Source organism: Pseudomonas sp. KD5 (assembly GCF_012932895.1).
GTDB lineage: Bacteria > Pseudomonadota > Gammaproteobacteria > Pseudomonadales > Pseudomonadaceae > Aquipseudomonas.
Map to the genome: position 1 here is coordinate 377352 of NZ_JDWJ01000003.1, position 225050 is coordinate 602401.

A 225050-nucleotide genomic window follows, 5' to 3' on the forward strand; every position below is an offset into this window, starting at 1 on the left:
CCTATATCTCGGTTCTGGCGTTGCTGGGCGCGCTGTCCTACGTGTTGCTGGTGGGCAAGGTCGAGCGTATCAAGTTGTAGTCGCAGCCGTCGGGCGACCATAATGCCGCCCGTTCCCTCGCTCAACGGTAAAGGCTGGATATGCAGGAAGACGCCCCAAAAATCGCCAAGGACGCCGCGCCGACCGGCACCCAGACACTGCTTCGTGGCCTGGGTGTGGTGCAGGCGGTGGCCAGTGGCGCCCGCGATCTCAAGGAAATTGCCCGGCTGATCGGCACCACGCGCAGCACCACCCATCGTCTGGCCAGTTGCCTGGTGGACGAGCGTTATCTGCGGGTAGTGCCGCAGGTGGGCTATCTGCTGGGGCCGAAACTGATCGAGCTGGGTTTTCAGGCGCGCGAAGAGCTGCCGTTGGTGACGCTGGCCGGGCCGTATCTGGATGAGTTGTCGGCGTTGACCGGCGACACCATTCACCTGGCGATTCGTGAAGGCGACGAGGTGCTGTACCTGCTCAAGAATCCGGGGCGCAATGGCCCGGAAATGCGTTCGCGGGTCGGCCATCGCATGCCGTTGGCGCGTACCGGGATTGGTAAGGCGCTGATGCTTGATGACTCGCAGGAAGAATGGCAACGGCTGTATGAAATCAGCTTGCCGGTGGGTGGGAAAAATCAGTTCTGGCCGCAGCACCCGGAGCAATCCTGGGAGCAGTTTCAGCAGCGCATGATCGAGTACGTGGCCGGCGGCTATGCCTTCGACCTGGAGGATAACGAACCGTCGATTCGCTGCGTGGCGGCACCGATCCGCGATGCCAGCAAGCGCATTGTCGCCGGCATCAGCATCGCCAGCACCGTGCCGTACATGCCACTGGAAAAAATGGCCGAGCTGATTCCCCAGATCAAAGGGGTCACAGCCCGGCTGTCGGCGGAATTGGGCCTGAAGGTTTAGAGTTTCAGCGTCGCCATGTCGATCACGAAGCGGTATTTCACGTCACCGGCGATCATGCGGGTGTAAGCCTCGTTGATCTGGCGGATGTCGAGCATTTCGATGTCGCAGGAGATGCCGTGCTCGGCACAGAAATCCAGCACTTCCTGGGTTTCGGCGATGCCACCGATCAGTGAGCCGGCCAGCATGCGACGACCCAATACCAGTTTGGCAGCATGCACCGGCGGATCGATCGGCTCGATCAAGCCCACCAGAATGTGCACGCCGTCGAAACGCAGGGTATCGAGGTAGGGGTTGAGGTCGTGCTGCACCGGAATGGTGTCCAGCAGGAAGTCGAATTGTCCGGCGGCGGCCTTCATCTGTTCGGCATCGGTGGACACGATCACGTGGTCCGCGCCTTGGCGACGACCTTCTTCAGCCTTGCTCGCCGAGCGGGTGAACAAGGTCACCTCAGCGCCCATCGCCTTGGCGAACTTGATCCCCATGTGACCGAGACCGCCCATGCCAAGAATCCCGACCTTGTCACCGGCCTTCACGCCGTAGTGCTTGAGCGGCGAGTAGGTGGTGATGCCGGCACATAGAATCGGCGCGGCGCTGGCCAGGTCGAGCTTCTCCGGGATGCGCACGACAAAGTGCTCGCTGACCACGATGCTGTCGGAGTAACCGCCCATCGTGTTGCTGCCATCGACCCGGTCCGGGGTGGCGTACGTCATGGTCGGGCCTTCGAGGCAGTATTGCTCCAGATCGGCCTGGCAGGCTTCGCAATGGCGGCACGAGTCGACCATGCAACCGACGCCGACCAGATCGCCGACTTTGTGTTTAGTAACGTTCGCGCCGACGGCGGTCACTTTGCCGACGATCTCATGGCCGGGCATCAGCGGGTAAACCGCAATGCCCCACTCGTTGCGCGCCTGGTGGATGTCGGAATGGCAGACGCCGCAGTAGAGAATCTCGATTGCGACGTCGTCGGCCCGTGGACTGCGGCGTTCGAATTTCATCGGGGCGAGGGGAGTGGTGGGCGACTGAGCGGCGTATCCGATGGCGGTGTACATGGTGAACCTCGCAAAGCAGTGACAGGTGAGGCGAGCCATTCTGGGCACCGCACGGGTGGCCGGCCATGGCGATTCCTCCGGGTGTCATGCCTAATCCTCCGGTATGCGCCGTTGATTGGCCGCATTGGCGTTCAGACCTGCGATGATGTTTTCATCCCTTTTTTCGCGACTTTTTTGTGAAGAGCTCTCCATGTTGTTGACCCGTCATCTCGATGCCAATGCCACGCTGGTTTCGCTGATCCAGCCGCTGACCACCCGCGATGGTTTCACGCCTACCGCGTTGCCGGGCGTGCAGATTTTGCGGGCCAGTTGTGATTTGGCCCGTGGTCCGCAAATCTACGAGCCAAGCCTGGTCATCATCGCCCAGGGCAGCAAGTTGGCGTATCTGGGGTCGCGTACTCTGGAATACGGTGCCGGGCATTATTTGATTCAGGCGCTGCCGGTGCCGTTCGAGTGCGAGACGTTTTCCGCGCCCGATGGCCCGATGCTGGGCATTTCCATCGCCATTGACCGGGTGTTGCTCGGTGAGTTGGTGCTGGCAATGGGGCTGGCGTCGGGGCGCTATATCGCGGCGCAGACGCCAGAGTCCATGACTTCGGCGGTGCTCGATGATGCGATGCGTGGTTGTGTTGAACGGCTGTTGCGCTGTCTGCACGACCCGCTGGAGAGCCAGGTTATGGGACAGGCGCGATTGCGTGAGTTGTTGTTCGTCGCCTTGCGTGGGCCGCAAGCCGATGTATTGCGGGCGCTGGTGGAGCAACAGGGGCAGTTCGCCCGGATCGCGGCCTCTCTGAGCCATCTGCATGCGCATTACACCGAGCCGCTGAACGTCGACGCCCTGGCCAGTTGCGCGAACATGAGCGCGTCGACGTTTCATGAGCATTTCAAACGCTGCACCTTGTTGTCGCCAGTGCAGTATCTGAAGCGTTTGCGTTTGCTCAAGGCCCAGCGCTTGCTGCAGGGCGAAGGATTGGGCGTGGCCCAGGTGGCGCATCGGGTGGGGTATCAGAGCACGTCGCAGTTCAGCCGTGAGTACAAGCGCTACTTCGAGCGTAATCCGGGGGATGAGCGCGCTGCCTGATCCACAGGTTCTTGTGGTGACGCTTGAATTGCGGGCAACAAAAAGGCCCCCGTTCAGGGAGCCTTGTTGTTCAAGCGATCGACTTACATGTTCGGGTAAGTCGGGCCGCCGGCGCCTTCCGGTGCCACCCAGGTGATGTTCTGTGCAGGATCCTTGATGTCGCAGGTCTTGCAGTGAACGCAGTTCTGGGCGTTGATCTGGAAGCGCTTCTCGCCGTCTTCCTGGGTGACCACTTCGTACACGCCGGCCGGGCAGTAACGCTGGGCAGGTTCATCGTACAGCGGCAGGTTCTTGCTGATCGGGATGCTCGCGTCGGCCAGCTTCAGATGGCACGGCTGCTCTTCTTCGTGGTTGGTACCGGAGATGAACACCGAGCTGAGTTTGTCGAAGCTGATCTTGCCGTCCGGTTTCGGGTAGTCGATCTTCTTGCAGTCGGCCGCCAGTTTCAGGCACGCGTAATCCGGCTTGGTGTCGTGCAGGGTGAACGGCAGTTTGCCGCCGAAGATGTTCTGGTCGATCCAGTTGAAGCCAGCGCCGAGGATCGGGCCGAACTTGTGCATCGCCGGGCCGAAGTTGCGGCTGGCGAACAGTTCGTCGTAGAGCCAGCTCTTCTTGAACGCTTCGACATAAGTGGTCAGCTCTTGCGTGCCGTCCAGATCGGCGAACAGCGCGTCGGCCACGGCGTCAGCGGCGAGCATGCCGGACTTCATCGCCGTGTGGCTGCCCTTGATCTTGGCGAAGTTCAGGGTGCCGAGGTCGCAACCGATCAGCGCGCCGCCCTTGAAGACCATTTTCGGCAGCGAGTTCAGGCCGCCTTTGCAGATGGCGCGAGCGCCGTAGCTGACGCGCTTGCCGCCTTCCAGGTATTGCTTGAGCACCGGGTGATGCTTGAGACGCTGGAATTCATCGAATGGCGACAGGAAGGTGTTGCTGTAGGAAAGATCGACGATCAGACCGACCACCACCTGGTTGTTTTCCAGGTGATAGAGGAACGAGCCCCCGGTGTTCTCGGTGCCCATGATGTCCAGCGGCCAGCCGGCGGTGTGGACCACCAGGCCTGGCTGGTGCTTGGCCGGGTCGATTTCCCAGATTTCTTTCAGGCCGATGCCGTAATGCTGGGCGTCGGCTTCGCTGTCGAGGTTGAAACGCTTGATCAGCTGCTTGCCGATGTGGCCGCGGCAACCTTCGGCGAACAGCGTGTACTTGGCACGCAGTTCCATGCCTGGGGTGTACAGGCCTTCCTTCGGATTGCCTTCGCGGTCAACGCCCAGATCGCCGGTGATGATCCCGCGCACCACGCCGTTCTCGTCGAACAGCGCTTCCTGGGCGGCGAAGCCCGGGTAGATTTCCACGCCCAGGTTTTCGGCCTGCTGGGCCAGCCAGCGGCACAGGTTGCCCAGGGAGATGATGTAGTTGCCTTCGTTGTGCATGGTCTTGGGCACAAAGAAGTCTGGAATCTTCTGCGCGCTGTCAGCGTTTTTCAGAACGAAGATGTCATCGCGGGTGACTGGCGTGTTCAGCGGCGCGCCGAGTTCTTTCCAGTCTGGGAACAGTTCGTTCAGGGCCCGTGGTTCGAACACGGCACCGGACAGGATATGAGCGCCGACTTCGGAGCCTTTTTCGACCACGCAGACGCTGATTTCCTTACCGGCTTCGGCGGCCTTCTGCTTCAAACGGCAGGCGGCGGACAGGCCAGCGGGGCCGGCACCGACGATGACCACGTCGAATTCCATGTATTCGCGTTCCACAGGCTATCTCCTACTCAAGGCTCAACAGTTTTTTTTCTAATTGGAGGTTAGGTGTCGCATTCATGAATTCCCCACAGTGCGGCACAGAGGACAATCGATGAACCACCTTTCTCTCTGGGTGGCGCATTATATCTACACCACTCTTAGCGTCCAATACAAACGTTTGTTTGAATCGGCTCAAAGCCAGATAAATCAAAGTCACGCGGCTTATGACTGGCCATTTTGCCGTATTGACCGGAATAGGTGTTCCGGTCAAGATACGGGCGGTTTTGCGCTCGCCGTAGGCTGAATACAGGTTCCAAGAGCACCTCTAAAGACAGGGCGATGGCAGTACAAGGTGAAGCGCCGCGCAGGTATCGCGCGCAGTTTACACGTCGCGGTAATGAATGACTTATCGGTCACCACTGACGAACGGTCATCAGCCTCGTGAGCAAGGTTCACCCGATACACCTGCCAGCGTTTTTAGAGGTGCCCTTGCGCCGATGAGCATCAACCGCCAGGTTCGCCTAGGCGACTTTCTTTTCACCGGAGAGTAACGAGGAATCCATGAAGGTTCTTGTAGCTGTCAAACGCGTTGTGGATTACAACGTCAAGGTTCGCGTCAAGGCGGACAATTCCGGCGTCGACCTCGCCAACGTCAAGATGTCGATGAACCCGTTCTGCGAAATCGCAGTGGAAGAAGCCGTACGTCTGAAAGAGAAAGGCGTGGCGACTGAAATCGTCGTCGTCTCCATCGGCCCATCCACCGCCCAAGAGCAACTGCGCACCGCGCTGGCTCTGGGTGCCGACCGCGCCATCCTCGTCGAATCCGCTGAAGATCTGACTTCCCTGGCCGTGGCCAAGCTGCTCAAGGCAGTGGTCGACAAGGAGCAGCCACAGCTGGTGATCCTCGGCAAACAAGCCATCGACAGCGACAACAACCAGACTGGCCAGATGCTCGCGGCATTGAGCGGCTACGGTCAGGGCACATTCGCGTCGAAAGTCGAAGTGACCGGCGATACAGTTGCCGTGACCCGCGAAATCGACGGCGGCGCGCAGACGGTTTCCCTGAAACTGCCGGCCATCGTCACCACCGACCTGCGTTTGAACGAGCCGCGCTACGCGTCCCTGCCAAACATCATGAAAGCCAAGAAGAAGCCTCTCGAAGTGCTGACTCCGGACGCTTTGGGCGTTTCCACCGCCTCCACCAACAAGACCCTGAAAGTCGAAGCGCCAGCTGCACGCAGCGCGGGTATCAAGGTCAAGTCGGTGGCTGAACTGGTCGAGAAACTGAAAAACGAAGCGAAGGTAATCTAATCATGACTATCTTGGTAATCGCCGAACACGACAACAAAGTGCTGGCCCCGGCCACGCTGAACACCGTTGCTGCTGCCGCCAAGATCGGTGGCGACATCCACGTTCTGGTTGCAGGCCAGGGCGCCGGCGCCGTGGTTGAAGCCGCTGCGAAAATCGCTGGCGTGAGCAAAGTCCTGAACGCTGACAATGCTGCTTACGCGCATCAGCTGCCGGAAAACGTTGCTCCACTGGTAGCCGAGTTGGGCAAGGGCTACAGCCACATCCTGGCTGCCGCCACTTCCAACGGCAAAAACATCCTGCCGCGCGTCGCCGCTCAGCTGGACGTTGACCAGATCTCCGAGATCATCTCGGTAGAAAGCGCCGATACCTTCAAGCGCCCGATCTACGCCGGTAACGCCATCGCTACTGTGCAATCGAATGCTGCAGTGAAAGTGATCACCGTGCGTGCTACCGGTTTCGACCCGGTGGCTGCCGAAGGTGGTTCCGCCGCCGTTGAAGCGGTTGCCGCTGTTCACAACGCCGGCACTTCCAGCTTCGTCAACGAAGAACTGGCCAAGTCCGATCGTCCGGAACTGACCGCTGCCAAGATCGTCGTTTCCGGTGGTCGTGGCATGCAGAACGGCGACAACTTCAAACACCTGTACGCCCTGGCCGACAAACTGGGCGCTGCCGTCGGTGCTTCGCGCGCTGCGGTTGACGCAGGTTTCGTACCCAACGACATGCAGGTCGGTCAGACCGGCAAGATCGTTGCGCCACAGCTGTACATCGCCGTTGGTATCTCCGGCGCGATCCAGCACCTGGCTGGCATGAAAGACTCCAAAGTGATCGTGGCGATCAACAAGGACGAAGAAGCGCCGATCTTCCAAGTGGCCGATTATGGCCTGGTGGCAGACCTGTTCGAAGCCATCCCTGAGTTCGAGAAGCTGGTCTAATCCGGCGGCTTGACTTATAAAGAGCCCGGCCTTTTGGTCGGGCTTTTTTTTGTTCCGGATTTGAGTGGGGAGAGTGTTGCCATGGATCTGCGCCACTGGTTTGGCTGCTCTTTTTTGCCAGGGTTGTGTTTAAGTCTGGCGCTGATGCCGGGGCTGTCCAGCGCTGCAGGCAAATGCGAACGCTTGATAGTGACCGGCAGTCCCGACGCGCCGCCGTACCTGTGGCAAGACCCGCAAAACCCCAAGCATCTGATCGGCGCCAGTGCTGATTTGTTGCAGCAAGTGGCGGGGGAGTTGGGCATCAAGGTTGAGCTGCTGTACGCCGGCAAACGCTCCCAGGCCCTGGATGAAGTGCGTAGCGGGCGCATGGACATGCTGGCCGATGCGCCGTTGATGGTCACAGAACTGGAAAATCTGGATTACATCCATCCTGCGCTGCTGGAAAACGATTATCTGGTCTGGACTCGCAACGACTCGTTATTGGTTTACAACGAAGCGCAGGACCTCCACGGTCATCCCGGCGCGTTGTCGGAAAAGGCTCGAGTGACCCCTTCATTCGGCACTTTCGCCGAGCAGCAATTGACCCTCGTGCGCACACCCAATCTGACTCAGGCCTTTCAGAAATTGCTGCTGGGCGAGGTGGAATTTGTCCTCGCCGGTCGCTACTCGGGCATGGCCATGGTGCAAACGCTGGGAATGGCCAATGACTTGATGGCCCACCCACAACCCATCGACAAACCCGGCCTGTACCTCGCGGTTTCCCATAACTCCGCCTGTAACGATCCTTGGTTGCGCGGACAGCTGGCTAAAAAGATGACAGAATTGCCCGCGTCCGGACTGACGGAAGCTGCGTTGCTGCGCAATATCGAGCGTTGGAAAGCGCAAGGCTCACAACCGCAGCCAAACCCTGTCAGTACCCCAAAACAGTAGGGATTTTTAGTGAGTATTCGACCTCTTTTCGCTGCCCTGGCCGTTCTGGCTCTGGCGGGTTGTGCAGCCGATCCGGCGCCGAATGAACAAATACGCCTGACCGAACAGGCCCTCGAACAAGCCAAGGCCGTGGGCGCTACCGCCGAGGAAGTGCCGGAGCTGAAACTGGCCCAGGACAAGTTCAACCGGGCCAAGGGCAACATGGCCGACCAGTCCTTCAAGAATGCGCGCATGCGGGCCGAGCAGGCCGAGCTGGACGCGCGCCTGGCCGAAGCCCGGGTCCTGACCCACAAGAGCGAGGAGCAGTTGAACGTGCTCAATACCCGCATCACCCGCCTGCGCAAGCAACTGGGAGATGCCCAATGAACCTGAAGACCAAAGCACTCGGCGGCTTGATCCTGGCTGGCTGCGCAAGCCTTTATGGCTGCGCCGGTCAACACAGCGAGGCTGCGTTGCAGCAGGCCGGTGCCGACTTCCAGAAGGTCAAGGAAGACTCCAACGTGTTGCGTATCGCGCCCAAGGACGTGATCCGTGCCGGCGAGTCCCTGGCCCGCGCCGATCGACTGTCCAGCTACTGGGGCAGCGGTTCGGACGTGGCGCATTACGCCTACCTGAGCCAGCGCTACAGCGAAATCGCCCGGGAACACACCAATCAAGTGCTCAACGAAGAGCGCGCAGCGAAGCTCGAACTCGAGCGTCAGCGCCTGCAATTGGCGCTGCGTGAGTCCAAGTTGCTCAGCGTGCAGCAACAGGGCAAGTGGCTCGAAGAGCAGATCGTGGCGCTGGCGACCACCCAGACTGACCGTGGTCTGGTGATGACCCTGGGTGACGTGCTGTTCGATACCGGTGAGGCGGAGCTGAAGAGCTCGGCGAACCGCGTGGTGCTGAAGATCGTCCAGTTCCTGCAGCTCAACCCCAAGCGTGTGGTGCGGATCGAGGGTTACACCGACAGCACTGGCGGTAAACAGGAAAACCTCAAGCTGTCCCGCGACCGGGCGCAATCGGTAGCTGACGTATTGACGGACCTGGGCATCGACGACAAACGCATCCAGGTTGAAGGGTACGGCGATGAATACCCGGTGGACGCCAACGCTTCCGAGCGCGGCCGTGCACAGAACCGTCGGGTGGAAATTGTGTTCTCCGACGAAAAAGGCCAGCTCGGCGCGGCTCGTTAAGGGCTGCGTCACTGGAAAAACCCGGCCTGCTCAGCAGCGCCGGGTTTTTTTGCGCCCGTCAAATGCATCGTAAAACAGTACAGTTTTTGCTGACACCGCACTGTATGGTCGACTATTGTATTAACTGTCCCAGTACACTTCTAAACTGTTCCGGTATTGTTTCACACAAGAATAAAATGCCCGTGAAATCGAGTGCTGCGTCATGACCAATCTCTTGCTCTATCAACGTATTGCTCAGCAACTGGCCGAAGATATCCGCCGCGGTGTCTATCAACCGGGCGAGCGCGTGCCTTCAGTGCGCAAGATGAGCTCGCAGCTCAATGTCAGCCATGCGACGGTGTTGCAGGCCTACGCCAACCTTGAAGATCAAGGGCTGATCCGTGCCCGGCCGCAATCCGGTTACTACGTGCACCAGACGCCCGCCCTGACGGCACCGACCCCGGACATCGCCCGGGTCGAGCGCCCAGGCCTGGTCACCCGCAGCAGCATCATTCAGCAAGTCCTGGTCGAATCCCGCCGCGAAGGCGTGTTCCCGTTGGGCGCGGCTGTACCGAGTGTCGATTATCTGCCGGTGCGGGCACTGCATCAGCAACTGGCCAAAGTCACCCGTTTCCATAGCCCGCGCGCGTTCAGCTATATGTTCAGCCCTGGTTTCGAGCCGTTGCGTCGGCAAGTGGCGATCCGCATGCGCGACGCTGGCGTGGTGGTCGATCCGTCGGAAGTGGTAATCACCCACGGCTGCGTCGATGCGTTGCAGATGTCTCTGCGCGTATTGACCCGGCCGGGCGATCTGATCGCCGCCGAGTCGCCGACCTATTACGGTTTGCTGCAACTGGCCGACCTGCTGGGGCTGAAAGTCATCGAGATCCCCAGCGATCCGGCCACCGGCATGAGCCTCGAAGCCTTGCAACTGGCGGCTAACCAGTGGTCGATCAAGGCTCTGGTGCTGACCACGCGCCTGAGCAATCCCTTGGGCGGCACCATGCCTGAAGAGCGGCAGAAACAACTGCTGCGCCTGGCCTCGGATTTCGATATCCAGATTGTCGAAGACGATATTTACGGCGAGCTGATGTTCGAGCAGGGCCGCACCAAATCGCTCAAGGCCTATGACCGGCTGGATCGGGTGATTTATTGCTCCAGCTTCTCCAAAACCCTGTCGCCCGGCGTGCGGATCGGCTGGATGATTGCCGGCAAGTACCAGCAGGAAATCCAGCGCTTGCAGACCTTCAGCACGCATTCGGCCTGCAGTGTCACGCAAATGGGCATTGCGGCCTATCTGGAGAACGGCGGGTACGACCGGCATTTGCGTTATATCCGTCAGGAGTACCGCAAGAACCTCAGCGCTTTCCAACTGGCAGTGCAGCAGTACTTCCCGGAAGGCACACAGATGACCCGACCTACCGGCGGTTTCATTCTGTGGGTCAGTCTGCCGGGGCGGGTCAATACGCAAGAGTTGCATGTGCGTGCGCTGCAGCAGGGCATCAGCATTGCGCCGGGGCTTATTTTCAGTAACACCGAGCAATTCAATCACTGCATTCGGCTGAACTGCGGCATCCCTTGGAACCGCGAGGCCGAGCGTGCATTGATGACACTGGGGCTGCTGGCGACGCAACTGTGTCAGGAGACAACGAGCGGTTTTTGACTTGCGGGGCAGTTATGAACTGCCCGCTTGTCTTGTCGCCTCCAACAGGCGAGCATATAACCTTCTGCCGTTCGCGCCGTTGGGTCCATGAAGCCGATTTTTCCTTCTGTCTGGTTATTGATCTGCCTGTTGATGACTTGTCATGCGGAAGGTGTCATGGCGGCTTCCGTTCAGGAAAAACCGACAGCCGCCGCAACCGCGAAAAAACCGGTGACGGCTATAAAAAACGCTCCGGTCAAAAAAAAGGCTGCACCGGTCAAAAAGCGTTCTCCCATTGCTTCCAAGTCAAAACCAGCCAGTGAAGCGCTGAAGACCAAACTCCCTCCCGCCAATCTCGACTTGAGCTTGCCCAAGGATAAGGTCGATGAATTGAAACCGGTCGGCACGGTACCGTTGCCTCCACACGATGCGGTGTTGCCGCAAATGTTCGGTGGCAAAAGCAGTCCGTTTCAGCTGAACGGTCGCCTGATCAGCAACGAAATGCAGCTGCAGCGGCGCAATGAAGAGCGCCGGGACGTTGAAGGCGCGGCGCTGGAATTCGAGTTCAAGCAGTAAATTTCCCCCTGTTCGTGACCCGCGCAACAGACGCTTTGTCGGAGACTGGTCAGTCACGTTCGTTTGAGCGTAAAAACCCGGGCCCGGGTAATTTAAAACAACTGTTTTAGCCGTTACTCTGTGCCACGTCCCTTTAACACATTGCTCGTCGCGAGGAGCTTGTCGTCATGAGATGCCGTGAAGGCTGTGGCGCCTGTTGCATTGCCCCTTCCATCAGTTCACCGATTCCCGGCATGCCCAATGGCAAAGCCGCCGGAGAACGATGCGTACAACTGTCTGCCGATAACCTGTGCAGCATTTTCGGCAAGCCGGAACGCCCCGCGGTGTGTTCGGCATTTGAGGCCGATGTCGAGGTTTGCGGAAGCAGCAGCGACGAAGCGATCAAATTGCTGGGCTGGTGGGAGCAAATGACGGCCGCGTGATGTGTTCAACGAACGGAACTTCAACAATAAGGAATAAGACTATGGGTTCGCTGCATCGTATCGCTGTGCTGTGTGGTTTGACGGTTTTGCTGGCCTCCACGGCCCAGGCCGAAGACTGGAAAACCGCCAAGGACGAAGACGGCATCAAGGTGTCCTTGAGTGAGGTGGCCGGTTCCCAATACAAGGCTTACCGTGGTGTAACGATCATGAAGACCACCATGGCCAAACTGCGTGCACTGCAGGAAGATGTTCCGGGAGCCTGCGCCTGGATTCACGAGTGCAAGGTCCAGAAGCTGCTCAAGCATGAAGGCAACCAGAGCTGGACCTACACTCAGTTCAATACACCGTGGCCGGTGACTTCTCGCGATTCGGTATTGCATGTCACCACCGTTGACGGCGCCGATGGCAGCCTGACCCGAGAGCTGGAAGGGCAGCCGAAGTACCTTCCGGAAGAAAAAGGTTTTGTACGGGTTGCCCAGGTCAAGGGTTTCTGGAAGTTCGTGCCCAAAGGCGATCAAGTCGAAGTGACGTATCAGGTCCACACCGATCCAGGCGGCAGCGTGCCGTCGTGGTTGGCCAACAAGTTCGTGGTCGATGCACCGTTCAATACTCTCAAAGCCCTGAAAGAACGCGCCGAGAAGTAACCGCGTATCCAGTTGATACGACCTGTTGAACAACGCCCCGATTTGATCGGGGCGTTTGCGTTTTTTACCAAGGGCTGTCTTTATTTTGTTTCCGGATATGCGTTGAACAAAATTTTCACAAAGTCTCCAAGACAATTCGCTCTCGCCTCAACGAGTCAACCCCGCAACTTTGTGCCATGCCCTCTTGTCCCAGAGCGCTACAAGCGGCAGTTGGGCTGTCGGGCAGTAATCAATGGCAATGCCGCTGTTGATCGTGCAACATTTGCGCACCGCGCACGCCCCGGGGCCGAGGATGGCCAACAGAGGGCAAGGCGCCACTGTATTTTTGTAACTTCAACTTCCAATGGGTCCTAAAACGACATGGCAAACCCGGACGCCCTGAATCAGCAGCGAGCTACTAGTCGCCTGCTGCAACCGACCGTCAAATCGCATATGGCCTACACGCTGTTGTGCGCCCTGATCATGATGGTCATGTTCAGCCTGCTGCGCGTCGCGCTGCTGGTCTATAACCGCTCGATGATCCTCGACACACCGGCTTCGACCTTCCTGGAAGCGTTCGCCAATGGCCTGCGCTTCGACTTGCGCCTGGTGGTTTACCTCAGCGTTCCGCTGCTGCTGGCCCTGTTCAGCGCCCGGGCCATGGCGGCCCGCGGGTTCTTCCGGCTCTGGTTGACCGTTGCCTCGAGTATCGCGCTGTTCCTCGGCCTGATGGAGATGGACTTTTACCGCGAGTTCCACCAGCGCCTCAACGGCCTGGTCTTCCAGTATGTGAAAGAAGACCCGAAAACCGTGATGAGCATGCTCTGGTACGGTTTTCCGGTAGTTCGCTACCTGTTGGCCTGGGGTGTGGGCACGTTGATTCTGACCCTCGCGTTCAAGGGGGCCGACCGCGCCACACGTCCTCGCGGGCCGTTCAGCGGTGGCAGCATCGGCACGCGCCAGGTTGCTCCGTGGTATGCGCGCGGCGTGGTGTTCGTGGTCTGCCTGTTGGTCTGCGTGGTCGCGGCGCGTGGCACCCTGCGTCAGGGCCCACCGCTGCGTTGGGGTGACGTCTATACCACCGACTCGAACTTCGCCAACCAGTTGGGCCTCAACGGCACGCTGTCGCTGATCGCGGCGGCCAAGAGCCGGATGTCCGAAGATCGCGACAATATCTGGAAGGCAACGCTGCCACAGCCGCAAGCTCAGCAAATCGTACGTGACATGCTGGTGATGCCGGACGAAAAACTGGTGGATGCCGATATCGCAGCGGTGCGTCGCGATTACATGCCGCCGGCCGACAAGACCCTGCCGATCAAGAACGTCGTCGTGATCCTGATGGAAAGCATGGCCGGTCACTCGGTGGGTGCGTTGGGTGCACCGGGCAACATCACGCCTTACATCGACAAACTGTCGAAAGAAGGCCTGCTGTTCGATCGCTTCTTCTCCAACGGGACGCATACCCACCAGGGCATGTTCGCCACCATGGCCTGCTTCCCGAACCTGCCGGGTTTCGAATACCTGATGCAGACCCCGGAAGGCAGCCACAAGTTGTCCGGCCTGCCGCAGCTGCTCAGCGCACGTAATTACGGCGACGTGTATGTCTACAACGGCGATTTTGCCTGGGACAACCAGTCGGGTTTCTTCAGCAACCAGGGCATGACCAACTTCATTGGTCGTAACGACTTCGTGAACCCGGTGTTCTCCGACCCGACCTGGGGCGTGTCCGACCAGGACATGTTCGACCGTGGTCTGGTAGAGCTCAAGGCGCGGGAAAACGGCAAGCCGTTCTATGCGTTGCTGCAAACCCTGTCCAACCACACGCCATATGCCTTGCCGACACCATTGCCGGTTGAACGTGTAACCGATCGCGGCAGCTTGAACGAGCATTTGACCGCGATGCGTTACGCGGACTGGGCAGTGGGTCAATTCTTTGAAAAGGCCCGCAAGGAGCCGTACTTCAAGGAAACCCTGTTTGTCATCGTTGGCGACCATGGTTTTGGCAACGAACGTCAGATCACCGAAATGGACCTGGGCCGCTTCAACGTACCGATGTTGATGATTGCACCGGGCATCCAGGAAAAGTTCGGCCAGCGTAACCACACCGTGGGCACCCAGATCGACATCGTGCCAACCATCATGGGCCGTATTGGTGGCGAAGTACGTCATCAGTGCTGGGGGCGTGACCTGCTCAACCTGCCTGAAGGCGACACCGGTTTTGGTGTGATCAAGCCGTCGGGTAGCGAGCAGACTACCGCCATCGTTACGGCTGACCAGATCCTGGTGCTGCCGAAAGAAAAGGAAATGGCGCCGAAGATGTACCAGTACGAACTGGGTGCGACGCCTCACGCCGAGATCGTTCCGGATGCACCGCGTACAGCTGAGCTGAAGCTCAAGCTCGAAGCGTTCCTGCAAACGGCGACCAAAAGCCTGCTCGACAACACCGCGGGTGTGGTTAACGGCAAACCGGATTAACTATTGACGCAATAAAAAAGAGGCCCTTCGCAGGGCCTCTTTTTTTTGTCGGTAAAATCTTTATATCTTGCCAAGCAACAGCAGGATCAACAGCACCACCAACACCACGCCGATGATGCCGGACGGGCCGTAACCCCAACTTCTGGAGTGCGGGAAGACCGGCAGGCCGCCTATCAGCAACAGGATAAGAATAACGATAAGAATTGTGCCCATGTCTATTTCCTTGTTGGAAGCGTTGTGGGTTTGACCTGGCGTTTTAGCCATCAGCTGGACTTGTATTAATCCTAGCTGCTTAAAAAATCCGACTCATGGCTATGAAGAAAAATTCCAAGTTTTTTTAATGTTTTTGGAAAGTATGTTTATTTCTTTTGCTGTGTCTCGAAGTTGAAACAACCGCACCGCGCCGTGGTTCATCGCTGGCCATTCAGCACTCTGATGGAGCGTGGGTCGCGCATTATCCTTCGCTACACTCGGTGCATCTTCCCCGGAACAACAAGGCTGTTTGCTATGCAAAATCGCATGATGATCACTGGCGCGGGCTCAGGCCTGGGTCGCGAAATCGCGCTGCGCTGGGCGCGTGAAGGCTGGCAGCTGGCCTTGTCGGATGTCAGTGAGCCCGGCCTGCAGGAAACCCTCAAGTTGGTGCGCGAAGCCGGCGGTGACGGCTTCATTCAGCGCTGCGATGTGCGCGACTACAGTCAGTTGACCGCCTTCGCCCAAGCCTGCGAAGAGAAACTCGGCGGTATCGATGTCATCGTCAACAATGCCGGTGTGGCCTCGGGCGGGTTCTTCAGTGAACTGTCGCTGGAGGACTGGGATTGGCAAATCGCGATCAACCTGATGGGCGTGGTCAAGGGCTGCAAGGCCTTCCTGCCGCTGCTGGAGAAAAGCAAAGGCAAGATCATCAACATCGCCTCGATGGCGGCGCTGATGCAAGGCCCGGCCATGAGCAACTACAACGTGGCCAAGGCAGGTGTGGTGGCGTTGTCCGAAAGTTTGCTGATTGAACTGGCCCATGAGGAAGTCAGCGTGCATGTAGTTTGCCCGTCGTTCTTCCAGACCAATCTACTGGACTCCTTCCGTGGCCCGACCCCGGCCATGAAAGCCCAGGTCGGCAAATTGCTGGAGAGCTCACCGATCACCGCTGCTGACATTGCCGACTACATCTATCAGCAGGTCGCCGTCGGCGAATTCTTGATCCTGCCTCACGAACAGGGCCGTATGGCCTGGGCGATCAAACAGAAAGACCCGCAATTGCTCTACAACGAAATGACTGTGATGGCCGACAAAATGCGCGCCAAGGCCAAACAAAACGCAGGCTGAACTTGCCTGTGCGCAACACCGTCGTTAGGGTGGCCGCCAACCGGCCATCCCAACGAGACGTCTGCATGCTCAATTACCTGTGGTTTTTCCTCGCCGCGCTGTTCGAAATCGCCGGCTGCTTCGCTTTCTGGATGTGGCTGCGCCAGGGTAAAAGCGTGTGGTGGGTCATCCCGGCCTTGCTCAGCCTGACGTTATTCGCGCTACTGCTGACCCGGGTCGAAGCGAGCTACGCCGGTCGCGCCTATGCCGCCTACGGTGGCATCTACATCATTGCGTCGGTTGGTTGGCTGGCGGTGGTCGAGCGGATTCGACCATTGGGCTCTGACTGGATCGGCGTGGCGCTGTGTGTACTCGGGGCGAGCGTCATTTTGTTTGGCCCGCGCCTTACCGCTTCCTGACGGATCGGTCCTTCATTCAAGCGGGTTGTCAGATACGTCCGTCAGGGTGATGCAGCCTGCATTGTAGGGCGGGACTGTTTTGCGGTCGTTGCATTGAAGACCCGCTCTGCGCCGGGCATCTTCAGGGGCCGGTAACCCTGAAGGATGAATGCCATGCTTGTACTCAGTCGCGTTGTGGGCGAGTTGATATCCATTGGTGACAACATTTCCGTGCGGGTGCTCGCCGTCAACGGAGGCAGTGTGCGCTTCGGTGTTGAAGCGCCACAGGAGGTCAACGTACACCGCGCCGAAGTCTACGAGCGCATCCAGATCAAACAGGCAAAAGCCAAAGGTCGTTGACTCAGTCGAACAGGTGCTTGGGCACGTCGTGCTTGAGCATCAACTGGCATTGCTCGCTTTCCGGATCGAAGACGATCAGCGCCTGGCCCTTGGTCAATGCCTGACGGACACGCAATACACGGGTTTCCAGCGGCGTGTCATCGCCGTTGTCCGTGCCGTCACGGGTCACGAAATCCTCGATCAGGCGGGTCAGGGTGTCGACTTCAAGTTGGTCGTGGGGGATCAGCATAAGGCACCTCGGTTAAACATTGGCGCGATGCTACGGCGGATATGAACACATCACCAGTGTTCGCCTCAGCTTTCTGTGCGCTGTCCCAGCAGACTATCCACCGATGGCACCCGGGTATCGCTTTCCATCTGCGTCTCGTGCTCGATCTGGTGACTGAACCGCTCCAGCGATCCCGTGGCTGGTTGTGCATCGCTGGCGAATACCGGCGGGCTGAGGATGTAGGCGCCGAGCAGGCGGCTGAGGGCGGCGAGGCTGTCGATGTGGGTGCGTTCGTAGCCGTGGGTGGCGTCGCAACCAAAGGCCAGCAGCGCGGTGCGTATGTCGTGGCCGGCGGTGACGGCCGAGTGAGCATCGCTGAAGTAATAGCGGAACAGGTCCCGACGCGCCGGCAGTTCGTTGTCAGCGGCCAGGCGTAGCAGGTGCCGCGACAGATGATAGTCATAAGGCCCGCCGGAATCCTGCATCGCCACGCTCACCGCGTGTTCGCTGGAGTGCTGGCCGGGCGCGACCGGCGCGATGTCGATGCCGACGAATTCGCTGACATCCCAGGGCAGGGCAGCCGCCGCACCACTGCCGGTTTCCTCGGTGATGGTGAACAGCGGATGGCAGTCGATCATCAACTCTTCGCCGCTGTCGATAATCGCTTTCAGTGCCGCCAGCAGTGCGGCAACGCCAGCCTTGTCGTCGAGGTGACGGGCGCTGATGTGGCCGCTTTCGGTGAACTCCGGCAACGGGTCGAAGGCGACGAAATCGCCGACGCTGATCCCCAGCGAATCGCAATCGGCGCGGGTGGCGCAATAGGCGTCCAGGCGCAATTCGATGTGATCCCAGCTGATCGGCATTTCATCCACGGCGGTGTTGAACGCGTGCCCGGAAGCCATCAGCGGCAACACGCTGCCACGGATCACGCCGTTGTCGGTGAACAGGCTGACGCGGCTGCCCTCGGCAAAACGGCTGGACCAGCAGCCGACGGGCGCCAGGGTCAGGCGTCCGTTGTCCTTGATCGCGCGAACCGCCGCGCCAATGGTATCCAGGTGAGCGGAGACTGCTCGGTCCGGGCTGTTCTTCTTGCCCTTGAGAGTCGCGCGGATGGTGCCGCGACGGGTCATTTCAAAGGGAATGCCCAGCTCTTCGAGGCGCTCGGCGACGTACCGCACGATGGTGTCGGTGAACCCGGTGGGGCTGGGAATGGCGAGCATTTCCAGCAGGACTTTTTGCAGGTAATCGAGATCCGGTTCGGGAATTTTGCTGGTCATGGAAACTCCTGATGGTGTTGGTACAGACAACACATCACTAAGGGACTGCCGGCTGACTATGCGCAAACAACAAGTCCACAAACCGCTCGGCCGTCGGCTGCGGTTCATGGTTGGCCAAGCCGGCGCGTTCATTGGCTTCGATAAACACGTACTGCGGCTGGTCGGCGGCCTGAACCATCAGGTCGAGCCCGACCATCGGAATATCCAGCGCTCGCGCCGCGCGCACCGCCGCGTCCACCAAGGCTGGATGCAGAATCGCCGTGACGTCTTCAAGGATGCCGCCGGTATGAAGATTCGCCGTGCGCCGTACGAACAAGTGCTCGCCGGCCGGCAGAATGCTGGCGTAGTCATAACCCGCCGCCTGTAAGGTGCGTTGGGTCTCCTGATCCAGCGGGATTTTGCTTTCGCCGCTGGTTGCCGCCTGACGGCGACGACTCTGGGCTTCGATCAGCGCACCGATGGAATGCTGACCATCGCCCACCACTTCCGCCGGCCGGCGAATGGCAGCTGCGACCACCTCGAAGCCGATCACCAGAATCCGCAAATCGAGGCCTTCGTGAAAACTTTCCAGCAGCACTCGACTGTCGAATGCGCGAGCGTTTTCGATGGCTTGCTGGACCTCCTCAATGCTGCGCAAATCCACCGCCACCCCTTGACCCTGTTCACCGTCCAGCGGTTTGACCACCACCCGTTCGTGCTCGTCGAGAAACGCCAGATTGTCGTCCGCGCTTCCCGCCAGTTGTTGGGCGGGCAGTTTGAGGCCGGCGTTTTTCAGCACCTTGTGAGTCAGGCTTTTGTCCTGGCACAAGGTCATGCTGATGGCGCTGGTCAGATCGCTCAGGGATTCGCGGCAACGCACCCGACGACTGCCGTGGATCAAGGTAAACAGACCGGCTTGCGCGTCATCCACCTGCACCTCAATACCGCGCCGATGAGCCTCTTCGACGATGATCCGCGCATACGGATTGAACTCGGCTTCGGGGCCGGGGCCGAGAAACAACGGCTGGTTGATGCCGTTCTTGCGCTTGATCGCAAAGGTCGACAAGTTGCGAAAACCGAGCTTGGCGTAAAGACTCTTCGCCTGACGGTTGTTGTGCAGCACCGACAGGTCCAGGTAACTCAGCCCACGGCTCATGAAGTGTTCGATCAAGTGCCGCACCAGCACTTCACCGACGCCTGGGCGGGAACATTGCGGATCCACCGCCAGGCACCACAGGCTGCTGCCGTTTTCCGGATCGTTGAATGCCTTGTGGTGATTGAGGCCCATGACGCTGCCGATAATCGCGCCGCTGTCCTCGTCTTCCGCCAGCCAGTACACCGGGCCGCCCTGATGATGGGGCGTCAGCAAACCTGCATCGATCGGCAGCATGCCGCGAGCCTGATACAGCTGATTGATCGCCTGCCAGTCCGCCTCGCTTTGCGCCCGACGAATGCGAAAACCGCGAAACACCCGGGTGGCCTGACGGTAATCGCTGAACCACAGGCGCAAAGTATCGGACGGGTCGAGAAACAGTTGCGCCGGTTCCAGCCCCAGCACTTGCTGGGGGGCGGCGACGTACAAGGCGATGTCCCGCTCACCGGGCTGCTCATTGAGCAACTCTTGGGCGAGGCTCGCCGCATCGGGAAAGGTATGGCCGATCAGCAACCGGCCCCAACCGCAATGCACGGCGATGGGCGCGGCGCTCAATGCACTGCCGTCTTCGGCCAGGCGTGCCTGCAAGCGTTCGTAGGAGGGTGCCTGACCGCGCAACAGGCGTTGGCTGTAAACCGTGGCGTGGGGTTTCATCGATCAGATTCCTTGTTCACTGAGCCACAGGTTCAGGGCCGCCAATTGCCACAGCTTGGAGCCACGCAACGGGGTCAGTTGACCTTGCGGATCGGTCAGCAGGCGGTCGAGCATGGCGGGATTGAACAAGCCGCGATCCTGGCTCGGGTCGAGCAGCAGTTCACGTACCCAGTTCAACGTGTCGCCCTGCAAATGCTTGAGGCCGGGGACCGGGAAGTAACCCTTTTTACGGTCGATCACTTCACTGGGAATCACCAGCCGCGCCGCTTCTTTCAACACTTGCTTGCCGCCATCCGGCAGTTTGAATTTGCCCGGCACCCGCGCCGACAATTCCACCAGGCGATAGTCGAGAAACGGCGTGCGCGCTTCCAGGCCCCAGGCCATGGTCATGTTGTCGACGCGTTTGACCGGGTCGTCCACCAGCATCACGGTGCTGTCCAGGCGTAGGGCTTTGTCCACCGCCGCGTCGGCACCGGGCTGTGCGAAATGTTCCTTCACGAAGTCGCCGGCGGCATCGTTGGCTGTCAGCCATTTCGGCTGCACTGTGGCGGCATAGTCGGCATAGCTGCGGTCGAAAAACGCATCGCGATATGCCGCATACGGATCGCTCGCGCCGTCCACCTGCGGATACCAGTGATACCCGGCGAACAATTCGTCCGCACCCTGGCCGCTCTGCACCACTTTGCAATGCTTGGCCACTTCCCGGGACAGCAGGTAGAAGGCAATGCAGTCATGGCTGACCATCGGCTCGCTCATGGCGCGGAACGCTGCCGGCAGTTGCTCGATGATCTCTTGTTCGTCGATACGCAGTTGGTGATGCCGGGTGCCGTAGTGTTTGGCGATCAGGTCCGAATACTGAAATTCATCACCACGCTCGCCACCGGCATCCTGGAAACCGATGGAAAAGGTCGACAAGTCTTCGACCCCGACTTCGCGTAACAGCCCCACCAACAGACTCGAATCGACACCACCGGACAGCAGCACACCGACATCCACCGCCGCCCGTTGACGGATTGCCACCGCTTCACGGGTGCTGTCGAGCACGCGATCGCGCCAGTCTTCGAGGGTCAGATTCAGTTCGTCGGCATGTGGGCCGTAGGGCAGGGTCCACCAGGTTTTCTGCTCGGTGGTGCCGTCGGCTTCGATACGCATCCAGCTCGCCGGGGGCAGTTTTTCGATGCCCGCCAGCAAGGTGCGCGGGGCCGGGACCACCGCGTGGAAGTTCAGGTAATGATTGAGCGCCACCGGATCGAGGATCGGGTTGATGTCGCCGCCCTTGAGCAATGCCGGCAATGCCGAGGCAAAGCGCAGGCGCTGGCCGGTGCGCGACAGGTACAGCGGCTTCACACCGAGACGGTCGCGGGCGATGAACAGACGCTGGGCGTCACGTTCCCAAATGGCGAAGGCGAACATGCCGTTGAGCTTGGGCAACAGCGCTTCACCCCAGGCGTGATAGCCCTTGAGCAGCACTTCGGTGTCGCCACCGGAGTAGAAGGCATAACCGAGGCTTTCCAGCTCGGTGCGCAGTTCCGGGAAGTTGTAGATGGCGCCGTTGAAGGCCAGGGACAGGCCCAGTTGGTTATCGATCATCGGCTGCGCCGAGCCGTCCGACAGGTCCATGATTTTCAGGCGCCGATGGCCCAGGGCAATCGGGCCTTGGCTGTGGAAGCCCCACGCATCAGGGCCGCGAGGGGCCAGGTGATGGGTGATTCGTTCAATGGCTGCGAGGTCTGCAGGCTGATGGTCGAAACGTAATTCTCCAGCTAATCCGCACATAAGTCCTTACCGGTTTTTCCGTTGGGGAGGGTCAATCGATACCTCGCCAAAACGGCGGGTACCCGAAAACTGACCCATGTGAATCCCTGGAGTTTTAGACCGATAAGTTATAAGTCTATGGATCAGACTTTTCCGCGGATCAACTGGCGCAAGGCAAAACGGTTGGGATGGCAGGCCTCGGCCACGGTTTTGGGCAAGGGCAAAGGCTCGTTCTCAAGCCAGGCCGCCAACAGTTCGCCGGACAATGGCGCGGTGATCAAACCGCGAGAACCATGGCCGCTGTTGACGTAAAACCCATCAAGCCACGGGCAGGGCACATCGGGCACTTGCCGGGCATCTTTGCTCAGCGCGGCATAGGCATTGGCGAAGCTGGCCTGATCGGCCAACGGTCCGACGATCGGCAGGTAATCGGGACTGGTGCAGCGGAACGCCGCGCGCCCTTCAAGCTGCTGCGGGTCCAGGTCTTGAACATGCAGGCGGGTGACCAGGTCGGTGGAGATTTCTTCGAGCAACGCCAGGTTGCCGAGGTGCTCGGCGACGGTCGGGGTCAGATCATCACTCTTGAAGTCGAAGCTGGCGCCAAGCGTGTGTTCGCCCAGACGAGCAGGCGCCACATAGCCTTCGGCGCAGACAACGGTCGCCAGGCTCTGGCTTTCAGGGGTTTGCGCCAGTCGGGTGATCTGGCCGCGAATGCGTTTGAGCGGCAGCTCGGCGCTTTGGGGAAAACGCTTGATCTCGGCGGCGCCGGCCAGAATCACCACGGGCGCGCTGGCCAGCAGTGTCTCGCCGTCCCAGGCCTGCCATTGATCCTCCACCTTGCGCAGTTCCAGCACCTCGCGATGGGGCAGCCACTGAATGTTCGTTGAAGACGCCTGCCACTGGCACAACGCAGGAGGATGAACCCAGCCGCCTTCGGGGAAGAACAGGCCGCCGTGCTCCAGTTCGATGCCGGCCCGGGCCTGTGCTTGCGGTTGATCGAGCAGGTGTACCAGGCCTGGCGGAAAGGCCGTGGCCAATTGCGCCTGACGCTCGGCTTCCTTGGTATTGAAGGCCAGTTGCAAGACCCCGCAATCGTCCCAGTCGACGCCGCGCTGCAATTGTTCCAGCAGGCGCCGGGTGTAACCAAAACCGCTGACGATCAATTGCGACAGCGCGGTGCCGTGGGCCGAAAGCTTGAGGTACAGCACACCCTGAGGGTTGCCCGAGGCTTCCTGCGCCAGTGCTTCGTGGCGCTCCAACAGGCTCACTTGCCAACCCCGCGCGGCGAGACTGGCGGCGCTGGCGCAACCGGCCAGCCCGGCACCGATTACCAGGGCGTGGCGCTCGCCGGTCGGCGGAGTTGGGCGAGCGAACCAGGGTTTAGTCGCGACAGGTGGTGCGGTCTCTTCAGGCCAGCCAAGAAAGGTGCCCCGCAGGATCTCCCACTTGTGACCGATGCCTGGCGTGCGTTTCATCTTGAAGCCTGCGGCGTTCAACAGGCGGCGTACCCAGCCGGTGCTGGTGAAGGTGCTGATGGTCGAGCCGGGTGCCGCCAGACGCGCCAGTTCGGCAAACAGTTCGGCGGTCCACATGTCGGGGTTTTTCGCCGGGGCGAAACCGTCGAGAAACCAGGCGTCGATCTGCGCGTCCAGTTGCGGCAACTGCTCCAGTGCATCGCCAATCAGCAGCGTCAGGGTGACGCGGCCATTGCCCAGCACCAGCCGCTGGAAACCTTGATGAATCGCCACGTATTGCGCCAGTAATTGATCGGCGAACGGCTTGAGATCCGGCCATAACGCCAGGGCCCGTTGCAGATCGGCGGTGCTCAGCGGGTATTTTTCGACACTGACAAAATGCAGCCGCGCACCGGCCACTGCGTGCTGTTCGAACAACTGCCAGGCACAGAGAAAATTCAGTCCGGTGCCGAAACCTGTTTCGCCAATCACCAGTCGCCCACCCGCCGGCAATGCGGCGAAGCGGTCGCGCAAATCGTTTTGCTCCAGAAACACGTAGCGGGTTTCTTCAAGGCCCGACTGGTCGGAAAAGTACACATCATCGAACACCCGCGAACGCGGGCGACCTTGGTCGTCCCAGTCGAGCTGGGCGTGGGGCAATACAGGTTTCATGGCAGGCTCGGCAACGGCAAGACCGCCATTCTAGCCGATCGCCACGGTGGTGCTTGATCCGTGGCAAGTGCCACATTCGGGGGGCAGGGAGAATCGTCGTTTTGTGGCGAGGGAGCTTGCTCCCGCTCGGGTGCGAAGCAGCCGCAAGTTGGTTGTCTATGTAGCACCGGAGTACATGTTTTCTGATATCGGGACGGCTTCGCCGTCCAGCGGGAGCAAGCTCCCTCGCCACAGGGTTCGTATCAGTCTCAAGGATGGATTTGTCCTACGCATGAGACGCCAATCCGCTAGTCTTGCTCAATCCTGGAAGGAGTGTCTCCATGTTCGAATCCGCCGAAATCGGTCATGCCATTGACAAAGAAACCTATGAAGCCGAAGTGCCGGCCCTGCGTGAAGCCTTGCTCGAAGCGCAGTTCGAACTTCGGCAGCAACACCGTTTTCCAGTGATCATTTTGATCAACGGCATCGAAGGGGCCGGCAAGGGCGAGACGGTCAAGTTGCTCAACGAATGGATGGACCCGCGCCTGATCGAGGTCCGCACCTTCGACCAGCAGACCGACGAAGAGCTGGCTCGACCACCCGCCTGGCGCTACTGGCGGATGCTCCCAGCCAAGGGGCGCATGGGGATTTTCTTCGGTAACTGGTACAGCCAGATGCTGCAAGGGCGGGTTCATGGTTTGTTCAAGGATCCGCGACTCGATCAAGCCATCAACGGCGCCGAACGGCTGGAGAAGATGTTGTGCGACGAAGGCGCGCTGATCTTCAAGTTCTGGTTTCACCTCTCCAAGAAACAAATGAAAGCGCGGCTCAAGGCGCTGAACGACGATCCGCTGCACAGCTGGCGCATCAGCCCGCTGGACTGGCAACAATCCGCGACCTACGACAAGTTCGTGAAGTACGGCGAACGGGTACTGCGCCGCACCAGCCGCGACTACGCGCCGTGGCACGTGATTGCTGGCCTGGATGCGCGTTATCGCAGCCTGGCGGTCGGCAAGATTCTGCTCGAGGGCCTGCAGAGCGCGCTCAAGAGACCCAGGATTCACCCGCACAAAGTCAGTGCCGCGCCCTTGTCTCCCAGCGTCGATCACGTGAATCTGCTCGACAGCCTGGACCTGACCCTGAACCTGGACAAGGACGATTACGAAGAGCAACTGATTACCGAGCAGGCACGGTTTTCCGGGCTGATGCGCGACAAACGCATGCGTCGTCACGCGTTGATCGCGGTGTTCGAGGGCAACGACGCGGCAGGCAAGGGCGGGGCGATCCGTCGGGTGGCCGCGGCACTCGACCCACGTCAGTACAACATCGTGCCGATCGCCGCGCCTACCGAAGAAGAACGGGCGCAGCCGTATCTCTGGCGGTTCTGGCGGCATATTCCGGCGCGGGGAAAATTCACTGTGTTCGATCGTTCCTGGTATGGCCGGGTGCTGGTGGAGCGCATCGAGGGTTTTTGCAGCGAGGCGGACTGGTTGCGTGCCTACAGCGAGATCAACGACTTCGAAGAGCAGCTCGACGATGCCGGGGTGATCGTGGTCAAGTTCTGGCTGACCATCGACAAACAGACTCAGATGGAGCGCTTCCAGGAGCGCGAAGAGATCCCCTTCAAGCGTTTCAAGATCACTGAAGACGACTGGCGTAACCGCGACAAGTGGGACGATTACCGCGCTGCGGTTGGCGATATGGTCGACCGCACCAGCACCGAGGTATCGCCCTGGACCCTGGTGGAAGCCAACGACAAGCGCTGGGCGCGGGTCAAGGTATTGCGCACCCTCAATGAGGCGCTGGAAGCAGCATTCGAAAAGTCCGACAAACGGGAGAAGAAACTGCAAAAGCGCAAGCGCTGAGCCGATGGTTACGCATACGCGGGGTGAATGATTGTCGCGGTCAGTCATGAGTCGGACTTATGCTCGGTCCAACTCCCGACTGACAACAACAATGAGGTGTATGCCATGCGTGAAGTGGTGATCGTCGACAGCGTGCGGACCGGCCTGGCCAAATCCTTTCGCGGCAAGTTCAACATGACCCGTCCCGACGACATGGCGGCCCACTGTGTCAACGCGCTGCTCACGCGCAATGACGTCGACCCGGCCAGCGTCGAGGATTGCATCGTCGGCGCCGGTTCCAACGAAGGTGCCCAGGGTTACAACATCGGTCGCAACGTCGCGGTGCTGTCGCACCTGGGCATCGGCACGGGTGGCATGACCCTTAACCGCTTCTGTTCGTCGGGCTTGCAGGCCATCGCGATTGCCGCCAATCAGATCGCTTCCGGTTGCAGCGACATCATCGTCGCCGGCGGTGTCGAGTCGATCAGCCTGACCATGAAAAGCGTCAACACCGACCACCTGATCAACCCGCTGCTGAAAGAGCAGGTGCCAGGTATCTATTTCCCCATGGGCCAGACGGCCGAGATCGTCGCGCGTCGTTACAGCGTCAGCCGTGAAGAGCAGGATCTGTACGCCCTGCAAAGCCAGCAACGTACCGCTCTGGCGCAGGCCGCCGGGTTGTTCAACGATGAAATCGTGCCGATGGCGGTGAAGTATCGCGTTGAAGACAAGACCACCGGCCAAGTGCAGATCCTCGACGGCATTGTCGATCACGACGACTGCAACCGCCCCGACACCACCCTGCAAAGCCTGGCCGGGTTGAAACCGGTATTTGCCGAAGACGGCTCGGTGACCGCCGGCAACTCGTCGCAGCTGTCTGACGGTGCTTCGATGACGCTGGTGATGAGCCTGGAAAAAGCCCTGGCGCTGGGGCTCAAGCCCAAAGCCTTCTTTCGCGGTTTCACCGTGGCCGGGTGCCAGCCGGACGAGATGGGCATCGGCCCGGTGTTCTCGGTGCCGAAGTTGCTCAAGGCCAAGGGGTTGCAGATTGCCGACATTGATTTGTGGGAGCTCAACGAAGCGTTCGCCTCGCAATGCCTGTACAGCCGCGACCGGCTGGAGATCGACAACGACAAATACAACGTCAATGGCGGCTCGATTTCCATCGGCCACCCGTTCGGCATGACCGGTTCGCGTCAGGTCGGGCACATCGTGCGCGAGTTGCAGCGACGCAACCTTCGTTACGGCATCGTCACCATGTGCGTGGGCGGTGGGATGGGGGCTACGGGGTTGTTTGAGGCGGTGCGCTAATTCCGTGAGGTCGCCTTCGCGGGCAAGCCCATGCTATCCCGTGGGAGCGAGGCTTGCCCGCGAAGCAGTCACCTCGATGACATGTTCATGCTCAAAACCTGCATCCGCTCGATATAAGCCTGGATCTCCTTCTCGGCCGTCGCCGCATTATCGAACGGCCCCTCCAGGGTCTGTTCCCGGGTGGTGAAATACAACTCCCCATTGACACGACACAACCGGTCACAGCGAAAGTGCGTGGTGGGGGCGGTGTCCTGGGCGCGCATGCCGTACATGGGCGATCTCCTGCAGAGGGCGGTTTCAATGAGCTTATGCATGAACCCTTTGCAACGCCTGGCGAGCTGATCGACGGCATCCCGTCAATGTCATGGTACGACCTGCACAGTTTCATTTGCGGCCCGTGGGCAACTGTCCCTGTGTCGCGCCCCGGTCTGAGCCTAGAATGACCGTTCTCGTCAACGGGCTTCGGGGTCAGCATGCATATTTCATCGGGTCGCTGGGTGTACGGTTTATTCCTGGCCTTGCTGACCGCGTTGTTGTGGGGAATTCTGCCGATCAAACTCAAGCAAGTGCTGCTGGTGATGGACCCGATAACGGTGACCTGGTTTCGCCTGATGGTGTCCGGCGGGTGCCTGTTCATATATCTGGCGGCGACCAGACGCTTGCCGAGTCGCAAAGTCCTCGGCCCGCGCGGTGGCTGGTTGGTGTTGATGGCGGTACTCGGACTGGTCGGCAACTACGTGCTGTACCTGATGGGCCTGAACCTGCTCAGCCCCGGCACCGCGCAGCTGGTGGTGCAAATGGGTCCGATCATGTTGCTGATCGCCAGTCTGTTCGTGTTCAAGGAGCGTTTCAGCGTGGGGCAGGGGATTGGCCTGCTGGTGCTGCTGATCGGCTTTGCACTGTTCTTCAATCAGCGCTTGGGCGAGTTGCTCACCTCCCTGACCGATTACACCGCGGGTGTGCTGATGGTGCTGTTGGCGTCGACGGTCTGGACCTTCTATGCCTTGGGCCAGAAGCAGCTGCTCACGGTGTGGAATTCGTTGCAGGTGATGATGGTGATTTACCTGTTCTGCGCGCTGTTGCTGACACCATGGGTGCATCCGCTGGAAGCGCTGCAACTGAGCCCGCTGCAAGGCTGGCTGCTGCTGGCGTGCTGCTTGAATACCCTGATCGCGTATGGTGCCTTCGCCGAAGCCTTGGCCCATTGGGAAGCTTCGCGGGTCAGCGCGACGCTGGCGATCACACCGCTGGTGACTTTTGCCGCGGTGGCCGTGGCGGCCTGGTTGTGGCCTGACTTTGTGCATGCCGAAACGATCAACAGTCTGGGTTATGGCGGGGCGGTGCTGGTGGTGCTCGGGTCGGCGTTGGTGGCGTTGGGGCCATCGTTGATCGCCGGGCTCAGGGCACGGCGGGTGCGGATGGCAGCCAGTTAGACCGCGTTATCGTTCATCGCGGGCAAGCCACGCTCCCACAGGTTTTGGGTCGCTCACGGGTGTTGTGATTGACACAAATCCTGTGGGAGCGTGGCTTGCCCGCGATGACTGACTGTCGGGCGCTAGAGAACTCAGCCCTTGGCACCTGCCTCCAGCATATTCTCCGGCCTCACCCACGTATCGAACTCTTCATTGGTCAGATACCCCAACTTCAACGCCGCCTCACGCAGTGTCAGCCCCTCGCTGTAGGCCTTCTTGGCAATCTCGGCTGATTTGTCGTAGCCGATGTGCGGGTTCAGCGCCGTCACCAGCATCAAGCCTCGTTCCAGATGCTCGGCCATTTTCTCGGCATCCGGTTCCAGGCCGGCGATGCAATGCTGCTGGAAGTTGCTGCAGCCGTCGCCCAGCAAGCGGATCGATTGCAGCAGGTTGTGGATGATCACCGGTTTGAACACGTTCAATTGCAGGTGCCCCTGACTGGCGGCAAAACCGATGGCGACGTCGTTGCCCAACACCTGACAGGCCAGCATCGACAACGCTTCGCACTGGGTCGGGTTGACCTTGCCAGGCATGATCGAGCTGCCCGGCTCGTTGGCCGGCAGTTTCACCTCGGCAAACCCGGCTCGTGGTCCGGAGCCCAGCACGCGCAGGTCGTTGGCGATTTTCATCAGGGTCACGGCGAGGGTTTTCAGGGCGCCGGACAGCGTGGTCAGTGGCTCATGACCGGCCAGTGCGGCGAATTTGTTCGGCGCGGTGACGAACGGCAGGCCGGAGAGGGCGGCCAGTTCGGCGGCGATCGCTTCGCCAAAACCGTGGGGTGAGTTCAATCCGGTGCCGACCGCGGTGCCGCCCTGGGCCAGTTCACAGACCGCCGGCAACGCGCTGCGGATCGCCCGCTCGGCGTAATCCAGTTGTGCGATGAACGCCGAGAGTTCCTGACCGAATGTAATCGGCGTGGCGTCCATCATGTGGGTACGACCGGTCTTGACCAGTTTCATGTGCCGCGCGGACAGCTCCGCCAAACCGCCGGACAACTCAGCGATCGCCGGCAGCAAATGCTGTTGCACCGCCTGAACCGTCGCGATGTGCATGGCCGTGGGGAAGCAGTCGTTGGAACTCTGGGAACGGTTGACGTGATCGTTGGGGTGCACCGGGCTCTTGCCACCGCGCGGGTTGCCGGCCAGTTCGTTGGCGCGACCGGCGATCACTTCGTTGACGTTCATGTTGCTCTGGGTGCCGCTACCGGTCTGCCAGACCACCAGCGGGAACTGGTCGTCATGTTGGCCGTCGAGCACTTCGTCGGCCGCTTGTTCGATCAGGCGGGCGATGTCGGCGGGCAGGTCGCCATTACGATCGTTGACGCGTGCCGCGGCTTTCTTGATCAAGGCCAGGGCATGCAACACAGCCAGCGGCATGCGTTCGTTGCCAATGGCGAAATTAATTAGCGAGCGTTGCGTCTGAGCGCCCCAGTAAGCGTCATCCGGGACTTCCACCTGGCCCAGGCTGTCGGTTTCGATACGGCTCATCATGCACACTCCTGTAGGTCTGATAGCGCAGTTTAGGCTGTGATCGCCGGTCGTGGTTCCATCAGTCTGGAATTTGACCGTTCAACCCCTCTAAATCAGTCGCGACAAGGCTTGGGGTTGAGCGACACACTTTTTTAGGCGCAGAATGGTCGCCCTTGGGGTTATACCTCGCCTGCTAGAAAAGGAAACTCGATGACTCGTCTTCGTGCCATCTGTACCGCGGTTGCACTGGTTTGCGCCAGCGGCCAGGTTTTTGCCGATACCGCCAGCCACAACGCCAGTGCCGAAGCTTTCCTGACCCTGGCGCACGCTGACAAACTGGGCACTCCGGTGTACATGCAAGTGCAGCAAATGTTCGCTCAGCGCTTTGAACAGACCAAAGCCCCTGAGTCGAAGAAAGCCGTTCTGGAAACTTATCAGGCCAAGGCCAACGCAGCGCTGGACGCAGCCATTGGCTGGAACAAGCTGAAGCCGGACATGGTCAAGCTCTACACCACCAACTTCAGCGAATCCGAGCTCAAGGATCTGGTGGCGTTCTACCAGTCGCCACTGGGTAAGAAAGTCCTGGAAAAAATGCCGCAGCTGACTCAGCAGTCGGCCCAGATGACTCAAGCCAAGCTGGAAAGCGCGGTGCCTGTGGTCAACAAACTGCTGGCTGACATGACTAACGAGCTGGATCCTAAAGCCGGCGCCGCTGCTCCTGCAGCCAAGAAAAAGCCTTAAGCGGAGCCGGGTATGACCATGCAACAACGCATCGAATCGACGCTGGGGCTGCTGCAGCCCGAGCACCTGCAAGTACTGGATGAAAGCCACATGCACAGCCGTGGGTTGCAGACCCACTTCAAGGCGGTGGTGGTCAGCCGGCAGTTCGAAGGGCTCAATCGCGTCAAGCGTCACCAGAAGGTGTACGGCACTTTGGGCGAACTGATGGGCGAGTTCCATGCGTTGGCGCTGCATACCTACACGCCTGAGGAATGGGCGCAGATCGACGCGGCTCCGGCCTCGCCGACCTGTGCTGGCGGCAGCAAGCATTAACCCTTGGTTTTTTGCTAGAATCCGCAACGCGCCGCTCACCCGGCGCGTTTTTTTTTCGCATCCGGTTCACCCCTTACGAGGGTAGCCACCTGGAGAATTACCCATGACACAACAGATTGTCGTGGCGGCACTGTATAAGTTCGTCACCCTGGAAAATTACGTTGATCTGCGCGAGCCACTGCTGCAAGCGATGATCGACAACGGCATCAAAGGCACGCTGCTGATCGCCGAAGAAGGCATCAACGGCACCGTGTCCGGCAGCCGCGAAGGCATCGACGGGCTGATGGCCTGGCTCAAGAACGACCCGCGCATGGACGACATCGACCACAAAGAGTCGTACTGCGACGAACAGCCGTTCTACCGCACCAAAGTCAAACTCAAGAAAGAAATCGTCACCCTGGGCGTTGAGGGCGTGGACCCGAACAAAAAGGTCGGCACCTATGTGGATCCGCAGAACTGGAACGCGCTCATCAGCGATCCGGAAGTGCTGTTGATCGACACCCGCAATGACTACGAAGTCTCGATCGGCACCTTCGAAGGCGCCATCGATCCGAAGACCACCAGTTTTCGCGAATTCCCCGACTACATCAAAGCCAACTTCGACCCGGCCGTGCACAAGAAAGTCGCGATGTTCTGCACCGGCGGCATTCGCTGTGAGAAGGCGTCGAGCTACATGCTCAGCCAGGGTTTCGACGAGGTTTATCACCTCAAGGGCGGCATCCTGAAGTACCTCGAAGAGGTGCCGCAGGAAGAAACCAAATGGCAGGGCGACTGTTTCGTGTTCGATAACCGCGTGACCGTTCGTCACGATCTCAGCGAAGGCGACTACGATCAATGTCATGCCTGTCGTACGCCCGTCAGCGTTGAAGACCGCGCATCCGAGCACTATGTGGCCGGCATCAGTTGCCCGCATTGCTGGGATAAGCTGAGCGAGAAAACCCGTCGCAGTGCCATCGACCGGCAGAAGCAGATCGAACTGGCCAAGGCGCGCAACATGCCGCACCCGATCGGTTACAACTACAAGCAATCCGCTTCCGAGGCTTGAACCATGTCTGCACGCCTGCTCTATGTGATGGATCCGATGTGTTCCTGGTGCTGGGGCTTCGCTCCGGTGGCCAAAGCGCTGGTTGAGCAGGCGCAGGCGGCGGGTGTGGAGTTGCATCTGGTGGTGGGTGGTTTGCGCACCGGCAGTGGCGCGGCGCTGGAACCGACCACCCGGCGCTACATTCTTGAGCACTGGCAGGCGGTTCACGAGGCCACCGGCCAGCCGTTCAAATTTGAAGGCGCGTTGCCCGACGGGTTTGTCTACGACACCGAGCCTGCCTGTCGGGCGCTGGTGACCGCGCGCAGCCTGGCGCCGGATTGCGCCTGGACACTGCTCGGGCTGATCCAGCATGCGTTCTACACCGAAGGTCGCGATGTCACTCGTGCCAGCGTGTTGGTGGAGCTGGCGGAGCAGGCCGGTTTGCCGCGCATCGAGTTTGCCGCAGCGTTCGATCGTGCCGATCAGCACGCTGCGACCGCCGCCGATTTCACTTGGGTCCAGGACTTGGGCATTGCCGGTTTCCCGACCTTGCTGGCAGAGCGCAATGGTCAATTGGCGCTGCTGACCAATGGCTATCAGCCCCTGAGCGAGTTGTCACCGTTGCTCGGCCGCTGGCTGGAGCGCGCTGCCTGTGCATGATCTGCCCGATGATGCAGCAGCTCCCAAACGTGTCGATCGGCTGAGCTGGGCGGAAATCCGCCGCCTGGCCCTTCATCATAAAAAATCCCTGTGGATCGCCAACGGCGTTGCGGTATTGGCAACGCTGTGCAGCGTGCCGATCCCGTTGCTGTTGCCGTTGCTGGTGGACGAAGTGCTGCTGGGCCACGGTGACGTTGCGCTGAAAGTCATGAACCACGCGCTGCCCGACGTCTGGCAGAAAGCCGCGGGTTATATCGGCCTGATGCTGCTGGTGACCCTGGCGCTGCGTTGCGCCGCGTTGTTGTTCAACGTGGTGCAGGCGAAATTGTTTGCGGCGCTGGCCAAGGACATCGTGTATCGGATTCGGGTGCGGTTGATCGACCGGCTCAAGCGCATCTCGCTGGGCGAATACGAAAGCCTGGGCAGCGGCACGGTGACCACGCACCTGGTCACCGACCTGGATACCCTGGACAAATTCGTCGGCGAAACCCTCAGTCGTTTCCTCGTGGCGATGCTGACGCTGGTGGGCACCGCATCGATCCTGATGTGGATGCACTGGAAACTTGCGCTGCTGATTCTGCTGTTCAACCCGCTGGTGATCTACGCCACGGTGCAGTTGGGCAAGCGGGTCAAACATCTGAAGAAGCTCGAGAACGACAGCACCTCACGCTTCACCCAAGCCTTGACCGAAACCCTGGACGCTATCCAGGAAGTGCGTGCCGGTAATCGTCAGGGTTTTTTCCTCGGACGGTTGGGGCAGCGAGCGCGGGAAGTGCGCGATTACGCGGTGAGCTCGCAGTGGAAAACCGATGCATCGAACCGGGCCAGCGGTTTGCTGTTCCAGTTCGGCATCGATATTTTCCGCGCCGCGGCCATGCTCACCGTGCTGTTTTCCGACCTGTCCATCGGCCAGATGCTGGCGGTGTTCAGCTACCTGTGGTTCATGATCGGTCCGGTGGAACAACTGCTCAATCTGCAGTACGCCTTTTATGCCGCTGGTGGTGCGCTGTCGCGGATCAACGAGTTGCTGGCCCGTGCCGACGAGCCGCAATACACCGGCAGTGTCGATCCGTTCCAAGGGCGCGACACGGTGGGCATCGAAGTGCAGGGGCTGAGTTTCGGCTACGGCGACGAGTTGGTGCTGAACCAAATGAACCTGTCGATTGCCCCCGGTGAAAAAGTCGCGATTGTCGGCGCCAGCGGGGGGGGCAAAAGTACTCTGGTGCAGTTGCTGTTGGGCCTGTACACGCCGCTGGCCGGGACCATCCGTTTCGGTGGTTCGACTCAGCAAGAAATCGGCCTGGAAACTGTGCGCGAAAATGTCGCCGTGGTCCTGCAACATCCCGCCCTGTTCAACGACACCGTGCGCGCCAACCTGACCATGGGCCGCGAACGCAGTGACGAAGCCTGCTGGCAGGCACTGGAAATTGCTCAGCTGCACCACACGGTGCGTGCATTGCCCAACGGTCTGGACAGTATCGTCGGGCGATCCGGTGTGCGTTTATCCGGCGGGCAGCGTCAACGCCTGGCGATTGCCCGAATGGTGTTGGCCGAGCCCAAAGTGGTGATCCTCGACGAAGCCACGTCCGCACTGGACGCGGCCACTGAGTACAACCTGCACCAGGCGCTGGCGCGGTTCTTGAGCCACCGCACCACGTTGATCATTGCGCACCGATTGTCGGCCGTGAAGCAGGCCGATCGAGTGTTGGTGTTCGATGGCGGGCAGGTTGCCGAGGATGGCGACCATCAGCAGTTGATTGCCGATGGTGGTTTGTACGCCAAGCTTTATGGGCATTTGCAGCAAATTCAACGACCTTGAACTTTGTACGGTTTTCTGCGCTTAGTGTTTGAGCGGTCCCGAGGAATTCAATTTTGGCGTTTTTTGCGCTCTGTCTGGCCAGACAATCGGATTGCAGTGGTGTGCTCGATGATTCGAAGTGTCGGAAATTAGCCTAGTCTGTGCTGTCAGGTGCGGGATTTATTTGGGTGTTCATCCGGCAATGCTTATGCAAGGGACCTCATGAAGCAAAAACGGACTCTCGGAACGCCACGGCTGTTGGGCATCGTCTGGCCATTTATCGCCGTTGTGTTGTTTCAGGCATTGTTGGGCGGCGTCAGTCTTTACGTTCTTTCAGCGGTTCGTGGCTACGTCGGCGGTGAGAGCCTGTGGTCCAAGGGCCAGAAAGACGCCATCTATTACCTCAATCTCTACGCCGACAGTCGCGACGAGACGATTTTTCTCAAATACCAGAACGCGATTGCCGTGCCTCAGGGCGGCCATGAGTTGCGTATGGCGCTGGATCATCAGCCACCGAATATCGAGGCCGCGCGGCTCGCGATTCTCAAGGGCGGCAATCACCCGGACGACGTCCCCAGCCTGATTTGGCTGTACCTCAATTTCCGGCATTTCAGTTACCTGGAAAAAGCCATCGAACTCTGGACGATCGGTGACGAGTACCTGGTGCGGCTCGATGACGTCGCGCGGGAAATGCATCAGGGTATCGTCGATAACCAGGCCACCGATGCCGATATCAAGCACTGGAAGGCGCAGATTTTGGCCATCAACGATGGCGTGACGCCCCCTGCCAAAGCGTTCAGCGATGCCTTGGGCGAGGGCTCGCGCATGATTCTCCGGCTGCTGCTGGCGACGAACCTCGCCACAGCGCTGGGCCTGATCGTGCTGGCCTTGCTGCGTACCCACAAACTGCTCGAACAACGCCATGCCTTCGCCGATGCCTTGCAGTTGGAGAAAGACCGGGCGCAGATCACCCTGCAATCGATTGGCGACGGGGTGATCACCACCGACGTCGAGGGCGCGATTGCCTACATGAACCCGGCCGCCGAGGCCTTGACTCACTGGAAGGCCGAACAGGCGACGGGGTTGCCATTGGCGGCGCTGTTCAATCTACTGGACGAGAACGCTCAGGCCGACGGTTTTACCTTGATCGAACACATTTTGAGCGGCCAGCTCAGTGGCGGTAGCGAACATTCCAAACTGATCCAGCGACTGGATGGCAGCACGGTTTCGGTCACCTTGGTCGGTGCGCCGATCCGCAATGCGGGCAAGGTCAGTGGCACCGTGCTGGTGCTGCATGACATGACCCAAGAGCGGCAGTACATCGCCAATCTGTCCTGGCAGGCGACCCATGACGCCTTGACCGGGCTGGCCAACCGCCGCGAATTCGAATATCGCCTGGAACAGGCCCTGCATGGCCTGATGCGACAAGCGGGACGTCACGCCTTGATGTTCCTCGATCTGGATCAATTCAAACTGGTCAACGACACCTGCGGTCATGCTGCCGGCGATGAGTTGTTGCGGCATATTTGTGCGTTGCTGCAATCAGGATTGCGCGAAGGCGACACCCTGGCCCGATTGGGGGGTGACGAGTTCGGCATTCTGTTGGAAAACTGTGCGCCGGAAGCGGCTGAGAAAATTGCCGAAGTCCTGCGCCAGACTGTGCAGAACCTGCATTTTGTCTGGAAAGGCCGGCCGTTCGTGACCACGGTGAGCATTGGTCTGGTGCACGTCACTCAGAGTCCGGCCACCCTCGAAGCCTCGCTGCGAGCCGCTGATATGGCCTGTTACATGGCCAAGGAAAAGGGCCGCAACCGGGTTCAGGTCTATCACGCCGACGATTCGGAACTGTCCCTGCGCTATGGTGAGATGGCCTGGGTGCAACGCCTGCACATGGCGTTGGAGGAGGACCGCTTTTGCCTCTACTCCCAGGAAATCGCGCCTCTGGGTCTTGGCGAGCGGGACGGCGGACATATCGAAATCCTGCTGCGCCTGCATGACGAAGCCGGGCGCATGATTCTACCGGACAGTTTCATTCCGGCCGCCGAGCGTTATGGTTTGATGACGTCGCTTGACCGCTGGGTGGTGGAGAACGTTTTCAAGGTCATTGCCCAGGCCATCGCCCAAGAGGGCGAAGAGCCGCTGGCCATGTGTGCGATAAATCTGTCAGGTATTACTATCGGAGATGAGGCGTTTCTGGACTTCCTTCGTGAACAGTTTGTTGCATATTCAATTCCACCTGAAATGATTTGTTTTGAAATTACAGAAACCAGTGCGATTTCCAATTTGCCTAGCGCAATTAGATTTATTAATGAACTCAAAGGCTTAGGTTGCCACTTCTCATTAGATGACTTCTGCGCCGGTATGTCCTCATTCGCTTACTTGAAACATTTACCTGTAGACTTCCTGAAGATCGACGGGAGTTTCGTAAAGGATATGCTGGACGACCCGATTAACCGCGCCATGGTCGAAGTGATCAATCACATCGGGCATGTCATGGGTAAGCGTACGATTGCCGAGTTCGTTGAAACACCTCAGATCGAGCAGGCATTGCTGGAGATCGGGGTGGATTACGCTCAAGGGTATCTGATTGAACGCCCGCATCTGTTTACCTGCGACAGTTTACAAAGTCGTCCTGCCAGGCCACGGCCTTTGTTATTCAAGGCGCCCGGCACGTTCCGTTGAAATCTCTTGTTGATCTGAAAATCACAATCAAAAGGAGCGCGACAGTGATCGACACATTCAACAGAACCGGACCCCTCATGGAAGCTGCAAGTTACCCCGCCTGGGCTCAGCAATTGATTCAGGATTGCAGCGAGAGCAAGCGCCGCGTCGTCGAACATGAACTGTACCAGCGGATGCGCGATAACAAGCTCAGCGCAAAAACCATGCGTCAGTACCTCATTGGTGGCTGGCCGGTGGTCGAACAGTTCGCCTTATACATGGCACAGAACCTGGCCAAGACCCGTTTTGCACGCCACCCTGGCGAAGACATGGCGCGTCGCTGGCTGATGCGCAATATTCGCGTCGAACTGAACCATGCCGATTACTGGGTGCACTGGAGCCGTGCTCACGGCATCAGCCTGGAAGATCTGCAGGCGCAACAGGTTGCCCCTGAACTTCACGCCTTGAGTCACTGGTGCTGGCACACCAGTTCGTCGGACTCGCTGATCGTGGCTATCGCCGCCACCAACTATGCCATCGAGGGTGCTACCGGGGAGTGGTCGGCGCTGGTCTGTTCCAGTGGCGTCTATGCGGCATCGTTCCCCGAGGAAGATCGCAAGCGGGCCATGAAGTGGTTGAAGATGCACGCCCAGTACGACGATGCCCATCCTTGGGAAGCGCTGGAAATCATCTGCACCCTGGCGGGGCTGAACCCGAGCAAATCCCTGCAAATGGAATTGCGCCAGGCGGTCTGCAAAAGTTACGACTACATGTACCTGTTCCTGGAGCGATGCATGCAGTTGGAACTGGCAGCAAAAGCCCCGGTAGTCCGTGAGCGGATGGCGTTGGCCGAGAGCTGATCCGAAGGCTACACAAAACAACTGTAGGAGCTAGCCTGTGTGGCGAAGGGACAAGCCCCCTCGCCACGCATTTGATGGGCTGACTCAGCCCGCCATCGCCAACCGGTTACGCCCCTCGCGCTTGGCCACATACAGCGCACTGTCGGCTCGTCGCAACAGGCTCTCGGCAGACTCGCCGGGCAGCAGGGTCGAGCAACCCAGGCTGACCGTCAGTTCGATGGCCTTGCCTTCGGCTACATAGTCCTGAGCCTGCGCAGCGAACCGCAGTCGTTCGCCGACCATGGCCGCGGCTTCCCGGCTGGTGTTGGACAGCAGGATCATGAATTCTTCGCCTCCAAACCGGAACACCATGTCCACGTTACGCAACTGGCTTTTGATCGAGGCTGCGACGGCCTTGAGCACTTCATCGCCGGCGCTGTGCCCGTAGGTGTCGTTGATCTGTTTGAAGTGATCGATGTCCAGCATCAGCAGCGACAGGGGCTGTGAGTGTCGGCGCGACATCTCGATTTCCCGTTGCAGCGTCTGATCCATCGCGATGCGATTGCCGGTGTCGGTCAGCGGGTCGCGCAAGGCGCTTTGGGTGGCGGCACGGTAGAGCAGGGCATTGCGCATCGGGTAGAGAAGCGCTGATAACAGCGATTCCAGATGGCCTTGCTCCTCATCGCTGAAACGCTGATTGCGACGGAACACCAGTTCACCCAATTGCTCGCCTTCATGACTGAGGCTGTAGCTGATCGAATGATGACCTCGCTGGCCGAACTGCAGGCGCAAGTCGCTGGGCTGATGCTCATAATTCAAGGCATCCAGCGGTACAAGGCGCTGAATTTCACGGAAGAAAAGTCCGAGAATGCGTTGCGGCTCAAGACTGGTTTGCAGTTGCAGGCCCAGCTCCTGACGCAATTGCGCAAGACTGACGGGCCGCTCCAGAAGGGGAGGCTGCTGACCAAAGCCCAGGCGTTGCAATTTGGCGCTGTCGAAGTCAATTGCGTTGGTCTGGGAAGGCGATTTCATATGGCGTGAGCCCCTAAACAGTAAGACTGTCTTACAGGCTGGGTGAGAGCGGCTTTGGGCTGCGCGTCATACTGGTCCATCAGTCCCGTAGGACATTTGGCACGAGTTTAGTCCGCTTTGCCGAAGATTAGTAACCTCTCGGCTCAAGCTCTGCCCCGTCTGCTTTCACACGGCGTGTCTGAGCAAAATTAGAGCGAAAGTCGTGCCATTCAGTTCAGTCGGCTAAAAAGCGTTCTAAATCAACAAGGTTGGGGAGGTTACGAAGGATGGTGTCGAGGATGTTGACATTTATTTGACTTGAATCAGCTGCAGTTATCACCGGCTTTGTATGCCGCGACGGGAAGTCGTCGCGGCACAAAAGCGACGCACGGGCATTACTGAGCGTCGAACGCCTGACCGTTGATGCCGGTACTGTCCGGCCCCATCAAGTAAAGGTAGACCGGCATGATCTCCTCGGGTGTCGGGTTGTTCAGCGGATTTTCCCCAGGGTAGGCCTGAGCACGCATGCTGGTGCGGGTGGCGCCGGGGTTGATGCTGTTGGAGCGCACGGGGGCGACGGTGTCTACTTCGTCGGCCAGGGTTTGCATCAGGCCTTCGGTGGCGAACTTGGACACGCCGTAAGCGCCCCAATACGCACGACCCTTGCGACCGACGCTGCTGGAGGTGAACACCACCGAGGCGTCCTGCGACAGTTTGAGCAGCGGCAGCAGGGTGCTGGTGAGCATGAACATGGCGTTGACGTTGACTTGCATGACGCGCATGAAGTTCTCGCCGGACAACTGCTCGATCGGCGTGCGTGGGCCGATGATCGACGCGTTGTGCAGCAAGCCGTCGAGGTGGCCGAATTCGGTTTCGATCATGGCCGCCAGTTCATCGTATTGGTGGGGCAGGGCGGTTTCCAGGTTGAACGGGATCACTACCGGTTGTGGATGCCCGGCCGCTTCGATTTCGTCGTAGACCTGAGTCAGATTGGCTTCTGTCTTGCCCAGCAGCAACACGGTGGCGCCATGCGCGGCGTAGGTTTTCGCGGCGGCAGCACCGATGCCTCGGCCAGCGCCGGTGACCAGGATGACCCGGTCCTTGAGCAATTCAGGACGGGCGGAATAATCAAACATAAAAAACCTCACAACAATTCAACGTAGGCATGCATCGCATCTGTGGCAAGAGCGCTTATTGTGGCGAGGGGGCTTGCCCCCGTTGGGTCGCGAAGCGGCCCTCCATTCGCTACCTTCAGCCAGACCGTGTTCTCTGGATTTACGACTGCTTCGCAGCCGAACGGGGGCAAGCCCCCTCGCCACAAATGCTTCCTGTTGTCAGTCAGATCAGCAACTGCACAAAGCGCTATCCAGCACCAGGCGCAACTCCATTGGATGATCGACCACCACATCCGCGCCCCAATGCCGCGGGTTATCCTCCGGATGAATGTAGCCGTAGGTCACGGCGGCTGTTCTGGTGCCGGCATCGCGGCCGGATTCGATATCGCGCAGGTCGTCGCCGACGAACAGCACGCTGGCCGGATCGAGGTCGAGCATCTTGCACGCCAGGATCAACGGCTCCGGGTCCGGTTTGCTGTTCTTCACGTGATCCGGGCAGATCAGCAGCGCCGAACGCTCGGCCAGCCCCAATTGCTGCATGATCGGCTCGGCGAAGCGCAGCGGTTTGTTGGTGACCACGCCCCAGATCAGGTTGGCCTTCTCGATGTCGGCCAGCAATTCGCCCATGCCGTCGAAGAGCTTGCTGTGCACCGCGCAACCTTTGACATAGCGCTCCAGAAATTCCAGGCGCAGCTCCTCGAAGCCCGGCGATTCCGGGTCCATCGAGAAAGTCACCGCGACCATCGCCCTGGCGCCGCCGGAGATCTCGTCACGGATGTGCTTGTCGTTCATCGGCGGCAAACCACGCTCAGCACGCATCGCCTGGCAGATGGCGATGAAATCCGGCGCGGTGTCGAGCAGGGTGCCGTCCATGTCGAAAAGAACTGCTCTGATACGCATCGGCTTACTCCTCGCGCAGGGTCTGGATCATGTAGTTGACGTCGACATCGGATGCCAGTTTGTAGTGCTTGGTCAGCGGATTGTAGGTCAGGCCGATGATGTCTTTGACGGTCAGGCCGGCCATGCGACTCCAGGCACCGAGCTCGGAAGGGCGGATGAATTTCTTGAAGTCGTGAGTGCCGCGTGGCAGCAGCTTCATGATGTATTCGGCGCCGACGATGGCGAACAGATAAGCCTTCGGGTTGCGGTTGATGGTGGAGAAGAACACCTGGCCGCCAGGCTTGACCATGCGGAAGCAGGCGCGGATCACCGAGGATGGATCCGGAACGTGTTCAAGCATTTCCAGACAGGTGACCACGTCGAATTGCTCAGGCATTTCTTCGGCCAGGGCTTCGGCGGTGATTTGCCGGTATTCGACATTCACACCGGATTCCAACTGATGCAATTGCGCGACCGCCAGCGGCGCTTCGCCCATGTCGATGCCCATCACGGTGGCGCCGCGCTGGGCCATGGCTTCGCTGAGGATGCCGCCGCCGCAACCGACGTCGAGGACTTTCTTGCCGGCCAGATTGACGCGCTCGTCGATCCAGTTGACCCGCAGCGGGTTGATGTCGTGCAGCGGTTTGAACTCGCTTTCGCGATCCCACCAGCGATGGGCCAGGGCTTCGAATTTGGCGATTTCGGCGTGGTCGACGTTGCTCATGGTGTCAGTCCTCTAAAACTTGAAAAATTCTGTTGCCCCGGTTTTGGTCCAGGGTGCTTACAATTCGGTGCTTACGATTCGGTATGGCCGCTGATGCGCTGGCCCCAGGCCTTGGCGGTGGCGCACAGTTGCGCTTCATCCAGGCGGGTCAGGCGGCGGTCGTCGAGCAGTTGTTTGCCGGCGACCCAAAGGTGTTTCACGCAGTCGCGGCCAGTGGCATATATAAGTTGCGAAACCGGGTCGTAGACCGGTTGCTGCGCCAGGCCCGACAGGTCGAACGCGACGATGTCTGCCGCTTTGCCGACTTCCAGCGAACCGGTTTGCGCTTCGATTCCCAGCGCACGGGCGCCATTGAGCGTGGCCATGCGCAGGGCGCGATGGGCGTCCAGCGCGGTGGCCGAGCCGGCGACAGCCTTGGCCAGCAATGCGGCGGTGCGGGTCTCGCCGAGCAGGTCCAGGTCATTATTGCTGGCCGCGCCATCGGTGCCGACCGCCACATTCACCCCGGCCTGCCACAAACGCTCGACCGGGCAGAAGCCACTGGCCAGCTTCAGGTTCGACTCCGGGCAATGAATCACATTGGTGTTACTTTCTACCAGCAGCGCCAGGTCTTCATCGCTGATCTGGGTCATGTGAACGGCCTGAAAGCGCGGCCCGAGCAGGCCCAGGCGGCCGAGGCGGGCCAGCGGGCGTTCGCCGCGCTGCTCTACCGACTGCTGCACTTCGAAGGCGGTTTCGTGGACATGCATGTGAATCGAGGCATCCAGTTCTTCGGCGATCACCCGGATTTTTTCCAGGTTTTCGTCGCCCACGGTGTACGGGGCATGGGGGCCGAAGGTGACTTTGATCCGTTCGTGATGCTTGAGATCGCCGAATAATTCGACGCCCTGACGAATGGCTTCATCCGCCGTGCTGGCGCCTGGAATCGGGAAATCGAGGATCGGAATGGCGATCTGGGCGCGAATGCCACTGTTATGTACGCGTTCGCTGGCGACCTTCGGGAAGAAATACATGTCAGAGAAACAGGTGATGCCACCTTTGATCTGCTCGGCGATGGCCAGGTCCGTGCCGTCGCGTACGAAAGCCTCGTCGACCCATTTGGCTTCGGCCGGCCAGATGTGGTTTTCCAGCCAGGTCATCAGCGGCAGATCGTCGGCCAGGCCGCGGAACAGCGTCATGGCTGCATGCCCGTGGGCATTGATCAGGCCCGGGCTGAGCAGCATGCCCGGCAATTCGCGCACGTCGGTTGCGTTAAGCTTCAAGGCTGCTGCGCGAGGGCCGATAAACACAATACGACCATCGCGGATACCCAAGGCATGCTCTTTAAGGACCACGCCAGCCGGTTCGACGGGTACCAGCCAGGTCGGCAGCAATAATAGGTCGAGCGCAGCGGTGGGGGTCGGCATCGAGAGTCGGTTCCAGTGCTTTTGTAAAGGATGGCGAAGTATACCCGAGCGTCTTCGCGGGGGGATCGCTATAATCGGCGGCTTTTGTTCATGAGTGCGGGGTGTGGGATGCGCGATCGACTGTTGGCTGCGGAGAAGGTGAAGGCCATCGATTGGCGTGATGGCGCACTGTACCTGCTGGATCAGCGTATTTTGCCGTTCGAGGAAACCTGGATTGCCTACACCAGCGCCGCCGGTGTGGCCGAAGCCATTCGCTCGATGGTGGTGCGCGGTGCGCCGGCCATTGGCATCAGCGCTGCCTATGGCGTGGTGCTGGCGGCTCGCGCCCGATTTGCCGAGGGTGGCGACTGGCAAGCGGCGCTGGAAGAGGATTTCGCGCTGCTGGCCGACTCCCGTCCGACCGCGGTCAACCTGTTCTGGGCCTTGGGTCGCATGCGTGAGCGGCTTGAGCGCCTGAGGGAGCACGCCGATCCGCTGTCGGTGCTGGAGGCCGAAGCCATCTCTATCCATGAAAGTGATCGCGAAGCCAACCTGACCATGGCTCAGTTGGGCGTCGACCTGATCCGCAAACATCAAGGCAACGCCCAGGCGATCCTCACGCACTGCAACACCGGCGCACTGGCCACCGGTGGTTTCGGCACGGCGCTGGGGGTGATTCGCGGGGCGTTCATCGAAGGCATGGTCGAGCGCGTCTACGCCGACGAAACCCGGCCATGGCTGCAAGGTTCGCGATTGACTGCGTGGGAATTGGCCAATGAGGGTATTCCGGTGACCCTCAATGTCGACTCCGCTGCTGCGCACATCATGAAAACCAAGGGTGTGACCTGGGTGATCGTCGGCGCCGACCGGATCACTGCCAATGGCGATGTGGCGAACAAAATCGGTACCTACCAGTTGGCGGTCAACGCCATGCACCACGGCGTGCGCTTCATGGTGGTGGCGCCGAGTTCGACCATCGACATGAACCTGGCCAGTGGCGAAGAGATTCCTATTGAAGAGCGTGATGGCCGCGAGTTGCTGGAAGTTGGCGGCAAGCGGGTGGGGGCGGATGTGGAAGCGTTCAACCCGGTGTTCGACGTGACCCCGGCCGACCTGATCGATGCGATCGTCACCGAAAAAGGCATCGTCGAGCGCCCGGACACTGCGAAAATGGCCCAATTGATGTGCCGCAAGCGTCTGCATTGATGATCTGTATTGCCTGAAAGGACGCCATCGCGGGCAAGCCCGCCCCCACAGGTATAAGTGAGCACCGCTGAACCCTGTGGGAGCGTGCTTGCCCGCGAAGAGGCCCGGAAACACAATGAATCAGGCCCGAATCAGGCCTGAATTCTTCATTCGATGCTGCTCTAAGCCCCTCTCGTCTCCTTCAAGCCTGTCACCGGTCAACTAACTATGCTCCATGCGCATCTGGGGGATAGGTGCGTGGCGGCTCTTGTGATAACATCCGACGGTTTCCAGGGTAGCCTGATGTGGCTGCCTTTACTGCGCAGATCCATGGCATAACTCGTTGATTTGTCGTAAGTCGGTGCATGGCACTCAGTCTGCATCGGCGAGCTTCGTTCGTCCCATATGGATGTGACGAAGTTTCACCAGAAAAAGGAATCAGGCTTCTCATGGGCGAACTGGCCAAAGAAATCCTCCCGGTCAATATCGAAGACGAGCTGAAGCAGTCCTACCTCGACTACGCGATGAGCGTAATTGTCGGGCGGGCACTGCCGGATGCGCGCGATGGCTTGAAGCCCGTGCACCGGCGTGTGCTGTTCGCGATGAGCGAGCTGGGCAACGACTTCAACAAGCCGTACAAGAAATCTGCCCGTGTTGTCGGTGACGTGATCGGTAAGTATCACCCGCACGGTGATACCGCGGTGTACGACACCATCGTTCGGATGGCGCAGCCATTCTCGCTGCGTTACCTGCTGGTGGACGGTCAGGGCAACTTCGGTTCGGTAGACGGCGACAACGCCGCGGCCATGCGATACACCGAAGTGCGCATGACCAAACTGGCGCACGAGCTGCTGGCCGACCTGCATAAAGAAACCGTGGACTGGGTGCCGAACTACGACGGCACCGAAATGATCCCCGCGGTCATGCCGACCAAGATCCCCAACCTGCTGGTCAACGGCTCCAGCGGTATCGCCGTGGGCATGGCGACCAACATTCCGCCGCACAACCTCGGTGAAGTCATCGACGGTTGCCTGGCACTCATCGACAATCCGGAGCTGACTGTCGATGAGCTGATGCAATACATCCCCGGTCCGGACTTCCCGACCGCCGCGATCATCAACGGTCGCGCTGGCATCATCGAAGCCTACCGCACCGGTCGCGGGCGCATTTACATGCGTGCCCGCTCGATCATCGAAGACATCGACAAGGTCGGTGGCCGTCAGCAGATCGTCATCACCGAACTCCCTTACCAGCTGAACAAGGCCCGTCTGATCGAGAAGATCGCCGAGCTGGTCAAAGAGAAGAAGCTTGAAGGCATCACCGAGCTGCGCGACGAGTCCGACAAGGACGGTATGCGCGTCGTGATCGAGCTGCGTCGCGGCGAAGTGCCTGAGGTGATCCTCAACAACCTCTACGCCCAGACTCAGCTGCAAAGCGTGTTCGGCATCAACATCGTTGCGCTGATCGACGGCCGTCCGCGGATCCTCAACCTCAAGGATCTGCTGGAAGCCTTCGTTCGTCACCGTCGCGAAGTCGTGACCCGCCGTACCGTGTTCGAACTGCGTAAGGCGCGCGAACGTGGCCACATCCTGGAAGGTCAAGCGGTTGCCCTGTCGAACATCGACCCGGTCATCGCCCTGATCAAGGCTTCGCCGACCCCGTCGGAAGCTAAGGAAGCGCTGATCAGCACGCCGTGGGAATCCTCCGCGGTGGTTGCAATGGTTGAACGTGCCGGTGCCGATTCGTGCCGTCCGGAAAACCTCGATCCGCAATACGGTCTGCGCGACGGCAAGTACTTCCTGTCGCCAGAGCAGGCACAAGCCATTCTGGAACTGCGTCTGCACCGCCTGACCGGTCTGGAACACGAGAAGCTGCTGGCCGAGTATCAAGAGATCCTCAACCAGATCGGCGAGCTGATCCGCATCCTCAACAGCGCCACGCGCCTGATGGAAGTGATCCGCGAAGAGCTGGAAGTGATCCGTGCCGAGTACGGCGATGTACGTCGCACCGAGATTCTCGATGCCCGTCTCGACCTGACCCTGGGCGACATGATCCCGGAAGAAGAGCGCGTCGTGACCATTTCCCACGGTGGCTACGCCAAGACCCAGCCTTTGGCTGCGTACCAGGCTCAGCGTCGTGGCGGTAAAGGTAAATCGGCTACCGGCGTGAAGGATGAGGACTACATCGCTCACCTGCTGGTCGCCAACAGCCACACCACGCTGCTGCTGTTCTCCAGCAAAGGTAAAGTGTACTGGCTGAAAACCTACGAAATCCCGGAAGCCTCCCGCGCTGCCCGTGGTCGTCCGCTGGTCAACCTGCTGCCGCTGGACAGTGATGAATACATCACCACCATGCTGCCGGTCGAGGAATACACCGAAGGTCACTTCATCTTCATGGCCACTGCCAAAGGCACCGTGAAGAAGACCCCGCTGGAATCCTTCAGCCGTCAACGCAGCGTCGGTCTGATCGCGCTGGAGCTGGATGAAGGCGACGTGCTGATCTCTGCGGCCATTACCGATGGCGATCGCGAAGTCATGCTGTTCTCCGACGGCGGCAAGGTGACTCGCTTCAAGGAAACCGACGTTCGCGCCATGGGCCGTACCGCTCGCGGTGTCCGCGGCATGCGTCTGCCGGAAGGCCAGAAGCTGATTTCCATGCTGATCCCGGAAGAAGGCAGCCAGATCCTCACCGCTTCGGCGCGTGGTTTCGGCAAGCGCACGGCGATCACCGAGTTCCCTGAGTACAAGCGTGGCGGTCAGGGCGTTATCGCCATGGTCAGCAACGAGCGTAACGGCCGCTTGGTCGGCGCCGTTCAGGTGCTCGACGGCGAGGAAATCATGCTGATTTCCGACCAGGGTACGTTGGTTCGTACCCGCGTCGACGAAGTGTCCAGCCTGGGCCGTAATACCCAGGGCGTGACCCTGATCAAGCTGGCCAACGATGAAACGCTGGTGGGCCTGGAGCGGGTTCAGGAACCGTCGGAAGTCGAAGGCGAAGAGCTGGAAGGCGAAGGGCTTGCAGGTGAAGAGGGTGCAGTGTTCGAGGGTGAGGTCGTGATCGACGATGTTGCCGACGACCAGCAACTCGACGCCGCCGCCGACGAAGAGCCGCAGGAGTAAGCGGGCAAGCAGGGGGCGGATGAAGATTCGCCCCCTTGTTGTTTGTCCTCAGGGAACTGTGGAATTGTTTTTTATGTAGGAGTTGTCGAGCGAAGCGATGCTGCGATCTCTTGATCTGGCTCTTGCTTTCGCTCAGCACTAAAAGATCGCAGCCTCGCTCTGCTCGACAGCTCCTACAGATTTATTGCGTGATACCACCAAATCAGAGCGAGATTGGATGTGAGCAAGAGAGCCTATAACTTCTGTGCCGGTCCTGCGGCGCTTCCCGAAGCTGTCCTGAAGCGCGCCCAGGCTGAACTCCTTGATTGGCACGGCAAGGGCCTGTCGGTCATGGAAATGAGCCATCGCAGCGATGAGTTCGTGTCCATTGCCACCAAGGCCGAGCAGGATCTGCGTGATCTGCTGAATATCCCCTCGAACTATAAAGTGCTGTTTCTGCAAGGTGGCGCGAGCCAGCAATTTGCTCAGATTCCTCTGAACCTGTTGCCGGAAGGCCGCTCCGCCGACTATATCGATACCGGTATCTGGTCGCAGAAGGCTATCGAAGAAGCTTCGCGCTACGGCCACGTCAACGTCGCCGCGACCGCCAAGCCTTACGACTATTTCGCTGTGCCTGGTCAGAACGAATGGAACCTGTCGAAAGATGCGGCCTACGTTCACTACGCGCCAAACGAAACCATCGGCGGCCTGGAATTCCAGTGGATCCCGGAAACCGGTGATGTACCGCTGGTCGCCGACATGTCCTCGGACATTCTTTCGCGCCCGGTGGATGTCTCGCGTTTCGGCATGATCTACGCCGGCGCCCAGAAAAACATCGGCCCGAGCGGCATCGTCGTCAACATCGTTCGCGAAGACCTGTTGGGTAACGCCCGTTCCATCTGCCCGACCATGCTCAACTACAAGGTCGCGGCCGACAACGGCTCGATGTACAACACGCCGCCAACCCTGGCCTGGTACTTGTCTGGCCTGGTGTTCGAGTGGCTGAAAGAGCAGGGCGGCGTCGAAGCCATCGGCAAGCTCAATGAAGTGAAGCAGCGCACGCTGTACGACTTCATCGACGCCAGCGGCTTGTACAGCAACCCGATCAACAAGTCGGACCGCTCGTGGATGAACGTGCCGTTCCGTCTGGCCGACGATCGTCTCGACAAGCCGTTCCTGGCCGGTGCCGACGAACGTGGCCTGTTGAACCTCAAAGGTCACCGTTCCGTGGGCGGCATGCGTGCCTCCATCTATAACGCCGTCGATATCGTTGCGGTCAACGCACTGGTTTCGTACATGGCAGAGTTCGAGAAGGAACACGGCTAATGTCTGAGCAAGAACTCAAGGCACTGCGCCTGCGCATTGATGCTCTGGACGAAAAGGTCCTGGAGCTGATCAGTGAGCGCGCACGCTGCGCCCAGGAAGTTGCGCGAGTAAAGATGGCCTCGCTGGCCGAAGGCGAAGTGCCGGTGTTCTATCGTCCTGAGCGCGAAGCTCAGGTGCTCAAGCGCGTGATGGAGCGTAACCAGGGGCCGCTGGGCAACGAAGAGATGGCGCGGCTGTTCCGCGAAATCATGTCCTCGTGCCTGGCCCTCGAGCAGCCGCTGAAAGTGGCTTACCTCGGCCCTGAAGGTACCTTCACTCAGGCGGCGGCCATGAAGCACTTCGGTCACGCGGTGATCAGCAAGCCAATGGCGGCAATCGACGAAGTGTTCCGTGAAGTGGCGGCCGGTGCGGTGAACTTTGGCGTGGTCCCGGTGGAAAACTCCACCGAGGGCGCGGTCAACCACACTCTCGACAGCTTCCTCGAACACGACATGGTGATCTGTGGCGAAGTCGAGCTGCGTATTCACCATCACCTGTTGGTTGGCGAAAACACCAAGACCGACAGCATCAGTCGCATCTATTCCCACGCCCAGTCCCTGGCCCAGTGCCGCAAGTGGCTGGATGCCCATTACCCGAATGTCGAGCGCGTGGCGGTGTCCAGCAACGCCGAAGCGGCCAAGCGGGTCAAGGGTGAGTGGAACTCGGCGGCGATTGCCGGCGACATGGCTGCCGGCCTCTACGGGTTGACCCGTCTGGCCGAGAAAATCGAGGATCGCCCGGACAACTCCACGCGATTCCTGATGATCGGTAACCAGGAAGTGCCGCCGACCGGTGACGACAAGACCTCGATCATCGTTTCCATGAGCAACAAGCCCGGCGCTCTCCACGAGTTGCTGGTGCCGTTCCACGACAATGGCATCGATCTGACACGGATTGAGACCCGTCCGTCGCGCAGCGGTAAATGGACCTACGTGTTCTTCATCGACTTCGTCGGCCATCACCGCGACCCACTGGTCAAAGGTGTGCTGGAAAAGATCAGTCAGGAAGCGGTGGCACTCAAAGTGCTGGGTTCCTACCCGAAAGCAGTTCTCTAAGGGCGGTAGCAAATGAGTGGCAACTTCCTCGCTCTGGCACAGCCGGGCGTGCAACAACTTTCGCCTTACGTTCCGGGCAAGCCTGTGGACGAACTGGCCCGTGAGCTGAACCTCGATCCGGCCAGCATCGTCAAGCTGGCGAGCAACGAAAACCCGTTGGGTGCCAGCCCCAAGGCGCTGGCGGCGATTCGTGAAGCGCTGGCCGAGCTGACCCGCTATCCGGACGGCAACGGTTTTGCGCTCAAGACCCTGCTGGCCGATCAGTGTCGCGTCGAGCTGAACCAGGTGACGCTGGGCAACGGCTCCAACGATATTCTGGAGCTGGTGGCGCGTGCCTATCTGGCACCGGGCCTGAACGCGGTGTTCAGCGAACATGCGTTTGCGGTCTATCCGATCGCGACCCAGGCCGTTGGCGCCCAGGCAAAAGTGATCCCGGCCAAAGACTGGGGTCATGATCTGCCGGCGATGCTGGCCGCGATCGATGCCGATACCCGCGTGGTATTCATCGCCAACCCGAACAACCCGACCGGGACCTGGTTCGACGCCGAGGCGCTGGATGAATTCCTGCAGGACGTTCCGGCCCATGTGCTGGTGGTGCTGGACGAGGCCTACATCGAGTACGCCGAAGGCAGCGACTTGCCGGATGGCCTGGACTATCTGGCGGCCTATCCGAACCTGCTGGTCTCGCGCACCTTCTCCAAGGCCTATGGTCTGGCGTCGCTGCGGGTCGGCTACGGTTTGTCCTCGGCCATCGTCGCCGATGTGCTCAATCGCGTGCGTCAGCCGTTCAACGTCAACAGCCTCGCGCTGGCCGCCGCTTGTGCCGCGCTGCAAGACGTCGAGTACCTGGCTGAAAGCCGTCGCCTGAACCAATCCGGCATGCAGCAGCTTGAGGCGGGTTTCCGTGAGTTGGGGCTGAGCTGGATTCCATCCAAAGGCAACTTTATCTGTGTCGATCTGGGTCGCGTTGCTGCCCCGGTGTTCCAGGGGTTGCTGCGCGAAGGCGTGATCGTGCGTCCGGTGGCCAACTACGGCATGCCAAACCACCTGCGCATCACCATCGGTTTGCCAGCGGAAAACAGCCGCTTCCTCGAGGCGCTGACCAAGGTTATGGCTCGTGGTTGATGTCACTGCACTGCAATCTGCTGAACCTATGATCGGTCGCCTGGTGGTGGTCGGTCTGGGGTTGATCGGCGGTTCGTTTGCCAAAGGCCTGCGTGAAAGCGGTCTGTGCCGCGAAGTGGTCGGGGTCGATCTCGACCCGCAGTCGCGCAAGCTGGCGGTCGAGTTGGGTGTGGTGGATCGCTGCGAAGAAGACCTGGTGGCGGCTTGCCAGGGCGCGGACGTGATTCAGTTGGCGGTGCCGATCCTGGCCATGGAGAAACTGCTCGCGCTGTTGGCGGGCATGGACCTGGGGCAGGCGATTCTGACTGACGTCGGCAGTGCCAAGGGCAATGTGGTGCGCGCGGCGACCGAAGCATTTGGCGGCATGCCGGCGCGTTTCGTGCCGGGGCATCCGATTGCCGGTTCCGAGCAGAGTGGGGTGGAAGCCTCCAATGCCGACCTGTTTCGTCGCCATAAAGTGATTCTGACGCCGCTGGATCAGACCGATCCGGTCGCGCTGGCAGTGGTCGACCGGTTGTGGCGCGAATTAGGCGCCGACGTCGAGCACATGCAAGTCGAGCGTCATGACGAAGTGTTGGCGGCAACCAGCCATTTGCCGCACTTGCTGGCGTTCGGTTTGGTCGATTCATTGGCCAAACGCAATGAAAATCTTGAGATCTTCCGTTACGCTGCGGGCGGTTTCCGCGATTTCACAAGAATCGCCGGTAGCGACCCGGTCATGTGGCACGACATCTTCCTCGCCAACCGCGAAGCTGTCCTGCGCACACTCGATACATTTCGCAGCGACCTCGACGCCTTGCGCGACGCGGTCGATGCAGGGGATGGGCACCAATTGTTGGGCGTGTTCACTCGCGCCCGGGTTGCCCGCGAGCATTTCAGTAAAATCCTGGCCCGCCGGGCCTATGTGGACGCTATGAATTCCAACGATCTGATTTTCCTGGCACAACCTGGTGGCCGCCTGACTGGGCGGATTCGTGTACCGGGCGACAAATCGATTTCCCACCGCTCGATCATGCTCGGTTCCTTAGCCTGCGGCGTCACCGAAGTGGAAGGTTTCCTCGAGGGCGAAGACGCCCTGGCGACCCTGCAAGCTTTCCGCGACATGGGTGTCGTCATCGAAGGTCCGCACCATGGTCGTGTGACCATTCACGGCGTCGGCCTGCATGGCCTGAAGCCTGCGCCGGGCCCGATCTATCTGGGTAACTCCGGCACTTCGATGCGTCTGCTGTCTGGCCTGCTGGCTGCGCAGAACTTCGACAGCACCCTGACCGGCGACGCTTCGTTGTCCAAGCGCCCGATGAATCGCGTGGCCAATCCGCTGCGTGAAATGGGCGCTGTGATCGAGACCGCCGCTGACGGTCGTCCACCGATGACCATTCGTGGCGGCAACAAGCTCAAGGGCCTGACTTACACCATGCCGATGGCCAGTGCCCAGGTTAAATCCTGCCTGCTGCTGGCGGGTCTGTATGCCGAAGGCAAGACCACGGTCACCGAGCCGGCACCGACTCGCGACCACACCGAGCGCATGTTGCGCGGCTTCGGCTACCCGGTGACCGTTAACGGGGCGACCGCCTCGGTCGAGTCCGGCCACAAGTTGACCGCGACCCACATTGAAGTGCCGGGCGATATCTCGTCGTCGGCGTTCTTCCTGGTGGCGGCGTCGATTGCCGAAGGTTCGGAGCTGGTGCTCGAACACGTCGGCATCAACCCGACCCGCACCGGCGTAATCGACATCCTGCGCCTGATGGGCGCTGACATCACTCTGGAAAACCAGCGTGAAGTTGGTGGCGAGCCGGTAGCTGACCTGCGTGTGCGGGCAGCTAAACTCAAAGGTATCGAGATTCCCGAAGCGCTGGTTCCACTGGCTATCGACGAGTTTCCGGTGCTGTTCGTGGCGGCTGCATGTGCCGAAGGTCGCACTGTGCTGCGTGGTGCCGAAGAGCTGCGCGTGAAGGAGTCGGACCGGATCCAGGTCATGGCGGACGGTCTGCTGGCGTTGGGCGTCAAGTGCGAGCCCACTCCGGACGGCCTCATCATCGACGGCGGCCAGATCGGCGGCGGCGAAGTGCACGGTCACGGCGATCACCGGATTGCCATGGCCTTCAGCGTGGCTTCACTGCGCGCCACTGCGCCGATCCGCATCCATGATTGCGCCAACGTCGCGACCTCGTTCCCGAACTTCCTCGCGCTGTGCGCGCAGGTCGGTATCCGTGTTGCACAAGAGGCTCAGTCGTGATCAGCATTGCACCGGTCATCACTATTGATGGGCCAAGCGGCTCTGGCAAAGGTACTGTCGCCGGGATTCTGGCCAAGCGCCTGGGCTGGAACCTGCTGGATTCCGGTGCACTTTATCGACTGCTGGCTTTTGCCGCGCATAACCATGGCGTCGACCTGACCAATGAGGAATTGCTCAAGAAGCTCGCCGCTCATCTGGATGTGCAGTTCATCGCGGCGACCGATGGTCAGTTGCAGCGCATTATTCTGGAAGGTGATGAAGTCAGCGATGTGATCCGTACCGAGAGTGTCGGCTCGGGTGCCTCGCAGGTCGCCGCGTTGCCCGCGGTTCGCGAGGCGTTGCTGCAGCGTCAGCGGGCTTTTCAGGAGGCGCCGGGTCTGGTGGCCGATGGTCGCGACATGGGTACGGTGGTATTTCCCGACGCACCCTTGAAGATTTTCCTCACTGCCAGTGCCGAAGAGCGTGCGCGCCGACGTTACTTGCAGTTGAAGGGCAAAGTCGATGGTGTTAGTCTGTCGAGTCTGCTAGATGAGATACGTGCGCGCGATGAGCGTGACACCCAGCGAGCGGTAGCCCCGCTCAAACCGGCGGCTGACGCCATACAGCTGGATTCCACGGAATTATCCATCGAGCAGGTGCTGGAACGCATCATGAGCGAGATCGCCATTCGCGATATCGCCGGGTGACCAAGAGGGCCGCAGGGGACCAGTCATAGTCCTGCGGAGCTTCTTTTAAATGAAACTAACCCACATCGTCTGGGATGTGGAGATGGGCGTATTCTTCGCCCTTATCAACAGGAATTAAAATGAGCGAAAGCTTTGCGGAACTCTTTGAAGAAAGCCTAAAAACCCTGAACCTTCAGGCAGGCTCCATCATCACCGGTGTTATCGTTGATATCGATTACCAAGCTCGCTGGGTAACCGTTCACGCTGGCCTGAAGTCTGAAGCACTCATCCCGCTTGAGCAGTTCTACAACGACGCTGGCGAACTGAACATCAACGTCGGTGACGAAGTTCACGTTGCTCTGGACTCGGTTGAAGACGGCTTTGGTGAAACCAAGCTGTCCCGTGAAAAAGCCAAGCGCGCTGAATGCTGGATTGTTCTGGAAGCAGCCTTCGCAGCCGAAGAAGTGGTCAAGGGCGTTATCAACGGTAAGGTTAAAGGCGGCTTCACTGTCGACGTTAACGGCATCCGTGCGTTCCTGCCAGGTTCTCTGGTTGACGTCCGTCCAGTGCGCGACACCACGCACCTGGAAGGCAAAGAGCTGGAATTCAAGGTCATCAAACTCGACCAGAAACGCAACAACGTTGTCGTTTCCCGTCGCAGCGTCCTCGAAGCCGAGAACTCCGCCGAGCGTGAAGCTCTGCTGGAATCCCTGCAGGAAGGCCAACAAGTCAAAGGTATCGTCAAGAACCTCACCGATTACGGCGCATTCGTCGATCTGGGTGGCGTCGATGGCCTGCTGCACATTACCGACATGGCTTGGAAGCGTATCAAGCATCCTTCCGAAATCGTCAATGTTGGCGACGAGATCGATGTCAAGGTTCTGAAGTACGATCGCGAGCGCAATCGTGTTTCCCTGGGCCTCAAGCAACTGGGCGAAGATCCATGGGTTGCTATCAAAGCCCGTTACCCAGAAAGCACTCGCGTTACCGCTCGTGTAACCAACCTGACCGACTACGGCTGCTTCGCTGAGCTGGAAGAAGGCGTTGAAGGTCTGGTACACGTTTCCGAAATGGACTGGACCAACAAGAACATCCACCCTTCGAAAGTCGTACAAGTCGGCGACGAAGTGGAAGTTATGGTTCTGGACATCGACGAAGAGCGTCGTCGTATCTCCCTCGGCATCAAGCAGTGCAAATCTAACCCATGGGAAGATTTCTCTGGCCAGTTCAACAAGGGCGATAAAATCTCCGGCACCATCAAGTCGATCACCGATTTCGGTATCTTCATTGGTCTGGACGGCGGCATCGACGGTCTGGTTCACCTGTCCGACATCTCCTGGAACGAAGTGGGCGAAGAAGCCGTACGCCGCTTCAAGAAAGGCGACGAGCTGGACACCGTTATCCTGTCGGTTGACCCAGAGCGCGAGCGCATCTCCCTGGGTATCAAGCAACTGGAAAGCGATCCGTTCTCCGAGTACGTTCAAGAGAACGACAAAGGCGCCATCGTTAAAGGCATCGTGAAAGAAGTTGACGCTAAAGGCGCCATCATCACTCTGGCCGACGATATCGAAGCGACTCTGAAAGCCTCCGAAATCAGCCGTGACCGCGTTGAAGACGCGCGCAACGTTCTGAAAGAAGGCCAGGAAGTAGAAGCCAAGATCATCAGCGTTGATCGCAAGAGCCGCGTAATCCAGCTCTCCATCAAGTCGAAAGATGATGCTGAAGAGAAAGAAGCAATCCAGAGCTTGAAAGACAAGCCTGCTGCTGACATCGCTGCTGGTCCTACCACTCTGGGCGACCTGTTGCGTGCACAAATGGAAAAACAGAACTGAGTTCTGTCAGACCATAGAAAAAGGGCGACTTCGGTCGCCCTTTTTTGTGTCTGCGATTTGGTGAATCCCTAATGTGCTGACGCTGCAATATTTCTTTCGTGAAACCAATGATCTACATAAGTTGTCTGTAACTTCATACAGGTCAATTGTCGATTCAGGGGCTAGGCTTAGTCTGAGGTGAGCGATCGCCGATCAGTACGCTCGATCTAAGGAATTGAATGAACAAGTTCATTGTCGTGATAGCAGTAATGACATTGGCAGGTTGTACCACTAGTGCCAAAACTCATGCGATACGCGGCGTCAGTGGCATAGAGGTCGATTGTTCGGGGTTGGGCTCGGGATGGGAGAGGTGTTACAAGCGAGCGGCCAAGGAGTGTAAGGGGGCAGGCTATAAAGTCATCGTAAGGTCCGATGAGGCCAAAGAGGAAGATGTATTCCCTTTCGGCTTCAATCCTGCAGGTTATCTGACGCGCACCATGCTCGTCATATGCAGGTGAGCGGATGAGTTCGTCAGCGTTCCGGTGCTCTGAAATCAGGCATCTCGCGGCCGGGGAGAATATGTCAAAGCTCAGGCTGTTCAAATTCATCAGAGCATGCTAAAACCTTTGAAGCGCTGATCTAGCTGCTTGAAAAAGAAGGGAAAAATATGACGAAGTCGGAGTTGATCGAACGAATTGTCACCCATCAAGGGCTACTCTCATCCAAGGATGTGGAGCTGGCCATCAAGACCATGCTTGAGCAAATGTCCCAATGTCTGGCCACTGGTGATCGAATCGAGATCCGTGGTTTTGGCAGCTTCTCACTGCACTATCGCGCACCGCGCGTAGGGCGCAATCCAAAAACAGGTCAGTCCGTCAGCCTTGACGGCAAGTTTGTTCCGCATTTCAAGCCAGGCAAAGAACTGCGCGATCGTGTGAACGAAGATGAGGAGGAAGGGCTTTGACGGCTTCCGCACTTCAAGGAGTCGCTGATGCGTAACCTCAAGCGCGTACTCCTCGCTGTATTTGTCCTGTTGCTCGTTCTGGTGATCCTGGCGTTCGTTCTTGAGAACCAGCAAGGCGTGTCCCTGCTGTTCCTCGGTTGGGCGGGCCCGCAGTTGCCAGTATCGCTGATCATGGTAATTGCGCTGCTGATCGGCATGGTGATCGGGCCCATTCTGGGCTGGTTTCTGGGGCGTCCGTCCAGAGCCTCACGCAAGCGCCTTGTCTGAGTGCGACAAGCCCGCTGTAGGCGTGGAATTTGCTTCGCAGCTTGTCCATATCCGTTAGTAAAACCTTCATTAAGCTGTAAAATGCCGCGCTTGATCGATAGGGCATTTCCTGATTTGTTCAAACTGACTCAGTCAGAAGCTTCAGCTGACTTGATGGCTTTTGCATTCATGGATTAGGCAACGCTCGGTTGGCGGCCCCGTCAGTAACTCAAGGATATGGTTTCGCGTGAAAATTCTAGTAACCGGCGGCGCCGGGTTCATCGGCTCGGCAGTCATTCGTCATATCATCTCCAACACTGCCGACTCTGTCGTTAACGTTGATAAACTGACTTATGCCGGTAATCTTGAGTCGCTGGCCGGAGTCAGCCAGAACTCGCGTTATGTGTTCGAGCGCGTCGACATCTGCGACCGCGATCAAGTGGACCGTGTCCTGCGTGAACACCAACCGGATGCAATCATGCACCTGGCCGCAGAGTCTCACGTTGACCGCTCGATCTCCGGTCCATCCGAGTTCATCCAGACCAACATCATCGGCACCTACACCTTGCTGGAAGCTGCGCGCCACTATTGGACCGCACTGGATGATGCGCGCAAAGCCAGCTTCCGCTTCCACCATATTTCCACCGACGAAGTCTACGGAGACCTTGACGGTCCGGAAGACCTCTTCACCGAAACCACGCCGTATCAGCCAAGCTCGCCATACTCGGCCAGCAAGGCCAGTTCTGATCATCTGGTTCGCGCCTGGAGCCGTACCTACGGCCTGCCGACCCTGGTTACCAACTGTTCGAACAACTATGGTCCGTTCCACTTCCCTGAGAAATTGATCCCGCTGATCATTCTCAACGCACTGGAAGGCAAGCCGCTGCCGGTCTACGGCAAAGGCAATCAGGTTCGTGACTGGCTCTACGTCGAAGACCACGCCCGCGCACTGTACAAAGTCGTGACCGAAGGCGTGATCGGCGAGACCTACAACATCGGCGGCCATAACGAGAAGCAAAACATCGAAGTGGTACACACCCTTTGCGCACTGCTCGACGAATTGCGTCCGGACTCCGCTCATCGTCCACACGCCAGCCTGATCACCTATGTTCAGGATCGCCCGGGCCACGACCAGCGTTACGCGATCGACGCCAGCAAAATCCAGCGCGAGCTGGGCTGGACGCCGGAAGAGACCTTTGAAACCGGTATTCGCAAGACTGTCGAGTGGTACCTGAACAACACTGAGTGGGTAGCTCACGTGAAGAGCGGCAGCTACCAGCAATGGATCGACCAGAATTACGCGGGCCGTTCGGACAAAGCATGAAAATTCTCCTGTTGGGAAAAAACGGCCAGGTCGGCTGGGAGCTGCAACGCTCTCTTGCGCCTCTTGGCGAACTGATCGCCCTGGACCGTCACCCAGTCGATGGTTTGAGTGGCGACCTGTCTGACCTCCATGCACTGCGCGCGACGATTCGTCAGGTCAGGCCGGACGTCATCGTCAACGCAGCGGCCTACACTGCGGTCGATAAAGCTGAGTCCGAGACTGAACTGGCCAGCCGCGTGAATGGTCAGGCGAGTCAGGTCATGGCTGAAGAAGCCGTATCTCTAGGGGCTTGGCTGATTCACTACTCGACCGATTACGTGTTCAACGGTGAAGGCCTGGCGCCATGGCAAGAGACCGATGCCGTCGCCCCAGTGAATCACTACGGTGCCAGCAAACTGGCCGGCGAGCAGGCGATTATTGCCTCGGGCTGCAAGCACCTGATCTTCCGTACCAGCTGGGTCTATGGCGCTCGCGGCAACAACTTTGCCAAGACCATGCTGCGTCTGGCCAAGGACCGCGACACCCTGAGCGTCATCGCCGACCAGATAGGCGCCCCGACCGGCGCGGACCTGATCGCCGACGTGACTGCGTTGGCCATTCAACAAGTGCTGCAGCGTCCTGAGCTGGCGGGCCTGTATCACTTGGCGGCCGCCGGCGAAGTATCCTGGCATGGCTACGCCAGCCACGTGATCGGTTTTGCAAAGGCCAACGGTGAAGAGCTCGCTATTACAGCGATCAACCCGATAGACACAGCCGCCTACCCAACACCGGCGCGCCGCCCTCTGAATTCCCGGTTGAACACTCAGAAGCTGCGCGACAATTTTTCTCTGCACTTGCCTGATTGGCAAAGTGGCGTCACCCGAATGCTGATGGAAATCCTGAATAAATGACAACGACAAATCGTAAAGGCATCATCCTCGCTGGTGGCTCGGGCACTCGTCTGCACCCGTTGACCCTTGGTGTGTCCAAGCAGATGCTGCCGATTTACGACAAGCCGATGATCTTCTATCCGCTGTCAGTGTTGATGCTTGCCGGTATACGCGAAATCCTGATTATTTCCACTCCGGAAGATCTGCCGTGCTTCCGCAAATTGCTAGGCGATGGCGGCCTGTACGGCATCAAGTTGACCTACGCCGAGCAACCTAGCCCGGACGGGCTGGCACAAGCCTTCATCATTGGCGAAGAATTCATCGGCAAGGACCCTTGCTGCCTGATCCTGGGTGACAACATCTTCTACGGTCAGCACTTCTCGGACAACCTGCGTTCCGCCAGCGCTCAAGAAATCGGCGCGACTGTATTTGGCTATCATGTGGCTGATCCTGAACGTTTCGGTGTTGTGGAGTTCGACGCATCTGGTCGGGCGCTGAGCATAGAAGAGAAGCCGCAGAAACCCAAATCCAGCTACGTTGTGACTGGTCTTTACTTCTACGACAACAAGGTCGTCGAGATTGCTAAAGGCATTAAGCCGTCCGCACGCTGCGAGCTGGAAATTACCGACATCAACCGCGCCTATCTTGAACAGAATGCTCTGAAAGTCGAAATTCTTGGTCGCGGTTTTGCCTGGTTGGACACCGGAACTCACGACTCGTTGCTAGAGGCTAGCCACTTCGTGCACACCATAGAGAAGCGCCAGGGACTGAAAGTTGCTTGCCTGGAAGAGATTGCCTACCACAACGGTTGGATCACGGCTGAGCAACTTGGAGCTCAGGCTGAAAGTCTCAAGAAAACGGGGTATGGTCAGTACCTGCAAAAATTGTTGGATGCGAGTTCTGGCTGATCGCGAACCTTATTTTTCGACGTTTCAATGTTCAATGTTCAAGCAGGATGGCATGCCAGTAAAATTACCGAAGGTTGCAGTTTTGTTGGCTGCCTACAACGGCATGCGCTGGATCGAAGAACAAGTTTTCTCGATCCTAGGTCAGTCAGCCGTAGATGTTACTGTCTATATAAGTGTTGATCCTTCTACCGACGGCACCGAGGCCTGGTGCGCAAGCTTTTTCGCTGAACGCAGCGATGTGGTTTTGCTACCAGCTGCCGGCAATTTCGGTGGCGCAGCACGCAATTTCTTCCGTCTCATTCGTGATGTCGATTTTGAGGGTTATGACTTCATCGCGTTTTCTGATCAAGATGACATATGGCACTCGGACAAGCTCGAGCGGGCCACCCAGACTTTACTGACACGTGAATTTGATGCGTATTCAAGTAATGTAACGGCTTTCTGGCCGGATGGTAAAACACATTTGTTAGACAAGGCGCAGCCGCAAGTTGCCTGGGATTTTTTGTTTGAGGCTGCTGGGCCGGGTTGTACTTACGTGTTGAGCAAGAGATTGGCAGACTCGCTGAAGAACTCCATGTTTGCCAATTGGCAGCAATTACAGGAAGTTAGTTTGCATGACTGGTACTGTTACGCCTTCGCCCGAAGTCATCAATTCAAATGGTTCATTGACCCGATTCCATCCATGCTGTATCGCCAGCATGATAGTAATCAAGTAGGGGCTAATACAGGATTGGCTCCTTTGATTGCCCGATATAAAACGATTCATGACGGCTGGTGGTTTACTCAGGTACGATTGATTGCTTCATTGGTGGGCCAGGACAGAGAGCCTTTTGTTGAAACCTGGTTAGAATTGGGGCGCAGGCAGTTATTGAAACTTTCCTTTAGCGCCTGGATATGCCGGCGAAGGTTCCGCGATAAAGTGCTCTTCTTTTTTATATGTTGTACCACTGCAGTGGTTGGAAAGAGGACTAAATGAAAGGCCCACAAGTTTTGGTGACGGGAGCGAACGGGTTCGTTGGTGAGGCTTTGGTCTTAAAGCTTTTACTCGATAAAAAATTCACCCCAGTTGCCGCCGTGCGAAGTGTTACACGATTGCTTGGTTTGTGTCGGGTTGTCCCATTCGACCTGACTGATACCGCGGCATCGCCCGCCTTGAATGATGTTCAAGTAGTGATCCATGCCGCGGCTCGAGTGCATGTGATGAACGAAACCTCAACGAACTCTCTTTCGGAGTTTCGCAAAGTCAATGTGGACGGAACCGTTAGGCTCGCCCAGAAAGCTGCCGAGTTGGGGGTGAAGCGGTTCATTTTTATCAGCTCAATCAAGGTTAATGGCGAAAGCACCGCACCACGGAGTTCTTTTAAGGCTGACGATCCTCCAGCACCTGTAGATCCGTACGGAGTCTCGAAACAAGAAGCTGAAGATGCTTTGAAGCAGATTGGCCTGAGCACAGGAATGGAAGTTGTTATCATCAGACCGCCGCTTGTGTATGGACCAGGGGTGAAAGCCAATTTTTTAAGCATGATGAATTGGCTGCACAGAAGTATACCTTTGCCGTTGGGGGCTATAAATAATCAGCGCAGTCTGGTGGCGCTTGAGAATCTTGTGGATCTCATTGTGACCTGTATAGATCATCCTGCGGCGGCGAATAATATCTTTCTGGTTAGTGATGGTGAGGATCTATCTACAACTTTATTGCTTCGGCGCATGGCTCGCGCATTAGGCGCGAAAGCATGGTTGCTCCCGATACCTGGTTTTATATTGAGTTTAAGTGCTTCACTCCTGGGTAAAAAAGCAGTTGTTCAGCGTTTGTGCAGTTCGTTGCAGGTTGATATTAGAAAGACATGTGATGTTTTGAATTGGCGTCCATCGGTAAGTGTGGATAAAGCTTTGCGCAAAACCGCCGACCATTATCTGGATAAACTAACGAAATGAATGTTTGGCTGTTGCTATCTGCTGTGTTCGCAAGTTCATGTTTGCTGACCAATGTCTTGCGTCGTTATGCCTTGGCCAAGAGTTTAATGGACATACCAAACGAGCGCAGTTCCCATACCGTGCCTAAGCCTCGTGGAGGCGGAGTGGCTATTGTGGTGGCATTTGCAGGGGCGCTGCCGGTGTTGGCTGCTCTGGGTCTGCTTGGTATGCCTTTGCTTACAGGATTACTGGGCTCGGGAATTTTGGTCGCGCTTATAGGCTTCGCCGATGATCATGGTCATATTGCAGCTAGATGGCGGCTGTTGGGGCATTTCATTGCGGCTGGCTGGGCGCTGTACTGGCTTAATGGCCTCGCATCCATTTCATTTTTTGGTACGTCGATTGACTTGGGTTGGTTCGGTAATGTATTCGCGCTGATTTACCTTGTCTGGATGCTGAACCTCTATAATTTTATGGACGGGATTGATGGCTTGGCCAGCGCTGAGGCCATATGCGTAAGTCTGGGGGCGTGTGCATTGTATTGGCTTGGTGGTTACACCAACCTGATATGGGTTCCGTTCGTTTTGGCTGGAGCGGTGGCCGGGTTTCTATGCTGGAATTTTCCTCCCGCGCGCATCTTTATGGGAGATGCGGGCAGTGGATTTTTAGGCTTCATTCTCGGTGGTTTAGCGCTCCATGCGGCTTGGACAGCGCCGGAGCTGCTTTGGAGTTGGTTGATTCTGCTCGGAGTTTTCATTGTTGACGCTACCTGGACGCTGCTGCGACGTTTGATGCGTGGAGACAAAGTTTCTCAGGCGCATCGCAGCCACGCCTATCAGTATGCATCCCGTCGTTTCAAAAGCCATCGAGTCGTAACGCTTGGGGTTGTTGTCATTAATCTTGTCTGGCTGGTGCCAATTTCGATTTTTGTTGGGCTGGGATTATTGAATGAAATACTCGGAATGTTACTTGCATACACTCCGCTCGTCTTTATAGCCTGTTTATTTAATGCGGGGGCGTTGGAGGAAAAGGCTGATTCTTGAGCAGTAGTGACGCTCTCCATTTGCCATACCACTCAATCACCTGGTCCAGTGCTCGCACCGTATGCTCTGCCGGTAACGGCAGAGCAATTTTCATGCTCGGGGCTTCGCGGTTGGGATTATCAGTCAAATTGACAATCCAAAAGCTGCCTTGCTCGGCAAATTGGTCATGCGTGGAGTCCATCAACCAACACTAGTAGATCACCTCGGGAGCGGCCAGCGGCTAGGGAGCTTCCCGCACGAGGCGATTGCGCGGTTTCATCCGCAGGTTTAGCTCCGTTTCGCGGTAAATCCGGTACACCCTAGGTACCGGGTTTCCAGTCTCGGTTGCGCGAGGGGGGATCATTTAGCTGTCCGATAAGCGTGATGTCTTCACACAAAACTCCCTTGAACTGATCAGGAGAAAATTCTACTCCTGACGTGTACTTTCTCAGGGAGGACTTACCGTTAGGCCACAGGGCAGGCGTAGTGCCATGAGATCACCGTTTTTGTGGGTGCTGTCATTGTTTTCGATTCTTTCAGCAGTGTTGTTTTGACAGCATCAATCTGTCCTGATAGTTTTCCTGTTTTCTGCTGCCTATCTTGCTCTTTATTGGAAAATTGTTCAGATACATCGAACTGGTTGGTCAGGTAGCCGCGAGGAAGGCATCGCGGCGCTCCGCACAAAGAATAAGAGCTCTGAAAGCTGATTTGATTGGTCTGACTCAATGAGCCCGCAAAAGGAATGAACAAATTGTTCGTGCTGTCTGCAGTAAAAGCTGGAATTATTTCAGCACTTTTTTCGCTTCTTTTCGTCATTATGTTACCGATCTCCTTTTCTGAGGAGGAGGCGGCAACGGATCTGACGATCGTGGCCACTGGTGAGCAAAATCCGGACGCAAAATCGACAGAGGTCTGGATACGCGCGACGGACTCTAAAAGACTAGAGGCACAGATTGTTCACAAGGATCCCGGTTGGGAGACTAAGTATAATTCGTTGGTTTCGTTTCGAAATCAACCCGCTGTCATGCAATCAGCATTAACGCTTAAGTCGGATAAATTCCTGAGATTTGCAACGAGTGAATACTCAGGAATAGTCGAAGTCAAGTATGGGCAGGTAGGGCGTCGTATCGATCTGTATTCCCCAACTCAAGGCATGATCGAGGTCGATCTCAGCAAAATCGCGCCAATGCAGATAAATCTGTGGGCAAATACTATTTCTGCCGCTAAGCTATTTGGGATTGCATTCGTCGCATTTTTTATACTTCTGCTTGTTCTCGGGCGTCGAACAGTATCACGAACCAGAATCGCTACATCGGGCAGTGCCTGGATGCATGCGTGGATTATATTATCCAGCCTGACCGTGTATAGCTTGGTTTTAGCTGCATATTGGCCAGGTCAAATGTCGCCGGACTCGATAAATCAGTGGGGGCAGATGGTTTCGGGTCAGTATAATGATTCACATCCCATACTTTCAACTCAACTCTACAAGTTGGCGTTCTATGTTTATCCGCATCCACAATCCGCGGTAATCCTGCAAATATTGATATTTACTAGTGCTACATGGTTTTTCTTGAAGGAGTGCTTGGCCTGGGGCGCATCTCCACGAGTCATTTCTCTCGCGGCATTGCTATTTCCTCTTTTTCCGGCAAACTTTCTCATTGTCACAACCTTATGGAAAGATGTTCCGTTTACCGCAGGTGTGATCCTTCTTAGTACCTTGGCGGTGCGTGAAGTACGCCGCGGTCTGACGCTGAGGCTTAGCTCACTATTTCTGATGAGTATGGCGGGCGTGTTTATTATTGCCATGCGCCATAACGGCATATTAATAAGTTTTATATTTTTTGTGGCTTTATTTTTCTTCGCGAAGAAAGGTCAGGCACGCCTTCGGGTAGGTGTTGCGTTGATTTCGCAAGTCGCGATTTTTTTGATGATAAAGACCCTGCTACTGACAGTTTTAAATGTATCACCTATTTTGCCACAATATCGCGCGATCGTTGCGATGCATATATTGGGTTCAATGGAAACTGCAGGGGTGGAGTGGAGTTCAGGCGACAGGCAGCTTCTCGAGAGATTGCTTCCCGCGCGAGAGTGGCGTGAAAATTATAAATGCGAGTCGGTTGTGTCACTATTCTGGCACCCACAGCTTCGCAAGGAATGGAATTTCTTAGGTGAACATACTTCCGAGCTGAATTCGTTAGCTTTAAAAGCAATATGGAATTATCCGTTGGTCTTTTTAAAGCATCAGGCTTGCGTGACAGGGCTAATCTGGCGAATTGGTGGGCGCAACGACGAATGGCTCAGTATTTCGCCGGCTGAGATAACCAGCATGCCTGAGCAGCGGGAACTAGGATTGCAGTCGCATTCGCTTCTGCCAGCCTTGAAAGGCCGGATAGATGAGCTGAATCATAGTTTTGTTCAGCGAAGTACAATGTATACCCGGCCTGCTTTGTACACGCTTATCGGTTTGATTTCGATGTGTATCATTGCCATTAGAACGCAACCTGCGGTGTGGTTGCTGTTTGCTCCTTTATTATGTAATTTGATGAGTTTGACTCTATTAATGGGAGCGCAGGACTATAGGTATCTTTGGCCTTCGGTGGTGATGTCGCTTCTAGTTTTTTTTATGGCCTTGGGGCTTTCCTTCGGTCGAAATGGTACTGCTGAAAAGAATGAGTTATTAAATGCGCACGTATCATAATGTTGCGGTCGTAATTCCAAGCTATAAGGTACGGGGGCACGTGCTTGATGTGATCGGCGGTATTGGCGATGAGGTGTGCCGTATATATGTTGTTGATGACTGTTGCCCTGAACAAACCGGCTCTTTTGTTGAAAAGCTTTGTTCTGACTCTCGTGTCAGGGTTTTGAGGCATGAAATCAATCAAGGTGTAGGCGGTGCTGTCATGACCGGCTACGAGGCAGCGGTCGCCGATGGTATGGACATTATTGTCAAACTCGACGGTGATGGGCAAATGGACCCCGGCTTGATCACGGATTTTGTCGAGCCGATATTAAATGGCGAGGCTGACTACACTAAAGGAAACCGCTTTTTTGATCTAGAGAAAGTTCAGGCGATGCCGAAAATGCGGTTATTCGGGAATGCCGTATTGTCGTTCATGGCAAAGCTGTCGTCTGGATATTGGAACCTCTTTGATCCGACGAATGGCTATACCGCCATCCATCGCGACGTAGTCCGCTACCTTCCAATGAAAAAAATCAGTCGAAGATACTTCTTCGAGACGGACATGTTGTTCAGGTTAAACACCCTGCGTGCAGTGGTTGTCGATGTGCCGATGGAAGCAAAATATGGTGATGAGGTCAGTAATTTAAAAATTTCCGCGGTTGTGGGGGAGTTTCTGATTAAACATGTCAGAAACTTCCTCAAGCGGATTTTTTATAATTACTACCTGCGGGATATGTCCTTGGCATCTATAGAGCTGCCTGTTGGCTGCGCGATGCTGCTATTTGGGGTTATATTCGGAACTCATAGTTGGGTGCGGTCCATTGATACCGGTTTGCAGTCTTCGCCTGGAACTGTAATGTTGTCAGCATTACCGTTTATTGTGGGTTTGCAATTGGTTCTTGCATTTCTAGGGCAGGATATCCGATCGGTTCCAGATAGGCCGTTTCATCGTAACAAGAAGGTTGCGGTGACTAAAAGTTTGGAGAAAAAAATTGCAGAATGAAGATAAAGAATGGCTAGATTACCGAGCACGGTTTGCTGATGTCTATGACGATAGCAACTATGGCAGTCCATTGCAGTCATTTGTAATGCGAGCGAGTCATAGGTTAACTGAAAGTCCATTTGGCGAGAGTGTGAAATTCAATCGTGTATTGGAAATTGGTGCCGGGACGGGAGAGCATCTTGCTTTCGTGCGGCATGATTTCGATGAGTATGTACTAACGGATATGGATGCCAAAACTCTGGAAGTCGCGTCTGGGAAGACCTCAGCCCGCCATAAGGGACGTCTGACTTTCTCTGTGCAGCAGGGAAGTAGAATAGATGCTGAAGATAATAGCTACGACCGGCTTATTGCGACCCATGTTCTCGAGCATATCTATTATCCCCATCTTGCGCTGAAGGAATGGCGTAGAGTCTTGAAACCAGGTGGGACGTTGTCGATATTGATTCCGACAGATCCGGGTATAGCATGGCGACTTGGCAGGACACTGGGGCCGCGCAAGAGTGCAATTGAACAGAATATTGCCTACGATTATGTGATGGCTAGAGAGCATGTTAATCCGTGCAATAACTTGGTTGCGTTAATGCGGCACTATTTCCCCAACGCGAGCGAGTCATGGTGGCCGTGCAAATTGGCCTCAATGGATTTGAATCTTTTCGTCGCATTTCATGCCATTGTAGAGAAACCGGAAGTGCCACAGGGCTGACATGCTATATATTTGGGCGATACTTTGCGTTTTGGGTCTGGCAATTGGCCAGATTCTATTCAAGGTCAGTGCGGCTGCGTTGGCGGCTAGCGGGACTTTGTTCACATTTCGTGCGTTGGCGGCGTTGTTCAGCGCAATGTTGCTTTACGCGATCACATCCGTAGCGTGGGTCTGGATCTTACAAAAGATTGAATTAGGCCGCGTCTATCCAGTGATGGCGTTGGCGTTTGTTTTGGTGCCTATTGGCAGTCATATTGTGTTCGGCGAGCGATTTAGTACGCAGTATTTTGTCGGCATTTCTCTAATCATGCTAGGAATTGCGGTCGCGAGTCGTTCGTAGGTAAGCGCTCCATGAACCCCATATTTACGGGTGAGTACCTATGGCTATCTTGAGATATTCGGTGTGCAGCCGCCACGTATAGGGTTTTTTGGCAGTTGGCTTTAGCCGTATCGACCAAGCTGTAAAGTTGAGCTCTGGTCATCAAGCTTTTGGGCGTATCGCTGAACAGCCAGTTTTTGCGCTCGACCACAAAGGGCTTGAACGTACGTCCTATCACATGGTTTTCGATCAGCAAATAACCGGCTTCGGTTAGCGCACCAACTTGGTCCAGGTGCCAAGTAGCTGATGGCGTTCGATACCAGGCAGCTCGCTCAAAGCATTATAGCCAGCTAATCATCGGTCATCAGGTAATCGCGATAACCTTCGAGCAAGTGCGACGGACCCTCCGTCGCCTGGTTGGTAGAGTAGTCAAAAAAGGATCACGGGCTTATCCGGCGGGCTACCGGTTGCACCCACATCTAAGATTAGCTGGTTGGCTCTCGATCTGGCTCTTTCATCACCCGTACACGTGTTTCGTCGCAATGGATTACACCACTTTCCAGTTGACTCCCTCTCGACGGAGGTTATCTAAATTTTGCTACGTTACGCTTTCAGGATGGCGAACCTTTTCCATCTTGAGTGCTGTCGCGTACTTAGTCTTGAGCGAGAGAAATGGCTTCTCAATAACCCCATAGGTCAGCATAGAAAAGATGATAATAGCTGGGACAGTTAAAAATGCTGTTTGCATTAAAATATCGGCAACCCCGCCACGAGCCCCTCCGAGACCTGCGAAGTGAGAATTTGTGAATGGGATAACAACGTAATGCATACAGTACATGGAAAAGCTGAGTTGGCCTAGGCGTGCAAGGCTAACATCGAGTGCCTCGGGTATACGGATGCGCGCGTGTGAGTAACTGACAATTAATATTGCCCACATCACAGCCTCTGTAGACGGCCAAAATGCCATGAGCCAAGATTGATCCATGCCAATCAATCCTTTCAGGCCACAAAAAATACTGATAATACTTGCCGATACGGCTATCGCCGCTATAAGCCAGCTTGTAGAAATCTGTTTTTTTGAGATGTATTTCTTAGCAAGATAAGCGGCAGCCATTCCGATAAGAAACTGATCTATTCGCCCCAAAAGTGTCATGTATGAGACGTTTGTCACAGAGCCTATTTTGAACCACATTAGATACTTGAAAAATATGGTTAAGGCGAGCATTCCAATAATGAAGCGGAAGCCTGATCTATCTAGAAATAATGCCAAGAATGGGAAAAGTAAATAGAATTGAAACTCGACGGCTATGGTCCATAGGTGTGCAAACATCGGAAGCTGCACGCCTTGCAATGCATTTACAAATGGGAAAAACATACTCAATGCTTGAGTGAAAGAGTATTCGGAACTCCACCCGCAAAGCATTATCAATACGCAGAAAATATATAGAGGGTAAATTCTTATGACCCTATTTTTTATAAAGTCAAAATAATTCAACTCCTTTCCTGATGCGATTTTTGTCAGTAGATAGCCACTAAGTACCATGAATAGCCCGACCCCCATATGACCCTGCTCAACCAGCCCGAGTAAAGGGTTGTATGTGCTATGGCCGAGGGCAAAGTTGTCAGTAAAGCAATGGTAGAAAATCACCATGGAGGCGGCCATGAATCTGAGATGGTCAAGTCTAGGTTCATACCTTGTATTTTTTGATTCTGCAGGCCTATCGATAATAATGGCTAGCACTGAATCCCTTCGTAACACCGTAAGTATAGAAGTGAATGCGGCTATTAATATGGCAATAAAAATTGATGGTGTCAGGACTTTGTAAGCAAGGCTTGATCCCGTGAGGAACTCGTAGCCTGTCAGTTTCGTTGGTACTTCTGTAGGGCTATAAAGATCAATCGTTGTTTTTGATGGCCCGTAAGTTATTTTTACTGATCCCGATCTATTCTGCTTTATAAAAGTTATTCCTTGACTATTTGATGGAATGGAAAGCTTAAGTGGCCCGTACGGTGGGATATATGATACAAGTCTATCGCCTCTGGACTCCCATCCGCTTGGTATTTTCCCAATGGAGACTGGTTTTTCCATCCATACTTCTGCGCCAAGTGATGAGTCGTTTTTTTTGCCCGTTGCATTTATTTCTATATCAACCAGGATTCCGCTAAAGAATAGCGTTACGAAGTAGGGCACAAGAATTGAAGTAAACAAATATGCAATTGGCAGCGAAAGGAGGAGGGCCCATAAGCTTCTTTCTCCAAATGGAACATGTTTAGTCACGGTATTTGACCATTCCCTTGCGGTTTTTATAAGCATACATGGTATCACCTGATCGTAAAGCCGTACCTCTTTATAGGGAATATCTTCGGGGGCAACCATGCCCATCACCGCGCAGCAGTTGCTGCGGATCCTCTCAGACGCCGGCCCAGTGGCCGCACTTTTTTACCTGAAGAAAAAACAATGCGCACATCGCAAAAGGGCGTGAGTTTGACCAAGTCCTTCGAGGTTTCCGGCTGAAGCCTTACCAGGACTCAGTCGAGGTCTGGACGGTTGGATGTAGTACCACGCGCGAGCTACCCGAACAATCGGACTGGCGCCACGGCCCCTATCTCCCGTTCCAAATGTATAGGCATCGGTCACGCCAAGACTTCCTCCCTAAGGAAGAACTGTCTGAGTACGATAACTATTGCATACGTTGCCGCGATTGCCGCTATCACCCTTAGCCAAAGCGGCAGATCCAATCTGTTCAGCGGTGCCAACAAAAATGGATGAATGCAGTACAGACCGAGCGAGTTTCTGGACATGAACTGAACGATCGGGCCTGCTGGCCGAGATACCTTCAAACAGAGAACCAGCGCAAAGATGACAAAGAGCATCGATGAGAGCCGCGTATAAGCCGGCAGATTATATCCTTGGCCAGGAAAGAACGACGGATTAACCAGGAATCTCCATTCCAGAGCGGTGGATATTATAAAAAGTATAACTGAGGCCCATCCAAGGAGTTTTAGTGTAGAGGGCGATTTAGTAAGCCTATAGACCAACGCCGCGGCGGCCGGATACGCTACGTAATTTAGAGGATTCCAAAAGGATCCCGTCCAGATAGTTCCATGCATGATGGTCTGCCATTGAAAGTAGCAGACAGCTGTTGATCCGAGCACAACCCAGAGTATTAGTATCGCTAAGTTGCAGTAAGCCGCGAGAGCGGAAAGCGCGACGGAGATTATAAGGCCAATAAAGAATGAGTATGTCTCAAGCGCGGTTACGGTTTGGTAGATTGGACTCTCATTCAACTTGCCAATAGCCTGAATCAATCCATCTACTCCTCCATAGAAAAGATGATAGGCTACTGCCCAGAACACGATCAGTGTGCCGATTCTCACGACGCGACGGCCAAGATAGCGAATAGATGTGGCGGTTCCCGCGTACAGATAGCACGAGGCAAGAATAAAGAAAGGCACAGCCTGTAGAAAGACGTTGAAATTGATAATGTCTGAAGCGCTTGGACTATATGGAGCGTTTGTCGCCGAATTGAAAATGGTCGAAGTTCCGGCAGCATGGAAGTGCCATAGCACGACGAAGATCGAGAAAATGGCACGTGCATAGTCCAGGCCATGAATTTTTTGTTTATCTGACATTAACTGTTCTCTTTTCAACCGAGTCGCTCCAAGGTACTCCGGGGGAGGGTAGTGCTCACAGCAGAACGGGGCACTAGTTTATCAGCCCCTAGCATTCATCCAATACTCAGCCCGCCATCGAGCATATCCGATCTGCGACCCACTCACCTTAAGGTGAGTCAGCTCTTTACTGTGGCATTTCTGGCGAGCAGTTCGAGGATAGTAGCGCTTCGTGGTCGGTCACTGTCTGCGCATGCGGCAAGCGTTCCTGTACGTGGCGCAGTCACGTAGGCGTCCGGTAGTCACACCTTGTTGGACGCAACCCAACAATCTCATCCTTAGGGGCGAGATTGCCGGTTACTCAATGTTGGCAAGGTTAAACATCTATCTATTACGAGACTTCATCCGATAACGTTTAACCGCGTTGGCCGCCGTGAAGAGAGCAATAAGCACGGTCTTGTGTACGGGACCAATTCCATTGAGGTGTTTGATTCCGGAGGTCCATTGAACTCGACGGATGTAGTCCATCACCTGCCGACGCGCAGTGCCGCTGAATGGGGAAAGAAAGATCGTAGATAGTGTCGGAGCCTGATTTTTCTGGAAAATATCACCGAATCCAAAAACGTCATGTTGAGGTGTATGAATGAAGATCTTTGCCAAGTCAGCATCCGGATTGACACTGAGTTTTTTCCAGACATGCACCGCCGACGCAAGCAGTTCCGCGGAGCCCACCACATAACGCTCTAGGTATGGTCCCCATACTTGGGCAGCCAGTGCGACACCCTCCTGGAAGTGAGCGGAAAACTCACTGTGGGAGCTATTTTCTTCGGCTGAGACGTTGCGAAACGCAGTAACCTTGCCATGCGACCTTACGTACTTCTCCGTGCTGCCCATGTTTGATGTACACAGCATTTCAAGTACAGCAAACGCTTCAAACAGCTTGCCTGTATCAGCATCAACCTGTTCATCAGCACCGTAGGCACGCTTTGAAACATTCGACGCTTGGGGATTTAGCATCTTTCGCAGACCAAGATACATCCCGTGGAAGTGTGTAGCAGGCTTTATCCGCGCAAGATTGTCCTGGATTGTCCCGCGCCAGCCAATATCAACCAAGCCGACTTTGTCGTTCTGTGAAATACCTTTTTCTGTAAGGTATTCATTCAATAGCTCACGTTGTTCCAGTATTTTTTCGTTGACGGCAGCCGTGAATGCCGGCGCCCGAATCAGCTTGCTTAATGACTCGTTTTCATCAGGGCGCTCAATAACATCCGAGGCCTCTAACCCAACCTCAGATAAAAGATCAGCGAAGTCCGCGTATTCCAGACCCAGCGTGGAAAACAGCCCGGAAACTTTTTGCGAGCGGTTCAGGCGCCAAATACGATTGAACTCATCATTCGAGACTTCTTCCATTGACGCGACGAACGTGGAAAGTCGACTGACCTCAAGCTCCGCATATGCTGGCAATTGATGCCCAAAAAGCGTCTGATCTGGGAAGACAATTTCATATATACGGCGAAAAAACTCGCCTTCTCGGGTAAGAAAGAAGACTCGATCCAGACGCTTAGAGACTACCTGCTCGGCAATCCACAAGGCAAAGCCTAAGAACAGTGGAGCGGCCTCTACTCCAAAACGAAACGCTGCCGCTTCGGTCTTTTGCCGCGCAAGTATTGATGGCGCTACTGCTTGAATACTGAGTTGTCGAAGATGCTGGAACAATGCCTCACGTGAAGCAAACAGGCTCTCGCGCTCTTTCCTGGCTGTATGAGATTTGTCCGGCATGAATGAAATACCGGTAACGCCCAGTTGCGCCGGGGACTCTACATCCGACCAAGGGTGATCGCCTACATGCACGTGTTCACGAGGAGTGATCCCGTAGACCTCGTGCACATATTTGAACAGCGTTCCTGAACGCTTATTCAAGCCCACGTCGCACGAGCTCACACCATCCTCAAAGAGATGACTGAGCCCCTTCTGCTCAAGCAAGTGTTTGAGCATGTCAGAGGTCATGTAGAAATCAGAGAGGAATATCGTTCTTTCGGCAGAGTGCTGCTTGAGAAAGGCCTCGATATCTGGGTCCTGAAAAGTACGGCGCACTTCTACCGAAAGTTCATAGTCGGCAAAGCGCTGGGGCAGACTCTTATCGGAGGGAGAGAGCAGAATTGTCTCCAGCCATTCCTTGAGCACATGTACGATTTCATACTCTTCGTCCTTGTTTGCTTCTCGAGCCGTCCGTGCTAGACGGGCTTCTGTATCCACCCGTGCCTGATAGATATCCCAGTAGCCCGTGTAGAGCGGTTTGAAGTGTCCAAACAGCTCAAAAAAAACATGAGCAGCGGTCGCCAGCTTGATGCATTCAGGATGGCAATCTCTTCTAAGCAAGGTGTCCCAGACATCAACCGTCTTGATTTTGTAGATCATCGTACTTCTCGCCCACCAAAAATTACTTCACCCACGGCTTCCAGCTGCTTGATCCGAAGCTTGAGCGACGCGGGGAGTCTGGCGGCAAGAGCACTAAGTTTATGACGGCGAACGACCCAACGATTTGTATTGAGACGCTGCTTTTCTTGATCTGAATACTCGTTGAACGCCTTTACAGTCAACTCTGTAAAAACAGATTTTTCCATGGGAGGCCCTCCCAGGCTTTTTTCTACCCATTTGCAGAATAGAGCCGAAGAGTCTTGCCAGGAAGGCCAGTTGTCGGCTGTCTTGCGTGCCCCTTCCTGAAGCCGTAAAAGCTCGGTACGGTCGTTTATGAGCTTTTTTAGGACACTGACAACACCGTCAGTGTCTCCAGTGGAGATCACGACCGCATTTTCTCCATTGACGATATATTCGTCATGTCCGGAAACATCAAAGACTACGGCGGTGCCGCCACAGTGAAATAGCTCAAGTGGCGGACCGAACATCCCTTCAACTGTACTGAGTTTGATCAAAATATCGCAAGAGCGATAAATTTCGGCAGTCTTGACCATCGGCACTCGAGAAAACACTCGCGAGACACCGGGAAGCCACTTGATGGGAGAGCCCGTCAGTACCCAGATGTCTTTTGCGCCAGCTTCTCTGGCTAATCGAACACCCAAGGCCGTATTTTTGAATGAAACACCAAAATGTCCTTCTACCAATATTCTTGGTTGCGCATCAGTAGGGCGAAGTGCGCTGGCTAAGCCCAATGTTGAGTACACATCCTTGCGAATACCGTTGCGTACAAGAGTGGTATCCCGATTGAAGTCGTCTTTCAGGTAATGCTGGATCCACGTAGCTTCAGTCACGTATTCGATTGGGAAGTGGTAGGTAGCGTCAACCAAAGCACGCAATGGCCCTTCCGATTCAGGATAAAATCTGGACTCGATCGACTGTACGAAATACCCATACCTTCTGGCGTCGAAATTACCAAGCTCAAAAGCGGTTTTCCACCATGTAGCGATGACCAGGTCGAAAGACTCTTGCTTGGCCTCTTCTATGGGCAGGCAACGAAGCTTCGGCGCTTCGTCATGCCAGGAAAGCGTCGCTGCCGAAAAAGGTTCCTGAACCGCCAGCGTTACGTCATATCCATGATTACGCAGGTAGCTGGCATGTTGAATGATGACGTAAGTACCACCGCTGATAGCCATCGAGCCTACGAGAAAGCAAATTCTTCTATCGTTCAATTTATGATTACTTCTGAAAATAGCGGATTAATCCATATAAGTTGGCTATTGGGCGGCCAACCCGCTCATCGAGCTTCTTCCATGGCCAGAACCCAAGCAATCCTCGTCCGTTGCGCCTCAGGACAGTGAACATGAACTTCAGCCTATCAAAAAAGCTCGGGAGCTTGTGTACACCAGTAAAGAAAGAGCGTTCAAACACACCGTAGTTTTCAACGTGAAATACTGAAGAAAACCAGTCGATCTCGGACTGCGAAGGTTGGAAAACCAAGCGCGCGTGGCTGCGAGCGATCTGCTCAAGACGTAGCGACTGCGTACTGGCTTGCAGTGTCACGGCGTCTAGCAACTGGTTGTAACGAGCGAAGATGTGACGCTGAACAGGAAACACCAGCGCCTCCAGCATCTCTTGCTCATGGAACGTGTCATGGACGGCACTAGCCCTACCATTAGTGTCTATTTGGTAGCTGGCCGCTGAACCGTGATCTGCTGCCAGGAGAATTTCGAACAGGGCGCGATTTTCATTAAAGACATGAAACCGCGACGAGCGGCCTGCAATAGAGGAAAATAGAAGGCCATGCTTGGGATTCGCAGAACCTGCCGCTCCTGACGCTATAAGCCCGATGTAGTAGCCTGTAACTGATTTGACTGGCGTTGCCGGTCCCTTGCAAAGCAGCGTGTAAAGGTTGTCCTGAATCGTGCCCTTCCAGCCGACGTCCACGACCACAAGGTTTTCGGGAACATCACCTTCCGAGAGGGCAGAAAGATACTGCCAAAATGCCTTTCGACGACTCAGTCGTTGCTCGTCATATATCGCAATGAATCGCGGCAACGCCTTGAGTCGGGAGAAGAGGACGCTTTCGGGAAAGTCCTCCTGCCGTTGATTCGACTGTTCAGTCGTCAGGCCCAGCAAGGCTGACAACTCTGTGCAGAACTCATCCAGTCCAAGGCTCGAGAGAAACTCTAGAAGCGACATTCGTCGATATTGTCTGAAAAGCGTTTCGAACTGCTCTTCGCTCAACGCATTCAGAGAAGGCAGCAGCGTTGACCTGCGAGAAACCTCCAGGTAACGGCTTTGAATCGGTACGCCCACGCGAACACAATAGCAGTCGAACATTTGCTTGAGTGGTTGTCCCTCTCTGGAGAGAAAGAATACCTGTTTGACGCCGTTCTCGATGAGTTTGCGATGCAGTTCGCTCACCCAGTACAGGAGCGTGTCTGCCATTTCTCCGAAAAGTTCGAACGAATCAGATCTTCCTTCAAAGCTAGCTCCTCTGATGTCACTCGTCGCCGATGGAAGTTTCTTCACTGCATATATTCCGTGTCGTGGGATCGATGTCGATTAGCATTTTGAGGCGTGTGATAGCGGATGAGGCAGGTATATCGGTAGACTGCGATACCGTAATGACTGCGCCAACCATACGCTCAAACCGTTTTGCATGCCGCAGGCTGATCCGAACCTGCGACATCCCCTGTTTTCAAGTACGGCTGTCGATCGCTATAAGGCTTTCAAAGTACTGACCAAATTTTGCAGCTTTTATAGACCAGTCCCACTCTTTGATTCTTTCAACGTTTTCTGTTGAAAGTCGAGTTAGCAGCGCAGGCTCTTCGACAAGCTTGCGGATACTGTCCTTGAGTGCTTCGATCGTTCTCTCAGGCAAGATAAAGGCTTTCTGTAGCCCGCCGAAAGCCTGCGGCACAATGCCGACATCAGTACTGATAACCGGTATCCCGCAAGCCATCGCTTCCAGAACGGGGTTAGGTGTACCTTCTATCTTCGACGTACACACATAGACGTCGATCTTTGAGTAGTAGTTAGGCATCTGGTCATGGGGAATGAATTGGTCCTGTCGGTCAGCGAATAGGCTTCTTACAGCAAAACCTTCTTGCTGAAGTTGCTCAATTGCCGGCTTGAGGATCGTATTCACGCCTTTGAAGTCTTCGAGCTCTGCCGCCCATTTACTGTTTCCAACCCAACCGATGACCAGTTCACGCTGACCGACTTCTTGAAGACGTTCAATATTCATAGGCATGAATTTTGTCAGGTCGACGCCATCCTCGATTACGCGGGTAGGTTCGGGATAACCGCTTACTTCGGAATAAATTCGGTTCAACTTTTGAGAACCCACAGTGTAGCCAGCGACTATCTCGGTAAAAAGATGGGCGCGGCCACTGAGTTCGTCTTCTTCCAGAAGCAGGTGATCGTAAACACTTGTGCTGAGCTTTTTAGTGGCAATAAAGCGTTCATGGAACAGCTTATATGGCATGCCAAGGCTTTCAACATAGCTTCTGTAGTACGGCGTGCCGATGAGTGTTAAATGTTCTCTCCAGAAGAAGTGCACAATGTCACAGTCTTCGGTCATCATGAATATTTTGTCGATGTTGTCGATGATATCCATCGGTATCACAACGAAATCAAACTGCTCACTCAAATAGCGTTCCAGTTGCCGGGCGATATTTCCAAACGCCCAGTTATCCGTATCGATGATCAGTGCGATTTTCGTCTTTTCATGCTCTACCGGTACAGCCTTCACGGGAGCGGAAATGTGATCGGCCTCATTGTTGAGCCCCAGTTCATCGTGCCGTGACTGGACCCAATGGTCGACCGCATCACCCCAGATCTTGAAACCGTGTTTGGCCTCAAGGTGCATAGCAGACTTGTGAAGAACACCGCGAGAAAAACGCTCTTTCTCATAGTCGCGATCAGCGTCCGAATCAGGCATTGGGTGGTCATGCACCAAAGCGCATACCGATGCGCAACCGACTTTGTAGCCCTGTTGGAACAGGCGTACCGAAAAATCGATATCCTCGAAGCCAACAAACATCCCCTCGTCATAACTACCGATACGATCGAACGTGTCCTTGTTAACGACGCAAGCACCACCAAACAGGAAGGTCCCGAGGAACGGCTGACTGATAACGTCCTGTATTTTTGTCTGCAGGGAAGCGCTTCCAGCACCGATATGAAGTTCGCCCTCTTCATAGGACACATAAACGTGACCGCCCCTGGCGAAGATCGTTTGACCATCTGGGTCAAGCAAGGGGAGGCTCATGAAATGACAGCCAAGAACCGCTAGATCATGCTGAATCTGCTTTAACGGATTCATCGTGAAGTAGATATCATTGTCCAGACACATAAGCCATTCCGTCGTGACGTGTGGAATGGTTCTATTACGGCCGCCTGATACACCGAAATTTTGCCCAAGCTCGACAATACGGGTTCGGAAAGACAGCGTTTTGCACGCCTCGCGCAACCGCTCGATTTCTTCTGCCGAAGAGCCGTTATCGATAATAAGCACTTCACCGGCGAAGTGCGGCAAGAACTCTTCAATGGACTTGAGCAGCTTGATCGATAGCGATGAGCGGTTCATCGAAAGGAAAGAGATCGTCAGGTTCTCGCCATTACTGCCGATATTCGGCCCCGTCTCGCGCCAGGCATCAGCCGCCAGAAGAGCGTGCGCATTGTCATAAACGTAGAGCCCGCGCGAAAGCCCCGGGATGATATCCAGCCCTAGAACTTTCATCAGTTAGGGTTCCTGCGAACAGTTCTGAAAACCTTTTTTATCAACGCTCGAGCATGGCGAGGAACCAATCCTCCCAAACGGAGATAACGGTAATAACCAACTCGCATTTGATCGCGTTCTGCGGTCACTCTTGCCACTTCGGCCTGAAGCGCATGCACTACTGCATTCAATTCATGCTGAGTGGAGTTGAAAACATGCAATCTTTCTTTTACCAGTTCGTTTTCCGTCAGCGTTGCCTGATAGTTAAGTCGTGTTTTTCTCAAGTCGGTCTTAAGTGTATCAGCTTCCGTTTGAAGGGCAGTCAAACGTTCATGGAGAGTGTCCATCTTTATCCGTTCGTCCATAAGCAATGTACCGTCCATTGCATGAACCATGCGCGCATAAGCGTCCATACTGATTGGGAAAACAGCAGCGCCATTGGTGATCTCAGGTGCATTCCAGATGCCGAAATAATAGCTGCAATTCTCAGCATTAAATTCCGGTTTTTCACCGCCGTTAACAAGGTATGCACCTTGGACTGAGTTGTATTTCATCCAGCTATCGGGAACAGTTTCATAGTCTCGCTCGATATCTAGCGGCGTTGAGCCGAATCCAAAGACCGCGGTTCCTATGCTCCAATTGACGTTGTCTCCCAGTACGCTGCTGGCGAGCTGCTGGAACTCCTCGAATCGGTATTTGCGCAAGTGGTACGGGTTACGCTGATGTTCTTCCGGGAAATACCAATAGTCATTTGGGCAACTAATGATAATGAGCGCGTCTTTCTTTGCAACGCGCTTCAGCGAATGCAAATAGGCAGCAGGATCTTCAATGTGCTCAATAGTTTCACACGAAACAATGACGTCAAAGTACTCGGCCGGAAATCTGTCTTCGATGGTTGTAGCGTCCGCCGCAATAAAGTCGATTCCAGGACCGCCAAATGAGTGGGTAGCACGATTCACTGCATCGGCGAACACATCTACGCCGACGACTTCTTCGGCCCCAGCTTGTTTTAAAAGATAGCTTCCGTAACCTTCGCCACAGGCAATATCCAGGACTCGCTTGTTTTTTACAAAGGGCGTGGCAACCGAGTATCTCGCGAAATGGATTGACGCTTCTATGTTCGCTCTTTCGGGAGCAAAGTTGATATCTAACCGTTCCATTTGTGGCCTATTCAAATACTGTTGAGATCGTTTGGTTGAAAATTCCACTGTCGCGGAAGGCTTAACATGCCAACCGCTTTGAAGTTGTCTTCAACACGGAACGAACACGCATTTTTCGCTTCTGCGTAAGTTATAAATCCAACATTGTCGTTAATTGCTACCCGCCACTTGTACTGACCGCTCAATAGGGGGAGATCTGCAAAGTCAATCGATACGGTTCCTGCGCTTGAGGAGCGGAAGGCCGGGATTTTGTCCATCAGTGTGGTAGCGCCACATAGATAAAGCTCATCATGTCTATATAGATTGAAGACGAAACTGATCTCTTCCGGCGGTGTATCAACCAGCGCGACAAAATCGAAACACACACTCACGGATTGCCCGGTTGTTACGGTATCCAGAGCCTTGCCTTTGGTGTCAGTCAGACGGACATCCGTAATTTTAAATAGCTGATCTGCAGACTCGCTGTCATTCAAAGAAGCTTTGGGGGCGATATTTTTTGGATTGCTGGCATCTGGTTCGACAGATTCTGAAGTGTCGTGACTTTCAGCGGCCGCTGTTGCTAACGTGGAGGCGAATGCCGCAGTGGTACTCTGTGCAACCTGAGCCTCCATTTCGATCATGTATTGATCTATGACTCTAGGTGCAGGACCGAACATGACTTGTCGGCCCTCTTTGAGGTACAACGCTCGCTCACACACCGACTTAACTTGGTACTGATCATGAGATACAAAAAGGATGGTGCAGCCACGATCACGTATTTCGTAAAACTTCGAAAGGCAACGTCGCTGGAACGCCGCATCACCGACAGCAAGTATTTCATCGACAATCAATATTTCCGGTTCAACGTGAACAGATACCGAGAATGCAAGCCTGGCAAACATACCGCTTGAGTAGTGTTTTACAGGGCTGTCGATAAACTGTCCAATGTCAGCAAAGCCGGCGATTTTATCAAATCGGTTATCAATTTCTTCTTTTGATAGTCCAAGTATTGATGCGCTCAGATAGACGTTTTCACGCCCTGTAAACTCTGGATTGAAACCAGACCCAAGTTCAAGCAAAGCTGATAGGCGACCTTGACGTTCTACGTGGCCATGCGAAGGAGTAAGGGTTCCGCAGATAATCTGCAGTAGAGTGGATTTACCTGAGCCGTTACGGCCCACAATGCCCACGGTTTCGCCCTTTTTAACATCAAAGTTGATATCCCGTAGCGCCCAGAACTCGTCACTGGGGTTGGCAGCGCTTTTCCAGAGAATTTGCTTCAGTCTGTCTTGAGGTTTTTCATAAAGATGGTAAACCTTCGAGACGCCCGCAACCGAAATTGCCAAGTCATTAGAGGACATCAGCAAACCCCTTTCTTGTTTTTTGGAACCAGATATACCCTAGCCATGCGATGAAAACCGCGCAAAGTGTGTAAATCGCCAATCCCTGAAAATCCGGGAGCTTTCCCCATATCATCACTTCCCGTGCTTGCTCAATGATGAAGGTGAGCGGATTGATCATTAGCCATGGGCGTACCGCCTCAGGCAATGATGTGGCAGGGTAGAAAACTGGGGAAAGAAACATTAATACGGTGGTGAAAAGACCAATAGTTTGAGCCACGTCGCGTAAGTACACACCCAACGAAGCGAGAAACCAAGCAGCCCCCAGCGAAAGTATGATCAATGGCAATATTACCAGCGGTATGAATACAGCGGTCCATTGAACAAAACCGTTAAAAATCAAGAAGGCGATTAACAGAACAGCAAGACTTACTGTTGCATGAAAAAGTGCGACGCCAATACTGACTGCTGGCAGTATTTCAATGGGGAATACAACTTTTTTGACGTAATTGGCATTGTCCAAAATCAATCTTGGAGAGCGATTCAGGATTTCTGAAAACAAGCCGTGAACGATCATGCCCACGAACAATATAACTGCAAAATCCGTCTTGCTATCGGTCCCGCCAATACCCCAGCGCGATTTAAACACTACTGCGAAAAAGAAGGTGTATACCAACAACATCAGCACCGGGTTAAAAAAAGACCAGGCTAAACCCAACATTGACCCGCGATACCGTCCGATTACTTCTCTCTTTGTCATTTGCAGAGTGAGTCGACGGTTACGCCACAAACATGAAATCAAGGTGGCCGGAGATACTGGATGCTTGCCATGTGGATTGATTGGTGTTGCCTTCTGCATCGATACACTCACTTTTTGAATCCTTTGAGGGTTCTTGCTCTGTCTGCGTCAATAACCTGCGTGTATGGTTTCGGTGCAGATTTCAGCACCCCCTGACTGTTTGCTTGCAAGTGCTGGACTCGCATAGCGAGCCGTCTGATCATTCTGGTGTGGCCTGGCATAATAGCGAATCACAGAGCAAATCTTTTCAAGGGTTGGTAGCCGAGAGGGGGCGATGCTCTGCTGCGGAAGATGTTGCAGGTCACCATAAGCACTCGCTGAGGAGCTGAATCTCTCCCTGTTTTTACGCAATAAGAGCTAAAATCTCCTGGCTGGAGGCGTGTGTAGTGAATGGATTCGAGTGGATCCGCCCAAAACCTCTTGCCGGTGTCGGCGCAGAGAGTGATTGGAGCCTTGGATAGGTTTACTGTTTCTGAATAAATACTGCCGTAGGTCGTTTCAGGGGCGATAACGCACGATCGATACTTTCTGGCGAGCTGATTTTGCTTTATCCGACAAAGCGCACCGGAATTAATCCATGTCGTGTTGAATTGGCTCACCAGCTGATTTCCAGAACCACTCCCCAAAGCACCTTCGGTGGCTATTTTTCTTGGTTGAACCATGATGGGCAACCGCCCCTTGGGGGCGACAGAGTCCAAACGTATGGAGGTAAGTGTACCACCCTTGAATTAGGTCGTAGAACCCCTAAATTATTTGTGACCGTTCGTGCTCCTCGTCATCCAAGCCGAGACTTGATCTCCGGTGGTGGCTCCCGATTTCTCTTGGGATCCAGGATCTCATCGCGCGCCCGACGTCATGGTGAAAAGTCCATCTCTACCCATCCGGTAGGCTTTCGAAAATCCATCGACAGTCCTAGTTGCCCTGGACCAGCTGGATGCCTACGGTGACCGCGCTTGACGTGGTGTTTTTCATTGTTCTCAATAGCCCTGAGTCGAAGGTCGTTCATCTTGAAGAATAGATATGCTGTTATGTCAGCACTTGTTCGGCTGCAAATTGGAGTGCGCCGCTGACTCAGCAAGACCACAGTTCGCGCTCATCAACGAAGTCGAAAAGCATCGCTGATGCCTGTCGCTGAGCAGGCTGATAAGTCGTCATGCCGGCCAAGCGCGAGCCATGCCGTAGAGGCCTGCCACGCGCCGAAATCATCCGCGAGTTACTCGAGTGTGAGCTGGCCTGCGGTTTGCGGCTGTTGCGGACATGCCGTCGGCGAAGCTCCTAGACGTGCAAGCTGTTTTGTGATCATCTGCCTAAGTCAGCTTGACGCAGGATCAATTTTTGTGAGCAACCTGTCGTTGGTGTCCTGCAGGCGTACATATAATGTGCGATCGTTGACCGCTGGGCGGTCTCCATCGTCAGGTTGAAGGTGATCTGGTGCGATGTTTATGTACAATGATTTATCAGATTTAGTAATGAGGGAAAGGCCTGGCGGGTCGATCATTTATGGATAAATTTAGAATTTTTTTGCTGAGTCTGCCTCGTAGGCAAAAAAGATTGTTACAGGTGGCCACTGATACGGTGCTGGTTTGGTTTGCTCTATGGCTTGCCTTCATCGTACGTCTAGGCATAGACGGCATGTACAATCCACTAAAGCTCCATTTCTGGCTCTTCGTGTGTGCGCCGATGGTGGCCGTCCCTCTCTTCGTCCGCTTCGGTATGTACCGTGCGGTCATGCGTTACTTTGGCAACGACGCGTTGATTGCCATCATCAAGGCCGTCAGCCTGTCATCGCTGCTCCTTGCGGTCGTTGTCTACTGGTACAGCAACCACGAAGCGGTGGTGCCACGTTCCATTATCTTTAACTACTGGTGGTTGAGCCTCGTCATCATTGGCGGACTGCGCCTTTGTATGCGCCAATATTTTATGGGTGACTGGTTCACCGCCGCCCAACACGTGCCGTTCACCAGTCGTGACAATGGCCTGATCAAGGTGGCCATTTATGGGGCCGGTGTTGCGGGTAATCAACTCGTTGCTGCTCTTCGTATGGGGCGCGTTATGCGGCCTGTAGCTTTTATCGACGATGATACAAGCATTACGGATCGTTCTATTGCTGGCTTACAAGTTTACAACCCCAGGCATATTCAGCGGATGATCGATGTGACGGGGGTGGAAGAGATTCTTCTGGCCCTGCCATCTTCTACTCGAGCGCGACGTCGGGAGATTCTCGATCTTCTGGAAGGCTTTCCGCTTCACGTTCGCAGTGTGCCGAGTTTCACTGATCTGGCCAGTGGTCGGGTGACGGTCGATGACATTCAGGAGGTTGATATTGCCGATTTGCTGGGGCGCGATTCGGTTCCGGCGCAACCCGATCTGCTGGCACGCTGTATCAAGGGTAAGACGGTAATGGTGACAGGGGCCGGTGGTTCGATTGGCTCGGAGTTATGTCGGCAGATTTTTTCCATTGGTCCGACCACGCTTTTGTTGTTCGAGCATAGTGAGTTCAATCTTTACAGCATCTTGTTCGAGCTTGAGCAGCGTATTGCCCGTGAGTCGCTTTCTGTCCGGCTATTGCCTATCCTGGGCTCCATTCGTCATCCGCATAAGCTCCTTGATGTAATGAAGACTTGGAGCGTAGACACGGTCTATCATGCAGCTGCGTACAAACACGTCCCCATGGTTGAACACAATATCGCCGAAGGCGTGCTCAACAATGTGATGGGAACACTCAATACCGCTCAGGCCGCATTGCAGGCAGGTGTTGCGAACTTTGTACTGATTTCCACTGACAAAGCGGTGCGGCCGACCAATGTGATGGGTAGCACCAAGCGGCTCGCCGAATTGATCCTTCAGGCGCTGAGTCGGGAGATTGCGCCGGTGTTTTTCGGCGATAAAGCCAACGTATCGTGGGTAAATAAAACCCGATTCACGATGGTCCGGTTTGGCAATGTGCTGGGTTCTTCCGGTTCAGTGATTCCTCTGTTCCATAAGCAGATCAAGTCGGGGGGGCCCTTGACTGTCACCCATCCGAAAATCACCCGTTATTTCATGACCATCCCCGAGGCGGCGCAGCTAGTAATTCAGGCTGGATCCATGGGGCAGGGGGGGGACGTGTTTGTGCTGGACATGGGCGAGCCGGTGAAGATTGTCGAGCTGGCGGAGAAGATGATTCACCTTTCGGGTCTGAGTGTTCGCTCAGAGAAAAATCTTCACGGCGATATCTCAATTGAATTCACCGGTCTGCGCCCGGGCGAAAAGCTTTACGAGGAGTTGTTGATTGGGGATAACGTGGCAGCAACACGGCATCCAATGATCATGAGTGCCAAAGAAGATCACCTGTCTTGGGATGTACTCAAGGCCAGGCTGACTGAACTGCTAGCTGCCGTTGAGCTGGATGACTATTCCCGAGTTCGTCAGTTGCTGCGTGATACAGTAAGTGGCTACACACCGGATGGCGATATCGTCGACTGGATTTACCAGCAACGTCGCCTTGAACCCTGATCCCCACATAGACGACTTACCGTTGAGAGCGGGGGGGAGTTGCTAGAGGTCAAGATTGGGGAGGTCGAGTAATAAGGGTTGTTGTTTGAACTCGGTGAGTTCGGATTGTATGGCTGCCCTGCTGCAGTCATGATTAAAGAAAGTACCCAGTATTGAACCATCTAGGGTATTTTTGTCATTGCCTGAGTGCAAGGCGAAGCGTTTGATCAAATCAGTCTTGTTTTTATCTTCCACTTCTGAATATCCGCTTATTTGTATACGCGATGCAAAGTATTCCCGCTCCTTATCGTCATCGTGAAAATATGAAAAGGAGGAGCGGGTTGATTTGAAAGGCGTCAGAAGTTTATTCTTTAGATAATTTGGTATTTTTCAAGAGCTTAACAAATCTCTGTACCTAACAGCCGGGCTAACCCCACCTTCATTGGAGTTTGCTCAGGGAGCTGAAATCTTTCAAGTAGTCGTTGGTTATTTGCCCGCGAGTGGCGAATGTCTCCAGGGCGCGCCGCGCCATAACTCACAGATGGCAGTTTTCCTACTACCTCGGATAATGTTTCCAGCATCTGGTTGAGAGTGGTGGCTTGATTCATTCCGACGTTGATTGCGCCAACTTCAACCTTCGGCGCTTCGACGGCTTGCACCAACACCTTTACCAGATCTTCGACATAAACAAAGTCACGGGTTTGTTCACCGTCGCCAAAAACTGTGATGGGTAGACCTTTATGCGCCCGTTCGCTGAAAATGCTAATCACCCCCGAGTACGGTGAAGAGGGATCTTGACGTGGGCCGAAGATGTTGAAAAAGCGGAACACGACCGGCTCAAGAGAGTGCTGACGTCGGTAGAAGTCGAAGTAATACTCGCTCGCTAGTTTGTCCGAGGCATATGGTGTCAGCGGCGCCTTAGGTATCTCCTCGTCGATAGCTTGCCCTTCTCCATTGTTGCCATACACCGCAGCACTTGAGGCAAATACCACGCGCTTGACTTCGGCTTGGCGCATAGCTTCGCAGACGTTCAAGCTACCGATGAAGTTGCTCTGGTGGGTACGTACAGGATCGTCCACCGAGGCTTGGACCGAAGCCACTGCGGCTAAATGTACAACTGCCTGACAACCGATCATGACTCGCGCAACCAAAGCGGCATTGGCAACATCGCCCTCGACAAATTCGACGTGTGGGTTTTCTTGCGGCAGGTTGCTGCGCTTTCCGGTGGACAAGTCGTCGAGAATTCGCACCGCGTAGCCCTTGGCGAGCAAGGCATCGGTTAGATGGGAGCCAATAAAACCGGCGCCGCCGGTGATTAAAATAGGGGCGTTAGCCATGATGGTAAACCTATCAAATGATGTCGGGTTTTGTGCCCTGAAATACGCAGGTCTTGCGAGCGGAGCCAGATACAGTGGCTCTTGGGTGGTTAGGGCTTGGTTTTCTAATGCTCAACGAGAGTAAGTGTCCCATAACAACGCTACTCAATCGAGTTGTGTTTAAGCTCAGGACGGTCTATCCGCGTTCGTTTTCCCTGGTTTGGCAGGATTGACGCCAGTGCTATATCGACGCGCTGAGAGCTAAACCTTGCTCGCTCTGCGCCTTTAAAAACGCTCACAGTAGTGAGGTACGTTTTGTATCTCGACGTGCACGACAGTGCTAGGTTTTCTGTCAGCGTCGAGATCAGGATGAGAGTATTATGGTCGGCTGTATCTGCGTTGTCTGAGGCCGCTTTCACATTTGAGTGTCTGCTCAGACAAAAACTGCAGGAAGACATTGCCATTGAGTTCGCGGGTTTTCGCCCAAGAGAAGAAGTCTACAAAGAATTACTGATCGGCGATAACGTTGCCGCGACGCCACATCCGATGATCATGACCGCCAATGAAGACCATTTGCCCTGGGACGTGCTCAAGGGGCGTCTCACTGAGTTACTGATCGCTGTCGAGGAGGATGATTACGCCCGCGTCCGTCAGCTTCTGCGCGAAACGGTCAGCGGCTACACGCCCGACGGCGAGATCGTCGACTGGATTCACCAGCAACGCCGCCTCGAACCCTGATTGTTTCACATCCTGTAACGGACACACTTTTGACAGCTCCATCACATCGCCTAAGTTTGGGAGGCAGCTTCGGAAAAGCTGCTTCTTCCAATCGATGTCATGGAGCTTCATTTATGCGTACTGGCTATTTCTACTCTCTGGTTTTTGCCCTGCTCACCAGCGCCTCTATTGCGGCAATCGCTGCGCCGACGGCTACGCCAGAGGCTGCCAAGGCACCCTTGGTGCTGGACGCTGCCGCCAAGCCTCAAACCGCTAAGGTCGATCTGAATGGGGCCGATGCGCCAACCCTGCAACGGGAGTTGACCGGGATCGGTGAGGCGAAGGCCAAGGCGATTGTTGCTTATCGTGAGAGTAATGGGCCATTTTCGTCGGTAGACGAACTGCTGGAAGTGAAGGGTATCGGCAAAGCCATTCTGGACAAGAATCGCGACAAGCTGGAAGTGAACTAAGCTTATAAATCCACACCAGGAGGCCGGTCATTGACCGGCCTTTTTTGCTTATTACTGCAGAGGGTTATCTGGCACCTTTTATCGGGATGCAAAAAATTACGGCTATCATATGGCGATAAAATTATGCCTATAATAAATCCGTCGTTCGCTGAAGCATTCGTCTTCCCTTAAGCATCCTCCCAGGAGCACTGTCATGAATTCTGTCCAGACCCAAGGTACGGCCCTTGTCACCGGCGCTTCTTCCGGCATCGGTGCGGTTTACGCGCAACGGTTGGCGGCGCGTGGTTTTGATTTATTGCTGGTCGCCCGTGATCAGGAACGGCTGGAGGCTGCCGCGAGCAAATTGCGCGCAGAGCATGGTGTTCAGGTGGAGGTGCTCAAGGCGGATCTGACGCAAAAGGATGATGTATTGAAGATTGAGCAGCGTCTGCGCAGCGATTCAAGCATCAGCCTATTGGTGAACAACGCCGGTATCGCGGCGGATGGTTTGTTGGCCAACGCCGACATGGATCAGATGGAGCGCTTGATTCAACTGAACGTCACCACGGTGACGCGGTTGGCTTCGGCGGCGGCAGCCGGTTTTACCAAGGCCGGTCGTGGGACGATTATCAATATTGCGTCGGTGGTGGCGTTGTTTCCTGAGCGGTTCAACGCGACGTACAGCGCGAGCAAGGCTTATGTATTGAGCCTGACTCAGTCGTTGAATACTGAGCTGCAAGGCACCGGGGTTCAGGTGCAAGCGGTATTGCCGGGAGTGACACGCACCGAGATTTTGGAGCGTTCCGGTATTGATGCGTCCCAGATTCCGGAGGACATGATCATGGAAGCGGGAGAGATGGTCGACGCGGCGTTGTCGGGTCTGGATCAGGGGGAGCTCATCACCATTCCTTCCTTGCCGAATCTCTCGGAGTGGGAATCCTTTGTGGCGGCGCGTCATGCGATGGCGCCGAATCTGTCCAGAAGCACGGCCGCCGCGCGTTACAAGTGAGGCGCCATGAATCGACTGAGGTATTTGCGCTATGAGTAATCGTCGGGTGGTAGTCACGGGCATGGGCCTGGTGTGTCCGTTGGGGAGCGGCGTCGAAGCGGTTTGGGCGCGTTTGTTAGCCGGACGTTCCGGGATACGGGTATTGCCGGATGAGGTGGTTGCCGATTTGCCGGCCAAGGTCGGTGGCGTGGTGCCGACTCTGGCGGAAGATGCCGAGGCGGGTTTTGACCCGGATCGGGCGACGCCGCCCAAAGAGCAGAAGAAGATGGACCGCTTCATTGTGTTCGCCATGGAGGCGGCGCGTCAGGCAGTGGAGCAGGCCGGTTGGCAAGCGCTCGACGCCAATGCCCAGGAGCGCACGGCCACCATTATCGGCTCGGGCGTGGGTGGTTTCGGCGCGATTGCCGATGCGGTGCGCACCACCGACAGCCGTGGTCCGCGACGGTTGTCGCCGTTCACCATTCCTTCGTTTTTGGTCAACCTCGCCGCAGGCCATGTGTCGATCCAGCACGGCTTCAAGGGCCCTTTGGGGGCTCCGGTAACAGCGTGCGCGGCCGGGGTTCAGGCGATTGGTGACGCGGCTCGGCTGATTCGCTGCGGTGAGGCGGATATTGCGGTGTGTGGCGGCGCGGAGGCGGCGATCGATCGGGTCAGTCTCGCCGGGTTCGCTGCGGCACGGGCCTTGTCCAGCGGTTACAACGATACCCCGGAGCGCGCCTCGCGGCCGTTCGACAGTGGGCGCGATGGCTTCGTGATGGGCGAGGGTTCGGGCCTGCTGGTGATCGAATCCCTGGAACATGCCCTGGCACGCGGCGCACAACCATTAGCTGAGCTGGTCGGTTACGGCACCAGCGCCGATGCTTATCACCTGACTGCGGGGCCGGAGGATGGCAGCGGTGCGCGTCGGGCGATGTCGCTGGCGTTGGCTCAGGCGGGCATTTCGCCGGCACAGGTGCAGCATCTCAACGCGCACGCCACCTCGACACCGGTTGGCGATCTCGGGGAGCTGGCGGCCATCAAGTCGCTGTTCGGCTCGGACAACAAGATCGCGGTGACGTCGACCAAGTCCGCCACCGGGCATCTGCTCGGCGCCGCAGGCGGGGTCGAGGCGATCTTTACCCTGTTGGCGCTGCGCGATCAGGTGGTGCCGGCCACGCTCAACTTCGATAACCCGGATCCGGCTACCGAAGGCGTGGACATCGTTCACGGTCAGGCGCGACCAATGAACATCGACTACGCGATGTCCAACGGTTTCGGATTCGGCGGTGTGAACGCCAGCGTATTGTTCAAATACTGGGAGGACTAGTTCACGACAGGCAGGTGATGGCACGAATAGTGATTACTCATTCGCAGACGATTGTTGAACAATCACGAGGCGTTGAGTATGAGCAGCGGACTGTCCCTGGCCGACCACATCACATTGGAATTGCGCGCTGACATCATCGGCGGTCGTTTGCTGCCCGGCATGGCGCTGGTGGAAAACGATCTGGTGTCGGCTTACAACGCCTCGCGCAACACCATTCGCGAGGCGTTGCACCGTCTGGGGCAGGAAGGGCTGACCCGCTATGTCCGCAACAAGGGCGTGATGGTGCGCAGGCTGGGGGCCGATGATGTGCGCGATCTGTTCAAGGTTCGGCGCACCCTGGAACTGCAAGCCATCAGCGCCAGCCAGCCATTGCGTGAGTATCAGTCCGACCGGATGCTCGAAGCCCTGGAGGCCACCGAACTGGCCCGGGAGCGTGAGGACTGGCGCGCCGTCGGCACCCACAGCCTGGCCTTTCATCAACACATCGTCGGATTGCTGCGCAGTCCGTTGTTCGATGAGTTCTTCACCAACGTCGTCGCGCAACTGCGCCTGGTGTTTTGCACCGCTCCCGATGAATCACGTTTTCAGGCGCCCTGGCTGGCGCGTGACCGGCAGATACATGAGTTGCTGGCCGACGGCGACAAGCGCGCGGCTGCGGACGCCATGAGCCTTTATCTCGACGATTCCGAACACCTCCTGTTGCAGATGCTTGCCCCTTCTTCCCATCACTGATCGAGGATTTTGTGCCATGTACAAAGACTATCCGGCGGCCTATCAAGTCAGCAAAGGCTCGGCCTTGCAGGTGGACACAGCCTTCTACGAACGGATCCGCGACCAGAAAGAGCGGCGCACGCTGATCGAGCAGTTCGAAGTGCCGATCCGCACCGGTCGGGCGTGGAATGTGCCGGCCGGGCACGTGTTCAGGGTCACGACCCCGGTCGGCCCGCAAGTCGGGGATTTCAACGTCTGGAATGCCCACGATCCACGCGAGCGCTTGTGGGCGGCGCGAACCAGGCAGTTGCAAGGCGCCCATGTCAGCACCCATGACCGGCTCTGGTCGAACCTGCCATTTTTACGGCCGCTGGTGACCATTACCGACGACAGCCTGGCCGGTTATGGCATCGACGAACACGGCGGGCGTTTGCACGATTTGCTGGGAACGCGCTGCGATCCTTACGTGAACAAAATGCTCACCGGCGAAGACTTCCATCATCACTGCCACTCCAACCTGACTCGCGCGGTGATACCCCATGGCCTGACCGAGTTCGATGTGCATGACGTGTTGAACATTTTCCAGTGCACCGGCCTGAACCACGACGACCTGTATTTCATGAAAGCCTGCCCGGCGCAGAAGGGCGATTATCTGGAGTTTTTTGCCGAGATTGATCTTTTGTGTGCGCTATCGACCTGCCCGGGCGGCGATCTGTCGCTCGCCATGTGGGGGCCGGATGCGCAGGATCCGTTGAGTGTGTGCCGCCCGCTGGGAGTGGAGATTTACCGGTTGGAGGATTCGTTGCTTGAGGGCTGGAGCCAGCCGGAGCGTGCGGCTTACAAAGGGTTGCATGGCTTGCACATTGCCAAGGCCGATTGGGAAAAGTGAGGCGCTTTTGTGGCGAGGGGGCTTGCCCCCGTCCGGCTGCGAAGCAGTCGTAAATGTTTTAGGGCCGCTTCGCGCCCCAACGGGGCGGTGCGGCGAGGGGGCAAGCCCCCTCACCACAATTTCGGTCAGCGGTCCTGCGCATCCTTGGCATCCGCTTCCGCATTGCGTTCGGCGACGCGCTTGCGTTGCTCTTCAGTCAATTCGACCTTGTTGGCGGTGTCGCGCAGCATCATCAAACCGCCAACGATCGAGCCGATGGCAACGATCAGAATCAACCAGGCATACCAGGGCATAGGATTCTCCTTGAGGGCAGGTCGGTGGGCGGGTTTCGCCAACCGATCCTGCATACCACTTTTGAGCGATGGAATTTCGCAGTGGTTCCATTCTATGCCTGATCCGACAGCAGCACTGCGGCTGTTTAGAGCCCGGTCAACATCGCATCCGCCGGTGCATCGGCACGCAGTTGCGCGGTTAGCATGAAGTACACGAAACCCACTGCCATGAAGCCGAGGAAGATCAACCCGATCAAGGTGTTGAACCAGGCCATCGCCACCAGGCAAACCACCGCCAACACCAGCGCAATGAATGGCAGCAACGGGTAGCAAGGCGCGCGGAAAGTGCGTTCCAGGTTCGGTTCGGTTTTGCGCAGTTTGAACAGGCTGAGCATGCTCATGATGTACATCACGATCGCACCGAATACCGCCATGGTGATCATTGCCGCCGTCAGCGTCATGCCGCCGAGGTTGATCAAGCCGTCACTGTAGATCGCCGCGATGCCGATCACGCCACCGGCGATGATTGCCCGGTGCGGGGTCTGGAAGCGCGACAGTTTGGCCAGCGATGCCGGCAGGTAACCGGCCCGGGCGAGGGCGAAGAACTGCCGCGAGTAGCCGAGGATGATCCCATGGAAACTCGCCACCAGGCCGAACAGGCCGATCCCCACCAGCATGTGCAACCAGCCGGAGCTTTCGCCAACCACGGCTTTCATCGCTTGCGGCAGCGGATCGTTGATGTTCGACAGGGTGCGCCAGTCGCCGACACCCCCGGCAAAGAACATCACGCCCATCGCCAGCAGCACCAGGGTCAGGATGCCGCTGATGTAGGCCTTGGGAATCGTGCGTTTCGGGTCCTTGGCTTCTTCGGCGGCCATGGCCGCGCCTTCGATGGCCAGGAAGAACCAGATGGCGAACGGGATCGCCGCGAACATCCCGGCAATCGCCGGCGCACCGAACACATCAGAGCCGGCCCAGCCGTTGAGGGCGAAGTTGCTGAAACTGAACGCCGGGGCGACCACGCCCATGAACACCAGCAGTTCGGCGACAGCCAATACGCAGACCACCAGTTCGAAGGTGGCGGCCAGTTTCACGCCGAGAATGTTCAGGCCCATGAACACGATGTACGCCCCGACTGCTGCGTGTTTCGGGTCGAGCGCGGGAAACTGCACATTCAGATAGGCGCCGATCGCCAGGGCAATCGCCGGTGGCGCGAAGACGAATTCTATCAGCGTTGCCAGCCCGGCAATCAATCCGCCTTTCTCTCCAAAGGCACGGCGGCTGTAGGCAAAGGGACCGCCGGCATGGGGAATCGCGGTGGTTAGCTCGGTAAAACTGAAGATGAAGCAGGTGTACATCGTGGCGACCATGAATGAGGTCACCAGAAAGCCCAGCGTACCGGCCACGCCCCAGCCGTAACTCCAGCCGAAGTACTCACCGGAAATCACCAGCCCGACCGCGATACCCCACAGGTGCAGCGTGCCCAGCGTGGGTTTGAGTTGTGTGTTCATGTGTTGCCCCCTGAACGGTTTGGAAAGCTCGGGGGAGGGCGTGTGCAGCGGGCGTGCCAGTGTTGTGGTGGCAGTCGTAAAGCGCGAAAAGGTGTCGTATCGGGGATGTTCGCGGCGGATTAGCCGCTTTTTGTGCGCCAGTTGTGGGCAGTGTCGTCAGTGCTGCCGCCTTCGCGAGCAAGCCCGGGCACCACAGCAACCCCGGCATAAACCCACTCTTTACACATTCTTTATGCCCCGCCACACCCCTCGATCTCGCTCCTTTACAGCCTCCCTGCCGACAATCACTCCACACGCGGCAATACGCCGTAACACGGAGAACTTCCATGAGCGTTCTGGACGGAGTGTCACTGCTATTGGCAGTGGGACTGTTCATTTATCTGTTGGTTGCGCTGTTGCGCGCGGACCGGAGCTAGGAGCGGCTATGCACAGTTATGACTATTGGCTGATCCTCGCCTTCTTCGCCGTGGTGCTGATTCCGGCACCGTTTCTGGGGCGCTTCTACTACAAGGTGATGGAAGGGCAGCGTACCTGGCTTTCGCCGATTCTCGGCCCGGTGGAGCGTGGCTGCTATCGGGTGGCCGGCGTCGATCCGCAGGCCGAACAGAGTTGGCAGAAATACACCCTGGCCTTGCTCGCCTTCAACCTCGCGGGCTTTTTGCTGTTGTTCGCGATCCTGATGTTCCAGGATCACTTGCCACTGAACCCGCAAAACCTGCCGGGCCAGGAGTGGACGCTGGCGTTCAACACTGCCGTCAGCTTCATGACCAACACCAACTGGCAGGCCTATAGCGGTGAAGCGTCCCTGAGCTACTTGAGCCAGATGGTTGGCCTCACCGTGCAGAACTTCGTCAGCGCCGCCACCGGTCTGGCGGTTCTGGTTGCACTGTGTCGCGGCATTGGTCGCAAGTCGACCAAAACCCTCGGTAACTTCTGGGTCGACATGACTCGCGCCACCCTCTACGGCCTGCTGCCTCTGTGCTTGCTGCTGGCGCTGTATCTGGTGTGGCAGGGTGTGCCGCAAACCTTCGCGCAATATGTGAATGCCGTGACGATGCAGGGCGTCGATCAGGTGATCCCGCTCGGCCCGGCCGCCAGCCAGATTGCGATCAAGCAACTGGGCACCAACGGCGGCGGCTTCTTCGGCGTCAACTCGGCGCATCCGTTCGAGAACCCGACGGCCTGGAGCAACCTGTTCGAAGTCGCCTCGATCATTTTGATCCCGGTGGCGCTGGTGTTCACCTTCGGCCATTACGTGAAAGACCTGCGTCAGAGCCGCGCGATTATCGCCTGCATGCTGGCGCTGTTTTTGATCGGCGGCGCGACTTCGCTGTGGGCTGAATACCAACCCAATCCGACCCTGGCCAATGTCGCCGTCGAACAGACCGCGCCGCTGGAAGGCAAGGAAGCGCGTTTCGGCACCACCGCCACCGTGCTGTGGTCGGTGACCACTACCGCAGCATCCAACGGCTCGGTCAACGGCATGCACGACAGCCTCAACCCGCTGAGCGGCATGGTGGCGATGGTCAACATGATGGTCGGCGAAGTGATCTTCGGCGGCGTCGGTGCCGGGCTCTACGGCATGTTGCTCAACGTGTTGATCGCGGTGTTCCTCGCCGGGCTGATGATCGGCCGCACGCCGGAATACCTCGGCAAGAAACTGCAAGCCCGGGAAGTTCAGCTGCTGGTGGTGACCTTGCTGGTGATGCCGGTGGGCGTGCTGGTGCTCGGCGCGATTGCCGCCAGCCTGCCAGGCCCGGTGGCAGCGGTGAGCAACCCCGGTGCTCATGGTTTCAGTCAGTTGCTTTATGCCTACACCTCGGCCAGTGCCAACAACGGTTCTGCCTTCGGCGGCTTCGGTGCCAACACCGCGTTCCACAACCTGATGCTGGGGCTGGGCATGTTGATCGGGCGCTTCGGTTACATCCTTCCGGTGCTGGCCCTGGCCGGCAGCCTGGCGATGAAGAAAACCGCGCCGATCGGCCAGAACAGCTTCCCGACCCATGGCCCGCTGTTCGTGACCTTGCTGACCGTGACCATTTTGCTGGTGGGTGGTTTGACCTTCCTGCCGACGCTGGCGCTGGGTCCTATCGCTGAACACCTGAGCCTGGGCTTCTAAGGGGAATCGATGATGAATATGCCCGCAACTAAAGCCGCCGTCGTCAAGGCGCCGGAACAACCGAAAACCGCGATCTCGGCCCTTTGGCGCCCGGCGCTGGTGCAAGCCTTCGTCAAGCTCGACCCTCGGCAATTGCAGCGTGCGCCAGTGATGCTGGTGGTGGAACTGACCGCCATTCTCACCACCGTGCTGTGCTTCATTCCCGACAGCGCCGTGCCGACCTTCGTTGCCGCGCAAATCGCGTTGTGGCTGTGGTTCACCGTACTGTTCGCCAACTTCGCCGAAGCGTTGGCCGAAGGTCGCGGCAAGGCCCGCGCCGACAGTCTCAAGGCCGGCAGTGTTGGCTTGAGCGCCCGGCGCAAAAATGCCAATGGCAGCTTTCAGGTAGTGCCCGCCAGTAGCCTGCGCAAGGGCGACGTGGTGCGCGTCGAAGCGGGGGAGATGATTCCCGGCGACGGCGAGGTGATTGAAGGCATCGCGGCGGTCAACGAAGCGGCGATTACCGGTGAGTCGGCACCGGTGATTCGCGAATCCGGTGGCGACCGTTCGGCCGTCACCGGCAACACTCGACTGGTGTCGGACTGGCTGCTGGTGCGCATCACCGCCAACCCCGGTGAGTCGACCCTCGATCGAATGATCGCGCTGGTCGAAGGCGCCAAGCGCCAGAAAACCCCGAACGAAGTGGCGCTGGATATCCTGCTGATCGGCTTGACCCTGATCTTCTTGCTGGTGGTGGTGACCCTGCAACCGTTCGCCCACTTCGCCAACGGTAACCTGCCGCTGGTGTTCCTGGTCGCGTTGTTGGTCACGCTGATTCCGACCACCATTGGTGGCCTGCTGTCGGCAATCGGTATCGCCGGGATGGACCGTCTGGTGCGCCTGAACGTGATCGCCAAATCCGGTCGCGCCGTGGAAGCGGCGGGGGACGTGCACGTCCTGCTGCTGGACAAGACCGGCACCATCACCTTCGGCAACCGTCGCTGCAGCGCGGTTTATGCCGCACCAGGCGTCAGCGCCAAGGAACTGGCCGAAGGCGCGTTGTTCGCCTCTCTGGCCGATGACACCGCTGAAGGCAAATCCATCGTCGAGTACCTGCGCGGTCTTCACTCGCACCCCGAACCGTCCCCCGAAGTACTGACCGCCGTGCCGTTCAGCGCTGAAACCCGCCTGTCCGGTGTCGACTATCAGGGCCGGGTCTATCGCAAGGGCGCGGTGGATTCGCTGCTGAACTTCGTCGGCCTGAAACGCGCTGATCTGGCTCCCGCCCTGTCCCGGGAAATCGACAAGATCGCCCAGAGCGGTGGCACGCCGTTGCTGGTGTGCGCCGACGGCAAATTGCTCGGTGTGATCCATCTGAAGGACGTGGTCAAACCCGGCATCCGCGAACGTTTCGCCGAACTGCGCAAGCTGGGGATTCGCACGGTCATGGTTACCGGCGACAACCCGCTCACCGCCGCCGCGATTGCTGCCGAAGCGGGCGTGGATGACGTACTGGCCGAAGCCACGCCGGAGAAAAAACTGGCGCGCATTCGTCACGAGCAGAACGACGGTCGGCTGGTTGCCATGTGCGGCGACGGCGCCAACGACGCCCCGGCCCTGGCTCAGGCGGACGTGGGCATGGCGATGAACGATGGCACGCAGGCGGCGCGGGAGGCGGCGAACATGGTCGACCTCGACAGCGACCCGACCAAGCTGTTGGACGTGGTGCAGATCGGCAAGGAATTGTTGGTGACCCGTGGTGCGCTGACTACCTTTTCCATCGCCAACGACGTGGCCAAGTACTTCGCGATCCTGCCGGCGCTGTTTGCCTCGATCTACCCGCAATTGGGTGTGCTCAACGTCATGCATCTGAGCAGTCCGCAGAGCGCGATTCTGTCGGCGATCGTGTTCAACGCCCTGATCATTGTGGTGCTGATTCCACTGGCGCTGCGCGGTGTGCGGGTGCAGGCGGCGAGTGCGGCGGCGTTGTTGCGACGCAATCTGCTGATCTATGGACTGGGCGGGATTCTGGTGCCGTTCGTGGGCATCAAGGCGATCGACATGCTGTTGACGGCGTTGCATCTGGTTTAGCGGTTGTTGTTTGAGGCAGGGGCTTTTTGTGGCGAGGGAGCTTTTGTGGTGAGGGGGCTTGCCCCCGTTGGACTGCGTAGCAGTCCTGAAACCAGCCAACTCGTTGGGCCAGACAGCTCGCGGTTGCCGTATTGGGGCTGCTGCGCAACCCAACGGGGGCAAGCCCCCTCACCACAAGAAGCACTATTGCCTGAGCAGTAGCATCCAGACCTGAGTTTTTTATCGAATCGAGGATTTTGAAATGTCCACACTGATACGTCCGGCCCTGAGCCTGCTGGTGCTGATGACCCTGATCACCGGCGTCGCTTATCCCTTGGTGGTGACTGGCGTCGCCCAGGTCGCCTTCCCGGACCAGGCCAATGGCAGCCTGGTGCGCGACGCCGACGGCAAGGTCCGCGGCTCGTCGCTGATTGCCCAGGATTTTGTCGGCGACGCCTGGTTCCACCCACGGCCATCGGCCGGTGCCTTTGCCACCGTGTCGAGCAGCGCCAGCAACCTTTCACCGAGTAATCCGGCGCTGGCTACTCGGGTGATCGAGGAGGCCAATAAACTGCAGGTGGCCGGGCAGGGGCCGGTGCCGTTGGCGCTGCTGACCACCTCCGGCAGCGGCCTCGATCCGCACTTGCCACCGGCCGCGATTGCCTATCAACTGGCGCGTGTCGCAGCGGCGCGCAATCTGCCGGTGTCTACGCTTGAGCAATTGCTGGATGCGCACATCGAACAGCCGTTGGTGGGGCCGCCGGTGGTGAATGTGCTTGAGTTGAACCTGGCGCTGGAAAAGCTGTAAATCGGTGGCGCCGCGAAGAGGCCCTGACAGTCACTGCATCAACATCAGCATAAGAGAGAACTTCAAGCATGAGTGACTCCGGCCGCGCCGATGCGCTGTTAGCAGACCTGCCCCGCGATGGCCGCGGCCGGCTCAAGGTGTTCCTTGGCGCCGCTCCGGGGGTCGGCAAGACCTACGCCATGCTCCAGGCCGCCCACACTCAACTGCGCCAGGGCGTGAAGGTCCTGGCCGGGGTGGTCGAAACCCATGGCCGCGCCGAAACCGAAGCACTCCTCGCCGGTTTACCGCAGCAGCCGTTGGTGCGCTCTGAATACCGTGGCGTAATGCTCGAAGAAATGGACCTCGATGGCTTGCTCGCCGCCAAACCGAAACTGGTGCTGGTCGACGAACTGGCCCACACCAATGCCCCCGGCAGCCGTCACACCAAACGCTGGCAAGACATCCAGGAATTACTGGCTGCCGGCATCGACGTGTTCACCACGGTCAACGTCCAGCATCTGGAAAGCCTCAACGATCAGGTGCGCGGCATCACCGGCGTACAGGTGCGTGAAACCCTGCCGGACTGGGTGTTGCAAGAAGCCTACGAACTGCTGCTGATCGACCTGCCGCCGCGTGAGTTGCTGGAGCGTCTGCGCGACGGCAAAGTCTACGTGCCGGAGCAGGCGCGGGCGGCCATCGATGCGTTCTTCACCCAGACCAACCTCACCGCCCTGCGCGAACTGGCGATGCAAACCGCCGCCGCTCAGGTCGATAACGATCTGGCGCAGGGGTATCGCCAGTTAGGGCAAGCGGCGCCAGCGGTGCGCGGTCGCTTGCTGGTGGGCGTCGATGGCGATGCGCAGGCCGAGCGTCTGGTGCGTCACGCCAGTCGCGTCGCCCAGCGGCGGCATCTGCCGTGGAGCCTGGTGCATGTGGACAACGGCCGGGTGCGTGACGAACAGTCGCGCCTGCGCCTGCAAAGCGCCCAGCAACTGGCCGAACGCCTCGGTGGCGAAGTGGTGTTGCTGCGCGCCGGTGAGGTGGCGAAAACCCTGATCCAGCACGCCGCTGAACGTCGCGCCAGCCTGGTACTGGTGGGCCAGTCACGCCAGCGTTTGCGTCGACGCTTGTTCGGCGGCGGCCTGGCGTCGCGTTTGTTGCGCGATGCTCGCGGGCTGGAAATCAACGTGCTCGACAGCGATCACGAACAGCATCAGCCACGTCAGCGTTCGGCGCAGTCGCTGGTGTGGTTCGACTACGCGTTGGCGCTGGTGGCGACGGTGCTCGCCAGTGCCTTGGCCTGGGCGGTGTCGAGCGTCTTGCCACTGCCCAACATTTCGTTGGTGTTCCTTGCGGCGGTGTTGCTGGTGGCGGTGCGCAGCAGTCTTGGCCCGGCGCTGGCTTGTGCGGCGCTGTCGTTTCTGACCTATGACTTTCTGTTCATTCCGCCGACGTTCTCTTTCAGTATTCAGCGCGAAGAAGACGTGCTGACCTTGCTGTTCTTCCTGCTGATGGCGGCCCTGACCGGTAACCTTGCAGCGCGGCAACGGCGGCAACTGGAAGCCTTGCGCGACACTCAGGAAGAGACCAGTGAACTGCTCGACCTGTCGCGCAAACTCACCGCCGCCACCGACCGTCAGGCCGTGGTCAGCGCCGCGGCCCAGCATCTCAACGGCTGGAGCGACCTGAAGCTGTGCCTGCTCAATCGCGATGGCCAGAGCGGCTGGAAAGTTGAAACCGGTGGGCCGCTGGAGTTTTCCGAGGCCGAGCGCGCCGCCGCCGATTGGGCCTGGCAACACGATCAACCGGCAGGCGCGGGCACCGGCACCTTGCCGTTCGGGCGCTGGTGGTGGTGGCCGTTGTCGGTGGACGACGGGCCGCTGGCATTGCTCGGCGTGTGTGCCAAAGAAGGCCAGACCCTGAGCGGCCAGCGTCGGCGCTTGCTGACCGCGCTGAGCCAACCGTTGGCCCAGGCGTTGGCCCGGGCGCAACTGGCCGATGACCTTGAGGCCGCGCGTTTGCATGGCGAAACCGAACAGTTGCGCAGTGCGCTGCTGGCGTCGGTGTCCCACGATTTGCGCACGCCGTTGACCTCCATGCGCGGCAGCATCGACAGCCTGTTGGCGCTGGGCGAGGCGATTCCGCTTGCGGACCGTCGCGAACTGCTCGAAGGCACCCGCGATGAAGCCGAACGGCTGGATCGCTACATCCAAAACCTGCTGGACATGACCCGCCTCGGTCACGGCGCCCTGAAGCTGGCGCGGGACTGGGTATCGCCGGCAGACATCGTCGGCAGTGCACTTAATCGTCTGCGCGCGGTGCTGGCGTCGTTGCACGTCGTGACCGAAGTGCCGGCCGAACTGCCGCTGCTCTATGTGCATGCTGCGTTGATCGAGCAAGCACTGGTCAATGTGCTGGAAAACGCCGCGCGTTTTTCTCCGCCCCACGGACGTCTTGAATTGCGCGCCGGCGCCACTGACAGCGAGCTGTTTTTTTCGGTGAGTGATGAGGGACCGGGGATTCCGGAGGAGGACCGGGCGAAAATTTTCGACATGTTCTACACCGCCGCTCGTGGTGATCGCGGTGGGCAGGGTACGGGGTTGGGGCTGGCGATCTGTCAGGGTATGGTCGGTGCCCATGGCGGGCGGATCAGCGTCGCCGACGGCATCGAAGGGCGCGGCACCTGCATCACGCTGCACTTGCCGTTGCAGACTCAGCCGGGATTGGACAGTGAAGCCTGATCCCGCCTGCGCTACTCTCTTGCCACCTCTTTGTGTTGATGTGAATTCATGAGCCAGACCGCGACCATTTTGGTCATTGACGACGAACCGCAGATCCGTAAGTTCCTGCGCATCAGCCTCGCCTCCCAAGGCTACAAAGTGCTGGAGGCCGGCACCGGCACGGAAGGCCTGGCCCAGGCCGCATTGAACAAACCTGACTTGTTGGTGCTCGACCTCGGCCTGCCGGACATGGACGGCCAGCAGGTATTGCGCGAGTTTCGCGAGTGGTCGACGGTGCCGGTACTGGTGCTCTCGGTGCGCGCCAGCGAAGGGCAGAAAGTCCAGGCGCTGGATGGCGGCGCCAACGACTACGTGACCAAGCCGTTCGGCATCCAGGAGTTTCTCGCCAGGGTGCGCGCCTTGCTGCGTCAGGCGCCAACGGGTGAGGCCCAGGAAGCGGCGCTCAGTTTCGGCCCGCTCACCGTCGACCTGGCTTATCGCCGGGTGTTATTGGACGGTGCCGAAGTGGCGCTGACGCGCAAGGAGTATGCGGTGCTGGCGCAACTGGCGCGGCATCCGGGGCGGGTGATCACCCAGCAGCAATTGCTCAAGGACATCTGGGGCCCGACCCACACCGAGGACAGCCACTATCTGCGGATCGTAGTCGGGCATTTGCGGCAGAAACTGGCGGATGATCCGACTCAGCCGCGGTTCATCGTCACCGAGGCGGGGGTGGGGTATCGGTTGTTGAGTGAAGTCAGCCTTTAGTTCTGTTTATCGCTCCCACGCTCTGCGTGGGAACGATCGTCAGTACGCTTTACCGCCAATCTTCATTGCGCTCACTCTCATACCGATCCAGCGTATCCCGGGCAATCTCCCGCCCCAGCGCGATCAGTTCCGGCGCCTTGTAGAACTCGAAAAAACGGCACACCCGCTTGGGCACGTTGATCAGGATATCCGGTGGATACCCGGCAATCTTGTACTGCGCCAATGAGGTCTGCATCACCTCGAAACTCTGGTTGATCAGGTCCAGCAAAGACGCCGGCCCGACGTTGTCGATGATGAACGACCCGGTGGCGGATTTCGGTGCGCCGTCGCTTTCCGGGGCTGCGGCCGGTTGCTGGGCTTCGGGCTGGGCGGATTCGATCCACGGGTTGATCTCGGCCGCTTCTGCCATCAGCGCTTCCTTTTCGAGAAGCAGCAATTGCTCCGCCTGTTTGCGGCGGAAAGGCAATTTCGAGCCCAGCGAGCTGATCAGGCTGTCGAAGCGGGTCTTGAATGCCGCCGGGCGCTGGATCACCGGCAGTTGATAGTGACGCTGGTTGGTGGAGTTGAGGTTGACCGCGATGATCAGGTCGCAATGGCTCGACACCACCGGCACGATCGGCAACGGGTTGAGGATGCCGCCGTCCACCAGCATTCGATTGCCCTGCATCACGGGGGTGAACAGGCTGGGGATCGCCGCCGACGCACGCATGGCCTGGTGCAGGCAACCTTCCTGGAACCAGATTTCCTGCTGGTTTGTGAGGTCCGTGGCCACGGCTGTATAGGGGATGCGCAGGTCTTCGATATTGATCTCGCCGACGATCTTGCGGATCTGCCCGAAGACCTTCTCCCCGCGAATCGCGCCCAAGCGGAAGCTGACATCTACCAGGCGCAACACGTCGAGGTAATCCAGGCTCTCGATCCAGTCGCGGTAATCATCGAGTTTGCCGGCGGCATAGATCCCGCCCACTACCGCGCCCATGGAGCAACCGGCGATGCAGGCGATGTCGTAGCCACGCCGTTCGATCTCTTCAATAACGCCGATATGGGCGTAGCCCCGGGCACCGCCCGAGCCCAACACCAGTGCGACACGCTTTTTCATGAATCGACCTCTTTGACAAGGTTCAACAATGCACCCAACGAGGGGCTCGCTTCAATCGCTATGGTCGTTCGACGGGAGCGGGCGTCGTTTTTTGACACTCAACGAAGGCGAGTAGGTATCCTCGCGAGCGCTATAGTTTCCACTGCGGGTCCAAGGCACTTTTCGCGCGCCAGAGCGGTCTTACCTGCACGACTGTCTATTATCTTTGAGGTGTGAGTAATGAAAGCCTGGATTTGTGTACCTTTGATTGCGTTGGCGCTTGCCGGTTGTGCCGGTAAAACCGCTTACCGTGACAGCTGCGGTAGCCAGCTCGACGCCGCCTGGCACGAACTGGATCTGGCCAAGGCCGAGGGTTTAGCCGGGACTGTCAGCTACTCCAAGGCGCTGTCGTTGCTGACCGGTGCCAAGACCCAGCAACAATTCGAAGCGTACGAGGGGTGTACCAGAAAGGCCGAGAAGGCACGTTTCTACATTCGTGAGTCCCGCGCCGGCCGTTGAGGCATGATGGAGCGTACTCAGGGTAATTCGATTCAGGGAGTACGCGATGTCTGCCGTGGTTGATCGGTTGGTGGCTCAAGTACTGGGCCTGGAAGTCCGTTTGCTGGCCTGTCAGGCTCGCTTGAGTGCCCGCACCGATCCGGAAGCGCTGCACGATCTGCGCACCACCGTGCGCAGATTGCGCAGCCTGCTTCGTCCCTTGCGCGGTTTGCCCGGGGTCGAACAACTGGAAGCAGCGTCGTCCCGGGTCGGCCAACTGACCACACCGTTGCGTGATCGTGAAGTGCTGGCAGCGTACTTGCTCCAGCACAATCAACCCGAGGCCGCGCACCGGCGCATGGCGCGGATGGCTGAGGCTTATCCAGCCGTGGCGATGAGCCCGGAGCTGACGCAGTTGTTGATGATCCTCGACGCCTTTCCGCGTTTCCTGCGGGCCTCCCAGCGCCAGGGTTTGCTCAAGGGCTTGCGTCAGCGCATCGAAAAACGCCTGGCCAAACAATGGAAGAAACTCGACCAGGCCCTGCACGATCCTGCCCATGACCGCCATCGTCTGCGCCTGCTGATCAAGCGTGCGCGTTATGGCATCGAAGCTTATCCCGAACTGGATCGTTTGCCGGAAGCAGCCATGCCCAGGCTGAAGTCGGCTCAGGCTGCCTTGGGGGATTGGCACGACAGCTGGCAATGGCTGGCCCGCGCCGAGGAAGAGCCTGATTTGCAGCCATGTGTCGAAGTCTGGAAAACCACTATGGCCCAGGCCGAAGAGCGCGCCGACCGTGTTCTCGACAAACTCAGCAGAGCTTGCTTCAAATCCTGAAACCATCACGAATCCAATGTGGGTTCCAGTCGAGCACGGCTCATCTGTCAGTAATTTTGGCCGGAATAAGCGCTGTGCCGGCCTTGCGGGCTGGTTAAGATCGCTCCATCCATTTTCCAGTCTCTGAGGTTCCCATGCGCTTTTCCGATCTGCTCGACGCTGTTCGCAGCCAGCCGCAGGAAGTGTCTATTCCACCTGAGTGGGGCCAGGGGCGGGCGAGTTTTGGTGGTCTGATCGCCGCCTTGCAATACGAAGCCATGCGCGCAAAAGTCCCGACGGATCGTCCGGTGCGCTCGCTGGCAATCACCTTTGTCGGCCCGGTCGAGCCCGATGTACCGGTCAGTTTTGAAGTCGACGTATTGCGCGAAGGCAAAGCCGTCAGCCAGGTCCTAGGCCGGGCAATGCAGAAGGGGCAAGTGGTGACGTTGGTCCAGGGCAGCTTCGGCGCTTCGCGAACTTCCGAAGTGGTGGTCGCGGCCAACCCGGCTCCTGAGATGAAGCATTGGGACGACTGTCAGGAACTGCCGTACATCAAAGGCGTGACCCCGGAATTCATGCGCTACCTGGCCATGCGCTGGAGTGTCGGTGGCATGCCGTTTACCGGTAACAAATCGCGGGACATGGGTGGTTGGGTACGCTTGCGCGGGGATGGGGAGGGCGAGTCGGTCAGCGAAGCCCATATCCTGGCGCTGGTCGACGCCTGGCCGCCGTCCTTGTTGTCGCATCTGAAGAAACCGGCGGCAGGCAGCACACTTACCTGGACCATCGAATTCGTCCAGCCGTTGCTGGCGTTGAGTACGCTGGACTGGTGCAAGTACCTGGTGGACATCGAACATGCCGCTGACGGCTACGGGCACGCCGCCGCCAATCTCTGGAGCGAAGACGGTCAGTTGATCGCCATGAGTCGGCAGACCGTCACGATTTTCGCCTGATCAGCGATGGCGACGGTGGCGTTCGCGCCAGGCGCGCCACCAGCCGCCACTGAAGAAAAACCGTGGGAAGGTCAGAAACTGCTCGACCAGCAAGCGTGATACCGCGTCTTTGCGATCACTGAACGGCTCGGAGGCTTGCGCCTCCAGGCTATGACCGTGACGCTGCAGGCCCAGGGCGGCAATCAAGCCGATGACGCCAATTGCGAAGCTCGCCAGATCCAGGCTGAACACCCCCGAGACCATCAGCAAAAACGCCACGATGAACAGCGGCACGGCAATCAGGTGCAACACCAGATTGGTCGGGTGCTGGTGATTGTGCGGGTACAGGCGCCATTGCCAGGCGGGAAGGTTGGGATGACGTTTACCCATGATGCTTATCCTTGGTTCGTTGAGGCTCATGAACAAAGAATAGGTCGGGCGAAAGCCGTCGGCGAATCAAGGCTGGCTATCGGCGCGATAGGGGTCATGGTCGATATTCATGTTGACTGCCTTCGCGGGCCCTTAAAGCTTGAGCTGCCCGATGGCCTTGCTCAATTCCCCGGCCAACATCGCCAATTCATTGCTGGTAATCGCCGAGTTCACGGTCTGCTTCACGGTGTTCTCGGTCACGTCGCGAATGCTCACCACGGCCCGATTCATCTCCTCCGCCACATGACTCTGCTGCTCGGCCGCCACTGCGATCTGCGTATTGCTTTCACGCATTTGCGCCACCGCACCGGTGATTTCAGCCAGGGCCACACTGGCTTCCTGGGCCTGTTGCATGCAGTCGTCCGCCTTGTACGAACTTTCCTGCATGAAATCCACCGCATCCCGAGTCCCGGCCTGCAGCGCTGAAACCATGGTGGTGATCTCGTCGGTGGACGTCTGGACCCGTTTGGCCAGGTTGCGCACTTCATCGGCGACCACCGCAAACCCTCGGCCCATCTCACCGGCCCGGGCCGCTTCGATGGCCGCGTTCAGGGCCAGCAGGTTGGTTTGTTCAGCGATGCTGTGAATCACGTTGACCACGCCGTTGATCTTCTGGCTGTCCTCGGCCAGGCGCTGAATCATCTCGGCGGTTTGCTGCACGCCAGTGGACAATCCGCCAATCGATTTCTGTACCCGAGTCACCACTTCCTGACCGCTGCCAGCCAGGGTGTCGGCGGTTTGCGAGAGGTCGCGGGTGGCGCCGGCGTGTTGGGCAATGTGATGGACCGTGGCGGTCATTTCGTTGATCGCCGTAGCGGCCTGATCGGTTTCGCTTTGCTGGCCGAGCATGCCGTGACGCACCTCGTTCATGCTCGCGGCCAGTCGCGCGGCGCCGACGTCCAGTTGCCGGGCGGTGCTGGCGACAGTGTTGACCACCCGCTGGTAGCCGGCCTGCATGGCATTGAAGGCATTGGCCATCTGCCCGACTTCGTCCTTGCAGGCCAGTGGCACACGGGCCGACAGGTCTCCGCTTTTCTCGACGTGGAGCATCACGTCTTTCAAGGTGTTGAGCTGGCTGAGCAGGAAGCGGATCAACAGTTGCGACGCGCCGAGCATCGCCAGCATCAGGATGAACACCGCTACCGCGTAGTGAGTAAAGCGCTCGCCGAACACCTGGCTCAGGCTCGGGCCGTAGGCAACTACCGCGACCTGTTGACCATCGGGGCGAGCGAACACCTCGGCGCCCATCAACGGATTTTCCCCGAACAGCGGCAAGGCATTGATCTGGACCCAACCGAGGGTATCGGTCAGTTCCAGAAGCGGTTGCCCATTCAGTAAAGGCGCTTGCCCACGATTGAAGGTCAGCAGGTTGTCGGCCTTGGGCAGCGGCTGCCCGACAGGCCAGGCATTGAGCAATCGTGCCTGGGCCTGGGCCGATACTTGCGCGGCGTGACTGCGGGCCTGTTGTTCGAGCTGCACGGCGTACAGCACCAGCAACAGGGTGGTGACAAAGGCGACTGCGTTGACCGCCCAGAATTTGTATTTCAGCGAGATATTGCTAAGCCAGGCACCCATGGAGGTCTTCTCTGATAGCGGAAACAGTTTTGGCAAGGTGCCATTATTGTGCCGCTACTCAGTGCGTCGGATCTTGATACAGGTCAACAAGCACGTCATATCTAAATGTGTGGACGATCCTGTGTGGCGAGGGGGCTTGCCCCCGTTGGGTCGCGAAGCGGCCCCGAAACCTGCAATCGCGGTGTATCAGGTACACCGCACATAATTATTTACGACTGCTACGCAGCCGAACGGGGGCAAGCCCCCTCGCCACACTGGCTCGTTCCCACAGGGGAATGTGTGTTTATTGAGGGGTCGAGGGCAACCCGAAAAACGCCCGGGCGCTGGCGGTGCTGTGGGCGGCGAGATCTTCCAAGCTTTCCCCGCGATGCAACGCCACTTCACGCAACACTTCAGTCAGATACGCCGGCTCGTTGCGACCGTTTTTCGGCTTGGGACGCAAGCTGCGGGGCAGCAGATACGGCGCGTCGCTCTCCAGCATCAAGCGCCCGCGTTTAATCTCCTTGACCAACGGATGCAGGTGCGTGCCCCGGCGTTCGTCGCAGATCCAGCCAGTGATGCCGATGTGCAAGTCCAGATCGAGATAGCTGAACAGCGCCTTCTTTTCACCGGTGAAGCAGTGCACCACGGCGGCCGGCAATTGATCGCGGTAATCGTGCAGGATCTCCAGCAGTCGTTGACTGGCGTCGCGCTCATGCAGGAACACCGGCAGTTGCAGTTCGACCGCCATTGCCAGATGTTCTTCTAGGACTTTTTCCTGTTGCGGGCGGGGCGAGAAATCACGATTGAAATCGAGGCCGCATTCACCCACGGCCACTACGTTCGGCTCCTTGAGCAAACTGCGCAGACGCTGGGCGCTGTCGGCGTTCCAGTCGCTGGCTGAGTGCGGGTGAATGCCGGCGGTAGCGAACAGTCGTTGAGTGCTTTCGTCCAGTTGCCGGCACAGTTCCAGCGCCTGTTCGCTGCCCTCGACGCTGGTCCCGGTAAGCACCAGTTGGCAGACCCCGGCAGCGTAGGCTCGGTCGAGTACAGCCTGGTGTTTGTCGGCAAAACTGGGGTTGGTCAGGTTGACGCCGATATCGATGAGTTGCATGGTGCTACCTCGGACCAAAGGCCGGAAAGCATATCAGAGCTGTAGATTTATAAGAAAAACCAAGAACTACAACGAGTTAAAGCTGTCTGTTGAGGCCGCGAGGCAGGTCGGGGTTGGTAGATTTGCCATCACTGTGCCACTCTCTCGCACTTTATCAGCGCTTCAAGCGCTCTGTTTCTGTTGCCCGATGTCATGAAATCACTCATGAGGTTGGCCAGTATTCTTTCCGGAGAGTGGATGACACGTCCCTCGGTTTTGTTACTGCTGTGTTGTTCGTTGCTGCTGCCGATGCCGGCGGTTGCGCGTCTGGCCGGGCCGTTGCAAGCCGTACCGGCAGCCAAGGTCCGCGACCTGGCGGAGATTCGCAGCAGCCGTGTGCTGCGGGTGCTGGTCAACCAGAGCCGCAACAGCTCCGGCGAAATCCAGGGCCAGGCCATCGGCGTCGAATACCACCGCCTGCGGGCTTTCGAGCAATACCTTAATGGCCACGCCCGTGATGGCCAGGAAATCACCCTCAAGATCATTCCCAAAGCCAAGGATCAACTGCTCGGCGCGTTGCAGCGCGGGGAGGGTGATCTAGTCGCACCGGGGGAATTGCTTGATCCGCAATCGGGGCACGCGGTCAGCACCAGTGAGCCGATTGCCAGTAACGTGCCGTTGCTGCTGGTGGGGATCAAAGGCGAAAGGCGTTACACCCACCTCGAACAACTCTCGGGTAAAACCCTCGCGCTGCCCACCGGCAGTGCTGCCGGGGATGCGGTCAGCCAGATCAATCAGAAGCTCGCGCTGCACAAACTGCCCCCGGTGAAGATCGAGTGGGTCGACCCAAGCCTGGCCGTCGAGGACGTACTGGAAATGGTCCAGGGCGGGATCTTCCATCTAACCATCGTCGAGCAACCGATCGCCGAGCGCTGGGGCAAGATCCTGCCCAAGTTGCGCTTCGATCGACAGGTGCTCATCAATGAGCCGGGCGAGGAATACTGGTTCGTGCGTCGCGACGCCTCGATGCTGCGGGCGAGCATCGACCGTTTCCTGACCACCTACAAGCAACCGTCGGACCAGGATGCGGCGTTCCTGCGGATCTACCGGCGCCTGTATCAAGTGCACTATCCCTTGGCCAAGGCCGATCGTCAGCGCCTGGAAAAACTTCGACCGGTGCTGCAAAAACACGCGCAAGCCCAGGACATGGACTGGCTGAACCTGGCAGCGCTGGCCTTCAAGGAATCGGCGCTGCAACCCACCGCCAGAAGTGGAGGCGGCCCCACCGGCCTGATGCAAATAACACCATCGGCCGCCCAACGGGTTGGCGTCAGTGACATTCAGAATCTCGATGCCAATGTGCAGGCCGGCGCCAAGTACCTGGCGATGATCCGCCGCAAATTCTTTGCCAGCCCCAAACTCAACGAGCGCGAGCGCATGGCGTTCGTGCTGGCGGCCTACAACATGGGGCCGGAGCGGGTCCAGGGCATGCGGGCCGAGGCTCGGCGCCGCGGCCTGAATCCTAATCAGTGGTTTTTCCAGGTTGAGCGCATCGCCATGGAGCAGGTGGGAATGGGGGCTGTCAGCTATGTTAATAGCGTGAACAAGTATTACCTGGCGTTCGATCGGGAGCGGGAATCGTTGGAGCCTCAGGGGCAGAAAGTTGCCTTACGTAAATGATCGACTAATCTGATTGTTATGGTGCGTTTTTTGCGCTTTTAACATGAGATAAACCGATTAATATGGCGACCAACCAACACACTCTCACAATGGATGACACAGCATGAGCACATTGATCAACAAGGTACTGTCTACCCGCGCTGGCTACGGCCTGACGATTCTGCGGATTTTCGTCGGCATCATCTTCGCGGCCCACGGCTCACAGAAACTCTTCGGGGCATTCGGCGGCTACGGCATTGCCGGCACCGCGCAGTACATGGAAAGCATTGGATTGGCGCCCGGTCACCTGATGGCGATCCTGGCCGGCGGTACTGAATTCTTCGGCGGTCTGGCGCTGATCATCGGCCTGCTGGTACGCCCGGCGGCGTTGGGGCTGACCTTCCTCTCGCTGGTTGCGATTTTCTCGGTGCACATCAGCAACGGTCTGTTCATGGCCAACAACGGTTATGAATTCGCCCTGGCCTTGCTCGGTGGCAGCCTCGCAGTGCTGATCGAAGGCGCAGGCAAGCTCTCGGTCGACCGCGCCATCGCCGACTGACCGCTCTGACTCAACGAAAGGCCCGCGCAGTGTGATGCACTGTGCGGGCCTTTTTTGTTGCTGGCGATTCTTGACACTGTCCGGTCAGCTTCTCTAGGATGCTGCTCATGCGCCGATTTAAACAGCTACTTGCGGGGCGCCAGGTGACTCATTCAGTTGCCGATAGAAGCTTGAAACAGGCTTCGAAATACCGCTAAAGCGCTGGTTCGGTGTTGCCTCTCACCTGCCATGCAGACTTTTGAGGCAGAGACACGACACAATGAATGCATTGAACCCCGTTGTACGCCCCGCGCCGATCACGGCACATCTCACCCAACGCAATCCAAAAATCCTGCTTGGCGGTAAACATCAGCCGACGCTGTTGCGTTACCTCGATGGCTGGCCACGTCGCACCGGCGGTCCGGCAGCATTCCTGATCCAGTTTGTCGAAGATGGCGAGTCGCTGGAGCGCTTCGCGACTGACAGTTTCGATCTGGCGGTGATTCAGGCACCCAGCGCCGAGGACGCGCCTGAAGTGATCAGGCAACTGACCCGCGTCGCGCGCCAAGGGCTGATTGCCCGCTGCTGAGGCTCAGGGCTCTACGGCTTAGAGCGCCGTGGCTCAAAAATAGTCGATTGCCACGATATACACGCACTGCTCACCGGTTGGTGTCTGCACTCGCACTTCGGCGTCCAGTGCCTTGCCGATCAAGGCGCGGGCCAGCGGTGAGTCGATGCTGATCAGGCCTAGCTTCAGGTCCAGTTCATCCGGGCCGACGATGCGATAGCGCGACTCTTTGCCGTCCTCGTCTTCGATCGTGACCCAGGCGCCAAAGTAGACCTTGTTCGGATCGCTGGGCTTTTCACTGACCACCTTGAGCGCTTCCAACCGTTTGGTGAGGAAGCGCACACGGCTATCGATCTCGCGCAGCATCTTTTTGCCGTAGGTGTATTCGGCGTTTTCCGAACGATCGCCCTGGGCCGCCGCCTCGCTGACCGATTGCGTCACTTGCGGTCGGCGCACATGCCAGAGCTCATGAAACTCGGCGCGCATCCGCGCTTCACCTTCGGGGGTGATCAGCGCTGTGCCGGCGGTGCGGGGAGGGCGATAACGGCTCATGGCGACTTCTTGTGGTTGAGTTCTTGAATCGGGTTTTTAAACAAGCGTACTTGAGTTTATCAACCTTCGCGCAAGACTGTCAGCGGGCTGGCGTTCAAGGCGCGGCGTGTGCCGAATACACCGGCACCACCGATCAGCACCGTGCCGATCAGCGGCATTACCAGCAGCCATGGATGCGGATGCCAAGGCAGGTCGAAGGCGTAGCGGTAGAGCACCAGGCTCACCAGTTCCGAGCCCAATGCCGCCAACAGCCCGCTGACCGCGCCGAGCAAACCGAACTCGATTCGCCGCGCCCTGACCAGCAACTGCCGTTCGGCGCCCAGCGCTCGCAGCAACGCGCCTTGGCGAATACGTTCATCGAGGGTGGCCTGCAAGCCGGAGAACAACACCGCCATCCCCGCCGCCAACACGAACAACAGCACGTACTCCACTGCCAGGGTGACCTGCGCGAGAATGCTGCGCAACTGCTCCAGCAACGCTTCGACTTGCAGAATGGTCACCGCTGGAAAACTGCGGGACAGGTCGACGATCTGCTGGTCGTGACCGGGTGCCAGATAGAAACTGGTCAGGTAGGTCGCCGGCAAATCCTTCAAGGTGCCGGGTTGGAAGATCATGAAAAAGTTCGGCTGGAAGTTGTCCCAGTTGATCTCCCGCAGGCTGGTGACTTTCGCCTCCCGGTTGACCCCGCCAACGCTAAACACCATGTGATCGCCGAGCTTGAGCTTGAGGCTTTCGGCGACTTTACCTTCCACCGAAACACCGGGTAGTTCATCCGCCGGTTGCTGATCCCACCAGTTGCCGGCGGTGAGCTTGTTGCCCGCCGGCAGGTCCGCCGCCCAGGTCAGGCTCAGGTCGCGTTGAATGGCCCGGTCACCGGCCGAGTCCTTGCTGACGATTTCCTGCACCGGTTTGCCATTGATGCTGATCAGCCGTCCCGGCACCACCGGGTACAGCGGTGCCGATTGTGCCGACAGCTCCATCAATCGATCGCTAAAGGCTTGTTTGTCCGCCGGCAGAATGTTCAAGGCGAAATAGTTCGGGGCATTTTTTGGCAACTGGTTTTGCCAGGTGTCGAGCAGCTCGCCACGCAGCAAAGCGATCAACGCCATCGACAGCAGAATCAAGCCGAAGGCCAGGGACTGACCCGCCGCCGCCAATGGATGGCGCAACAGTTGGCCCAGCCCCAGACGCCATGGCAATGAGGCGCGGGCCAGCATCCGGCGCAGGCTCTTGAGCAGCAGCAAGAGCAAACCGCCAAGCACTAGCGCCGCGATCACGCCGCCGCCGAGCAGGGCGAAGGTCAGCACCAGGTCCAGGCTCAAACGCCACATGATCAGGCCGAGGGCGCCCAACGCCGCGCCATAGACCATCCAGGTGCTGGAGGGAATCGGTAGCAAGTCCCGGCGTAATACCCGCAGCGGTGGGACTCGCCCCAAAGCGGCCAACGGCGGCAGGGCGAAACCGGCCAGCGCGACCAGCCCGGTGCCGATCCCCGCAATGGCCGGCAACAGACCTCCCGGTGGGACGTCAGTTGGCAGTAAATCATGCAGCAGCGCAAACAGCCCGAGCTGCGCCAGCCACCCAAGCAGGGCGCCGCTGATGCTGGCGAGCAGTCCGAGAACCGTCAGTTGCAGACTGAACAGCACCATGGTTTCCCGGCGTGACAGACCCAGACAGCGCAGCAATGCACTGGCATCGAATCGGCGGGTGGCGAAGCGTGTCGCCGACAACGCCACCGCCACGCCGGACAGCAGCACCGCCACCAGGCTGGCCATGTTCAAGTAACGTTCGGCCTTGCCCAAGGCACCGCCGATCTGCCGATTGCCATCGCGGGCATCCTGGATGCGCTGGTTGGCGGCCAGGCCTGGCTTGATCAATTGACGATAGGTTTCCAGCGCCTGGGCGTTGCCGCGCCAGAGTTCGCGGTAACTGACCCGGCTGCCGGGTTGCACCACGCCGGTTGCCTCGAGGTCGCTGAGATTGATCAGCACCCGTGGCGTCAGGCTGTAGAAGTTGCCGGCGCGATCCGGTTCGTAGGTCAGTACCCGCGCCAGTTTCAGGGTTTTCATGCCGACGTCGATGCTGTCGCCGATCTTCAAGTCCAGCGCAGTCAGCAGTCGCGCTTCAACCCAGGCTTCGCCGGGTTTCGGACCGCCACCGGGTGCTTCTTGCGCGAACGGCGCGGGGGCGCTTTTCAGTTCGCCGCGCAAGGGGTAGACATCATCGGCGGCTTTGATGCTGGACAGTTGAATGCCGTTGTCGGTGGCAATGACACTGGAAAATTCCACCACCTGAGCATGTTCAAGGCCCAACTCGATGCCACTGTTGATCTGTTCCGGCCGCGCCGGCGAACTGCCTTCCAGTAACAGGTCGGCGCCGAGAAACTCGGTGGCGCGCAGCATCATGGCGCCGTTCAGGCGGGCGCCGAAGTAACCGATGGCGGTACTCGCTGCCACGGCCACCAGCAAGGCGAAGAACAACACGCGCAACTCACCGGCGCGGGCATCGCGCAGCAGTTGGCGAATGGCGAGACTGAACAGGCGCAACAGCGGCAGGCGTGCCATCAAGGCTCCAGAGGGGCGACCAGCAGGCCGGCTTCAAGGCGGATCAGGCGCCGGCAGCGATGTGCCAGGCGTTCGTCATGAGTTACCAGCACCAGGGTGGTGCCGCGTTCCTTGTTGAGTTCGAATAGCAGATCGCTGATGCGCTCGCCAGTGTGGCTGTCGAGGTTGCCGGTGGGCTCATCGGCGAACAACACATCGGGCTCGGCGGCGAAGGCACGGGCAATCGCCACGCGCTGCTGTTCGCCACCGGAGAGCTGGCGCGGCGAATGGGTCAGGCGTTGACCCAGGCCAACCCGTTGCAACAGCTCGGTGGCGCGCTCACGGGCATCTTTGCGGCCATCGAGTTCCAGTGGCAGCATGACGTTTTCCAGGGCGTTGAGGCTGTCGAGCAGTTGAAAGGACTGGAAGACAAACCCCACGTGCTCGGCGCGAATGCGCGCGCGCTGATCTTCGTCGAGATTGCTCAGGCCTTGGCCGGCGAGAGTGACTTCGCCGCTGCTCGGCAGGTCGAGGCCGGCAAGCAGGCCGAGGAGGGTGGATTTGCCGGAACCGGAGGCGCCGACAATGGCCAGGCTATCGCCCTTGTTCAGTTCCAGGCTGAGTTCGTGCAGGATAGTCAGTTCACCTTCCGCGCTGGGAACCACTTTGCTGAGGTTCTTCGCGGTGAGAATGCTTGCGCCCATGGAGAATCCGATGCGTGTGTGGTTTTTGAGTGCTGGCCTGGCCTTGATGTGCATGGCCCAGAACGCAGCGGCGGGTACAGTCCTGATCGTTGGCGATAGTATCAGCGCCGGTTTCGGCCTGGATACCCGGTTGGGGTGGGTGTCGTTGCTCGAGCAACGGCTCAAGCGCGAAGGTTTCGACGATAAGGTGGTCAATGCATCCATCAGCGGCGACACCAGTGCCGGAGGCCGGGCACGCCTGCCGGCGCTGCTTGCAGAGCATAAGCCTGAGCTCGTCATCCTCGAGTTGGGAGGCAATGACGGCTTGCGCGGAATGCCGCCAACACAATTGCAACAAAATCTTGCGTCGATGATCGACAGCTCCCGCGTCAGTGGCGCCAAGGTGCTGTTGCTGGGCATGCAATTGCCACCCAACTATGGCGTGCGTTACACCCAGGCATTCGCCGAGGTCTTCACCAAGGTGGCCGATGAGAAAAAAATCCCGCTGGTGCCGTTTTTTCTCGACGGCGTGGGCGGTCATCCAGACCTGATGCAATCCGACGGCCTGCACCCGGCGGCGGGGGCTCAGGGCAAGTTGCTGGAAAATGTCTGGCCGACACTGAAACCGCTGCTTTGACGCTTTTCTAGCGGCGGCGTTTCGGCTAAGGTGGCGCCCCCGATTTGGAGGCCCCGATGCCGCGTCCCGCCTGGTCCCTTTTTGCCTATCAACTGATCGAGCCTGACGAACAGCTGGATCTGTTCGCCTGCCAGGAAGTGCGGGTGCATCTGGTGACCCGTCAGCTGGAGCTGGGCGGCTCGGCCGACCGAACCCTGTGCGGCAGCCTGTTGCCGGCGCAACCACGCTGGTCGAGCGTCGATCGCACGGTGTTCCAGGACCAGCGCCTGTGCTCGCTGTGCCGGGCCATTCTGGAATCGCAAAAACGCGGCACCTCGCCGATCTGGCCTGAGTTGCGGTTCGAGCTATAGCCCCGTGGCGAGGGGGGGGCTCGCCACAGGAAAGCTTCCACCACAGGCAATCCCCCTCGCCACAGGTCTTGCATCTCCCCGAAATAACGGGCGGCGGTGTACAATCGGGTTTTTATACCCTTGTCGATCATGCGAAGGATTTTCCGGATGTTGCCGCGCTTTCCCGCCGTCACCCGCTGCCTGTCTCTTGCTGCGCTCTGCGTGGCGGGTCCCGTTGCAGCATTGGAGTTGCCCCTGCCACCACCCGGTGAAGACATTGTCGGCCAGGTGCAAGTGATCAAGGCCAAATACGAAGACACCTTCGCCGACCTTGGCACCACCTACGACCTGGGCTATCTGGAAATGGTCGCGGCCAACCCTGGCGTCGATCCATGGCTGCCGGGCGCCGGTACCGAAGTCGTCCTGCCGACGCGCTTCATCCTGCCGCCTGGCCCGCGTGAAGGCATCGTCATCAACCTGGCTGAATACCGCCTCTACTACTACCCGAAAGGCCGGAACGTGGTGTACACCTTCCCGCTGGGTATTGGCCGTGAAGGCTGGGGTTCGCCGATTGCCCACACCAGCATCGTCGCCAAGACGCCGAACCCGACCTGGACCCCTCCAGCGTCGATCAAGGCCGAGCACGCCGCCGATGGCGACCCACTGCCGAACGTAGTGCCGGCCGGCCCGGATAACCCGCTGGGGCCTTTCAAATTCACCCTGGGCACTCCGGGCTACCTTATCCACGGTTCGAACAAGAAGTTCGGCATTGGCATGCGCACCAGCCACGGTTGCTTCCGCATGTTCAACAATAACGTGCTGGAAATGGCCGGCATGGTGCCGGTAGGGACGTCGGTACGCATCCTCAACGATCCGTACAAGTTCGGCCTCAGTGGCGGCAAGGTTTATCTGGAAGCGCACACGCCGCTGGATGACAAGGGCAACCCTTCGGTGGTCGACAAGCACACCGCCGTGATCAATGCGATGCTCAAGCGTGAGGACATCACCAACAACTTGCGCATGAACTGGGATGTAGTGCGCGACGTGGTCGCCGCTGAGGATGGCCTGCCGGTGGAAATCGCCGTGCCGAATACGTCGGCACCGATGGTCTCGAGTGCGCCGATCGACCTGCAGCAGTAACGCGTTAAAGCAACCCGCCGATGCAGGCCGCATCGGCGGGTTTTTTATGGCCTGCAGAAACCCCAGGCAATAAAAAAGCCGACCCAAAAAATGGATCGGCTTGATAACAATCCCGAAGGATTATTACTTGCGGCTAGCTTTTTCCAGCATGCGCAGAGCACGCTCGTTAGCTTCGTCAGCAGTCTGTTGTGCTTTTTGAGCAGCAGCCAGAGCTTCATCAGCTTTACGGTAAGCTTCGTCTGCACGAGCTTGGGAGCGAGCTGCTGCGTCTTCAGTAGCAGTCAGACGTGCTTCAGTTTCTTTCGATACGCTGCTGCAACCGGTAGCCAGAACTGCGGCCAGAGCCAGAGCAGAGAATTTCAGAACGTTGTTCATCGTGTTCCCCTTCAAGGACTTTCTATTAAGTAGCTGTCTCCTCAGAGTGAGGAAATAGCCGGCGTACATACTACCCATTACTTGTAGTAAGTAAACTGACGTAGCGCAAGAAGCAAAAAAAATTGTAGGCGTTGATTCTTTTTCGAGCAACTTTTAACTGCGTTGTATAAAAAATATCCAGCTACGAGGCCCGAACTGAGCGAGCCGTTGGGAAAAAGTTCCCTGGCCTGGCAGCTGTTTTTTGGTCTTGCCCAAAGTCCGTCTAGATGGGTTTGTCTACACTTGTGTTCGAATTTTGCGCAGCCGCTCGCATATCTTTATCCATGTTGAGGTGACTTAAACAAAGGGCGCTCGTCTTAAGTCTCAATATCCGGCAATGTTCAGGCTTTGACCCGTTCGGTCGAGCCGTTCCTGCGTAATCCGCGGCAACACCCGCCACCCGATGCACAATGACGAGCGTCCCTTGAGCATTTTTGCCAATGGTGCCTACTATTTGATACGTGCTCGGTTGCGCGAGATTGGTGCGGCTCTCTCGGTGTCCATTCAGGCACGGGGTGGCGTAGTTGTTCCTTCGCCGGAAAAACATCGGTAAGGTAGGGGTCAGAATTAAAGACCCGCGAGGAGTAGTGATGAGCGAGGCGTTGTCCATCCACCATGACCAGGCTGGTCATCAGTTCGAGACCACTGTGGACGGTTATCGTGCCTACCTGACCTATATGGATCTGGGAAAACAGACCCTGGATATTTATCGCACTTTTGTGCCCAACGCGTTGCGTGGTCGCGGCATTGCGGCGGCTTTGACCGAGCAGGCGCTGCAATATGCTGATGAAATGGGCTACACGGTGATTCCATCGTGCTCCTACGTGGAGCGCTACATGGAGCGTCATCAGCGGCATGCCGCCAAGCTGTGAGCAAAACCAACGCATAAAAAAACGCCAGGTTCAAACCTGGCGTTTTTTTATGCGCGAAACGGCGATCAGCTGCGATTGCGTTTAGGCAATACGTCCTTGAGCTTGGCATGCATGCTGCGCAAGGTGTTTTCAGTGGCAGTCCAATCGATGCAGGCATCGGTGATCGACACGCCGTATTGCAGGTCGGCGAGGTCTTTCGGGATTGCCTGGCAGCCCCAGTTCAGGTGGCTCTCGACCATCAGGCCGATGATTGACTGGTTGCCTTCGAGGATCTGGTTGGCGACGTTCTCCATCACCAGCGGTTGCAGGGCTGGATCCTTGTTGGAGTTGGCGTGGCTGCAATCGACCATGATGTTCGGCTTGATGTTGGCCTTTTTCAGCGCTTGCTCGCAGAGCGCGACGCTGACCGAATCGTAGTTCGGCTTGCCGTTGCCGCCGCGCAGTACCACGTGACCGTAGGCGTTGCCCTTGGTGGTGACGATCGACACGCCACCTTCCTGGTTGATGCCCAGGAAACGGTGCGGGCTGGAAACCGATTGCAGGGCGTTGATGGCCACCGTCAGGCCGCCATCGGTGCCGTTCTTGAAGCCGACGGCCGAAGACAGGCCGGAAGCCATTTCACGGTGCGTCTGGGATTCGGTGGTGCGTGCGCCGATCGCCGACCAGCTGATCAGGTCCTGCAAGTATTGCGGGGAGATCGGGTCGAGGGCTTCGGTTGCGGTCGGCAGGCCCATTTCGGCCAGGTCCAGCAGCAACTGACGACCGATGTGCAGGCCATCCTGAATCTTGAACGAGTCGTCCAGGTACGGATCGTTGATCAAGCCTTTCCAGCCAACGGTGGTGCGTGGCTTCTCGAAATACACGCGCATGACCAGATACAGGGTATCGGACACTTCGGCCGCGAGCGCTTTCAGGCGCTCGGCGTATTCGTGGGCGGCCTTGATGTCATGGATCGAGCACGGCCCGATCACGACGAACAGGCGGTGGTCGGTGCCATCAAGAATGTTGCGAATGACTTCGCGGCCCTTGGTGACGGTGCGCAGGGCAGCGTCGCTCAGAGGGATATCACGCTTGAGCTGATCGGGAGTGATCAGGGTCTCGTTGGAGGCGACGTTTAGGTCGTTGATCGGTAAATCAGCCATCGTTTACTCGTCAGGTCACGGGTGCCGGCCGCCAGCGAACCCGCGCGGCGGAGCACAGCAAATTAAGCGCGTCGGGGAGCAGAACCTTAGCGCGTTACACCGTGGCTCGACAATGGGCAGACACCGGTTTAATGGGCATTCCCCATCAGTTTCCCCCACCGTGGCGGGGAAACTGATGGGGAATGCACCCTAACCGGCCATTGGCTGCGCAAATGCCTTGCTGACTGTATCGTGGGAGAACTCGTCGGCATGCTGCTGGACCCACTCGAGGGCCAGGGTCTCATTGTTCTGCTGTTGACTTTGGGGTTCATGCTGACGGCAGTAACGTTCGATCTGGCAGATCTGCTCACCCATCCGCGCGCAAAACAGCGTCTGTTCGTCGACGAAGGCGATCCCCACCAGATAGCCGCGTTTTCGTCGCAAACACCACGCCACATAACCCAGGAAACGCAAGTCCGGGTTCAGGGTCGGCATGCGTATTTCCAGCGCCGTACCGTGGCGCCACGCGCGGTGGTAATTGCAAGCCATGCCGCCGAGGCTGATAGTGTGCAGCTCTTGCCGCGAAATACACTCATGTTTGAGCAACGTTAATTCGACGGGCACATCGTCAGGATGAGGAAGATAACGTCTCATGAACACGGACTCCCTGTGTCGGCCACTTGACACTGTTTCTCCCAGTATAGTGGTCGAATCGGAACTGACCGATTTCGACGCCGACCAACGGTTGCTGGCAATGAGCGGCATTTCACTGGTGATATTTACCAGCGTCGGCTGTGCCAGTTGCCGTTTTGCCCGCGAGCAGTTGCCCAGGCTCGAACTGGCGGTCGATCGGCTGTGCTGGATCGATGCCGGAAGCAATGGCGGGGTGGTCGAGCGTTATCGGGTCTTTCATTTGCCGGCACTGTTCGTGGTGCGCGACGGTGAGTATTTCGGGGCGCTACAGTCGCGCCTGACCCGCACAGCGCTCAACGAGGCTGTGGACCAGGCGTTGAGTCGACCAGCAGAGGAGCTGCCATGACAGGCACAGTGGCCAAGCCGACAATCGGCATTATCGGGACCGGCGCGATCGGTGGTTTCTACGGGCTGATGCTGGCGCGTGCCGGCTTCGATGTGCATTTTCTGTTGCGCAGCGAGTTTACAGCGGTGGCCGAACGCGGCTTGCATCTTGACCATGCGTCGTTGGGCCCGCTGACCCTGAACCCGGTCCAGGCCTATTCGTCGGCTGCCGACATGCCGCCCTGTGACTGGCTGCTGGTGGGCGCCAAGACCACCAGCAACGCGGACCTGGCACCGGCCATTATTCAAGCCGCCGCACCTGATGCCAAAGTGCTGTTGCTGCAAAATGGCCTGGACGTCGAAGACCATCTGCGCGAGTTGCTCCCCGATTCGCTGCACCTGCTGGGCGGGCTTTGTCTGATCTGCGTCCATCGCGCCGGCCCCGGGGTCATCACCCATCAAGCGCTGGGCGCGGTGAATGTCGGCTACCACAGTGGCCCCGCCGCCGATGCACAGGCACGCATGAACATCGTCGAGGAGGGCGCCGGATTGTTCCGCACTGCCGGTATCGACGCCCAGGCCATGCCGAATTTGCAGCAGGCGCGCTGGCAGAAACTGGTCTGGAATATTCCCTACAACGGTCTGTCGGTGCTGCTCGGGGCCAGCACCACGCCGTTGATGGCGGATGCCGACAGCCGCGCGCTGATTCAGGCCTTGATGGCCGAAGTGGTTCAGGGGGCCAAGGCCTGCGGTCATGACATGCCGCCGGGTTACGCCGATTATCTGTTCATGATGACCGAGAAAATGCCCGACTACTGGCCGAGCATGCATCACGATTTTCTACACAAGCGGCCGCTGGAACTGGACGCCATCTACACTCGGCCACTGGCAGCGGCGAAGGCGGCGGGATGTGAGTTGCCGCGAATCGAGGCCTTGTATCGCAGCTTGAGTTTTATCGACCGACGTAACCACTGAGTCGGTCAAGAAGGGGGAAGGGCATGGCAAATGTCATAGACGACAAACTGGTGCTGGCGATTTCTTCGCGAGCGCTGTTCGATTTGAGCGAGAGCCACAAGGTCTATCTGTCGAGCGGCGTCGAGGCTTATCGGCAGTACCAGATCGAACACGAAGACGAAATTCTCGAGCCCGGCGATGCATTCCCGTTGGTGGAAAAACTCCTGAACCTGAATACCCGTCTCGGCCGTGCCCGGGTCGAGGTGATTCTGGTGTCGCGTAACAGCGCCGACACCGGCCTGCGGGTTTTCAACTCGATTCATCACTATGGCCTGTCGATCTCGCGTGCGGCGTTCGTCGGCGGGCGCAGCCCTTATCCGTACCTCAAGGCTTTTGGTTGCGACCTGTTTCTCTCGACCCATGCCGAAGATGTGCGCAATGCGCTGGAGGCCGGATTCGCCGCAGCGACTATTCTATCGGGCGGTGCCAGTCGCGCCGCCAGCGATGAATTGCGCATTGCTTTCGACGGTGACGCGGTGCTGTTTTCCGACGAGTCGGAGCGGGTCTATCAGTCGGGAGGCCTGGCGGCGTTTCAGGCCAGCGAGCGTGAGGCGGCCCGTGAGCCTTTGCGCGGCGGGCCGTTCAAAGGCTTCCTCGCGGCGCTCAATCTGTTGCAGCGTGAGTTCCCCGATGATGCCTGTCCGATCCGCACCGCGCTGGTGACCGCGCGATCGGCGCCGGCCCATGAACGGGTGATCCGCACCTTGCGCGAATGGGACATTCGTCTGGATGAATCGCTGTTTCTTGGCGGCCTGACCAAATCGGCTTTTCTTGAAGCCTTTGCCGCCGACGTATTTTTTGACGATCAGGCAGGCCATTGCGAGCTGGCCCGTGAAGTGGTTGCCACCGGGCACGTGCCCCATGGCATCAGTAACGAGCCGTCGGTTTAAAGCCCGGCGGTTCAATGCGTTGCGCCGGGCGCCGCACTCGCCACGGCACTGCTAAGCTGAATCAATCTCCGCCATGTTGGCATTTGAGGAGGTCATATGATTCGTTCGATGCTGTATGCCACTGACTTGGGTCTGTACGCACCATTGGTGATGCAGCATGCCTTGGAACTGGCTCGAACATTCAATGCCGACTTGTATGTGGTGCATGCGGTAGAGCCCATGGGGCTGTTTGCCGAATCCGTGTTGCAGAGCTATCTCGACGAGAAGGCCTTGAACGAATTTCACAGTCAGGGTCTGAACAATGTGATCGCCAATATTCAGCAACGGGTGCTCGACAACTTTCGCGAAGAGCTGGGGGATGAAGGAGTGCAGGATTTGCAGCGGATTCAGGCAGTGAGGGTGCTGCAGGGCGATCCGTCGCAGGTGATTCTCGACCAGGCGCAGAAACTCTCTGTCGATTTGCTGATCGTAGGGAGTCACAGCCATGGTGCTGGCGCGGAAACGCCGTTGGGTCGAACCGCTGCGCGCGTGTTGCAACTGGCCAGGGTGCCGGTCTATTTGGTGCCGCTGGTAGAGCGTCGCCGCAAAGAGGATCGCTAGAACACGAATAATGGCATTTTGACAAAAAAGTTCTAGATTTATTGGTCTAACCATTAATATAGTTATATACCGTCGCTGATGCCCGTGGCGTCTACCTGCTTTGAGGGATTCATATGAAGCTTCAACAATTGCGCTACATCTGGGAAGTGGCGCACCACGACCTCAACGTTTCTGCTACAGCCCAAAGCCTCTACACCTCGCAACCGGGCATCAGCAAACAGATTCGTCTGCTGGAAGACGAATTGGGGGTCGAGGTTTTCGCCCGCAGCGGCAAGCATCTGACCCGCGTTACCCCGGCCGGCGAGCGCATCATCACCACCGCCGGTGAGATCCTGCGCAAAGTTGAAAGCATCAAACAGATCGCCCAGGAATTCTCCAACGAGAAAAAAGGCACCCTGTCGATCGCCACCACCCACACCCAGGCGCGTTATGCATTGCCGCCGGTGATCAGCAATTTCATCAAGCAATACCCGGACGTTGCCCTGCACATGCACCAGGGTTCGCCGATGCAGATCGCCGAGATGGCTGCGGACGGCACCGTCGATTTCGCCATCGCCACCGAAGCCCTGGAGCTGTTCGGTGATCTGGTGATGATGCCGTGCTATCGCTGGAACCGCTGCGTGGTCGTGCCTCAGGGCCACCCGCTGACCAAGCTCTCGAAGCTGACCCTCGAAGCCCTGGCCGAATACCCGATCGTGACGTACGTATTCGGTTTCACCGGCCGTTCGAAACTCGACGAAGCCTTCAGCCACCGTGGCCTGACACCGAAAGTGGTGTTCACCGCCGCTGACGCCGACGTGATCAAGACGTACGTTCGCCTGGGGCTGGGCGTGGGCATCGTGGCGAAAATGGCGGTCGATACCAAGCTCGATAGCGACCTGGTGGTGCTCGATGCCAGCGAGTTGTTCGAATCCAGTATTACCAAAATCGGTTTCCGTCGCGGCACTTTCCTGCGTGGCTTCATGTGCGACTTCATCGAGAAGTTCGCTCCGCACCTGACCCGCGAAGTGATGGCCAAGGCCATTCAATGCCACAACAAACAGGAACTGGAAGAGCTGTTCGACGGCGTCGAACTGCCGGTCCATTAAGCGTCAACAGACGCTAGACCACCTCGGTGACAGCAAACTGTTGCCGAGTGCCCGCCACCAGAATCTCCACTTCATCCCCTTCGAACTTGCCCAGCAGGCTTTTACCCAGCGGCGAACGAGGGGTGATGACGGTAATCAGTTGCCCCACCAGATCAATCTTCAATCCGGCTGCGTCGGGGGCCAGGAACAGCCATTGTTCGCGACCTTTTTCGTCTTCCAGGCCGAGCAGGGCGCCGACCTCGATGCCGCGCCGCTCGTCATAAGGCCGCAGTGTCAGGTTCTGGCAAAGGGTCAATGACAGTCTGATTTCCTCCACTCGCCTGGCCTGCCCGGCCGCCAGATAAGACGCCTCCAGCCCCAGGGTGTCGTACTTGTTTTCGGCTATGTTTTCTTCGTGGGTCGCGGTTTCGTAAGCGGTTTGCGCGGCACGCTCGGCGATGTCGAGATCGATCCGCAGCTTGTCGATAATCAGTTGGTGGACGGTCGGCTTGTGCATAGAGAGCTTCATGATCAATCGCAGAATTGCAGGACGTTGGCGCGGCTTTTTTCGCTCGGCGCGGTCTGGTCCTGTTGCAGCCAGAACTGACATTTTGGATTGGCCAGATTGTGTTTGCTGCTTCTGGCCTGTTCCACCATTTGCTGCTGATCGTTCCTGCGCAGGTGTTCCTCGTACTGTTCGAACATCGGGTTTTGCGCAGCGGGTTGTTCAATCACCGGCGGCTTGGCCAGTTGCTCCACCGCCTGGGCCAAGGGTGCCAATTGCTCGTTGAACAACAGGCGCCAGGCGAGCCAGCAAGTCAGTGCGATCGCGATAAATCCCAGCCACAAACCGAGGGCGATGCTGCCGGTCAGTTGCAGCGCATTGAGCTGGATCGGCATGGAGCGGCGCGGGTGGGGACGGTAGGGCATGACTGCCTCCTGGCGGGTGGTCGCGGGCAAGTGGCGATTGTCGCACGAAGATTAATCGTCGTCGGCTCTTCTGCACGGGGTAATTTATGCGGACAATCGGCGCTTTTGCCAACGGGAACCTGGAATGCCTGAAATGAAAACCCGCTGGGATATTTTTTGCACCGTGGTCGACAATTTCGGCGACATCGGTGTGACCTGGCGTCTGGCCCGCCAACTGGTGGCCGAACATTCAGTGACGGTGCGCTTGTGGGTCGATGACCTGCGGGCCTTCGAGCGGTTGTGTCCAGAAATCGACATCCACGCTACGCAGCAGTGGCAGCAGGGTGTCGAGGTGCGGCAATGGTCAGCGCACTGGCAACCCACCGAAGCCGCGGATGTCGTTATCGCCGCGTTCGCCTGCCAGTTGCCGAGTGCTTATATGGAGGCCATGGCCGAGCGGGAAAAGCCGCCGCTGTGGATGAACCTCGATTATCTGAGCGCCGAAGACTGGGTCGTCGGTTGTCACGGCTTGCCGTCGGTGAAGTACAAGAACGTGCAGAAGTTCTTTTTCTTCCCGGGTTTTCGCAAGGGCACCGGTGGCTTGCTGCGTGAGAGGGGATTGCTCGAGCGGCGTCGGCAGTTTCAGCAAAGTCCCGAGGCTCAGCGAGAGTTCCTGCAAGGCCTGGGGGTTGAACGCGCCCCGAACGTACAGCTGATCTCGCTGTTCGCCTACGAGAATAACGGGCTGGCCAGTTGGCTCGATGCCATGGCTGCCGACTCGACGCCCACTCATCTGTTGGTGCCCGAGGGCCGGATTCTCGGCGACGTCGAACGCTGGCTCGCAGTGGACGGGCTGACGGCCGGCGCGGTGCATGTGCGCGATGCCCTGACTGTGCAAGTGCTGCCGTTCGTCCGGCAGGATCAATATGACCTGCTGCTGTGGAGCTGCGATTTCAACGCCGTGCGCGGCGAAGATTCCTTTGTTCGCGCGCAATGGGCAGGCCGGCCACTGCTCTGGCACATCTATCGGCAGGACGAAGATATCCACCTGGACAAGCTCGACGCCTTCCTGACCCTGTACACCCAAGGCCTGTCCAAACCTGCTGGCGAGGCGATCAGCGGTCTATGGCGGGCATGGAATGCAGGTGAGACAATGGTCGAGCACTGGAAATCAACCCGCAAACATTGGCCGGAACTGGAAAAGCATGCCGAGGCGTGGTGTCTGGAACAAGCCTTGCAGGCAGATCTTGCCGCAGCGCTGGTACAGTTTTACCTAAATTGGATATGATACGCGGCCTAGATTTTTGTAAATCCCATCCAAATTCGGATATTCGCAATGAAAACTGGTAAAGAACTGAAACCCGGTATGGTGATCCGTATCGACAACGATCCTTGGCTGGTTCAGAAAGCTGAATTCACCAAGTCGGGTCGTAACAGCGCGATCATGAAGACCAAGCTGAAAAACCTGTTGACCGGTTACAAGACCGAGACCGTTTACAGCGCCGACGACAAACTGGACGACGTGATCCTCGACCGCAAAGAAGCGACCCTGTCCTTCATCAGCGGCGACTCCTACACGTTCATGGACACCACTGACTACACCATGTACGAGCTGAACGCTGAAGACATCGAAGCCGTTCTGCCTTTCGTTGAAGAAGGCATGACCGATGTTTGCGAAGCGATCTTCTTCGAAGAGCGTCTGGTTTCCGTAGAACTGCCGACCACTATCGTGCGTCAGGTTGACTACACCGAAGGCTCCGCTCGCGGTGATACTTCCGGCAAGGTGATGAAGCCTGCCAAACTGAAGAACGGTACCGAGCTGTCGGTTGCTGACTTCATCGAAATCGGCGACATGATCGAGATCGATACCCGCGAAGGCGGTTCCTACAAAGGCCGTGCTAAATAAGCACCGCTTGAGGAATGAAAAAGCCCGACCATTGAGTCGGGCTTTTTTGTGGGCGAATGATCAAGATCAGTGATTAAACGGCAACGTGCAGGCGCACATCGACGTTGCCACGCGTGGCGTTGGAGTACGGGCAGACCTGGTGGGCGGCGTCGACCAGGCTTTGTGCATCGGCTTGTTCAAGGCCCGGCAGGCTGATGTGCAGGTCGATGTCCAGGCCGAAACCACCAGGGATCTGGCCGATGCCGACATGGGCGGTGATCGAGGCGTCGTCGGGGATTTTGCGTTTGGTCTGGCTGGCGACGAATTTCAGCGCGCCGATGAAGCAGGCGGAATAGCCGGCGGCGAACAGTTGTTCAGGGTTGGTTGCCGCACCGCCGGCGCCACCGAGTTCTTTCGGGGTCGCGAGTTTGACGTCGAGGACGTTGTCGCTGGAGATCGAACGACCGTCACGGCCGCCGGTGGAGGTTGCGATTGCGGTGTAGAGAGTTTGCATGGTGTGAGCCTCGTTTTGAATTGGGTGTTTCGCGCTAAATGTTTGCGCGCTAAGTAAGTGCGAAGTGAATGTAGCTCGCTAATATTTAGTGCGCAAGATAAATTTTTGAAAAAAACTGACCCTGCCCATCACCTGGAGATTCGATCAGGCGGGAGATGCTTGAGATAGAGGCTTTCGTACGGGATTTATGCGAAGTGAATTTTTTTGCGACGGGGAGGACGCCTTCGCGGGCGATCCGACTTGCCCGCGAAGAACGATAACGCGGTCTAAAGGCTGTCTTGCAGGTGGCTGCGCAGCTCCTGGAGATCCGCTTGCAGCTTCTTCAACTGTTCCAGCGTCTGCCCGCTGGCGCCGAGGATGCACTGCGGAATATCGCGTGCTTTGTCTCGCAGCGCATGGCCTTGCTCGGTGAGTTCGACAATCACTACCCGTTCGTCTTCGCGGCTGCGGGTGCGGCTCAGCAGGCCTTCGGCTTCCAGGCGTTTGAGCAGCGGGGTGAGGGAGCCGGGATCGGTCAGCAGTCGGCTGCTGATTTCGCCGACCGTCAACCCGTCCTTTTCCCACAACACCATCATTGCCAGGTACTGCGGATACGTCAGGCCCAGCGCTTGCAGCAGCGGCTTGTAGACCTTGGTCATCAGCAACGAAGTGGAATGCAGGGCGAAGCAGACCTGATTATCCAGCAGCAGGTTATCGCAGTTGTCCGGGGTGTCGCGCTCGGTGTTCATTTCAAAGCCTTGATCAGTGATCGTCATGAATCTAGCGGGCGAATCTTTAATGCGCCAGATAATTATGGACTAGTGGCGGTCCAGGTTGGTTTGCAGCGCCAGATCCCACGGTGGGATGGGGCTGAAACGGGTCTTCAGGTATTCCAGCAGCAAGCGGCTACGCGAACTGGGCTGCTGCTCCAGGCGTAACGCATAAATTCCGGTGCTTTCCGGTTGTGGCAGACCTTTTTCGCAGAACAGCGGCAGCAGTTCGCCACGCAATAAATATTCACTGGCCAGCCAGGTCGGCAGATGCGCGACACCCAACCCGGCCAGTGCGCCGCAGACCAGCGCCTCGGCGTTGTTGGCGCTCATGCGGATTCGCGCAGGCCGGTGCAAATGCATCTGCCCATCCCGCTCGAAGCGCCAGGCGAACGGCGGAGCCAGGCCGTCCCAATCCAGGCCGTCGTGGTCGACCAATTGCACCGGCTCGGTCGGCACGCCACGGCGTTGCAGGTAATCGGGGCTGGCGCAGGCGATGCGCACCATGCTCGCCAGCGGCGTGGCCACCAGCCGGGTATCGGCCATTTGCCCGGCACGCAGCACCAGGTCGACCTTGCCCAGGTTCGAACCCTGCATGTCGACAAAGCTGTCGATCAGGTGCAATTGCACGTCGAGGCCGGGGTAAAGGGTCAGGAAGTCGGCAATCACCGGTGCCAGATGGCGTCGTCCGAACGCTGCCGGCGCATCGACCCGAATCAAGCCTTCCGGCGCATTGCTCAGGGACACCGCTTCCGCCCGCGCCAGTTGCAGCTCCGCGACGATCCGCCGCGCGCGCTCGGCAAAGGCCAAACCTGCCGGGGTAGCCCGCACCGCGTGGGTGCTGCGAATGAACAGCTGACTGCCGACGGCGCTTTCCAGGCTATCGATACGTCGCGCCACCGCCGATGGCGTCAGGGGATGACGGCGGGATGCAGCGGAAAAACTGCCGGTTTCCAGCACATCCAGAAACAGCCCGAGTTGTTCGGTCAATTGATTGGGGTTCATGGCTTCATCAACGCTTGTGCGAATTTGGCACAGCCATTGTGCGTTGCTATGCGTTTCCCTGCCAGAGCCGACTGCGTAGGATGAACAGCCTGACAAGAGGAAACCGCCTGTGATTGAGTTCGTGATGTACCTGGTTTTTGGCGCTGCCCTGGGCACCCTCGGCGGGCTCTTCGGCATTGGTGGCGGGTTGGTGGCGATTCCGCTGCTGGGCGTGTGGTGCGGTCTCGATCAGCAGGTCGCCCAAGGCACGGCGCTGGTGATGGTGGTGCCGAACGTGATGCTGGCGCTATGGCGCTATCACCAGCGTAATCGCATCGAATTGCGTCATGCGCTGCCATTGGCTTCGATGGGATTCTGCTTCGCCTGGATCGGTTCAATCTGGGCGGTGGGCGTTGATGCGCAAACCATGCGCGTGGGTTTTGTCGCGTTCCTGGTCGCGCTGTCGGCCTACAACCTGATGCGAATGTTCACCGCCACCGCACCGGCGTCTTCGCAGATGCATTATTCATGGCCGTGGCTGGGTGTGCTCGGCGCGGCTTCCGGGACCATGGGCGGGTTGTTTGGCGTGGGCGGGGCGGTGGTGGCCACGCCGGTGTTGACCAGTCTGTTCGGTACCAGCCAAGTGGTTGCCCAGGGCTTGTCGCTGGCGCTGGCATTGCCGAGCACGGGCGTCACGTTGGCGACTTATGCGGTGCACCATCAGGTGCACTGGGCGATCGGAATACCGTTGGCGGTCGGTGGATTGATGAGCATCAGTTGGGGCGTGAGAATCGCCCACGCACTGCCGGAGCGGCTGTTGCGCGGGCTGTTCTGTGGTTTTCTGGTGTTCTGTGCGGTGATGCTCGCCTTTAAAGTTTGAAGCCTTCGATGATGTGTTCGGCCAGGCATTCGGTGATCGGCGAAGGGTTGTTCAGGTTGCGGATCAGCATGATGCTGGCTTCCGGCAGCAGGGGCAGGTCCTGGTCGGCACCGAGGATGCGCATGTCCGGCGTGATCAGGCTTTCCAGTTGCGCGGTGATCGCTAGCCCTGCGCTGACCACCGCCATCAATGCCGACAGGCTGGAGCTGTTGTAGGCAATGCGGTAATCGCGGCCCATGGCGTCCAGCGCATTACACGCCCAGACGCGGCAGAAACAATCACTGTTGAACATCGCCAGCGGCAGCGGCGTCTGCTCGTGGGCGTTGAAGCATTGGGCTTCGGCCCAGACAAAGCGCTCCTTGCGCAACAACTGGCCGATCTCGTTACCCGGCTCGCGGGTGACGATGGACAGATCCAGATCCTGGCGCTGCAACAGTTGCCGGGTTGATTCGCAATGAACCTCGATCTGGATCAGCGGGTAGAACTGCGCGAAGCGCGACAGGATGCCCGGCAGAAAGCGCATCACGTAATCGTCGGGCGTGCCGATGCGCACCGTGCCGACCATGTGCGGCTCGCGCAGGGTATTGAAGACTTCGCTGTGGAGTTTGAGGATGCGCCGCGCATAGCCGAGCAACACCTGGCCTTCGGCGGTCAGCTTGACCTGGCGCCCGTCGCGTTCGAACAGCTGGCGCTGCAACACGTCTTCTTCCAGACGTTTCATCTGCATGCTCACCGCCGACTGGGTGCGGTTGACCATTTCCCCGGCGCGGGTAAAGCCACCCTGATCAGCGATCGCGACGAAGGTGCGCAGTACATCGGTGTCGATACTGGGGTAGGCGGACATTCATCAATCTCCGAGATGTATGCCATCAGAAACATTCGTTGGATTGATCTTAGCGCTGCGGCGAGACTGGATCCATCCCTAAAGGAGGGCTACACGATGAAAGGTCACAACGAGCATGTAACGGAACAAAAATTCTCAATCCACGCGGTATCCGATCTGCTGCACAAGTTTAGTCGCTGGTACGAACTTCACCGTGAACGTGAATTACTGGCGAGCTTGAGCGACGAAGCACTGAAGGATATCGGCGTGAGCCGCGCGGATGTGGAGCATGAGGCAGTAAGACCGTTCTGGGATGATCCGATGCACAAATGATGATGCCATCGCTACACAAACCACTTTCGGGTGAGGTAGGTTGCGAGCAGACAAGGAGATGCTCATGCCCGCCACACTGTCCTTTTCCCTCAAACAGGCTCGGCGTCTGGCGCTGGCTGCCCAAGGGTTCAACGGGCGCCAGCCGCCGGCGGCGACCAAGCCGGTTCAGCTCAACCGGCTGATCGAACGGCTCGGCATTCTGCAGATCGATTCGGTCAATGCATTGGTGCGTTCGCACTACCTTCCCGTGTTTTCCCGTCTTGGCAATTATTCAACCGACTTGCTTGATCAGGCTGCCTGGAGTCAGGGCCGTCGGCGCACGTTATTCGAGTATTGGGGGCACGAAGCTTCGTTATTGCCGTTGTCGATGTACCCCTTGATGCGCTGGCGCATGCAGCGCGCTGCCCGTGGCGAAGATATCTACCAGCAACTGGCGCGTTTCGGTCGTGAGCAGCAGGACACGATTCGCCGTGTTTTAGCGTCGGTCCAGAAGCTCGGTGCGCTGGGGGCGGGCAGCCTGTCGACCCGTCAGGAACGGGCAGGGCCGTGGTGGGACTGGAGCGCTGAAAAGCATGCGCTTGAATGGTTGTTCGCCGCCGGTGAAGTGACCGTGGCCAGCCGGCGCGGGTTCGAACGGCTTTATGATTTGCCGGAACGGGTGATTCCTTCGGCACTTCTGCAGCAGCCCTTGCTCAGTGAAGCCGAAGCCCAGCGCGGGTTGTTGCTGCATGCGGCCACGGCGTTGGGCGTCGGCACGGAAAAGGACCTGCGGGACTATTTTCGCTTGAACCCCGCAGACAGCCGGCCGCGTCTGGCGGAACTGGTCGAGGGCGGTGAGCTGCTGGTCTGTGAGGTTGAAGGCTGGCGGCAACCGGCCTATTGCCTGGCTGAGCCGAAAGTGCCGCGCAAGGTCGAGGCCAGTGCGCTGCTTTCACCGTTCGATTCGCTGATTTGGGAGCGCAGCCGTACCGAGCGATTGTTCGATTTCCGTTATCGGCTGGAGATTTATACGCCGCAGCACAAACGCGTCTACGGCTATTACGTCTTGCCGTTTTTGCATAATGAGCGGATTGCTGCGCGGGTCGACTTGCGGGCCGAACGAGCGTCGGGCCGGTTGGCGGTGCATGCCGTGCATGAGGAAGAGCCGGGGCTGGATGATGAAGGGATGCTGGCGTTGGCAGTCAATCTGCGGCGGATGGCCGATTGGTTGGGGCTTGAGCGGGTTCAGCTGAATTGCCCGCGGGCGAGTGCGGCGCGGTTGCGGGGGGCGTTGGCTCAATTCAGTGTTGTTTGAATTGACGCCTTCGCGGGCAAGCCTCGCTCCTACAGGTTTTATGTCGTCCACCGGAAATGTGAACGACCCAAAACCTGTAGGAACGAGGCTTGCCCGCGAAGGGCTTAACGCGATTTAACGGCGGACTTGCTTCAGGGTCTCGGCAATCAAAAACGCCAGTTCCAGCGACTGATCGGCATTCATCCGCGGGTCGCAATGGGTGTGATAACGATCCGAAAGCCCATCTTCGGTAATCGGCCGCGCGCCGCCGATGCATTCGGTGACGTTCTGCCCGGTCATTTCGATGTGGATGCCGCCGGCATAACTGCCTTCCGCTTCGTGAACCTGGAAGAACTGCTTCACCTCGCCAAGGATCTGCGCGAAGTCGCGGGTCTTGTAGCCGCTGCTGGCCTTGATGGTGTTGCCGTGCATCGGGTCGGAGCTCCAAAGCACTTGCTTGCCTTCGCGCTGCACCGCGCGAATCAGCTGCGGCAGGTGATCGCCGACTTTGTTCGCGCCCATCCGCGCAATCAGGTTCAGGCGACCCGGGTCGTTGTCCGGGTTGAGCACATCGATCAGGCGAATCAGGTCTTCAGGGTTCATGCTCGGGCCGACCTTGACCCCGATCGGGTTATGCACCCCGCGCAGGAATTCGACGTGAGCACCGTCCAGTTGACGGGTACGGTCACCGATCCACAGCATGTGGGCCGAGCAGTCGTAGTAGTCGTTGGTCAGGCTGTCGCGACGCACGAAGGCTTCTTCGTAGTTCAGCAGCAGCGCTTCGTGGGCGGTGAAGAAACTGGTTTCGCGCAGTTGCGGCGAGCTGTCCATACCGCAGGCACGCATGAAGGCCAGGGTTTCATCGATGCGATCGGCCAGGTGGCTGTATTTCTCGGCCAGTGCCGAGTTGGCGATGAAGTCCAGGTTCCATTTGTGTACCTGATGCAGATCGGCAAAGCCGCCCTGGGCAAAGGCGCGCAGCAGGTTCAGGGTCGCGGTGGACTGGTGGTAGGACTGCAGCAGGCGATCCGGGTCCGGTACGCGGCTTTTTTCGTCGAAACCGATGCCGTTGACGATGTCGCCACGGTAGGCCGGTAGCGTCACGCCGTTGATGGTTTCATCGTTGGCCGAACGGGGTTTGGCGAACTGACCGGCCATGCGTCCGACTTTGACCACCGGGCAACCGGCGGCGAAAGTCATGACGATCGCCATTTGCAGCAACACTTTAAAGGTGTCGCGAATTTTCGCGGCGGAGAATTCGGCGAAGCTTTCGGCGCAGTCGCCGCCCTGCAACAGAAACGCCCGGCCCTGGGTGACTTCGGCAAACTGACGGCGCAACTCCCGCGCTTCACCGGCAAACACCAGTGGCGGATAGCTCGCCAGGGTTTGCTCGACGTGCAGCAAATGCGCCGCGTCGGGGTATTGAGGTTGTTGCTGGATCGGCAGGGCGCGCCAGCTGTCAGGGCTCCAGGGTTGGCTCATCGCAGTCTCTAGTGTTTTACGCTCGGACGGTTATGTTATCAGCAATTAGTGCGTGACCTGCTCCCGTCGCTTCGCGGACAATCGCGCCTTTGCCGCTTTATGTTGCGGTTTATCGCGTTGCCGGGGCCGGTAACGATCAGGAGACGAAATGACTGAGGAGCGCGTCGAGCATCTGCTCGCCGAGGTACAGGATGAGTTCGGCGTGATTCGCGTGCTGGAAGTGGCCGACTACCGTTTTCTGGAGTTCGGTGACGCCATCGAACAGAGCTGCGTGTTCACCGCCGACCCTAGCTGGCTCGAGTACGATTACACCCGCGCGATGCTGATTGGCGCGCTGTGCCACGAGCAGCCGGAAAGCGCGCTGTTCCTCGGCCTTGGCGCCGGGACACTGACCCAGGCTTGCTTGAAGTTCCTGCCACTGGAAGATGTCGAAGCCATCGAGCTGCGCCCTGACGTACCGCGCCTGGCCATCGAATACCTGGGCCTGGATGACGATCCTCGGCTGTACATCCGCGTCGGCGATGCGCTGGAGTTGCTCGATACGGCTGAACCGGCCGATCTGATTTTCGTCGACCTGTATACCGATGTCGGGCCGGGTGTCGGGCACCTGGCCTGGAGCTTTCTGGAAAACTGTCAGAAACGCTTGAATCCGGGTGGCTGGCTGGTGATCAACCAGTGGGCCACCGACGACGGCAAACCGTTGGGCGCAGCGTTGTTGCGCGGTCTCTATCACCGGCATTACTGGGAACTGCCGGTGAAGGAGGGCAACGTGATTCTGATCGTGCCATCGGAGCTGGATCAGGAGCTGGACATGGAAGGGCTGATCGCCCGTGCGGAAGGCCTGGCGCCGCGGTTGGGGTATTCGTTGCAATCGTTGATCAAGGATATTCGACCGGCGACTTAATGCGATGAGGTCATCTGTGGCGAGGGAGCTTGCCCCTTCGCCACAAAAGCCGATCTGTCAGCAGCCTTTGAAGACCCCCGGCCGCTTCTCGATCATTGACCGCACACCCTCCTTGGCGTCCTCGCTGTTGAGCAGTTTCTTCGCCAGCGCCGGCAATGCCTGGGCCGCAGCAATTTCACCCTCGTAGCGCGCCTGTCGCGCAGACATCAACGTCGCCTGAACCCCCAGCGGTGCCTGCCTCGCAATCCTCTCAGCCAACTCGATCGCCCGTGGCAGCAAGTCCTCGCTGGCCATGACTTCCTGCACCAGGCCCAGACGCAGGGCATCATGTGCATCGAATTCATCGCCGGTGAGCAGCCAGCGCATGGCGTTGCCCCAACCGGCGACCTGATGCAGGCGCAAGGTGGCGCCGCCGAACGGGAGGAGTCCGCGCTGCACTTCCTTTTGGGCAAAACGGGTATTGCTGGCGCACAGGTTGATGTCGGCGGCCAGCATCAATTCGATGCCCGCGGTCAGGCAGTAGCCTTGCGCCGCGACAATCACCGGTTTGTTGACCCGGGGGCCGCCGAACACGCCCCAGGGATCGCAGCCGCCGGGCGGTGCCTGCCAGCCTTCGGCCAGGGCTGCGCCGGCGCTGACCAGGTCGAGCCCGGCAGTGAAATGCTCGCCATGGCCGAACACCACCGCGACCCGCGCCTCACTGTCGGCTTCGAATTCGCCATAGGCCAGGCTGAGCGCATTGAGCAGGTCGAGGTCGAAGGCATTGCGCTTGGCCACCCGATCCAGGCCGATCATCAGGACATGACCGTGTCGTTCACGGGTTACACGACTGGGGCTGGGCTGATTCATGGAGCATTTCCTCGGGCGGGAAGGGTGCGTCAGACCAAAGGTCTGCGTCGCAAGGGTGAACCGTTTTAGCGCCATCGTCAGCAGGGCCGGGCCTTTGCAAAATAGACGGTTGTACGATTATCCGCAAAGCCCGTGACACAACGGCGTATGCCGGTTTTTTCCGATAAAAAAAGCTCCCTTTTTTGCCGAATTCCGGTATAGTGCGCGCCGGCCTTTAACCGGGCCGCGTTTAGGTAGCGCAATTCCCCGAAGCCAGCTTCGGCTGCACGTCCGCCCCGCGGACTCTTCCTTGACGATTCTTTTCATTCATTCGTTTTCGCAAATCCCCGCCGACAAAGCTGCCAGGGCGACTCTTGAGTCTCAACACGGCATGCGCAGCTTTGGAGCATGGGTCTTTGCGGATGCACTTAGAGGCAGACCCATGACCCAGGAAATCGGCGGCTTCGCCGCTCTTGAACTTCACCCTAATATTGTCGCTGCAGTAGTCGCTACCGGCTATGAAGAGCCTTCGGCCATTCAGCAGCAGTCGATCCCGATCATTCTCGCCGGTCACGATATGATTGGCCAGGCGCAAACCGGTACCGGTAAAACCGCTGCCTTTGCCCTGCCGATCCTGCACCGCATTGATCCGTCCAAGCGCGAGCCGCAAGCTCTGATCCTGGCCCCAACTCGTGAGTTGGCGCTACAAGTTGCAACCGCTTTCGAAACCTACGCCAAGCAAATGCCGGGCGTAACTGTTGTGGCTGTCTACGGCGGCGCGCCGATGGGCCCACAATTGAAAGCAATCCGTAATGGCGCACAGATTGTTGTCGCCACTCCGGGTCGTCTGTGCGACCACCTGCGTCGCGACGAAAAAGTCCTGACTACCGTGAACCACCTGGTTCTCGACGAAGCGGACGAAATGCTCAAACTGGGCTTCATGGACGACCTGGAAGTTATCTTCAAGGCCATGCCGGAAACCCGTCAGACCGTATTGTTCTCGGCCACCCTGCCGCAATCGATCCGTGCCATCGCCGAACGCCACCTGCGCGATCCGAAGCACGTGAAGATCCAGAGCAAGACTCAGACCGTTACCGCGATCGAACAGGCTCACCTGTTGGTTCACGCTGACCAGAAGACTTCTGCCGTTCTCAGCTTGCTGGAAGTGGAAGATTTCGACGCCCTGATCATGTTCGTGCGCACCAAGCAAGCGACCCTGGACCTGGCCAGTGCCCTGGAAGCCAAAGGCTACAAAGCCGCTGCGCTGAACGGTGACATTGCTCAGAACCAGCGTGAGCGCGTCATCGAATCCCTCAAGGATGGCCGTCTGGACATCGTTGTGGCGACCGACGTTGCCGCTCGTGGCCTGGACGTTCCGCGTATCACTCACGTGTTCAACGTTGATATGCCGTACGACCCGGAATCCTACGTTCACCGTATCGGCCGTACCGGCCGTGCCGGTCGCGAAGGTCGCGCGCTGCTGCTGGTCACTCCTCGTGAGCGCCGCATGCTGCAAGTGATCGAGCGTGTTACCGGTCAGAAAGTTGCCGAAGTTCGCCTGCCGGACGCTCAAGCTGTTCTCGATGCCCGCATCAAGAAATTGACCAACAGCCTGTCGCCGCTGGTAGGTGATGCCGAGTCGACTCACGGTGATCTGCTGGATCGTCTGACTGCCGACATCGGTTGCAGCCCGCGTGCCCTGGCCGCAGCCCTGCTGCGCAAGGCTACCAACGGTCAAGCGCTGACCCTGGCCGCCATCGAGAAAGAACGTCCACTGGTGCCGAACAATGCACCGCGTGGCGATCGTCCAGAGCGTTCCGGTGATCGTCCGGACCGTGGTGACCGCGAGCGTCGTGCTCCGATCCCGCTGGCTGAAGGCCGTGCTCGTTGCCGTACCGCGCTGGGTGCGCGTGACGGTATCGCTGCCAAGAACCTGCTGGGCGCCATCCTCAACGAAGGTGGTCTGGCGCGTGAAGCCATCGGTCGCATTCAGGTGCGTGACAGCTTCAGCCTCGTCGAGCTGCCGGAAGATGGTCTGGAGCGTCTGCTGACCAAGCTGAAGGACACTCGCGTTGCCGGTAAGCAGTTGAAGCTGCGCCGCTACCGCGAAGATTGATCCGCCCCCGGGCTGATTGATCGCACATAAAAAATCCCCGACTGGTTCGGGGATTTTTTATGCCTGCTGTTTTGTGGCGCGCGATGGGCGACTTGGTTTACCTGTCAGCTGAAACGATAGATATCCATTCCTAGCGCCCCCATGGTGAACCCCTGGTGCACAACGCTGAACTCGCCCCCGGCCGCGCGGGCGAAGTACAGAGGCAACAGATGTTCGTCACTCGGATGGTTGCGCACCGCGTTCGGCGCCTGCTGACGATAGTCGTGCAGCGCAGCTTCATCGTTCGCTTCGAGCTTCTCAATCATCCAGTCACGGAACGCCTTGGCCCAGGGTTCGACGCTTTCCGGGCCGGCGTGCCAGTCCAGTTCGCGCAGGTTGTGGGTGATGCTGCCAGAGCCGATCAACAGCACGCCGTGCTCGCGCAGGCTGGCCAGGGCATGGCCGACGCGGGTTTGCAGCGCCGGGCCGCCACGGGTGGGCAGCGAGACCTGCACCACCGGGACATCGGCCTGCGGGTACATCAACGACAAGGGTACCCAAACGCCGTGGTCGAAGGGGCGCTTGGTATCGATGCGCGCAGGCAGGCCATCGGTTTTCAGCAGCTCGACAACCTCTGTCGCCAGTTGCGGGCTGCCGGGTGCCGGGTACTGCACCTCGAACAAGGCCCGCGGAAAACCGCCGAAGTCGTGCCAGGTTTCGGGTTGGGGGTTGCCGCTGACCAGCAATTCGCTGCTTTCCCAGTGCGCGGAAACGATCACGATGGCCTTGGGCTTGGGCATTGTCGCCGCCAGATCCGCGAGGGCCGGCCCACTGGCGCCAGGTTCCAGGGCCAGCATGGGGGAGCCATGAGAGATATACAGGCTGGGGAACATAATTGAGCTCCTGGGAGTAAGATGGCAGCATCTTCAGTCAGATCATTGATCTAAATCTAATATAAGTTTTAGAGTCTTTTGATCGAATTTTTCGGGGTTAACTATGCAGCCGGAGTTTTGGCACAAACGATGGGCGTCGAATCAGATCGGCTTCCATCTGCCGGAAGTAAATCCCTATCTGCAACGGTTCTGGCCGCAACTGGGCCTTGATGAAGGTTCTCGCGTACTGGTGCCGTTGTGTGGCAAGAGCCTGGACCTGTTGTGGCTGGCGCACTGCGGTCATGAGGTGCTGGGTATCGAGTTGTCGGAAAAGGCCATCGAGGACTTTTTCAATGAGCATCAACTGGACCCGGCAATCAGCGAGCAGGGGCCTTTCAACGTCTATCGGGCCGGGTCGATCGAGCTGTGGTGCGGCGATTTCTTCGAGTTGACGGCAGGCGATGTTGCCGATTGCAGCGCACTGTACGACCGCGCGGCGCTGATCGCGCTGCCGCCAGCGATGCGTGAGCAATACGCGGCTCATCTGATTCGGATTCTGCCGAAGGATTCTTTAGGGATTTTGATTACGCTGGATTATGACCAGACGCAAATGTCCGGGCCGCCATTTGCTGTGCTTGATGACGAAGTGCAACGGCTGCTGGGGGCCTCGTGGGAGCTGAAGATCCTGGAAGACCAGGATGTCCTGGGTGAGAGCTGGAAGTTTCTCGAGGCTGGTGTCACGCGGCTTGAGGAGCGTGTTTATCGGGTTTCCAGCTGATAAAAGCTGCTGATTATGCTGGCCTCATCGCCGGCTTGCCCGCGATGAGGCCCTGAAGAGCGCCACACCACTTCGCAGACAAAAAAAGGCCCGCATTCACTGCGGGTCTTTTCTTTTAGTGCTGCGGAAGCTGTCAGCCCCGGCGACGCAGTGCGTCGATGCGTTCTTCCAGCGGCGGGTGGCTCATGAACATGCGGGCGAACCCTTGCTTGAGACCACCGTTGATGCCGAAGGCATTCAGGGTATCCGGCATGTGCACCGGCAGCCCTTGTTCGGCACGCAGGCGCTGCAGGGCACCGATCATTGCGCTGGTACCCGCCAGGCGTGCGCCGGCGTCGTCGGCACGGAACTCGCGCTTGCGCGAGAACCACATGACGATGGCACTGGCCAGAATGCCCAGGACCAGTTCGGCGAAGATGGTCGCTATGTAGTAGGCGATGCCTTGGCCTTCTTCGTTCTTGAAGATCACCTTGTCGACAAAGTTGCCAATGATCCGGGCGAAGAACATCACGAAGGTGTTCACCACACCCTGGATCAGCGCCAGCGTGACCATGTCGCCATTGGCCACGTGACCGATTTCGTGGGCCAGAACGGCTTTCACTTCATCCGGCGAGAAACGCTCGAGCAAGCCCTGGCTGACCGCGACCAGTGCGTCGTTCTTGTTCCAGCCGGTGGCGAAGGCGTTGGCTTCATAGGCCGGGAAAATCCCGACTTCGGGCATCTTGATCCCGGCTTCGCGGGACAGTTGCTCGACGGTTTGCAGCAGCCATTGCTCATGCCGGGTGCGCGGCTGGCTGATGATCTGGGTGCTGGTGCTCATTTTCGCCATCCACTTGGAGATGAACAGCGAGAACAGGGAACCGGCGAAACCAAAGACCGCACAGAAAATCAGCAGCTGATTGAGGTTGAGATCAACCCCGTTGGCCGCCATGAACCCGTTGAAGCCGAAAAGGCTCAGGGTGATGCTGGCAATCAGCACGACCGCCAGGTTAGTGGCCAAAAACAGCAAAATGCGCATCATGGTTGTAGAAATCTCCTCGTGCTAAAGATGTAGCGTACTGCGGGGTATATAAGGTGCTGCACCGGGCTATTCAACCGGGTGACTATTTCAAACTGTGTCCTACGGCAACAGTCTAGCTGCTTGAAGGGCATTTCCGACGTCGGCATGGGAAACGGTTGTCAGCCAATTAGCGTCACAGGCCCCCGCCGTTGTTGGGCGTGGGCATGAAGCGTGTCGTCAGTCAGCGCTTGAAACAACGAGGCAGGGCAGGGCGCACAGAAGTGTTGCTGAATTAATCACCGTGCGACTTTTATCCGCGTCGCACGGTGACAGGCCATTTACTGGCGATAGGACTTGAGGAAGTTGCCGATCCGGCCAATGGCCTGATCCAGGTCGTCGACCCGTGGCAGGGTGACCACGCGGAAATGGTCTGGCCATGGCCAGTTGAAGGCCGTGCCTTGTACCACCAGCAGCTTTTCCGAGAGCAGCAGGTCGAGCACGAATTTCTCGTCGTTGTGGATCGGGCAGACTTTCGGATCGATCCGCGGGAACGCATACAGCGCACCCATCGGCTTGACGCAGCTTACGCCCGGAATGTCATTGAGCAGTTCCCAGGTACGATTACGCTGTTCCAGCAGACGCCCTTGGGGCAATACCAGGTCGTTGATGCTCTGATAACCACCGAGTGCGGTCTGGATCGCGTGCTGGCTCGGCACGTTGGCACACAGGCGCATATTAGCCAGCATGTCGATGCCTTCGATGTAGCTCTGGGCGTGGTGTTTCGGGCCGGAAATGGCGATCCAGCCGGAGCGGAAGCCGGCCACGCGATAGGACTTGGACAGGCCGTTGAAGGTCAGGCACAGCAGGTCCGGTGCCAGCGAGGCGGTGCAGATGTGCACGGCGTCGTCGTACAGGATCTTGTCGTAGATCTCGTCGGAGAACACCACCAGATTGTGCTGACGGGCCAGTTCCAGCATGCCCAGCAGGACTTCTTTCGAATACACCGCGCCGGTCGGGTTGTTCGGGTTGATGATCACCAGGGCCTTGGTGTTCGGGGTGATCTTGGCCTTGATGTCGGCCAGGTCCGGCCACCAGTTGGCCTGCTCGTCGCACAGGTAATGCACCGGGTTGCCGCCCGCCAGGCTCACTGCGGCGGTCCACAGCGGATAGTCGGGGGCCGGCACCAGCACTTCGTCGCCGTTGTTGAGCAGGGCCTGCATCGACATCACGATCAGCTCGGAAACGCCGTTGCCCAGGTAAATGTCCTCAATGCCGACGCCTTCCACCTGCTTTTGCTGGTAGTACTGCATCACGGCTTTACGGGCGCTGAACAGGCCTTTGGAGTCGCTGTAGCCCTGGGCGGTCGGCAGGTTGCGGATCACGTCCTGAAGAATTTCGTCCGGCGCTTCGAAACCAAAGGGCGCCGGGTTGCCGATGTTCAGCTTGAGGATGCGATGACCTTCCTCTTCCAGGCGTTTGGCGTGCTTGAGCACTGGGCCGCGAATGTCGTAGCAGACGTTGGCGAGCTTGTTCGATTTGCTGACCTGCATGGCGATGTGTTCCCGAAAATGAACGATCCAGGCGGCGTGTGAACGACCGTGCTGGGAATCCTGCGTATTCACACAGGCCTGACGCCTTGAGTGGCGGCACTCATAAATCCGTTTGAATGCGCGTGGTCTGGCTGCCAGACTGGCGTTTGACGAGGCGCAATCATACGTGCCGCCCGATCCGTGGAAAAGGTACAGATCGGGCTTTTTCAGCTGCTGAGGTGTATCAATGGAAAAGTTGGAAAAAACCCTGGAAGAATGGCGGGCCATGCTTGATCCGGAGCAGTACAACGTTTGCCGCCTCAAGGGCACCGAGCGACCGTTCTCCGGTAAATACAACGGCACCAAAACCGACGGCGTTTACCACTGCATCTGCTGCAACGCACCGCTGTTCGACTCCAGAACCAAGTTCGATTCCGGCTGCGGCTGGCCGAGCTTCTATGCGCCGATCGGCGACAGCGCGATGGTCGAGATCCGTGATATCAGCCACGGCATGATCCGTACCGAAGTGGTCTGCGCCAAATGCGATGCGCACCTTGGGCATGTGTTCCCGGACGGTCCGCCGCCAACCGGTTTGCGTTATTGCATCAACTCGGTGTGCCTGGACCTCGTTCCCCGCGAATAATCTGCTGATGTCGCGCGTTTGACTTGTGTACGCGGGAGCAGCCTCCGGCAGCTCCTGCAATGATGTTCGCGTGTCGGGTATCTATTGATTTATTAAATTGCACACAATTCAATTGCTCGCTATGTTTGATATTCCTTCATTCGGAGTTCGTGCCATGAGCGACAACCTGCTGAGCATCCCTTGCACCACCATCAAGGGGGAGCAAAAGACCCTGGCCGATTTCGCCGGTAAAGCGGTGCTGGTGGTCAACACTGCCAGCAAATGTGGTTTCACCCCACAGTACAAGGGCCTCGAAGAGCTCTGGCAGAGCTACAAGGATCAAGGTTTGGTGGTGCTCGGGTTTCCCTGCAATCAGTTCGGCCAGCAGGAGCCGGGCAACGAAGGGGCGATTTCCGAGTTCTGCGAGCTGAATTACGGGGTGAGTTTCCCGCTGTTCAAGAAAATCGAAGTCAACGGTGTCGGCGCTCATCCGCTGTTCGTTCAGCTGAAAAAACGCGCGCCAGGTGTGTTGGGTTCCCAGGGCATCAAATGGAACTTCACCAAGTTCCTGATCGGCAAGGACGGTCAGCTGGTCAAGCGCTTTGCTCCGGCCACCAAGCCGCAAGCGCTGCGCCGCGAGATCGAAGCCCTGCTCAAATGAACACGTTGTCAGTCGATTCGCTGAAACTCGACAGTCAGCTCTGCTTCAAGCTGTATGCCGCTTCTCGGGCGGTGATCCGTGCCTACAAGCCGATGCTCGATCAACTGGGCCTGACCTACCCACAATACCTGGCGATGCTGGTGCTGTGGGAATGGCAGGAAGCGGCGCCGGAGCAGCCGACGGTCAAGGCGCTGGGTGAGCGCCTGGCGCTGGATTCAGGGACCCTGACGCCGCTGCTCAAGCGTCTTGAGCAACTGCAGCTGGTGCAGCGCCAGCGTTCGGCGCGCGATGAGCGTGAGGTGCACTTGAGCCTGTCGTCCACCGGCAAGGCCTTGCGCGATCAGGTCGGGCCGCTCAAGGCCCGCCTGTTGTGCGATAGCGGTGTCGATCTGGATCGCCTGAATGAGCTGCGCGATGGTCTCGATCACCTGTTGGGGCAAATCAAATCGCTGTCGTAGTGGGTATCCACAAGTCGAGCAGGGCCGCCAGCTCTTCCCGGCGGAAGGGTTTGGCCAGGTAGTCGCTCATGCCCGCCGCACGGCAGCGTTCGCGTTCTTCGGACATGGCGTTGGCGGTCAGGGCGACGATGGGCAGTTGTGGCCAGCGTCCGCTGCGACGGATCTGCCGGCTGGCTTCATAACCGTCCATCACCGGCATGTTGCAGTCCATCAGCACCAGGTCGAATTCGCTGTGTTCGAGCTGATCCAGGGCTTCGGCGCCATGGGCCGCGACGCTCACCTCGCAGCCGAGTTTGCCGAGCATGCCCTTGGCCACCAGCTGATTGACCGGGTTGTCCTCCACCAGCAGGATGCGCCCGCGTCGCTGGGGCGAGAGGACTTCGACCCGGGCACCGTTGATCGTGTTGAGTTCCGGCTGCAGGATCCGTCGCAATGTCTGGTAAAGCGCATTGCGCGCCAACGGTCGCGCCTGTTGCTGCAAAGGTGCCAGGGCGCTGGCTTGCTCGCTGGGCAGGAAACTGCCGTACGCGGTCACCAGCAGAATCGGTGCGGTTAAAGTCGGGCGCAGGCCAAACAGGCATTCGGGGCAGTCGGTGATCAACACATCCGGTTTCAGGCCGATCAATCGGTCATCGATGGAACGCTGCTGATAGCCGAGCCCCCATTCGGGCAATAGATTCTGTAGCAGTTCTGCCAGACCGCTGCTGGCGGCCGTGATCGCGACGATGTTGCCTTGCAGAGCTGCTGGCGGGATGGCGCGAGTGTGGCAGGGCAGCGGCAGGTCGGCGCAGAACTGACTGCCGAAGCCTGCTTCCGAGCTGATCGTCAGACGCCCCTGCATGGCTTCGCAGAGGTTATAAGTCAGCGCCAGGCCCAGCCCGGTACCGCCGAATTGCCGGGTAATGCCGGCACCGGCCTGGGTAAACGGCTGGAAGATTTTGACCTGTGCGTCCTGGGCAATGCCGATGCCAGTGTCGCAGACCTCGATTCGCACGCCGTCTTCGAACGTTGAAAGACGCACATCGACCCGCCCGAAGCGGGTGAACTTGAGGGCGTTGGACAGCAGGTTGCTGACGATCTGCCGGACCCGGGTCGGATCACCGAGCACCAGCGCGGGAAATTGCGGGTCGATCAGGCACGTTAGCTCGACGCTCGGCGCGGCGTTCTGGGACAGCAGGTTGGCGGTGTCTTCGATCAGCGAGCCAAGGTCGAATGGAATGTGTTCGAGTTCCAGCTGGCCGGCATCGAATTTTGACAGGTCGAGGATATCGTTGAGCAGCTCCACCAGCACTTTGCCCGAGTCATGGGCGATGGACAGCTGTTGCTGCTGCTCGGCATTGAGCGGGCCGTCCAGCGAGAGCGCGATCATCCCCAGCAGACCGTTGAGAGGCGTGCGGATTTCATGGCTCATGTTGGCCAGGAACACCGAGCGTGCCTCGGCCATGTCCAGGGCGGTGCGGCGGGCGACTTCCAGTTCCTCGTTGGACTGGCTGAGCCGGGAGTTGATGGCCTTGAGTTCCGCCGTACGGGCCGAGACGATATTTTCCAGTTGCGAGAGGTAGTCGGTCAGGCGGTTTTCGGCATTGCGCCGCTGCTGGATCTCGGTGGCGATGTTATCGAACTGTTGATTGGCGACCTTGACCAAGACGCCGATTTCATCGCTTTCATGCCCCGCCGGGTACTCCAGCCAGGTCGGCTCCGCGCTGCGTGGATCACGACCACTGAGTTCGCGGATGACCCGCACCAGCGGTTTGGTCAGCATCACGTAAAACAGCGCCAGCAGAATGCCCGTAAGGATCAGGCTGCGCGCGAAGCCATTGAGCAGGGTCACTTCGGCCCGGCGCAGGAAACGACTGCCGAAAGTGTAGGTATCGACTTCCAGGCGCAAGGTCCCGAGGGACTCGTCCGGCAAGTGGTCGAGGTAAAGACGGTCTTCAAACTGTCGGTTGGCGCCGAACAGGAAGTCGCTGAGCATCCGGTAATTGTTTTCCAGGCCCGGGCGTTTGACGCTGGCCAGTACGGTATTGTTGTTGTCGGTCAATTTCGCGCCGATGATCGCCGGGGAGCGCAGCAGACCCAGGATCAGTTCCTGGGCGAGTTCGGCATCGATGTTGTAGGCGATGCGAGACGCGGGGTTATGGCTGATTTCCAGCAAAGACAGGATTTCGCGGTTGATGGAGGCGTCTTCGCTGGCATAATCGATGCCTATTTGCACAAGGCTGAGCAGCGTGCCCAGAATGAAGCCGACCAGCACCGTAAGCTTGGCTTGCTTGTACGACAGCCGCTGGCTGAACTTGATATCCATGGGATGTTGAACCACTTCCGTTTCCCTTCGCTGCTCAAGCATAGTCGATCATCAATGGATACCGATGTTCTCGCAAAACACCTGTACGGGGTGTTGGCCGGGCATCGGATGCTGTGTTTCGTCGCTGTACCGCCATCATCACTGTGAACGTGCCCGAGGAGAAGACGTGGATTCCCGATTGAATGCTTTTCTTGAACGCGCCGATGCCGTTCTGGCCCGTATCGAACCGCTGCTGCCGGCGCCTCGGCAAACTGTCGACTGGACACACTGCCTGGCCGCACGCTGGCAACGCGAGGGTCGCAACGGTTTTCTGTTGCCGCTGCAAGTCAGCCTCGACATGCGCCTGTCCGACCTGATCGGCGTTGACCGGCAACTTGAGCAATTGGGCCGCAATACTCAACAGTTCCTCGACGGCATGCCTGCCAATCACGCCTTGCTCTGGGGCTCGCGGGGCACCGGTAAATCGTCGCTGGTGCGCGCCTTGCTGGCCGAACACGCCAAGAGCGGCCTGCGGCTGATCGAGATCGAGCGCGATCACCTGGCGGACTTGCCGCGAGTGGTCGAGCAGATTGCCAAGCTGCCTCAACGGTTTGTGCTGTTCTGCGATGACCTGTCGTTCGAGTCGGGCGAGGGCGATTATCGCGTGCTCAAGAGCGTACTCGATGGCTCTCTCGAGCAGGCGCCAGATAACGTTCTGCTGTACGCCACCTCCAACCGTCGCCATCTGGTGCCGGAAAAGGAAAGCGATAACGAAAACTGGAAAAGGGTCGATGGCGAGCTCCATCCCAATGAGGCGGTGGAAGACAAGATCGCACTGTCGGACCGTTTTGGTCTGTGGCTGTCGTTCTATCCGTTTACTCAGGAACATTTCCTCAACGTCGTCGAGCACTGGATCGGCCAATTGGCCGACAAGGCCGGCCTCAAGTGGCAGCGTGACGAAGAGTTGGACATCCTCGCGGTGCGCTGGGCCACGGGCCGGGGTAATCGCAACGGACGTTGCGCGTATCAATTTGCCCGCTATTGGGTCGGGCTGAAGCTGTTGGAGCAAAAGGCATGATCGATTTACAAAAGAGCGGCCAGGGCCTTGAGGGCTACGGCATGCTATGGGCACAGCTGGAATCGTTGCTGGCGGACGAGCGTGATTTTATCGCCAACGCCGCGCAATTTTCCGCGTTTCTGTTCAACCAGCTCGATGACCTGAACTGGGCCGGTTTCTACCTTAATCGCAACGATGAACTGGTGCTTGGCCCGTTTCAGGGGCAGATCGCCTGTGTACGGATTCCATTCGGTCGCGGCGTCTGCGGGGCTGCCGCTGCCACCTTGCAGACCCAGCGGGTCGAAGACGTACATGAATTCCCCGGCCACATCGCTTGTGACAGCGCATCGAACAGTGAACTCGTCGTGCCATTGGTCAAGAACGGTCGACTGATCGGTGTGCTGGACCTCGACAGCCCGAAGCTGGCGCGTTTTACCGCTGACGATCAGGCCGGAATCGAGCAACTGGCGGCGATTTTCCTGCGTCTGACCGACTGCTGATCAGGCCTTCAAGCCGGCCTTGATCAGCAGGCTTGTCGGGTCGACGGCATCGATCTGTTGTGGCTCCAGGAATTGGCTGGCGTACTGCAAGTAGATTTCGTCGTTGATGAACAGCCCGAACAATTCAGCGTCAATGTGGGCGTCACGGCACATGGTGGCCATGATGCCCAGCGCTTCGCTCAAGGACTTGGCTTTCTTGTAGGGGCGATCGGCGGCGGTCAGCGCTTCGAAAATATCGGCAATCGCCATCATCCGCGCCGGCAGGCTCATGTCTTCGCGCTTCAAGCGTTTGGGATAACCGGTGCCGTCCATTTTTTCGTGGTGGCCGCCGGCGATTTCCGCGACGTTATTGAGGTGGCCGGGGAAGGGCAGGTGACTGAGCATCAGGATCGTCTGCACCATGTGGTGATTGATGATGTAACGCTCCTCGCGGGTCAGGGTGCCTCGGACGATGCTCAGGTTGTAAAGTTCGCCCCGGTTGTACTTGTAGTGCGGCACGTCGAGCTTGAATCCCCAGGGATTGTCGTCCGGGATCAGTTCGCTGTCGGCGCGCTCGAGCAGATGCTCGGGTTTATCCGCCAACAGTGTCTCGCTGACCGGCAGGGTCGGCGTCGGGGTCCGGGCCTGGCGCCGGTTCTCTTCCCACGAGACGCCAAGCCGATCATCCAGGGTTCGGGTCCAGGTACGTTGGGCGATGGTGTTCAGCCGCTGCAGATCGGCCTCGACCATGGCCTCGCTGCCCAGGTTGCAGCGCGCCACGAACGCGAAATCATCATCCAGCGCCGCCAGGCTCGCATTGCGCAATTGCGCCAGAGGCGACTCGTCACCCCCCAGAGCGATGGCCTGCCAATAATTGATCCAGGCATCACGCTTGAGGACTTCGAAACGGGTGCGGATTTCGTGGATGCGGTCGTACAGGGTCTCAAGTTTCGTGGCTTTGTCGACCACGTATTCAGGGGTGGTGACCTTGCCGCAATCATGCAGCCAGGCGGCGATGTGCAACGCCTCCCATTCATCTTCGCTGGGCTGATAGCTACGGAAGGCCGGGTCCTGACTGGCCGCGGCCGCCTGTGCCAGCATCAGCGTCAGTACCGGTACTCGCTGGCAGTGCCCGCCGGTGTAGGGACTCTTGGCATCGATTGCGCCGGCCAGCAGCTGAATGAATGAGTCCAGCAGCTGTTTTTGCCTGGCTTGCAGGCGCTGACTTTCGATACTCACGGCGGCCGCGCCAGACACCGCCTGGAGAAACGCGATGCGATCCGGGCGCAGCTTTTCCAGGTCGTCTTGTGTGCCGCTGTCGGCCAGCAGCAGGACCAGCAGGCCCACGGTTTCGTTATGACGATTGTGTAGCCGAATACCGACCAGATGAACCCGCGGGCATTCCATCGCGAGCAAGACTTTCTGCAGATCCCCCGCCTGTTCGAAGCCCAGAGAGGTGACGACATTGTCGGCGGTCGACAGTGTTTGCATCCACTGAGGGCTCTGAGAATCCTGGGGTACGTGTCCTTGAATGTCGAATGGCGGCAAGGCCTGTGAACTGCCGTTGATGACCAGCGCATGAGGTTCCACGCGATTTTCATCACCTTCGCGCAGGTAGATCAGACCGGCCTGGGCCTGGCCGATCTGCACGGTTTCAAACAACACCCGTTGCAGCAAGGGGGCGAAACGGGTTTCGGCGCTCAGGCTGTCGGTGATCCGGAAAAAACTCGCCAGGGTGTCTTTCATGCGCGCCATCGACACGCTCAGTTGGTCGACTTCCAGCACCGGCGAGCGACGGCTGGCCGGAAAATTGAAATCGAAACTACGAATCGCATCGGCTTCCCGCACCAGGGCGCGCAGGGGGGTGACCAGCACCCTCGAGGTCAGCCAACCCATGGGCAGGCACAACAGCAGCGTTGCCAGGGTAATCAGCGCGCCTTGCCAGCGCATGCGGTAGGCATCGACGAGCAATTCGTCTTCCGGCACCAGCAGCGCCAGTTGCAGCCCCTGTGGGCCACCCTCCTGCATGCTGCTGCGCGCCGCGATCCATTGACGACCCGCGGCGTTCAGGCGATTGATCTCAGGGGGACTGGTGAGCAGGGCCGCGAGGCTGGGGCTCAGGTCGGCGGCTTTGATCAGCCGGGCTGTCTGGTCGTCGACGATCAGTTTGCTGCTGTCGGGGTAGGCAACGGCATTACCCTCGGCATCGAGCAGCACAATTTCGGTGCCGGGCGTCACCACATGTTTGGCCAGGGTTGCCGACAGTTCCGCCAGTGTAAGGTCGGCGCCCATCACCGCCTGCTCACCACTGCGCCGCGCCAGGGTTGTACCGACATTGCGGGTGGAGAAAAACAGGTAGGGCTCGGTGGTGATCTGATCACGGTCGCTGCGGGCGCTGGAGAACCAGGCGCGGGTGCGCGGATCGTAGATTTCGTCGGGGTTGTCCAGACGGCTGACGAGGGCCAGGTTCTGATCGAAAAACAAGGATTGGGAGCGGACCTGACTGCCGCCTGGATGCTCGATGCTCCATACCTGATACGCCGCGGTGTCCGGTGCCTTGAGCTGCGTTTTCAGGGCGACGCTACGCAGGGGGCGAACCATGAAGAAGTCGCCATTGCTGTAGCCCAGGTACAGCGAGGCCAGATCGGGGTTGTCCGTGAGTGATTGACTGAAGGGCTTGAGCAACGCCAGGCGTTGCTCAAGGTCGGGCGCCTGGGTTGCCGGATTGTCCGCCAGCAGGCTCAACAGATGACGAATCGGCTCATAGGTGCGATGCAGGTCCAGACGGACATCCTGCTCGATGCGATTGAAGAGCTTTTCACTGCTGGAAAGAATGATCCGGGTGGTTTGCCGATAGTTGAAAATGCCCAGCACCACCCCGGTCAGCAACAGCAGGAACGTGAACATCACGCTGATATGGATGTGCAGGGGAAATCGGCGCTGGTCCGGGCGCAGTGGGCTGGGCATTGCAGATTTCTCCATGACGATGAACACACTGCTCAGCCTTCCAGCATAGTTAACGCTCCGTCATTCTGCTGTTTGTCGTGGCGTGCGAGCTGTTGTCGCAACGCGTGATCCAGTTCGAGCATGGCGCGCTCCATGGACTTGCTGCAATCGGCCACTTGATCGTGGTGGGGCCTGTTATGGCAGGCCTTTTCGAGCGCCTCGCAACTGTCGATCAGTCGGGAGGCCTGGACGATTCGCGCCGCTCCCTTGATTTTGTGGGCAATGTCGAGGAGTGACTGCCGGTCGTTTGACCGGGACAACGTCAGCAGCGTTTGCCGATCCAGGTGATTGCTATTCAGCAGCTCGGTCAACAATCGCCGGTTCAGTGCCGGGTTGCCACCGGTTAACAGGTGCAGCCCCTCCAGGCTGAACGCCGGGTCGCGGACCGTCGGTGCAATGCCTTCGATCCATTGGCTCAAGGCTGTCAGGCTGAGAGGTTTGAAGAGGCAATCGTCCATCCCGGCTTGTTTGCAGCGTTGTCTTTCCTCCGGTTGCGCATTAGCGGTGAAACCCAGAACGGTACAGGCAGGGCGCTGCATTAGCTGTTCATGTTGGCGAATGGCACGAGCCATCTCATATCCATTCATGATCGGCATATTGCAATCGGCAATCACCAGGTCGAATGGCTGATCTTTCCACGCCTCCAATCCCGCCTCGCCATCTGCTGCGACCTTGAACCGATGCCCCAGAAACTCCAGCTGCTGGCACATGAGCAAGCGATTGGCCGGATGATCGTCGACCACCAGAACGTTCAAGGGGGCAGCGCTCTGGTGAATCTGTGGCTCGGCAATTTCCGGCATCTGTACAGGCGGCAGGGTTGCCAGATTCAGCGAAACCCGAACCTGAGTGCCGACCCCTGGCTGGCTGCTCAATTGCAGGTTGCCGCCCATCATTTCGCACAGATTGCGGCTGATCACCAGGCCCAGCCCCGCACCGCCCCTGGCTAACTGGTCGGAGTTATTGGCCTGGACGAAAGGCTCGAACAGTCGCTGCTGATCCTGCTCGCTGATCCCGGCGCCACTGTCCTCAACCAGCAACTGCAGCTGCATGCGGTCGGGCTCGTCGGTCGGTTGCAACTCGAGGCTGATCCTGACCTGACCCTGTTGCGTAAACTTGATTGCATTGCTGACCAGGTTGGACAGCACCTGTTTGAAACGCATCGGGTCCAACAGGACATCGGTCGCAGGTTTTGCAGGGTTGAATGCCAGGTGCAGTCCAAGATTCTTTTGCCGGGCCAGCCCGTCGAAGATCCTCACCACCGAGGCCACGGCTTCAGCCAGATTGACGCGTTCCGGGCTCAGGCTCAGACGTCCGGATTCGATGCGCGCAATGTCGAGAATGTCCCCGATCAGTTCCAACAGGTCTTTTGCCGAGTGATACGCGACGTCGATGGCCGGTCGATCCGGATGGCCAGGGTCAATACGTTTGAGTGTTAGCTCCAGCATGCCGATGATCGCGTTCATCGGCGTGCGGATCTCATGGCTCATGGTTGCCAGAAAGGTGCTTTTAGCCCGGTTGGCTTCATCGGCACGTTCTTTCGCCGCCTGCCGCTGTTTTATCTGGCGTCTCATATAGGCGTTCCAGGCAACGGAGATCAGCAGCAGTACGCCAGCACCGGTAACGATCTGATAGAACACTCTGTGATAGTTGCGCCAGGTACTTTGCGAGGCCGCCGAATAGCCACGCCAGCGGTTATTGATGATACCCAGCTCTTCCGGTGCGATGCTCAACAGCGCTTTGTCGAGGATGGCATTCAGTTCTTTGGCGTCGCGCCCGGTCGCCAGGGAAAATGCCGCCTGTTGGGTGCCGATGGTGGTGGTGATCTGAAGTGTCCGCTCGAAGATCCGCGATGAGATGAAGTAATTGGCGATCACCAATGAGTTCACCGCACCTTCTGCCTTGCCCTCGGCGAGCAACTCCACGGCGCTGAAGGTGTCTGGTGTTTCAACCAGGTTGATCCGCGGAAACTCGCTGCGCAGGTAATCCACTAGTGGATTGCCCTGGGCAATGGCCAGGCGTTTGTCCTGCAGCTGGTTGAGGTTAGTCGGGCTGTCGGCCGCTTTGCGTGTCAGCAGGACAAAGGAGTTTTCCAGATAAGGGCGGCTGAAGTTCAATATCGTTTCACGCTGTGCGCTGGGGAGAAGGGCGGCGATCAGGTCGGCCTGCTGGTTGGCGATCTGCTCGACCATCTCGTCATCGCTTCGGCTGCGCTGGATCTCGAAGCGCAAACCGGTACGCAATCTGATCAGTTCGAGCAGGTCAGCCGTGACACCCCGAAAGTTGCCGTCGCTGTCAAAAAACGTCAGCGGCGCAAATGCTTCATTAACCACCACCCGCACAACCGGATGTTGCGCCAGCCAGCGCTCTTCGTGGTGGGTGAGTTGCAGTTTTTGATCGGTGAGAAGAATGTCGCTGCCGGCACTCCAGCGTTTGGCGATGTTTTCCCGTTCGCTGGTGGGGATGGCCTTGAGTACCGAGTTGATGATCCCGAGCAGGTCCGGGTTGTCCTTCTGTACGGCAAAGCTGAAACCATGGGCTTCGTGTTTACCGAAGTTGGCCATGCGGATGTTGTTCAGATACCCCTTGTTGATCATGTAATGAGTTGAAATGGTGTCACCGAGAAAAACGTCGGCCTGGTCGAAGGCAACCGCATTGATTGCATTCTGGTAGGACGGGTAGGAGGTGATGATTGCCTTGGGGTATAGCACCCTGACTTCATCCAGAGGCAGATAGTGATAGACCATGCTAAGTCGCAGGCCGGCGAGTCCATCTGACAGTGATCGGGTTTCTCCTTCCCGTGTGACCAGCACGGGTTGATCCACTGCGTAAGGGATGGACAGCGCAATGTCGGCATTGTCGGCCTCGAACCCGTTGGCGGTGCCAAGCATGTCGACCTGACCCTTTTCCAGTGCCTCGATCGCAGCCCCTCGGGACGCGAAGCGCTGAACCTTGACGGGCAACCCCGTAACCTTGCCGAGGATGCCGGCGTAGTCGGCGGTGAAACCTTCGTAGTCGTGGCCGCTGAGGGTCAGGTCGAAAGGTGGATAATCCGGGCCTGACGTACCCAGGATCAATTCACGTTTGTCTTTGACCCATTGTCTTTGTGAGGTACCCAGTTGGACTTCCATGTGCCCGGTCGTTGAGCGACTGAGCAGGGTGTAGTTTTCGCTGGCCGTCTGCGCCGCGAGCACCGGGGTACTCAGGCATAAAGCCGCGACCATGAGTCTTAGATAATCCTTCAAACGACTGGGCATCCTGTTCCTCACACTAGCGCGTTACGTTTTGCCATATCGATGAGTTCAACCAGAGATTTGGCTTTGAGTTTCTGCATAAGTCGTTTTTTATAGGTGCTGACAGTTTTGTTGCTGAGGAACATGCCCTTGGCAATTTCCTTGTTGGTGCGACCTTGGGCGAAAAGTTGTAATACCATCAACTCTCGATCATTTACGGATTTGAATAAGTCCAGGTCTGCCCACTGTGCGTCGTCACAACGAACTGGGTTCAAGGCCTCGCTGGGGAAGTAGTTGTAACCTGATAATACTGCTTTGATCGCGCTCACCAGTTCACTGAGCTCTTCCTGTTTGCATACATACCCTGATGCACCTGACTGCATGCAGCGAATACCAAAAAGTTTTGGGCATTGTGCAGTTAGCACCAGTGTTTTTAATGGCGTGCTCATTGCGTTGAAACGTGAGAGCACTTCCAGCCCATCCAGTTTGGGAATACTGATGTCGAGGATGATCAGGTCGGGCATGCATTCGCGCACCATTTGCATGGCATCGACGCCATTGTCAGTTTCACCGACGACTTTGTAACCTTCATGTTCCAGCAGCATTCGAACGGCAAGGCGGATGACAGGGTGATCGTCGACAATAAAAACGGAGTTCATAATCAAATCCCATACGTGCACAAATAAAGCGCGCACCTTAGCTCAGTAGTTGAGGGGACGCATGAACTGACAAGCCGATAGCATCAATATAGGAAAAGTCCTACAATTGAAAAAGAAATGGACTACGTACCAACTAGGTTGTGAATGAGGAAGGGGTAAAGTTTTGATGGTGTAGTCAAGAGGGTGAAAACGTTCGGTTATAAGTTTTAATCTGTGTTTTTGGTGTGGTTTTAGTGTGTGGTGTTTTATTGTGAGGCTAAGGTCAACAAGTTTCTAAAGTCTGATTGTTTCAATGGTTTGATCAAATAACCCAGCAAGGGAAGTCCGTGTTCGTAGGCTACTGTTTTAAGTTTTTCCAGTTCGGCGGATGTCAGGCTGCTCAGCAGTATTGCCTGTCTGATCATTCCCCGGTGACTGGCGAACTCGATCAAATCAAGACCGGGAAGGTCGGGCAGGCATTGGTCGCACAGAAGAATATCGAACGGTTGCGCAGCTTTGAGCATTTGTTGCAAGGCGCCTTCGGCACTGTCAGTGGTGGTCAGCTGGGTGAAGCCGTAACTCTCGAGCAGGTATTGAGTCGCTCTCAGCTGAAACGGATGATCTTCCACCAGCAATATGTGCCAATCGTGTTTGAACGTAGGAGTTTTCATGCGTCATCTGTCGAGCAGTGGGTGTGCAATTGTTTCGCGAGATGGCCGAACAATCGATCAGTCAGCTCTGCACAAGGTGTAGGGCGATTCTGTCGATGTTGAAATACAGATGAATGTCGAGGCATTCGATCAGCCGTTCAGGCATCGCTGACACGGCTGATCGATGCGCTGTTATCCGTGGCTTGAACGACCGGTCATTTCCAGCGCCATTTCACCGGCATAGCTGTCGGTCATGCCGGCGATGAAATCAATCATGCGCAAAAAAGAGGTGTGCAACGGGCCATGGGGATCGGGTGCATTGTTGCCCAACAGGTCGAGTATGCGCCGGTTCTTGAAGGAGGGCGTACGACCGTTGTGCTGCTCCAGTGCTGCGCCGCAAAAAGCATTGAGCAGGATTTCCAGGGTGGTGTAGGCGCCGATTTCGTGGAGCGTCTTGCGCTTGTCCTGGAAGATTTTTTTGCGTGCCATGTCCTTGGCATTCAAGACACAGCGTTTGGCCGGGCCATGCATGTGTTCGACAAGGTCCCCCGGTAGCGTGCCGGACAGCAACGCGTCCTGTTGCTCGACAAAGGCTCGGGCAGCTGCGTTGGTCAGGTGTTCGATGGCTTTGCCCCGCAGAATCGCCAGTTTGCGCCGCCGCGAATCCTGTGGACCGAGCTGGCGATAGGTTTCCGGGAGATCGTCGCCCACCAGGTCCAGCAGCAGGGACTCGACTTCGGCGTACTCCAGCAGCTCCATTTCCAGGCCATCTTCCAGATCGATCAGCGCGTAGCAGATGTCGTCGGCGGCCTCCATCAGATACACCAGCGGATGGCGCGCCCAGCGCTGCTCTTCCAGTTGGGGCAGGCCGAGTTTATGAGCGATCTGTTCCAGCAGCGGCAGTTCGCTCTGGTAGCAGCCGAACTTGTGTTTCTTGTAGCCCAGTGAGTCGGCGTGCCGGGCCGTCCACGGGTATTTCAGGTAGGTGCCCAGGGTGGCATAGGTCAGCCGGGTGCCTCCTTCGAACTGATGGTATTCAAGCTGGGTGAGCACCCGGAAACCTTGGGCATTGCCTTCGAAGTTGAGGAAGTCGTTGCGTTCGGCTTCGCTCATGGCATCCAGCCAGCCACGGCCGGCGGCCTGCTGGAACCAGTGGCGGATCGCGTCTTCGCCAGAGTGGCCGAAGGGTGGGTTGCCGATGTCATGGGCCAGGCAGGCCGATTGCACCACCATCCCCAGGTCGCTCGGTTCGCACCAGTCGGGCAGCGCGCTGCGGATGGTTTCACCGACGCGCATCCCCAGCGAACGGCCGACGCAGCTGACTTCCAGCGAGTGGGTCAGGCGTGTATGAATGTGATCGTTGCTGGAGACCGGATGGACCTGGGTCTTGCGCCCGAGACGGCGAAACGCGCCTGAGAAAATGATCCGGTCGTGGTCTTTATGGAAAGGACTGCGGCCGAGTTCTTCCGGGCTGTGCACAGGTTTTCCGAGGCGTTCGCGGGTAAGCAGGGTGTGCCAATCCAAGGCTGGTTTCTCCGTCAGGTGACTGAACCCCTAGCTTCCCGTTTCGCGCTGGTACCTGCAAGGAGAACTACAACCCCGCAGCGTCGATATCGATGAGCAGTAGCCGTTCGCCGTTATCGAAAAACTGCCCGGCAGTGAGGCAGTACTGATTGCTGGTGGCGTCGCGGTAAGTGTTGGAAAGCGTCAGACGGCGCTCATCCCAACCCTCGGCCAGCAGGTGATAGAAATAGGGGCGCCATGACCAGTTATGGCCCAGGTAGCGGTTATCGGCTTCCCAGCCGTTGTTGCGCCATTCCAGGTTGGGGGTCAGTTGCGTGCCGTGGCGGTCGCACTGATAAAAACGCAGCAGCCATGGAAACGCCTGCAGTTGCGGCAAGGCGCTGAGGGGGGCGCTGGCTTGAGCCCAGGCTTGCAGGATGGTCATCAGTTCGCTGAGTTGCTGGCGCATGATCATCAGGCGAGCGCGTTCAGTCAGCTTTTGCTGAACGTAACGCTGGCGCAGTTGCGCGAAGCGCTCGACAAAGGCGTCGGTGGCGAAGAAATCCGCTTGCGCTCGGGCGAACAGAAAACCCTGTACGTAGCGTGAGCCACACTCCAGGGCAAAATTCAGTTGAGCTTCGGTTTCCACACCTTCGGCGATGATCCAGCAACCGGTTTTTTCCGCCATTTGCGCCAGTGCCTTGACCACATCGCTGCTGGGACCGCCCAACGCGGCGGCCTGGAACAGTCGCATGTCGAGTTTGAGAATGTCCGGTTGCAGGGCCAGCACGCGATCGAGTTGAGAGTAACCGGCACCGAAATCATCAATGGCGATCCGCGCCCCAGCTTGCCGGTAGCGGGCCACGACTTCAGCCAGACGCTGGCTGTCGCCGCCCAATTCGGTGATCTCGAAGACGATTCGCTGTGCATCGACACCATGCCTGCTCAGTTGCTTGAGGCTCGGCAGTGCCTGGTCCCGGCGCAAGCGGCTGATCCAGCGGGGTGAGATGTTCAGGCTGAGAAACCAGTCCGCGGGTGCTTCATGCAGACGGCTCAGGGCGTTGTCGCGAATCTGGCGATCGAGACGTCGCAGGGCGATGGCCGGGGTTCGCGGATCGGCGAACAGCGCACCTACCGAGATCAGTTGACCATCGGCCTGGCGCAGTCGGCCCAGCGCTTCGACACCCGCGATACGGCCTGTGGCGGTATCGATGAATGGCTGAAAACAGGCGAGCGGTTGCCCGTCGATCACGAGGCCTCCTTATTAAGGTGTTGTTCTGGATAAATACCTGATCGCCAGGTAGGCACGCAGGATCAACCTCTCGATAAAGAGGTTGATCCTGGTGGTACTGCAAGAATGCAGCCAGACAAGACTGATTAGTGTTTGCGCGAAGCGCTCTGCATGACCAGCTTGATCAGCGGCCCTAATGCGGCGCCCAGGCTAACCAGCTTGGTCAGGCTACCGAGACCACCGCCCTTGGCACCCTTGCCGGTCAGAAAGCCCAACCCGAGTACGGCGGCGATGCCCCAGAGCGGGGCGTGTTTGATGCCGAAGCCGTCTTGTAGGCTTTGTGTCATGCCGCGCACCCGTTGCAGGGGTTGCAGCAGTTGTTGGGATTCGTGGCGAATTTCCTGGCGATGCATTTCCATGCGCAGGCGGATCAGTGCCTTGCGCATTTCAGTTCGCGAACTATTGCGGGGAAGTTCAGGCATGCTCATGGCAACAGACGCTCCCGATCATTGGCCAGCTCTTCGAGGGTGCCATGGAAGGGTGAGGATTCATCGAAAATCGCTGCCCTCAAGCGCATCGCGCAGAACAACGTAGCGAGGGTGTAGAACACACAGAGCCCGATGATCGCCGCCAGGCGATAGGTGTCCCAGAACAGGATCAACACCAGCGTCGACAACCCCACCAGCAACAACAAGGCAAAGACCAGCGTCAGGCCTGCAAACAGCAACAGGCTTACGGTACGTGCTTTTTGCTCCTGCAGTTCGATGCCGAACAGTTCGACATGGCTATGCAGCAATCCAAGAAACGCGGCACCCAGGCGCCGCGATGAAGAGCGGGTGCCCGTCGCGGACGAGCCGGATTCATCGATCGCCATATCAGCGCCGAGTGGCCAGCAGACCAATCAGGAAACCCACGCCGGCTGCAATCCCGACCGATTGCCATGGGTTGGCCTGAACGTAATCTTCCGTGGCGGCGACGGCCGCTTTGCCGCGCTCTTGCAGGGCGTCTTCGGTCAGCTTCAGGGTTTCCCGGGCACGCAGCAGGCTGTCGCGGATCTGTTCGCGCAGCTCGTCGGCCTGATCACCGGCCAGGGAGGCGGTGTGTTCCAGCAACCGTTCGGTGTCGCTGACCAGTGTCTGAAAATCTTCCATCAGAATTTCTTGAGCAGTCTTTGCCTTGATGCGTGCCATTGGTGATCTCCGTAAGTGGCTTCTGAAGCGTTCGAGTATGAGCCTTGCGCGAAGGTTCAGTACAAATGACTGGTACAACTTTTGCTACGTCGTGGTGCGTCAGCCGGCGCTATTGCGCTGTTGCCGGGCATGATTTCAGGAAACCCCTGACTCAAACAATTAAAACTCGCGCAGAGGCGGCGGTCTTGTGCGCCAAAGCGGTTCATCCGGATCAGCGCAACGGGCTGGATGAGCTGCAACTTGGTGCGTCAGCCATCTTCGCGAACTGCTTTGGTGCTTTTTTTCAGCCTTCAGGTCTGCCAATCCATGGAAAATCTGCAAAGTGCTGTGGACAGTCTGGTCCATAGCTCCAACACGTTGTTCATCCTTATCGGTGCGGTCATGGTTCTTGCCATGCACGCCGGTTTCGCCTTTCTTGAGGTCGGTACGGTTCGCCAAAAGAATCAGGTCAACGCCTTGTCGAAGATCCTCAGCGACTTCGCCATTTCGACCCTGGCCTACTTCTTTATAGGCTATTGGATTTCCTATGGGGTCAGTTTTATGCAACCGGCGGCGGTGATCACCGCCGATCATGGCTATGGGCTGGTGAAGTTTTTCTTTCTGCTGACCTTTGCCGCGGCGATACCTGCGATCATTTCCGGAGGCATCGCCGAGCGCGCCCGGTTCGTCCCGCAGTTGTGCGCGACGGCGCTGATCGTGGCGTTTATCTACCCCTTCTTCGAAGGCGTGGTCTGGAACGGCAACTTCGGTCTGCAAGCCTGGTTGCTGGAACATTTTGGCGCCAGTTTCCATGACTTTGCCGGCTCTGTGGTGGTTCACGCCATGGGCGGCTGGCTGGCACTCGCGGCGGTGTTGCTGCTGGGGCCGAGGCAAGGTCGTTATCGCGACGGGCGACTGGTGGCATTCGCACCGTCGAGCATTCCCTTTCTGGCGTTGGGGTCGTGGATCCTGATCGTCGGCTGGTTCGGTTTCAACGTGATGAGCGCCCAGACCCTGCAAGGGGTCAGCGGGCTGGTGGCGGTGAATTCGTTGATGGCGATGGTCGGCGGCACGGTGGCGGCGTTGATCGTCGGGCGCAATGACCCGGGCTTCCTGCATAACGGCCCGTTGGCCGGATTGGTGGCTATCTGCGCCGGTTCGGATCTGATGCACCCGGTGGGCGCATTGGTGACCGGCGCCATCGCCGGGGGCCTGTTTGTCTGGTGCTTTACCGCAGCTCAAGGCAAGTGGCGTATTGACGATGTGCTGGGTGTCTGGCCTTTGCATGGGCTGTGTGGTGTCTGGGGCGGGATCGCTTGCGGCATCTTCGGGCAAACCGCTTTGGGTGGTTTGGGGGGTGTGAGCCTGATCAGCCAGTTGATCGGCACCTCTTTGGGGGTGGTCGTGGCGCTGGCCGGTGGTTTTGCCGTGTATGGCGCGATCAAGGCGGTCCATGGCTTGCGCCTGAGCCAGGAAGAAGAGTATTACGGCGCGGATTTGTCGGTGCACAAGATCGGCGCCGTGAGCCAGGATTGAATCAGCGTTCTTCATCGTTGGCGCCGGGATAAAAATCGTGCAGCAGGCGATAGCGGTCATGTCGTACCTGGTCGACCCGATCCTGCACCTGCTGACCGGGTATGCCCAGCATGATCAGCGCGTGGGAGGCGAGCATCAGGCTGGACTCCAGCAACTCGGGTACGACTTCGCTGGCACCGGCCGCCTTCAACTCGGCCAACTGGCTGTCATCCCGGGTGCGCACCAGGATCGGCACGGTCGGGTTGAACCGCCGTGCTTCCTTGAGAATCAGCAGGGCGATGTCCGTCTTGTCCACGGCAACCACCAACAATCTTGCACGCTCCAGCCCTATCGCGATCAGCAGCTCGCCGCGGCGTGAGTCGCCGTAGTGCACACTGCTTTCATTGACCACGGCTTCCTGGACCCGAACCGGATCGGTGTCCAGCGCGATGTACGGTTGCTGAACATGACGCAGGAAACGCCCGATGGATTGACCGACGCGGCCGTAGCCACAGATCACCACGTGATTGTGCAGGCCGGCGTTGAGCGCGCTGATTTCTTCGAGTTCGGCTGCTTTGTTGGGTTTGCGGTGCAGACGCATGGCGATGCGGGGAGCGGCGCGCAGGAGTACAGGCGTTACCAGCATCGAGCAGAACGTGGCGGCCAGCAGCAGGCCGCCGAGGTCGGCGGGCATCAGTTTGTTCTGTTGCATCTGCGCCATCAGGGCAAAGCAGAATTCGCCGCCCTGGGCCAATGCCAGGCCGCTACGCCAGGCGGTTTCACCATCGCTGCCGCGCCATTTGACCAGCAGGGCGACCACGGTGCCTTTGATCAGCAGCAACCCAAGCGTCAGACCGAGAATCAGCAGGCCGTGGCTGGCAAACAGGCGCAAGTCGATCAGCATGCCGATACTGACGAAGAACACTCCGAGCAGAATATCGCGGAACGGACGGATGTCGGCCTCGATCTGATGTCGGTAATGGCTTTCCCCCAGCAGCATGCCGGCGAGAAAGGCGCCCAGGGCAGGAGAGAGGCCGAGCAGGTGAGTCAGCCAGGCCGTCAGCAGAACAATCACCAGTGCCAACAGCACGAACAGCTCCGCGGACCGGGCCGCGGCGACTTCATGGAACAGCCGTGGCAGAAACCAGCGACTGACCAGCAGCAAACCGACGAACAGCACCAGGGTCTTGGCCAGCGTCAACGGCAGCGCCCAATACCAGGCCTGGTCGCTGCTGCCGGCGAACACCGGCACAAGCGTCAGCAGCAACACCGCAATCACGTCCTGGAACAACAGCACGGCGATGGCATTCTGGCCGTGACGGCTGAATATTTCGCCGAGGCTGCTCAACTCCTTGCTGACAATGGCGGTAGACGACAGCGCCAGACCGGCGCCGAGTAACAGGGCCGGTGTGATCGGCATGCCGAACAGCATCAGCAAAGCTCCCAGCAAGATCCCGGACCCCAGCACTTGCAGGCTGCCCAGGCCAAACACCACCTGGCGCAGTGCGAGCATCTTCGACAGGGAAAACTCAAGCCCCAGGGAGAACAGCAGGAACACCACGCCCAATTCAGCCAGATCGGGCAAATCTTCGTTTTCGTTCACCCAGTTGAACGCTGTCGGCCCGATCATCAGCCCTACGCACAAGTAGCCCAGCACCGGTGGCAAACGCAGGCGCTGGAACAGTGCAATCACCACCAGGGAGGAGGCGAGGATGATCAACAAGTTGGCAAACACAAAAAACTCCGATGAGGGTTCTGGCTACTCAAGCGTAGAGGCAAAAAAGACGCGAGCATCGCGCAAATGACCGCTGACGCAAATGATTTGCGTCAGAATTTTGCCGAAATCTCTTGAAATCACCGTTGCTTGGACGTCGGCTCGACTGCGTTTGATGGCGGGCCTAGAATGAGCGCTTACTTCGTTTGGTCTTGTCGTCATGCCTCCTGAATGTCAGCTGTTCGGCACCGTTGGTTGCCATCTTTGTGAAGTCGCCGAAGCCATGCTGATGGAGTTTGTCGAGCGTGGTCTGTTGGTGGAGCTGGTGGATATCGCTGACGATGAAACCTGGTTCGAAGCCTACAGCCTGCGTATTCCGGTGTTGCGTCGGGTCGATACCGGCGCTGAACTGGGCTGGCCGTTTAGTGCCGAGCAGGTGGTGGCGTTCCTGCGCGAATCCTGACACTGCTGGCGATGCCCCACCTGTCGCGATCCTCGTTTCATTCGTTGGCGAAAGGTTGGTTATTCGGTTACTGTATGTGTATACAGTTATTCGGATTGCCTGCCATGCTTCTCCCTGTTCGGGTTTGGGCAGATGATCCCGGACGTCAGAGGGATGAAATGTGGTCAATGTCGAACAATTGAAGAACAGCGTGAACCGGATGTCGGCGGACGTGGTGCGCGAGGCGGTTCTCGAATTGCGTCTGGATGGTCTGGTCACGGAAGGAAAAACGCCTTTCAACAAACTGCATTTCAATACCTGTTTCGCCGAAATCGAAGCCTTGTTCCAGCGTGCGGGTTATCACCGGCAGCTCGATGTCGTGGGCTATCAGGGGTTGTTGTATGCGCTTTATGATCCGGGTCGCTGGGAAGCGGTCGATGTGCTGCGCTGGCTCAAGGAGTTCACCGAAGCGGCCGCTCGAACGCAGTCAATACCGGCCTGAGGATTCTCTTCTAGGTTCGTTCCGGCCACTGTTGGATAATGCTGCCCTGCATTGAGGGTTAGAGTTTTTCGTATGTCCACTTCATCGTTTTCTGCTGCGCACAACCAGGCCAGCACGCTCTATCTGCCGCCTGGTCCGTGGCAGACCGTATTCGATTGCCTGTGCGAACACTTCAGCGCCATCGGTCGTGAGCAATGGCTGGACAGAATTGCTCGCGGTCGTGTCCTCGATGGGCAAGGCATGCCGATCGCCCTGGACCTGCCTTACAAGGAAGGTTTGCGGATTCATTATTTTCGTGAAGTACCGGACGAAAAACCGATCCCGGTGGTGGAGTCGATCCTCTATGCCGACGAGCATCTGGTGGTGGCGGACAAACCGCACTTCCTGCCGGTGACGCCGGCTGGGGAGTATGTGGAGCAGACATTGCTGCGACGACTGATCCGGCGACTGGATAACCCGCATCTGGTGCCTTTGCATCGTATTGACCGGCATACAGCAGGGCTGGTGCTGTTCTCAGCCAATCCTCAGAGTCGGTCGGCGTATCAGTCGTTGTTTCCTACACGTCAGATCGAAAAACGCTACGAAGCAATCGCCCGGGCATTGCCTGAACTGACCTTCCCGATGGTTCATAAAAGTCGACTCATCGATGGCGAGCCGTTTTTTCGCATGCAGGAAGGTCCGGGCGTTAGCAATACGGAGACGGCTGTCGAGGTCAGGGAAAAAAACGGTGAATTCTGGCGCTATGCGCTTTACCCGGTAACGGGCAAGAAACATCAGTTGCGAGTGCACATGGCGGCCCTGGGGGCTGGCATCTGCAATGACCCGTTCTATCCGCAGGTGCTCAAGGACGTAGAAGACGACTATGCCAACCCCTTGAAGCTGCTGGCCCAGGGATTGCGATTTGTCGATCCGGTCACGGGGCAGGAAAGAGAGTTCGAAAGCACAATCGCCCTGGAGTGGTGATTACAGGCAAACCTGCTTTTCTTCAGCCACGAAAAAGCCCGCTTTAAAAGCGGGCTTTTCTGTATCCGATGGTCGCCGCAAAGATTACAACTCTTTAACGGTACGAACCTGATCCTTGTTGATACGGATGTGTTTGCCATCCAGCTGTTCGAACTCGTAAAAGCCCGATTCTTGATCGTACTTAGGCGCGTCGACGGCCTGGATTTCTCGACCGTCATTCAAGGTGATCACTGAAGGCGATGCACAACCGGCGAGGGTCGCAAGGCCCAGTGCGAGCATGAAAGTGGCGAGGGTCCGTTGGGTCATGGGTGTGTCTCCGAATGGAAAATCTTTTGAATACTGAGCTTGAGACGTATGCAGCGCGCGCAAGTTCCTTCGAGTGTCAGTCTGACACAGTGTGATGCGTGCTTAACAGTTCCGGCGTATTGAGGTTGGCCAGGCGAGGGTCGTTGTCGGGGCACTGCAGGGCCATGGCGCCCAATGTGCGCATCAGTCGGCCCGGGCTGCGCTCGCCTTCGTTCCAGGCCGTCTCGAAAGCCCCTGAAAGAACGACGGGAATCATGCACAGCAAAGGTTCCCAGTGTTCTCCATGGCGCAGCATCAACGGTTTGTCCGGATGCTGCGCGGCAGTTTCACGCATGTTCTGGAGCAGCGCCGCATCGATGCGTGGCACATCGCAGGGTAATACCAGCAGGTGCGTGTGGCGGGCGGCCTTCAGGCCTGCGCGAATACCCGCCAATGGCCCCGGAAAGTCGCCTTCATCGTCATGGACCAGTTGATCCGCATAAGGCGCATATTTCTCCAGGTTTCTGTTGCAGGAGATGATCAGATCATCACTCAGCAGACGGGTCTTGCGGTGCAGGTGCGCGATCAGTGGCTCGCCGTGCCATTCCAGCAAACCTTTGTCCTGACCGCCCATGCGTTGGCCACGCCCGCCCGCCAGGAGCAAAATGGAGCATGGCGCCAAAGGTGTATCCGAGGTCATTGCACTTCTCCATGGGGGCGGCGAAAAAATGAGGCGCTGTGATATAACACCGGACTGTTTCTCCTACAACTGGACGAGCCTATGAAAGCCAAGGCTGATGTACCTTTCGCACCGCTCAACATCGCGGTGCTGACTGTCAGCGATACCCGCACCCTGGAAACCGATACCTCAGGCCAGGTCTTCGTTGACCGCTTGAGCGCTGCCGGTCATAACCTGGCGGCCCGTGTATTGCTCAAAGATGATCTCTACAAAATTCGTGCGCAAGTGGCCAACTGGATTGCCGATGAAGTCGTGCAAGTGGTGCTGATCACTGGCGGTACCGGGTTTACCGGTCGTGACAGCACGCCCGAAGCGGTGAGTTGCTTGTTGGATAAGCAGGTCGATGGTTTTGGTGAACTATTCCGGCAGATATCGGTGGCGGATATCGGTACTTCCACGGTTCAGTCCCGGGCCTTGGCCGGTCTGGCCAATGGCACGCTGGTTTGCTGCTTGCCGGGTTCGACCAATGCGGTGCGCACCGGTTGGGACGGCATTCTCGCCGAACAACTGGATTCCCGGCACCGTCCGTGCAATTTCGTGACCCATCTGAAACAGGCGGCACCCTGTGAATCCCGCGGGTAAGCCAGGCAAGACTGGCAGCCTGATGGCTGTCGAGGTGGCGCTCGCGCGGCTACTGGAAATGGCCGACGCCTCGAGAATTCATGAGCACCAACGCTTGCCGTTGGCGCAGGTTCAGGGGCGTGTACTGGCTGCTGATCTGGTCTCGACACTTGATCTGCCGCCTTGGCCCAACAGTGCCATGGATGGGTATGCCTTGCGCGTCGCCGACTGGACGGGAGAACCGTTGCCGGTCAGCCAGAAGATTTTTGCGGGTCAGGCTCCGGAGCCCTTGAAGCCTGGGACCTGTGCGCGGATCTTCACCGGCGCGCCTGTGCCCGCGGGTGCCGACTGTGTCGAGATGCAGGAGAACGCCGAGGTTCAGGCGGATGAGCGGGTACGTTTCACCGAGACCATGACCCCGGGGCAGAACATCCGTCCACAAGGCCAGGAAACCACCGCCGGTGAGTTGATCTTGCCCGCCGGTACACGCCTGGGTCCCATCGAACAGGGGCTGGCGGCATCGTTGGGGTGCGCTGAACTGGATGTGGTTCGCAAGGTTCGTGTTGCGGTTTTGTCTACCGGGGATGAGCTGATTGAGCCGGGCCAGGCCCTTGGACCGGGACAGATCTACAACAGCAATCGAGTGTTGCTTTGCAGCTGGTTGCAGCGCTTGGGCTGTGAGGTGATCGATGCTGGCATTCTTCCCGATGATTTAGCGACCACTCGTGCCCGTCTCGGCGAGTTGAAGGATGTCGACCTGATTCTCTCCACCGGTGGCGTATCGGTGGGAGAAGCCGACTTTCTGGGCATTGCCTTGCGGGAAGAGGGCGAGTTGACCCTGTGGAAGCTTGCCATCAAGCCAGGCAAGCCGCTGACGTTCGGGCATTTTCGCGGTGTGCCTGTCATTGGTTTGCCCGGCAATCCGGCGTCAACCCTGGTGACTTTTGCTCTGTTGGCGAGGCCCTACCTCTTGCGCCGCCAAGGCGTAAAAGAGATCGAACCCCTGAAGTTTCAGGTACCGGCAGGGTTTGTCTGGCCAAAGGCTGGTAACCGACGTGAGTACTTGCGCGGACGCCTGGAGAATGGCCGGGCAATCATCTACAAGAATCAGAGCTCTGGCGTACTGCGCAGTGCCGCCTGGGCGGATGGTCTGGTTGAAGTGCTGGAGGACCGTACGCTGATCGAGGGTGATAGTGTGAGCTTCATCCCGTTGAGTGAAGTCCTGGGCTGATGCAGGTCCTGGTTCTGCCACGCAAGCCCGGTCGAAAGCGTTGGGGCTTGCGTGCATGACCGTTCCTTAATTTGCCAGAAGGGTCACGACCTGGTCGAAGCGACTGTTGGAGATCCAGCTCAAAAGCCCCAGGACCACAGCTGTTCCGCCAGCTGAATAGGCAAGCCTGTGCTTGATGGATTTTACGTCGCCGCGGACTTCATCCAGGTCCCTGCGGATGTACTTGAGATGTGTCTCCAGTTCCGTGACGCGAGGTTCCATATCAACTTCTCCGGTGGGTTTTGCGCTGCTTTTGAATTCAGCCTGCTGATTGGCGTGATTGTCTGAGAACGGCGTAATCGGAGTTACCGATTGCCTGAGGTCATGGCTTTGCATGGAATAATTGGCTCCTTGCGTTAAAACCATTCAGGTGGCCGATACTGTTATTACTTACGATTTTTGAGGACCTTAAAGGGGTTCCATTCATTGTTTGCACGTCCCTGTGTAATTTACTGGTGATGACTGATAACCGCTGACACAACGGTGTACCAATTGCCCTGATGGGTCAATTGAGCCGATTCCTCAGGTTTTGTAAGAAAAAATACCGCTCTGTAGGACTCAACTGTCCTTCCCCTGGAAATAATTGAAATCCTTGCGACTTTTATGAGGGGCTGCGAGGTCAACATCTCCCATACGGATTCGGAAAGGGGGGTGATCACAATGAGCGAGCGCAAGGCGCTGTTGATTCTGCACGGCAAGCAGGCACTCAATGAGCAGGTCCGTTCAGCTGTCGAAGGCAAGCGCCAACAAGGCTGGGAACTGGCTGTTCGATTGACCTGGGAGGCCGGTGATGCGCAGCGGCTGGTGGGGGAAGCATTGGCGGCGGGCTATACGCAGCTGATTGCCGGCGGCGGCGATGGCACCTTGCGTGATATCGCCGAAGCCATGGCGGCGCATTCGACGCAGGCCAGCCTGGTGCTTTTGCCCTTGGGCACCGCCAACGATTTTGCACGCGCCGCGGGTGCGCCCCTGGAGCCCGCTCAAGCGCTGGAGCTTTTGGAGGCCGCCCCGCATGCCATTGATCTGGGGGAGGTCGGCGGGCAGGTTTTTCTGAACATGGCCACGGGCGGCTTTGGCAGTCAGGTCACGGCCAATACTTCCGAGGATCTGAAAAAAATTCTTGGCGGCGCGGCTTATCTCTTCACCGGTTTATCGCGCTTCAGTGAGTTGCATGCGGCCTATGGCGAGTTGCAGGGGCCGGATTTTCACTGGGCCGGTGAGTTGTTGGCATTAGGCATCGGCAATGGCCGACAGGCTGGTGGTGGTCATATGTTGTGCCCGCAGGCGCTGGCTGACGATGGTCTGCTGGATATCAGCATTTTGCCCGCGCCCCAGGAAGTGGTCGGTACCTTGAAAGACCTGCTGACCGATGGTTTCGGAATCGACAGCATGTTTGTGCGAGCCCGCTTGCCGTGGGTCGAGATCAAAGTATCGGAGGGCCTTTATATCAACCTTGATGGTGAGCCTCTGGAGGGCGATAGCCTGCGTTTTTCGGCACGGCCGGCGGCATTGCGGGTGCATTTGCCCGAGGGCTCGCCGCTGCTGAGCGGCTCGAATCCGGCTAATCGTCCAGACTGATGATTTGCTCGCGTACGGCGAACAACACCAGGCCGGCCACATCGTAGATCTGCAAGCGTTTCATGATCTGCGAGCGGTGGGTTTCGACAGTCTTGATGCTCAGGCCCAAGCCATTGGCAATTTCCCGGGTGGATTTTCCGCGAACAATCAATCGCAGGATTTCCAGCTGGCGTGCCGTCAGGTTGTGCGAGTCCTGGGTTGGCGCCTGATTTTTCTGGGTTCGGGTCAGCGCCTGGTTGATGACGGTGTGGGCAATGGCCGGGCTCAGGTAGCGTTCGTTATTGCGCAAGGCATCCAGGGCATGTTCGAGCTCAGTGGCCGTGGTGTCTTTGAGCAGGTAGCCATGAGCCCCGGATTCGAGTGCTTGCATGATGAGCGCCGGGTCGGTGTGCATCGACAGGATGAGCACTTTGCACTGCGGACGTACTCGTTTGAGTCGCTGCAAGGCTTCAAGGCCACCGGTTTTCCTCATGGAAATATCCAGCAGGATGATGTCCGGCGACAGTTGTTCGACCATCTCGAGTAACTGCGAGCCGTCACTGGCCTCCCCAATGACCGCATAGCCAGGAATATCCAGCACCAGAGCGCGCACGCCAGCCCTGATAAGCGAGTGGTCGTCCACCAGAAGTAAGTTACAAGTCAATGCATAACCTTATTCGTGCTGGCCCGTTCCAGCGCACGGGGCGCCCAGGGGAAGAGTGCTTCGATTTGAGTGCCTTTGCCCGGCTCGCTGGTCACGGTCAACGTGCCGCCCAACTGATCGATCCGTTCCGACATTCCAGCCATTCCGCGTTGCCCCTCGCGAGCAGGGTCTGCCGCTGGTTCGAAACCCAGGCCGTCGTCACTGATTAACAACGTCAGGCCTTGGGGCAGACGTTGCAGGCGGACCAACAGATTCCTGGCTTCGGCATGGCGCAGCATATTGGTAACCGCTTCTTGAGTGATGCGAAAGGCCGCCACCGCCATTTCTTCCGGTATGCCAGTCAAACGTTGATGGCATTCCAGGCTCCAGTTCACAGACGTATTGGCCAGGGTTCTGAGTAAATGCGCACGCAGACTGGCTTCCAGCCCGAGACTGGTCAACTGTCGTGGGTTCAGGATGGCTGATACATCACGAACTTTGGTCAGGGTTTCGTCCAGCGTATCGCAGAGGACCGAACATTGACCCTGCAGTTCTTCAGGCAATCGACGTTTGAGCCATTCACTCTGAAGTTTTGCGGCGGTCAGCAATTGGCCAATATCATCATGCAGTTCCCGACTGAGCCGGTGACGTTCATTTTCCTGAACTTCCAGCAGACGGTCGGCCAATTCTTGAGGCTGAAACTTTATCGATTTGAGCGAGAGGCGATGCCCCACCCAGACGCAGGCCAGCGCCGCAGTATTGAGCACCAGCAGACTCACCGGCAGAGGCATCGACAAGCTGTAGACCAACAGGCTGCCAAGCGCCGAGCAGGTGCACACGAAAAGCGTGAACCGGCGCGCGCTTTTTCGGGAGGGTGGCCACAGGGCGATTGACTTGAGGCTGGCGTACATAGCGGATGGAGCCAATGGATGTTCGCTGCGGGCAGACCGGTCATAAGGGCTGACGGGTCTCTGTTTGAAAATAGGTTGTATGAGTCGCCTTTAATGACGGCAGTGCAATGCTCGAAATAAAGCCTTCAATGTTATGAGCTTGTTCGCGCCAAGGGTCACTCTGTCATTAATTGACGTCAACGAATGGGCGGCATAATACCACTTAAGATACCGTTGGTCGCGTTCGGCATATAGGTAGGCATCTTCAGGAAATAACGTTTTTGGACGATGGTTCCATAATGGAAAAGCTTTTTGATTTTTATCTTCGAAAGATATCGAGTGTGCCAGGCGTTTAGATTTTATTGGCAGGCACTATCTGAAGTCGGGGCCGGGGTATCTATTTGTTTCGAGCTGCCATCGACGGGTATGAAATATTCAAATGCGGTATGCGCACACTCAAGTTACAGGGCGACATCATTACAATAAAAAATGTGCAACACAGGGTTGATGAATTTAAGCCTGTCGTTCAGAGAACGAAACGAGCCTGAACTGCTTGGAGTGGCTGGGCGGCTGAAACTGACTTTGTCCCACTTGAAATGCAAACGCTTCGATCAGGGACGTCTGTTCACTGTCATCGAGGCCGAGTTGGCCGGTGGTCTGGTCGATGAGTTCGAGTTGCCAGGCCATTAACGTGAAGCAATCCTTGAGTGCATCCAGGGCCTGATCGTGCAGGTCCATGTGATTCTGGGCGTGGCTCAGCAATCCATGAATGTGCAGCGAGAATTCCGAAACCGTTGCCAGTGCCAGGGCATCGGCCTTGCTCGCCAGCTTGAGAAGGGTGCTGAGCATGCAATCGATGGCGTCCTTGTCATTGCTGATCAACTGCAAATGACTCAGGCACTCCTCGGACTTGGCCAGGAGTGTTTCAGCCTCGACGAGAAACTCCGGAATTCGCTGGGCCCACTCTTTAGGGTTGTTCGCCATGCTTATCTCCACAACGTCATGTCAGATGAGGGAATGTCGTGTGTGTCGACGAGAACCTTACGTGTCCCGGCGCTGCCATGCCTTGGTGAGATCGCGCTCTGGCAGGCTTGGGCACCGACTGGGGAACTCGAAAGAGTGGATGGCCACTGACCTGCGATCGCACACAAAAGCCTGACTCCGTTCATGCAATGAGAATGGCGTCACATTAATGGCTATTGGATATTGCGAATATCAGGTTGGGCCTGATTGTGCCTAGGGGAATCCCTTACACAGGGGAACCTAACGTGCAAACCGAGGTCGCGCCGCAAGGGGTGAAGCAGATGAATTCACGGGGTCAGTAAAGCATGATGTTAATGTGACATCAATGCTTGGGCATGGCATTTTGTCCGGGGGTCAAGATTCGGCAAAAACTGCCGATAACTCTCTTTAGTGAATTCATCAGAACAAGCCCAGGAGTCATTAATGGCCGGCATTCTCGACACGGTAGACCAACGCACGCAACTGGTGGGTGAGAATCGCCTGGAAATTCTCATGTTCCGGCTGGCCGGACGGCAATTGTTCGCGATCAACGTCTTCAAGGTCCAGGAAGTGCTGCAGCTGCCGAAACTGACCCTGATGCCGCAGCGCCACCCCTTTGTTTGTGGCGTGGTCAACCTGCGTGGCCAGACGCTGCCGGTGATCGACCTGTCCCAGGCCATCGGCATGCGTCCGCTGGTGCCAAGCCCCACCAGTACGATCATCGTCACCGAGTACAACCGTTCGGTGCAGGCGTTCCTGGTCGGTGGCGTGGACCGCATCGTCAATATGAACTGGGAAGCCATTCTGCCGCCGCCGACCAGCGCCGGTCGCCAGCATTACCTGACCGCCATCAGCAAGGTCGACGATCAACTGGTGGAAATCATCGACGTCGAAAAAGTCCTGGCCGAAATCGTGCCGTACAACGCCAAGGTCTCTCGCGACAAACTCGACGATCCGGTTCTGGAGCGCGCCCGTGGCCGTGAAGTGCTGCTGGTGGATGACTCGAACGTGGCTCTGTCGCAATTGCGCGACACCTTGGGTCAGTTGGGCGTGAAAATGCACATCGCCAGTGATGGCTTGAAGGCGCTGAACATGCTCAAGGCCTGGGCTGATACCGGTGTGAACATGACCGACAAACTGTTGATGATCTTTACCGATGCGGAAATGCCGGAGATGGACGGCTATCGCCTGACCACCGAGATCCGCAACGACCCACGTTTGCGCGGCCTTTATGTGGTCCTGCACACCTCGTTGTCGGGTAGCTTCAATGACTCGATGGTCAAGAAGGTCGGCTGCGACAACTTCCTCTCCAAATTCCAGCCCGACAAACTCGTCGACGTGGTGCGTCAGCGCCTGATGCTCGACGAAGTGCCGGCCTGATAACGATCTGGAAAAGCGCGGCGGCAGGGTTTGGGGCTGCTGCGCAGCCCAACGGGGGCAAGCCCCCTCGCCACAGGGGCTTTGATTCGGCGATCAAGCTCGTATAGGGTGGCGTTTTTGCCCACCAGGGAGCTGTGGCCATGCATCTGAGCGCGCTTTATCGTTTTCCGTTGAAATCCGGCAAGGGCGAGACCTTGAATCAGGTCAGCCTGGACAAACTGGGGCTGGACGGCGATCGACGCTGGATGCTGGTGGACGAGGCCAGCGGGCGTTTTCTGACCCAGCGCGCGGAGGCGAAAATGAGTCAGCTGTCGGCGTTGTGGAACGCAAGCGGTGGCTTGACCCTCAGTGCCCAAGGCCATTCACCGATCGATATCGCCTTGCCCGCCAGCGATGCAGAGCTGCGTGGCGTGACCATCTGGCGCGACACCTTGCGCGTGCCCGATGCCGGTATTGCTGCGGCTGCCTGGGTCAGTGAGTTCATCGGCAAGCCGACGCGTCTGGTGCATGTGCCGCTCGATCGTGCGCGAACCACCCAGGCCGGCTACGGCAAGGACGACGATCAGGTGGCTTTTGCCGACGGTTTTCCGTTGTTGCTGATTGGCCAGGCGTCGCTGGAAGACTTGTCGCAACGGGTCGGGCGACCGCTGGAGATGCTGCGCTTTCGGCCCAATCTGGTGATCGAGGGCAGCGAGGCGTTCGCCGAAGATGGCTGGAAGCGCATCCGCATTGGCGATGTCGAGTTCCGCGTGGTCAAGTCCTGCTCACGTTGCATTCTGACCACCATCGACCCGCAGACCGGCGAACGTAGTGACGACCGCGAACCTCTGGCGACCTTGCAGCAATATCGGGCTCAAGAGGACGGCGCGATGTTCGGGCAGAACCTGGTCAATGACGGTAACGGTCGGCTCGAAGTCGGCATGCCGGTGACGATCCTCGAATAGCAGCCCTGATAAAAAATGCCCGTGTTCTTGGACACGGGCATTTTTTTTTTCGCTGTGAAACCCTAGGGGTTTAGCCGCGGTATTCGCACAGGTAAGCGGTGTCGACGGCCACTTTCAGCTGGAACTTGCTGTTGGCGGGCACGTTGAACTGGCTGCCGGCGGCGAAGGTTTGCCAGTCGCTGCTGTCAGGCAGTTTGACGGTCAGGGCGCCGGACACCACGTGCATGATTTCACGCTGGCTGGTGCCGAATTCGTATTCGCCCGGTGCCATGACGCCGATGGTCGCCGGACCTTCAGCGGTGCCAAAGGCGATCGACTTGACGGTGCCGTCGAAGTACTCGTTGACTTTAAACATGGGCGATTCCTCGAAAAGGGCTAAAAAGGGCCGGCCAGTATGCACAAGGTGTCGATAGGCGTCACCTCCTGCACTCAAGGATTGGTGGGGAAAATCAGTGGTAACAGGCGCGCGGTATTGCGCGCATCCTCCAGCGCCCGATGCTGCTGACCGTTGAACTGCAGGCCCGCCAGTTGCAGGGCGCCGTTAAGCCCCAGCGGGCGCTCCAGTCGACAGGCCTTGGCGAAACGTTGCTTGAGATTCATGTGCGGCACCCGGTTCAGGGCGCTGTCGAGTTGCAGCCGCTGCCATTCCTGAAGCAGCTGTTTGCGGTCGTAGTCACCCCAACTGGCCCAGCCTTCCAGATTCGAGAGATGTTGGTCGAGCCAGTGTTCGAACGAAACCCAGACGTCGCTCAGGGGCTGGGCAGCATCGACATTGGCCTGGGTGATGTGGGTCAATTCGCGGCAAAACGGGGTCAACAGGGGCCGACGCAACGGGCGCACGAAGCACTGGAAGTGATCCAGTTCCCGGCCTTTGCGGTCCACGAGGGTGGCGCCGATTTCGATGATTTCCATTTCTGTTACTGGCCAGCCGCCCTCATCGGTGGTGGCTTCCAGATCAATGACCAGCCAGTGAGGCATTGCAGGTTTCCTGGTATCCGCATCCTGATAGGGCTTGAGCGTAGCCAAACCCGGCGGATCCGCCTAGCGGCTTATTCGACCTCCAACAAAATCTGACGATTTTTTACCTGGTCACCGACCCTGACCTGCAAGCGCTTGAGCACGCCGTCGATACCCGATTTGAGTGGATGCTCCATTTTCATCGCTTCAAGCACCACCAGCAGCTGCCCTTTGCTGACCGGGCTGCCCTCACTGACCAATACGTCGACGATCGCCCCGTCCATCGGTGCCTTGAGCGTGCCGGAGCTGACACTGGCCTGGCCGCTGACCAGCGCCCGGGTCCGATCGACCAGCCGCAGGCTGCCGGGGCGCGTGAACAACCAGAGTTGCCCGGCTTCGAGGCGGTAGGCATGGCGTTGGCGGATGCCGTCGATTTGCAGGGTGGCCCAGCGTCCGTCGCACTGGATGACCTTCAGTTCGAGGGTCCGGGCACCGATCTGAACACGGTAGGGTTCGCCAGGTTCAGCGTGCAGTTCGACCGGCCATTCCTGATCCTCCAGGCCGATCCGATAGTGCAGAGGCACGCTGGCATTGTTGCGCCAACCGGCCAGCGGGGCGGGGTGAGCCTGCGCAGATGCTTGATAATAAAGCACCGCGGCGATGGCCAACTCGTCGGCGCTCGGCGCATGAGGGTGCAGGCAGGGATGGTCGGCGAAGTTCGTGGGGATGAACCCGGTGCTGAATTCGCCACTGATGAACTGTGGGTGTTCCAGCAGATTGGCGAGTAAGCGCTGATTGCTCTGCACGCCCAGCAGCACACTGTCCTGTACCGCCCGCAGCAACTTGCGCCGGGCTTCTTCACGGGTGGCACCGTGGGCGATGAGCTTGCCCAGCAGCGGGTCATAGAAGGGGCTGACAGACTGGCCTTCGATCAGGCTATGGTCGATCCGTACGCTGCCCTGGATCGCTGGCTCCCAAGCCTCGACTCGCCCGGTTTGCGGCAGAAATCCCTGGGCCGGATCTTCGGCATAGAGGCGCACTTCCATGGCATGCCCGTTGAGCCGCACCTGTTCCTGTCGTAGCGGCAGCGGTTGCCCTTCGGCAATGTGCAACTGCCAGGCCACCAGATCGAGGCCGGTGATCAGTTCAGTCACCGGGTGTTCCACTTGCAACCGGGTGTTCATCTCCAGAAAGTAAAACCGGCCGTGAGCATCCAGCAGGAATTCCACGGTACCCGCCCCCACGTAATTCACCGTGCGACCCGCCTTGAGTGCCGCCTCGCCCATGGCCTGGCGCAACTCGGTGGTCATCGCCGGGCAGGGCGCTTCTTCGATGATTTTCTGGTGGCGACGCTGGATCGAACAGTCGCGTTCGCCGAGATAAATCAGGTTGCCGTGCTGGTCGCCGAACACCTGAACTTCAACGTGACGCGGATCGATCAAGGCTTGTTCGAGGATCAATTCGTCGCTACCAAACCCGTGCAGCGCTTCGGAGCGTGCGCTGCGGAGCTGTTCCAGCAATTCGGCGGCGCTATGCACCAGGCGCATGCCGCGACCGCCACCACCGGCACTGGCCTTGATCATCAGCGGGTAGCCGATGCGTTCGGCTTCGCGGCGCAGGGTAGCGTCGTCCTGTTCGCTGCCCTGATAGCCTTTGATGCAAGGCACGCCGGCTTTGATCATGGCGAGTTTCGACAGCCGTTTACTGCCCATCAGCTCGATGGCTTCGGGGCTGGGGCCGATGAAGATGATGCCGGCCTGTTGGCAGGCGAGGGCGAAACCCGGGTTTTCCGAGAGGAAGCCGTAACCGGGATGGATTGCATCGGCACCGGTGCGCCGGGCAGCATCGATGATGGCCGGGATGTTCAGATAAGACTGCTGCACCGGTGCCGGGCCGATGTTCACGGCTTCGTCGGCCATCTGCACATGCAGCGCATTGGCGTCGGCGTCGCTGAATACGGCGACGGTGCGGTAGCCCAGGTTTTGCGCGGTGCGTTGGACGCGGCAGGCGATTTCACCGCGGTTGGCGATCAGGATTTTTTTGAGGGCGGGCATCGGTTATTCCCTTGGTTTTTTGCGGTGAATGTAAGGGCTTGCTCGCGAAGCTCTTTAAACGGCCCACCCCGGTTTACGCTTCTGCACAAAAGCCAGCGTCCCCTCGATCCCTTCAGCCCCGGTCACTGCTTCGCTGAACCACTCAGCTGCCTGATCCAGCAGGTCATCCGAGGGTTGTCCGGCACTCGCCAGCAACAGCTTTTTGGTTGCTGCATTCGCCCCCGGTGCGCAACACAACACATGGGCCAGCACCTCATCGAGGCGTTCGGCCAAGGCTTGTGGGTCATGTTCGACAAAATGCACCAGCCCCATGCGCCGCGCTTGGGTGCCATCGAAGCGTGCGGCGGTCAGGGCCAGTCGGCGGGCCTGGGTCAGGCCGATGCGTTGCACCACGTAAGGCGCGATCTGCGCCGGCAACAGGCCGAGGCTGGTTTCCGGCAGGCCGAATTGCGCCTGATGATCGGCCATCGCGATGTCGCTGACACAAACCAGGCCGAAGCCACCGCCAAGCACCGCACCTTGCAGCACCGTAATCACCACTTGCGGCGCGTGTTGCACCTCTTGCAGTAGCGCACCGAACGCACGGTTCAGATCGCGGTAGGCGGGCTGGCCTTGAGCGCGGGCGTTGGCCATGTCCTTGATGTCGGCACCGGCACAAAAATGCCCGCCGGCACCGCCGATCACCAGCGCACGAATCTGCCGATCATCGCGAACCGCCGCCAGCACCGCACGCAGTTCGGCGACCATCTGCAAGCTCATGGCATTACGGCTTTCGGGACGATTGAGGGTGATGTGCAGCACGCAGTCATGCAGGTCGAGCAGCAGGGTTTGACAGGTGGGGAGGGTGCTCATTTGTTTTTCCCCGGCAGGATGCCCATGAGTTTGCAGATGATCCCCAGCATGATTTCGTCGGCACCGCCGCCAATCGATACCAGCCGCACATCGCGGTAAGCCCGGGCCACTGGGTTGTCCCACATGAAGCCCATGCCGCCCCAGTATTGCAGGCAACTGTCGCTGACTTCCCGGCCCAGTCGCCCGGCCTTGAGTTTGGCCATCGATGCCAGACGGGTGACATCCTGGCCTTTGATGTATTGCTCGGTGGCCTGATAGACCAGCGCCCGCAGGCATTCGATTTCGGTTTGCAGTTCGGCCAGGCGAAAGTGGATGACCTGGTTGTCGATCAGCGCGTTGCCGAAGGTTTTACGCTCCTTGCAGTACTCGATGGTGCTGTCGACGCAGTACTCCAGGCCTTTGATCATGTTCGCCGCGCCGAACAGCCGTTCTTCCTGGAACTGCAGCATCTGCATCATGAACCCTGCGCCTTCGTGGCCGATGCGGTTGCGCTGCGGCACGCGCACGTTGTCGAAAAACACCTGGGCGGTTTCCGAGCTGCGCATGCCGAGCTTGTCCAGGTGCGAGCTGAGGCTGATGCCGGGGCTGTTCATCGGCACCATGATCAGCGACTTGTTGATGTGCGGTTTGTCGTCCGAGGTGTTGGCCAGCAGGCAAATGAAGTCGGCGCTCGGTGAGTTGGTGATCCACATCTTGCTGCCATTGATCACGTAGTCGTCGCCGTCCTTGCGGGCGGTGGTTTTCAGCCCGGCGACGTCGGAGCCCGCGCCGACTTCGGAAACACCGATGCAGCCGACCTGCTCGCCGGTGATCGCCGGTCGCAGGAACTCTTCGCGCAGTTCATCGGAGCCGAAACGCGCCAGGGCCGGGGTGCACATGTCGGTCTGCACGCCGATGGACATCGGAATGCCGCCGCAATGAATGGTGCCGAACTCTTCGGCCGCCACAATCGAATAGCTGTAGTCGAGGCCCATGCCGCCGAATTTTTCCGGTTTGGAAATTCCCAGCAGACCGAGCTCACCGGCCTTGCGGAAGATCTCATGGATCGGAAAGCGCCCGGCCTTTTCCCATTCCTCGACATGAGGATTGATCTCGTGATCGACGAATTGGCGGACGGTGCGGCGCAGTGCTTCGTGTTCCTGGGTGAAGATCATTTTTATTGTTCTCCTGTCGAACCCGATCGTTCCCATGCGCAGCAAAGGAACGCCTCTATGGACGCTCCGCGTCCGCTTTTGGGACGCGGAGCGTCCCGGGCTGCATTCCCACGCAGAGCGTGGGAACGATCAATCAAAAACGTGCGACACCAAAGCTGTTGGGTTGCAGCGTCCGAACCTCGGCCTCATGGCAGATGTCCAGCAAGTATCCAAGCAACGTGCGGGTATCCCGTGGATCGATCAGCCCGTCATCCCACAGGTTGGCGCTGCCATACAGCGCGGTGGACTGGCTGTCGAGTTTCTGCGCGGTGACGTGTTCCAGCATGTCGAGCATTTTCGGGTCGGGCACCAATCCGTCCTTGAGTTGTTTGGCTTCGGTGACGATCCGCAGCACTTTGCCGGCCTGGGCACCGCCCATCACCGCGGTACGGCTGTTGGGCCAGGCGAAGATGAAGCGCGGGTCGAGACCGCGGCCGCACATCGCGTAATTGCCGGCACCGTAGGAACCGCCGACGACGATTGTCAGTTTAGGCACCCGGGCATTGGCCACCGCTTGAATCATTTTCGCGCCGTGCTTGATCACGCCTTGCTGTTCCGACTCGGTGCCGACCATGAAGCCGGTGGTGTTATGGAAAAACAGCAGCGGCGTCTGGCTCTGGTCGCAGAGTTGAATGAACTGCGCGGCCTTGCTCGCGCCTTTGGGGGTGATCGGGCCGTTGTTGCCGATGAAACCGCAGGCTCGACCCTGGATCTGCAAATGCCCGCACACCGTCTGCTGATCGAACTCGCTTTTGAATTCGAGGAAGTTCGAAGCGTCGGCAACCCGCGCGATGATTTCACGCACGTCGTAAGGTTTTTTCGGGTCATCCGGGATCAGCCCCAGCAGTTCGTCGATGGGGTAGCGCGGCTCTTCCCACCGACGTTCCGGTAACCACGGCAACTGATCGTTCCACGGCAACAGACTGACAATCTCGCGCACCTGGCGCACGCCATCGGCATCGTTCTCGGCCAGGTATTCGGCGGTGCCGGCGGTTTGCGCATGCATCTCGGCACCGCCCAGTTCTTCGTCGGTGGCGACTTCACCGGTGGCGGCCTTGAGCAGTGGGGGGCCGGCGAGAAACAGCTTGGCCTTGCCGCGCACCACCACCACGTAATCCGACAACCCCGGCTGATAAGCGCCGCCTGCCGTGGCCGAGCCGTGGACCACGGTGATCTGCGGCAAGCCCATCGCCGACATCCGCGCCTGATTGGCAAAGCTGCGCGCGCCTTCGACGAAAATCTCCGCCGCATAATTGAGGTTGGCGCCACCGCTCTCGGCGAGGGTGATCACCGGCAGTTTGTTTTCTATGGCGATCTGTTGCAGGCGCAGGGACTTTTTCAGGCCGCTGGGGGAAATGGTCCCGCCCTTGATTGCGCTGTTGTTCGCCACCACCAGCACCCGCACGCCGGACACGTAACCGATCCCGGCGATCAAACCGCCGCCGGCCGCGCTGCCGTCCTTGTCGTCATGCAGCTTGTAGCCGGCCAGGCTCGCCAGTTCGAGGAACGGCGCGCCGGGATCAAGCAGCAGGTTCAGCCGCTCCCGGGGCAGCAGTTGCCCGCGCTTGTCGAACCTCGGTTTGGCTTCAGCGGCTTTATTCAACAGGTTCTGTTCGAGCTGGCGGACCTGCTCGATGCCGGCCAGCATGGCCGCACGGTTGCGGGCGAATGGTTCGCTGAACGGGTCTATCTGGGACTGGATGACCGGCATGGTTATTCCTTGTCCTTCGGTTCGTCTGGTTTGGAGGGGGCCGGCCTGAGTACTTCAGGTAAATAGGCGCGGTGAAAGCCGTTGTACGAGTGACTGTTCTGCGCCTTGTGCATTGGCCAGGCCCGCCCGCCGAGGCTGGCGGCACCGTCGATGCGCAACGTGCTGCCGCTGACAAACGCCGCGGCCGGGCTGAGCAGGAACACAATCGCCGCGCTGATTTCCGATTCGGTGCCGATGCGCTTGAGCGGCACGTGTTCGCACAGCGTCGGAATCACCGCCCGGAACGCGCCTTCGTAGGTGTCCATGCCGCTGGACGCGACCCAGCCCGGCGCGACGGCGTTGACCCGCACGCCGGCGTAGCCCCATTCGAACGCGGCGGTCTTGGTGAAGTTGTCCATGCCCGAGCGCGCTGCGCCCGAATGGCCCATGCCGGGCATGCCGCCCCACATGTCGGCGAGCATATTGACGATGGCGCCGCCGTGCTTGCTCATGGACTGATTGAACACCTCGCGAGCCATCAGAAAACCGCCCACCAGGTTGGTGCGCAGGATGGTTTCGAAACCTTTCTGATTGATCGACGCCAGTGGCGACGGGTACTGCCCGCCAGCATTGTTGACCAATCCATGAATCGGCCCGTGTTCGCGGATCAGCTCGCTGACCAGCTGCGTGACAGCGTCTTCGTTGCGGATATCGCAGACCTGCCAACTGGCTTTTCCGCCGTCTTCGGTGATTTCGGCGCTGACCTTTTTCAATTTCTCGGCATTGCGCCCCACCAGCAGCACTTGCGCGCCGAGGGCCGCGAGCTCATGGGCGGTGCAACGACCGATGCCGCTGCCGCCACCGGTGACGATGATGGTTTGGCCGGCGAACAGGTCGGGTTTGAAAATCGAGTCGTAAGCCATGGCGACAGTCCTCTAGTTGAACTGATCGGCGATGCGCTGGGGCACCGGAATCTGGATTTCCAACAGTTGTTGGGCGAACGCCTTGCCTTGCGGATCGATCCGCAGGCTGGCCACGCCACCGCCGCCGAGTGCGTTTTCCAGAAGAAAATTAAAGCTCTGAGTGCCGGGTAAATACCAGCGTTCGACGCGTCCGTGGATCGGGTCGAGGACATGGCTCATCCAGTCGACCATCACCTCGGGTGTCAATGCTTCGGCGATCCACGGCAGGTAGTCGGGGTGGCGGGCCATGACGCCGATGTTGCTGTGGTTACCCTTGTCGCCGGAGCGCGCCACGGCAAGTTTGATCAAGGCCACGCTAGCGTCGGCACGCTCTGTGGTTTTGGGTGGGTCGAACGGCAGCGGCAAGTCAGCCGGATCGAGCGCATCGAGGGCGGGCAGGGCACACGGATGGCGCTCACCGGCAAGGTCGATTTCCAAGGCGCAGGCGGTTTTGTCGATCAGGAACGAAAACAGCCGGATCAACGGATACACCGTCGGCCGCCCGCCGACGATTCCCGTCAGCCCAGGCGCCATACCGGTGGCAGCCTGAGCTATTTCCCGGGAGAACAGAATCAAGGCCTGTTTGCTCGGATGGCGCACGGCGAGTTTGATCACCACTTCGCGGCTGTCCTGGCGCTGGCCGTGGGGGCCGTAAGTGGCCTCGCTGCCCAGCAGTTCGATGTTCACTTCGCTGTAGGGCGCCCAGCCGCGCTGGCTAAACATTTGCGAGGTCTTGTTGATGATCGCCTGGCTGACCCGTCGGGCCTTGGCCACGGCATCGATCCCGGCGATCAGGCAACTGGCGGTGCAGCGGAAACCGTCCGGGTACGTTGCGCTGACCTTGTACTGAGCGGTCGGCGGCAAGCCTTTTGCGCCATGCACCTGAACCGCGTTTTTGCCTTGTTGCACGAGTTTGACCTGGCTGAAATCGCACACTACATCGGGCAGCAAATAGGCCTGTGGGTCGCCGATCTCATAGAGCATCTGCTCGCCAACCGTCAGGGGTGTGACCAGGCCGCCGGAGCCGTCGGGTTTGCTGACGATGAACTGGCTGTCGGCACCGACTTCGACGATCGGAAAACCGATGTGTTCGTAATCGGGCACGTCATGCCAATCGGTGAAATTGCCACCGGTGCACTGGGCGCCGCATTCGATCAGATGCCCGGCCAATGCGGCTTGGGCGAGTTTGTCGTAGTCGTGCCACGACCAGCCGAACTCATGCACCAGCGCGGCGCTGACCACGGCGCTGTCGACCACGCGCCCGGTGATCACAATGTCGGCGCCCAGGCGCAGGGCTTCGACGATGCCCGGTGCGCCGAGGTAGGCGTTGGTCGATACGCACATCGGCGGCAGGGGCGCGCCACTGAACATCTCATGGATGCCCAGACTGCTCAGGCGTTTGAACTGCGGTTGCAGGTCGTCACCCGACAGCACGGCGATTTTCAGCGCCACCCCGGCCTTGTCGCAGGCCGCTTGCAGGGCAGCAGCGCAGGCCTGTGGATTAACCCCGCCGGCGTTGCTGATCACCCGGATCTGTTGTTTCGCGAGCTGCTCGAGGAGGGGGCTGAGGACTTCGATGAAGTCGCTGGCGTAGCCGGTGGCGGGATCTTTCATCCGCGCCCCGGCCATGATCGACATTGTTATTTCGGCCAGATAATCGAACACCAGATAGTCCAGTCGCCCGCCCTCCACCAACTGTGCGGCGGCGGTCGAGGTGTCGCCCCAGAATGCACTGGCACAACCGATGCGAATTGTTTTAGGCACAGTCAACTCCATAGCCATCTGCGACAGAAGCGCTTCGAGACTACCAAGCAAGCGCTTGGTTTGTAAGCGCCTTGATTATCTTCTTCCCGAGCGCTTGCTTGGTCGCCCCTGCCAGCTTAAATTGCCCGCGCAACCCTGCTGTTTTAATGGGCAGCGGCGCATTTGATTGATCGACTGTAGGAGAGAACGGGTGGACGAGCAAAAAGCCCTGAGGGTGATGCGCGAGTTGGTCGACAGCGGCCAATTGACCGACCCCGACAGCGCCCGCGGCAAACTGCTGCAAGTGGCCGCTCACCTGTTTCGCAACAAAGGTTATGAACGCACCACCGTGCGTGACCTGGCCAGTGCGGTGGGCATTCAGTCAGGCAGCATTTTTCATCACTTCAAAAGCAAGGACGAGATCCTGCGGGCAGTGATGGAGGAGACCATTCGCTACAACACCGCGTTGATGCGTGCAGCGCTGGCCGAGGCCGGCAATGTGCGCGAGCGGGTGCTGGCGCTGATTCGCTGTGAATTGCAGTCGATCATGGGCGGCAGTGGCGAGGCCATGGCGGTGCTGGTATATGAGTGGCGTTCGCTGTCTGAGGAAGGCCAGGCGCAGGTTCTGGCGCTGCGCGATATTTATGAAGCCATCTGGCTGCAGGTGCTGGGAGAAGCCAAGGACGCCGGTTTTATCCGTGGCGATGTGTTCATCACCCGCCGTTTCCTGACGGGCGCGCTATCCTGGACCACCACCTGGTTTCGCGCCGATGGCAGCATGAGCCTCGATCAATTGGCCGATGAAGCGCTGATTCTGGTGCTTGAAGAACGGTAAGAGCCGTCTATCTCGGCAAGAAACTGGCTAAGTTGACGAAACCGCCTAGTTTGTATGCATTGGTGAGTATTTTTTTGGGGAGTGTGCTGTTTTGATGTCTTCATCAATTCGAATGGCGTCGCGGCTTTTGCTGGCGGCGCTTGCGGTGTGCTGGGTGTTGCCATCTCAGGCCGCACAACAGGTGCGGGTCGGGGCCGCCCATTTTCCACCCTATACCGTGCGCCCGGAGTCCGGTGCCGACACCGGTCTGCTGCCGCAACTGGTGGAAGCGCTGAATCAGCTGCAAACCGATTATCAGTTTGTGCTGGTGCCCACCTCGATTCCCAGGCGTTTCAATGACTTCAAGGAAGGCCGGGTCGATATGGCCATTTTCGAGAACCCGGAGTGGGGCTGGAAGGACATTCCGCATACCGACGTCGACATGGGCCTGGAAGACGCAGAAATCTTTGTCGCGCAGAAGCAACCCGGTCGCGATGAGAACTACTTCAAGGATCTGGCGAGCAAGCGCCTGGCGCTGTACAGCGGCTATCACTACGAGTTTGCCAATTTCAACGCCGATCCCAAGTACCTGGCCGACACCTACAACGCCACGCTGACCTATTCCCACGACAGCAACCTGCTGATGGTGCTGCGCGGGCGAGCGGACATAGCCCTGGTGACACGCTCTTATCTGAGCGATTACCTGCTGCGCAACGAAAAAGTCGGTGAGCAGTTGCTGGTGTCGCAACGCATCGATCAGGTCTATCACCATTACGCGCTGATTCGTCCAGAGGCGCCGATTACGGGTGAAGCATTCGGCAAGTTGCTGCAAGGCCTGCGAAACAACGGCCAGATGCTGAAGATTTTCGATCCCTACAAAATTGCCCTGGTGCCGGTGGGCAAGCACTGACAGATAGAGTTTCCAGGGGCAGGGGGGGCGGACGACCATTCATCTGGTATTTATGTTCTGCTGTTCGAATGGTCGAATTGACAGTAGACGCTTCGCCTAACGTGGTCTTAGCTCCTTTCCTGTGTCCGACCCCATGGAGGGGTTGGCGCTCATTCAGAAAGGATTTCTGTCATGACAACCCCCTCGTTGGTTTCTCTCTCCTGTGTGCCCGCTCCTGTGGTGCCACAAGCCGTCAACGATGTACTCATTCTGAAAAAACCTGATGATTCGGCCGGTGTCACGGTCGAGGTGGCGCGTTGGCCATTCATGGTGGTTAATCAAAAGACAACGCTGCATGTCTGCGGTCAACAAGCCGACGGCTCGCCAGTGATGCTGCGAGTGGCGGACGCCGAGCCCGTTACGCAACAAGAGTTCCAGGAGGGCTGGCGTCGCAATATTGCCTGGGCGTCTTTACAGAATCTGAAAGACGGGAGCCATCTCGCGTTTGTTTTTCAGGCGGCGCTGGATGGAGGCAGTTGTGCTGGCCCGGTGCTGTTCCCGACATTGTGTCTTGAGGTTCAGGCGCCTTTTGACGATACAACGACCTTCTCGGCAACAGACGGTACCAATAACTGGAATGGTTGGATGAGGGGCGACGCTGCGACTGATCCACGGGATCTCACCATCACCAAAGATGGAGATATCTACGTATTATTCGACAACACCTACACCAACAACTCTGCCGGGACAGTGTTGAAAAAGACCTTTCAGGGGCTGGAGATGGGTCGATCCTATGAGTTCGGGCTGACCGTGCGCAGGTGGAACAACAGCTATTCGGTTCCGGTGCTGTCACTCAACAGCGGAGCGCAAGTCATTGCCCCCGCGACGGAAATTTCGTCAATGGCCTGGGCTCCGCTCAAAGGCACGTTTACCGCGAGTGCATCACAGATGGAGTTGCAGATCGTTAACCATGTCGCCACCGGAAACGGCAACGACTATGCCTTCCGCGAAATCTGGGTCAGGTCGATCTAGCACCTGCGTAACGTCAATGGCCTGGAACTGATCCGGGCTGTGCATGCCACCGCGAATGCTGATTAAGGTTCGCGGTGTTTTTCGTTAAATTTCCATGCCCGGCTCACGTCACCTCAGTTAACTGTCGACGATTACCGTGAGCCCGATCCATGTCCAATCTGAATGACCTGACCGCCCTGGCCTTGCCGTCAGGCAACCGTCTTGTAGCCGATGAAACCACAAGTCGCCTGAGCCTCAGCCTGGAAGGGCAACCGCTGATCGAACTGCGGCTGACCCGCGAGCCTGAGCTGAATCTGCGGCTGGAGGAGCGCTTTGGCCGTCCTGACGGTCAAGCATTCTGGGCGGCCTGTTATTGGCTGTTTGCCCGTGATGCGCAGTGTCAGCGTCTGATCTGGCACCTCGATCAAGTGCCCACCGAAGCCTTGCTCAGCGGATTGCTGATCGCCACCGACGTCAACGGTCAGTATCGCTGTGAACGCACGCTGTTCTGGCAATTGCCTCAGCCTTGGCTGGGTGAGTCGTTGACTGGCAGTTATCCACAGCAGATGGTCATCAGTGACGGCAAGCGCCATCCCCTGCGTGCGGTGAAACCCCGTGGTGAGGTCTATCGGCGCTTTGATGCGCGGCTCGGTGCATGGGTTTCCCTGCGTACACTAGAAATCGAGCAGGATCTGGCGCGTTTCAACCGCTGGCAGAACAGCCCGCGGGTCGCGAGTTTCTGGCAGGAGGAGGGCAGTCTCGAGCAGCATCGGGAATACCTGAGCAAGCTCGAAGCCGACCCGCACACCTTGACCCTGATCGGTTGCTTCGATGATCAGCCGTTTGCCTACTTTGAAGCCTACTGGGCCAAGGAAGATCGCATTGCGCCGTTCTATGATGTCGCCGATTACGACCGTGGCATTCACATGCTGGTGGGTGAGGAAAATCACCGTGGCCCGCACAAAGTGGCGAGTTGGTTATCGGCGCTGGTGCACTACCTGTTTCTCGATGATCCGCGCACTCAAAGGGTGGTCGCCGAACCTCGCGCCGACAACGCGAAGATGATCGGGCATCTGCATAATCAGTGTTTTCACTGCGAGAAAGAGTTCGACTTCCCGCACAAGCGCGCGGCGCTGATGATGCTGGGGCGTGAGCGGTTTTTTGATCGGTGTTCGTTGGCTTGAGTCAGTCTTCGCGGGCAAGTCGGATCGCCGCACCGCTCGCTCCTACAATGACAGGCAATATTCCCTGTGGAGCGAGGCTTGCCCGCGAAGCTTTTAGCGACGTGCGAAGGTATCGGCACGATTGCCCGACACTTTGCGGCAATGCACCAGCGCATCACGAATCATGAAGTTCACCAGGGTCGGCGAGACGCCCAGTTCCTTGGCGATGTCTTTTTGCGGCACGCCGTGCAGGCGGTACATCTCGAAGGCGTAACGGGTGCGGCTGGGCAGCTCCGTCAGTGCATCGGCAATGTTTTCCAGGGTCGAGAAATTCATATGCGAGGTTTCCGGCGAAGCGCCCTGGATCACCACGTTCAGACCTTCCTCTTCCGGGCCCGAATACTTCTGCTCCAGCGCCTGCTTGCGGTAGTGATCGATCGCCAGGTTGCGCACGATCTGGAACAGGTAACTGAGCTGTGCCTTGATGGACGAGGTGATCTGCGGTGCCGATTGCAACCGGAAGAACGCATCCTGCACCACGTCTTCGGCGCGGGATCGGCAGCCGGTAATACGGGCGGCAATCTTGACCAGAATCATTCGGTTGTCGACGAAGGCCTGAAGTAGCGGTGAATCGCACCTGCTTGTGGATACTTGTTCCGTCATTGGAAATCACCTTGCTGCAAATAGGGTTGTGGGACGACAAGGGGGTCGGAGCCGTCCTACATATCGAGCGACAAATTATGTTGAATGATAATGATTGTCAATTGAGAAATAGAATTAATGCTTCATGAAGGTGCGCAGTGAGAACGGCAACACGCTGACTCACCCACCGGCCACAAGCCTGCCGGCGCTCAAGCCCGGCGACTAATTATTCCAAGACCTCATCCGTTCTCATTGGTGAATGGCTGCGGGCGCAAACCCCGGCCAAAACAGCATTCCCAAGCCTTGCGCGGTCGGCGAAGACCGCGTCCTGCATGCCCGTGAACGGGCGTGAAATATGAAAACCGATTCCACTTGCAAGCCGAATTCAGGCAGGAAACCTCATGACCGACGCGTTCGAACTCCCCAGCACACTGGTCCAAGCCCTCCAGCGCCGCGCGGCCCTGACGCCGGACCGGGTGGCCTTGCGTTTTCTCGCCGAAACCCAGGATCAGGCTGTGGTGCTCAGTTATCGTGAGCTGGACCTGCGGGCGCGAACCATTGCCGGCGCGTTGCAGGCCCAGGCGTCGTTCGGTGATCGCGCGGTGCTGTTGTTTCCCAGCGGCCCGGATTACGTCGCGGCGTTCTTTGGTTGCCTGTACGCCGGGGTGATCGCGGTGCCGGCCTATCCGCCGGAATCGACCCGTCGTCATCATCAGGAACGCCTGCTGTCGATCATCAGCGATGCCGAGCCGCGCCTGCTGTTGACCAGCGCCGACCTGCGCGACGCCTTGCTGCAAATCAACGGGGCGCCGCCGCTGCTATGTGTCGACACCCTCGACAGCGCCCTGGCTGAACGCTGGGTTGCGCCGGACCTGCAAGGCGAGCACATCGCTTTCCTGCAATACACCTCTGGCTCCACCGCGTTGCCTAAAGGCGTGCAAGTCAGCCACGGCAACCTGGTGGCCAACGAACGATTGATTCGTCACGGCTTTGGCATCGACCTCAATCCTGATGACGTGATTGTCAGCTGGCTGCCGCTGTACCACGACATGGGCCTGATCGGTGGTCTGCTGCAGCCGATTTTCAGTGGTGTGCCGTGCGTGTTGATGTCGCCGGCGTACTTCCTCGGTCGCCCGTTGCGCTGGCTGGAAGCGATCAGCGAATACGGCGGCACCATCAGCGGCGGGCCGGACTTCGCCTATCGACTGTGCAGCGAGCGCGTCAGCGAATCGGCTCTGGAGCGCCTTGATTTGAGCGGCTGGCGCGTGGCGTATTCCGGTTCCGAACCGATTCGCCTCGACACCCTGGAACGCTTCGCCGAGAAGTTCGCGGCCTGTGGCTTTACGTCGGACAGTTTCATGGCCTCTTACGGTCTCGCGGAAGCGACACTGTTCGTTGCCGGCACTCCGCGCGGTCGGGGCATTCCGGCGTTGCGCGTGGACGATCAGGCGTTGGCGCAAAACCGCGCCGAACCGGGCGACGGCAGTCCGGTCATGAGTTGCGGCATCAGCCAGCCGGATCATGCGGTGCTGATTGTCGATTCGGTATCGCTCGAAGAACTCGCCGACAACACGGTCGGTGAAGTCTGGGCCGCCGGGCCGAGCATCGCCCATGGCTACTGGCGCAACCCTGAAGCCACGGCCAAGACCTTCGTCCAGCACGCAGGCCGCACCTGGCTGCGCACCGGCGACCTGGGCTTTTTACGTGGCGGTGAACTGTTCATCACCGGGCGCCTGAAAGACATGCTGATCGTTCGTGGCCATAACCTCTATCCGCAGGACATCGAGCAGACCGTCGAGCGTGAAGTGGAGATGGTGCGCAAAGGTCGCGTGGCTGCGTTCGCGGTCAACCTCGAGGGACAGGAAGGTATCGGCGTCGCCGCGGAAATCAGCCGCAGCGTGCAGAAAATCCTGCCGCCCGAGGCGCTGATCAAAGCCATCCGTCAAGCGGTGGCCGAGGCGTATCAGGAAGCGCCGAGCGTGGTGGTGCTGCTCAATCCGGGGGCGCTGCCCAAGACTTCCAGCGGCAAGTTGCAACGTTCGGCCTGCCGCAATCGCCTGGCCGATGGCAGCCTCGACAGCTATGCGGTTTTCCCGTCGGCAGCGAACGAAAGTGAAGGCAGCAGCGAGTCGGGTTCCGAACTGCAAACCCTGATCGGCCAGATCTGGTGCGAGCAATTGCAGGTCAAGCAAGTCAACGCCGACGATCACTTCTTCCTGCTCGGCGGTAACTCCATCGCCGCCACTCAAGTGGTTGCTCGCCTGCGTGAAACGTTGGGTCTGGAGCTGAATCTGCGTCTGTTATTCGAAGCGCCGACCCTCGGCGCGTTCGCCGCCGCCGTCGCCCGGCAACAACAGGATGGCGGCCTCGCCCAAGGCGCGATCACTCAGCTGTCGCGCAACGACGCCATGCCGCAATCCCTGGCGCAAAACCGTTTGTGGATCACCTGGCAACTCGACCCGCAGAGCAGCGCCTACAACATTCCCGGCGCCTTGCGCCTGCGCGGCGAACTGGACGAAGACGCCTTGCGCGCCAGTTTCCAGCAACTGATCGAGCGTCACGAATCCCTGCGCACGCGGTTTTTCGAGCGCGACGGTGTGGCCCTGCAACAGGTCGATACTGGCGCTGCATTCAATCTTCAAGTGATCGACATCAGCGACGTGCCTGCCGCCGGGCGTGAAGCCCGCGCGCAACAAATCCGCGAGGACGAAGCCCGCACCCGGTTCGACCTGGAGAACGGCCCGCTGCTGTGGGTGACCCTGGTGCGCCTCGACGATGAGGATCATCAACTGCTGGTGACGATGCATCACATCATCGCGGATGGCTGGTCGCTGAACATTCTGATCGATGAATTCTCGCGCCTGTATGCGGCGGCCTCTCAAGGCCAGACCACCAGCCTCCCGGCCTTGTCGACCCAATACGCTGACTATGGCAGTTGGCAGCGCCAGTGGCTGGCGCAAGGGGAGGGCGAACGGCAACTCGCTTACTGGAAAGAGCAGTTGGGTGATGAGCATCCGACCCTGAGCCTGGCCACCGACCACCCACGTTCGGCACAACACACCCATAGCGCCGCCCGCCACACCCTGCGGTTGGACGCGAGCCTGAGCAACGCGATTCGCCAGACCGCCCAGGCCCATGAATCGACACCGTTCATGCTGTTGCTCGCAGCGTTCCAGAGCCAGCTGCATCGCTACAGCGGCCAGCGCGACATCCGCATCGGCGTGCCGAATGCCAACCGTCCACGCTTGGAAACCCAGGGGTTGATCGGCTTCTTTATCAACACTCAGGTGCTGCGCGCCGAGGTGGATTCGCGTCTGCCGTTCATTGAGTTGCTGGCGCAAACCCGGCAAGCCGCATTGGGCGCGCAAGCGCATCAGGACCTGCCGTTCGAACAGCTGCTCGAAGCCTTCCCCCAGGCTCGCGAACAAGGTTTGTTCCAGGTCATGTTCAACCACCAGCAACGGGATCTCAGTGCACTGCGCCGCTTGCCGGGGCTACTCGCCGAAGAGCTGCCGTGGCACAGCCGCGAAGCCAAATTCGACCTGCAACTGCACAGCGAAGAAGACCGCAACGGGCGCTTGAGTCTGTCGTTCGACTACGCCACTGAACTGTTCGACGCGGCGACCATCGAGCGTCTGGCCGAGCATTTCAGCAACCTGCTGCGAGCCGTCTGTGAGCGTCCGCAACAAGCGATCGGCGATCTGCAACTGCTGACCGCCGCCGAACAGGCTCAGCAAAATGACTGGAGCGTTGCTCCGTGCAAACCGGCGCAGCAGTGGTTGCCGGAACTGCTCAGCGAACAAGCACGCCAGATCCCGGAGCGCACCGCGTTGCTGTGGGACGGCGGCAGCCTGGACTTCGCTGAACTGCATACTCAGGCCAACCGCTTGGCGCATTACCTGCGCGACAAAGGCGTCGGCCCGGACGTGTGCGTGGCCATCGCCGCCGAGCGTTCGCCGCAACTGTTGATCGGCTTGCTGGCGATCATCAAGGCCGGCGGCGCTTATGTGCCGCTGGACCCGGATTACCCGGCTGAGCGCCTGGCCTACATGCTCAGCGACAGTGGCGTCGAGTTGTTGCTGACCCAAGCCGAATTGCTCGGCCGCTTGCCGGCCACTGATGGCGTCTGCGTGATTGCCATGGACGCCCTGCACCTGGAGAGCTGGCCAAGCCATGCGCCGGGTCTGCACCTGCACGGCGACAACCTGGCCTACGTGATTTATACCTCCGGTTCCACCGGCCAGCCCAAGGGCGTTGGCAACACTCACGCAGCGCTCGCTGAACGTCTGCAATGGATGCAGAACACTTATCACCTGAACGATACCGACGTGCTGATGCAAAAAGCCCCGATCAGTTTTGACGTGTCGGTGTGGGAGTGTTTCTGGCCGTTGATCACCGGGTGCCGCTTGCTGATCGCCGGTCCCGGCGAACATCGCGATACACACCGCATCGCGCAACTGGTCAAGCAGTACGGTGTGACCACGCTGCACTTTGTGCCGCCGCTGCTTTCGCTGTTCATCGACGAACCGCTGACCGCCGAATGCACCAGCCTGCGCCGGGTGTTTTCCGGCGGCGAAGCCTTGCCCACCGAACTGCGCAACCGCGTGCTGACGCAACTGCCGGCGGTGCAACTGCACAACCGCTACGGCCCGACCGAAACCGCGATCAACGTCACCCACTGGCACTGCACAACCGCCGATGGCGAGCGCTCGCCGATTGGCCGGCCATTGGGCAACGTGCTGTGCCGGGTGCTCGACAGTGACCTCAACCCGGTGCCGGCCGGCGTGCCGGGTGAACTGTGCATCAGCGGTATCGGTTTGGCCCGGGGCTATCTGGGCCGTGCGGGGCTGACGGCTGAGCGTTTCGTGGTCGATCCACTGGGCGAGCAGGGCGCGCGTCTGTACCGCACCGGCGACCGTGCGCGCTGGACCGCCGATGGCGTAATCGAATACCTCGGTCGTCTCGATCAGCAGGTCAAACTGCGTGGCTTTCGTGTCGAGCCGCAAGAGATCGAAGCGCGGCTGTTGGCACAATCCGGCGTCGCCCAAGCGGTGGTGCTGGTGCGCGAAACGGCGGTCGGCGGGCAGTTGATCGGTTACTACACCGCCACTGATTCCACTGAAGACCTCGACACTCAAGCCGCACGCCTGAAAGCCGTGCTGGCCGCTGAGTTGCCGGAATACATGGTGCCGGCGCAACTGATGCGTCTGGACCAAATGCCCTTGAGCCCGAGCGGCAAACTCGATCGCCGCGCCTTGCCGGAACCTCAGTGGCACGTCCGCGAGCACGTCGAACCGGTCACGGCGCTTGAGCAACAAATCGCCGGCATCTGGCGTGAAGTGCTGGGCCAGACGCAGATCGGTCTGCGCGACGACTTCTTCGCCCTTGGCGGCCACTCGCTGCTGGCCACGCAAATCATCTCCCGTACCCGTCAGGCCTGCGACGTCGAGTTGCCGTTGCGAGCGCTGTTCGAGGCCAGTGAGCTGGGCGCGTTTGCCGAACAGGTTCGCTTGATCCAGGCCAGCGGCAAAACCAACCGGCAGCCACTGATCGAGAAGGTCGACCGCCGCCAACCGGTGCCGTTGTCCTATTCCCAGCAACGCATGTGGTTCTTGTGGCAGATGGAACCGGACAGCCCGGCCTACAACGTCGGCGGCATGGCGCGGTTGCGCGGCGTGCTGGATGTCGGGCGTTTCGAGGCGGCGTTGCAAGCGCTGATCATGCGTCACGAAACCCTGCGCACGACATTCCCGAGCGTCGACGGCGTGGCCCGGCAACAGGTGCATCCGGACACCGGTATGCGCATGGACTGGAAGGATTTCTCCGCGCTGGCGGCTGATACTCGTGAGCAGCGTGTCCAGCAACTGGCCGACAGCGAGGCGCACACGCCTTTCGATCTGGAAACCGGACCGTTGCTGCGCGCCTGCCTGGTCAAGACCGCCGAGCAGGAACATTACCTGGTGCTGACCCTGCACCACATTGTCACCGAAGGCTGGGCGATGGACATCTTCGCCCGGGAACTCAGCGCGCTCTACGAAGCGTTCGTCGATGACCGCGAATCACCACTGCAACCCTTGCCGGTGCAGTACCTGGATTACAGCGTGTGGCAGCGTCAGTGGCTGGAATCCGGCGAACGTCAGCGCCAGCTCGATTACTGGACCGCGCAACTGGGCCGCGAACATCCACTGGTGGAGTTGCCGGCTGATCGTCCGCGTCCGCCGGTGCAAAGTCATCAGGGCGAACTGTTCCGCTTCGACCTCAGTGATGACCTCGCGGCGCGGGTTCGTGCCTTCAACGCAGACAACGGTCTGACCCTGTTCATGACCATGACCGCCGCCCTGGCCGTGCTGCTTTACCGCTACAGCGGCCAGACCGACCTGCGCATCGGTGCGCCGGTGGCCAACCGCATTCGCCCGGAAAGCGAAGGGTTGATCGGCGCATTCCTCAACACCCAAGTGCTGCGTTGCCAGCTCGATGGGCAGATGTCCGTCGGCGAGTTGTTCGAGCAGGTTCGCCACACGGTGATCGAAGGCCAGTCCCATCAGGACCTGCCGTTCGATCATTTGGTCGAAGCCCTGCAACCACCGCGCAGCGCCGCTTACAACCCGCTGTTCCAGGTGATGTGCAACGTGCAGCGCTGGGAATTCCAGCAGCGCCGCACCCTGGCCGGGATGACCGTCGAGTACCTGGCCAACGATGCGCGCGCGACCAAGTTCGACCTCAACCTGGAAGTCACCGACCTCGACCATCGCCTCGGTTGCTGCCTGACTTACAGCACCGATCTGTTCGATGAGCCGCGCATTGCGCGCATGGCCGGGCACTGGCGCAATCTGCTGGAAGCGTTGCTGGCCGATCCGCAACAGCGCTTGAGTGAACTGCCGTTGCTCGACGCCACTGAACAGCAAAACCTGCTCGACAACCTCGGCATCGAGCCGGGTGAGCATCGCCTCGATCAATGCATTCATCAGCTGTTCGCTGAGCAGGCGCTGGTGCGCATGGGCGCGCCGGCGCTGACGTTCGCCGGGCAAACCTTGAGCTACGCCGAGCTCGACAGCCGCGCCAATCGTCTGGCCTGGATGCTCCGTGAGCGCGGTGTCGGGCCGCAAGTGCGGGTCGGCTTGGCGTTGGAACGTTCGCTGGAGATGGTCATCGGCTTGCTGGCAATCCTCAAGGCGGGCGGCGCCTATGTGCCGCTGGACCCGGAATACCCGCTGGATCGCCTGCGCTACATGATCGAAGACAGCGGCATCGGTTTGTTGCTCAGCGATGCGGCGATGTTCGCAGCACTCGGTGAATTGCCGGCCAGCGTCGGTCGTTGGTGCCTGGAAGACGATGCCGCGGACCTGGCCAATTACCCGGCCAGCGAGCTGCCGTTTATCAGTATGCCGCAGCATCAGGCGTACCTGATTTACACCTCGGGCTCGACCGGAAAACCGAAAGGCGTGGTGGTGTCCCACGGTGAAATCGCCATGCATTGCCGCGCGGTGATCGAGCGTTTCGGCATGCGCCCGGATGATTGCGAGCTGCATTTTTATTCAATCAACTTCGATGCTGCGACCGAGCGTCTGCTGGTGCCGCTATTGAGCGGTGCGCAGGTGGTCCTTCGCGCTCAAGGCCAGTGGGACGCGCAGGAAATCTGCGGGCTGATTCGTCGCCACCACATCAACATCCTCGGCTTCACCCCAAGCTACGGCAGCCAGTTGGCGCAATGGCTGGCGACCCAGGGCGAAACCCTGCCGGTGCGCATGTGCATCACCGGTGGCGAAGCCCTGACTGGCGAACACTTGCAGCGGATTCGCGCGGCGTTCAAACCGAGCCTGTTTTTCAACGCTTACGGCCCGACCGAAACTGTGGTCATGCCGCTCGCCAGCCTGGCCCCCGAGCAATTGGAAGAAGGGCTGGGCAGTGTGCCGATTGGCAGCGTGATCGGCGCTCGGGTGGCGTACATTCTCGACGCCGATCTGGCGTTGCTGCCGCAAGGCGCGACCGGCGAGTTGTATGTCGGCGGCGCCGGTCTGGCGCAGGGTTATCACCAACGTCCGGGGATGACCGCCGAACGCTTTGTCGCTGATCCTTTTGCCGCGAACGGCGGACGCTTGTACCGCACCGGCGACCTTGTCCGTCAGCGCGCCGATGGCCTGGTCGAGTACCTCGGCCGTATCGACCATCAAGTGAAGATCCGTGGTTTTCGCATCGAACTGGGCGAGATCGAAACCCGTCTGCTGGAACATGAGTCGATCCGTGAAGCGGTCGTGCTGGCGCTCGATGCGCCGAGCGGCAAGCAACTGGTGGGCTATCTGGTTACAAACGTGGCCGAGCAGGATGAAGCGCAACAAACTGCACTGCGCGAAGCGTTGAAGGCGCACCTCAAATCTCAGTTGCCGGATTACATGGTGCCGACGCACTTGATCCTGCTGGCCAGGATGCCGCTGACCGCCAACGGCAAACTCGACCGCCGCGCACTGCCGGCACCGGACCCGGAGTTGAATCGTCAGCAATACGTGGCGCCGAGCAACGAACTTGAGCTGACCCTGGCCGGCATCTGGTGCGAAGTGTTGAACGTGCGGCAGGTCGGCCTTAACGACAACTTCTTCGAACTGGGCGGCGATTCGATCCTGTCGATCCAGGTGGTCAGCCGGGCGCGGCAGCAGGGTATTCACTTCAGCCCGCGCGACCTGTTCCAGCACCAGACCGTACAGACGTTGGCTGCGGTGGCGACCCGCACCGAGCAGTTCACCGCCGAGCAAGGTTTGCTCATGGGTGAATCGCGTATGACGCCCATTCAGCATTGGTTCTTCGACACCGAAATCCCGCAGCGTCAACACTGGAACCAGGCGTTGCTGCTGGCGCCGACCGTGGCGCTGGAGCCGCATCGCCTGGAGCAAGCGCTGCTGGCAGTGATCGAACAGCACGATGCCTTGCGCCTGCGCTTCACCGAAGTCGCCGGTCATTGGCAGGCCGAGCATCAGGCAGTTTCCGACGCTGCCGTGCTGTGGCAAGTGCAGGTGCCGACGATGGACACATGCGCGGCACTGTTCGCCGAAGCCCAGCGCAGCCTCGACCTTGAGCAGGGGCCACTGATGCGGGCGCTGTTGGTCGACGATCCCGAGGGGCAACAACGGTTGTTCATTGCCATTCACCACTTGGTGGTGGACGGGGTGTCGTGGCGGGTGCTGCTGGACGATCTGCAAACGGTTTATCGCCAACTGGACGCAGAGCAGTCAGTAAAACTGCCAGCGAAAACCAGTGCCTTCAGGGACTGGGCCGCACGGTTGCAGGCTTATGCCGGCAGCGAATCCTTGCGGGAAGAATTGAGCTGGTGGCAGGCGCAACTGGCCGGCCCAAGCGCTGAATTGCCGTGTGATCGGCCTCGGGGCGGGCAGCAGAATCGTCACGCACAAACCGTCAGCGTGCGCCTCGACAGCGAGCACACCCGCCAACTGTTGCAACAGGCGCCGGCGGCTTATCGCACCCAAGTCAACGATTTACTGCTGACTGCGTTGGCCCGTGTGCTGTGCCGCTGGAGCGGTCATGCGTCGGCGTTGATTCAACTCGAAGGCCACGGTCGCGAAACCCTATTCGACGAAATCGACCTGACCCGCACTGTCGGCTGGTTCACCAGCGCGTATCCGCTGCGCCTCACACCTGCGAACGGGCAGGGTGCATCGATCAAGGCGATCAAGGAGCAACTGCGCGCGGTGCCGCATAAAGGCCTGGGGTATGGCGTGCTGCGCTACCTGGCCGATGGCCTGTGCCGACAGACCATGGCCGCGCTGCCGGTGGCGCCGATCACCTTCAACTACCTTGGCCAGTTCGACCAGAGCTTCGGCAGCAATGCGCTGTTCCGTCCGCTCGATGAGCCGGTGGATGCGGCCCATGATCCGCATGCGCCGTTGCCCAACGAACTGAGCATCGACAGTCAGGTGTACGGTGGTGAACTGGTGCTGCGCTGGACCTTCAGCGCCGAACGCCACGACCGGCAAACCATCACCGACCTGGCGCAGGCGTATCTGGATGAATTGCACAGCCTGATCCAGCACTGCCTGAGCGACCACGCGGGCGGCCTGACGCCGTCGGACTTCCCGCTGGCCAGATTGACTCAGCCGCAACTCGACGCACTGCCAGTCCCGGCGGCGATGATCGAAGACGTCTACCCGCTGACCCCGATGCAGGAAGGCATGTTGCTGCACACCTTGCTCGAACCGGGCACCGGCCTCTACTACATGCAGGACCGCTACCGCATCAACAGCGAGCTCGACCCCGAGCGCTTCGCCCAAGCCTGGCAAGCGGTGATCGCCCGTCACGAAGCCCTGCGCGCGTCGTTCTGCTGGAACGTCGGCGAAGACATGCTGCAAGTGATCCATAAACCCGGCAGCACGCCGATCGAGTATCTGGACTGGAGCGCGGTTGCCGAAACCGAGCAAGAACCAAAGCTGCAGGCGCTGCTGAAAAGCGAGCGCGAGGCCGGGTTCGATCTGCTCAACCAGGCACCGTTCCATCTGCGTTTGATCCGCGTCGGCGCGGCGCGCTACTGGTTCATGATGAGCAACCACCACATCCTCATCGATGCCTGGTGCCGTTCGCTGCTCATGAACGATTTCTTCGAGATCTACACCGCCCTCGGCGAAGGCCGGCAAGCGCAACTGGCCGTGCCGCCGCGTTATCGCGATTACATCGGCTGGCTGCAACGCCAGAGCCTGGCCGAGGCGCGGCAGTGGTGGCGGCAGAACCTGCAAGGTTTCGAGCGCACCACGCCGATTCCGAGCGACCGGCCGTTCCTGCGTGAACATGCCGGCGACAGCGGCGGCATGATCGTCGGCGACCGTCACACAAGGCTTGATCCCCGGGACGGCGCGCAATTGCGCGAACTGGCCCAGGCCCATCAGTTGACCGTCAACACCTTCGCCCAGGCGGCGTGGGCGCTGGTGCTGCGTCGCTTGAGCGGCGATCGCGACGTGTTGTTCGGCGTCACGGTGGCCGGGCGTCCGGTGGAGATGCCAGAGATGCAGCGCACCGTTGGGCTGTTCATCAACAGCATCGCCCTGCGGGTGAAAATGCCCGAGGACGATCAGCGCTGCAGCGTTCGTCAGTGGCTCAGCGGTTTGCTCGACAGCAACATGCAACTGCGCGAATACGAGTACCTGCCGCTGGTGAGCATTCAGGAAAACAGCGAGTTGCCTAAAGGCCAGCCACTGTTCGACAGCCTGTTCGTGTTCGAAAACGCCCCGGTGGAAGTCTCGGTGCTGGACCGTGCGCAAAGCCTCAATGCCACTTCGGATTCGGGCCGCACCCACACCAACTTCCCGTTGACGGCGGTCTGCTATCCGGGGGATGACCTGGGCTTGCACTTGTCCTACGACCAGCGTTACTTCGACGAATCCACCGTCGAGCGCATGCTCGGTGAGTTCAAGCGCCTGTTGCTGGCGCTGGTCGAGGGCTTCCACGGTGACATGGCCGATTTGCCGCTGTTGGGCGCCGAGGAACAGGACTTCCTGATCCATGGCTGCAACCAGAGCCAACACGACTATCCGCTGGAGCAGAGCTATGTCTCACTGTTCGAAGCGCAGGTTGCCCGGCATCCGCAGCGAATTGCCGCCAGTTGTCTCGATCAGCAACACAGCTATGTTGAGCTGAACCAGCGCAGCAACCGTCTCGGCCATGCCTTGATCGCTGCAGGCGTCGGCCTCGATCAACCGGTGGCGCTGCTCGCCGAGCGTAACCTCGATCTGCTGGGCATGATCATCGGCAGCTTCAAGGCCGGTGCCGGTTACTTGCCGCTGGACCCGGGCCTGCCGAGTCAGCGCCTGAGCCGGATCATTGACCTGAGCCGCACGCCGTTACTGGTCTGTACTCAGGCGTGCCGTGAACAAGCCGTCGCGCTGCTGGAGGAATTCGGTTGTGCCAACCGGCCTCGATTGCTGGTTTGGGAAGACGTGCAGGCGAGCGACGTTTCGGTGGCCAATCCAGGTATTTACAGTGGCCCGGACAACCTCGCCTACGTGATCTACACCTCGGGCTCCACCGGCCTGCCGAAAGGCGTGATGGTCGAGCAGCGCGGCATGCTCAATAACCAGTTGAGCAAGGTGCCGTACTTGAAACTGAGTGACGCCGATGTGATCGCCCAGACTGCCTCGCAAAGCTTCGATATTTCGGTCTGGCAATTCCTCGCGGCGCCGTTGTTCGGTGCTCGGGTGGACATCGTGCCGAACAGCATCGCCCACGATCCGCAAGGCTTGCTGGCTCACGTCCAGAGCCAGGGCATTAGCGTGCTGGAAAGCGTGCCGTCGCTGATTCAGGGCATGCTCGCCCAGGACTGCATGAGCCTCGATGGCCTGCGCTGGATGTTGCCGACCGGTGAAGCGATGCCGCCGGAACTGGCGCATCAATGGTTGCTGCGTTACCCGCAGATGGGACTGGTGAACGCTTATGGCCCGGCGGAGTGCTCGGACGATGTGGCGTTCTTCCGGGTCGACCTGGCCTCGACGCGTGGCAGCTATTTGCCGATCGGTACGCCGACCGACAACAACCGTTTGTACCTGCTCGATGGCGCGCTGGAGCTGGTGCCGTTGGGGGCGGTGGGTGAGTTGTGCGTGGCCGGCACCGGGGTGGGGCGCGGTTATGTGAGCGATCCGTTGCGCACGGCGCAGGTGTTTGTGCCGAACCCGTTCGGTGCGCCAGGGGATCGTCTGTATCGCACCGGTGACCTGGCCCGTCGGCGCAGTGATGGCGTGCTGGAATACGTCGGACGTATCGACCATCAGGTGAAGATTCGCGGTTACCGCATAGAACTGGGTGAAATCGAAGCGCGTCTGCATGAACAGCCGGAAGTCCGCGATGCGGCGGTCGGGGTGCAGGAGGGCGTCAACGGCAAGCATCTGGTCGGCTATCTGGTGGCAGCGGATTCGGCGCTCAATCCGAACGAACGACTGGAGCGGATCAAGCAGCGCTTGCGTGCCGAACTGCCGGAATACATGGTGCCGCTGCACTGGTTGTGGCTCGACAAGCTGCCGCTCAACGCCAACGGCAAACTCGATCGCAAGGCCTTGCCGGCACTGGAGATCGGCCAGTTGCAGAGCCAGGACTATCAGGCGCCGGGAAATGAGCTGGAGCAGACCTTGGCGGATATCTGGGCCGAAGTGTTGAAGGTCGAGAAGGTTGGCGTGCGTGACAACTTCTTCGAGCTGGGTGGGCATTCGCTGCTGGCCACGCAGATTGCCTCGCGGGTGCAGAAAGCCCTGCAACGCAACGTACCGCTGCGGGCGATGTTCGAGTGCAGCACGGTGGCGGAGTTGGCCGAGTACATCGACGGGTTGGCGGTGAGCGACATCACCGAGGAGAAGGTGGATCGGTTGAATGACCTGATGGCGGAGCTGGAGGGGCTTTAACCCGGGTTGACTGCCGAGCCCACGCGGCTCAGGCTTCCCGTGGTTTTTTAATGGATCCTCTTTCACCAGGGAGACAGTCGATGCCCTTCGTAACGGTTGATGGACAAGCGCTTCACTACATAGATCAAGGCACAGGTCCGGCGGTATTGCTGGCCGGGAGCTACCTGTGGGACCAGGCCATGTGGGCGCCGCAGATTGCGGTGCTGTCGCAGCACTATCGGGTCATTGCCCTGGACCTCTGGGGCCATGGCGAGTCCGGGCGGATGCCCGAGGGCATGACGTCGCTGGATGACGTGGCGCGTCAGGCACTGGCATTGCTCGATCATCTGGACATCGATCGCGTCACGCTGGTCGGTCTTTCGGTCGGTGGCATGTGGGGCGTTCGCCTGGCACTGTCGGCGCCGCAGCGGCTCAACGGGCTGGTGCTGATGGATACTTACGTTGGTGTCGAACCGGAACCGACTCGTCAGTATTACTTCTCGCTGTTCAAACAGATCGAAGACAGCGGTGAGATCTCGTCGCAACTGCTCGACATTATTGTGCCGATCTTCTTCCGTCCGGGCATCGATCCGCAGTCGGCTTTGTATCAGGATTTCCGCGCCAGGCTGGCTGCATTGCCAGTCAACCGGCTGCGTGAAAGCATCGTGCCGATGGGGCGGATCACGTTTAGTCGTGATGATTTGTTGCCGCGCCTGGCTCAGCTGAACCCTGAAACCACGCTGTTGATGTGTGGCGACCAGGACAAACCTCGGCCGCCATCGGAAACCCAAGAGATGGCCGAGTTGATCGGTTGCCCGTATGTGCTGGTGCCGGAGGCGGGGCATATTTCCAGTCTGGAGAATCCGCAGTTTGTTACAGATGCGCTGCTGAAATTTCTGGCCGACAGAAATCCGTGTAGCGCTTGATTAAAAAGATCGTCCGAACGCGGCCCGAGCCTTCGGACGATCTTTTGATCTTTATTTGGGCCCGAGAATCTTCAGCAACTTGTCCGGCGACGGCGCGCCTTGCTGTTGTTGCAACTGGCCCTTTTCATCCATGTAGAAAATCGCCGGAGTGGCGGCCAGTTCCAGGTCTTCCATCAACTTCATGTTCGCCGCCAGTTTCGCCTGAACCGCCGGTGGTACGTCCTTCAAGGCCTTGAGCGAGCTGCCCTTGCCGGATTTCTCGTGTTCTTCCAGGGCTTTCTGCGGGTCCTTGGCGGCCAGCAGCGCGGCGGATTTTCCCGGGCTGTCTTCGCGAATGATGCCGACCATGATGTGTCGCAACTGCACCTTGCCGGCCTGGACCCACGGCCGTGCCTGTTCCCAGAACATGTTGCAGTACGGGCAGTTCGGGTCGCTGAACAGGTAGACGACCCTTGGTGCGTCCTTATTGCCGTCACCGATCCAACTGCTTGCTTCCATCTTGCCCCAGACTTCCTTGGCCATCGGCGCGTAGACCAGTTTCTGCAACGGTGCGCTGCTCAGGTCATTGCCGTCGGCGTCGTACAGATTGCCGAGCAGCACATGTTTGCCGTCCGGGGTCAGGTACAGCGTCATGCCGCGGTTCTGGTACTGCGCCGCGTAACCGCGCAGGCCGTCGGGCGCGTCGAAGGTACCGACGATTTTGGCGCCCTTGGCTTCGATCTTCTTGATTGCTTCAGGCAGTTCTTCGGCCTGTACCGACGGCAGGTGCAGCAGGGCAGCACCCAGGGTCAGTGTCAGCAGGTGGCGGAGGCGGAGCATGGCAATTTCCTTGAAGGCGTGGCCGAGGTGGCCGGGTTCGGGGTGTCGAAGTGTTCCAGGGCGCGGGCCAGGCTGGCTTCCGACAACTCACCCAGGTGACTGCCCAACAGATACCCGTTGGGGCTATAGAACAGCGTAGTCGGCAATGCCATGGAACCCACGGCCTGGCTCAATCGACCGCTGCCATCGAACAGCACGTTGGTCAGGCTCAGGCCCTGGGTTTCGAGGAAAGTGGCGACGCTCTGCATGCTTTCGCTCTGGTTGACGAACAGGAAGGTCAGGTCCGGGCGCTGTTGCTGGGCGTTCTCCAGCACCGGCATTTCCCGGCGGCACGGCGGGCACCAGGTGGCCCAGAGGTTGATGACCAATGGGCCGCCCTGGTAGTCGCTGAGTTGTAGGGTCTGGCCAGCGGCATTGCGCAAGGTGATCTGCGGCAGGCGCGTGCCTTGTTCGTAAATACTCAGGGAGAAACTCGCCAGCAGCCAGAACACCAGACCGCTGGCCACGCCAAAGCCCAACGGCCGACGCAGGCCCGGTTGACGCCAGCCTCGGTACAACGTCGCCAGCAGGAGCACGACCACCCCTGGCCAGGCAAGAAAACCACCGTCGCGCAGGTCGATGATCTGCCACGGGTCGTTGCGATAATGTGCCCAGTAGGCAATCACGAAGCCGACCCGGGCCGCCAACATGCCCAACAGGAACAGGCTGAACAGTACCGATTCCGGGTTCTCGCCGCCACGCTTGGCCACCCGCCAGCCGACAAACGTCGCCAGCGCCAGGGCACTGATCAGCAGCAAATGGTTAAGCGCGATGGCAAAGGTGCCGAGGGTAAAGGTCAGCATTAACGAGCGTCTCGGGTGGTGGTCCAGCGTTGCAGGAAAGTGCCAGCATCGACCTCGCCGGTGATGCGCTGGCTGCGACGCTCTTCGCCGTCGGTGCCGATCCACAACAGGCTCGGCGGCCCCGGCACTTTATAACGGCCGAGCAGTTCGCGGCTGGCGGCATTGTCGGCGGTGACGTCCAGCCGTAGCAAGCGCACATCGCTCAGCGCATCCAGCACCTGGGGTTTGCCGAAGACCTGTTTTTCCATGACTTTGCACGACACACACCAGTCGGCGTAGTAGTCCAGCAGCACCCATTGGCCCTGGGCCTTGGCGGCGTCGAGCTCACGTTGCAGGGACGCGGGCTCCTTGATCGTAGTGAATGCATCGTGAGCGCTCGGCGAGACAGCGCCGGTACGACCGGCGCTGTACACCTGCAACGGCTGATACGGATCGTCACTGCCGCCCGCCGCACCGACCACCAGCAGGCTGCCCCATAACCCCAACAGCAGCGAACTGGCGCCGAACAGGTGGGCCACGCGGCCAAATCCCTGGGACTGCTTCCAGGCGCTGTAGGCGGTGATCAGCAGCAAACCGCCACACAAACCGAGCCACAGCGATTCATCCAGCACCGGACGCAGCATCAGCAAAGCCGTGGCGAGAAACAGGAAACCGAACACACCCTTGAGCAGGTTCATCCATGCGCCAGGTTTAGGCAGGAAGCGATTGCCGACGGTGACCAGCAGTAACAGCGGCACACCGATGCCGATGCCCAGGGCGAACAGAATCAACCCGCCGTGCAGCGCATTGCCGCTCTGGGCGATATAGAGCAGGGCGCCGGCCAATGGGGCAGTCATGCACGGTCCCACCAACAGACCGGACAAGGCCCCCAGCACACCGGCGCCCATCAGGTTGCCACCGCGCTGGCTGCGTGAAACATGTTCCAGCCGATCCCGCACGGCCACCGGCAATTGCAGTTCAAAAAAACCGAACATCGGCAAGGCCAGCAGTACGAACACCGCCGCAAAGCTGCCCAACAGCCATGGATTCTGCAGCAGCGCTTGAAGGTTCGCGCCGAGCGATGCCGCCAGAACACCCATCGCCGCATACACCAGCGCCATGCTGATCACATAACTGCCGGCGAGGGCAAAACCGCGTTTGGGCGTGGCACCACTGCCAACGATCAACCCCGCCAGAATCGGCAGCATCGGCAACGAGCAAGGGGTGAAGGCCAGCAACAGGCCCAGACCAAAGAACACCAACAAGCTCCAGCCCAGCGCACGTTGTTGCAGGTCACTGGCCAGGGCTTGATCCGGTGCTTCGTTGACCACTGCAGTGGCAACATTGCCGCCCAGGTCCACGACCTGAGTCTGCGGTGGATAACACAAGCCGGCATCGGCACAACCCTGGAAACCTACCTTGATCTGACCGGTGGCACCGGCCGGAATCTTCAGTTCCAGACCCTGACGATATACCGGCTGCTCTCCGAAGAACTCGTCACTGTGCGTTTCACCTTCGGGTAACACAGGACGCTGCTCCCCAAGCAAGCCATCGAATTTCAGACGCTTCTGATAGAGGTAATAACCGTCGGTAATCTGCCAATAGAGCTGTGTTTCACCTGAATCAAGGCGTTCGGAGGTGAAGACGAATGCCTTTTCCACCGGCAGAAATTCGGGTTTGGCTTCGAACGGATTGGTCCCTGCCTGGGCTACACCCGAGATCAAGAGAACGAAAAATAGAAACAGTCGACGCATGGGTAAGCCTTATCCCTGTGCAAGTGAGGTGCACAATGGGTGGCGGCGATTAACCGATGATTAACCGCCGCCTGGCCTTGAACCTCAGCCCCGCAAGAGTCCGGGCCAATTGCCGTCATTGATTTTCACAGGGCCGGTCTCTGCCTTGTTGTTCTTGAGGTTGTACCTGATGTATTCGTTGTTCGTGAGGAAAATATAGTAGTAGGTGTCGATAAGGGGCGCGTCGTTTTGCACCGCCGTTATAATTCGATCTTTATAGTGTGACAGTCCTGGCCAGGAGTCGGGCGTTATCGGCAGTCGTGTGGTTGTTTTTGTGATGTAGTTAAAGGTGATGTAGTGCCCATCATTCATCAGGAATCGAAATACATTTTTTGGCGCAAAGGTATCCCACCACGTGCCGGCAACTATGTTGTCAAAGTAAGGAAGTAAGGAGTGCCATGGGGAGTTTTCAAGGCGATAGTTTGCGACTGGCTTGTCAAGGTCCTGATCGTACTTGCAGACCATCGGCGTATCGCCGCCGTAATAAAATAGCCACAGAATATCATCGCCTCCGCCCCAGGAACCGCCCAGTGCAGGAGCTGTGAATCCGAAACGCAGGTTTTTGAGTTGAGCATGAACGGCCCCCCAATTACCGGATGTAATATTGGCAGGAAAACCCGCTTCTACCGTGTTCGAGGCAATATCAAATCGTGAATATTGATTGGTGTCTTTGAAGAAGAAATAGATTTTATCTTTTCCGGCGCGCCAGTCGACGGCAACAAAGTTGTTGAGTTTTGGCATGAACTGAATCCTTTCAGTTAAGTGAGGTTTTGTTTGTGTGGTGTTTTTAAATGAGTGGTTGGTTGTGGTTTGTGTCGGGTTTAGATTATCGCGATGTAATGCTATTCAGTATGGTTTTTTAGAGGGAGGTTGTTTCGGTTTGAAACCGGTCTGTGTACTGCCAACTAACTGACGCACTGAAATGATCAGGCGATTATCAAATACCCCTCTGATACGCTGGTGCGACGGCTGAACGGCAGCGATGCTTCTCGTCGGCAGTGGGCCTTGCCATAATTGCGGCTTAATCCTCAGCTGCTTCACTCGCTTTTTTGTCCTGGGGGCTCCCATGCATGTACTGGTTTGCGAAGACGATGAGCTGATCGCCAGCGGTATTGTTGCCGGCCTGACCGCACAAGGCCTGACCGTCGAGCACGTCGCCACCGCGTCGACTGCCCGGGCGATGCTCAAGGTGGCTGAGTTCGATGTCATGGTGCTCGACCTTGGCCTTCCCGATGAGGATGGCCTGAAGCTGTTGCAGCAGTTGCGTCACAGCGGCCTGGAGATTCCGGTGTTGATTCTCACGGCGCGGGATTCGGTCACCGATCGCGTTGACGGCTTGCAGGCCGGGGCCGACGATTACTTGCTCAAGCCTTTTGACCTGCGCGAACTGGCAGCGCGCCTGCACACGTTGCTGCGGCGAGTGGCGGGGCGCAGCGTTAACCTGATCGAGCACGGTCGTTTGACCTACGATCCGAGCAGCCGCGAAACCATGCTGGGTGGCCAGCCGGTGGACCTTTCCCGTCGCGAGCAATCGCTGTTGCAAGCCTTGCTGCACAACCGTGGTCGCGTACTCTCAACCGAGCAACTGAAAGACAGCGTCTACGGTTTCAACGATGAGCTGGAAAGCAACGCCCTTAACGTCCATATCCATCACCTGCGGCGTAAACTCGGCAATGGCATTGTCGAGACGGTGCGTGGCCTGGGCTATCGCCTGGGGCCGGCCGATGGCGGAGAAGAATCGAAGTGATGAGCCTGCGTTTGCGTCTGAGCCTGACCCTCGGCGCTGCATTTGCGCTGATCTGGGCCTTGGCCGCCGCCTGGATGCTCAGCGATCTGCGCAACCAGATGATGTTTTCCCTCGACCAGCGGCTGGTCGCCTCGGCGCGGATGGTCGCCGGGCTACTGGAGCAACTGCCGGCGTTGCCGAGCAAGGGCGAGGGCACCCATTTCAGCGCTGAACAACTGAATATCCCCGGCGGCATGGCCTGTCAGGTCAGCTCGTTGCGCGGCGAGATTCTGGCCCGCAGCCACAGCAACCCCGAGCAAGCGCTGGAAGCCGAGAAAATGGGCTTCCACGATCAGATTATCGACGGCGCGCCATGGCGCAGTTTCACCCTGGCGCGGGGCGATGTGCGCATCACTACCGCCGACCGGCAGATCGAGCGTGAAGCGCTGAACATGTCCATTCTGCTGGCGGCTTCGGTGCCGGTCGGCGTGGCGCTGCTTGGCTGCCTGTGCCTGTTGTGGCTCGGCATCGGTCAGGGGCTGGCACCGCTCAATCGTATGCGCGATGCGTTGATGCGGCGTAGCGCCGATTCTCTGGAGCCATTGCAGATCCAGCCGTTGCCCAGCGAATTGCAGCCGTTGCTGGAAACCCAGAATCAGTTGTTCCAGCGCATCGGCAAGACCATCGAGCGTGAACGGCGCCTGACCGGTGATGCGGCGCACGAATTGCGTAGCCCGCTGACTGCGATCAAAACCCATCTGCAAGTGGCGCGCATGACCGACGGTGCCGCGCGGGATCAGTCCCTGGCCCGGGCTGAAGAGGGCGCCGACCGCCTGCACCGTACCCTTGAACAATTGCTGTTGCTGGCGCGTGTCGAGGGCAGCCTGTCGTTCGATGATGGCGTGCAGTGCAGCGCTGAGCAGGTGGCGAAACTGGCGATTCAGGATGCGGCCAGCGGCGATCGTCAGCGGATCAAGTTTCAGGTGCCGGCCAGATTCTCCGATGCGCCGCTGCAAATGCCCGCAGTGCTGTCGATTGCTGCATTGCGTAACTTGCTCGACAACGCCCTGCGCCATACGCCGGGCGATGGGGCGGTGGAGCTGAGCCTGGAAACCAATGGCAATCGTGTGCACTTTTTGGTGCGCGACCACGGCCCGGGAATTGCCGAAGACGACTTGCAACACCTGACTCAACGCTTCTGGCGCAACGGCCAGAGCACCGGTTGCGGCCTCGGCCTGGCGATTGTCCAGGCCATCGTCCAGCGCTGCGGCTGTACCCTGCATTTCGACAGCCGGCCGGATGGCCTGCGGGTTGAATTGACGATGCCGTTGCAACCTGTCTAACAGACACCGCTCCCACAGGGTGTCTATGTCGCACACCAAATGTAACGTCTCTCCGTTGGCCACCCGGCCCCCACGGCGTTATCGTCCCCGGCAGCTTTGACTCAATGGATTGAGGTAACAGCGCCATGACTGCATCGATACACATCTGCAAGGCAACGTCTGCCGACGCCGGCATCATCAGCCGGATCGTCGAGCGCTCCATTCGCGTCGGCTGCGCGCTCGACCACCGCAATGATCCACGAACGGTTGCCACCTGGACCCACAACAAAACCATCGAACACGTGCAGCCCTGGCTGAACGACCCGCGTTTGTACCTGAACATCGCTCTGTTGCAAGACAAACCGGTCGGCGTCGCCATGGCGGCGATCAGCGGCAAGGTTGCGTTTTGTTACGTGCAGCCGGAATGGTTTCGACGCGGCGCCGGACAAGCGCTGGTGCATGATCTGGAGACGTGGTTGATCACTCAGGGTTTGCCCCAGGCACGTCTCAACAGCACGCGCACCGGCGAAGCGTTTTATCTCCACCTGGGTTACCGGGTTTGCGCCGAAGCTTTCACGGTGGCGGGGCTCCACGCCATTCCCATGCACAAGGCGCTGCCACCACCGTCATAGAAAGCTGATCGAGGGGCTAAATCCTCGAGCCCTTGATGCGTTTCCAGAACAGGAAAACCTGCAAGTGCGCCCCATGAACGGAATGCGCACCTGCCCGGTGTGCAGTTTTGGTCACTATCAACAGGGGTCGAGAGATGTCAGTCGCTACCAGCCTTATCGAAGATCAGCCGGCCCGGATTGCCCCGACGCCTGCCGAGACGCTTTATCAGTTCAACGAATCGCCGCTGTTGGCCCGTCAGAGCCAACAGGAATCGAACGCCCGCAGCTACCCGCGACGCATACCCCTGGCACTCAAACGCGCCAAAGGCATTTACGTCGAAGACGTCGAAGGCCGCCGTTTCATCGATTGCCTGGCCGGTGCCGGAACCCTGGCCCTGGGGCACAACCATCCGGTGGTGATCGAAGCGATCCAGCAAGTGCTGAGCGATGAACTGCCGCTGCACACCCTCGACCTGACCACGCCGGTCAAGGACCGGTTTGTCCAGGACCTGTTCGGCCTGCTGCCGCCGGCATTGGCCGCTGAAGCGAAGATTCAGTTCTGTGGCCCCACTGGCACCGATGCCGTGGAAGCCGCGCTGAAACTGGTGCGCACCGCCACCGGGCGCAGCACCGTCTTGTCGTTCCAGGGCGGTTACCACGGCATGAGTCAAGGCGCGCTGAGCCTGATGGGCAGTCTGGGACCGAAAAAGCCGTTGGGTGCCTTGCTCGGCAATGGCGTGCAGTTCATGCCGTATCCCTACGATTACCGTTGCCCGTTCGGGCTCGGTGGCGCGCAGGGAGTGCAGGTCAACCTGAATTACCTGGAGAACCTGCTGAACGATCCAGAGGCTGGCGTGCAACTGCCGGCTGCGGTGATCGTCGAAGTGGTGCAGGGCGAGGGCGGGGTGATTCCGGCCGATCTCGACTGGCTGCGCGGTTTGCGGCGCATCACCGAGCAGGCCGGCGTGGCGCTGATCGTCGATGAGATTCAGAGCGGCTTCGCCCGCACCGGCAAGATGTTCGCCTTCGAGCACGCCGGAATCATTCCGGACGTGGTGGTGATGTCCAAGGCCATCGGCGGCAGCCTGCCGCTGGCGGTGGTGGTCTATCGCGACTGGCTCGACACCTGGCTGCCGGGCGCCCATGCCGGAACCTTCCGCGGCAATCAGATGGCCATGGCCGCAGGCTCTGCGGTGATGCGCTACCTGACCGAACACAAGGTTTGCGAGCACGCCGCCACCATGGGCGAGCGCTTGAGCGAACACCTGCACATCCTGCAGCGGGACTTCCCGCAGCTGGGCGACATTCGCGGACGTGGCTTGATGCTGGGTGTCGAATTGGTCGACCCGGCTGGTGCGCCGGATGCTCAAGGCCATCCACCGGTATTCGGTCGTCTGGCGTCGTTGGTGCAGCGCGAATGTCTCAAGCGTGGGTTAATCCTCGAGCTGGGCGGGCGTCATGGCGGTGTCGTGCGTTTTCTGCCGCCGTTGGTGATCACCGCTGCCGAAATCGATCGGGTGGCCGACATTTTCGGCAGGGCCATGGCCGCAGCCGTCGCCAGCCTCTAAATTTTTCAGCGCCTTTAACGTTCCTTCTACATAACGGCTGCGCGCGGTGTGCAGCCCACCCTATAGCGATGGAGAGACAGCATGACGTCAGTATTCGACCGCGAGGACATCCTCTTTCAGGTCGTGGTCAACCACGAAGAGCAATACTCGATCTGGCCCGACTACAAAGCCGTGCCACAAGGCTGGCGCACCGTGGGCAAGAGCGGCCTGAAAAAGGAATGCCTGGCCTACATCGAAGAGGTCTGGACTGACATGCGTCCACTGAGCCTGCGCCAGAAAATGGAAGAGCAGGCGGCCGTGGCTCACTGAGTCGCCGCGCAAAAAGAAACCCGCTGAACCGGTGACGGTCAGCGGGTTTTTCACGTTTGAAATCTCTGTTGTCTGCGCGGCTGCCATCGCGGGTTTAACTGACGTTATGCCCCGCTCAACCCCTTGATCACTTGATCCACATTCCCTTCCAGCTCGGCCACCGGATCTGCCGCATCGACACTCAACACCACCAACCGACTGCCTGCCTGCGAGATCGCCGCTTTCACCGCCTCCGACGGCTGTCGATGATGCAACACCACCGCCACGTCATGGTCCTTGAGCGTCGCACTCAACTGCTTGAGCGCTTCAGGCGTCCACTCGGCATCCGGCCGTGCATCGAGGCCGATCAGCTCCAGGTTGAGGCCGCCGATCAGGTAGCCGAAATGATCGCTCAGGCTCATCACGCTCAGGTTCTCGGCACTGGCCAGCCGCGCTTCGCTGTCGGCACTGAGCTTGAGCAAGCGCTGCTTGAGCGCTGCCAGATTGGCCTCGATGGTCGGTTTGGCCGCCGGCGCCAGGCGCACCAGGTCCGCCGCCATCACGTCTGCCATGCGCCCCATGTTGTTGCTGGAAAGCCACGGCTGGCTGTTCAACCCGTCGACCTTGCTGCCGGGCTGCACGGCGATGCCGGGAAGGGCGCCGTCCACCGGGCGGGCGGCGTCGACTTCGACGATACGAATATTGCTGCGCCGGGATATCGGGTACAGCGGATCATCCGCCCACAGGGAACGCAGACCAATCACGGCATCGGCGTCGGTCGCCAGCTTGGCCAGCGCCGGAGCGCCACGACCGGTGAAATAGGCGGTCTGTCGGCTGCCGGGCAGATTGTCCGGCGCGGCCCGTTCCAGTTTGATTTCGGTGCCTTTGAGCAACACTTCGCCCAGACCATAGGTGATCGGCAAGGACGCCAGCACGTGCAGCGGTTTGGCGCTGTCCGCCGCAGCGCAAGTATTGGCCAGACCGCACAGGGGCAATGTGAAGGTCAATGCCAGGGTCAGTTGACGCAGAGAAAAGCACATTTATCCGAGGTTCCCTTTCAGGCTGGGGAGGATGCCGCGAGCGATCGCGGCCAGGGCGAAGGCGATACCGGCCACCAGAATGATCGCGGCACCGGACGGGATGGGCAGGTCAAAGACAATCGGTGCGAGGATTCCGCACAGGGTGCTCACCGTGGCAATCAGCACCGAACACCAGAAGAAACCCTTCAGCGATTGACTGAGCAAGCGCGCGGCCGCCGCCGGAATCACCAGCAGGGCGCCGACCAGAATCGCGCCGATGACTTTCACCGCTGCCACCGTGATCAGCGTCACCAGGATCACGAACAGGTAGTCCAGGGTTTTCACCGCCACGCCACGTACCGCCGCCAGTTGCGGGTTGAAACTGGCGAGCATGATGCGGTTGTACAGCGGTAGGGCCAGTGCCATCACCAGTGAGCCGACGATCGCCAATACCAGCAGGTCGTTGCCGTTGACCGTCAGTACCGAGCCGAACAGCACGTTTTCCAGAATGTGCACATTGATCTTGCCCGCCAGGATCAACAGCAGGCTTGCGCCCAGTGCCAACGACACCGACAGAAACACGCCGATCAACGTATCCGGCGCCAGACCCGTGCGGTTGCGCAGGTAGTTCAGCAAGATCCCGAACAGCAGGCAGTAACCGAACAGGCTGCCATAAGGCCCGGTGTAAGGTTCACCGAGCAGAATGCCGATGGCCACGCCAGTCAACGCCGCGTGACCCACCGCTTCGGAGAAAAACGCGAAGCGCTTGACCACCACCAGCGTGCCCAAACCGCCCAGCACCGGGCCGATCAGCAATCCAGCGAGCAGGGCGTTGACCACAAATCCATAGGCCAGCGCTTCCGGCAGGTAACCCGACGAGGCCCAACCCTGGACCATCAAACGAAAGGCTTCGTAACTCATCAGGCAGCGCTCCGGGGATGGGTCGAGAACAAGGTCAGCAGTCGCTCCGGGGTCAGCGCCTGTTTCGGCGTGGCGTCGAACAGCACCCGGCGATTGAGCCCGGTGACCCGGTCCGCCAGACGCCCGACCGCTTCCAGATCATGTTCGATCCACAGCACGGTGATGCCGCTCTGGCGCCAATCGCCCAGCAGCCGTTCGAACACTTGGATACCGGCCTCATCGAGCGCCGACATCGGTTCATCGAGCACCAGCAACTGTGGCGCCGGAATCAGCCCTTGGGCCAGCAAAACCCGCTGGCGCTCGCCGCCGGACAGCGCGCCCATGCGCCGTTTGCGTTTGTCCTGCATGCCGACCCGTTCCAGCGCCTCGCCAATGGCCGTTGCGTAATGCTTGCTCAAGCCGAGAAACGCCGGGCGCCGCTGACACATGGCCGCCATGAAGTCGTCGACAGTCATTGGCAAACCGCGATCAAACTCCAGCGCTTGCGGCACGTAGCCGATCGTCCCGGGTTCGCCGGGCCATTGCAGGCTCAAACGGCCCTGATGCGGCATCTGCCCGAGCAGGGTCTTGATCAGCGAACTCTTGCCGCCACCGTTGGGGCCGACCAGGGCATGCACGCTGCCGGGCCGGACCTGAAAGGTCACGTTGTCGAGGATCGTCGTGCGACCGAGGGTCAGGCTGACTTCGGCGAAGTCGAGGGTCGGGCCGGCGCTTTGTACGGTCAGGGTTTCTTGAGCGGTCATGCGCCGGACTCCTGAATCGCCCGAACCACGGTGTTGAGGTTGCCGGTCATTTCCTTTTCGTACTTGTCGGCGGTGTATTCGCCATAGGAAATGTGCGACAGCGGATACAGCTTCACCCCGGACTCACGCTGGATGGTCTCGACGTAGGTGGAAGGGAAATCCATCTCCGAGAAGATCACTTTCACGTCCAGCTCCCGCAGTTGATCGATGGTCTTTTTCAGTTGGCTGGGGCTGGGTTCGATGCCGTGGGCCGGCTCGACCACGGCGGTGACTTCCAGGCCGAACTCGCGAAGCAGATAGTCGTAGGCGGCATGGACCGTGGCCACGCGTAGTTCGGCGTTCGGCGCCTGGGTCAGTTTGGCCAGGGCATCGGCGCGCATCTGCCGCAGGCGCTTACCGTAGGCGCGGGCATTCTGGGTGTAGGTTTTAGCGTTGGCCGGGTCGAGCTTGCCCAACTCGCGGGCAATGTTGTTGACCTGGGCAATCGAAGCGCTGATCGACAAGAACGTGTGCGGGTTCACCACTTTACCGGCACCGCGAGCGGCGACACCGGTGGCGGCCAGCAGCGGCACGTTTTCGTTGGCTTCGATCACTTTGATATTCGGGGTTTCGCTGGCGGCGATCATGCGGTCGGCGAAGTCGTCATGGCCCACGCCGTTGAGTACGATCACGTCGAGCCCGCTGATGCGTTTGATGTCCTCGGCGCGGGGCTCATAGGCGTGCGGGTTGAAACCGGCCGGAATCAACGGCACCACTTCGGCCTTGTCGCCGACGATATTGGCCACGTAGCTGTAATAAGGGTGCAGGGTGATGCCGATGCGCAGGCGCTTGGCTTCGTCGGCACTGGCCAGAGGCGTCAGCAAACAGGCAAGCAGGCCGACCAGTAGCAGGCGCAAAAAACGACGTTGAGATGAACTAGGCATGGGAAAGCGGTCTTCTCTCGGGTGAGGGCGAGGGTTCAGTGCCGATGCTGGCGGGTGACCCCTGCATCGAATTGCGCGACGATCTGCTGCCAGCCGGCGCTTTCGAGTGCGGCGTCAGTCAGATCAGCCGGGGTAGTGAGGGCTTTGCCGCGATTGAGCCAGACGTCTGGCGCATCGTCGTCAGCGGTCAAACGCATCAGAAACGAGCCGGCCACGGTGGGTGTCTGGCTCTGGCCGAAATACGCCTTGGCGTCCAGCAATTGCCAGGCATGACCGCCTCGACTGACAGAACTGGCGTCTTGGGCAAACGGCGCGAAACCTTCCTCGGCGAGGGTGGCGGGCGTGGGCAGTGCTTGTTGTTCCTCGCGCAACAGGTGGATTTCATCCAGCGTGACCCGCAGGTCTGCGTAAATACCTTGCTCGGATGCGCTCAGGTCGCGGCGGGCATCCAGTTGATGGCTGCCGACGCTGCTCACTTCCCGGGACTCGCCGCGCCAGGCGACCACCGAACCGGCCACCGCCAGAATCATCAGGCACAACAGCAACACATAGAGGGTTTCATGGCCGGCTCCGGCCGGGCGCACCAATTGGGTGGTTGGCGTGATCATGCTCATGTTCAGGGCGCCTCGATGTCGGCTTGGTCGATCTCGACCACGTGGCCGGGACCGGCGTCGAACAGCACGTAGAATTCGGCGCCGGGTTTCTTGAAGGTCAGGGTCGAATCGGCACCGAGCTTGCCTGGCACCAGAATGGTTTCGTCGTAGCCGATCACATCCAGGGTCACGCCCGGCGCGCCGCTGCCGTCGGAGAAACCACCGGTGCAACGGATCTGTTCGGCGTCGATGGCCTTGCATTCGCACATCGGGTTGTGGGCCAGGACGCTGGCGCTGAAGGCGGCGCAGAGCACCAGTAAAACGGGGCGAAAAGCGCTGGTCATGGTTTGCCTCCTTGTCTGTTCAGCCATGCGACGGTGGCCGGGGACGCCTGGCTCAGGGGGATGGAGGCTTGATGCATGGCGCCGTCCCAGCCTTCCATGGTGATCCACAGCTCAGCATCGCTTTTGGTCTTTTCGGGTACCGGCAGCGCGGCGCCCATGTGGTAGGGCGTGCCGAAGAAAATCACCCCGGCTACGCGCAGGCTGCGCGGTTTGCCAATGCGCAGGTAAGTCGCCTTGACCTGATCGCGACAGCTGTCGCAGAGCGCAGCATTGAAGGACTTCAAGTAGCCGGCCGGGCCATCGGATACCGGGGCTGCGTTGCGCAATTCAGCCAGTCGCAGGCTCCAGGGGCCGACCTGAACTTCACCGACTTCACGCTCACCCAGGCCGGTGTCTCCGCGAAACAGCGCTGCGTCGGCGAAGTATTTGGGCATGAACCCCAGCGGCACCAGCAACAGCAGCACGTTGATGTGGAAGCGCCATGTGTGCCAGAAGCGGCTTAGCGGCGAGCGTGGTTTTTCTGCTGCGACCTGGCTCATCGGCTGCCCTCCGTGGCTTCGCGGCTCATGGCCGGGGCGGGCTGACCGATCACCGCAGCCCGTGGACGCTTGTTGCTGCGCTTGAGCGCATTGGCCGTGGCCAGGGCGGTGCGTTTGGTCCAGATCAACAGGCCGCTGAGGACCATCATGCTCAGGATCAGGCCGAAGAAGAACCAGATCAGCTTGATCCAGATACCGCCGAAATCGCCGGTGTGCAGCGGACGCATGGATTCGGTCACCAGCTCCAGACCCGAACGATCCGACAGCAGGCGCGTGGTGGAAATGTCACCGGTGTAAGGGTTGACCTCGGCGCTCTGGTAGATCAACGGGTACCAACTGCGCCCGCTCACCAAAAGATGGCTATAGGCATTGGCGGGCAGGCTGACGGAACTGTCTTCCAGACCGGGAATGCGTTCCTTGGCCTCGCGGATCGCGCTTTCCAGGCTGATCATCGGCGCTGGTGCGCCATCGGCGGTGAGCGGCACGCTCTCACGCGGGACGACGGGGGCGACCGGCGCGGTGGAAATCGAAATATGGTTATCGGACAGGATCGCTTCAATCATGAACCAGGTGCTGGTGACGGAAATCACCGCAATGAACCAGATCGACCAGATGCCGCTGAGCCGGTGAAAGTCGCCCCAGAAAATCCGCGCGCCATGACGAATGCGCAGGGTCGGTCGCAAGAAGCCTTTCCAGAACCGTTTGTAGACCACAAGCCCCGTCACCAGTGAAGCCAGCATCGGCAAGCCGAGGAACGACACCAGATACCAGCCCCAGCTGTAGCCGTTGGTGAATGGCACCAGCCACCAGCCATGCAGCGCGCGAGTGAAGGCCTGGAAGTTGAAGGGTGGAGCGGTGCCCTGAATCGCTCCGCTGTAGGGATTCACATAGACCGTCACCGAGCGTCCGTCCGGGTAGCTGACCTTCACGTCCAGGGCGAAATGCGACTCGTCGGGACGGTTGATACTTTCGACCAGCGTTTGGGGCTCGGCCGTTTTGATGGCGGCGATGATCTGGTCATGGCTGAGCAGCGGCGCGTCGTCCGAAGGCGGGCTGGCGCGCATTTGCGGGTTGGCCAGCCAGACGATTTCCTGACTGACCACCGCCAATGTGCCGGTCACACAGACGATCAATACAAAGAACCAGATGGGCAGGGCCAGCCAGCTATGGACCAGAAACCAGAGTTTTGAGCGGGATTTCTTCGACATGATTAAAGGTCTTGTTTCGATGAGAGGACCTCTGCTGCGGGCTTCCCAGCGTTGAGGTCCATGAAAGGCCCGGTCGTGGCTTTTGCCTACGCGACCGGCTGCATCTAAATAAGACGTATGAGTATCGGAAATCCCGAAAGGGGATATGAAAGTAAATGTTTCGTGTTTCTGCGCTGTGTGGGAACGGCCAATATTGATGTTGAATGTGATCAGGCCCCATCGCGAGCCTGCTCGCGATGGGGCCTGATCACGTACCGAAGCTATCAACCCTGCTTGAACATCTCCTTCGCCCGCTGTTCGATCTGTTCCTGCGTCAGATCTTCCTTGCGCGTGGCCAGAAACCACACATGCCCATAGGGATCCTTCAAGGTCCCCGTGCGGTCGCCATAAAACTGATCCTTGACCTCGGACACCACCGTGGCACCGGCATCGATGGCCTGTTTATAGGACTTGTCCACATCGTTCACATACAAATGCAGGCCCACGGACGGCGATTTGTCCGGGTTGCTCAAGGGCCCCTGGTCACAGGGTGTGCCCAGCATGATCGGGCTATCGCCGATACGCAGTTCGGCGTGCCCGATGCCGCCGTCGGGCATGGCCAGGCGCATGACTTCGGTGGCGCCAAAGGCTTTCTTGTAGAAGTCGATGGCTTCGGCAGCTTTCTGAATGCCCAGATAAGGGGTGATGCTGTGATAACCCTCTGGAATAGGTTTGACGCTCATGACGGTTCTCCCTTTATTGTTGTGGAATTAAGGTGTTCCTTCGCCGTTTTCCGGTCGGATAACTATAGGTCAACCCCTTCGCCACAACCGAGTGCCCGACGAGTAGCCGCAGTCACGACAACGCGCTGCACTGTAATTTTGGTGCATCAGCGGTAAGAACCTGGATCGACAGTTTCTCTGTGGCGCGACGCTTGTTTACTGCCTGTTCACCAATTCCCAATACCCACTATCGAGAGCATTGATTTCTGCCCGTCGGGGCGCGTCGGTAGCCTGTGTTCATTGCCCCGAACCCAGCTATCCGGACGCTCGAAATGAAAACTCTACTCGCCACTTTCCTGTTGCTCGCCGTTTCCGTCCTCGCCGGATGCGCCAGTCATGTTTCACCGGAACTACGCCCCTACACCGCTGAAGAAACCCGGGAACTGGCGCTGGAAGCCTTGAATCGTCGCGGCTTGTCCTTCGAGGAGTACCACGCGAAGAAAGCCGAATTGCTTGGCCAGCCAACCAAATCGATCAGTTTTGACAAGCAAGGCGAGATGAACGCCGAGCGCACAGTACAGCTGCACGGTCGCCAAAGCTGAGCGACAACTGTACTGCTCGAACTTTCACGCAACTGTCCATGGGTTTCCCTCAAGGCGTGCGATAGGGTCAACACCTGACTGACTCTGATGGACTGCCCCCCCCATGCTCTCGCTCGACCTGCTGCTGGGCTTTGCCCTGTTCGCCCTTGTCACCTCGATCACCCCCGGCCCGAACAACACCATGTTGCTGGCCTCGGGCGTGAATTTCGGCTTTAGCCGCACCATCCCTCACATGCTGGGCATTACCTGCGGCTTCTTCGTGTTGGTGGTGGCCGTCGGTTTCGGCCTGGGCACGGTGTTTCAAACCTATCCACTGCTTTACACCGTGCTGCGTTATGTCGGCGCGGCGTATTTGCTGTACCTGGCCTGGAAGATTGCGCATTCCGGGCCGGTCGCCGAGGGTGAGCAGGGCGAGGGCAAGCCGATCAGTTATTTGGGCGCGGCGGCGTTTCAATGGGTCAACCCCAAGGCCTGGATCATGGCCATCGGTGCCATCAGCACCTACACGCCGATGCAGGGCTATTTCACCAATGTGATTGTGATTGCCGCGGTCTTCGCTCTGATCAACCTGCCGAGCGTCGGTGTGTGGGCTGGTTGTGGCACGCTGTTGCGCAATGTGCTGCGCGATCGCCGCTGGCTGCGCCTGTTCAACTGGGGCATGGCCTTGTTGCTGGTGGCTTCCATGTATCCGTTGTTGCTTGAAAGTTTTAGCTGACGCATTGCTTCAACCGGTTGCCCGATGCCTGTTAAGCTCGACTTCAGGAGCGTTCCTACGCACTTTTAAATGAAGTTGTTCTTCTTTAACGGCCTCCGATCAGGTATTGCTATCGTTCTGCAAATTCGGCACCGCTCATAAGGCGGCGCTTTGATATTTCCAGTGACGAGCTTCCTGATCCCGGAACACGCTCTGCGAGTCTTCTATGAATAAACGTCCGTTGTATTTCGACTACGCCGCCACCACGCCGGTGGATGAGCGGGTCATCAAGGTGATGGTTGAGTGTCTGGGTTTCACGGGTAACTTCGGCAATCCAGCGTCCAGCTCCCACGCCTTCGGTCAACAGGCCCGGCAATCGGTCGAGCACGCACGGCGCCAGGTCGCCGAACTGGTGGGCGCCCAGGCCGAGCAGATCGTCTGGACCTCCGGCGCCACCGAATCCAACAACCTGGCACTCAAGGGCGTTACCCAGGCCCGCGGTGTGTCCGGCGGCCATATCATCACCAGCCAGATTGAACACAAGGCAATTCTCGACACCGCCAAACAATTGCAGGATGCCGGCGTTGCCGTGACGTATCTGGTGCCCGATGCCGAAGGCCTGATAACTGCGCAAGCAGTCAGCGAGGCGATGCGCGAAGACACCTTTCTGGTGTCGCTGATGCTGGTCAATAACGAACTGGGCACCGTCAACGACATCCCGGCCATCGGCCAGGTGGTGCGTGATCGTGATGCGTTGTTCCACGTTGACGCGGCTCAGGGCGTGGGCAAAGTGGCGATCGACCTGGCCCAATGGCCGGTGGATTTGATGTCATTCTCGGCGCACAAGGTCTATGGCCCCAAAGGCATCGGCGCGCTGTACGTCGGGCCTCGCGCGCAACAGCGCCTGCAAGCGCAGATCCACGGCGGCGGTCATGAGGGCGGGTTGCGTTCCGGTACTCTGGCGACGCACCAGATCGCAGCCATGGGCGCCGCTTTCGCGCTGGCGGCCGCTTTGTTCGATGAAGAAAAAGCCACCATCGTGCGCCTGCGTGAACGCTTGCTCGATCAGCTGCTGAGCATTCCCGGTATTCGCGTCAATGGCAGTCCGACCCAGCGCATTCCCCATACCTTGAGTCTGACTTTCAACGAAGGCGAGTTCAATTCCGCGGCGTTGAGCACCTCGATCGCGTTTTCCGCGACGTCGGCCTGCAACTCCGCCAGTAATGCGCCATCTCATGTGCTGCTGGCGCTGGGGCATGACGCGCGCTCGGCCAGTCGCACCATTCGCCTGAGCCTGGGGCGTTTCACCACCGAGCAAGATATCGACCAGGCTGCGCACCTGATCAAAACGGCCACCGCCAGTGCTCCGGCATTCTGGGCGACAGGTCCTTAAGCGCCGACTCTGATCGGCACCAAACAATAATGATGAAGTGGTAAGCAGGAGACACGATGAGTACGCAGCCTTCGATCAATGGATTGGTACCCCGGCGCCTGGCGCAAACCCGCGAGCTGATGAGCCGGGAGGGCATTCATGCTCTGTTGGTGCCGTCGGCCGACCCGCACCTGTCGGAATACCTGCCGGGCTATTGGCAGGGGCGGCAGTGGCTGTCGGGTTTCCATGGCTCGGTCGGCACGCTGATCGTCACGCCGGATTTCGCCGGCGTCTGGGCCGACAGCCGCTATTGGGAACAAGCGAGCAAGGAACTCAAGGGCAGCGGTATCGAGCTGGTCAAGCTGCAACCGGGTCAACCCGGCCCGCTTGATTGGCTGGCCGAGCAAACGCCTGAAGGCGGTGTCGTTGCAGTCGATGGCGCGGTGATGGCCATGGCGTCGGCGCGTACCCTGAGCAGCAAACTCCAAGAACGCGGCGCACGTCTGCGCACTGACATCGATTTGCTGAGCGAAGTCTGGAGTGATCGCCCGAGCTTGCCGAACGAGCCGATTTATCAACACTTACCGCCTCAGGCGACCGTCAGCCGTGGCGAAAAACTCGCCCAGCTGCGTGACGTGTTGAAAGAACGCGGTGCCGACTGGCATTTCATTGCCACCCTCGATGACATCGCCTGGCTGTTCAACTTGCGCGGCGGCGATGTGTCGTTCAACCCGGTGTTTGTGTCCTTCGCGCTCATTAGCCAGCAACAGGCCACCTTGTTCGTCGCCCTGAGTAAAGTCAGCGCCGAGCTGCGTGCCATCCTTGAACAGGACGGCGTGACCCTGCGCGATTACAGTGAAGTGGCCGCCGCCTTGCGCGCCATACCAAGCGGCGCGAGCCTGCAAGTCGATCCGGCGCGGGTCACGGCGGGTCTGCTGGATAACTTGAACAGTGATGTGAAACTGGTCGAAGGCCTGAACCCGACCACCCTGGCCAAGTCACAAAAAAGCCTGGCCGATGCCGAGCACATCCGTCGGGCCATGGAGCAGGATGGCGCGGCGCTGTGCGAATTCTTCGCCTGGCTGGAGGCGGCATGGGGGCGTGAGCGCATCACCGAGCTGACCATCGACGAACACCTGACCGCGGCCCGCACCCGGCGCCCGGATTATGTGTCGCTGAGCTTCAACACCATTGCTGCGTTTAACGCCAACGGTGCGATGCCGCATTACCACGCCACCGAAGAAGAGCACGCGGTCATCGAGGGTGACGGCCTGTTGCTGATCGACTCCGGCGGCCAATACCTCGGCGGCACTACCGACATTACGCGGATGGTGCCGGTGGGGACGCCGACTGACGAGCAGAAGCGCGATTGCACCCGCGTACTCAAAGGAGTGATTGCACTCTCCCGCGCGCAGTTCCCGCGGGGCATTCTGTCGCCGTTGCTGGACGCCATTGCCCGCGCACCGATCTGGGCCGAAAGTGTCGACTACGGTCATGGCACCGGTCACGGCGTCGGCTACTTCCTCAACGTTCACGAAGGCCCGCAAGTCATCGCCTATCAGGCGGCAGCCGCACCGCAAACTGCGATGCAACCAGGGATGATCACTTCCATCGAACCGGGCACCTACCGTCCGGGCCGCTGGGGCGTGCGGATCGAGAACCTGGTGTTGAACCGCGAGGCGGGCAAGAGCGAGTTCGGTGAATTCCTGAAGTTCGAAACCCTGACCCTGTGCCCGATCGACACCCGCTGCCTGGAACCGTCGTTGCTGACCGAAGACGAAAAGCAGTGGTTCAACGGCTACCATGCCGAAGTGCGCGAGCGCCTGAGCCCGTTGCTCGATGGCGCGGCCCTTGAGTGGTTGAACACCCGGACCGCGGCTATTTGATCGGCTTGAGTTCAGGCGCTGGAAACAGTGCCTGGCTCATGCCTGGCTATTGTGCCCGCAGGGCTTCAAGGACGAAGTCCAGCCGATCCTGGCCAAAGAACAGCTGATTCCCGACAAACATGCTCGGTGCGCCGAATACACCGCGTTGTACTGCTTCCTCGGTGTTCTGCTTGAGGGCGGCTTTGACGTTCTCATCGGCGGTCAGTGCCAGCACTTCATTCGGATCGAAACCGTTTTGCGTCAGCACGGCGGCAACGGTCGCGGGATCATCGAGGCTGCGCCCTTCCACCCACAGGGCGTGAAACAGGCAATCGATAAACGCCTGAAAGCGTTCGGGATGACGTAATTGCATACCCGTGACCGCGCGCATCAACATCAGGGTACTGATGGGGAAGTGCGGGTTGAACTTCAGCGGCACACCGTAACGCTTGGCATAGCGGTCCAGATCCTGAAACATGTAGCGACCCTTGGCCGGGATGGTCACCGGGGAGGCGTTGCCGGTGGCTTTGAAAACTCCGCCCAGCAGCATCGGTTTGTAGATCAGCTGACTATCGGTCTGCGCGCAGATTTTCGGCAGTTGGGTGTAGGCCAGGTAGGTGGCGGGGCTGCCGAGGTCGAAAAAGAACTCCACGGTTTTGCTCATGGTCGATGTGCTCTTCTTTTTGTCGTAGGGGAGGGCTTACCAGCGTTCGTTCCAGGGGCGCAGATCCAGCTCGAACGTCCAGGCATCCCGTGGCTGGCTGTGTAAGTACCAATAGTTTTCGGCGATGTGCTCGGGATTGAGGATGCCGTCCTGATCCTTGGTCGCGTATTTTTCCGGAAATCTGTCGCGGATAAAGTCGGTGTCGATGGCACCATCGACCACCACATGGGCGACGTGGATGTTCATCGGCCCCAGTTCGCGGGCCATGCTTTGGGCCAGGGCGCGAATCCCGTGCTTGGCGCCAGCGAAGGCTGCAAACCCTGCGGCACCGCGCAAGCCGGCGGTGGCCCCGGTGAACAGGATCGTGCCCCGTTGGCGGGTGACCATGCGCTTGGCCACTTCGCGAGCGTTGAGAAACCCTGAGAAACAGGCCATTTCCCAGATCTTGAAATACTTGCGAGCGGTTTCTTCGAGAATACTGCACGGCACATTGGCGCCGATATTGAAGACGAACGCTTCGATGGGGCCGATCTCGGTTTCGATCTGCTCGATGAGCGCAATCACATCCTCTTCTTTGCGCGCATCGCAGGCAAAGCCATGAGCCTCGCCGCCGCTGATCGTGATGGCATCTACCAGTGGCTGAAGTTTGTCTGCGCTGCGACGTGTGACGCAGGCGACGTAGCCTTCCCGGGCAAAACGCTTGGCGATTGCGCCGCCGGTGGCATCGCCTGCGCCGACGACCAATACGATTTTCTTGTTATTGATAGCGGTGGTCATGGATGTCGCCCTTTGCTGAACGGTCAGTGACTGACGAACGTTAGCAGCATCCCGGGCGAGGCGCCTATCGGGCTACGCAAGCCCAACAGGGTTGGAGGGTTACTTGCAGATGACGATCATACTGCGGCTGGTATAGCCGGCCGGGTTGAGGCCAAACGGATAATCCCCGGGTTCTTCGACCGCATCCCCTGACTTGGCAATCACCTTGTAACCCTTGGGTGCGCACGAGTTGGCAGCGCTGGTGTAGCACTGGTCCCAGGAGGACGACAGCCCGGAACAGTTGATATGCAGCCCTTTCTTGCCGTGTTTGATCTGGGTTTTCGAGGTCGCCGCGCAGCCCGCAACTGCAAGCACGGCGATCAGTATCAAAATTCGTTTCATTGCTGTCCTTATTGAGGCTCCGGATCTTTGTGCCCGGGTCTGCCTGCATTCGCTTTTGCTTGAAGCGTTCTGATATCCCTATCTGAAAAAGTCCATGTCTGACACTGAGTTACGTGACCTAAACATGGCCTAATTGAGCGGTAAATACCAGACCTTCGTCAAATCTCGTATCAATCCGCCGCAACTGCGGGCTTGGCGGTGCTCCCCATGGTCATGGTTGCGCCGACGGACGCCAGAATGATGCACAGGATTGCCATCCACTGTGACAGGGAAAGGTATTCATGGAGGAACAACAGGCCGGACAGTGCACCGAACGCGGGCTCGATACTCATCAATGTGCCGAAGGTCCGGGCCGGCAGCCGTGTGAGGGCGACCATCTCCAGGGTGTAGGGCAGGGCAGTGGACAGAATCGCGACCCCTATGGCCACGGGAATCAGTGAGGGTGTCAGCAGTGCAGCACCAGCATGGACGATACCGATGGGGGCTACGAACAGTGCAGCAATCATCACGCCCAATGCGGCGGTCTGCACGCCATTGTCGGCACCAGCCTTCTGGCCGAACAGAATGTACAACGCCCAGCAGACACCGGCGCCAAGGGCATAACCTGCGCCAACCAGATCAATACCTGCACTCGTGGCGCCAGTCGGAATCAACAGCAGTAAGCCCACGGCTGCCAGAGCGATCCACAGAAAGTCGATCGCCCGACGTGAGGCATAAATAGCGACCGCTAATGGGCCAGTGAACTCCAGGGCTACCGCGATTCCCAGAGGGACAGTGTTCAAGGACATATAGAAGAGGAAGTTCATGCCGCCCAGCGCCATCCCATAGACAATTACCGTGCGCAGGGACTTTGCGGTGAGCTTCGCTCGCCATGGGCGTAATAGCAGCAGCATGATCACGCTGGCGAAGATCAGCCGCAGGGTGGTGGTCCCTTGAGCGCCGATAACCGGGAACATGCTTTTGGCCAGGGAGGCTCCGGACTGGATCGATGCCATAGCTATCAAGAGCAGGCCTACCGAGAACAGGATAGAGGCAAGGCTGCGGGGGTGGTCATTCATTGTGTGGCATCGTCCGAGGTGAGAAACGAGAGTAGTGCGTAATGTGTTGGGCAATATACTGCGCATTCGTTGCGGTTGCGTCTATATATAAGCAGGGATTTTGAACATCCTGATAGAAAAGCGTAATCAGGGGTTGACGGCAGATTCTGGACGTCTATAATTCGCCCCACTTCCGGCGCAGTCGAAACGGAAAACTCCTTGGTAAACAACGAGTTACGCAGTTTTCGGCAGC

At 58.6% G+C, this 225050-nt stretch carries 203 protein-coding genes and 1 pseudogene (1 of these 204 only partly in view); 112 read left to right on the top strand and 92 right to left on the bottom strand.

The window, feature by feature from the left end; genetic code table 11:
• Positions 1 to 80: the 3' end of an MFS transporter gene (locus AF70_RS08755; RefSeq protein WP_019650464.1), read on the top strand. The gene continues 1231 nt to the left of window position 1, outside the view; the window shows 80 of its 1311 coding nt (coding positions 1232–1311); the start codon falls outside the window, past its left edge; the stop codon is at positions 78 to 80.
• 60 nt (positions 81 to 140) lie between these two features.
• Complete coding sequence (locus tag AF70_RS08760; protein ID WP_028938954.1) at positions 141 to 944, top strand: IclR family transcriptional regulator; 804 nt, start codon at positions 141 to 143, stop codon at positions 942 to 944.
• On the opposite strand, the gene AF70_RS08765 is transcribed toward AF70_RS08760, so the two are convergent.
• The gene (locus AF70_RS08765; protein WP_019582753.1) at positions 941 to 1993 is read right to left on the bottom strand and encodes an NAD(P)-dependent alcohol dehydrogenase; all 1053 of its coding nucleotides are present in this window, start codon (positions 1991 to 1993) and stop codon (positions 941 to 943) included. The genes AF70_RS08760 and AF70_RS08765 overlap by 4 nt on opposite strands.
• Before the next feature lie 190 nt (positions 1994 to 2183).
• On the opposite strand from AF70_RS08765, the gene AF70_RS08770 reads away from it, so the two are divergent.
• Positions 2184 to 3074, top strand: coding sequence for an AraC family transcriptional regulator (locus AF70_RS08770; protein ID WP_028938955.1), 891 nt, complete (start codon positions 2184 to 2186; stop codon positions 3072 to 3074).
• 83 nt (positions 3075 to 3157) lie between these two features.
• Here AF70_RS08770 and AF70_RS08775 read toward each other — a convergent pair whose 3' ends face one another.
• Entirely contained in the window at positions 3158 to 4822 is a 1665-nt protein-coding gene (locus AF70_RS08775) for an electron transfer flavoprotein-ubiquinone oxidoreductase (protein ID WP_028938956.1), read from the bottom strand.
• Positions 4823 to 5368: 546 nt separating this feature from the next.
• Here AF70_RS08775 and AF70_RS08780 point away from each other — a divergent pair.
• The 10 genes from AF70_RS08780 to AF70_RS08825 all read left to right on the top strand — a co-directional run bounded on the left by AF70_RS08780 (position 5369) and on the right by AF70_RS08825 (position 14872).
• The gene (locus tag AF70_RS08780; protein WP_028938957.1) at positions 5369 to 6118 is read left to right on the top strand and encodes an electron transfer flavoprotein subunit beta/FixA family protein; all 750 of its coding nucleotides are present in this window, start codon (positions 5369 to 5371) and stop codon (positions 6116 to 6118) included.
• 2 nt (positions 6119 to 6120) lie between these two features.
• A complete protein-coding gene (locus tag AF70_RS08785) occupies positions 6121 to 7050 on the top strand; it encodes an electron transfer flavoprotein subunit alpha/FixB family protein (RefSeq protein WP_019582611.1) in 930 nt (309 codons plus the stop codon).
• Positions 7051 to 7131: 81 nt separating this feature from the next.
• A complete protein-coding gene (locus AF70_RS08790; protein ID WP_028938958.1) occupies positions 7132 to 7980 on the top strand; it encodes an ABC transporter substrate-binding protein in 849 nt (282 codons plus the stop codon).
• 9 nt (positions 7981 to 7989) lie between these two features.
• Positions 7990 to 8346 carry a DUF4398 domain-containing protein gene (locus tag AF70_RS08795; protein WP_018929885.1) on the top strand — a complete coding sequence of 119 codons (357 nt, stop codon included), beginning with the start codon at positions 7990 to 7992 and terminating at the stop codon, positions 8344 to 8346.
• The gene (locus AF70_RS08800) at positions 8343 to 9155 is read left to right on the top strand and encodes an OmpA family protein (protein ID WP_018929884.1); all 813 of its coding nucleotides are present in this window, start codon (positions 8343 to 8345) and stop codon (positions 9153 to 9155) included. The genes AF70_RS08795 and AF70_RS08800 overlap by 4 nt, the downstream gene beginning before the upstream one ends.
• Before the next feature lie 202 nt (positions 9156 to 9357).
• On the top strand, positions 9358 to 10797 hold the full coding sequence (locus AF70_RS08805; protein ID WP_018929883.1) for a PLP-dependent aminotransferase family protein: 1440 nt from the start codon (positions 9358 to 9360) through the stop codon (positions 10795 to 10797).
• An 87-nt stretch (positions 10798 to 10884) separates the two neighbouring features.
• Positions 10885 to 11352, top strand: coding sequence for a hypothetical protein (locus tag AF70_RS08810; RefSeq protein WP_028938959.1), 468 nt, complete (start codon positions 10885 to 10887; stop codon positions 11350 to 11352).
• Positions 11353 to 11519: 167 nt separating this feature from the next.
• On the top strand, positions 11520 to 11774 hold the full coding sequence (locus tag AF70_RS08815) for a YkgJ family cysteine cluster protein (RefSeq protein ID WP_019582607.1): 255 nt from the start codon (positions 11520 to 11522) through the stop codon (positions 11772 to 11774).
• Positions 11775 to 11815: 41 nt separating this feature from the next.
• Positions 11816 to 12418, top strand: a complete 603-nt coding sequence (locus AF70_RS08820; protein ID WP_019582606.1) for an START domain-containing protein — start codon at positions 11816 to 11818, stop codon at positions 12416 to 12418.
• Between the two features lie 360 nt (positions 12419 to 12778).
• Entirely contained in the window at positions 12779 to 14872 is a 2094-nt protein-coding gene (locus tag AF70_RS08825) for an LTA synthase family protein (RefSeq protein ID WP_028938960.1), read from the top strand.
• Between the two features lie 60 nt (positions 14873 to 14932).
• Here AF70_RS08825 and AF70_RS08830 read toward each other — a convergent pair whose 3' ends face one another.
• Positions 14933 to 15091, bottom strand: coding sequence for a DUF3309 family protein (locus tag AF70_RS08830; RefSeq protein WP_172901242.1), 159 nt, complete (start codon positions 15089 to 15091; stop codon positions 14933 to 14935).
• 288 nt (positions 15092 to 15379) lie between these two features.
• Between AF70_RS08830 and AF70_RS08835 the strand changes: the two genes are divergently transcribed.
• From AF70_RS08835 to csrA, 3 genes are all read left to right on the top strand, one after another.
• Complete coding sequence (locus AF70_RS08835; protein ID WP_028938961.1) at positions 15380 to 16195, top strand: SDR family oxidoreductase; 816 nt, start codon at positions 15380 to 15382, stop codon at positions 16193 to 16195.
• A 65-nt stretch (positions 16196 to 16260) separates the two neighbouring features.
• The gene (locus AF70_RS08840) at positions 16261 to 16593 is read left to right on the top strand and encodes a YnfA family protein (protein WP_019650473.1); all 333 of its coding nucleotides are present in this window, start codon (positions 16261 to 16263) and stop codon (positions 16591 to 16593) included.
• Positions 16594 to 16746: 153 nt separating this feature from the next.
• Positions 16747 to 16932 carry a carbon storage regulator CsrA gene (gene csrA / locus AF70_RS08845; RefSeq protein ID WP_028938962.1) on the top strand — a complete coding sequence of 62 codons (186 nt, stop codon included), beginning with the start codon at positions 16747 to 16749 and terminating at the stop codon, positions 16930 to 16932.
• A 1-nt stretch (position 16933) separates the two neighbouring features.
• Here the strand turns inward: csrA and AF70_RS08850 are convergent, their stop codons facing one another.
• From AF70_RS08850 to mnmC, 5 genes are all read right to left on the bottom strand, one after another.
• Entirely contained in the window at positions 16934 to 17161 is a 228-nt protein-coding gene (locus tag AF70_RS08850; protein ID WP_003199186.1) for a YheU family protein, read from the bottom strand.
• Between the two features lie 65 nt (positions 17162 to 17226).
• The gene (locus AF70_RS08855; protein ID WP_028938963.1) at positions 17227 to 18417 is read right to left on the bottom strand and encodes an osmoprotectant NAGGN system M42 family peptidase; all 1191 of its coding nucleotides are present in this window, start codon (positions 18415 to 18417) and stop codon (positions 17227 to 17229) included.
• 37 nt (positions 18418 to 18454) lie between these two features.
• Complete coding sequence (gene ngg / locus AF70_RS08860; protein ID WP_028938964.1) at positions 18455 to 20203, bottom strand: N-acetylglutaminylglutamine synthetase; 1749 nt, start codon at positions 20201 to 20203, stop codon at positions 18455 to 18457.
• A gap of 3 nt (positions 20204 to 20206) precedes the next feature.
• The gene (locus tag AF70_RS08865; RefSeq protein ID WP_019582600.1) at positions 20207 to 21979 is read right to left on the bottom strand and encodes an N-acetylglutaminylglutamine amidotransferase; all 1773 of its coding nucleotides are present in this window, start codon (positions 21977 to 21979) and stop codon (positions 20207 to 20209) included.
• 122 nt (positions 21980 to 22101) lie between these two features.
• On the bottom strand, positions 22102 to 24084 hold the full coding sequence (gene mnmC / locus AF70_RS08870; protein WP_028938965.1) for a bifunctional tRNA (5-methylaminomethyl-2-thiouridine)(34)-methyltransferase MnmD/FAD-dependent 5-carboxymethylaminomethyl-2-thiouridine(34) oxidoreductase MnmC: 1983 nt from the start codon (positions 24082 to 24084) through the stop codon (positions 22102 to 22104).
• A 320-nt stretch (positions 24085 to 24404) separates the two neighbouring features.
• Between mnmC and pap the strand changes: the two genes are divergently transcribed.
• Both pap and AF70_RS08880 read left to right on the top strand, forming a co-directional pair.
• The gene (pap, locus tag AF70_RS08875) at positions 24405 to 25928 is read left to right on the top strand and encodes a polyphosphate:AMP phosphotransferase (protein ID WP_028938966.1); all 1524 of its coding nucleotides are present in this window, start codon (positions 24405 to 24407) and stop codon (positions 25926 to 25928) included.
• A 105-nt stretch (positions 25929 to 26033) separates the two neighbouring features.
• Complete coding sequence (locus AF70_RS08880; protein ID WP_019582597.1) at positions 26034 to 27218, top strand: thiolase family protein; 1185 nt, start codon at positions 26034 to 26036, stop codon at positions 27216 to 27218.
• 68 nt (positions 27219 to 27286) lie between these two features.
• Here the strand turns inward: AF70_RS08880 and AF70_RS08885 are convergent, their stop codons facing one another.
• Entirely contained in the window at positions 27287 to 27490 is a 204-nt protein-coding gene (locus AF70_RS08885; RefSeq protein ID WP_018929870.1) for a DUF6316 family protein, read from the bottom strand.
• Positions 27491 to 27691: 201 nt separating this feature from the next.
• Between AF70_RS08885 and AF70_RS08890 the strand changes: the two genes are divergently transcribed.
• Positions 27692 to 28651, top strand: a complete 960-nt coding sequence (locus tag AF70_RS08890; RefSeq protein ID WP_028938967.1) for a DMT family transporter — start codon at positions 27692 to 27694, stop codon at positions 28649 to 28651.
• A gap of 131 nt (positions 28652 to 28782) precedes the next feature.
• On the opposite strand, the gene AF70_RS08895 is transcribed toward AF70_RS08890, so the two are convergent.
• The gene (locus AF70_RS08895; protein ID WP_028938968.1) at positions 28783 to 30177 is read right to left on the bottom strand and encodes a class II fumarate hydratase; all 1395 of its coding nucleotides are present in this window, start codon (positions 30175 to 30177) and stop codon (positions 28783 to 28785) included.
• A gap of 192 nt (positions 30178 to 30369) precedes the next feature.
• On the opposite strand from AF70_RS08895, the gene AF70_RS08900 reads away from it, so the two are divergent.
• The 7 genes from AF70_RS08900 to AF70_RS08930 all read left to right on the top strand — a co-directional run bounded on the left by AF70_RS08900 (position 30370) and on the right by AF70_RS08930 (position 38215).
• A complete protein-coding gene (locus AF70_RS08900; RefSeq protein ID WP_018929867.1) occupies positions 30370 to 30900 on the top strand; it encodes a DUF2059 domain-containing protein in 531 nt (176 codons plus the stop codon).
• A gap of 12 nt (positions 30901 to 30912) precedes the next feature.
• Positions 30913 to 31212 (top strand): BolA family transcriptional regulator, encoded by a 300-nt coding sequence (locus AF70_RS08905; RefSeq protein ID WP_007939900.1) that lies wholly within the window; start codon positions 30913 to 30915, stop codon positions 31210 to 31212.
• 103 nt (positions 31213 to 31315) lie between these two features.
• Positions 31316 to 32257, top strand: coding sequence for a rhodanese-related sulfurtransferase (locus AF70_RS08910; RefSeq protein WP_018929865.1), 942 nt, complete (start codon positions 31316 to 31318; stop codon positions 32255 to 32257).
• 36 nt (positions 32258 to 32293) lie between these two features.
• Positions 32294 to 32896: a DsbA family protein gene (locus AF70_RS08915; protein WP_178119830.1), complete on the top strand. Its 603-nt coding sequence runs from the start codon at positions 32294 to 32296 to the stop codon at positions 32894 to 32896.
• On the top strand, positions 32889 to 34715 hold the full coding sequence (locus tag AF70_RS08920; RefSeq protein WP_018929863.1) for an ABC transporter ATP-binding protein: 1827 nt from the start codon (positions 32889 to 32891) through the stop codon (positions 34713 to 34715). Before AF70_RS08915 ends, AF70_RS08920 begins: the two co-directional genes overlap by 8 nt.
• 201 nt (positions 34716 to 34916) lie before the next feature.
• Complete coding sequence (locus AF70_RS08925) at positions 34917 to 37376, top strand: EAL domain-containing protein (RefSeq protein ID WP_028938970.1); 2460 nt, start codon at positions 34917 to 34919, stop codon at positions 37374 to 37376.
• Between the two features lie 77 nt (positions 37377 to 37453).
• Entirely contained in the window at positions 37454 to 38215 is a 762-nt protein-coding gene (locus AF70_RS08930) for a TenA family transcriptional regulator (RefSeq protein ID WP_218584820.1), read from the top strand.
• Between the two features lie 84 nt (positions 38216 to 38299).
• Here AF70_RS08930 and AF70_RS08935 read toward each other — a convergent pair whose 3' ends face one another.
• From AF70_RS08935 to AF70_RS08955, 5 genes are all read right to left on the bottom strand, one after another.
• Entirely contained in the window at positions 38300 to 39226 is a 927-nt protein-coding gene (locus tag AF70_RS08935) for a GGDEF domain-containing protein (protein ID WP_019582591.1), read from the bottom strand.
• 374 nt (positions 39227 to 39600) lie between these two features.
• Positions 39601 to 40341: a YciK family oxidoreductase gene (locus AF70_RS08940; RefSeq protein WP_007939907.1), complete on the bottom strand. Its 741-nt coding sequence runs from the start codon at positions 40339 to 40341 to the stop codon at positions 39601 to 39603.
• A gap of 207 nt (positions 40342 to 40548) precedes the next feature.
• On the bottom strand, positions 40549 to 41220 hold the full coding sequence (mupP, locus tag AF70_RS08945; protein ID WP_018929859.1) for an N-acetylmuramic acid 6-phosphate phosphatase MupP: 672 nt from the start codon (positions 41218 to 41220) through the stop codon (positions 40549 to 40551).
• A 4-nt stretch (positions 41221 to 41224) separates the two neighbouring features.
• A complete protein-coding gene (ubiG, locus tag AF70_RS08950; RefSeq protein ID WP_018929858.1) occupies positions 41225 to 41923 on the bottom strand; it encodes a bifunctional 2-polyprenyl-6-hydroxyphenol methylase/3-demethylubiquinol 3-O-methyltransferase UbiG in 699 nt (232 codons plus the stop codon).
• Between the two features lie 71 nt (positions 41924 to 41994).
• The gene (locus tag AF70_RS08955) at positions 41995 to 43329 is read right to left on the bottom strand and encodes a TRZ/ATZ family hydrolase (protein WP_028938971.1); all 1335 of its coding nucleotides are present in this window, start codon (positions 43327 to 43329) and stop codon (positions 41995 to 41997) included.
• A 108-nt stretch (positions 43330 to 43437) separates the two neighbouring features.
• Between AF70_RS08955 and mtnA the strand changes: the two genes are divergently transcribed.
• From mtnA to AF70_RS09040, 17 genes are all read left to right on the top strand, one after another.
• The gene (mtnA, locus tag AF70_RS08960; RefSeq protein ID WP_028938972.1) at positions 43438 to 44514 is read left to right on the top strand and encodes an S-methyl-5-thioribose-1-phosphate isomerase; all 1077 of its coding nucleotides are present in this window, start codon (positions 43438 to 43440) and stop codon (positions 44512 to 44514) included.
• 428 nt (positions 44515 to 44942) lie between these two features.
• A complete protein-coding gene (gene gyrA, locus AF70_RS08965; RefSeq protein ID WP_018929855.1) occupies positions 44943 to 47612 on the top strand; it encodes a DNA gyrase subunit A in 2670 nt (889 codons plus the stop codon).
• 219 nt (positions 47613 to 47831) lie between these two features.
• Entirely contained in the window at positions 47832 to 48917 is a 1086-nt protein-coding gene (serC, locus tag AF70_RS08970; RefSeq protein WP_028938973.1) for a 3-phosphoserine/phosphohydroxythreonine transaminase, read from the top strand.
• A complete protein-coding gene (gene pheA / locus AF70_RS08975; protein ID WP_007939916.1) occupies positions 48917 to 50011 on the top strand; it encodes a prephenate dehydratase in 1095 nt (364 codons plus the stop codon). The genes serC and pheA overlap by 1 nt, the downstream gene beginning before the upstream one ends.
• A 12-nt stretch (positions 50012 to 50023) precedes the next feature.
• Positions 50024 to 51136 carry a histidinol-phosphate transaminase gene (gene hisC / locus AF70_RS08980; RefSeq protein WP_007939918.1) on the top strand — a complete coding sequence of 371 codons (1113 nt, stop codon included), beginning with the start codon at positions 50024 to 50026 and terminating at the stop codon, positions 51134 to 51136.
• 28 nt (positions 51137 to 51164) lie between these two features.
• Positions 51165 to 53372: a bifunctional prephenate dehydrogenase/3-phosphoshikimate 1-carboxyvinyltransferase gene (locus AF70_RS08985; RefSeq protein WP_028938974.1), complete on the top strand. Its 2208-nt coding sequence runs from the start codon at positions 51165 to 51167 to the stop codon at positions 53370 to 53372.
• On the top strand, positions 53369 to 54058 hold the full coding sequence (gene cmk / locus AF70_RS08990; protein ID WP_028938975.1) for a (d)CMP kinase: 690 nt from the start codon (positions 53369 to 53371) through the stop codon (positions 54056 to 54058). The genes AF70_RS08985 and cmk overlap by 4 nt, the downstream gene beginning before the upstream one ends.
• Positions 54059 to 54177: 119 nt before the next feature.
• The gene (gene rpsA, locus AF70_RS08995; RefSeq protein WP_018929851.1) at positions 54178 to 55869 is read left to right on the top strand and encodes a 30S ribosomal protein S1; all 1692 of its coding nucleotides are present in this window, start codon (positions 54178 to 54180) and stop codon (positions 55867 to 55869) included.
• 218 nt (positions 55870 to 56087) lie between these two features.
• Entirely contained in the window at positions 56088 to 56366 is a 279-nt protein-coding gene (locus tag AF70_RS09000) for a hypothetical protein (protein ID WP_028938976.1), read from the top strand.
• Between the two features lie 149 nt (positions 56367 to 56515).
• On the top strand, positions 56516 to 56812 hold the full coding sequence (ihfB, locus tag AF70_RS09005) for an integration host factor subunit beta (RefSeq protein ID WP_003369729.1): 297 nt from the start codon (positions 56516 to 56518) through the stop codon (positions 56810 to 56812).
• Between the two features lie 27 nt (positions 56813 to 56839).
• The gene (locus tag AF70_RS09010; protein ID WP_028938977.1) at positions 56840 to 57079 is read left to right on the top strand and encodes a LapA family protein; all 240 of its coding nucleotides are present in this window, start codon (positions 56840 to 56842) and stop codon (positions 57077 to 57079) included.
• A gap of 226 nt (positions 57080 to 57305) precedes the next feature.
• On the top strand, positions 57306 to 58382 hold the full coding sequence (gene rfbB / locus AF70_RS09015; protein WP_028938978.1) for a dTDP-glucose 4,6-dehydratase: 1077 nt from the start codon (positions 57306 to 57308) through the stop codon (positions 58380 to 58382).
• Positions 58379 to 59272, top strand: coding sequence for a dTDP-4-dehydrorhamnose reductase (gene rfbD / locus AF70_RS09020; RefSeq protein WP_028938979.1), 894 nt, complete (start codon positions 58379 to 58381; stop codon positions 59270 to 59272). The genes rfbB and rfbD overlap by 4 nt, the downstream gene beginning before the upstream one ends.
• On the top strand, positions 59269 to 60159 hold the full coding sequence (rfbA, locus tag AF70_RS09025) for a glucose-1-phosphate thymidylyltransferase RfbA (protein ID WP_028938980.1): 891 nt from the start codon (positions 59269 to 59271) through the stop codon (positions 60157 to 60159). The genes rfbD and rfbA overlap by 4 nt, the downstream gene beginning before the upstream one ends.
• Positions 60160 to 60211: 52 nt before the next feature.
• Positions 60212 to 61135 carry a glycosyltransferase gene (locus AF70_RS09030; protein WP_028938981.1) on the top strand — a complete coding sequence of 308 codons (924 nt, stop codon included), beginning with the start codon at positions 60212 to 60214 and terminating at the stop codon, positions 61133 to 61135.
• Positions 61132 to 62094: an SDR family oxidoreductase gene (locus AF70_RS09035; protein ID WP_028938982.1), complete on the top strand. Its 963-nt coding sequence runs from the start codon at positions 61132 to 61134 to the stop codon at positions 62092 to 62094. Before AF70_RS09030 ends, AF70_RS09035 begins: the two co-directional genes overlap by 4 nt.
• Positions 62091 to 63116 carry a glycosyltransferase family 4 protein gene (locus AF70_RS09040; protein ID WP_028938983.1) on the top strand — a complete coding sequence of 342 codons (1026 nt, stop codon included), beginning with the start codon at positions 62091 to 62093 and terminating at the stop codon, positions 63114 to 63116. Before AF70_RS09035 ends, AF70_RS09040 begins: the two co-directional genes overlap by 4 nt.
• Before the next feature lie 444 nt (positions 63117 to 63560).
• Here AF70_RS09040 and AF70_RS09045 read toward each other — a convergent pair whose 3' ends face one another.
• Positions 63561 to 63845 carry a hypothetical protein gene (locus tag AF70_RS09045; RefSeq protein WP_155954614.1) on the bottom strand — a complete coding sequence of 95 codons (285 nt, stop codon included), beginning with the start codon at positions 63843 to 63845 and terminating at the stop codon, positions 63561 to 63563.
• On the opposite strand from AF70_RS09045, the gene AF70_RS09050 reads away from it, so the two are divergent.
• From AF70_RS09050 to AF70_RS09065, 4 genes are read left to right on the top strand one after another with little or no spacing between them, the layout of a single operon-like run.
• A complete protein-coding gene (locus tag AF70_RS09050; RefSeq protein ID WP_028938984.1) occupies positions 63838 to 65793 on the top strand; it encodes a hypothetical protein in 1956 nt (651 codons plus the stop codon). The genes AF70_RS09045 and AF70_RS09050 overlap by 8 nt on opposite strands.
• Positions 65777 to 66778: a glycosyltransferase family 2 protein gene (locus tag AF70_RS09055; RefSeq protein ID WP_032830909.1), complete on the top strand. Its 1002-nt coding sequence runs from the start codon at positions 65777 to 65779 to the stop codon at positions 66776 to 66778. The genes AF70_RS09050 and AF70_RS09055 overlap by 17 nt, the downstream gene beginning before the upstream one ends.
• Positions 66768 to 67481, top strand: a complete 714-nt coding sequence (locus tag AF70_RS09060) for a class I SAM-dependent methyltransferase (protein WP_028938985.1) — start codon at positions 66768 to 66770, stop codon at positions 67479 to 67481. Before AF70_RS09055 ends, AF70_RS09060 begins: the two co-directional genes overlap by 11 nt.
• A gap of 1 nt (position 67482) precedes the next feature.
• Positions 67483 to 67821: an EamA family transporter gene (locus AF70_RS09065; protein WP_028938986.1), complete on the top strand. Its 339-nt coding sequence runs from the start codon at positions 67483 to 67485 to the stop codon at positions 67819 to 67821.
• A 577-nt stretch (positions 67822 to 68398) separates the two neighbouring features.
• On the opposite strand, the gene AF70_RS09070 is transcribed toward AF70_RS09065, so the two are convergent.
• The 9 genes from AF70_RS09070 to AF70_RS09110 form a co-directional block, all read right to left on the bottom strand.
• On the bottom strand, positions 68399 to 70177 hold the full coding sequence (locus AF70_RS09070; RefSeq protein ID WP_169342472.1) for an acyltransferase: 1779 nt from the start codon (positions 70175 to 70177) through the stop codon (positions 68399 to 68401).
• A gap of 257 nt (positions 70178 to 70434) precedes the next feature.
• Positions 70435 to 71433 carry an acyltransferase gene (locus tag AF70_RS09075; RefSeq protein WP_028938988.1) on the bottom strand — a complete coding sequence of 333 codons (999 nt, stop codon included), beginning with the start codon at positions 71431 to 71433 and terminating at the stop codon, positions 70435 to 70437.
• 363 nt (positions 71434 to 71796) lie between these two features.
• Positions 71797 to 73830 (bottom strand): HAD family hydrolase, encoded by a 2034-nt coding sequence (locus AF70_RS09080; RefSeq protein WP_028938989.1) that lies wholly within the window; start codon positions 73828 to 73830, stop codon positions 71797 to 71799.
• Positions 73827 to 75023, bottom strand: coding sequence for a glycosyltransferase (locus AF70_RS09085; protein WP_028938990.1), 1197 nt, complete (start codon positions 75021 to 75023; stop codon positions 73827 to 73829). The genes AF70_RS09080 and AF70_RS09085 overlap by 4 nt, the downstream gene beginning before the upstream one ends.
• 43 nt (positions 75024 to 75066) lie before the next feature.
• Entirely contained in the window at positions 75067 to 76362 is a 1296-nt protein-coding gene (locus AF70_RS09090; RefSeq protein WP_231508956.1) for a hypothetical protein, read from the bottom strand.
• A gap of 169 nt (positions 76363 to 76531) precedes the next feature.
• A complete protein-coding gene (locus tag AF70_RS09095) occupies positions 76532 to 78577 on the bottom strand; it encodes a glycosyltransferase (RefSeq protein ID WP_028938992.1) in 2046 nt (681 codons plus the stop codon).
• Complete coding sequence (locus AF70_RS09100) at positions 78577 to 79716, bottom strand: class I SAM-dependent methyltransferase (protein ID WP_050438282.1); 1140 nt, start codon at positions 79714 to 79716, stop codon at positions 78577 to 78579. Before AF70_RS09100 ends, AF70_RS09095 begins: the two co-directional genes overlap by 1 nt.
• A gap of 11 nt (positions 79717 to 79727) precedes the next feature.
• Positions 79728 to 81056, bottom strand: a complete 1329-nt coding sequence (locus AF70_RS09105) for an ABC transporter ATP-binding protein (RefSeq protein ID WP_028938993.1) — start codon at positions 81054 to 81056, stop codon at positions 79728 to 79730.
• A complete protein-coding gene (locus AF70_RS09110) occupies positions 81046 to 81876 on the bottom strand; it encodes an ABC transporter permease (protein WP_028938994.1) in 831 nt (276 codons plus the stop codon). The genes AF70_RS09105 and AF70_RS09110 overlap by 11 nt, the downstream gene beginning before the upstream one ends.
• Before the next feature lie 1458 nt (positions 81877 to 83334).
• Between AF70_RS09110 and AF70_RS09115 the strand changes: the two genes are divergently transcribed.
• Complete coding sequence (locus tag AF70_RS09115; RefSeq protein WP_028938995.1) at positions 83335 to 85329, top strand: nucleoside-diphosphate sugar epimerase/dehydratase; 1995 nt, start codon at positions 83335 to 83337, stop codon at positions 85327 to 85329.
• A 377-nt stretch (positions 85330 to 85706) separates the two neighbouring features.
• Here the strand turns inward: AF70_RS09115 and AF70_RS09120 are convergent, their stop codons facing one another.
• Entirely contained in the window at positions 85707 to 86645 is a 939-nt protein-coding gene (locus AF70_RS09120; protein WP_028938996.1) for an NAD-dependent epimerase/dehydratase family protein, read from the bottom strand.
• Between the two features lie 391 nt (positions 86646 to 87036).
• Between AF70_RS09120 and AF70_RS09125 the strand changes: the two are divergent.
• The 6 genes and pseudogenes from AF70_RS09125 to AF70_RS09150 all read left to right on the top strand — a co-directional run.
• A pseudogene (locus AF70_RS09125) lies at positions 87037 to 87362 on the top strand (polysaccharide biosynthesis protein); the annotation flags it as partial.
• Between the two features lie 113 nt (positions 87363 to 87475).
• Entirely contained in the window at positions 87476 to 87811 is a 336-nt protein-coding gene (locus AF70_RS09130) for a helix-hairpin-helix domain-containing protein (protein ID WP_019582567.1), read from the top strand.
• Positions 87812 to 88004: 193 nt separating this feature from the next.
• A complete protein-coding gene (locus AF70_RS09135; protein ID WP_028938998.1) occupies positions 88005 to 88799 on the top strand; it encodes an SDR family oxidoreductase in 795 nt (264 codons plus the stop codon).
• Between the two features lie 31 nt (positions 88800 to 88830).
• Positions 88831 to 90105 (top strand): beta-ketoacyl-ACP synthase II, encoded by a 1275-nt coding sequence (gene fabF / locus AF70_RS09140; RefSeq protein ID WP_019582565.1) that lies wholly within the window; start codon positions 88831 to 88833, stop codon positions 90103 to 90105.
• A 78-nt stretch (positions 90106 to 90183) separates the two neighbouring features.
• Positions 90184 to 90837, top strand: a complete 654-nt coding sequence (locus tag AF70_RS09145) for a GntR family transcriptional regulator (RefSeq protein ID WP_028938999.1) — start codon at positions 90184 to 90186, stop codon at positions 90835 to 90837.
• Positions 90838 to 90853: 16 nt separating this feature from the next.
• A complete protein-coding gene (locus AF70_RS09150) occupies positions 90854 to 91705 on the top strand; it encodes a DUF1989 domain-containing protein (RefSeq protein WP_019582563.1) in 852 nt (283 codons plus the stop codon).
• A 125-nt stretch (positions 91706 to 91830) separates the two neighbouring features.
• Here the strand turns inward: AF70_RS09150 and AF70_RS09155 are convergent, their stop codons facing one another.
• Both AF70_RS09155 and eat read right to left on the bottom strand, forming a co-directional pair.
• The gene (locus AF70_RS09155) at positions 91831 to 91998 is read right to left on the bottom strand and encodes a DUF2897 family protein (protein ID WP_008006000.1); all 168 of its coding nucleotides are present in this window, start codon (positions 91996 to 91998) and stop codon (positions 91831 to 91833) included.
• Positions 91999 to 92123: 125 nt separating this feature from the next.
• Positions 92124 to 93488: an ethanolamine permease gene (eat, locus tag AF70_RS09160; RefSeq protein ID WP_019582562.1), complete on the bottom strand. Its 1365-nt coding sequence runs from the start codon at positions 93486 to 93488 to the stop codon at positions 92124 to 92126.
• Between the two features lie 326 nt (positions 93489 to 93814).
• Between eat and kdpF the strand changes: the two genes are divergently transcribed.
• The 6 genes from kdpF to AF70_RS09190 all read left to right on the top strand — a co-directional run bounded on the left by kdpF (position 93815) and on the right by AF70_RS09190 (position 101931).
• Positions 93815 to 93904 carry a K(+)-transporting ATPase subunit F gene (gene kdpF / locus AF70_RS09165; protein ID WP_032830911.1) on the top strand — a complete coding sequence of 30 codons (90 nt, stop codon included), beginning with the start codon at positions 93815 to 93817 and terminating at the stop codon, positions 93902 to 93904.
• Positions 93905 to 93912: 8 nt separating this feature from the next.
• A complete protein-coding gene (kdpA, locus tag AF70_RS09170) occupies positions 93913 to 95607 on the top strand; it encodes a potassium-transporting ATPase subunit KdpA (RefSeq protein WP_028939000.1) in 1695 nt (564 codons plus the stop codon).
• Between the two features lie 12 nt (positions 95608 to 95619).
• The gene (kdpB, locus tag AF70_RS09175; protein WP_028939001.1) at positions 95620 to 97677 is read left to right on the top strand and encodes a potassium-transporting ATPase subunit KdpB; all 2058 of its coding nucleotides are present in this window, start codon (positions 95620 to 95622) and stop codon (positions 97675 to 97677) included.
• Positions 97678 to 97918: 241 nt separating this feature from the next.
• Positions 97919 to 98464, top strand: coding sequence for a potassium-transporting ATPase subunit KdpC (gene kdpC, locus AF70_RS09180; protein WP_028939002.1), 546 nt, complete (start codon positions 97919 to 97921; stop codon positions 98462 to 98464).
• A 68-nt stretch (positions 98465 to 98532) separates the two neighbouring features.
• Entirely contained in the window at positions 98533 to 101184 is a 2652-nt protein-coding gene (locus tag AF70_RS09185; protein WP_028939003.1) for a sensor histidine kinase KdpD, read from the top strand.
• A gap of 48 nt (positions 101185 to 101232) precedes the next feature.
• Positions 101233 to 101931 (top strand): response regulator, encoded by a 699-nt coding sequence (locus AF70_RS09190; protein ID WP_019582557.1) that lies wholly within the window; start codon positions 101233 to 101235, stop codon positions 101929 to 101931.
• A gap of 49 nt (positions 101932 to 101980) precedes the next feature.
• Here the strand turns inward: AF70_RS09190 and AF70_RS09195 are convergent, their stop codons facing one another.
• Entirely contained in the window at positions 101981 to 103030 is a 1050-nt protein-coding gene (locus AF70_RS09195; RefSeq protein WP_018929812.1) for a patatin-like phospholipase family protein, read from the bottom strand.
• A 219-nt stretch (positions 103031 to 103249) separates the two neighbouring features.
• Between AF70_RS09195 and AF70_RS09200 the strand changes: the two genes are divergently transcribed.
• The 3 genes from AF70_RS09200 (at position 103250) to AF70_RS09210 (ending at position 105274) form a co-directional block, all read left to right on the top strand.
• Positions 103250 to 103528: a hypothetical protein gene (locus tag AF70_RS09200; protein ID WP_018929811.1), complete on the top strand. Its 279-nt coding sequence runs from the start codon at positions 103250 to 103252 to the stop codon at positions 103526 to 103528.
• Positions 103529 to 103574: 46 nt separating this feature from the next.
• Positions 103575 to 104342, top strand: coding sequence for a CHAD domain-containing protein (locus AF70_RS09205; protein ID WP_028939004.1), 768 nt, complete (start codon positions 103575 to 103577; stop codon positions 104340 to 104342).
• 134 nt (positions 104343 to 104476) lie between these two features.
• The gene (locus AF70_RS09210; RefSeq protein WP_028939005.1) at positions 104477 to 105274 is read left to right on the top strand and encodes an acyl-CoA thioesterase II; all 798 of its coding nucleotides are present in this window, start codon (positions 104477 to 104479) and stop codon (positions 105272 to 105274) included.
• Here AF70_RS09210 and AF70_RS09215 read toward each other — a convergent pair whose 3' ends face one another.
• The 3 genes from AF70_RS09215 to AF70_RS09225 form a co-directional block, all read right to left on the bottom strand.
• Positions 105275 to 105643 (bottom strand): Mpo1-like protein, encoded by a 369-nt coding sequence (locus tag AF70_RS09215; RefSeq protein ID WP_019582554.1) that lies wholly within the window; start codon positions 105641 to 105643, stop codon positions 105275 to 105277.
• Between the two features lie 132 nt (positions 105644 to 105775).
• Positions 105776 to 107257 carry a methyl-accepting chemotaxis protein gene (locus AF70_RS09220; RefSeq protein ID WP_028939006.1) on the bottom strand — a complete coding sequence of 494 codons (1482 nt, stop codon included), beginning with the start codon at positions 107255 to 107257 and terminating at the stop codon, positions 105776 to 105778.
• 283 nt (positions 107258 to 107540) lie between these two features.
• The gene (locus tag AF70_RS09225) at positions 107541 to 108350 is read right to left on the bottom strand and encodes a TatD family hydrolase (protein WP_028939007.1); all 810 of its coding nucleotides are present in this window, start codon (positions 108348 to 108350) and stop codon (positions 107541 to 107543) included.
• Between the two features lie 237 nt (positions 108351 to 108587).
• Here AF70_RS09225 and AF70_RS09230 point away from each other — a divergent pair, with 237 nt between their 5' ends.
• From AF70_RS09230 to AF70_RS09240, 3 genes are all read left to right on the top strand, one after another.
• A complete protein-coding gene (locus AF70_RS09230; RefSeq protein ID WP_028939008.1) occupies positions 108588 to 110009 on the top strand; it encodes a transglycosylase SLT domain-containing protein in 1422 nt (473 codons plus the stop codon).
• 103 nt (positions 110010 to 110112) lie between these two features.
• Positions 110113 to 110547: a DoxX family protein gene (locus AF70_RS09235; protein ID WP_019582550.1), complete on the top strand. Its 435-nt coding sequence runs from the start codon at positions 110113 to 110115 to the stop codon at positions 110545 to 110547.
• Between the two features lie 259 nt (positions 110548 to 110806).
• Positions 110807 to 111115 carry a hypothetical protein gene (locus tag AF70_RS09240; RefSeq protein WP_007939981.1) on the top strand — a complete coding sequence of 103 codons (309 nt, stop codon included), beginning with the start codon at positions 110807 to 110809 and terminating at the stop codon, positions 111113 to 111115.
• Positions 111116 to 111148: 33 nt separating this feature from the next.
• Here AF70_RS09240 and greB read toward each other — a convergent pair whose 3' ends face one another.
• The 3 genes from greB to AF70_RS09255 are packed head-to-tail and all read right to left on the bottom strand — an operon-like array spanning position 111149 to position 114893.
• Positions 111149 to 111646 carry a transcription elongation factor GreB gene (gene greB, locus AF70_RS09245; RefSeq protein WP_018929803.1) on the bottom strand — a complete coding sequence of 166 codons (498 nt, stop codon included), beginning with the start codon at positions 111644 to 111646 and terminating at the stop codon, positions 111149 to 111151.
• Between the two features lie 59 nt (positions 111647 to 111705).
• A complete protein-coding gene (locus AF70_RS09250; RefSeq protein WP_028939009.1) occupies positions 111706 to 114210 on the bottom strand; it encodes an ABC transporter permease in 2505 nt (834 codons plus the stop codon).
• A complete protein-coding gene (locus AF70_RS09255) occupies positions 114210 to 114893 on the bottom strand; it encodes an ABC transporter ATP-binding protein (RefSeq protein WP_007939984.1) in 684 nt (227 codons plus the stop codon). The genes AF70_RS09250 and AF70_RS09255 overlap by 1 nt, the downstream gene beginning before the upstream one ends.
• 10 nt (positions 114894 to 114903) lie before the next feature.
• Here AF70_RS09255 and AF70_RS09260 point away from each other — a divergent pair, with 10 nt between their 5' ends.
• The 3 genes from AF70_RS09260 to AF70_RS09270 all read left to right on the top strand — a co-directional run bounded on the left by AF70_RS09260 (position 114904) and on the right by AF70_RS09270 (position 116978).
• Entirely contained in the window at positions 114904 to 115509 is a 606-nt protein-coding gene (locus AF70_RS09260) for an arylesterase (protein WP_019582548.1), read from the top strand.
• Between the two features lie 56 nt (positions 115510 to 115565).
• Positions 115566 to 115859 carry a hypothetical protein gene (locus AF70_RS09265; protein ID WP_007899882.1) on the top strand — a complete coding sequence of 98 codons (294 nt, stop codon included), beginning with the start codon at positions 115566 to 115568 and terminating at the stop codon, positions 115857 to 115859.
• Positions 115860 to 116006: 147 nt separating this feature from the next.
• Positions 116007 to 116978 carry a L,D-transpeptidase family protein gene (locus AF70_RS09270; RefSeq protein WP_019650542.1) on the top strand — a complete coding sequence of 324 codons (972 nt, stop codon included), beginning with the start codon at positions 116007 to 116009 and terminating at the stop codon, positions 116976 to 116978.
• 123 nt (positions 116979 to 117101) lie between these two features.
• On the opposite strand, the gene oprI is transcribed toward AF70_RS09270, so the two are convergent.
• Entirely contained in the window at positions 117102 to 117353 is a 252-nt protein-coding gene (gene oprI, locus AF70_RS09275; RefSeq protein ID WP_003172710.1) for an outer membrane lipoprotei OprI, read from the bottom strand.
• Positions 117354 to 117982: 629 nt separating this feature from the next.
• Here oprI and AF70_RS09280 point away from each other — a divergent pair.
• Positions 117983 to 118264: a GNAT family N-acetyltransferase gene (locus tag AF70_RS09280; RefSeq protein WP_007939987.1), complete on the top strand. Its 282-nt coding sequence runs from the start codon at positions 117983 to 117985 to the stop codon at positions 118262 to 118264.
• A gap of 65 nt (positions 118265 to 118329) precedes the next feature.
• Here the strand turns inward: AF70_RS09280 and AF70_RS09285 are convergent, their stop codons facing one another.
• Positions 118330 to 119406 (bottom strand): 3-deoxy-7-phosphoheptulonate synthase, encoded by a 1077-nt coding sequence (locus AF70_RS09285; protein WP_019582545.1) that lies wholly within the window; start codon positions 119404 to 119406, stop codon positions 118330 to 118332.
• Positions 119407 to 119595: 189 nt separating this feature from the next.
• Positions 119596 to 120039, bottom strand: a complete 444-nt coding sequence (locus tag AF70_RS09290) for a PilZ domain-containing protein (RefSeq protein WP_081625788.1) — start codon at positions 120037 to 120039, stop codon at positions 119596 to 119598.
• On the opposite strand from AF70_RS09290, the gene AF70_RS09295 reads away from it, so the two are divergent.
• From AF70_RS09295 to cysB, 5 genes are all read left to right on the top strand, one after another.
• Positions 120038 to 120424, top strand: a complete 387-nt coding sequence (locus AF70_RS09295) for a co-chaperone YbbN (RefSeq protein ID WP_028939010.1) — start codon at positions 120038 to 120040, stop codon at positions 120422 to 120424. The two genes, AF70_RS09290 and AF70_RS09295, sit on opposite strands and share 2 nt — an antisense overlap.
• Positions 120421 to 121377, top strand: coding sequence for a putative 2-dehydropantoate 2-reductase (locus AF70_RS09300; protein WP_028939011.1), 957 nt, complete (start codon positions 120421 to 120423; stop codon positions 121375 to 121377). The genes AF70_RS09295 and AF70_RS09300 overlap by 4 nt, the downstream gene beginning before the upstream one ends.
• A gap of 23 nt (positions 121378 to 121400) precedes the next feature.
• Positions 121401 to 122306 (top strand): 5'-nucleotidase, encoded by a 906-nt coding sequence (locus AF70_RS09305; RefSeq protein ID WP_018929795.1) that lies wholly within the window; start codon positions 121401 to 121403, stop codon positions 122304 to 122306.
• Between the two features lie 96 nt (positions 122307 to 122402).
• Positions 122403 to 122906: a universal stress protein gene (locus AF70_RS09310; RefSeq protein ID WP_019582542.1), complete on the top strand. Its 504-nt coding sequence runs from the start codon at positions 122403 to 122405 to the stop codon at positions 122904 to 122906.
• A 113-nt stretch (positions 122907 to 123019) separates the two neighbouring features.
• Positions 123020 to 123994: an HTH-type transcriptional regulator CysB gene (gene cysB / locus AF70_RS09315; protein ID WP_007899921.1), complete on the top strand. Its 975-nt coding sequence runs from the start codon at positions 123020 to 123022 to the stop codon at positions 123992 to 123994.
• Between the two features lie 13 nt (positions 123995 to 124007).
• On the opposite strand, the gene AF70_RS09320 is transcribed toward cysB, so the two are convergent.
• Together AF70_RS09320 and AF70_RS09325 are read right to left on the bottom strand one after the other, a co-directional pair.
• Positions 124008 to 124490 (bottom strand): GreA/GreB family elongation factor, encoded by a 483-nt coding sequence (locus AF70_RS09320; protein ID WP_026331950.1) that lies wholly within the window; start codon positions 124488 to 124490, stop codon positions 124008 to 124010.
• 14 nt (positions 124491 to 124504) lie between these two features.
• Complete coding sequence (locus AF70_RS09325; RefSeq protein WP_007939998.1) at positions 124505 to 124903, bottom strand: hypothetical protein; 399 nt, start codon at positions 124901 to 124903, stop codon at positions 124505 to 124507.
• 124 nt (positions 124904 to 125027) lie between these two features.
• Between AF70_RS09325 and earP the strand changes: the two genes are divergently transcribed.
• Positions 125028 to 126170 carry an elongation factor P maturation arginine rhamnosyltransferase EarP gene (earP, locus tag AF70_RS09330; RefSeq protein ID WP_032830914.1) on the top strand — a complete coding sequence of 381 codons (1143 nt, stop codon included), beginning with the start codon at positions 125028 to 125030 and terminating at the stop codon, positions 126168 to 126170.
• A gap of 48 nt (positions 126171 to 126218) precedes the next feature.
• Complete coding sequence (locus tag AF70_RS09335; RefSeq protein WP_007940000.1) at positions 126219 to 126788, top strand: elongation factor P; 570 nt, start codon at positions 126219 to 126221, stop codon at positions 126786 to 126788.
• 73 nt (positions 126789 to 126861) lie between these two features.
• On the opposite strand, the gene AF70_RS09340 is transcribed toward AF70_RS09335, so the two are convergent.
• From AF70_RS09340 to AF70_RS09350, 3 genes are all read right to left on the bottom strand, one after another.
• Positions 126862 to 127281, bottom strand: a complete 420-nt coding sequence (locus tag AF70_RS09340; RefSeq protein ID WP_018930027.1) for an organic hydroperoxide resistance protein — start codon at positions 127279 to 127281, stop codon at positions 126862 to 126864.
• Between the two features lie 266 nt (positions 127282 to 127547).
• The gene (locus tag AF70_RS09345) at positions 127548 to 128009 is read right to left on the bottom strand and encodes a MarR family winged helix-turn-helix transcriptional regulator (protein ID WP_026286713.1); all 462 of its coding nucleotides are present in this window, start codon (positions 128007 to 128009) and stop codon (positions 127548 to 127550) included.
• Positions 128010 to 128078: 69 nt separating this feature from the next.
• The gene (locus AF70_RS09350; RefSeq protein WP_028939013.1) at positions 128079 to 129035 is read right to left on the bottom strand and encodes a LysR family transcriptional regulator; all 957 of its coding nucleotides are present in this window, start codon (positions 129033 to 129035) and stop codon (positions 128079 to 128081) included.
• Positions 129036 to 129159: 124 nt separating this feature from the next.
• Here AF70_RS09350 and AF70_RS09355 point away from each other — a divergent pair, with 124 nt between their 5' ends.
• Positions 129160 to 129894: a sulfite exporter TauE/SafE family protein gene (locus tag AF70_RS09355; RefSeq protein WP_081625787.1), complete on the top strand. Its 735-nt coding sequence runs from the start codon at positions 129160 to 129162 to the stop codon at positions 129892 to 129894.
• Here AF70_RS09355 and AF70_RS09360 read toward each other — a convergent pair.
• Positions 129884 to 130738: a LysR substrate-binding domain-containing protein gene (locus AF70_RS09360; RefSeq protein WP_019650550.1), complete on the bottom strand. Its 855-nt coding sequence runs from the start codon at positions 130736 to 130738 to the stop codon at positions 129884 to 129886. The two genes, AF70_RS09355 and AF70_RS09360, sit on opposite strands and share 11 nt — an antisense overlap.
• A gap of 96 nt (positions 130739 to 130834) precedes the next feature.
• On the opposite strand from AF70_RS09360, the gene AF70_RS09365 reads away from it, so the two are divergent.
• Together AF70_RS09365 and AF70_RS09370 are read left to right on the top strand one after the other, a co-directional pair.
• The gene (locus AF70_RS09365; protein WP_018930023.1) at positions 130835 to 131050 is read left to right on the top strand and encodes a DUF1127 domain-containing protein; all 216 of its coding nucleotides are present in this window, start codon (positions 130835 to 130837) and stop codon (positions 131048 to 131050) included.
• Positions 131051 to 131114: 64 nt separating this feature from the next.
• Positions 131115 to 132344 carry a winged helix-turn-helix domain-containing protein gene (locus AF70_RS09370; protein WP_028939014.1) on the top strand — a complete coding sequence of 410 codons (1230 nt, stop codon included), beginning with the start codon at positions 131115 to 131117 and terminating at the stop codon, positions 132342 to 132344.
• 114 nt (positions 132345 to 132458) lie between these two features.
• Here the strand turns inward: AF70_RS09370 and AF70_RS09375 are convergent, their stop codons facing one another.
• Positions 132459 to 133805, bottom strand: coding sequence for a class II 3-deoxy-7-phosphoheptulonate synthase (locus AF70_RS09375; protein WP_007899909.1), 1347 nt, complete (start codon positions 133803 to 133805; stop codon positions 132459 to 132461).
• A 148-nt stretch (positions 133806 to 133953) separates the two neighbouring features.
• Here AF70_RS09375 and AF70_RS09380 point away from each other — a divergent pair, with 148 nt between their 5' ends.
• Complete coding sequence (locus tag AF70_RS09380; RefSeq protein WP_007940010.1) at positions 133954 to 134709, top strand: spermidine synthase; 756 nt, start codon at positions 133954 to 133956, stop codon at positions 134707 to 134709.
• Positions 134710 to 134766: 57 nt separating this feature from the next.
• Here the strand turns inward: AF70_RS09380 and AF70_RS09385 are convergent, their stop codons facing one another.
• Positions 134767 to 135558 carry a crotonase/enoyl-CoA hydratase family protein gene (locus tag AF70_RS09385; protein WP_019582535.1) on the bottom strand — a complete coding sequence of 264 codons (792 nt, stop codon included), beginning with the start codon at positions 135556 to 135558 and terminating at the stop codon, positions 134767 to 134769.
• A 421-nt stretch (positions 135559 to 135979) separates the two neighbouring features.
• On the opposite strand from AF70_RS09385, the gene AF70_RS09390 reads away from it, so the two are divergent.
• Positions 135980 to 137653, top strand: a complete 1674-nt coding sequence (locus tag AF70_RS09390; RefSeq protein WP_007940012.1) for a DEAD/DEAH box helicase — start codon at positions 135980 to 135982, stop codon at positions 137651 to 137653.
• A 104-nt stretch (positions 137654 to 137757) separates the two neighbouring features.
• Here the strand turns inward: AF70_RS09390 and AF70_RS09395 are convergent, their stop codons facing one another.
• On the bottom strand, positions 137758 to 138525 hold the full coding sequence (locus AF70_RS09395) for a class III extradiol ring-cleavage dioxygenase (RefSeq protein WP_019582533.1): 768 nt from the start codon (positions 138523 to 138525) through the stop codon (positions 137758 to 137760).
• Positions 138526 to 138628: 103 nt separating this feature from the next.
• Here AF70_RS09395 and AF70_RS09400 point away from each other — a divergent pair, with 103 nt between their 5' ends.
• Positions 138629 to 139282: a thiopurine S-methyltransferase gene (locus tag AF70_RS09400; protein WP_028939015.1), complete on the top strand. Its 654-nt coding sequence runs from the start codon at positions 138629 to 138631 to the stop codon at positions 139280 to 139282.
• A 133-nt stretch (positions 139283 to 139415) separates the two neighbouring features.
• Here the strand turns inward: AF70_RS09400 and htpX are convergent, their stop codons facing one another.
• Together htpX and AF70_RS09410 are read right to left on the bottom strand one after the other, a co-directional pair.
• Positions 139416 to 140303, bottom strand: a complete 888-nt coding sequence (htpX, locus tag AF70_RS09405) for a protease HtpX (RefSeq protein WP_019582531.1) — start codon at positions 140301 to 140303, stop codon at positions 139416 to 139418.
• A 317-nt stretch (positions 140304 to 140620) separates the two neighbouring features.
• Positions 140621 to 141832: a pyridoxal phosphate-dependent aminotransferase gene (locus AF70_RS09410; protein ID WP_007940017.1), complete on the bottom strand. Its 1212-nt coding sequence runs from the start codon at positions 141830 to 141832 to the stop codon at positions 140621 to 140623.
• A 226-nt stretch (positions 141833 to 142058) separates the two neighbouring features.
• Here AF70_RS09410 and msrB point away from each other — a divergent pair, with 226 nt between their 5' ends.
• The 3 genes from msrB to AF70_RS09425 all read left to right on the top strand — a co-directional run bounded on the left by msrB (position 142059) and on the right by AF70_RS09425 (position 143552).
• Complete coding sequence (gene msrB, locus AF70_RS09415; protein WP_028939016.1) at positions 142059 to 142454, top strand: peptide-methionine (R)-S-oxide reductase MsrB; 396 nt, start codon at positions 142059 to 142061, stop codon at positions 142452 to 142454.
• Positions 142455 to 142608: 154 nt separating this feature from the next.
• Complete coding sequence (locus AF70_RS09420; RefSeq protein ID WP_028939017.1) at positions 142609 to 143094, top strand: glutathione peroxidase; 486 nt, start codon at positions 142609 to 142611, stop codon at positions 143092 to 143094.
• A complete protein-coding gene (locus AF70_RS09425; protein ID WP_007940020.1) occupies positions 143091 to 143552 on the top strand; it encodes a MarR family winged helix-turn-helix transcriptional regulator in 462 nt (153 codons plus the stop codon). The genes AF70_RS09420 and AF70_RS09425 overlap by 4 nt, the downstream gene beginning before the upstream one ends.
• Here the strand turns inward: AF70_RS09425 and AF70_RS09430 are convergent.
• A complete protein-coding gene (locus AF70_RS09430) occupies positions 143536 to 145857 on the bottom strand; it encodes a response regulator (RefSeq protein ID WP_028939018.1) in 2322 nt (773 codons plus the stop codon). The genes AF70_RS09425 and AF70_RS09430 overlap by 17 nt on opposite strands.
• 166 nt (positions 145858 to 146023) lie before the next feature.
• Here AF70_RS09430 and AF70_RS09435 point away from each other — a divergent pair, with 166 nt between their 5' ends.
• Together AF70_RS09435 and AF70_RS09440 are read left to right on the top strand one after the other, a co-directional pair.
• Positions 146024 to 146914, top strand: a complete 891-nt coding sequence (locus AF70_RS09435; protein ID WP_019582525.1) for an ATP-binding protein — start codon at positions 146024 to 146026, stop codon at positions 146912 to 146914.
• Positions 146911 to 147393: a GAF domain-containing protein gene (locus AF70_RS09440; RefSeq protein ID WP_028939019.1), complete on the top strand. Its 483-nt coding sequence runs from the start codon at positions 146911 to 146913 to the stop codon at positions 147391 to 147393. The genes AF70_RS09435 and AF70_RS09440 overlap by 4 nt, the downstream gene beginning before the upstream one ends.
• Here the strand turns inward: AF70_RS09440 and AF70_RS09445 are convergent, their stop codons facing one another.
• From AF70_RS09445 to AF70_RS09485, 9 genes are all read right to left on the bottom strand, one after another.
• Complete coding sequence (locus AF70_RS09445; RefSeq protein ID WP_028939020.1) at positions 147394 to 150339, bottom strand: HD domain-containing phosphohydrolase; 2946 nt, start codon at positions 150337 to 150339, stop codon at positions 147394 to 147396.
• Between the two features lie 32 nt (positions 150340 to 150371).
• Positions 150372 to 153632, bottom strand: a complete 3261-nt coding sequence (locus AF70_RS09450; protein ID WP_028939021.1) for a transporter substrate-binding domain-containing protein — start codon at positions 153630 to 153632, stop codon at positions 150372 to 150374.
• A gap of 8 nt (positions 153633 to 153640) precedes the next feature.
• On the bottom strand, positions 153641 to 154267 hold the full coding sequence (locus AF70_RS09455; RefSeq protein WP_007940027.1) for a response regulator transcription factor: 627 nt from the start codon (positions 154265 to 154267) through the stop codon (positions 153641 to 153643).
• A gap of 245 nt (positions 154268 to 154512) precedes the next feature.
• Positions 154513 to 154917, bottom strand: coding sequence for a response regulator (locus AF70_RS09460; protein WP_028939022.1), 405 nt, complete (start codon positions 154915 to 154917; stop codon positions 154513 to 154515).
• A gap of 171 nt (positions 154918 to 155088) precedes the next feature.
• Positions 155089 to 156420, bottom strand: coding sequence for a deoxyguanosinetriphosphate triphosphohydrolase (locus AF70_RS09465; protein WP_007940029.1), 1332 nt, complete (start codon positions 156418 to 156420; stop codon positions 155089 to 155091).
• Positions 156421 to 156487: 67 nt separating this feature from the next.
• Entirely contained in the window at positions 156488 to 157651 is a 1164-nt protein-coding gene (locus tag AF70_RS09470) for an EAL domain-containing protein (RefSeq protein WP_019582520.1), read from the bottom strand.
• A gap of 125 nt (positions 157652 to 157776) precedes the next feature.
• Entirely contained in the window at positions 157777 to 158118 is a 342-nt protein-coding gene (locus AF70_RS09475) for a hypothetical protein (RefSeq protein WP_019582519.1), read from the bottom strand.
• A complete protein-coding gene (locus AF70_RS09480; protein WP_018930007.1) occupies positions 158115 to 158504 on the bottom strand; it encodes a phage holin family protein in 390 nt (129 codons plus the stop codon). The genes AF70_RS09475 and AF70_RS09480 overlap by 4 nt, the downstream gene beginning before the upstream one ends.
• 1 nt (position 158505) lies before the next feature.
• Positions 158506 to 158820: a YqjD family protein gene (locus AF70_RS09485; protein WP_007940034.1), complete on the bottom strand. Its 315-nt coding sequence runs from the start codon at positions 158818 to 158820 to the stop codon at positions 158506 to 158508.
• A gap of 306 nt (positions 158821 to 159126) precedes the next feature.
• Between AF70_RS09485 and AF70_RS09490 the strand changes: the two genes are divergently transcribed.
• Complete coding sequence (locus tag AF70_RS09490) at positions 159127 to 160335, top strand: ammonium transporter (protein WP_026331948.1); 1209 nt, start codon at positions 159127 to 159129, stop codon at positions 160333 to 160335.
• A gap of 1 nt (position 160336) precedes the next feature.
• Here AF70_RS09490 and AF70_RS09495 read toward each other — a convergent pair whose 3' ends face one another.
• Positions 160337 to 162049 carry a monovalent cation:proton antiporter-2 (CPA2) family protein gene (locus tag AF70_RS09495; protein WP_028939023.1) on the bottom strand — a complete coding sequence of 571 codons (1713 nt, stop codon included), beginning with the start codon at positions 162047 to 162049 and terminating at the stop codon, positions 160337 to 160339.
• Between the two features lie 199 nt (positions 162050 to 162248).
• Here AF70_RS09495 and AF70_RS09500 point away from each other — a divergent pair, with 199 nt between their 5' ends.
• The 3 genes from AF70_RS09500 (at position 162249) to AF70_RS09510 (ending at position 163935) form a co-directional block, all read left to right on the top strand.
• Positions 162249 to 162491, top strand: a complete 243-nt coding sequence (locus AF70_RS09500; RefSeq protein WP_019582515.1) for a glutaredoxin family protein — start codon at positions 162249 to 162251, stop codon at positions 162489 to 162491.
• Positions 162492 to 162651: 160 nt separating this feature from the next.
• Entirely contained in the window at positions 162652 to 162972 is a 321-nt protein-coding gene (locus AF70_RS09505) for a hypothetical protein (protein WP_007895054.1), read from the top strand.
• Positions 162973 to 163044: 72 nt separating this feature from the next.
• Positions 163045 to 163935 (top strand): pseudouridine synthase, encoded by an 891-nt coding sequence (locus AF70_RS09510; protein WP_028939024.1) that lies wholly within the window; start codon positions 163045 to 163047, stop codon positions 163933 to 163935.
• Between the two features lie 84 nt (positions 163936 to 164019).
• Here the strand turns inward: AF70_RS09510 and AF70_RS09515 are convergent, their stop codons facing one another.
• Positions 164020 to 164241 (bottom strand): YgdI/YgdR family lipoprotein, encoded by a 222-nt coding sequence (locus tag AF70_RS09515; protein ID WP_007940041.1) that lies wholly within the window; start codon positions 164239 to 164241, stop codon positions 164020 to 164022.
• 76 nt (positions 164242 to 164317) lie between these two features.
• The gene (mobA, locus tag AF70_RS09520; protein WP_019582513.1) at positions 164318 to 164920 is read right to left on the bottom strand and encodes a molybdenum cofactor guanylyltransferase MobA; all 603 of its coding nucleotides are present in this window, start codon (positions 164918 to 164920) and stop codon (positions 164318 to 164320) included.
• A gap of 81 nt (positions 164921 to 165001) precedes the next feature.
• Between mobA and moaB the strand changes: the two genes are divergently transcribed.
• Together moaB and glp are read left to right on the top strand one after the other, a co-directional pair.
• On the top strand, positions 165002 to 165541 hold the full coding sequence (gene moaB, locus AF70_RS09525; protein ID WP_007940044.1) for a molybdenum cofactor biosynthesis protein B: 540 nt from the start codon (positions 165002 to 165004) through the stop codon (positions 165539 to 165541).
• Entirely contained in the window at positions 165525 to 166751 is a 1227-nt protein-coding gene (gene glp / locus AF70_RS09530; RefSeq protein WP_028939025.1) for a gephyrin-like molybdotransferase Glp, read from the top strand. The genes moaB and glp overlap by 17 nt, the downstream gene beginning before the upstream one ends.
• 66 nt (positions 166752 to 166817) lie before the next feature.
• Here glp and AF70_RS09535 read toward each other — a convergent pair whose 3' ends face one another.
• Positions 166818 to 167126 (bottom strand): hypothetical protein, encoded by a 309-nt coding sequence (locus tag AF70_RS09535; RefSeq protein WP_019582511.1) that lies wholly within the window; start codon positions 167124 to 167126, stop codon positions 166818 to 166820.
• A gap of 324 nt (positions 167127 to 167450) precedes the next feature.
• Between AF70_RS09535 and yegS the strand changes: the two genes are divergently transcribed.
• Positions 167451 to 168368: a lipid kinase YegS gene (yegS, locus tag AF70_RS09540; protein ID WP_019582510.1), complete on the top strand. Its 918-nt coding sequence runs from the start codon at positions 167451 to 167453 to the stop codon at positions 168366 to 168368.
• Here yegS and AF70_RS09545 read toward each other — a convergent pair.
• From AF70_RS09545 to AF70_RS09555, 3 genes are all read right to left on the bottom strand, one after another.
• Positions 168352 to 169011: a response regulator transcription factor gene (locus AF70_RS09545; protein ID WP_019582509.1), complete on the bottom strand. Its 660-nt coding sequence runs from the start codon at positions 169009 to 169011 to the stop codon at positions 168352 to 168354. The genes yegS and AF70_RS09545 overlap by 17 nt on opposite strands.
• A complete protein-coding gene (locus AF70_RS09550) occupies positions 169008 to 169901 on the bottom strand; it encodes a sensor histidine kinase (protein WP_019582508.1) in 894 nt (297 codons plus the stop codon). Before AF70_RS09550 ends, AF70_RS09545 begins: the two co-directional genes overlap by 4 nt.
• A 492-nt stretch (positions 169902 to 170393) precedes the next feature.
• The gene (locus AF70_RS09555; RefSeq protein WP_019582507.1) at positions 170394 to 170864 is read right to left on the bottom strand and encodes a hypothetical protein; all 471 of its coding nucleotides are present in this window, start codon (positions 170862 to 170864) and stop codon (positions 170394 to 170396) included.
• A gap of 462 nt (positions 170865 to 171326) precedes the next feature.
• Between AF70_RS09555 and AF70_RS09560 the strand changes: the two genes are divergently transcribed.
• Positions 171327 to 172262: a chemotaxis protein CheV gene (locus AF70_RS09560; RefSeq protein ID WP_018929995.1), complete on the top strand. Its 936-nt coding sequence runs from the start codon at positions 171327 to 171329 to the stop codon at positions 172260 to 172262.
• Between the two features lie 140 nt (positions 172263 to 172402).
• Positions 172403 to 173206 (top strand): MOSC domain-containing protein, encoded by an 804-nt coding sequence (locus AF70_RS09565; RefSeq protein ID WP_019582506.1) that lies wholly within the window; start codon positions 172403 to 172405, stop codon positions 173204 to 173206.
• Between the two features lie 70 nt (positions 173207 to 173276).
• Here AF70_RS09565 and AF70_RS09570 read toward each other — a convergent pair whose 3' ends face one another.
• The 8 genes from AF70_RS09570 to AF70_RS09605 all read right to left on the bottom strand — a co-directional run bounded on the left by AF70_RS09570 (position 173277) and on the right by AF70_RS09605 (position 182678).
• Complete coding sequence (locus AF70_RS09570; RefSeq protein WP_018929993.1) at positions 173277 to 173561, bottom strand: pyrimidine/purine nucleoside phosphorylase; 285 nt, start codon at positions 173559 to 173561, stop codon at positions 173277 to 173279.
• A gap of 74 nt (positions 173562 to 173635) precedes the next feature.
• Positions 173636 to 174184, bottom strand: a complete 549-nt coding sequence (locus tag AF70_RS09575) for an exonuclease domain-containing protein (protein ID WP_019582505.1) — start codon at positions 174182 to 174184, stop codon at positions 173636 to 173638.
• A 71-nt stretch (positions 174185 to 174255) separates the two neighbouring features.
• The gene (locus tag AF70_RS09580; protein WP_028939026.1) at positions 174256 to 176217 is read right to left on the bottom strand and encodes an acetyl/propionyl/methylcrotonyl-CoA carboxylase subunit alpha; all 1962 of its coding nucleotides are present in this window, start codon (positions 176215 to 176217) and stop codon (positions 174256 to 174258) included.
• Positions 176218 to 176271: 54 nt separating this feature from the next.
• Positions 176272 to 177069: an enoyl-CoA hydratase/isomerase family protein gene (locus AF70_RS09585; protein ID WP_028939027.1), complete on the bottom strand. Its 798-nt coding sequence runs from the start codon at positions 177067 to 177069 to the stop codon at positions 176272 to 176274.
• Positions 177066 to 178223 carry a citronellyl-CoA dehydrogenase gene (gene atuD, locus AF70_RS09590; RefSeq protein WP_007940059.1) on the bottom strand — a complete coding sequence of 386 codons (1158 nt, stop codon included), beginning with the start codon at positions 178221 to 178223 and terminating at the stop codon, positions 177066 to 177068. The genes AF70_RS09585 and atuD overlap by 4 nt, the downstream gene beginning before the upstream one ends.
• Positions 178224 to 178356: 133 nt before the next feature.
• A complete protein-coding gene (gene atuC / locus AF70_RS09595) occupies positions 178357 to 179973 on the bottom strand; it encodes a geranyl-CoA carboxylase subunit beta (protein WP_028939028.1) in 1617 nt (538 codons plus the stop codon).
• 2 nt (positions 179974 to 179975) lie between these two features.
• Complete coding sequence (locus AF70_RS09600) at positions 179976 to 180875, bottom strand: SDR family oxidoreductase (RefSeq protein ID WP_019582501.1); 900 nt, start codon at positions 180873 to 180875, stop codon at positions 179976 to 179978.
• A gap of 12 nt (positions 180876 to 180887) precedes the next feature.
• A complete protein-coding gene (locus AF70_RS09605) occupies positions 180888 to 182678 on the bottom strand; it encodes an acyclic terpene utilization AtuA family protein (RefSeq protein WP_019582500.1) in 1791 nt (596 codons plus the stop codon).
• 190 nt (positions 182679 to 182868) lie between these two features.
• On the opposite strand from AF70_RS09605, the gene AF70_RS09610 reads away from it, so the two are divergent.
• The 4 genes from AF70_RS09610 to AF70_RS09625 all read left to right on the top strand — a co-directional run bounded on the left by AF70_RS09610 (position 182869) and on the right by AF70_RS09625 (position 186555).
• Positions 182869 to 183492, top strand: coding sequence for a TetR/AcrR family transcriptional regulator (locus AF70_RS09610; RefSeq protein ID WP_028939029.1), 624 nt, complete (start codon positions 182869 to 182871; stop codon positions 183490 to 183492).
• Positions 183493 to 183586: 94 nt separating this feature from the next.
• Positions 183587 to 184381 carry an ABC transporter substrate-binding protein gene (locus tag AF70_RS09615; protein ID WP_026331946.1) on the top strand — a complete coding sequence of 265 codons (795 nt, stop codon included), beginning with the start codon at positions 183587 to 183589 and terminating at the stop codon, positions 184379 to 184381.
• 171 nt (positions 184382 to 184552) lie between these two features.
• Positions 184553 to 185392, top strand: coding sequence for a hypothetical protein (locus tag AF70_RS09620; RefSeq protein ID WP_028939030.1), 840 nt, complete (start codon positions 184553 to 184555; stop codon positions 185390 to 185392).
• A 149-nt stretch (positions 185393 to 185541) separates the two neighbouring features.
• Positions 185542 to 186555 carry a GNAT family N-acetyltransferase gene (locus AF70_RS09625; protein WP_028939031.1) on the top strand — a complete coding sequence of 338 codons (1014 nt, stop codon included), beginning with the start codon at positions 185542 to 185544 and terminating at the stop codon, positions 186553 to 186555.
• A gap of 93 nt (positions 186556 to 186648) precedes the next feature.
• On the opposite strand, the gene AF70_RS09630 is transcribed toward AF70_RS09625, so the two are convergent.
• Positions 186649 to 187197 carry an RNA polymerase factor sigma-70 gene (locus AF70_RS09630; RefSeq protein WP_026286708.1) on the bottom strand — a complete coding sequence of 183 codons (549 nt, stop codon included), beginning with the start codon at positions 187195 to 187197 and terminating at the stop codon, positions 186649 to 186651.
• Positions 187198 to 187577: 380 nt separating this feature from the next.
• On the opposite strand from AF70_RS09630, the gene AF70_RS09635 reads away from it, so the two are divergent.
• Positions 187578 to 200561 (top strand): non-ribosomal peptide synthetase, encoded by a 12984-nt coding sequence (locus AF70_RS09635; protein ID WP_028939032.1) that lies wholly within the window; start codon positions 187578 to 187580, stop codon positions 200559 to 200561.
• A gap of 80 nt (positions 200562 to 200641) precedes the next feature.
• On the top strand, positions 200642 to 201466 hold the full coding sequence (locus tag AF70_RS09640; RefSeq protein WP_028939033.1) for an alpha/beta fold hydrolase: 825 nt from the start codon (positions 200642 to 200644) through the stop codon (positions 201464 to 201466).
• 51 nt (positions 201467 to 201517) lie between these two features.
• Here the strand turns inward: AF70_RS09640 and dsbG are convergent, their stop codons facing one another.
• From dsbG to AF70_RS09660, 4 genes are all read right to left on the bottom strand, one after another.
• A complete protein-coding gene (dsbG, locus tag AF70_RS09645) occupies positions 201518 to 202285 on the bottom strand; it encodes a thiol:disulfide interchange protein DsbG (protein ID WP_018929978.1) in 768 nt (255 codons plus the stop codon).
• Positions 202261 to 203127, bottom strand: a complete 867-nt coding sequence (locus tag AF70_RS09650) for a TlpA disulfide reductase family protein (RefSeq protein WP_019582492.1) — start codon at positions 203125 to 203127, stop codon at positions 202261 to 202263. Before AF70_RS09650 ends, dsbG begins: the two co-directional genes overlap by 25 nt.
• Positions 203127 to 204860 (bottom strand): protein-disulfide reductase DsbD, encoded by a 1734-nt coding sequence (dsbD, locus tag AF70_RS09655; RefSeq protein ID WP_028939034.1) that lies wholly within the window; start codon positions 204858 to 204860, stop codon positions 203127 to 203129. The genes AF70_RS09650 and dsbD overlap by 1 nt, the downstream gene beginning before the upstream one ends.
• An 84-nt stretch (positions 204861 to 204944) precedes the next feature.
• On the bottom strand, positions 204945 to 205640 hold the full coding sequence (locus AF70_RS09660) for a hypothetical protein (RefSeq protein WP_019582490.1): 696 nt from the start codon (positions 205638 to 205640) through the stop codon (positions 204945 to 204947).
• A gap of 325 nt (positions 205641 to 205965) precedes the next feature.
• Between AF70_RS09660 and AF70_RS09665 the strand changes: the two genes are divergently transcribed.
• From AF70_RS09665 to AF70_RS09685, 5 genes are all read left to right on the top strand, one after another.
• The gene (locus AF70_RS09665) at positions 205966 to 206646 is read left to right on the top strand and encodes a response regulator (protein ID WP_019582489.1); all 681 of its coding nucleotides are present in this window, start codon (positions 205966 to 205968) and stop codon (positions 206644 to 206646) included.
• A complete protein-coding gene (locus AF70_RS09670; protein ID WP_019582488.1) occupies positions 206643 to 207968 on the top strand; it encodes an ATP-binding protein in 1326 nt (441 codons plus the stop codon). The genes AF70_RS09665 and AF70_RS09670 overlap by 4 nt, the downstream gene beginning before the upstream one ends.
• A gap of 125 nt (positions 207969 to 208093) precedes the next feature.
• Positions 208094 to 208579, top strand: coding sequence for a GNAT family N-acetyltransferase (locus AF70_RS09675; protein ID WP_019582487.1), 486 nt, complete (start codon positions 208094 to 208096; stop codon positions 208577 to 208579).
• Between the two features lie 134 nt (positions 208580 to 208713).
• Entirely contained in the window at positions 208714 to 210126 is a 1413-nt protein-coding gene (locus AF70_RS09680; protein WP_028939035.1) for an aspartate aminotransferase family protein, read from the top strand.
• Between the two features lie 81 nt (positions 210127 to 210207).
• Entirely contained in the window at positions 210208 to 210435 is a 228-nt protein-coding gene (locus tag AF70_RS09685) for an MbtH family protein (RefSeq protein ID WP_007934245.1), read from the top strand.
• Between the two features lie 104 nt (positions 210436 to 210539).
• Here AF70_RS09685 and AF70_RS09690 read toward each other — a convergent pair whose 3' ends face one another.
• From AF70_RS09690 to AF70_RS09730, 9 genes are all read right to left on the bottom strand, one after another.
• Positions 210540 to 211454, bottom strand: a complete 915-nt coding sequence (locus AF70_RS09690) for a metal ABC transporter solute-binding protein, Zn/Mn family (protein ID WP_028939036.1) — start codon at positions 211452 to 211454, stop codon at positions 210540 to 210542.
• Positions 211455 to 212354: a metal ABC transporter permease gene (locus tag AF70_RS09695; RefSeq protein ID WP_018929969.1), complete on the bottom strand. Its 900-nt coding sequence runs from the start codon at positions 212352 to 212354 to the stop codon at positions 211455 to 211457.
• Positions 212354 to 213097 carry a metal ABC transporter ATP-binding protein gene (locus tag AF70_RS09700; RefSeq protein ID WP_019650594.1) on the bottom strand — a complete coding sequence of 248 codons (744 nt, stop codon included), beginning with the start codon at positions 213095 to 213097 and terminating at the stop codon, positions 212354 to 212356. Before AF70_RS09700 ends, AF70_RS09695 begins: the two co-directional genes overlap by 1 nt.
• Positions 213094 to 214020 carry a metal ABC transporter substrate-binding protein gene (locus AF70_RS09705; RefSeq protein WP_019582483.1) on the bottom strand — a complete coding sequence of 309 codons (927 nt, stop codon included), beginning with the start codon at positions 214018 to 214020 and terminating at the stop codon, positions 213094 to 213096. The genes AF70_RS09700 and AF70_RS09705 overlap by 4 nt, the downstream gene beginning before the upstream one ends.
• Positions 214021 to 214055: 35 nt before the next feature.
• Complete coding sequence (locus AF70_RS09710; protein WP_028939037.1) at positions 214056 to 214628, bottom strand: DUF6162 family protein; 573 nt, start codon at positions 214626 to 214628, stop codon at positions 214056 to 214058.
• An 8-nt stretch (positions 214629 to 214636) separates the two neighbouring features.
• Complete coding sequence (locus AF70_RS09715) at positions 214637 to 214957, bottom strand: hypothetical protein (RefSeq protein WP_019582481.1); 321 nt, start codon at positions 214955 to 214957, stop codon at positions 214637 to 214639.
• Positions 214954 to 215496: a hypothetical protein gene (locus AF70_RS09720; protein ID WP_019582480.1), complete on the bottom strand. Its 543-nt coding sequence runs from the start codon at positions 215494 to 215496 to the stop codon at positions 214954 to 214956. Before AF70_RS09720 ends, AF70_RS09715 begins: the two co-directional genes overlap by 4 nt.
• Positions 215493 to 216704: a PepSY domain-containing protein gene (locus tag AF70_RS09725; protein ID WP_028939038.1), complete on the bottom strand. Its 1212-nt coding sequence runs from the start codon at positions 216702 to 216704 to the stop codon at positions 215493 to 215495. Before AF70_RS09725 ends, AF70_RS09720 begins: the two co-directional genes overlap by 4 nt.
• 263 nt (positions 216705 to 216967) lie before the next feature.
• Complete coding sequence (locus AF70_RS09730; protein ID WP_019582478.1) at positions 216968 to 217426, bottom strand: VOC family protein; 459 nt, start codon at positions 217424 to 217426, stop codon at positions 216968 to 216970.
• 311 nt (positions 217427 to 217737) lie between these two features.
• Between AF70_RS09730 and AF70_RS09735 the strand changes: the two genes are divergently transcribed.
• The 4 genes from AF70_RS09735 (at position 217738) to AF70_RS09750 (ending at position 221959) form a co-directional block, all read left to right on the top strand.
• The gene (locus tag AF70_RS09735) at positions 217738 to 218007 is read left to right on the top strand and encodes a hypothetical protein (RefSeq protein ID WP_028939039.1); all 270 of its coding nucleotides are present in this window, start codon (positions 217738 to 217740) and stop codon (positions 218005 to 218007) included.
• A gap of 103 nt (positions 218008 to 218110) precedes the next feature.
• A complete protein-coding gene (locus AF70_RS09740; RefSeq protein ID WP_019582476.1) occupies positions 218111 to 218722 on the top strand; it encodes a LysE family translocator in 612 nt (203 codons plus the stop codon).
• Between the two features lie 205 nt (positions 218723 to 218927).
• On the top strand, positions 218928 to 220094 hold the full coding sequence (locus AF70_RS09745) for a cysteine desulfurase family protein (protein ID WP_028939040.1): 1167 nt from the start codon (positions 218928 to 218930) through the stop codon (positions 220092 to 220094).
• A gap of 56 nt (positions 220095 to 220150) precedes the next feature.
• The gene (locus AF70_RS09750; protein WP_028939041.1) at positions 220151 to 221959 is read left to right on the top strand and encodes an aminopeptidase P family protein; all 1809 of its coding nucleotides are present in this window, start codon (positions 220151 to 220153) and stop codon (positions 221957 to 221959) included.
• A gap of 46 nt (positions 221960 to 222005) precedes the next feature.
• Here the strand turns inward: AF70_RS09750 and AF70_RS09755 are convergent, their stop codons facing one another.
• From AF70_RS09755 to rhtA, 4 genes are all read right to left on the bottom strand, one after another.
• The gene (locus AF70_RS09755) at positions 222006 to 222602 is read right to left on the bottom strand and encodes a 2-hydroxychromene-2-carboxylate isomerase (protein ID WP_028939042.1); all 597 of its coding nucleotides are present in this window, start codon (positions 222600 to 222602) and stop codon (positions 222006 to 222008) included.
• Between the two features lie 36 nt (positions 222603 to 222638).
• Complete coding sequence (locus AF70_RS09760; RefSeq protein ID WP_019582472.1) at positions 222639 to 223379, bottom strand: SDR family oxidoreductase; 741 nt, start codon at positions 223377 to 223379, stop codon at positions 222639 to 222641.
• 99 nt (positions 223380 to 223478) lie between these two features.
• Complete coding sequence (locus tag AF70_RS09765; RefSeq protein ID WP_018929955.1) at positions 223479 to 223760, bottom strand: hypothetical protein; 282 nt, start codon at positions 223758 to 223760, stop codon at positions 223479 to 223481.
• A 170-nt stretch (positions 223761 to 223930) separates the two neighbouring features.
• Positions 223931 to 224818, bottom strand: a complete 888-nt coding sequence (gene rhtA, locus AF70_RS09770) for a threonine/homoserine exporter RhtA (RefSeq protein ID WP_028939043.1) — start codon at positions 224816 to 224818, stop codon at positions 223931 to 223933.
• Between the last annotated feature and the right edge of the window lie 232 nt (positions 224819 to 225050).

Coding starts and splice junctions, on each gene's coding strand:
- AF70_RS08760 (WP_028938954.1), top strand. CDS start 141: ATGCAGGAAGACGCCCCAAAAATCGCCAAGGACGCCGCGCCGACCGGC.
- AF70_RS08765 (WP_019582753.1), bottom strand. CDS start 1,993: ATGTACACCGCCATCGGATACGCCGCTCAGTCGCCCACCACTCCCCTC.
- AF70_RS08770 (WP_028938955.1), top strand. CDS start 2,184: ATGTTGTTGACCCGTCATCTCGATGCCAATGCCACGCTGGTTTCGCTG.
- AF70_RS08780 (WP_028938957.1), top strand. CDS start 5,369: ATGAAGGTTCTTGTAGCTGTCAAACGCGTTGTGGATTACAACGTCAAG.
- AF70_RS08785 (WP_019582611.1), top strand. CDS start 6,121: ATGACTATCTTGGTAATCGCCGAACACGACAACAAAGTGCTGGCCCCG.
- AF70_RS08790 (WP_028938958.1), top strand. CDS start 7,132: ATGGATCTGCGCCACTGGTTTGGCTGCTCTTTTTTGCCAGGGTTGTGT.
- AF70_RS08800 (WP_018929884.1), top strand. CDS start 8,343: ATGAACCTGAAGACCAAAGCACTCGGCGGCTTGATCCTGGCTGGCTGC.
- AF70_RS08805 (WP_018929883.1), top strand. CDS start 9,358: ATGACCAATCTCTTGCTCTATCAACGTATTGCTCAGCAACTGGCCGAA.
- AF70_RS08810 (WP_028938959.1), top strand. CDS start 10,885: ATGAAGCCGATTTTTCCTTCTGTCTGGTTATTGATCTGCCTGTTGATG.
- AF70_RS08815 (WP_019582607.1), top strand. CDS start 11,520: ATGAGATGCCGTGAAGGCTGTGGCGCCTGTTGCATTGCCCCTTCCATC.
- AF70_RS08820 (WP_019582606.1), top strand. CDS start 11,816: ATGGGTTCGCTGCATCGTATCGCTGTGCTGTGTGGTTTGACGGTTTTG.
- AF70_RS08825 (WP_028938960.1), top strand. CDS start 12,779: ATGGCAAACCCGGACGCCCTGAATCAGCAGCGAGCTACTAGTCGCCTG.
- AF70_RS08835 (WP_028938961.1), top strand. CDS start 15,380: ATGCAAAATCGCATGATGATCACTGGCGCGGGCTCAGGCCTGGGTCGC.
- AF70_RS08840 (WP_019650473.1), top strand. CDS start 16,261: ATGCTCAATTACCTGTGGTTTTTCCTCGCCGCGCTGTTCGAAATCGCC.
- csrA (WP_028938962.1), top strand. CDS start 16,747: ATGCTTGTACTCAGTCGCGTTGTGGGCGAGTTGATATCCATTGGTGAC.
- AF70_RS08850 (WP_003199186.1), bottom strand. CDS start 17,161: ATGCTGATCCCCCACGACCAACTTGAAGTCGACACCCTGACCCGCCTG.
- AF70_RS08855 (WP_028938963.1), bottom strand. CDS start 18,417: ATGACCAGCAAAATTCCCGAACCGGATCTCGATTACCTGCAAAAAGTC.
- ngg (WP_028938964.1), bottom strand. CDS start 20,203: ATGAAACCCCACGCCACGGTTTACAGCCAACGCCTGTTGCGCGGTCAG.
- AF70_RS08865 (WP_019582600.1), bottom strand. CDS start 21,979: ATGTGCGGATTAGCTGGAGAATTACGTTTCGACCATCAGCCTGCAGAC.
- mnmC (WP_028938965.1), bottom strand. CDS start 24,084: ATGAAACCTGTATTGCCCCACGCCCAGCTCGACTGGGACGACCAAGGT.
- pap (WP_028938966.1), top strand. CDS start 24,405: ATGTTCGAATCCGCCGAAATCGGTCATGCCATTGACAAAGAAACCTAT.
- AF70_RS08880 (WP_019582597.1), top strand. CDS start 26,034: ATGCGTGAAGTGGTGATCGTCGACAGCGTGCGGACCGGCCTGGCCAAA.
- AF70_RS08885 (WP_018929870.1), bottom strand. CDS start 27,490: ATGTACGGCATGCGCGCCCAGGACACCGCCCCCACCACGCACTTTCGC.
- AF70_RS08890 (WP_028938967.1), top strand. CDS start 27,692: ATGCATATTTCATCGGGTCGCTGGGTGTACGGTTTATTCCTGGCCTTG.
- AF70_RS08895 (WP_028938968.1), bottom strand. CDS start 30,177: ATGAGCCGTATCGAAACCGACAGCCTGGGCCAGGTGGAAGTCCCGGAT.
- AF70_RS08900 (WP_018929867.1), top strand. CDS start 30,370: ATGACTCGTCTTCGTGCCATCTGTACCGCGGTTGCACTGGTTTGCGCC.
- AF70_RS08905 (WP_007939900.1), top strand. CDS start 30,913: ATGACCATGCAACAACGCATCGAATCGACGCTGGGGCTGCTGCAGCCC.
- AF70_RS08910 (WP_018929865.1), top strand. CDS start 31,316: ATGACACAACAGATTGTCGTGGCGGCACTGTATAAGTTCGTCACCCTG.
- AF70_RS08915 (WP_178119830.1), top strand. CDS start 32,294: ATGTGTTCCTGGTGCTGGGGCTTCGCTCCGGTGGCCAAAGCGCTGGTT.
- AF70_RS08925 (WP_028938970.1), top strand. CDS start 34,917: ATGAAGCAAAAACGGACTCTCGGAACGCCACGGCTGTTGGGCATCGTC.
- AF70_RS08930 (WP_218584820.1), top strand. CDS start 37,454: ATGGAAGCTGCAAGTTACCCCGCCTGGGCTCAGCAATTGATTCAGGAT.
- AF70_RS08935 (WP_019582591.1), bottom strand. CDS start 39,226: ATGAAATCGCCTTCCCAGACCAACGCAATTGACTTCGACAGCGCCAAA.
- AF70_RS08940 (WP_007939907.1), bottom strand. CDS start 40,341: ATGTTTGATTATTCCGCCCGTCCTGAATTGCTCAAGGACCGGGTCATC.
- mupP (WP_018929859.1), bottom strand. CDS start 41,220: ATGCGTATCAGAGCAGTTCTTTTCGACATGGACGGCACCCTGCTCGAC.
- ubiG (WP_018929858.1), bottom strand. CDS start 41,923: ATGAGCAACGTCGACCACGCCGAAATCGCCAAATTCGAAGCCCTGGCC.
- AF70_RS08955 (WP_028938971.1), bottom strand. CDS start 43,329: ATGCCGACCCCCACCGCTGCGCTCGACCTATTATTGCTGCCGACCTGG.
- mtnA (WP_028938972.1), top strand. CDS start 43,438: ATGCGCGATCGACTGTTGGCTGCGGAGAAGGTGAAGGCCATCGATTGG.
- gyrA (WP_018929855.1), top strand. CDS start 44,943: ATGGGCGAACTGGCCAAAGAAATCCTCCCGGTCAATATCGAAGACGAG.
- pheA (WP_007939916.1), top strand. CDS start 48,917: ATGTCTGAGCAAGAACTCAAGGCACTGCGCCTGCGCATTGATGCTCTG.
- hisC (WP_007939918.1), top strand. CDS start 50,024: ATGAGTGGCAACTTCCTCGCTCTGGCACAGCCGGGCGTGCAACAACTT.
- AF70_RS08985 (WP_028938974.1), top strand. CDS start 51,165: ATGATCGGTCGCCTGGTGGTGGTCGGTCTGGGGTTGATCGGCGGTTCG.
- rpsA (WP_018929851.1), top strand. CDS start 54,178: ATGAGCGAAAGCTTTGCGGAACTCTTTGAAGAAAGCCTAAAAACCCTG.
- AF70_RS09000 (WP_028938976.1), top strand. CDS start 56,088: ATGAACAAGTTCATTGTCGTGATAGCAGTAATGACATTGGCAGGTTGT.
- ihfB (WP_003369729.1), top strand. CDS start 56,516: ATGACGAAGTCGGAGTTGATCGAACGAATTGTCACCCATCAAGGGCTA.
- AF70_RS09010 (WP_028938977.1), top strand. CDS start 56,840: ATGCGTAACCTCAAGCGCGTACTCCTCGCTGTATTTGTCCTGTTGCTC.
- rfbD (WP_028938979.1), top strand. CDS start 58,379: ATGAAAATTCTCCTGTTGGGAAAAAACGGCCAGGTCGGCTGGGAGCTG.
- rfbA (WP_028938980.1), top strand. CDS start 59,269: ATGACAACGACAAATCGTAAAGGCATCATCCTCGCTGGTGGCTCGGGC.
- AF70_RS09030 (WP_028938981.1), top strand. CDS start 60,212: ATGCCAGTAAAATTACCGAAGGTTGCAGTTTTGTTGGCTGCCTACAAC.
- AF70_RS09035 (WP_028938982.1), top strand. CDS start 61,132: ATGAAAGGCCCACAAGTTTTGGTGACGGGAGCGAACGGGTTCGTTGGT.
- AF70_RS09040 (WP_028938983.1), top strand. CDS start 62,091: ATGAATGTTTGGCTGTTGCTATCTGCTGTGTTCGCAAGTTCATGTTTG.
- AF70_RS09050 (WP_028938984.1), top strand. CDS start 63,838: ATGAACAAATTGTTCGTGCTGTCTGCAGTAAAAGCTGGAATTATTTCA.
- AF70_RS09055 (WP_032830909.1), top strand. CDS start 65,777: ATGCGCACGTATCATAATGTTGCGGTCGTAATTCCAAGCTATAAGGTA.
- AF70_RS09065 (WP_028938986.1), top strand. CDS start 67,483: ATGCTATATATTTGGGCGATACTTTGCGTTTTGGGTCTGGCAATTGGC.
- AF70_RS09070 (WP_169342472.1), bottom strand. CDS start 70,177: ATGGTTGCCCCCGAAGATATTCCCTATAAAGAGGTACGGCTTTACGAT.
- AF70_RS09075 (WP_028938988.1), bottom strand. CDS start 71,433: ATGTCAGATAAACAAAAAATTCATGGCCTGGACTATGCACGTGCCATT.
- AF70_RS09080 (WP_028938989.1), bottom strand. CDS start 73,830: ATGATCTACAAAATCAAGACGGTTGATGTCTGGGACACCTTGCTTAGA.
- AF70_RS09085 (WP_028938990.1), bottom strand. CDS start 75,023: ATGGCTATCAGCGGTGGTACTTACGTCATCATTCAACATGCCAGCTAC.
- AF70_RS09095 (WP_028938992.1), bottom strand. CDS start 78,577: ATGAAAGTTCTAGGGCTGGATATCATCCCGGGGCTTTCGCGCGGGCTC.
- AF70_RS09100 (WP_050438282.1), bottom strand. CDS start 79,716: ATGGAACGGTTAGATATCAACTTTGCTCCCGAAAGAGCGAACATAGAA.
- AF70_RS09105 (WP_028938993.1), bottom strand. CDS start 81,056: ATGTCCTCTAATGACTTGGCAATTTCGGTTGCGGGCGTCTCGAAGGTT.
- AF70_RS09115 (WP_028938995.1), top strand. CDS start 83,335: ATGGATAAATTTAGAATTTTTTTGCTGAGTCTGCCTCGTAGGCAAAAA.
- AF70_RS09120 (WP_028938996.1), bottom strand. CDS start 86,645: ATGGCTAACGCCCCTATTTTAATCACCGGCGGCGCCGGTTTTATTGGC.
- AF70_RS09130 (WP_019582567.1), top strand. CDS start 87,476: ATGCGTACTGGCTATTTCTACTCTCTGGTTTTTGCCCTGCTCACCAGC.
- AF70_RS09135 (WP_028938998.1), top strand. CDS start 88,005: ATGAATTCTGTCCAGACCCAAGGTACGGCCCTTGTCACCGGCGCTTCT.
- fabF (WP_019582565.1), top strand. CDS start 88,831: ATGAGTAATCGTCGGGTGGTAGTCACGGGCATGGGCCTGGTGTGTCCG.
- AF70_RS09145 (WP_028938999.1), top strand. CDS start 90,184: ATGAGCAGCGGACTGTCCCTGGCCGACCACATCACATTGGAATTGCGC.
- AF70_RS09150 (WP_019582563.1), top strand. CDS start 90,854: ATGTACAAAGACTATCCGGCGGCCTATCAAGTCAGCAAAGGCTCGGCC.
- AF70_RS09155 (WP_008006000.1), bottom strand. CDS start 91,998: ATGCCCTGGTATGCCTGGTTGATTCTGATCGTTGCCATCGGCTCGATC.
- eat (WP_019582562.1), bottom strand. CDS start 93,488: ATGAACACACAACTCAAACCCACGCTGGGCACGCTGCACCTGTGGGGT.
- kdpF (WP_032830911.1), top strand. CDS start 93,815: ATGAGCGTTCTGGACGGAGTGTCACTGCTATTGGCAGTGGGACTGTTC.
- kdpA (WP_028939000.1), top strand. CDS start 93,913: ATGCACAGTTATGACTATTGGCTGATCCTCGCCTTCTTCGCCGTGGTG.
- kdpB (WP_028939001.1), top strand. CDS start 95,620: ATGAATATGCCCGCAACTAAAGCCGCCGTCGTCAAGGCGCCGGAACAA.
- kdpC (WP_028939002.1), top strand. CDS start 97,919: ATGTCCACACTGATACGTCCGGCCCTGAGCCTGCTGGTGCTGATGACC.
- AF70_RS09185 (WP_028939003.1), top strand. CDS start 98,533: ATGAGTGACTCCGGCCGCGCCGATGCGCTGTTAGCAGACCTGCCCCGC.
- AF70_RS09190 (WP_019582557.1), top strand. CDS start 101,233: ATGAGCCAGACCGCGACCATTTTGGTCATTGACGACGAACCGCAGATC.
- AF70_RS09195 (WP_018929812.1), bottom strand. CDS start 103,030: ATGAAAAAGCGTGTCGCACTGGTGTTGGGCTCGGGCGGTGCCCGGGGC.
- AF70_RS09200 (WP_018929811.1), top strand. CDS start 103,250: ATGAAAGCCTGGATTTGTGTACCTTTGATTGCGTTGGCGCTTGCCGGT.
- AF70_RS09205 (WP_028939004.1), top strand. CDS start 103,575: ATGTCTGCCGTGGTTGATCGGTTGGTGGCTCAAGTACTGGGCCTGGAA.
- AF70_RS09210 (WP_028939005.1), top strand. CDS start 104,477: ATGCGCTTTTCCGATCTGCTCGACGCTGTTCGCAGCCAGCCGCAGGAA.
- AF70_RS09215 (WP_019582554.1), bottom strand. CDS start 105,643: ATGGGTAAACGTCATCCCAACCTTCCCGCCTGGCAATGGCGCCTGTAC.
- AF70_RS09220 (WP_028939006.1), bottom strand. CDS start 107,257: ATGGGTGCCTGGCTTAGCAATATCTCGCTGAAATACAAATTCTGGGCG.
- AF70_RS09225 (WP_028939007.1), bottom strand. CDS start 108,350: ATGCAACTCATCGATATCGGCGTCAACCTGACCAACCCCAGTTTTGCC.
- AF70_RS09230 (WP_028939008.1), top strand. CDS start 108,588: ATGACACGTCCCTCGGTTTTGTTACTGCTGTGTTGTTCGTTGCTGCTG.
- AF70_RS09235 (WP_019582550.1), top strand. CDS start 110,113: ATGAGCACATTGATCAACAAGGTACTGTCTACCCGCGCTGGCTACGGC.
- AF70_RS09240 (WP_007939981.1), top strand. CDS start 110,807: ATGAATGCATTGAACCCCGTTGTACGCCCCGCGCCGATCACGGCACAT.
- greB (WP_018929803.1), bottom strand. CDS start 111,646: ATGAGCCGTTATCGCCCTCCCCGCACCGCCGGCACAGCGCTGATCACC.
- AF70_RS09250 (WP_028939009.1), bottom strand. CDS start 114,210: ATGGCACGCCTGCCGCTGTTGCGCCTGTTCAGTCTCGCCATTCGCCAA.
- AF70_RS09255 (WP_007939984.1), bottom strand. CDS start 114,893: ATGGGCGCAAGCATTCTCACCGCGAAGAACCTCAGCAAAGTGGTTCCC.
- AF70_RS09260 (WP_019582548.1), top strand. CDS start 114,904: ATGCGTGTGTGGTTTTTGAGTGCTGGCCTGGCCTTGATGTGCATGGCC.
- AF70_RS09265 (WP_007899882.1), top strand. CDS start 115,566: ATGCCGCGTCCCGCCTGGTCCCTTTTTGCCTATCAACTGATCGAGCCT.
- AF70_RS09270 (WP_019650542.1), top strand. CDS start 116,007: ATGTTGCCGCGCTTTCCCGCCGTCACCCGCTGCCTGTCTCTTGCTGCG.
- oprI (WP_003172710.1), bottom strand. CDS start 117,353: ATGAACAACGTTCTGAAATTCTCTGCTCTGGCTCTGGCCGCAGTTCTG.
- AF70_RS09280 (WP_007939987.1), top strand. CDS start 117,983: ATGAGCGAGGCGTTGTCCATCCACCATGACCAGGCTGGTCATCAGTTC.
- AF70_RS09285 (WP_019582545.1), bottom strand. CDS start 119,406: ATGGCTGATTTACCGATCAACGACCTAAACGTCGCCTCCAACGAGACC.
- AF70_RS09295 (WP_028939010.1), top strand. CDS start 120,038: ATGAACACGGACTCCCTGTGTCGGCCACTTGACACTGTTTCTCCCAGT.
- AF70_RS09290 (WP_081625788.1), bottom strand. CDS start 120,039: ATGAGACGTTATCTTCCTCATCCTGACGATGTGCCCGTCGAATTAACG.
- AF70_RS09300 (WP_028939011.1), top strand. CDS start 120,421: ATGACAGGCACAGTGGCCAAGCCGACAATCGGCATTATCGGGACCGGC.
- AF70_RS09305 (WP_018929795.1), top strand. CDS start 121,401: ATGGCAAATGTCATAGACGACAAACTGGTGCTGGCGATTTCTTCGCGA.
- AF70_RS09310 (WP_019582542.1), top strand. CDS start 122,403: ATGATTCGTTCGATGCTGTATGCCACTGACTTGGGTCTGTACGCACCA.
- cysB (WP_007899921.1), top strand. CDS start 123,020: ATGAAGCTTCAACAATTGCGCTACATCTGGGAAGTGGCGCACCACGAC.
- AF70_RS09320 (WP_026331950.1), bottom strand. CDS start 124,490: ATGCACAAGCCGACCGTCCACCAACTGATTATCGACAAGCTGCGGATC.
- AF70_RS09325 (WP_007939998.1), bottom strand. CDS start 124,903: ATGCCCTACCGTCCCCACCCGCGCCGCTCCATGCCGATCCAGCTCAAT.
- earP (WP_032830914.1), top strand. CDS start 125,028: ATGCCTGAAATGAAAACCCGCTGGGATATTTTTTGCACCGTGGTCGAC.
- AF70_RS09335 (WP_007940000.1), top strand. CDS start 126,219: ATGAAAACTGGTAAAGAACTGAAACCCGGTATGGTGATCCGTATCGAC.
- AF70_RS09340 (WP_018930027.1), bottom strand. CDS start 127,281: ATGCAAACTCTCTACACCGCAATCGCAACCTCCACCGGCGGCCGTGAC.
- AF70_RS09345 (WP_026286713.1), bottom strand. CDS start 128,009: ATGAACACCGAGCGCGACACCCCGGACAACTGCGATAACCTGCTGCTG.
- AF70_RS09350 (WP_028939013.1), bottom strand. CDS start 129,035: ATGAACCCCAATCAATTGACCGAACAACTCGGGCTGTTTCTGGATGTG.
- AF70_RS09355 (WP_081625787.1), top strand. CDS start 129,160: ATGTACCTGGTTTTTGGCGCTGCCCTGGGCACCCTCGGCGGGCTCTTC.
- AF70_RS09360 (WP_019650550.1), bottom strand. CDS start 130,738: ATGTCCGCCTACCCCAGTATCGACACCGATGTACTGCGCACCTTCGTC.
- AF70_RS09365 (WP_018930023.1), top strand. CDS start 130,835: ATGAAAGGTCACAACGAGCATGTAACGGAACAAAAATTCTCAATCCAC.
- AF70_RS09370 (WP_028939014.1), top strand. CDS start 131,115: ATGCCCGCCACACTGTCCTTTTCCCTCAAACAGGCTCGGCGTCTGGCG.
- AF70_RS09375 (WP_007899909.1), bottom strand. CDS start 133,805: ATGAGCCAACCCTGGAGCCCTGACAGCTGGCGCGCCCTGCCGATCCAG.
- AF70_RS09380 (WP_007940010.1), top strand. CDS start 133,954: ATGACTGAGGAGCGCGTCGAGCATCTGCTCGCCGAGGTACAGGATGAG.
- AF70_RS09385 (WP_019582535.1), bottom strand. CDS start 135,558: ATGAATCAGCCCAGCCCCAGTCGTGTAACCCGTGAACGACACGGTCAT.
- AF70_RS09390 (WP_007940012.1), top strand. CDS start 135,980: ATGACCCAGGAAATCGGCGGCTTCGCCGCTCTTGAACTTCACCCTAAT.
- AF70_RS09395 (WP_019582533.1), bottom strand. CDS start 138,525: ATGTTCCCCAGCCTGTATATCTCTCATGGCTCCCCCATGCTGGCCCTG.
- AF70_RS09400 (WP_028939015.1), top strand. CDS start 138,629: ATGCAGCCGGAGTTTTGGCACAAACGATGGGCGTCGAATCAGATCGGC.
- htpX (WP_019582531.1), bottom strand. CDS start 140,303: ATGATGCGCATTTTGCTGTTTTTGGCCACTAACCTGGCGGTCGTGCTG.
- AF70_RS09410 (WP_007940017.1), bottom strand. CDS start 141,832: ATGCAGGTCAGCAAATCGAACAAGCTCGCCAACGTCTGCTACGACATT.
- msrB (WP_028939016.1), top strand. CDS start 142,059: ATGGAAAAGTTGGAAAAAACCCTGGAAGAATGGCGGGCCATGCTTGAT.
- AF70_RS09420 (WP_028939017.1), top strand. CDS start 142,609: ATGAGCGACAACCTGCTGAGCATCCCTTGCACCACCATCAAGGGGGAG.
- AF70_RS09425 (WP_007940020.1), top strand. CDS start 143,091: ATGAACACGTTGTCAGTCGATTCGCTGAAACTCGACAGTCAGCTCTGC.
- AF70_RS09430 (WP_028939018.1), bottom strand. CDS start 145,857: ATGGATATCAAGTTCAGCCAGCGGCTGTCGTACAAGCAAGCCAAGCTT.
- AF70_RS09440 (WP_028939019.1), top strand. CDS start 146,911: ATGATCGATTTACAAAAGAGCGGCCAGGGCCTTGAGGGCTACGGCATG.
- AF70_RS09445 (WP_028939020.1), bottom strand. CDS start 150,339: ATGCCCAGCCCACTGCGCCCGGACCAGCGCCGATTTCCCCTGCACATC.
- AF70_RS09450 (WP_028939021.1), bottom strand. CDS start 153,632: ATGCCCAGTCGTTTGAAGGATTATCTAAGACTCATGGTCGCGGCTTTA.
- AF70_RS09455 (WP_007940027.1), bottom strand. CDS start 154,267: ATGAACTCCGTTTTTATTGTCGACGATCACCCTGTCATCCGCCTTGCC.
- AF70_RS09460 (WP_028939022.1), bottom strand. CDS start 154,917: ATGAAAACTCCTACGTTCAAACACGATTGGCACATATTGCTGGTGGAA.
- AF70_RS09475 (WP_019582519.1), bottom strand. CDS start 158,118: ATGAGCATGCCTGAACTTCCCCGCAATAGTTCGCGAACTGAAATGCGC.
- AF70_RS09480 (WP_018930007.1), bottom strand. CDS start 158,504: ATGGCGATCGATGAATCCGGCTCGTCCGCGACGGGCACCCGCTCTTCA.
- AF70_RS09485 (WP_007940034.1), bottom strand. CDS start 158,820: ATGGCACGCATCAAGGCAAAGACTGCTCAAGAAATTCTGATGGAAGAT.
- AF70_RS09490 (WP_026331948.1), top strand. CDS start 159,127: ATGGAAAATCTGCAAAGTGCTGTGGACAGTCTGGTCCATAGCTCCAAC.
- AF70_RS09500 (WP_019582515.1), top strand. CDS start 162,249: ATGCCTCCTGAATGTCAGCTGTTCGGCACCGTTGGTTGCCATCTTTGT.
- AF70_RS09510 (WP_028939024.1), top strand. CDS start 163,045: ATGTCCACTTCATCGTTTTCTGCTGCGCACAACCAGGCCAGCACGCTC.
- AF70_RS09515 (WP_007940041.1), bottom strand. CDS start 164,241: ATGACCCAACGGACCCTCGCCACTTTCATGCTCGCACTGGGCCTTGCG.
- mobA (WP_019582513.1), bottom strand. CDS start 164,920: ATGACCTCGGATACACCTTTGGCGCCATGCTCCATTTTGCTCCTGGCG.
- moaB (WP_007940044.1), top strand. CDS start 165,002: ATGAAAGCCAAGGCTGATGTACCTTTCGCACCGCTCAACATCGCGGTG.
- AF70_RS09535 (WP_019582511.1), bottom strand. CDS start 167,126: ATGCAAAGCCATGACCTCAGGCAATCGGTAACTCCGATTACGCCGTTC.
- yegS (WP_019582510.1), top strand. CDS start 167,451: ATGAGCGAGCGCAAGGCGCTGTTGATTCTGCACGGCAAGCAGGCACTC.
- AF70_RS09550 (WP_019582508.1), bottom strand. CDS start 169,901: ATGTACGCCAGCCTCAAGTCAATCGCCCTGTGGCCACCCTCCCGAAAA.
- AF70_RS09555 (WP_019582507.1), bottom strand. CDS start 170,864: ATGGCGAACAACCCTAAAGAGTGGGCCCAGCGAATTCCGGAGTTTCTC.
- AF70_RS09560 (WP_018929995.1), top strand. CDS start 171,327: ATGGCCGGCATTCTCGACACGGTAGACCAACGCACGCAACTGGTGGGT.
- AF70_RS09565 (WP_019582506.1), top strand. CDS start 172,403: ATGCATCTGAGCGCGCTTTATCGTTTTCCGTTGAAATCCGGCAAGGGC.
- AF70_RS09570 (WP_018929993.1), bottom strand. CDS start 173,561: ATGTTTAAAGTCAACGAGTACTTCGACGGCACCGTCAAGTCGATCGCC.
- AF70_RS09575 (WP_019582505.1), bottom strand. CDS start 174,184: ATGCCTCACTGGCTGGTCATTGATCTGGAAGCCACCACCGATGAGGGC.
- AF70_RS09580 (WP_028939026.1), bottom strand. CDS start 176,217: ATGCCCGCCCTCAAAAAAATCCTGATCGCCAACCGCGGTGAAATCGCC.
- AF70_RS09585 (WP_028939027.1), bottom strand. CDS start 177,069: ATGAGCACCCTCCCCACCTGTCAAACCCTGCTGCTCGACCTGCATGAC.
- atuD (WP_007940059.1), bottom strand. CDS start 178,223: ATGATCTTCACCCAGGAACACGAAGCACTGCGCCGCACCGTCCGCCAA.
- atuC (WP_028939028.1), bottom strand. CDS start 179,973: ATGCCGGTCATCCAGTCCCAGATAGACCCGTTCAGCGAACCATTCGCC.
- AF70_RS09600 (WP_019582501.1), bottom strand. CDS start 180,875: ATGGCTTACGACTCGATTTTCAAACCCGACCTGTTCGCCGGCCAAACC.
- AF70_RS09615 (WP_026331946.1), top strand. CDS start 183,587: ATGTCTTCATCAATTCGAATGGCGTCGCGGCTTTTGCTGGCGGCGCTT.
- AF70_RS09620 (WP_028939030.1), top strand. CDS start 184,553: ATGACAACCCCCTCGTTGGTTTCTCTCTCCTGTGTGCCCGCTCCTGTG.
- AF70_RS09625 (WP_028939031.1), top strand. CDS start 185,542: ATGTCCAATCTGAATGACCTGACCGCCCTGGCCTTGCCGTCAGGCAAC.
- AF70_RS09630 (WP_026286708.1), bottom strand. CDS start 187,197: ATGACGGAACAAGTATCCACAAGCAGGTGCGATTCACCGCTACTTCAG.
- AF70_RS09635 (WP_028939032.1), top strand. CDS start 187,578: ATGACCGACGCGTTCGAACTCCCCAGCACACTGGTCCAAGCCCTCCAG.
- AF70_RS09640 (WP_028939033.1), top strand. CDS start 200,642: ATGCCCTTCGTAACGGTTGATGGACAAGCGCTTCACTACATAGATCAA.
- dsbG (WP_018929978.1), bottom strand. CDS start 202,285: ATGCTCCGCCTCCGCCACCTGCTGACACTGACCCTGGGTGCTGCCCTG.
- AF70_RS09650 (WP_019582492.1), bottom strand. CDS start 203,127: ATGCTGACCTTTACCCTCGGCACCTTTGCCATCGCGCTTAACCATTTG.
- dsbD (WP_028939034.1), bottom strand. CDS start 204,860: ATGCGTCGACTGTTTCTATTTTTCGTTCTCTTGATCTCGGGTGTAGCC.
- AF70_RS09660 (WP_019582490.1), bottom strand. CDS start 205,640: ATGCCAAAACTCAACAACTTTGTTGCCGTCGACTGGCGCGCCGGAAAA.
- AF70_RS09665 (WP_019582489.1), top strand. CDS start 205,966: ATGCATGTACTGGTTTGCGAAGACGATGAGCTGATCGCCAGCGGTATT.
- AF70_RS09675 (WP_019582487.1), top strand. CDS start 208,094: ATGACTGCATCGATACACATCTGCAAGGCAACGTCTGCCGACGCCGGC.
- AF70_RS09680 (WP_028939035.1), top strand. CDS start 208,714: ATGTCAGTCGCTACCAGCCTTATCGAAGATCAGCCGGCCCGGATTGCC.
- AF70_RS09685 (WP_007934245.1), top strand. CDS start 210,208: ATGACGTCAGTATTCGACCGCGAGGACATCCTCTTTCAGGTCGTGGTC.
- AF70_RS09690 (WP_028939036.1), bottom strand. CDS start 211,454: ATGTGCTTTTCTCTGCGTCAACTGACCCTGGCATTGACCTTCACATTG.
- AF70_RS09695 (WP_018929969.1), bottom strand. CDS start 212,354: ATGAGTTACGAAGCCTTTCGTTTGATGGTCCAGGGTTGGGCCTCGTCG.
- AF70_RS09700 (WP_019650594.1), bottom strand. CDS start 213,097: ATGACCGCTCAAGAAACCCTGACCGTACAAAGCGCCGGCCCGACCCTC.
- AF70_RS09705 (WP_019582483.1), bottom strand. CDS start 214,020: ATGCCTAGTTCATCTCAACGTCGTTTTTTGCGCCTGCTACTGGTCGGC.
- AF70_RS09710 (WP_028939037.1), bottom strand. CDS start 214,628: ATGATCACGCCAACCACCCAATTGGTGCGCCCGGCCGGAGCCGGCCAT.
- AF70_RS09715 (WP_019582481.1), bottom strand. CDS start 214,957: ATGACCAGCGCTTTTCGCCCCGTTTTACTGGTGCTCTGCGCCGCCTTC.
- AF70_RS09720 (WP_019582480.1), bottom strand. CDS start 215,496: ATGAGCCAGGTCGCAGCAGAAAAACCACGCTCGCCGCTAAGCCGCTTC.
- AF70_RS09725 (WP_028939038.1), bottom strand. CDS start 216,704: ATGTCGAAGAAATCCCGCTCAAAACTCTGGTTTCTGGTCCATAGCTGG.
- AF70_RS09730 (WP_019582478.1), bottom strand. CDS start 217,426: ATGAGCGTCAAACCTATTCCAGAGGGTTATCACAGCATCACCCCTTAT.
- AF70_RS09735 (WP_028939039.1), top strand. CDS start 217,738: ATGAAAACTCTACTCGCCACTTTCCTGTTGCTCGCCGTTTCCGTCCTC.
- AF70_RS09740 (WP_019582476.1), top strand. CDS start 218,111: ATGCTCTCGCTCGACCTGCTGCTGGGCTTTGCCCTGTTCGCCCTTGTC.
- AF70_RS09745 (WP_028939040.1), top strand. CDS start 218,928: ATGAATAAACGTCCGTTGTATTTCGACTACGCCGCCACCACGCCGGTG.
- AF70_RS09750 (WP_028939041.1), top strand. CDS start 220,151: ATGAGTACGCAGCCTTCGATCAATGGATTGGTACCCCGGCGCCTGGCG.
- AF70_RS09755 (WP_028939042.1), bottom strand. CDS start 222,602: ATGAGCAAAACCGTGGAGTTCTTTTTCGACCTCGGCAGCCCCGCCACC.
- AF70_RS09760 (WP_019582472.1), bottom strand. CDS start 223,379: ATGACCACCGCTATCAATAACAAGAAAATCGTATTGGTCGTCGGCGCA.
- AF70_RS09765 (WP_018929955.1), bottom strand. CDS start 223,760: ATGAAACGAATTTTGATACTGATCGCCGTGCTTGCAGTTGCGGGCTGC.
- rhtA (WP_028939043.1), bottom strand. CDS start 224,818: ATGAATGACCACCCCCGCAGCCTTGCCTCTATCCTGTTCTCGGTAGGC.